Below are 191,494 nucleotides of genomic sequence, written 5' to 3'. Positions count from 1 at the left end.
GCGATCAAAAGGTAGTTTTAGTGTCAAAGTTAATTTACTCATAGTAGGATTAATGATAACACAACCCTACACAATTGTGTAGGACAGTACGGGATCAATCCCGTGGCTCATGTTTCATCCAGGGGTTGAAACCCCCAGGCTCTCATCTTCAACCCAAACTTTTGTAGTAAGGCCTAGTAAATATTAAGATAAGGTAGGTATTTGAAATTTTCCCGGCGATGCGCTTAGGTTACACCTTGAAATTACCAAACTTTGCTACTCATTGCTGTGCTTTTTCCTAGGTCATGCTGCGCAAACATGTAGGCGACAGCCAAAAATATGATTTTGCTTTCTGTCGTTTGGAATTAAACACAATTTATGATAACTCTTCGCTTCATATTCTGGGTTTTATCCAGATACTAATAAGTTAAGCACACCTTTAGGCGATCGCATTGCCGATATACCGATCTATTAGGTAAATAATTACCATTTTGATCTTTTTTAGATTGATTATCTTTTGCCATATTTGACACTTTTAAATATTCTCAAATATGACACATGTTTTATTCGATAATTCCCACCAATTTGGCAATAAGCAAAATTAGATACCTGATTTTATCTAAGTTTTACAGGAACAATCATCAAGTAGAAAAAACTACTCTTTTGAAAAATTTTTCTCATTCTTTATATTATATCATATCCGCTTAATAGATAGTACGATCAAACTCCGCGTGTGCTGACGCGAACAAAAAATATTCTCCGGCCTTATCTTTTTTTAGCTTCTTTCTCTTTTCTACTCCCTAGTCTCTTATTTATAATGGGACAAAATATTACTTATTACTTTTTCCTGATTGAAATTTTATTCAAGCACTTTTTAAGATAGTGAGGTATAATCTTCATCCCTATTCCCTATTCTCCCAAAACTGCTGTAAATGAAATTTCAAATCACAATTTCTCCCTTTAAAATTGCTAAATACTTAACTTTTGGCGTGATATTTTTAACTATATGCAGCATCGCCATTCAGATAGGTAAATACATTTTTGATTACCGTGAACCCTGGACAAGATTATTTAATCTCGACCGGGAAATGAATATTCCAACTTGGTATTCAGCTTTAATGTTAATATCTTGTGGATTAATTATTCGCGGAATTTTTGCCATAAAAAAATCGCTGTCTGACCGTTTCTGGCGACAGTGGAAAATTCTCTCAATCATCTTCTTTCTATTAGCATTTGACGAAATAGCTAGCATCCATGAAATTTTGATTATTGATGACTTAGCAGATACTTTAAATCTTCCCAGTTTCTGGCATTCAGTGTGGGTAATTCCTGGAACAGTTTTAGTAATAATTTTTATCTGGAAATATTGGAAATTTATATTATATTTACCAAAGCAATTGCGCCGATATTTCTTAATTGCTATTAGTTTATATGTGGGTGGTGCATTGGGTATGGAAATGGTCGGAAGTTACTATGATGGAATTGATGGTCAGCAGAATTTAGTTTACGCAATGTTAGCCACCGTAGAAGAAGTAATGGAAATGATGGGATGTGTGGTTTTTATCTATGGTTTATTAACTTATTTAGGTGAGTTAAGTGCAGAGTTACAAGTTAATTTTCACATTAACAATAAGGGTTAATTTTAGATCGCAGGAGTAGGTATTACTCTAGGGAAAAAATTGATAATACCAATTTGGAAAAAGAATGTTACGAATTAATTTGGGCAGTTAAAAGGCTTTAAAGGAGATGCCTCTTGGACGAAAAAGATAAATTACAACCTAATAAATAGTATTAAAGCTATTAATTCTGACTCGGTAACTTCCCCTCCTGGGAGGAGTTAGGGGTGGGTTTAATTCTAAGAAATAACCTAGTTATTTGTAGCAAATATTTATCAAATTGGTATAATATCATGTCCTTTGGTATCGTTGGTGTAAAAACTTAGGTAATATCTACTTTTTCTTGATTTTAAATCTTCTTCCTTCTTCCTGACCGAATAATTATTAATTGTTAATTATTAGTTGTTAAATTGAGCTTTATCTTTATCCCTTATGGGTTTAATACCCCACTGTCTAGTTGGTATAATATCATGTCCTTTGGTATCGTTGGTGTAAAAACTTAGGTAATATCTACTTTTTCTTGATTTTAAATCTTCTTCCTTCTTCCTGACCGAATAATTATTAATTGTTAATTATTAGTTGTTGAATTGAGCTTTATCTTTATCCCTTATGGGTTTAATACCCCACTGTCTAGACGCTGCAAATACGCTTGGTGAGGTGAGAATCTCCATCGACCGCATTTTTCTGACTACTGAATTCTGACTTTTTCTTCAAAATACTGATGTACCTGACTTAATATAAATAGAATAGCTAAGGCAACCACTTAGGATGAATACCAGTTAGAGGCAACTCTTCTGGTTTAAGTTGCCACTGGGAATCATCTTCTGGCATTTTTGAGTCTAAAGGTAACATCCATAAACGACTAATTTTTCTAGTGTTTTTTGTATTTTCTTGTTCTTGTTCTTCTTGATTTGATATTGTCACCATTTGGTCAAATAATAATGCTAAACCATCTGGTGATAAATCCATATTAACTTCCTGTTGGTTTGGCAAAATAACCAAAGGTCTTAACAAATTTCTCTTAAGATAAAATGCTGCGATATAAGGTTGTTCTTGATATTCTTCTTCCTTCTCTACTACTTGAGTTAATAAACAATAAAGAATTCTTTTATTCGGGTCAAATTCTGCACTGAGAATATTACCATAAGGACGAGTTCGTAATACCTCTCGCTCTTGACCTTGATTAGTCACAATATAAAGCGATCGCGTCCCATCTTGATTATATTTTACCATGGTTGCCATGGAACCATCAGGAGCAAAATTTAATACTGTTCCAAATTTTGGTAAGAATATTAAATCCTCTGAATCTGTTTCTGGATTTATTGGTAAAATGGAGGTTCCTTCTCCTTGTAAAATTACTAAACTTTTGCTATCTGGGGTAATTAAAAAGTCTCCACCTTTTTGAATTATTCCATCTTTATTTGTTAAATGTTGTGCTTCTTTTCCTAATTCTAATACCCACGGACCGGAATCGAAAACATCTTTTCTATTTACTCGTTGAATAACAATTTTTTGACCATCAGCAGATAAATCAAATTTCAAGTTTTGGTATTCTAAATTATCAAGAACTTTTTCGATTTTACCTGCAACTTCTGATGATTTTAATTTGGCATCTCCAGGAGTAAAATTAATCCCAGTTGTCACAGTATATATTTGTTGTTCTATCAGAGTCGGAACTTCATTTTGCTTTTCAACTGCCGAAAATAAAATCTTTTCACCTTGGGGAAAAAATTTAAAATCCATTACTTCTAAATTTTTCGGACTTAGTATTATAGGCCGTTGCTTTTTAGTTAAATTAATTAAGATTAATCTGCCTTTTTCCTCTCCTTGAAAACCTATATAAGCAAATGCGCGATCGCGACTTCTAAATAGACCTTGAAAAGGCTGCATTACCTCCCCTTGATCCAAGCCATAAAACTTTTCTTTTGCCCCTGATAATTTCACTTTATACTGATTACCATAGGGAGCAGGTTCTAAAATTGTATAAGCCATTCTCCGACCTGCCCAACTCACTTTTCCTGGTAAAGGTGGTTCTATTGTTAAATTTTTTTCAACACTTGCATGGTTCATGGGTCGATTAAAATTTAGTATAAAAGCTGTATCTTCAGCTCCTATTTTTTTGTCTTGCCAGCTAAAGTCTTTAACTTTTGGAGTTGTACTTCCACCACCCACAAATAACAGACAAATTAACACAGTTAAGCCGAGAATCAAAGTAATAGCAACTCTGTCCAAAGGTTGTCGTAATTCCTCTAAAAGAATGTCTTGATTTTCGCGAAATAGATGATTAATTTTTTTTCTTAAATTTACCATTTATTTTTCCTTTATATCCCACAGTTAAAGAAGGAAGTCAGAAGTTATAAATCAGAAGTTATTTTTGTTACAGGGATTTTGAGCAACCCTAAAAAAATATTTCGCCTTAAAAGGTGGGGCTGCGCGACCCAATTATTTTGATAAAAGTTTCGGACGAGTTGAAAATTGTGCTTAATCATAATAGTGTTTACTACCGTTTGAAGACTTATTCTTAATATTTATAGAGGATTATTTGTGAGATGCTATGATTAAGCGGAGATAATATTATCTTTTTCTTTTGAGTTTAATATCCCACCGTCTACATAGTGTTTAAAATTTCTTGTGGTTTGAGTCCCCATCCACTTCTTCCTTCTTCCTTCTTCAATAATCATAAGGATTTTTCGGCTTAGGAATTGGTTCAATTTTAGATGGAGAAATTGTTAGTTTACGTTGACTATTCAGCTCATCAGTAATCATTTTACCTTCAACTTTCAACCAACCATCTTGAGGATATTTACTCCGACTTCTGCCTTCTGGTAATTTAACTGGTAATCCTACTGGATAAGCATCAGCAGCACAACAAGTCAAAATAAATCTAGATATCCAAAAATATTGCTCAGATAATCCAGGAGGATAAATTACAAACCCAGTTACTTCAACTTTTTGCTCATTATAAGCATCTGGTTCTGGATAAACATTTAAAATTCTAATCCATTCAATCAGTGATCGCTCTTCTGGTTTAGTAGCACTACGAAATTCTTGAGGTTGAGTTCTAGTAACTGGCAAAGATTCTGTTAAACCTCTTTGTAATGCTGTTTGACTAGCAAAAACTTGAGGAGTAATCATCAATGCTAGTAGAGCTGATATTAATAATAAACCACTACTCCAACCAGGAGGAAAAAGATTAATATGCTGATTTTCAATACTGGTTAATATTTGTTTTGATTGTCTCTTCAATCTTTGACTTTTGCGAATACTCCATAACTCTAAAATTTTCAATCCACCTAATAAGAGTAAAGCAATTCCAGCTCCCACTGTTAAACCAAAATAACGAGGATGAATTAATATGTATAACTTGCTTGTCATCCAATAATGCAATAACATAAAACCCCAAACAAAAATTGCTATAGCATCTATCCAAGAACTATATTTTTTGAGTAGGGAAAAAAGTGACTTGTAAACTTTCATCTGATTAAAATTGCCCCACTTATGTGAATAATATAGCAAGGAACGAGTTGGTGTTTTATTGTTGATGTTTTACTTATGCTAATGATCAAGCTTAGACAGAGAATTTTCCTACTCCTAATCCTACTCCTACTGTTGCCTGTTCCCTGTTCCCTTGATTAAAATTGCCCCACTTATGTAAATAATATAGCAAGGAACGAGTTGGTGTTTTATTGTTGATGTTTTACTTATGCTAATGATCAAGCTTAGACAGAGAATTTTCCTACTCCTACTCCTACTCCTACTGTTGCCTGTTGCCTGTTCCCTGTTCCCTGCTATAAGTTAATTTAACTCAAATATAAATTCACAATCAAAGCCATAATAAATGTTAATTGTGCTGCCAATACCATTAAATAAATTACAACCCGCGACCGAAATACTGATAATAATAAACCAACAGCTTTGATATCAATCATCGGTCCAAAAACCAAAAAAGCTAATAGGGAACCACTGGTAAAAGTTGCAGCAAATGACAAAGCAAAAAAAGCATCCACAGTCGAACAAATAGAAACCACTGCGGCCAAAGTCAGCATAGCAATAATTGAACTAATAGGACTCTGACCAAGACTCAGAATAAATTCACGGGGTGCAGCAACCTGAATCATTGCAGCGATCGCGCTACCAATAACTAACACTCCACCTAAGTCTTGTAACTCTTGCACCATACTATTTAACAAAGATAAAAGTCGCTGTCTATCAGGTGCAACGAACAGAGATTTCCAGCTTATATCTTTGTTAGAAGTAGTTTGACTACTCACACCTAGTGGACTTTGATTAATAGTACTAGCTTCTACTTGCCAAAGTGGGATAGACTCAAGGGGCATAGACGTGGTAGATTGACCTAGAAAAAATGTTCCTGACTGTAAAAGAGGAGAAGTTTCAACTTTTTGAGAAACTGACTGTTGAGGTCTAGGCAATAGACGAGCAGTTTTAGGTTGCAATAATGGTCGCATATCCTTTTGTACGCTGAATACCCAACCAATAATTGTTGCTATTGCCAGAGAAAATACCACTCGTAATACCACTATTTCTGGCTGGTCTCTAAAAGCAGTCCAAGTGGCCCAGATTACTATGGGATTTACTGTTGGAGCTGCCAATAAAAAACCAATTGCTACTGAAACTGGCACACCTTGTAGTAATAAACGTCGAGCAACCGGAACATTACCACATTCACATACCGGGAACAAAAAACCAACTAAACTACCGACAAATGCTCCTAAAAGAGGGTTTTTAGGCAGATATGTAATTAATTTACGTTCATCAATAAACCACTGTAATATTCCGGATAAAATCACCCCCAACAGTAAAAATGGTATTGCTTCTACCAATAAACTAAGAAAGAGGGTGAAAGCATTATTCAACTGATTTGTCAGCGTTGATGCCATCTTTATATTTACTTTAGATTTACTCTTTAAACTTTTTTTCCTAAGTATTTTCTTTGGTTCAATAATCGCCTAGGGATCGATATTAATTTTTTAAATAACTATACATAATATTTACAATGTGAGTATATACTAAAGTAATCTAGAATAATTAGCCTCTCTAGGTATATACAATTTCTTTCGACAAATAAATAATATTTAAATTTTATGGTTAACTTATCTAGCTTTAAGTTCTTGATCTTACCACCTCTGGAAAACTCCCTGCCAAAAACTTTTCAGGAGTTAACTGTACAAAATTTATGTTGATAGTAATCAATCAGGAGAAGTAGCTGCTTTGAGATTGGAAGCTGAACCAAGATTGCCAGGAATAATCTTAACTGAAAAGGGACATATCTCAGGAATGATTTCCCGACAGCGATTTTTGGAGTATCTGAGTTGCCCTTTTGGACGAGAACTATTTTTGAAAAGGTCTTTAAAGACTTTGTATGAATTCGCTTATACAGATTTTTTGCTTATGCCTGGAAATACTACAGTTGTAGAAGCTAGTAGTACCGCTTTACAAAGACCAACTAACCAAGCTTATGAACTAATTGTGGTTGAAATCGAACCCTATGTCTACAGAATTTTAGATGTCCATCATCTGCTGATAGCTCAATGTCATATTCATCAATTGGCCAGTAATTTACTCCATGAACTTTATCAAGAATTGGAGAAAGCTCACCAAGAATGAGAGCTTCAAGCTTCTTTAGATGCCTTGACTCAAGTTGCTAATCGTAGAACATTTGACGAATATCTAGCTTAACAGTGGTTACAAATGTCTAAAGGACAGAACTCTATCTCCGTCATCATGGCAGATATTGATTGTTTTAAAGGTTACAATGACACTTATGGTCATCAAGCTGGAGATAAATGTGTCAAACAAGTAGCTTTGGCAATCAATCAAGCTGTTCAAATGTCACTTCAAACAAATAAGGAAAATTTAGTAGCTCGTTATGGAGGAGAAGAATTTGCTATAGTTTTATCCAAGATAAATGCTATTGATGCTGTTTCTGTAGCTGAACAAATTCGTTCTCATGTCAAGTCATTAAATATTATTCATCAAGCTTCTGTTACCTCAAAAGTTGTAACTTTAAGTTTAGGACTCGCCACAACTGTACCTCAATTGGGTGGATCACGAGAAGCATTAGCATTAATTTATGAAGCAGATCGAGCACTTTATCAAGCTAAAATTAAAGGCCGCGATCGCGTTCTCCTTAGTTCAGGTTAGCTGTTGATAAATTATATCACAAAATATTTTGTTTCAAATTTTTATTTTATTAGTTGGCAGCATCTACTTTTATATCAGGTCTCATTAATTAGACGTAAATATTAATGATCTTCATCAATTATCTTGAGAATCTATCAAAAATCCCCCTACTCTGTACTATGTACCCTCTACTACCTAATTCCCTAATAAATGTTATTTGTGGGTATTTAAAGAGACATGATATTAGCACTACAAGAATTGGGCGCGGACATTTTTCAATCCTAAAACCCTTTTACAGTTTGCTATTCCCAGATTCCGATGTTCCCTATTCCCTATAATCTAAATATTGCTTGAATAGTTAAGCTAATTTTCTGGTTCTGATTTCTGGAATCAACTAATTTTATTTTTGAGTACGACGACTTTTAGGAGGAACGACTTTTGGGGAAGTTGATTTACGAGGAGTAGACTTACGTCGCTGTTTCTGAGGTTTGACCTTGGGAAGTAAGCTAGATAGACCTTTAGTTTTGAAACGTTTATAAGCTGAACTACTCCAGTCACTAACAGAATGACTCATTGCACCAAGTTCTAGACCCACTAATAAAGCAATTACTTCTTGATAATTTAGAGAAAGCGATCGCCACAAGCTTTCCACAAACTCTAAAATACTCCATTCCAGTGCCAGTAATTCATCTATAATTAAACCAAATACAACCACCACTCCCAGCCATGTCAAAAGATATAGCAATCGTATTGCAGTACCAATTATCGGTCCGTGAGATAAAAAGGAACGATGATTCAGACTTTTTTGGTAGGGTCGCCAAAGCCACTTAAACCAACCCCATCGTTGAAATTGCCGAGAATTAATGTCCAGATCAGGGCCAAACATTAGCCCACTGAACAAAAAACCCCCAGAAACAAATAATGTTAAATGGGTACTATTAATTAACCCAAAGCTTAAACTTGTTACTATGGGTAAACTCCACAAGGTTATTCGGTCATGGGTGTGGCCACTGGGCATAGCAGATTTAATCTAGGCCAAAAAATGCAGAATATATTTATCAAACTTAGCAGATATAAAGATACTTTTTTTTACTTGCATATTTAGTAAGATGTGTTATACTTATAAAAGTTGGGCGGTTAGCTCAGCGGTAGAGCGCCTGCCTTACAAGCAGGATGTCACTGGTTCAAATCCAGTACCGCCCATAAAATAAATCTAGGTATTAGTTAAGTTTATGGTAATCATTTTTGATTCCTAAATTTAATTATAATTTATACCTTTTTGATTTTCTCCTTTTCTGCCGGTCTCTGTGAAATGAAATGTTGGCTATATTAGTTTTGACTTTAGTGGACTAGACAACTTCTAAGAGCAGCATATCTACTTTGAAGTGAAAGTCCCAGTCTTAATGAAAATGGATATATTTGTATAGGTACTTATTACTTTTGATTTCCACAAAGGCGATCGCCATACCAAATTTTATTTTACCGGACAATCAAGGTTTAAAGCTTCTGCCTAGCTACGCCACGGACTGTCACTCTACAAGCAGCAAACAAGAAAAATTTTTCCTTTTAGTAAACCCTCTTCTTTTCAATGCAATGAAAGGTAAAGGTAATAGTTAATTATTAATTGTTGAAATTCTATCCTATTCTTCTGGTATATTCTCTTGAACTCCCTGTATTATTCTAGATAATTCACTTTTCTCGTTAACTACAATTCTAGTGGGAGAACCACTAATAATTCTTTCATAGCTACGGAAGGAATCTTTGATCTCAGGACCATTTGATGTTATTGTATATTCTCTAATTCCTTTATCATGCCATGAACCACGCATTTTGAAGACATTAATAGCGCGGGACATTTCACCACGAATTTCCACATACTGTAGCATGATGATAGTATCAGTAATAGTAGAAATATGAGTATTTGTAATAGAATGAGACCCCATAAATTGATCCGTTGTATTAGTAAAAAAGCCTGTTATTTCTTCTTGCTTGGCAAAACCAGTTACCCCAATCACAAATTGTCTAAAAGCATTATTACTTACTCCTCTTGCTAAAGCAGATAGAGAATCAATAGCTATTCTAGAAGGTTTAAAGTTGGCAATTTCTGATTTAATAATCTGTAAGTGGTCTTCTAAACCTGCTGATTCTGGGTAGCTACACAAGATTCTTAATAATCCCTTTTTTTCTAATTCTTCAAAATCTATACCCCAAGAATAGGCATTACGAAATAATTGAGCACGAGATTCTTCATAAGCAAAAAGCATCGCAGGTTCATTATTTGTACAACCATTTTCTAAGAATTTACTTACTAAAAGAGTTTTTCCTGTACCTGTAGCTCCAGTTGCTAATATGATTGAATCTTTAAAGAAACCACCTCCACACATTTTATCTAGAACTTCATCTCCAGAGGAAACTCTAACATTTGAAGAACGTTGAGTCAGTCGCATTGCTCCTAGTGGGAATATATTTACACCATCATTAGTAATCGTAAATGGATATTCCCCCTTCATGTGGGTTGTCCCCCTAAGTTTTAAGATTTCCATGGTTCGCCTTCTACGCTCGCCTTCTAGAGCATTACGAACTATAACAACATTATCCGAGACAAATTCTTCTACTCCAAATCTGGCTACTGGACCATATTCTTCTACTCTTTCAGTAGTCATAATTGTAGTTGCACCAACTTGTTTGAGTCGGGCAACTAAACGAAATATTTCTCTTCTGACTACAGAAGCAGCATCATATTGTTGAAATACAGCAGTTACTGAATCAATAGAAACTCTTCTTGCTTTGTATTTACGAATGGCATATTGAATTCTTTCTATTAAGGCAGATAAATCAAAATTTCCTACTATATCTTGCCCCTCTGGATCGGGAGAAGCGTCTAATATAAATAATTTCCCATCATTAACTAATTTCTGTAAATTCCAACCAAAACTGTAGGCGTTTTTAATAATATCGTGGGGAGATTCTTCAAAGGTTACAAATACTCCTGGTTCATCAAAATAGATAATTCCATTATAAAGAAACTGAATAGCAAGCAATGTCTTACCAGTTCCAGATGTACCACTTACTAATGTGGTTCTGCCAACTGGCATCCCCCCATGACTGATGTCGTCGAACCCCTCAATCATAGTCCGAATCTTCTCAACTCCTACTGTTGCTATTCCATCTCTTTTAATAGGTTCACTATTTTCATTCATATTTTTATCTTTGGAATATTAAAAAAATTTTAGCTATCCACAAATATATAAGTATATCTACATATATCAGGATTGTCGCATCATTATGTACGGCGTTTTTAATTTTGGTAGGATTATAGAGAAATATGCTCTCTGGCTTTTGTCTTCAGGCAAAAGTTTATCAAAAAAAATAATATGGGTCTAGAACCCCGCTTTTTAAGGCGAAATATTTTTGGAGAGTTGCTCAAATCCCCCAAATCCCCTCCTGGGAGGCAGTAGGGGTGGGTTGACTTCTGACTTCTGACTTCTGAGTTCTGACTTCGTTAAATGCCATACCTAAATGAAAATCGCGACTATATCCTGAGTATTTATATCACAAAACACTAAAATTTATGTCAATTGTATCAATAAGTTCATTTTCAGAAATTAAATTCGTCTTCATTGAGTTCCTCATAAAGTAGGTCTAATCCAATTAATACCTTTTCTCTATCTGAAAGATCACCAATGATTTTTCTCACAGGTGGGGGCAATATTTTTGACAAAGTTGGTGTGGCCAATATTTTATCCTCTTCTGCTAATTGAGGATTTTTTAGTACATCTATGACTTTAAGGGCATAAACTCCTTGAAATTCTTGCTCAAGGATTTCTTTGAGTGTCTTTAGCGCTCGCACAGAATTAGGAGTATTTCCAGCAACGTACAATTTTAAAACGTAGGTTTTCTTCAGGGGACTCATAGTTATTCTGTAGTGATTTTTGGCTGTTTGAGGAGTTTTTTCTTGATGAACAGAGTTTTTAACTATGTTTAAATTTTACAAAATTTACAAAAAAAATTATATTTTTTATCCTCCTAAGGTAGAGGTTAGCAGGGAGTAAGGGATAGTTACTTTCGTCTACCCCTGTTCACTATTGGGTTTAATATTCCACGGCTCATCTTTAGATTAATCAATCTGGGTGGAGTTTAATCCCCACCTCAATTGCCCCAACTCCCATAGGTTCCAAATTCGACGGTTCCTCTACCCAATTCCATTGTTCAATTTGAAGGTTCATTTATTCATTGAAATATATTTGATAATGTAAAAGCTTTAAACTTTATTAAAGCTACATTATTTATTTGTAAAATAAAATTTTCAATCAAGAATACTTTACCTAGTATGTCTATTAAAAGTTCTTAAGCTTACCTATATATTTATACACTTTACACTTACTTTTCATGGATATTTAGAGTATCATTGCAGTGCTACAATATTGAGCTAGTTAATTATTATTTTATAATTTCAAGTTTTTAAGATTCTCTAGGAATAGAACGTCGGTACATTTCACATAGGTGTGCTATTGTATCTATAAGAGTTAATCGGTAATCTAGTAATATTTCCTCACTACGTCCTTCTAACTGTAATTGTTTGGAAAATTCATCCATTAAGTCCATGTGAATTTCTACAATTTGTGTTACAGGAATATCTGAGAAAAAACATAAATTGACAAACTCATCTATTTGATTGTTGACGGAATTATCTTTAGAAAAATATTTGAGAACAATGTGACGATACTCTAAATTAAGTTGATCTAAAAACTTACGGCGCTCCTCTGGAGGCATATTTCTAATGAAATTTGTGGGATTCCTTTTGTAATACACACCTAGGTATCCTAATCTTTCTCTTAATTTTTCAGATAGTCTACGTTGTTGTTGATTGAGTGAATTTTTGGTATTCTCATCGGCAATTTGACTAGATTTTTGAGATTTATCTGTTGAAGAATTACTGAGAGAAAGTTTCAGAAATTTTTGAATTGACTGCCCAATATAAAAATCAATTTTGCTTAGTTGTTCAATTAATAATGAAACTTCTGCTTCGTGGTAAATAAAACTTGAATCGTTATGTTGTTCCTGAGATTTAGTAAAATTAGTATTAGCTAAACTATGATTTTTATGACCGCGTTCAGATTTAAGTTGTTTGATAATTACAGCAGGTAGTAAAATTGATTTATCTTGTAACTTCTCAATCAAAGAAGTTAGTTCAGAATATTCTTGGAAGATCAGACAATCTATGTTATTATTTTCCTCAACAAGCTGGAAAAATTCTCTGGAAGAATTAGTCAGTGCCACAAGATAGCGATCGCTACTCAGTAATTTTGTTACTGAATGAGCAAATCGATCGTCATATAGGTATACACAGACAGATATTTGAGTAGGCAAAGTTTTAGGTACAGTAGCTAAATCTTGGTTAGCACTAGAATATGTAATCTGAGAAATCTCCATTACAAGATTATTATTATATTAAACATCTAAACACAAATTTTAACAAATATTAACATAGACTGCCTCTATATTTTCTTTGTCAGGAAGATAGCATAAGGAATAAGGAATATAGATTGATTATGAATAATATTTCTCAAATTATATTTAATTTCCACTCCCCAAGAATATCTTTAACATAGCACCAGCTTAACGGAATGGTATCCGTGTAAAAAGCATTTATTTCTGTCGTTCTAACCAATCAGTATCAAGATTTTAACTAACCATAAATTATAGAGAAGTTTCCACTTCAAGTGTTAATGTAGCTATTTTTAATAATCTTGTAGATAAATATGAGGATAATTGGGTTTGGTAATAATGGCCTAAATTATAGTTAGGTTAGTCAAAATACGCTCATCGCTAATGAACTTACTCTCAGCATATTATATGCTCTAACTGTCATGTCAATGGCCTACAGTACTTTAAAAAATTTTATATCTTCTATACCAATCTGCTTACACACAGAAAATTTGCAGGTAGTATGGTCAATTCTCTGTAAAGAAAAATACAATGAGTTAGTAGTAGTAAATCATCAGCACCAACCACTAGGACTAATTTACTTACATAATTTAATTCCCGATATAGATTTAAAGTCTGAAACTCAACCTTCTCAAAATCATGCTCTAATTTTGAATTGGCAACAACCTCTATCTGAAGTCGGTTTTTTAACACTCAATAGTCTGAGAATTTTGTCAGCAGATTTACCTATTACTCAGTTATGGCCATATCTCCAGGCACAATCAGAAGGGCAAATTAATCAAGAATCTGATACTTTAGACCTTGCATCTCCTAGTACACCTATTGCAGTGGTAGACAAGGAAGGTAAATTTTTAGGGTTGCTAAATACCTTGCGTCTACTAGAATTTATTGCCATAAATCAAGATCGAGAGGCAGAATTAAGTAGAAAAAGTTGTATCTCTGCTCCAGAAAATGTTCTAAAAACATCTGGGAAGTTTTTACCTACACCTACTCCCAAGGAAAATTTGCAACCCCAGGCAACAGCAGAGACTTCTTCCTACCTCTATTCACTAATAGAACTTTTAGAAAAACTGCCTCTACCTCTAATGTTACAGAGCAATGACGGCGAAATTATTAAGCAAAATCTGGCATGGCGTTCTCAGATAACAAAAGAATCTGATTTGATGGAAATTGCGGATGCCGTAGTAAGTTTATCTACCAAAAATATCAAACAACAGCCCACAAGAGTAGAAATACCAGATTCTCTAACAGTAGTGAAAGATATGATTACATTATCATGTCCAGCTACAACTAATTGGAGATTTTCTCCTACAACCCTTTTACAAGAACGAGCAAAATTACCAGAGTTAAATTCTGCTTCTAGCTTTTGTTATTACACTCAACCAAATACCTACCTTTGTACCTGTCCGCAAGAAAATGGCCAGGAACGAGTATGGAAGTTTACTAGTCAACCACTATTTGACTTGACATTAATTTTAGCTCAGGATGTCACGGAGCAACGCTTGATAGCGAAGGAGTTGGAAGCTAAAAATGCTGATTTGATTCAGCTTAATCGACTTAAGGACGAATTTTTGGCTTGTATTAGCCATGAGCTGAAAACGCCATTAACTGCTGTATTGGGTTTATCTAGTTTGTTGAAGGATCAAGCTCTGGGCACTCTTAATGAACGTCAAGCTCGTTATGCTCAACTAATTCATCAAAGTGGTCGTCATTTAATGGCTGTAGTTAATGATATTCTAGATTTGACTCGCATGGAAACAGGTCAGATGGAGTTAAACTCTGAACCTGTGAATATTAAGAAAGTTTGCGATCGTGCTTTTCAAGATGCTTTACAACTTCAGAATAAAAGTCTTCAAGACTCATCTTCTTTCTCACTAACTGATTCTTTAAAAACAAAATATACGTTGGAAATAGAATCTGACCTAAATAGTTTTATTGCAGATGAATTGCGTTTGCGTCAGATGTTGGTAAATTTATTATCCAATGCTTTGAAGTTTACTCCAGCAGATGGCAAGATGGGATTAAAAGTAGCTAAATGGGAAAAGTGGATAACTTTTACAGTTTGGGACCGTGGCATTGGCATACCAGCAGACAAGCAACATTTGATTTTTCAGAAGTTTCAACAATTAGAAAATCCTCTGACTCGTCAGTTTGAAGGAACTGGTTTAGGTTTAGTATTAACTCAACGTTTAGCTCGTTTACATGGTGGGGATGTTACGTTTATTTCTCAGGAAGATAAAGGAAGTGAGTTTACGTTAATTTTACCACCTAGTCCGCCTCCAAAAGATATAGGAACTGAAGGATGGGAAACAAATGATTATCTTAAAGAACAAGGATTAATTCCTACTCGAAAAAGTGAAGTTGGTACAAAAAAATATAGTAAATTACCTGTTAACAATTACCAAGTACCTGTTATTAATTATTCATCTCGTTTAGTTTTGATTGTTGAAGCAGCGCCAAGATTTATTGAAGATTTAACGAGTAAATTAACAGGTTTAGGTTATCGGGTTGTTATTGCACGTTCTGGTACAGAAGCGGTGGAAAAGGCTCGAAAATTACAACCAAAATTTATATTTCTTAATCCATTACTGCCTCTTTTATCGGGTTGGGATGTATTAACTCTGCTGAAAACGGATGTTGATACTTGTCAGATTCCTGTAGTAATAACTGCAACTAGAGGGGATAAAGAACGAGCGATAAATAATGGTGCAAATAAGTTTTTAAGTTTACCTGTGGAACAATTAGAATTAGAAGAAGTACTGGCAGAATTTCCTGATTCAAAAGCACAAAATCATTATCAAAAGTTAGTAATTATGCACTTAGTTCCAGGTAAATATGAGTTTCAGCAGTCTACAGAAGAAAATCATATTTATGAAGATAAGTTCCTTTCTCTGCCTGGAGAATACACAGTAATAGAAGCAGATGATTTAGCTCAAGCAAATTTACTTGCTAAGATTTGGCAGCCTAATGTCATTCTTATCGAAAAAGTTAGTAATTCAGTAAGTCCAGTTAAATTTATTAATAAACTCAGTCAATATTCTACTTTAACAGCTATTCCTTTAGTAACTCTAGATTCTGAAACTACTCAAGTGGCTAATCAAGTGAAAGAATTGTCTGTTTTTCCTTGTTTAGCTTTTGAAAAAAATGACAATAATTTAACAGAAACAAAACTTGATTATGAATATTTAATCTCTGCGTTGTGTCAAGTAATTTCTATTGCTGCGGGTATGAGCTGGCTGCCAACTATATTAGTTATGGATGTGGCAAATATTAAAGATTTTACAGTACCTTTAACAGATGTTTTGCCTGAGGAAGCTGTTGTTAATTTCTCAAATTTTACTCCTGAACAAAAGGGGAGAGACTTAGAAGATAATACTTTTAGTTATCCTATTTTTCCTGCTTTTATTTCTGATTTAGAAGTGGCTAATCAAAGTTGGAAATATTGTGAACAAACAAAATTACCAATTGATAGTACACAGGTATTAGTTCAGTATATTCAAACTTCTGGGTTTAAAGGTTTAATTGCTAAATCTTGGGTTGAAGTTTTGTCACAATTGAAAAATCAGAGTGTGGATTTACTATTAATTTGTTTGCGGGGAAATTTACCGCCTGGTTTGGATAAAGCATTATCTAATTTAGACCAAATAGTTAGAAAACCTCCTATATTAGTGTTGGAATATTCTGATTATAAATTACCCAAAAATATGACAGTAGAAAATCTAAATTTAGTCTTGAGCAAGGTAGCTACAAAAATTTTGCCTTCTGATTTGTCAATAGTAGATTTATTGGAGGAAATTAAGGGTCATTTGATATTTTAGGGAGTAGGGAGTAGGGAGTGGGGAGTAGGGAGTAAAGAATTAGAAGTAATCCTTGACTGAGTTTGAGCATTTATAAATGTCTTAACTAACTTATATCAGGTTACATTAATTAACTACGATACAAAAAGATGGCGTAGATAATTGAGTCATCTTTAGATGACTTAAACTATTAGCCAAGGATTGAAATTCTTGGCTTGGCGAGCCATCGGGTCAGGTATAAAGTTTAAAGTTGTGTGGCAATGTCTACCGCCAAGAAATAAATTTCTTGGCTCATAGCAGAAGTCATCTTTAGATGACTATTTTCCCATGCGGATAGAGGAAGAGTCGTTTCATTTGCTGAAGCTCCCGAAGGGGGGGATGAGATGATGAAAATTTTTCTCTTTCTCATAGGTCTAGAGCAAAAGTCGTTTCATTTGCTGAAGCTCCCGAAGGCGGATGATAGAATTTTTCTGTTCTCTATACAGATAGAGGAAGAGTCGTTTCATTTGCTGAAGCTCTCAGAGGCGGATGATGAAAATTTTCTCTTCTACATACAGATAGAGCAAACGTCCTGCTACAATTTCCCATCAAATAACAGCAAAAATAGTCTGAAGTTATTGTCAGTTAAGATTTTAGTGCAAATAAATATTCTTTTGTGATGAGAAGAGTGCATATCGAAATAAACTATATAAAAATTTGCTTGCTAGGTTGCCTTGCAGTAGCTGGATTCGATTTAGTATCTATAAATTGCACAGAATCAAAAGTATTAATCCACAGATGAGCGCCACAACTTGCTGGTTTGTAAGGTCGATAGACGATTTGGCAAGGACCTGAAATATATAACTCATAACCATAATAGTTATGACCGCTGTGCTTGAGTGACACTACAGGTTCCAATTCTGTTGGAGGCTTAGTTTTATTACTTTGAATTTTGTTTTGATTGACATGAATCATTTTTGGTGTAGTAGTTTCTTTCTTGCGCCACATACCTTTCGGACCCCGCCGAGCCGGAATTATTACAGGCATTCCACTTTCTGATACTGGTATTTCCCAGAATCTACCTTTTTTCTCAGCTCCTTTAACTCTTCCTTGAGCAAGTAAAACTAATAAACGTTGACGAGATATACCTAATAAAAAAGATGCTTCTCTAGTACCCATGATTTTTTTCCTTAACTGTTGGACAATAGTAGACAGGAGACAGGAGACAGAAGGGAAGATGATAGCAGTCAGAAGTCAGGAGTAAGGAGAGAGGGAGAAGCTTTAAGAAAAGAACAATACAGATATAAAATCCAGTTATTATAGTAATCGCCTTCATTACTTCTTCTTAATACAGGTTTTCTATTAAACAACTAAATTTAACGCCGACGCCTCATTTATCTTTAAAATCCTTTTTTCTCCTGACTCCTGACTCCTGACTCCTGACTCCTAGCGCGATACGATAACTAATTGACCGGATTATTAAATACACCCTTTTACGAAGTTCATATTGATTGAAAAAATCAAACCATACCTCCTAACTATACTTTAGGAAAAAACAGGTTAAAAATAACGATTATCAATCGTCATTACGACGCTTCCAGTCACTATTAATCACAAATAAAATAAATACCAGTTTTTTAAGAAAGAAAATGTGAGGAATTTAAAGGGCGATAAAAATATTTTTCAGGATATGTCCTTAATTCACGACAAAAAAGATATGTGTACGACCTAAAAAATTGTATTGAAGCCATTCATTCTGAGTACTGTCTCCTGACTCCTGACCGAAAAATTTTTGTTTAAGGGTATAAAAAAATAGAATATTCCATATTAGAAGCCATTATACGAGCTAGGGGTAATGATAACTGATAACTGATAACTGATAACTGAAATGACTCCTTCTTCCTCCTTTCATTCTGACTCCTGACTCCTGTCTCCTGACTCCTTCTTCGCTCCTGACTCCTTCATAAAGAGATTTTTAGGAACTTTGCCTAATTGATAAGCTCCACGACTGTCTAAATATTGATATTCTCCTGGTTGTAATCCTGCATGAATAAACTTTTTTGGATAACCAATCATCACAACATTACCAGAAGAATCTTTTTGCACAATTTCCTCTAGATATTCTCTGGCATTTGTAGCGCGTCGGAAAAATTCTACTGGTTGCCTAGTGTAAAAAACTAAACTAGGTTTTTCAAAGGCAATCATAATTATTTCTTCTCCTGGTTGTCTAACTTCAACAATTGTTTGAGCTAATTGACGTAAGGGTAATTGACGTTCTTGATCTACTAAAAACATCATTGGATTAATAGTAAAAATTAAACAAGCTACTAATCCAATAAAATTAGCACTCCAAATCCAAGAATTTTGTTTTTTTCTCCAAAGAAATCCAATGACTATTGCTGTAGCAAGAAAAATTAATCCACCACGAATTAATAAACCTGATTTTCTAATTATCTCTGGGAAATATGGCATAGCTGGGTCTCTATCTAACCAGTTAAAACTGTAGATAATTCCTAGAGCTAAAATTAGTAAAAAAATGATATTTGCGACAACTGAGAAAGATAAAAATCGACTTTTTGATTGAGAAGTATTTCTCTCTAATTTGGGAACAGGTTCAACAGAATTATCAAAATAATTGGGTCTAAAACCCCGCCTTTTAAAGGGAAATGTTTTTGGAGAATTGCTCAAATCCTCATTACAAAAATCACTTCTGACGTCCCCTCCTGGGAGGGGTGAGGGGTGGGTTGACTTCTCACTTCTGACTTCGTTAACCGTGGGGTTGATAGATGATTGAGTAGAATTATTTTCAGATTTATTAGTCTGACTAGATAGAGAATCTCCATTAATAATAATATCGCTCCAAAATAATCCTACTAATATTGCTGCTGCGGGCATTAATGGTAAGACATAGCTAGGTAATTTAGTAGCGGAGATGGAGAAGAAAATAAATATACAAATAAACCAGAAAAAAGCAAATAAACCTAACTGTTGAGTTCTAGGTTGACTACGCCAATAACCGAGTTGCCAAAACTTAGTTTTAGCGATCGCTACTGGTAGATAAATAGACCAAGGTGCAAAACCAATTAGTACGACTAAAAAGTAAAAGTACCAGGGTGCTTGATGATGATTAACAACACTGGTAAAACGTTCAAAATTGTGATGACCAAAAAAACTATCAAGATATTCTTTCCCGTTAACTAAAGTAACGAGAAAATACCAAGGGAATGTAATAATTGAAAAAATTAAAATGCCACGCCGAATATTTATTTCTTGCCAGATTTGAAAAAAATTACCTACATATAATAGAAAGGAACCAATAATCAGTGCGGGTAAAACAATTCCAATCGGACCTTTGGCGAGAACTGCTAAAGATATTAGTATATAAAAAGTCAAATACCACTTGTTAAAGATGGGAAGTTTTGTAGTTTTTGATGATTGATTTTTATCTGGCGCAGATGAAACATTTTGTCTCAGTATTTTGCTGTTCTTTTGCTGAGGAATATGAGTATTTTCTGTTTGTGAAGCATATCCCATAAAAAAGGCAAATAGTGCCGAACACATACAGCCAGTTAATAACATATCAGAAACTCCAATGCGTCCCCAAGCAATAGTTTCTGGATTTAAAGCTATCATCGCAGCACCAATCCATGCTATTAATAATCTCACCATTAAAAACTTATTTTTAGGATTGATCTGAGAATTTAGTTGATAATAACCATATCTATAAAGGATGTAAAAACCAAAACACATTAAGGCAGTTGCAGATATTGCTGAAGGGAGACGGACAGACCATTCATTAATACCAAAAAGATGATAAGCGATCGCCATTAACCAATAAATTAAAGGTGGTTTATCAAAGCGAGTTTCTCCATTAAAATAAGGTGTAATCCAATCTCCAGTTTCTACCATTTGACGAGCAGCTTCAGCAAAGAGTGGCTCTGTTTCATCAATTAAACCAATATTTCCCAAATTACAAAAAAAGGCTAACCAAGAAAGTAAACAAAGCCATAAAATAGACAGTCCTAATGTTAAAAGATGATTTTTTGGTTGAGTTTTAAACCAATTGATAATTTCTAATTCTTGTATTAATTTCATTCAGATTTAGTTATCCTTTGTTCGTCTTAAAAGTTTCCACCCTAATTTAGCTATAAATTAGACAAAATTGAAAAAAGAATGTTACAAATAAACTGGCTAGTAAATAATTAACAATAACTAACAATTAATAATTTAACTAAGAGCTGATTTATCAACTAAGAGCTGATTTATCAAATAAATATTAAGAAGCTGAATTCCTTACTAAACTTTGGTTTAGCGAGTTATTGTCCACTAAGTCCTAAATTACTAAAAGCTCTGTAATATAAGACTTTCAGCTAAGTTTACAAATCAGCTCTAACACCTAAAACCTACCACCTACCACCTACTACCTAATACCTAGGAAGTTATTTGTAGCAAACATTTATCAATTTGGTATTAGACCTCTTGCAAAAGTTTTACTTACATTAATTCCAGATATGAAATCAACAATTCCCTATTCCCTATTCCCTCTATTGAAAGAGGGACCATTAACAATATTTTTCAAGGCTTTAAAATTAACAGCCATTCTAATGTTTCTCTATTCCAAGTAGGAAATTTTGTTTCTCCTGCAACATAAGGTCTCCAGTATAAACGAGAGCCATCTTGGGCAAAGATAACTAGGATATCTCCTGGTTTCAAGGTTAATTTTTCTTCTGGCAAAGAAAGTATTAATCCTCTATTACTACCTTCCCCTGGGGCAAAATCCCAGTGAGCAGATTTTTGGTAAGATTGGTCTGAGGATTTAGCTAGTAGTGCTAGACGAACTGGACGATCTGTACAGTTGCTAACTCGAAAAGCTCCTTTATCAGTTTTGACCCACGAATGATTGATGATTGAGAAGTAGTTATGAGGAGACTAAATTCTTGAATCTGTTTTGTTGGAGATATTGGTAGGGGTTTCTGAGTAGGAATGTTTAATAACAGAGATTCAGAAAATGTCTCAGAATCATTTGTTTCCCAAAATATTTTTAACTGAAATCTGCCAATAACTAATCCTAACAAAAAAAATATTAAAGTAATAATAGTTTGTCTATAAGCTTGGAGTTTCATTTGAATTTAATTCTTTCTTTTAATTCTTTAACTAGGCATCCTGATTTTGTTCAATTAACCTGATAAATTACAGCTTGCTCTTCTGCTATGTTAGACTACCTAGAGTATTTTTAACTTTCAAATTGACTTAAAAAGTCCAAAAAAATATATATATTTAACTTCAATATCTATGCAAAGTACCCGTATCAATAGATTATTTAATGTTATTAGTGAAAGGTTTAGGCAATGGTTGAGTAATCCTTGGCGTCGAATTTCTCTACTAGTTATTAGTTTGTTATTTGGTAATTTTGCTGGGACTGCGGTTTCTACGATCGCTGGGCAAGAAGGTTACCTAGATGTTATTTATGCTTTAATATGTTTGCTGATTACTGAATTATTAAACTGGTTTACTTATGGTATTAAGGGTAAAATAGCACGTTCTTTGGGAATAGATATTTTGAATGGTTTTAAAATTGGTTTTACTTATGGTCTATTTTTAGAAGCTTTCAAATTAGGTTCTTAGATTTTCTCTACGTTAAGGTGGTAGGTGTGAGATACTAAACTTTAATTTTGTCCGACTACTTAGCAGTTAATTAGCTTTCAACTATCAGCTTGGGGTCGTAGGTTTGAAGTTTTAGGTTTGAAGTTTTAGGTTTTAGGTATTAAACTTTAATTTTGTCCGACTACTTAGCAGTTAATTAGCTTTCAACTATCAGCTTGGGGTCGTAGGTTTGAAGTTTTAGGTTTTAGGTATTAAACTTTAATTTTGTCCGACTACTTAGCAGTTAATTAGCTTTCAACTATCAGCTTGGGGTCGTAGGTTTTAGGTTTTAGGTATTAAACTTTAATTTTGTCCGACTACTTAGCAGTTAACTATCTTTCAGCTATAAACTTGGGGTCGTAGGTTTTAGTTAGGTAGGTTTGAGATATAAACTTTAATTTTGCCCGACTATTTAGCACTTAACTAGCTTTCAGCTTGGGGTGGTAGGTTTGAAGTTTTAGTTGTGAGATACTAAACTTTAATTTTGTCCGACTACTTAGTAGTTAACTAGCTTTCAATTATCATCTTGGGTTGAAATTACTTTTGAAATGACATTTCTATAGGTTTCAGTATAAATATAAGTTAAATGCTCACTGCTTACTTGCTGACTACTGCTTAAAGTAATGATTAATATATTTGTGTTTCATGTTCTCTTTAAACAAATATCTACATTTCCTAAATTATATAGAATCCGGTTATACAGTATATTTTTATAATTCTATCCACACTTTCTCGCCTTCAATCTCTCGACCTCCCCTTCTCCCCACACTCCCCACCCTCCCCACACTTCCCACCCCCAAACATAAGATAAGTATTCAACCGGATTTTATATTATAGAGTTATATTAATATTTTCACTATCCTCCTAAGGTGAGGTGGTTAACTTTTTTAACCTAAAACCTACAACCTTATTCAATAGTTAATTTAATTTTTATGGAGTTTTCCAATTTATCTCTAGTACAAATTTTACAGACTTTAAAGCTAGGAAAGTTTCTAGAAAAAAAAGAATTAGAAATATTAGAAACCCAGGAATTAATAGACCGAAAACGAGCCGAAGTTTTTAACATTACTTCAGAAAATGTCAGAGAAGTAATTAGAGAGCGATCGCTTATATTTCAATCTGTGATTACTGACTATCATAAATTACCCTTGAAGGATAACAATACTTTAGAACATTTATGGAAATTTTGGTTGCCTTTAGGGATAAAATTAGCAGATAAATATCAAAATTTAGGTCATCCATTACTTCAAGGTATTTTAGGCGGACAAGGAACAGGTAAAACTACTCTGGCTAAAATTTTAATCTTGATTTTAGATAAACTTGGCTACAATACAATATCTATTTCTATTGATGATATTTATAAAACTTACGCTGAACGTCAACTATTACAAAAACAAGATTCCCGATTAATTTGGCGCGGTCCTCCAGGAACCCATGATGTTAGTTTAGGAATAGAAACTTTAGATAAATTACGTCAATCTAACAATCAAAGTTCCGATAACTTAATTCCAATTCCCAGGTTTAATAAATCTCTTTTTAATGGTGCTGGAGATAGAATTGAACCTGAGATGGTAAGTAAAGTTGATATTGTTTTATTTGAAGGTTGGTTTGTTGGAGTTAGACCAATTTCTGAGTCTGAGAAAGTTTTTAATGTTGCACCACCACCTATCATTACAGAAACAGACCGGGAATTTGCTCGTGATATGAATCGAAAATTAATAGACTATCTACCTCTTTGGCAAAAGTTAGATAAATTAATTGTTTTATACCCTACTGATTATCGCTTTTCTAAACAATGGCGACAACAAGCAGAACAACAAATGATTGCTTCTGGAAAGTCGGGAATGAGCAACGATCAAATTGAAAAGTTTGTGGAGTATTTTTGGAAAGCATTACATCCAGAATTATTTATTAACCCACTGATAAAAAATACTGAATTAGTAGATTTAATCATAGAAATTAATTCTGATCATTCCCTTGGCAAAATTTATCATCCAAATTATTTAAGTTGAGCAACAAGACTTTATTTGGCGAACATTTTGATTTCTATTAGGTGAAATTTTTAGACACCATAACCAATGTTCGTCCATAATAGATTGTTACTATCGCGTCCAGATAATTAGCAATATAGTAGAAGGAAGAAGGCTTTAGTTATCTAGGAGAGAAGGAAAAATCTTGCGTTGTCTGAGTTTTAAGCTTTTGATATTTCATCAGGTTTTCTTCAACTGCTATGAAAAAAAACTTGTAGTCCTGCATAGTAATGTTTAAGAACAAAATTTAATTTAGTATTTATAGCGCTGTGCGCAGGCAACAGCTCATCTGGCAACAGCTCATCCGGGGGAATAAAAAACCTATAATATAAGACTTTTAGCTATTGGACACCTCTTGTAATTTGTAAATATGCCAGCGCACATTGCTATACCTAAATATTTATTCTCCAAGATATTCAACAGTATTTTCAGAGGAAGTCGTGAAAAAATTATGGTTCCCCCTAATTTTTACCATTACTATGCACCAATAGCAAAAAACTTTCCCTTCTTCTTCTCTGCTCCTGACTTCTAATACCAATTCCCAAAAATAATGTTATACTTCTTCAAAACTTCAGTTATTCAGATAATAAGTAAGTTCAGTAATATTTTTAAAGATTATAGAAATTAAGTTAACATATCTTATTCCTAATTTCCCTGCTCCCTGCTTCCTACTCTTTACTCTTAAGAAGATGTAGGAAAAATGCGTGAGATTTGGTATAACTCCTCCCTCTGCTCCCTTGTTATTTATTACTATTTATTTAAAGTTTTGGTAAAGAGAACGTGAAAAAAAAATATAATCCAATAGGATGGTAAGCAGTGAGAAAAATTCATTTTCTTTCATTTTCTCTTGTCAATACTGACCATCCTCAAACTACTTAGAACTGTATATTAGTTTGATCACAAAAATAAGTTATCAAACCTCCACTTTTAAAGGGATAAAAAAGAAAATTCTGCATTTTCTTGCCTTCCTATTTCAGGCGATACTGATAACTGAAGTCTGCAGATCCTCTGGAGAAGGCTAACTGATAACTTAATTGACTCCAAAATATTTATTTATTCCTTCTTTACCTTCTTCTTGAACTTCAGGAACTACTTTAGAACCTACTTCAGGAAGTACTTCAGGAACTATTTTTTCAGGAGCACAAGCAATAAAATTAGTGAGTAAACATACACTTGGACCTATGCTTGTACCACGCAAATTAACCCCTTCTAAATTAGCTCCACTAAGATTAGCAAGAGTTATATTTGTTTCAATTAGTTTTGCCTTAGCAAGGTTAGCATTAGAAAAATTTACATCTTTCAAATTTGCTTGACGCATATCAGCATTAAAAAGGTCGGACTCACTCATATTGGCATTTTCTAAATTAGCTCTCAACCAATATGACTGACGCAAATTTGCATTAGAAAAATTAGCCCCACTAACAACAGATTCAATCAAATTAGCTTCAAATAGATTAGCATTTTCTAAAGTTGCTTCTGTCAGATAAGCTCTAGATAAATTAGCATTAACTAGGTAAGTATCTGTTAAATCTGCACCTCGAAGATCTGCATCATTCATTTTTACTCTAGAGAGATTGGCATTAGAAAGATTAGCACCAATAAGATTAGTAACAGCAAGATTTGCCCCAGATAAATTTGCACCTTCAAGATTTGCACCTTCAAGGTCAGCTCCAATCAAATTAGCATTATATAAGTTTGCTTTACTAAGGTCACACCCCGAACATTCATTAGTTTCTAATAATCTTCTAATAGCTGCTGGATTAGCTGCTTTTGCTGAATTTATCCAGCCAAGTTGGGATAAAATCATTATGATTGCTAATATTGTCAGTTTCATATTCAGTATTTGAGGATATAGAGAATAAGTGAACAGAAAATATATCTGAGTAGTAAATATACAAATAATTTTGTCTATCTACTTTATATAGATAATTGCTTAATTTATCATACATCCAAATTTTTTAGACAGACAAATTTAAAACAATAGACATCTCCAAAAATTAATAAAGTGCCTTGATCATTTAACTTTAGGTTACTTGCAATGTCAAATAAATATATAGCAATATGATTTTATTCGTGTCCAAAATATTGCTGTTTTTTGGGAATAGGAAATAGGCACTTCAGTTATCAGTTATCAGTAGCTCCTTTCATTAATGGATAATGGATAATTACCCCTGGTTAAAACCATTCTTGATTGAATATAAGGAAGCATTATTTTTTTTTTCCTTAAAAGGGGAGGCTTTAAACCAGAATTATTTAATTATTAATAATTAATAATTAATTATTCGGTAATACCATTTTCAAAAAAGAATGTTACGAATTTTTGAATTTTTATATCATGTCCGGATAATCAGTGATAACAAAAACCTTATTCCTTTGAACCTTTCTTTCCCTTCTGCCTTCTGCCCTCTGCCTTCTGCCTTCGTTTAACTATTTAGTTATCATAGTATAACTTCCATCCCAATCATATGGTGGTGGATTTGTTATATGCTTAACCGATCGTTGAATATGTGTACCAACAGCTTCATCATCAGGTCTCATTTTTTTAGCTCTCTTAAAGTAACTAACAGCCAAAGCAAAATTCCTTTCCATATAAGCTTTTCTAGCTCTAGAATAAAGTTCTAAAAACTGTTCTGTTTCCTGGTCAATATTATCTGAAATTGCACCAATCAATTCATATATACTTACAGATTTTTGCTTACCTTTAACTTTAACCTTATCCAATTCTCTGACCCTAATATGATCACGACAAAGTTCATAAGTAAACTCACTTAAAATAATATCGCAGCCATAATGTTTAGTAATTGATTCTAAACGGGAACTCAAATTTACACCATCACCGATTACTGTATAATCCATTCGTTTTTTAGAACCAATATTACCAGATACTACCTCCCCTGAACTAATACCAATACCAATTTTAAATTGTGGTCTATCGGGACGAGACTCATTAAATTTTCGGAGACGATGACGCATATCTAAAGCAGTTTTAACAGCCATTAAAGCATGATTTTCTAAAGGTAATGGTGCACCAAAAACAGCCATTAAAGCATCCCCCATAAACTTATCTAAAGTTCCTTCATGGTCAAATACTGCCTCTACCATTGTTTCAAAATATTGATTTAAAAGCTTAACTACTTCAGAAGCTTCTAGGTTTTCTGTAAGAGTTGTATAACCTCGAATATCAGAAAATAAAATAGTTACTTCCTTACGCTCTCCTTCAAGTAAAGCATCTTCAGCTAAAGCCATTACTTGTTCTGCAACCTCTGGAGTCATGTAGCGATACATGGTATTTTTCATGCGTTTTTCTTGACTAATATCTTCAAGAACTACCAATCCACCACGCACACCACCTTCAGGATTAGTTAGGGGATTAACTGTTAGATTCAAACTACGTTCAATGACTCGATCTAATTCAGATATATCTATTAATCTGCTCAAATCCATGTGGTTATTTTGAACTAAATTTGCCTGTAAATTTGTCGTTGTTTGTTCTCCCCAAGGAATAAAAATATTAGGATTTTTTAGTTCAGGAACTGCTAAAATATAAGCTATTTCTTCTTCACCTTCAAATTTTATAAAAGAACCTACTCGTAAATTTTGCTCCGGAACATATTGTCTAGTACCATGCTGTAAACTATCCTCTAAACGAAACTGTAAATTTTCAATTGGTATAACTTCCCATACAGATCTACCAATTAGTTTTTCCTCCCAAAGTTGTCTATTTGTTTTACCTTTTATTTCTTTATCAATAGGGCAACCTAACATTTCTAAAGCTGCTCCATTGATAGTCACAATTCTGCCTTGCATATTTGTAGAAATTACAACATCAGACAAACTTTGTAGAATATCTTTCTGATATTGCTTTTCTACCAAAACATTTTCAAAAAGTTGAGAATTCTGAAGGGCAATACCTGCTTGAGCATTAAAAGCTAACAAAAATTTTTCATCTGAAGAATTAAAACTACCTTGATTTTTATTAATTAACTGAGTTACTCCAATCAATTCGCCCTTAGCATTATACACAGGCATACAGAGAATATTTCTTGTTTGATAACCTGTTTTTTGATCTGTACTAGGGTCAAAACGAGGATCTATATAAGCATCAGGAATATTAAGAGTTTCTCCAGTAGAAGCAACATAACCAGCTATACCTCGATTGGCAGGAATTCTAATTTCCACCATTTTTTTTTCATCTGCTGTCGCTACCTTAGTCCAAAGTTCATTTGTTTCTTTACTAAGTAGAAACAATGTGCTACGGTCCGCTTGCATTAAATTACAAGCTTGATCCATTACAGCTCTTAAAGTTGTTTCCAAGTCTAGACTTTGACCTAAAGTTGTGGTTGCTTTCAGTAATGCTGAAACCCCTCGCTGATTCCTAGCTGTTACATAAAATGATTGACAACTTTCTATAATAATTCCCATTGAATCACCGAAAGAACGGAATAGTTGCTCATCCTCTTTGTCAAAAGGGACATCATTCGCTTTATTAAGTAGTCGTACTACTGCTACTGGTTTGTTAGAGCTGGTGATGCTGAAAACTGGTATACAGAGGATGGTGCGAGTATCATAGCCTGGAGGTTGGTCTACTTCTTCACTGAAGAGTGGATGAGTTTTGGCATCAGCAATATTGAGGGCTTCTCCTGTTGTGGCCACATGGCCTAAAATACCAACATTGATTGGTAAGTGATACTCTTGGGACTTACCCGTACTTTCGAGAACAGTCTTGTACCAAAGTTGTTTTTTCTCTTGGTTAACTAAGAAAATAGTTGTTTGATCTGCTTTCAGGATTTGACCAATTTTGATAGTAAAGGCATCTAATAGTTGTTCTAGTAAAGTTTCAACACCTTGATTGTTAATTAAGTCAATAGCTCGTAGATATTGATGAAATTCAGCAGTAATAAAGTCTAGCAGACAAACAAACTCTCCTACTGGCAAATCCTTCACGCGAGTTGCCAGTAGACCCATACGATCAACTTGAGTCAATGTTGCCAGAATACTACCAGCAGCGTTAGAGAATGTCATTTGAACTGCTTGATCTTAAATTTAAATTACTCCAACTTAAGTCTATATTTTCTCTGGGTTTAATTTTTTCCAAGTAGATAAAGTTTTTTACTTACAAAAAAAGTGTTATTATACTAAATTAGACTATATTTAAGTATATTTATTCCAATAAATACAAAAATCTAGAAAAGTTAGGACAATTATATGGTTAGCTAAATCCTATCATAAATTTTGAAAGAGGACTCCGGTTTTAATCACGAGATTTAACAGTGACATGGGGCGTAACTACTGTGCGGGAAATCTACGCAGACAACCTAGAGATAAATTTCGGCGTTGGTAAATAAGCGAGATGAAACTTTAAGGGTCATCCTTCTGTGATAGCTTCAAATACCTAACCAAAGTAGGCAAGGGGTGTTACCCTTACCAGAAAATCATCTTACCAATTACCAACGCCTAAATTTCAACCAGAAAAATAATTTTCAACCAGAAAAATAATTGGGCAATACGCGCCCGCATTTTTGGTGTTATAAATAATTATATCAATAGCCTTGGGCACAAAGCCAGAGAAAAGCGCACCGCCTACCCGGAGGAAACCTCAGCGTCAAGACGGAGCAAAAATCCTTGTGGAGACGGTCTGGCAACTCAGTTTATTTGATTTGTTGCCTAGTTAAGAATATATGTTTCCGTAGCGTTGCGCTAGTGAAACAAGAATCTCCCATTATAATCGAGGGATTTAACGGGAGAGTGTCAAGACTAGTTTTAGTCTACTTAATTATCACAAATGAATTTAATATCCCGCAGTCCATATCTAAATCATAGATTTTAGATATGGGTAATCTGGACAATAAATTATGTAAAGTTGTTTTGTCAACCCTAATAGCCAGAAAGTTGACTCTCTTTAGCATATCTAGCAATCATCAAATTTTTGGTATTTAATGTACTTCCTTTAGAGGTTTCACAAGAAAAATTTTCTGTTACCTGCTATAAATTCCAGTTTTTCCCTACCATCAAAAATTTCCATCCATAGCACCTTTTGATTTAGATGAAGTTAGCGATCGCAAATAGTCTTAGTTATGCTGCTGATGGTATAGAATGGGCAGAGATAACTTTTTGATAATAGTTTCTTAACTGCTGAGTTGCTGCTGACCATCCCCAAGATTCTGCTTCAGCTCTGGCATTTTGACGTAGAGTTTCTCGTTCCTGTGAATGAGCTAAGAGGCTTTGAGTAGCTTTAATCGCTCCTTTTTCATCAACAGGATCGAATAGATAGCCATTTATTCCATTTGTAACAATATCAGGAATACCTCCAGAATTAGCTGCTACTACAGGAGTGCCGGCGGCCATAGCCTCTAAAAGTACCAATCCTAAAGTTTCAGTGCGAGAGGGAAAGATGAAAGCATCAGCAGATGCATAGGCAGAGGCCAGCTCTTGACCCCGGAGATAGCCCACAAAGTGTGTGGGAGTGTCTGCAAAATGTTGTTCTAGGGATTCTCGGTTAGGTCCATCTCCTACAAGAGCTAGACAAGCATTGGGGATGGCCTCCAGGATTGGTTTAATACGGTCAATCTCTTTTTCTGCACCTAAACGGCCAACGTATAGTAGTATTGCACTATCTGGATTTCCTTGACTGAGGCGATGGCGCATTTCTTGACTAGCATGGTGGGGCTGAAATAATTCTGTATCAACTCCGCGCTGCCAAAGGTTTACTCGCTCAATGCCGTGGTTGCTTAATTCTTCTACCATTGCTGTAGAGGTACAAAGATTTAAATCTGCTTGATTATGGCCAGATCTTAGTAATTCCCATAGTAAACCTTCGAGCATTCCTAAACCATAATGATGTAAGTATTGAGGAAGGTGAGTATGATAGGACGCTACAAGTGGAATATTCAACTTTTTAGCATAGTAGAGGCCACCTAAGCCTAATACTGCTGGGTTAGCTACATGAATTATATCTGGCTGAAACAGCTCTAGCTGTTTGCCAATGGTAGGAGTGGGTATTGCTAATTTTAATTCTGGATAGAGGGGTAAGGGAAAACCCTCAATGCCACAAATTTTTGCTCCTTGATATTCTTTTAGTCCTCCCTCGGGGGAAAATATTAGCACTTGGTCGCCAGCACGTTGCAGATGTTCAACAGTGTGGCATAGACGGGTAACTATACCATCTATTTTTGGTAAAAAGGTTTCGGTAAAAAGAGCTATCCTCATAAGTATAAAAAATATAAATTTATTAGCTGGAAAAATATTAGCAATAATATTGATTGATTAATTTTTTGATTTAGTAATAAGTTTAGGTAGAGGGTAGTAAATTTTGTGTGCTATGTATGAAGTTGTAAATAAGTTCAAAAGTTAGTTATGTAAGTTACTTGAGACTTTTTTTGCCTGAAGCAATGCAACGTATTTTTTCTAGCTGTTTCTACTTATTTATCTAGTTTATTTACAATATCGATAATCCCAGTTTGTATATTATCTCAGAATTATCTACTGGATAAACATTTTCTTTCGGTGTGATTAAGTCAGTCCATTTACTTGATTCTTTATTACTGTGCTGCTGTCGTACAAATTCTGTAATATCTTCTATTTTGACAATCCAATTTCGGCTATAATTGCGTAAAATTTCACCCCGCAGTCCTAATTGAATTGCTCGTCGTTCCACTTTTTGACCCATGGGATTATGATCTGGGTCCCATTGCAATCTTACAGGCGATCGCTTTAAAGTTTTTTTCCATTCTTCTTGAGTTTTATAAATAGTTGGAATAAAATTTGAATGTACAGCATTTGATGAAATTCAAATGCTGTACGTTTAATAGTTACAGCAAGAATAACTTCTTGCCCTGTTTTTGTTCCCCATCCGGAACGATACATCATCCACAAAAAGTTAGGTTTAATCCAACTCATTCTACTCAGGCTAAATTCACCACCAAAATAACCTTTTGAAGCTGCAAAACTAGCTATTTCTGGTCTATATGCTTGATAGACAACTATAGAGTTTTCATCAAATTGCGCTAATATATGTTTACCTTTTTCTGGCCAATTACTAACTTGAATTAAGTAGTTTTCTGTGGCTAGCTGCATATTAACTCAGTAGTAGTCTTAAGTAATTTTATATTTTAATTTATTTGAGCGAATAATTAAGGTTTAAAGCCTCTCCTTTTAAGGATAAACAATGAATTAATTTTCCTTTCAAGGAGAGGTGATTATTAATTATTAATCATTAATTGTTGAACATCTTTCAATGATTATGAAGAAAAAAAACTAAGTTTTTAGGTAAACCTGATAGACATGAGTTTTTTTGACTTTATATGAGTAAAAATTATTTGAAATTATTCTATTTTTATATCTATATAATTAGCAAAATCTTTGAATTCACACAAATTAAATTTATCAAGATTAATAAGAGGTAATAAGTAAATCTATTGCCTCTTATTTGAATATTTAGATAAAACTCAGGTTAAAGTATAATCAAATTTATTATATATAACCCCAACCACAAGTAAAATTACTACACTTACTGAATATAAATCTATTAAATAAGCGATCGGCACTAAGCACTCAGTCGGATGATTTTTTTAACGTGAGCTAAGGTAATTTCAACCTCTCCCAAACCATCCTGGTTTTGACATCCTCTCCCGTTAAATCAAAGAATATAATGGGAGATTCCCAAACCTCACAATTTAGGTTTACTGCTTGAGTGGCACTTATCTAGGTTGAACACAACCCCTGACAGTACCCCTACACAGTCAATTTATTCTTACGATCTGCCCGACAGCAGTGACAGCTCAGTATGAGCATATCCACATTATTATCACATAATTCTATCTGAGTGTGATGTTAAGTTAGACCCTTGCTAGTCTTGGTCAGTATCTATTTTTATTTTTGTCATGATTCATCTCCCGGTAAATCGGAGATTATACCGGGAGTTCTCAAAGCTCCATTTTAGATAGAGTTATTATTCAGCTTTAGATGCTAATGTACTTTTTACAGCGTCTGATTGTTTATTGTTTTCCTCAGTTTTGGATATTAATGTACTTTCTACAGTATCTAATTGTTGAGTTTTTTCTCGATGCCAAGATACTTTAGGTAAAATATGGTTTTTATCCACTCTTTCTTTATACTTAATAGCAAAATTGAGTAAAGAATCTAACAAAGAATCAGAAAGATAATGAGGTTTTAAACCAAGCTCCAGTAGATTCGTATTTTTAGCATTGAAATAATGCTGCTCTAATTCTACTCTAGGATTATCCAAATGATTAATCTGCACATCTAAATCCATAGTCTTACCCGCTTCTTTTACCATTTCTGCTAGTTTTTGAACACTAAACATTTCAGTAAATTGGTTAAAAACTCGGAATTTACCTGATTCTGCGGGGTTAGCGATCGCTATTTCCATACAACGGACAGTATCTCTAATATCTAAGAATGCCCTAGTTTGTCCACCTGTACCATAAACAGTTAGTGGGTGGCCAATTGCTGCTTGAATACAAAATCTATTCAGAGCTGTACCAAAAACTCCATCATAGTCTAGACGGTTAATCAGAATTTCATCATTGATTATTTCATCATCTAGAAGGCCAGTTAAAGCAACACCATATACGACACCTTGATTGAGGTCTGTAGCACGGAGGCCCCATATTTTGCAGGCAAAGTGAATGTTGTGGCTATCGTGAACCTTACTTAAATGATAGAAAGACCCTGGTTGTTTCGGATAAGGTAGAGTATCCTTACGTCCATTATGTTCAATAGTAATGTAACCTTCTTCAATATCTATATTAGGAGTACCATATTCTCCCATAGTTCCCAGTTTTACCAAGTGGGAGTCTGGAAAATCCTCTTTCATCGCATAGAGAATATTGAGAGTACCAACAACATTATTAACTTGGGTCATAACAGCGTGTTCCCGGTCAATCATAGAAAATGGGGCTGCCCGTTGTTCGCCAAAGTGGACTATAGATTCTGGTTCAAACTGACGTAGTGTTTTACTAAGGAAGTCGTAGTTGGTAATGTCTCCTATATATAGGTCAATTGTTTTACCTGTAAGGTCTTTCCAACGTTGGATACGTTTTTGGATCGGGGCAATAGGTGTGAGGGTTTCTACTTGAATTTCCATATCCCAGTGTCGCCGAACCATACTGTCTAGGATACCCACTTCATAACCTTGATTGGAAAGATAAAGAGCGGTTGCCCAACCGCAGTAGCCATCGCCACCAATTACTAGGACTTTCATAAACTTACTTTGAATCTTACTTACCGATATTGGCTTAATGTATCAGGTATTGGAACTTTATGGCGTTTCTTGTTTAAATCAAATGCAACTGGGTGAACTGTCCCGGCGCTGACGCAAGCGTACAGCGCGAGCTTCCTACCCAGAGACCAGCGTAGTAGTAGATTTCTTACGTCCTCTATTACTACGACTTACAGTCTGGCGATCGGCTTTGTCCCGCGTCCCACAGGTCAAAATTCGTAGTCCCTCGTCTCTGAGGTTAATTGCAGCATTTATATCCCTGTCATGGGTTGTTTGGCAATTTTCACAAGTCCACTGTCTGACATCAAGAGGTAAACTTCCTACTTGGTTTAAGCAAATATGGCAAGTTTTAGAACTGGGGAAAAATCTATCAACCTCTTACTTTCTATGTAATCTATTACCTTTTGTCTTATATCTAAACTATAAGTCATTACTTTAAACTACTCTCAATTCTATTTGAAAATTTTACTCTGTTTTTGTCTCATCCTTAAGTTAAACGACTATATTCAGGATACAAACCAATGCTACAGTTTGATAACTGGAGTGAAGGCTGTGATAGAAGTACATAATACAATATCTAAAACTATCCAGTCACAAACCTAACTTTCTAACCAATAAATGATTGTTAGTGTATATTATACCTAGTCACTAATAACGTTCTTTTTTCAGGGAGGCAAATTTCTATGAAATCTACAGGAAAAAAAATCATCACTACAGATTTTGATGATCAACAAATCTATAGAGAAGAACAAAAGATTTATCATCACTTTTTGGAATTGGTTTTAACTGAATCAATCGATCAAATAATTGAGAGATTTCGGATACTATTTATTCTATGTTCCCCATACCGAATTCCAGAAATATCTACAGCACTCTCGAAAATCATACAACTCCCAGAATGCCAAGAAAAATTTAATTATCTGCTGAATCGTTGTTGTTATATCTTGATTAATCATCAACAACTACCTCAAGATAAAAAAAATGTTTTAAAACAACTGATGAATTTATTTGAGCAAGCAATTGATAAATCTGACTCTTCCTATGACAGACCTCGCCTAACAAAAAAAATGTTAGAACTTGTCAAAGGTTTTACTCAAAGCCAACAGTATTTGAGTTTAAAACGGATGGTAGAAGTAATAAATATATCATCTGCAAATCATACCCACGATCCTCTAAATCAACCTTTAAAAAATCTTAATTCCCACTATCCTTATTTATATAAATATTTATTAATTACTCCAAATAGCAGTAAAGAACATCAACAAGCTATCAGAAAAATGCAAGTAGAAAAACAGCAAAAATATGAAATTGATTTATCCCATTATGTTAGTCACCAAGCTAGACTACAAGTTAGTCAAGTTAAAAAGTCTACATCTGCTAAAAATCCTACCTTATTGTCTAATGATGAACTATTATTATCTATCAAACAATTTGTGGGAAAAGTAGAAGGGAATGAAACATATCGAAATTATGCTAAACGGTTTTTAGCTTATACCACAGTTCCCCAATCATATCACCTTTTTAAACACAGTTTTTATGAATATCTAAGTTCATCATTTGATGTTGAATCTCATCATATTCAAGTTCACTTTAAGAATAAACTCTACCACTATTTAAGAAGCATTATGTCTGAACGTAATGATGAGTTATTAAATGAATCTTTAATGATGAAGACTTGCCATAAATTATTAAGCTTTTTTATTGTCCATAGTTCAAAGAAGTCACAGCATTTCTTTTTTATTAATCTGATTGGTAATTTAGGACCTGTAATCACAACAGGACTACTACTAAAAATCTTATTAGTTTGTCAACAACTTAAACCTAACTTAGAAAAACGATTTGCACTCTTATTTAAGCATTACCAATTTTCAACACAAAAAAAAGTTCAATGGTTAGTCAAAGTATTGGAAAATATGCAAATAGCCCTCAGTACAAATTTTGGTAGAATAGACCTTTCTTTCTTTAATTAGCAAGATTTTAGCAAATAAATACAAATTGTTTACCTATATTTTGGGTAATTAATTTCCATTTCTTTTTTTTTGCCATACTCCCTAGAACTAAGCGATCACAGAAGTGAAATTTGCTCCTTGATTATAAATTGTAGCGACCAGCAATAAGAAAGCCGTGGACTAGGAATAAGGAACTTTTTCAGCCAGAATTAATTCCAACTAGATTAACATTTGAGCCAGGATTAAATGCAACTGAGCACTGAACATAATATTAGATATTTATTGCCTAATTTTTACGATACTGCCAAGTTTTATAAGTTTCTGTGTCACTAAGAATATTCACATAAAATAAATCTATTCCCTCCTGCTCCAATAAAGCCAATATTGCTAAATTTAATTCGTCATAAGCTCTCGAATAATTATCTAAATCATTAGTAAATCCAATTACTCTAATCACACGAGCATTTCTTTCCAAACCATTAAATCTGACTATACAAGAATCATATAAAAGGTCAATATTTTGGGAAATTGCTCGAATTTTTTCATTAAGAGCGACTATTTTTTTAGATGAAATTCCGTCAATCTTAATATATAAATTAATAGCTGCTTTCTTCCGTTCGTTGGGCTGTTGAGATAAATTTTTAATGCTACCATCAATCATTTTAGAGTTAGGAATTTTTTGAATAGCTCCTTCAAAACCAATATAAATTGTTGTACTTCTAATACCTATATTTTTTACCTCTGCCCAACTACCACTTGGTAATAAAAGCCAGTCATTTACTCGATATAAACTATCACTATAAATGACAATTGTTGCTAACCAATCACCAACAATATCCTTAAATAATAAACCTAATGTCAGACCAGCACCGCCGATTAAACCAACAATTGCAGTGGCAGAAGCTCCCAATAATATTTCTCCTGCTTTTAGACCAAAAATTACGATAGCAGTTAACCTAAATAGCTTCGGAATATAGGGGCTAATAATATCATCTAATTCGGTATCTGTTTGAGCTGATAAATTTTGTAGCAGCTCTCCTAAAATAGGAGATGTACGGTAAACAATTAGTGCTACATTACCTACTATTGCTAAATTAATAATTCCTGTAATTGTTTGATTTAGTTGAGGAGTAATATAATCTGTCAGTATTGATTGTATTATCCACAATCCCATTAAATAGACAAACCATCCTATGGGTTTTTTAATAACTACAATTAATTGATCGTCAAGGGTTGTTTTTGTATTACGAGTTAAAGCCTCAATTCGCTTAATTACAATTGTGGTTAATAATTGTTTTAAGGCTAATGTGGCTATTAAAACCAGGACTATAAAAAATATTATTCCTACTGGTATATTCAGAATTGTGAGATTTTTGATGATTTGCCAAATTGCTTCCATAATTATCCGATATTAGTCAAGCGGAGTTCAATAATACCATATTGGGTTTAACAGTTATAATTTAAAAAGGAAGAAGAAAGAGGGAAGGCTTTATATCAAGTCTCATTGAAGTAGCAGTCAGCACTCAGCTAGCCTCCTACGGAGGAACTTTCCTAGGTCATGCTGCGCAAACGTTAACAGCATATTGCTAACCCAAGGCTACCGCCTTTTCCTGCGGAATGCTACGCAAACATGTTGCGTAGCAAAACAGCTTTTCACGTTGTATAATGGGGGATTCTTTCCCCTCATAAACCCACATTCCGCACCACAAAATGTAGCAACCGAAGAAGGAGTCAGGAGACAACCCACCCCTCGCCCCTCCCCCTCCCAGGAGGGGAAAACAGGAGACAGAATTTTAGAAGAAAATTATAGCTGCCGTGATTGAGTCATCATCAGAGCAAGTATTTATGCGTAAATTTTTTACTAGGAAGATCGATGAACGAAAAAAGTATTGAGATGATTTGCATAGTATAAATATCTACCAAGCTACAGATTCATATACTACTTTTAATGATACGCTCTTGAAGTTCCGAATGTGGGATAAAAGGCGCACCACTAATTTTTTCAAGCTCTTGTGGGGGACCGTTACCCTCGAATTTCAAGCACTCCAGCTAAATGCTGGCAAGGGTCGCATTCCGGATCGAAAAGCTGATACCTAGTTAATTAATCATAATAGTCAGTTCCCTTTAGTCATCTTTAGATGACTTTTGCTATCCAGCTTAGTTAAATTTTTCTGTTTGCTGTTGTAGGTAAACTAATTATAAATTCAGTTCCTTCTCCTAGTATAGAATCAACGTCAATCTCTCCACCATGTTTTTCGACTATGATTTGACGGGCGATCGCCAATCCTAATCCTGTTCCTTTCCCTATTGCTTTAGTCGTAAATAGATGGTCGAAAATCTTGGCTTTCACTTCTTGTGACATTCCTTTGCCATTATCAGTGATCGCAATTTTCACCTGTTCATCTACCAGTTGCGTCTTAATGGTAATTAGATTAGAATGAGCTTGATTTTCTGTATCTCTTCCCCGATCGGATTCATCTAAAGCATCAATGGCATTGGCTAAAATATTCATAAACACCTGATTTAATTGTCCAGAAAAACAAACAATTTCCGGAATATTGCCGTAGTCGGTGACAACTTCAATGGCGGAACGATTTTCGTTAGCGTTGAGGCGATGGCGTAAAATCAGGATAGTGCTATCAATCCCTTCATGTAAGTCAAAAGGTCTTTTTGTATCGCTATCAGCGCGGGAGAAGGTGCGAAGACTTCTGCTAATTGATTGAATGCGATCACCAGCGTCTTTCATAGATTTAACTAACTTTGGTAAATCTTCTCGCATATAGTTTAAGTCGCTTGCTTCCAGTGCTTCTTCAATTTCTGCACCGGGTTGAGGAAATTTCTCGCGATAGAGATCGATGATACCTAATAGATCGTTGATGTAATCTTGTGCAACACTGACATTACCAACAATGGAACCAATTGGATTATTAATTTCATGGGCAACCCCAGCCACTAATTGCCCCAGCGCCGAGAGTTTCTCCTGTTGTACCAATTGCACTTGAGCTTGTTGCAGCGCCTGAGTCCGTTCACTCACCTGCTGTTCTAAAGTATCCGTCAGTCGCTTTAATCGCCAGTGGACTTTGACGCGAGCTAACACTTCCGCTTCTTCAAAGGGTTTGGTGATGTAATCGACTGCACCTAATGACAAACCTTTGACTTTGTCTTCGGTATCAGCGATAGCTGTCATAAAAATGACTGGAATCCCTTTAGTTGCTTGATTTGCCTGAAGACGACTGCAGGTTTCAAAACCATCTATTTTCGGCATATCAATGTCCAGCAGAATCATGTCTGGGTGATGGCGTTGTACTTGGGCTAGAGCATCTTCACCATCAACTGCCATGCGGACTTTATAGCCCGCAGCTTTTAAGGATTTTGACAACACAGATAAGTTAGTGGGTTTGTCATCCACAATCAAAATAAATGGTTGGGTTGGATCTGGCATGGGTTTCTGCTCCTTATTAAACGAGGTAGTTTTGAATAAATGCTCGCATTTGTTTGATTTCGCAAGCTTCTGCAAGGCGGATCAATTCTTGGGTAAAGGCAGCAGTATTGTTATCCTGAAGTTGTTCAGCGATTTCTATGATGCCATCAAGTTCTCCATCTTGGGCTAATTCCCAGATTTGCTGCAAGATTTCTGTTTCAGGTGGCTGGATTTCATCGGCAACAACCTCAATCTTCTGTTTTTCAGTGTTATTTGCGTCATAAATCCAATCTAATTGTAGATGTTTTTGCAGCAGTTCTAGTAAAGTTTTAGCTTGCACTGGTTTTGGTAAGAAATCATTTCCCCCAGCATCTAGACTTTTGTGGCGATCAATATCAAAAATACTGGCGGAAGAGACGAGAACAATTTTGTTTTGCAGTTGGGGATGGGATACTCCTTCGGAGTCAGTTCCTGAACGCAACTTATGTAAAAACTCAAACCCATTCATTATAGGCATAGATAAGTCAGTAATAACTAAATCCGGCGATGTTTTTAGTACCTGTTCGATACCCTCTTTTCCATTGTTAGCTTCGATCATTTCAAAGCCGATGGGTTCTAGAATATTAATTAATACGGAACGATTTTCCCAACGGTCATCAACAACCAATATTTTGCGTTTCTCACCTTTGTAACCCTGAATTACGCCTTGTTGCATGACTCTCAAAGTGTCTGCCCAATCTTCTGCTTCAGGCAGTTCAACTTCCCAACAGAAGGTGCTGCCTTCACCTAAAATACTTTGAACCTGGATTTCACTTTGCATCAACGCAGCAAGTTGACGGGTAATAGTTAGTCCGAGTCCCGTGCCTTCTGCTTGCTTTTTATGATCGCCAACTTGCTCAAAGGGAAAAAATATTTTTTCGATTTGTTCTGGAGTCATCCCCACCCCAGTATCTTCTACCTGAAAGCGAATTTTTGCCCCAATGGATTCAACCTTAAAAGTCACGCTACCGCGTTCGGTAAATTTAATGGCATTGCCCAGAAGGTTGATCAAAACCTGACGCAAACGTTTTTCATCCGCGCAAATACCCGTAGGCAATTGAGAGCTAACCTGGAAATTAAAGGTAATCCCTTTTTGTTCGGCACGAATGCGGATGATTTCAACAACACTTTGCAGGAAGGAAGGCAGATGGATGGCTGTGGGATGCAGTTCTAATTTTCGGGCTTCGATTTTGGCGAGGTCCAATATATCGTTGATTAGGTTCATCAAGTGAGAACCGGATTGGTAAATAATATCAATGCCGTTTTGCCCTTTTTGGGTGAGAGGTTCGCTGCGTTTTAAGATTTGGGCATAGCCAAGAATACCATTAAGTGGAGTGCGTAACTCGTGACTCATGTTAGCGAGGAATTCGCTTTTGGCTTGGTTGGCCCTGTCAGCAGTTTCTTTTGCTTGCTGAAGTTCCAAACTGGCTTGCTGAATTTCCTGAAATTTATCTTGCAGAACACTTGCCATAAATTGAAAGTTACTAGACAGGGTTTCAATTTCAGTAATTGAACTGGCTGGAATTTGTAGCGATTGATGTTCTGTGAGTTTATCGGGTAAATTGCTGGTGAGATTGGCAAGTTGCAGTAAGGGTTTAACTAGACTACTACTAATGGGTTTTGCTAAAAGAGGTGCTAGGATAGCGATCGCCATCAGAATAGCCAAGCTTTTGGTGTAAAATCCCTCAAGTTTTACCAAATGGTAAGCAGTCGGTGTTTCGATCGCCACTATCCATGGAAGCTCGCCGTCAATAGCACTCTTGTGCACGTAAAATGACTTTCTCCAAAGCACGGCTTTAGCAGTGTTGGGAATATTCGGTACCCAAAGGTAGCTATTTTGATCGATCCAATAAATTTCACCATTCCGGTCTCGATCAAAGGGTTGCCCTACTTTCAGATCTTCGCGAGTGGTAGTAATGACCCGGTCTCGTATATCTAGTAAACTCACTAGCCGAGTTGATGTAGACTGACTGGATAGCCATCTTTTTTTCAGGTTATTTACATCAATTTCTGCAACAAATTGACCCACTAGGTTGTCATCTTGCCAAATGGGTATACTCTGAAAGATCGTTGGCGAATCGGATATCATTATCATCTCAGAGAGCATTGGCTGTTTTGCTGTTAACAAACCCTGAAGTGGTAAACTGTTTAGTTGAGTAACATTTTGATTAGCGTTTTCGACAGTGGTTGAATTGAGAATCTGCCCATATGTGTTTGTAATATAAAGATTGCGGAAATCGGGAACGGTTTGTTGAGCAATTTGAATTGTTTCCTGGTTCTGGGAACGGTTTGAGCGATTCCACAGCGGAACGCTATCTTGAATATTGGATGCGAGTGCTTCCAACTTCTCCAGGTTTTGTTGATGCCAGTTCTGTATATCGGTACTGACATTTTGTCTGGTTTCTTCTAGGCGAACTAAAACGTTGTTCTCTTGAACAGAGGTAGCATCCTGACAGTTCCACATGGTCAGTACCATTGCTGGGAGTAAGACAAAAGCTACTAGCAAATTAAGGAGGGTCTGCTCAAAGGCATGAGTTTTATTCTTGATGCTAAACCATTGAGCAATGGGTGTGTGAGTTAGAATCATACTGGCAATTAAGGCATTGCAAATTTGGTTGAGTGGATTTTTGAAGGAAATGAATAAAACACTTTCAGGGGGAATTTTAGCGACAACGATATAGAGGAACCACAGAAGTGGAAATCCGATAATTCCCCAATAAAAAACATCAAGGAGTAATAAGTTGCTGCTGCGCCGTCGCAGTCCCCAACCGACAAAAATCGCTTCCAGGGTGTAGAGAATAAAGGCAGAGGGGTGGTGCCACAACAAAATTGTATAGGAACTGGAAATCGCGGCAGCGATCGTGCCCCAACCGAACCCGTACAGTCTGACGACCAGCATGGTAAAAATACTACCAAACAGCCAGTCGATATGAAGAATTATGGGAATTTTGAAGTAATTACCCATATACCCTGCCAACAGCAAGCAGAGCAAAACAATTGTCGTTCTCCACCGATGTTTGTTTCTATGTGAGTTCCAAGATTCTGCAATATTTCCTGCCATTGTTTCCTCAATTAGTGTTAAAATTTAGTATTAAAATAAAGTTTGATAGAATTGTGCTAGTAATATCAAATCCGGTAGCATCCATGTTATTCAGTATTTTAAAGATCAGAGTCTATATTAGACATCTCCAGAAAATAGGGAACAGGAAACAGCGAACAGGGAGGAATAATTGATAATTTCTTGATAATAATTGATTTGATTTTTGATTTTTGGAGATGTCTATTGTAGGGGCGTTAGCGGCAGCTTGGCGTTAGCAAATGGCCATTCGCCCTTACCCATTGTATGAAGATCGAAGAAATTATATTACTCCGATTTCTCGGGAACCGTAGCCCACGGATTTGATATCAGATTTCGACTCAGTTTCAGTTATTATTTCATGTTTTTAGGTTGTATTATTTAAAATAATGACATTTTAATGAGGTTATGGAAATTGTTGACTCAAGAGGAAGAACAATTGTCAATTCTGTTCCTTCTCGAGGAGTTGAAGTCACATAAAGATTTCCTCCATGTTTATGTTCGATAATTTGACGGGCGATCGCTAATCCTAAACCCGTCCCTTTTCCCACATCTTTAGTTGTAAATAAGTGGTCAAAAATCTTGGCTTTAACTTCTTGATTCATCCCCTGACCATTATCAGCAAGAGAAATTTTAACTCCTTGATTTTCCATTGAAGTTGTAATTTTAATTCGGTTAGGATTAACCTCAATTTCTGCAAAACTTAAACCTGTATTTGATTCATCTAACGCATCAATAGCATTGGCAATAATATTCATAAATACCTGATTTAACTGACCGGGAAAACAATAAATTTTTGGTAAATCTCCATAATTTGTAATTACTTCAATCCCAGGGCGATGTTGATTTGCTTTGAGGCGATGTTTGAGAATTAACAGAGTACTATCAATACCTTCATGGATATTAAAAGATACTTGGTAATCTTTATCTGCACGAGAAAAAGTACTCAGAGAAGTGCTAATATTTTTTAATCTGTCCCACGCTATAGTCATCGAATCAATTATTTTAGGTAAGTCTTCTAAACTATAATCCAAATCAATTTCTTCTGCATAGTCAATAATTTCATTACTCTTGTTGGTCAAACTTTCTTGATATAGTTGTAAATGTTCAATAATATTTGCAATAGTAGGTTTAGCTTGTTCGATACTAGCAGAAATCAAACCTAAAGGATTATTCATTTCATGGCCTATTCCTGAAACCAAATTACCCAGTGCCGACGTTTTTTTACTCTGGATCATCTGTAATTGAGCTTGTTTTAATTCTTCTAGCGCTGTTTCTAATTCTTGAGATTTTTTAATTACTGCTGCTTCAGCTTTTTGACGTTCTCGTATGTGAGGCAATAGGGGGAATAAAAATCTGTTTGCGCAGCATCTCCGTTGGAATAATATAAGACTTTTAGCTATTGGACAATTCCTACAATTTGTAAATATGCCAGCGCACATTGCTATATTTTTATTTTTGGAGATGTCTACTTATAATTTAATTACTGCAATACAAAAATACTTATAAATTATGACTGAAATATTAGTAATAGGTTACGGTAATACTCTCCGCAGTGATGATGGTGCTGGTCAACGGGTGGCAGAGTTAGTAGCAGAGTGGGAATTTCAGAACATCCGATCGCTCCCAGTTCATCAACTTACTCCAGAATTGGCAGAACCTATATCTCAAGCAGAATTAGTTATTTTTGTTGATGTTTATCCGGCAACTTCTGAACAAGGTTTACAGGTTTATCAACTTTGCGCTCCCCACACTTCCCCATCTCCCCACCCTCCCCACACCCAGTTAGAAAGGGGGAGAGTGGAGCAGAGTCAGCGTTTGAATATAGGGCATACGGGGGAGCCACGATCGCTACTTGCTCTTAGTCAATTTGTTTATAAAAATGTGCCTCCGAGTTGGTGGATATTAATACCCGCAGTCAACTTTGAATTTGGGGAAAATTTTTCTTCACAAACAACCCAAGGAATTACAGATGCTTTAACACAAATTCAACAAATTGTTGTTAAATAAAGTTTAAAATTTTTATTGAAAAAAGTTTTAATTTAGCAGTTATTTTTTCAAGTTTTTGTTATGTGCAAAAGTCAAGTTTTGTAAAAAAATTTTAAGTCATCGTCCGATTAGGAAGAAATAGATCGGATAATAAAAGTAAGAGGTTATTTGAGAAATATCCTATCAAACTGATAGACCTGAAAAATCGGCGTTGCTGAAATGTAATGGTAAGTAGCTGAAGGTAAAATTGAAAAACTTATGTTTTACGTTGATACTTAATCTAAAAATCATTACCATTCAGCAACGCCGAAAAATCTAACCTTCCTTTATCTATTCCATAGAAGGGAATGAGGATTTTTAAGCCTCTATTTTATAAATTGAGAGGATTGACTTAATCAAGGAATAAGGGATAAAACTATACAGAAATTTTTGATAAACAGGACTTACCCACTGTGGTGCGTTACGCTACCGCTAACACACCCTACCAAGAGCTGAGAGGATTAACTTAATTAAGGAATAAGGGATAAAACTATACAGAAATTTTCGATCGAATCTCTTAAAAAAAGAATTGTTGTGATATAAAACACAAAGGTTTGGCTTGTTCAATAATGGACAATTGATAATTGATAATTGATAATTACCTCTCCCTAAAACAGATAGGATTGAATCAAAGGAAAATATGTTCTTGTTTATACTTTAAAGGAGAGGCTTTAAACCTTAATTATTCGGTAAAAAAATGTAGATTTATAGAAGTAAATAAAGAGGTAGAATTTTAGCATTTGGCCATTAAATTAACAACTAAACAAATCCACGATATTTGTAAATAAACAGAGAATTTCCACAGGAGAATATTTATGAGTGACAAAACCTTTGCAACACTGGACGGTAATGAAGCAGTTGCCCGTGTTGCCCACAAACTCAATGAAGTCATTGCCATCTATCCCATCACTCCCTCCTCACCAATGGGTGAATGGGCCGATGCTTGGTCTTCTCAAGGCACGCCAAATATTTGGGGTACAGTTCCCAGTGTGGTTGAGATGCAGAGTGAGGGTGGGGCTGCCGGAGCAGTACATGGTTCGTTGCAAACAGGTTCCCTAACTACCACGTTCACAGCATCTCAGGGATTATTATTAATGATTCCTAATCTTTATAAAATTGCTGGGGAACTGACTTGTTGTGTTATTCATGTGGCAGCTCGTTCTCTGGCAGCTCAAGGTCTTTCTATATTTGGCGACCACAGTGATGTGATGGCTGCCCGTGCTACTGGTTTTGGGATGTTGTGTTCTGCTTCGGTACAAGAAGCTCATGACTTGGCACTTGTTTCTCAAGTTGCTACTCTGGAGGTAAGACTGCCATTTATTCATTTTTTTGATGGTTTCCGCACTTCCCACGAAGTACAGAAAATTGAACTGCTGCCAGAAACGGTTTTGCGGGAAATGATCGATGATGAATTTGTTTTTGCTCACCGCGCTCGTGGTTTGACTCCTGACCGACCAGTTTTACGGGGTACTGCTCAAAACCCGGATGTTTATTTCCAAGCTAGGGAAAGTGTTAACCCTTTTTACACTGCAACTCCGGATATTGTTCAGAAAGCAATGGATAAATTTGCTGAACTGACTGGGCGACAATATCAATGTTTTGAATATCACGGCGCACCTGATGCAGACAGGGTTGTTATTCTGATGGGGTCTGGTTGTGAAACGGTTCACGAAACTGTAGACTACTTAACTGCAAATGGTGAAAAAGTTGGGGTATTGAAAGTGAGACTATATAGACCATTCGATGCTAGAAGGTTAGTTGCAGCATTACCTGAGACTGTGAAAAAAATTGCCGTGTTAGACCGGACAAAAGAACCCGGTGCAAGTGGCGAACCTCTTTATCAAGATATAGTTACTGCTCTGAATGAAGAATGGTCAGGGGCAATGCCAAAAGTGGTCGGGGGTCGTTATGGTTTATCTTCTAAAGAGTTTAACCCGGCAATGGTGAAGAGCGTTTTTGACAACCTTAGCGCTGACAAACCAAAAAATCATTTTACCGTTGGTATTAACGACGACCTTTCTCACACATCCTTACCTTTCGATGTAGGTTTCTCTATCGAACCAGATAATGTGGTGCGGGCAATGTTTTACGGTTTGGGTTCCGATGGTACTGTCGGTGCGAATAAAAACTCCATTAAAATTATTGGGGGAGAAACCGATAACTACGCCCAAGGTTATTTTGTTTACGACTCGAAAAAATCTGGTGCTGTAACTGTTTCCCACCTCCGCTTCGGTGCAAACCCCATCCGTTCCACTTATCTGATCGACCAAGCAAATTTTGTCGGTTGTCACCAATGGAGTTTTCTAGAAAAATTAGATGTTCTGACCTCCGCAGCTAATGGTTCTATTTTTCTGATGAATAGTCCCTACGCTCCCGATGAAGTTTGGCAACAGTTGCCTGTAGAAATTCAAGAACAAATTATCCGCAAGAATTTAAAAGTCTACGTCATCAATGCCAATAAAGTTGCTAGTGACAGTGGGATGAGGGGACGCATTAATACAGTAATGCAAACCTGTTTCTTTGCCTTAGCTAATGTTTTGCCCAGAGAAGAGGCGATCGCTCAAATTAAAAAATATATCCAAAAGACTTATGGCAAAAAAGGTCAGGAAATTGTCAATATGAATTTACAAGCTGTTGACAATACTTTGGATAATCTCTACGAAGTTAAAATTCCCACGGAAGTTAGCAGTAGTCTCCACCGTTTACCACCCATTCCCGATACAGCGCCAGAATTTGTCCGGGATGTCTTGGGCAAAATGATTTCTCGGGAAGGCGACCAACTACCAGTCAGCGCTTTACCATGTGATGGAACTTACCCCACCGGAACAACTAAATGGGAAAAACGTAACGTTACTCAAGAAATTCCAGCTTGGGACCCTGATGTTTGCGTACAATGCGGTAAGTGTATTATGGTTTGTCCTCATTCGGTCATCCGTGGTAAAGCTTATGAGGAGACTTTGTTAGATAATGCTCCAGCAACTTTTAAATCTATAAGTGTCAAGGATAAAGATTTTACCGGACAGAAATTTACCATTCAAGTTGCGCCCGAAGACTGTACTGGTTGTGGTGTGTGTGTAGATATTTGCCCGGCGAAAAATAAATCTATGCCATCCCGCAAAGCAATAAATATGGAAGCGCAGTTACCATTGCGGGAACAGGAAAGGGAAAATTGGGATTTCTTCTTGGGTCTACCTAACCCCGACCGTCGCTCCCTCCATCTCGACCGCATCCGTCAACAACAATGGCAAGAACCTTTATTTGAATTTTCCGGTGCTTGTGCAGGTTGTGGCGAAACTCCCTATATTAAATTAGTCAGTCAATTATTTGGCGATCGCTCTGTTGTGGCAAATGCGACTGGATGTTCTTCTATTTACGGCGGTAACTTACCTACAACTCCTTGGGCAAAAAATGCAGACGGTCGCGGGCCCGCTTGGTCAAATAGTTTGTTTGAAGATAACGCCGAATTTGGTTTAGGTTTCCGTCTGTCTCTCGACAAACATAGTCAGTTTGCTGCGGAGCTTTTACAAAAAGTGGCGGGAAGTGTGGGAGATAATTTAGTTGATGCCATTCTGAACGTCTCCCAAAAATCTGAAGCGGATATTTGGGAACAACGGGAGCGAGTCGCCCAAGTCAAGGAAAAATTGCAAGGGGTAGACTCGCCAGAAGCAAAGCAAATGCTGACTTTAGCAGATTATCTGGTGAAAAAATCTGTTTGGATAGTTGGTGGTGATGGTTGGGCGTATGATATTGGTTTTGGTGGTTTAGACCACGTTATCGCCAGCGGTCGAAATGTGAATATTTTGGTTATGGATACGGAGGTTTATTCTAATACTGGCGGTCAGTCTTCTAAAGCGACTCCCCGCGCAGCAGTTGCTAAGTTTGCAGCAGGAGGAAAACCATCAGGCAAGAAAGATTTAGGTTTAATAGCAATGACTTACGGCAATGTTTATGTTGCCAGTGTAGCAATGGGAGCGCGAGACGAACATACCCTGAAAGCATTTTTGGAAGCAGAAGCTTATGACGGACCATCTTTAATTATTGCTTATAGTCATTGTATTGCTCATGGAATTAATATGACTACTGCCATGAGTCATCAAAAAGCACTTGTGGAAAGCGGTCGGTGGTTGTTGTATCGGTATAACCCAGACTTAGTACAACAAGGTAAAAATCCTTTGCAGTTGGATATGCGATCGCCCAAGAAACCAGTAGGTGAGTCGATGTATCAGGAGAACAGGTTCAAAATGCTCACCAAGAGTAAACCTGCTGATGCCAAAGAGTTACTAGCACAAGCGCAGGAAGATGTCAATACTCGTTATGCGATGTATGAATATTTGGCAGCTCGAAAATTAGAAATTTCCAATGGTAACGGTAACGGTAATTCTGATGCTATGAAAACACCAGAAAAAACTACTAATAGCTAGTAGTTTCCGAGGGATAAAACTGTAGGTTGGGTTAAGCGCTTGCGCTTAACCCAACAACAAGATATAGTTTGAGGAATTACGCATTTTTGAGTTCTAATATAGAATCCGGTTGAATAGTTATTGTATAGTTGGGAGTAGGGGAGTGGGGGAGATTAAAGGCTTGAAGTAATTATAGAATTATCAACATATACTAATTAAATAATTGTGGTTTAAAGCCTCCCCTTTTAAGGGGAAAAATTGCTAGGATATTTCCTTATATTCAATTCCGTAACGGTTAAAATCCGAGGTAATTATCCATTATCCATTATCCATTATCAATTAATGAATCCTACCTCCTCGCTCATTCCCCGTTCCTCCTGTCTTCCCCTCCCCTCCTGGGAGGGGTTAGGGGTGGGTTGTCTCCTGTCTCCTGTCTCCTACCCTTACCCATAAGACTTTTGAGCGCAAACCCTATATATTTATAACCCAAACTACTAGCACGTCTAGTCTAGAACTATGGATGAAAAAAATCTAACCCCCCAACCCCCTTTGTGGTATAGTGGCAGGGATCATAGATAGAATTCGACTGGTATTTTTTAAATATGAAAGTATTTGACTATGATAAAATCAGGGCTACTATGCTTAAAGGGCCTCGTGTAACCTCTCTCCTGAAACATTTTGAGAATATTGCTGCGGGTATCTCTCAAGCACCTACACAAAGCGTATATGCAACCTCTGACTTTTTAAGTAAAAGCAATGAAGATCGGGAATATCACAGTGTATTTCAACGCAATATAGGAACATTCTATCAACATTTCTGTGCCAGTATTCCCTTTATTATAGAAGAGCAATGCCGAATCGGTGTAGCTCTACAAAGGTTGGCAAAACACCGACTAAAAGATGAGAAAAAGCCTTTTACTTATTATGAGGTAAGTTCAGCAGATGGCACAAATGCAAGAACACTGGCTGAATATTCGCAAGGTATGATTAGCACTTTAACTGACTCTCCAAATCCAGCCAATGGAGAAAATTTCCATAAGCTTTGCCAACACAGCTATTCCGATATTTATATCGGACCTTTTGTAGACATCACACCTGAGTATATTTCAGCAAGAAATGATCGTCCTGATCTCAAATATGGTTTTGATGTCATCTATGAAAATACAACATTTCAAATGTATCATCCTAATCGTAAAGCTCAAATTGCATATGTGAAGCGAGTACTTAAAAGTGATGGATTAATGATCTTTTGTGAAAAGCTGATTAATCCTGTCCGTGATGAGTATGAAAGGAGAGAACATCTAAAGGATAACCTGTTTAAGGCCCATTACTTTACTAAAGCTGACATTGATCAAAAAGTTTCGCAGATACTCGAAGAGATGGAGCAATGTCAAGTGACCTTAGATGAGTTAGTAGATTCTATAAGTTATCACTTTAAATATGCGTATATGATTTGGAATAGCACTAATTTTTATGAACTTGTTGCATCTAACGATCAATCTAATTTGCAAAAATTTATTTCTTTCCTTGGGGAGCATTATGTTCCGGCTCCTTTTTTGTGTGAAGAAGTTTTAGTAAAACCACTTCTTTAATTTGTGAATCTATAACTTTAATGTGTTAAATAGGTGATTAATGATTACAAAATTATTGCTATCTGGTATCTTTATAGGTTTCTTTATTGCCTTGCCTTTTGGTGGTAACGCAGTCCTTTGTACAAAAAATACTTTATCCTATGGTAGCAAGTATGGCCTTGCTACAGGACTAGGAGCGGCTACTGCTCATACTACCTATAGTTTTATAGGATTTTCAGGACTCGTTGCGGTTAAATCCTTATTATCAAATTACCTTGGAATATTAGAAATCATGGGTGGTTTTTTTCTCTGCTACTTTGGAGTTTCTAGTATCCGCAAAGATATATTTGATATCAATGCAGATAATATGCAAAAGTCAGGATTAATCAAAACTTATCTAGGATCGACACTTTTTGCCCTAACAAATCCTAAAAGTATAATCGTAGCGAGTATCCTAATAACTGAGTCAGAAATTTTTAACATGATTGACTATAATGAAGTTTTTTTATTGACTGTAATCCTATCCAGTATTTTCATTGGTTCAGCCCTTTGGTGGTTAATCTTAGTGACTTTCCTCAGTTTTCTGAAAAAAGTCTTAAACCAAATATATCTGGTTGTTTTGAACCGTATTGCTGCAGCCTTAGTAATCTTTTTTGGTCTATTTTTTTCGGTGTTGGGATTCGCAAAGTTCTGGCTTTTTCCTCACAGCACCTTACAATTTATGGGCTAGAATTTGTAATCAGCTCGATACCAAATAGGTGTTTGTTGGATTTATCCTACGGATGAGCTGCGCTAACGGGTTTCCTCAACCCAACCTACGCCTTCTACGCCTTTTTCACTTTTGACTTTTGACTTTTGAATTTTGAATTAAACATTATGGATATTACGACAAATTATTTAGGATTACAATTACGTTCCCCATTAGTTGTAGGAGCTGCTGCACCTTTAACCGAAGACTTAGATAATCTCAAACGGATGGAAGATGCTGGTGCTGCTGCAGTAGTTTTACATTCTTTATTTGAAGAACAACTTCGTGAAGAACGTTTGGAATTACAACATCATTTAGAATACGGCACAGAAAGTTTTCCAGAAGCTCTAACTTATTTTCCCGAACCAGAAGTCTTTCATGTCGGTGCTTCGGAATATTTAAAGCATATTAGTCAGGCCAAAAAAATGGTAAATATGCCAATTATTGCCAGTTTAAATGGTTCAACTATTGGTGGTTGGACTCATTATGCTAAAGAATTAGAGACTGCTGGTGCAGATGCTTTGGAGTTAAATATCTACAATATTCCTACTAATATGGATATGACCGGGGAACAAGTAGAACAGAATTATATTAGTATTCTGCAAGCTGTTAAATCTGAGGTAAATATTCCGGTTTCTATTAAACTTAGCCCCTTCTTTAGTAACATGGCAAATATGTCGAAAAAGTTGGTAGAAGCAGGGGTAAATGGATTAGTTTTATTTAACCGTTTCTATCAGCCAGATATTAATATTGAAGAGCTAGAAGTGGTGACAAATGTATTATTAAGTACGCCACAAGCAATGCGTTTACCTATGCGTTGGATAGCTATTTTGTACGGTAGATTAGAAGTTGATTTTGCAGCAACTAGCGGCGTACAAAAAGGGCAAGATGTGATTAAAATGGTGATGGCAGGTGCGAATGTAACTCAGCTAGTGGGTACTTTATTACGTCATGGAATTAATCATATTCAAGTTATCGAAAATGAGATAATTCATTGGATGGAAGAACATGAATATGAATCAATAGCGCAGATGCGTGGTAGTATGAGTCAAATTAATTGTCCTGATGAGAGTAAATTTGAAAGGGCACAATATATGAAAGCAATTCAAAGTTATAAACCTGCTCAAAGTTTGGTTTAATTAGCTGTAGTAGGGTTTCAATAATGGATAATGGATAATGGATAATTGATAATTAGGGAGAGGTAATTAGGGTTTGCTGAAAAAGTCTAATGGTGATGATAGGCAACAGGGAACAGGCAACAGCGGTGCGACCCCGCGACGACGTTAGCGCAGCTCCTCCTCCGGAGGCTAGTTGCACCTGGTAGCGCACTCCTGTGAGGCAACAGTTTAGACTATCTACTACGGCCAAATTTTCTGATAGTCAGGGGAAAAGTACTAGCATTTTGAGGCGACAACAGCCAAAAACCTTGCACTTTTTCAAAATAAAAAACCCTAGAAACCTTTTCCGAAAAATTGTGGTTTAAAGCCTCCCCTTTTAAGGGGATAATAAAAAAAATTTTTCATTATTAGTCAATCCTCTTCTTTTCAAGGAGAGGTAATTATTCATTATTAATTGTTGAAAGACATTGATTACAATTTTATTCAGCAAACCCTAATTATCAATTATCAATTATTGAAAATACCGATGCTGCTGGACATGATATGACTTAAGATATAGCTACAACTGTTCTGGATCAACACCAAGGGAACGCAACATTTGTTCAAGTCGTTCAGCTCTTTGTCGTTCCTGAAGTGCTTCCTCTTCTGGAGTCATAAACCTGTTCCCTTCAGAGTGATACCAATACAACCACTCTTGTTCGGAACGGTAATGATTACCAACTTCAGTTCCTATCCCCAGACCAATTTCTGGCATCCACACAGGATTTCCTTTTAAACGTTGGTATGCTCCATCTACCAAGTGATACACTTCAAATTGTTCGTGTTTGTCTCGCTTGGAATAATCTGGGTTATAGATAACATAATACAATACTCCCAACCGAGCGTAATCAATCATTTTTTCATCGTATTCACCCCCATAAGTTTGAGAAACAATCTCCAATACGAATATCGGAACAACATAATTTTCCTCCCAAAGAACATAGGAGGATCGCAATTTATTATTTTTGAGTCGTGGAACTCCCAGACTGAGCAAAGCATCAGGAACTATAGCCACTCTAGGACTTGACCCGGTGGTGTGGAAAATTCCCATATTTACGCCAAAAAACCAATCATAGCGATCGCCCCATAACTGATTTAAAATTAACATTAGCAGGTTAGGAATTAGAATTTGTATTTCGCGATCAACGGGTTTGTCGTCTGAATCAGGTAATTCGTAACTTGATGGTAGGTTGAGTAATTGGTTCTTGTTTACCATAATAATTTGATTGTGACATTTTAATTATTTAATTTTAGCAAATAAATGATATAGTAGGAAATGGCTAAACTTAAAAATAAATTGATAGTCTATGTTTACTTACGAGCAGGTACTAAATCAAGTATATAATCTTTCCTATACAGATCGACTGAGATTACTAGAAGCATTGCAAAAAATGCTGAATGAGGGGGGGAGAGTGGTGGAAAATGACGCAAGTGACGATCCTTTGCAAGTGCAAGAATGGCAGGTAGAGCATATTAAGGAAGGTTTACGTCAGGCAGATGCTGGCGAGTTTGCCAGTGATGAAGAAATTGCTGCCGCTCTAGCAAGGTGGCGACAATGAAGATAATATGGACTCGCCTTGCTTTGGAGGATATCAACAATGCTTACGAATACATTGCAGCTAATAATCCTGATGTTGCCCTAGATACCATAGAGCGGATTGAAAATTCAATAAATAGGTTGCTTCAGTATCCTGAGATGGGTAGATTAGGTCAGGTAGCGGGTACGAGAGAATTGGTTGTTACAGGTACGCCGTTTATTGTACCGTATCGAGTTAGGGGCGATCGCTTGGAGATTTTAGCAGTTATTCATGGTGCTAGAAAGTGGCCAGAACGTTTGTAAATTTTGGTGGGAATAGCGATCGCTTTTCTGTGCAGAGGAGTCTTTTTTGGAGAATAAGATTTTACCATCAATATTGGGAAAAGCACTCCAGTAGGGGTTTGGTCTCTAAACCCTAACTCTTTGACAATGGAAATCTACGAATTTTTACTCTGGTTGACAAAAACGACCAGTTACTCGCTCGTATTCATCTTCAAGCAACCACATTTGTGCTTCTTCGTAGGTGTCACCTGTAAAGATTGTTCTGTAGTTTTCCACTGGATTTTGTATGGAAAATTTGCCCGACTGCTCTTTAATTAGCATTAAAATATAGGGTGGAGAAAGATAAGGATCGACCCAAATTTCTGCAAACTCCCATTCTGTGGATAATTGATATTTTTGGCTTAGTTCATCTGGTTGTGCGCGTTCTTGTGCGAGGTATGACATGGTATTTACCTGTGGTCTTTTTGATTTTTATTTCCCCATAATATAAAATCCGGATAATTACTATAGCCTGCGTCATTGCGACTGGAACGGAGTGGAAGGAAGCAATCTCAAGGGGTTAGGAGATTGCTTCCTATCGTCGCAATGACAACTTTTAAACCGGATTTTATATAATAAAGAGGAATTAGAGTTCCATCTGATTTTAGTAGATAACCTATTGGTTCGGCAAAAAATAATCCATAGCGTTCGTATTTGTCTGCTATATCCTCTGCTCCCGTGCGTTCTCCTCTTTTGAAGATTTCAGATGCGACTCTTTCCATTGTTTCGCGATCGCTGAATAGATAGACTATTCCTTCTGTTTCTAATTCTCTTTGGGATTTTTCCGTACCAGGGAGATGCTTATCAATTAAACTGGTTCTAGTTTCCAGATAGATTTTGCGGTCGATACCACTCATATTATTTTTTTGTTAACGGATAATCTAAATGTATCAAAAAGCGATCGCTCTTCTGTACAGAGGACTCCTTTTTGGAGAGTAGGATTTTGCCATCCATATTGGCAATAGCAGTCCATTAGGGTACGTTAATAGACATCTCCAGAAAAGAGGCGACAGGGAACAGGGAAAAGTAATTGATGATTTCTGGATAAGAATTGATTCTATTTTTTATTTGTCAGATGTCTAATAAGTAATGTTAAGTTTATCAAAAAAAAATGTTAAGCTACAATCGATCGCCTCTAAAGATCTATTATCTTTAACTGTATCTTGAAATTAGCAAGATTAATGTGTCTAATGCTGAAATTAGTATAAGGTAGTTAAGAAAAATGTATATAACTTATGGAAACTGCAGTTGCTGTAGCCCAATTTTCAATCACTTTCTGATCGAACTTCTCCGTCGTAAATTTTTCGAGGGGACTAAAGCTTTCTCTGAGGCGATCCTCAGAAGTAATTTGCAATCATCTAAAATCCAGGTAGATAACACTTCAGGTGAAGGAGTAAACAATCCAACTTCAACACTCCCTGATACTGCCAATCCAGACATTTCAACGATGTCTGACTCTGGGGAACTGAAAATCTATATAGCCCAGAAGATTATTACGATGGAAGCAGCTCAACCGGAAATAAATCCAGCCACAACTCCCGAAGGCGGAGTCATAAGTGAAGAACGAATGCCAGCAGTCGCAGTACAAGGGGACACTATCTTAGCGGTGGGTATTCTGTCCCAGGTAAAGAATACACTGAGGGAACTCGGTAAGACATTTGATGAGGATAAAATTGTTGATCGTACCTTTAGAGACAAAGTCATCATGCCTGGATTTGTGGAGCATCACCTTCATCCATTATTGGGCGCTATGACTATGGCGGTAGAAGTTATCTCTATCGAAGATTGGACATTGCCTGGGAAAAAGTCTGAAGCCGCACATAATGAGCAGGATTATAAAGATCGTTTGGTACAAGCTCATAAACTTATGGATCAAAATGATCCAGAGCAGAAAGAGACACTTTTCACTTGGGGGCTAACTACTGAAGTCAAATAATTGGACAAAATTGTACATAAATAGACATTCTTTGTCATATAATAGAATCAATGTCATAGATTTATTGGAGGTATAGTACCCATTGTGCAATCAATAAAGACTAAATTAAAACTTAACAACAAACAAAAAACAATACTTGCTAAACACGCAGGTGTAGCTAGGCACGCTTACAACTGGGGATTAGGAACTTGTATTAGTGAGTATCAAGAAACCAAAAAACGCCCTAGTGCAATTACTTTGCATAAACGTTTAGTAGCTGAAGTTAAGCCAATCAATCCTTGGTACTATCAAGTATCAAAATGTGCCCCTCAACAAGCATTAAGAGATTTAGAAAGGGCATTCAAAAACTTTTTAACTATTCCCGGACGTGGATTCCCGAAGTTTAAGAAAAAAGGGAAAAAAGACAGTTTCTATTTAGAAGGTAGTATCAAAATTATTCAAGGAAACTATATAAAGTTACCCAGAATAGGAATAGTAAAAACTTACGAAATCTTACCATCTGTAATAGTTAAAAATGTGAGAATATCTAAACATGCAAATAATTGGTACATCAGCTTTAAATATGATAATGAACCAACCCATACTGCCAAAAGCGGATGCGACCCCGCGACGACGACAGTCGCACTTGGTAGCGCACCAAGCAAACGAGATGTTATCGGTGTAGATGTGGGAATAAACACTTTAGCAACTTGTAGCGATGGCACACCCTTTGCCAACCGTAAAGCCTATCAGCAAGCCAAAAAACGACTAACTCGTTATCAGCGCCGTGTCAACAAAAAAGAGCCAGGCTCAAAAAACAGAGGCAAAGCCATCAAAAAGCTAGCAAGACTACACAAAAAAGTAGCAGATATCAGAGCAGATGCACTTCATCAACTGACAACATGGGCGAGCTTTGAACCACAGCACCATAGTCATAGAAGATTTGAATGTAAGTGGAATGCTCAAAAACCATAAACTGGCAAGTGCCATAGCAGACTGTGGCTTTTATGAATTTAAGCGTCAACTTACATACAAGTGTGAGTGGTACGGCAGTGAATTAGTCATAGCTCCTAGATTTTATCCAAGTTCTCAAATATGTTCAAACTGTGGGCATCAACAGAAAATGCCGTTGAATGTGAGAACTTATCAATGTAGTGAATGTGGTTTCACTGCTGACAGAGATTTTAATGCTGCTGTCAACCTAGAAAACTATGTGAATAAGTAGGTGAAGTTCTCACCGATTTGAAGCCTGTGGAGAAGATAAGTTGCAGACTGCGGTCAGTGGTCTTCTGTGAGACAGGAAGCTAGCTCCAAAGCTCATGCAATCATTCATGGGTAAGTTTGGGTAAGTTTAGTAGAACGGTATCACCAGTATTTCCACAGTGAAAATCAACCGCTTTATCGCCATCAACTGGATGCGTTGTGCAAAGAAAAGATCCCCTATGAAGAAAATATCGACCCAAAAGACTATCGCCCCATTGTTATTTGGCATCGCTCCTGTCACGAGTTCATTTTTAATACTGCGGCATTAGATAAATACGGGATAGACAAGACACTTCTTCAGGATTTAGACGAGTTAACCAAAAGTCAAGCAGACGTGGAGAATGGACATTTCTTTGAAAAAGGACTCGAAGTGATTTTGGGCAAGATTGCCGGAGACTTTTTGAGTGAGGACCGAATCAATAACGGAGTCGATATGCTGAGGAAGTATTTGATATCCAAAGGTGTTACGACTATCTGTGAACCTGGAACTCAAATGAATAAGGATATTCAAGATGTCTGGAACACAGTATTGAACGATCCCAATGCAGCTTTTCGGACTTACTTTATCCCCGATGGTCGAGTCCTTTACGACACCCACAAGAAAAACAATAATCTAGGGATGCTGATCCAAAATACCAAAAGCTGGTTGAATCAAGGGGAAGGGAAAGTTGATTGGTTGCCACAACAGATTAAGCTATTTGCTGATGGGGCTATTTTTTCGCAACTGATGCAATTACAAGACCCCTACCTAGATGGACACCAAGGGGAGTGGATTGCTGAACCAGAAGACTATAAGGCTGCTTTTAAGCTCTATTGGGAAGCAGGTTATCAAATCAACACTCATGTTAATGGGGATGAGGGTTTGCGCGTAGTGGTAGAAACATTAGCAGAAAATATGAAAAGGTTTCCCCGTAAAGACCATCGCTTTACTGTTGTTCACTTTGCCGTCTCGACTGAAGAGCAGGTAAAGGCACTCGGAGAACTAGGAGCCATTGTTACTGCTAATCCCTACTATGTAAATGCCCTGGCGGATAAGTATTCCGAATCTGGACTGGGCCCATCACGAGCTGACAATATGGTTCGTTTAGGGTCTGTCGCATCCAAAGGTATGATTCTGTCTCTCCATTCTGATATGCCTATGGCTCCCGCCGATCCCCTATTCCTGGCTTGGTGTGCTGCAGAACGCCTTAATGTCACAGAGGATCGAGTAGCTGCTCCCAACCAATGTATCAGTATAGAACGATCGCTCAGTGCAGTAACTATTGAATCTGCTTACTGCCTAGGTTTAGAAAATGAGATTGGTAGCATCAAGCCTCAAAAGAAAGCTAACTTTGCGATTCTGGAGCATGACCCAATGGACGTAAAACGATTTGATGATGAACCAACAGATACAAGACCAATACTCAAAGATATTGGTATTTGGGGGTGTGTATTTGAGGGTAAAAAATTCCCTGTGGAGCCAGAAGAAGAGAGCGCTTCAGAAATACTTCCAGTGGAAATTAATCTTGAGGAGACAAAAGTCAACCTAGTAGGTTTGGCAAGCACTAGGGGCTAATAATAACTTTGTGTTGTTGGCGTTAGTGTTGCGTTCGCGTCAGCCTACAGTAGGGAAGTTCCATGGAACGTCCCTTTTTTCTGCGTTATAAGGTGCTACACTAGAATAAAAACCAAGTTTCAGATTAATAAGGAGAAAAAAATTATGCCATCCCCATTTCCAGGTATAGACTCATATTTAGAACATCCCGATTTATGGCCGGGATTACATCTATATTTAACTGTGAAAATGGCTGACTTATTATCTCCCCAACTAAGTCCTAAATATTTTGTTTCCCTACAAGTAAGAATGTATGAATAAAAAGATATAGAATCTTTATTTGCAGATATTCCTGATGTTTCAGTGGTGTCAAAAAAAGCCAAATTAACACATCAAATTCTACAGAATCTCAAGTTGCAGTAATAGAACCTTCCACAAAACCTACAACAGTAACTCTACCAATTCCAATAACTATTCGCCAAGGATATTTGGAAATTCAAGAAGTAGCAACTAAGGAAGTTGTAACTACCATAGAAATATTATCTCCTTCTAATAAAAGAGGTGGCAAAGGTAGGAAAATGTATCTAAAAAAACGATAAAAAATTTTAGATAGTCTGACTAATTTTATCGAAATAGATTTACTGCGTCGCGGTCAACGAATGCCTATTTTAGATCATAAAAATAAAAGTCATTATCAGATTTTAGTGAGTCGCGGAAAACAACGAACAAAAGCTGATTTATATGCCTTTAATATCCCAAATAAAATTCCTGAGTCTCCATTACCATTACGCCCAGAAGATACAGAACCAATTATAGATTTACAAGCTTTGTTAAATAATATTTATGATGTTGGCAGTTACGATTTAAAAATAGATTACACTCAAAAACCAGTACCATAATTATCAGAAAATGATGCAGCTTGGGCAGATACTTGGTTCCAACAACAAGGATTAAGATAATAATACAAAGGATAAAAGAAATGTCATTCCTGTTCCCTGTTATAGACTAATTTTTTGGCAAATTAATTAGTCTTCCGACTACAATTATTAATGCACAAACTAATACTATCGGCACCACGGGCAAAAATCCTAAAGTAAAACTTTGAGGAATCATACCTATCTGAAAACCAATAACCGCTATTTCCCCAAAAATAATCGAAATTATACAGCTCATAGGTGACATATTTTTTCCATATAAAGCAGCAATAACTGTGGGAAATAATACTGCTAAACCTGTAAAAGATTGAGTGGCGATCGCTGCAATTGTAGCCGGGGGGTTTGCTGCAAGAGTTAAACCAATTATTGCTAAAATAACAATTAATATTTTACCGACAAAAGTTTGTTCTGCAAGAGTAGCTTGGGGGCGAATATAAACAATATAAATATCTCTAGTAATCATGGAGCTTAATGCTAAAAGTTGAGAATCAAGGGTTGACATAAATGCTGCTAAAGCACCTACCATTACTAATGAAGCAATGCCAGTAGATGTATATTCTCCTAACATCATGGGAAAAATTTTATCTGCTTCTTTTCCTACTAGGTCGGGAAAGTTAATATGACCCCACATTCCGATTAAAACAGGACAAATAAATATTAAGGCGGTAATTAAGGGATATAAACTAGCAGAAATTTTTAGGGAATTAGCAGTTTTAGGAGTATAAAATCGCATAAACATTTGCGGAAACATCGGTACACTTAAACCCCAAAGCAACATATAACTAAACCATTTATGGGGAGTGAAAAAATTATTCATTCCAGAGCGAGAGAAAATTTCTGGTTTGAGTTCATAGACAGTGCGATTAGCTTCAGAAAAACCTCCGAGACTTTGAGCGATCGCTACTACTGCTACTATCATCAAAACCAACATTAAAATTCCTTGCAAAACATCGGTTAAAGCTACACTTCTCATTCCTCCTAAAAATACATATAGTACAATAATAAAGGTTAAAAAAGCTGCTCCCCAAAAATAAGGAATTTGTCCGTTAGTTAAATTTTCAATAATATAACCTCCACCGATTGGTTGTAGGGTTAAGTAAGGTATGGTAAAAATTATCATTACGGCTAAAAATAATAATTTTAGTGCTTGACTCGGGAGGCGATTTTCAATTAATTCTGACGGGGTAATGAAACCTTTTTCTTTTCCTAAAAGCCAAACTTTATAACCAATAAAATAAAATGTAATTCCTACGAGGGCTGTACCAAATCCCATCATGGGATAATAGCTGATACCAATACGATAACCAGCACCAGAAAATCCTAAGAAGGTAAAAGCACTAAAATTTGTGGCAATGAGAGTGAAAAATAAAACTATGGAGTTAATTTTTCTATCTGCGAGAAAGTAATCTTCTGGGGTATTTTCTTGGCTGCGATAACTGATAATTCCGATGGCTAGAGTTGAGAGTAAATAGATACTGATGATTAAGTAGGGAATTAGGTTTTCTCTCACGATTTATTCTCCTTTTTAGATTCAGTTTTCCAGAATGTTTGGGAGAAAACAAAAATAGCACAAGCGAGAATAATTTGTAAAGCAATAAAATAGAAAACCCAGGGTGGTAGATGGAGAATTGAAAAATAAATTGTTTGTTTCCATGACCAAAAATCTAGGGAGAGGAGGAAAATTACGGTAAAGCAGAAATACCAGAAATAGGCAGAGTTGAAAATGTTTAAGTTTTTCATATAGTAATCTTAATTTGAGTTGTTGGATATTGTATACTTTTAGGGAATACCGAAGCAATCAATATTAGTTGGGGAGCGAAAAAGAGTGGATTGATAATATAGCGTTTCTCAGCGTTAAAAAAGAATGTTACGAACAATAAGTGCGATTAAAACACAAATTCAGGAAATGTCCCTTTGACAAAAAAGAAAATTTCCTACCTCAAAACTGGTATTGAAACTATTCATTCTGACTCCTAATATCATGTCCGGTTGAACAGTTATAAATAAATAATGACGGAGCAGTCAGGAGTCAGTCCTCAGGAGTCAGGAAGGAAGAAAGAAGAAGGAAGAAGAAGAACAGGAGAAGGAGAAAGTTTTTTTATCACTAATTATCCGGACATGATATAACTCATAAAAAATAGCCTAGCTATTTGTAGCAAACATTTATTAAATTGGTATTATACCAGTTTTAAAAAAGAATACAGAAAATTTCAGGATCGTTAGGTACAGTTTAAGACTAATCTAGGGTTTGCTGAATAATATCATGTCCGCTGGTATCGTTTGTGTAAAATCAAGGGTGAATATCTACAGGAAATTTGGGGTTGCACATTATGGAATGATATTGCCAAAAATTAGTTTAGATTGTGACTAAAAAAAACCATTAATTAATCATTCTAGCAATTCTCAAATCCAAAATTTAATTCAATAAAAATCTCAAATCATTCGTCACTGTGCAATGCCGGAAATTTAGGTTTTTTCAAGCTTTTAAGCCTTCTTCCTTCTTCCTTCTTCCTTACTTCACTATACAATACCGATGTTACCGGACATGATATAAAGTCTTTTTGCTGAAGCAGGGAATAGGGAATAGGGAATAGTTAAGTACCTGGACAGAATTAATTGTGCATTTTTGACTGCTATGTCATAGAGCTATCAAAGGATAAACAATAAATTTATATACAAATAATTTTGTCTACTTACTTAAGAGTCAGGAGAAATGGGAGTTATAGAGAAGGTGATCGCTCATGATAGCAAGAGTGATTGTTCTGCTCCCCTCACCCCAAAATCCTAACTTTTTGAGCATGAAGAGCTAAAAACCTGGTACTTTTTCAAGACAAAAAAAGGCTAAAAGCTTTATCTGTAAATGCTTTTAGATTTAATCAGCAAGCCCTAATCTATAATTTTTATTCATTTGTTTGTTGTTCCCTGTTCCCTGCTATATTACAGCACTTTTGAGGATAGTAAGGTACAGCTATAAGACTATTTATTCCTATATTCCCTGTTGCCAGATGAGCTGTTGCCTGTTGCCTAGAGCAATAAAACTTTGTACCTCATCAACTAGAAAACTGCTGTAATTTTTAACCATTACAATAACGATTCCCAACCTAAGTTTTGAATTTGTTTTAGTGTCTCTCTAACGTCAATTTCTTCTACAATTTTTCGGTTATATATACAGATAATAACTTCTCTCACAGTTTGATTTTCATCAGATAAACTTTGGATTATTTGTGACAAGATAATTTGCCAAGCAACCTGAAGTGGGAAACCTCCCACTCCTGTACCTAGTAGAGGAAAAGCAATATTTTGCAAACTGAAGCTTTTGGTTTTTTTCATGGAAGTATGTACTACTCTTTTAATAATCTCTGGGGACGGCATTATTTGTTTTTCGTCAAAATCAATTACTACTCCATGAAATATTTTTTGAGCTTGTAATCTACCAGAATTTGTAACTGCAACTTCCCCAAAAGATAAAGGTGTTAATTTTTGCGCTTCTCTATAAATATCTTCTCCCCCAACTTCTATAATTCTGTTTGAAACTCCACCTCCCATAGTCAGGTAGTTGTCATCTGAACTAACAATAATATCTACTTCTAAGTTAGTAATATCACCTTGATAAATTTTTACTACTTTGTCATGTACTAAAAATTCACCTAAAAATCCTTCTTGATCAGATTGATAAATTTTTACTAATTTGTCAGACTGACAGATATCTAATTTCATTGCTATAGCAGAAAGAATATCCCACCAAATAGTTTCCTCGCTGAAAAGCTTAGATTTTCCTAGATCAAAACTAAACCATAACCAATTCAATATTCCTCCAGGGATATGACCATTGGGGGCATTTATATCGAAATTCAATTCCTCATAAGTTAAAAGTTTATCTCCTATTTTCCAGCCTAATTTTTCACGGAAATTATTATAATTTTCCAGGTCATTAATTTGATAACTATTATCTTGAGTTGCACCACAATTTTGCCAAACTTCTTTCTGAATACTCAAGCCAAATTTACCATTACTATATCTCACCCACAGATTATCTATTGTCAGTAAATCATGGCAGGGAAAATTGATAATATCTTCCCCTCTTAACCAACCTTTTGATTCTCGACCAGCTATTTTCAGCATAATAGCAGTAGTTTCTAAATCTGCTTCTCGCCATTTTCCTGCGGATAATAAATCCCGTAACCGAATATAGTTAATTTCATAATTAGAATGAAGACTAACACTAACAGGAATATCTGCGGGTGAGCTATCTATTCCTAGAGAAACAACATTACTTACATCGACATTTTCAACCACACCATTTTGATTTTCAGATACCTCCAACTTTTCCAATTCTTCAGGATGAGTAACAAAATAATCCTGTAACCACTCATAACCCCGCACCAAAAGTTCATCCAAACCTTCAACTCGCCATAGACAAACCATACTATTTTCTCCACCAGCAACCAAATATTTACCATCATTGCTAAAAGTAATACTCGTTAATTCCATTTCTGGAGTATCCCACTGTGCTAATTTGCGCCCAGAAAAATCCCACAATATAACAGTATAGTCACTTCCCACCGTTGCCACTCGTTGCCAATCCAAACTAAAACACACATCCACCAATTTTCCCTGATGCACCCTCCACTCAGTCAAAAGTTGCCCAGATACATTCCAAACTTTCACCCTCTCCCTACCCGCAGAAGCAACTTGCTCCCCATCAGCGCTAAAACTAACACTTCTGACCTTATCCCGATGAGCATTCCAATTTGCTAAAAGTTGCCCAGACAGATTCCAGATGCAGACCTTTCCATCCCACCCACCTGTAACAATACGATCGCCTTCTGAGCTAAAACTAACACTGGCAATTATTCTCCAATTACTGCGCTTTAGTATCGCTAATTGTTTTCCTTGCAAGTTGCGTAATATAGCTGTGCCATTTGCTCCCACTGCTACTAGGGATGTGCCATTGGGACTAAATTTTACTTCTAATATCAGGTCTTGATGGGGGTGACATTGACTGATAAGTTGCCCTTCTTCACTCCAAATTGAAATATTATTACACCCTGCTGTAGCTAGATATTTGCCATCAGGACTGAAACTGATGCTAGTGAGTCTACCTCGACTTTTCCACTGATGTAATATTTGACCAGACAAATTCCAAATTTTGACGCTGCCATCTTCTCCTCCGGTAGCTATTTTTCCCGTGAGGTTGCAACTAACAGACCAAACTGTGCCTTGTTGAGTTTTCCATTGAGTCTGCTGTTTTGGAAATATATTCCAGGTGCGAATTGTGCCGTCAGCACCCACCGTGGCAATTTGTTTTCCGTCTGAGGTAAAACTGATAGCTGTAACTGAGTTACGGTCAGCATGAAACTGAGTTAATAAATTTCCAGATAATTCCCAAATTTTGGTTATTCCATCTGCTCCTGCTGTAGCAATATAGCGGTCGCTGGGACTAAAACAAATATTGTTAATCTCTGTTTGTTCGGTTTCCCAATCAAAAAACCGCCGTTTGGGAAAATCCCAGAGTCGCAAAATTCCTTTTTTACCAATACAAAGTAGGTATTCTCCGCTCCAACTCATTTTTACATCTGTCAGACCAAATTCTTCAATGTAATTTGCTTTCAATTCTGTAGGTTGTCGTTTTAATCCCTTCCACAGTCTGACTGTATTTTCTCTGACTGAAACTGCAATACATTCACCATCGCGGGTAAAACTTACAGTAGTTTTCCAACTTGAATGAATATTTCGTTGCTTGAGGGATGATGTTCCGGATCGCGAATGCGTTTGCCGTGAAATATTCCATAGTTGTACTCCATTTTCTGCTACTGTTGCGAAATATTTTCCATCTGGACTAAATCTAATTTCATTAACTGCACCTTGATTACCATTAAACTGATTTATCTGTTGACCTTGTAAATTCCAAACTCGAATTATGCCTTCTTCTCCTGCTGTTGCCAAGTGTTTACCATTGGGGCTGAATTTCACACACAAAACTTCATTTTCGTCACCTTTTAGTTGTATTGAGTGGGGATTTAATAATTGCTGCAATAAAATTGTGCCATTGATTTCTGCAACAGCTAAATATTCTCCATCTGGGCTAAAGTTGATATCTTTAACTCCAATTTGATGACTAATAAATTGATTTTTTTGACTAATCTGAGCGAGAGTTTTTTGTAAAGTATATATTGGGGCGATAGTCGGATATTCTTTTAAAGACAAATTATGCCAAACTAATTTTTTTAACTTCTGTCCTGCCTGTATTGCTAGAATTAATGCCTCTATTTGATTAAATTCAAACTCTGATAAAGCATCATTCGTAATTTTATCAATCTCTTTAATTTCAGTTTCTGAATATACCGCCTCTACTTTTTCTTCTAAAAATAAACCTGCTTCGCGTAATTTATTTTCCACCCAATTCAGATTAAAAACCTCTGCATAAATTTTGTTATAAACCCTTAACTTTCCTTTCTGTTTTACTACCACCCCAGTCAGTCGTAATTCTCTATGAAACTGTTGATGATTCGCCTTAATATTTCCCTGCTGTAATATCTGTCGATATAATAATAGTAACTTACCCTGACTATGACTGCCGTAAAGTAAGCGATCGCGTATAGTCTTTAAATGTTCAGGTTCATCCTTTGCTTCCCAATTTTCAATAATTTGTGACCGAACAATTTCTACCACTAACTCTACCTCATTTTCTCTAGAAATATTAAACTTAACCTCTCTACAGTAAGATAAAATTACTTGACAAACTTTTTGAGTTAAAAATGGTTGCCCACCAGTCCAATTTAATACTTCTTTCAAGACTGCCATGCCATCATTAAAAACACCAGAAAATCCCCCAGCTAAAGGTTTCGCCTCATCAAAATTAAACCCCTCTAACTCAATAGCTTTACCAATATTAAAAGGCGTACTAATATGCCGATTTTTAATCAAATCAGATGGCGTTCCCACTCCCAATAAAGCAAAAGATAAACGTTGATATTCAGAATTATCAGCCCGTTGATTATAACAAAAACGAATCAAAGCAAAAAAGTCATCAACATTAAAATTTAAACTGAGGATACTATCAATTTCATCAATAAAAATTACAATATTTTTCCGAATTTCTCTCAGCAATACTTGCTCAATAAAATGACTTAAACGTTGTAAAGCAGAAAGAAAAGAGCGATCGCTCCACCAACTCAAAATATCAAACCGATCCAATAAGTCTACACTACTGGCCAAACTATAGACTATTCCCGCATACCACTGTTCCGAAGTAATATCCTGACTACCGATGGCCGTTAAATCTATAGCGGCACAAACAACCCCAGATGCGTGTAAACGTCGCATAGTTTGGACTCGCAGACTAGACTTACCCATTTGGCGGGAGTTTAAGACATAACAAAACTCTCCCATCATTAGGCCATCAAAAAGTTGCTCGTCTGCCTGTCGTTGGACATAAGTGGGAGCATCCACAGGTAGACTACCGCCGACTTGATAAGAGTATATTGAATTTGGGTCTAAGTTCATAGGGTCAGAAGCTAGTTCGAGAAATTATCTCCAAAATACATTATCTATTTTGGCAGATCTCAAACAGCGATCGCAAAGCACAACATTATCGCCCCTAAAAACCTCAAAATTATCCCTTTTTAATTTTAGTAAGTCTTTTACTTTGTCGGAACGCTGAATTGCTTTGGGTTTTGTTGTCTTCCTAAGCTAGGATATAGAGTATCCACTGATATCAAATCCGGTAGCATTGGTATAATTCAACATTTAGTAATAAAAGTCAATATTATAGAAGCAAACGGCCGTTTGCCCTTACTGACGCTAGAAATTATCATTTTCTTTGTGGGTTTAATACCCCACCGTCAACGGGGGTGTTCAAAATTACTTGGGGGAGCGAATCCCCATGTAATTTTCCTCCTGTCTCCTGTCTCCTGTCTCCTGTCTCCTGTCTCCTTCTTCAAATTACTCCGAAGTCAGGGGATTTGATATGACACACCATAGTTGGCAGAAGCTTCTTCAATTAGTGCGCGACGCTCCCGCGAACGCTCTGGCAAGAGTTCCATTCCAGCCTAGAGCGTAGTTTAATGAGTGCTTCGGGAGGGTATTTGCTTGCGACTCACGTCTTTCCTTTGACCTGCGCAATGTAGTGGTAAAGCCTGGGGTTGTTTTTGATTATGTGATTCATCCATTTGAAAAGCGCTGTAAAATTTACTTTATAAATCAGCTCTTAATAAATATCTAAATCCTCAAATTTAACTTGATGAAATTATCTGCTAAATTTAGCCACGGGTTGTTCCTCCTTTATAGGGAACAGGAGGGTCTTCATCAGAAGAACTCACAAAGTGATGAAAAACTTCTTCACCTAATTCATCAGAATATCGTTCTACCAGATTATTGTTAATTTCTATAGTAGGCAATCCCATTGTTACTACTACAATTAATGTCAATATAGATAGTATTAAATCATTTTTATTGTACATAACAATCACCTCTCAATCACAAAAATGAAACTTTAAATTCAGGTGTAGTAGAAGCAAAAAATTATCAAGAGGTATATTTATAATTCATTGCAAATAGATGTCTATGACAAAAATAATCAGAATAATTTTTTATTTAATTATTAATGTCGTTGTATAAATTATTCTTCAGTTAAGAAATACGGTTTTACGCAATATATAGTATTTTTTCCTTTACGGAATGAGAAATATTCAAGCTGTATGTAATTCTTATATAGAAGTTGTCGAATTGGTGAGAGATAAAATTCTAGGGAGTAGGCAACAGTTAAAAAAAAACTGTACCTAAGGCTTCTTCAGAAACGCTATATAGTAATTATAAAATTGGTGAGATACAAAACTCTAGAAAGTAATAAGTAGAAAAAATACTGTATATCATTAATATGATAAAAGCTATAGCAATTAGCATATCCTGTATCAGTACATCACTTTTTTTGGAGTTTTTAATATTATGGTGGGCTTTTTTTTATAGTCTCTAGATAGTTGGCAAAACTTAAAAAAAAATATTCCCCCTTTTGATACAGAAGGAATATTGCATGATGACTGAGTAGACAAAAAATTTGTTTGTACAGCAAAGAACTAGTTGTTTACGACATTAGGGTATAGAGTGATGATCAATTAAATAGGGGGAAATGTTTTTCCTATTGTTCCCTCACAGAAGTCCGCTACCAGATGCGTCTGTCGCCAACACTGGGTCGCACCGCTATTCCCTGCTTTACTTCAGTAAAATAACTATTTATGCTACTAATCTTCTAATCCAACCATTAACTGTAAACCGACTATGTTCAAATGCTTTTGATGGACAAACTACAGGCATTACCTCATGTCTGCAACGACTATTAAAAAAGATAATGGAATTATTAGCAGGCGTAATAGTTTGAAAATTCTCATGAGTTATTACTCCACCAGCTTTTAATTCAGTATCATAAATTCTTAGCTCACCTCCAGAAAAAGCTTTGGGTTCTTGATAAAAATAATACACATAAGTAATTTCTCTACTTGCTGTTTTTTCGCTACCCGCATCATTATGAATTTTGTAATAACATCCATCATTATGTGCTGTTAGTTGCGCTTCAATTTCTGATATCTCGAAAGGACGAAAATTTAGTTGAGCTAATACTTCTGGCAAGGTTTGTAATATTTTGCTTTGAATAAGTGTTGATAATTCGGGAAAGTATTGTGAAAATAGTACATAAGACTGCCGATATCGATCTGCTTTAGTGGTAGTGGTTGATTCAATATATTGGTCGCGTTTTTGAATGGCAATTTCTATAGCTTTTTGATTTTCTTCGGGAGATAAAAAGTTTTGAAGTTCTACATGAACAGCAGGTAAAAATGTAGATTTTACTTGTGCTATTTTAGGTGTATAAGCAGAAATATTTCTTGTTAAATTATCTGTATTTAATTGGTTTATTTGTTGTTGAGCATCAGATATTAATGTACTTGGCGATCGAGGGTTGGTTTGAGACAAAATACCTGTCATTTCTAGAATTTTCAGGGCTACTGTTGCTCGTTCTTGTGCCGGAAGTTGTTGATTTTTGAGAATTTCTTCTAAAGTATCAATTGACTGAAACAGTAATTTATTTACTCTTTCTACTGGCACAATATTGTTGTTAATATTATTATTCCTTGCTGATGATTCTGTGTACATAATTCAACTCAATTATTTACTAAAGGTTTGATGACGTTTTCTGTTAATAGTTTATCTCATTGGTTTAGATAAAATCTCAATGAACATTCCTAAACTTATCTGAATATCACATATAATTCTAATTGAAATCTAATCTTTAATGTTGATGTCCAAAAAACTTGTACTGATGGATCATGATGGTGCTGTAGATGATTTTCTCTCCACTGTTTTACTAATGACCATGGAAAATGTTCAATCTTTAGGAGTAATTGTCACCCCTGCTGATTGTTATATTGAACCTGCAATTAATGCTACTCGAAAAATTTTCGATTTAATGGGATGTTCTGATGTTCCAGTGGCAGAAAGCACAGTACGTGGTGTTAATCCTTTTCCAGTTTTATTTAGAAGAGATTCTTTTGCTGTAGACCATTTTCCGAACGTGGTGTTAATCCTTTTCCAGTTTTATTTAGAAGAGATTCTTTTGCTGTAGACCATTTTCCGATTTTAAATGAGAAGGAAACTATTGATACTATTTTAGTTTCAGAACCTGGTCAAAATTTTATGGTACGAGTTTTAAAATCAGCACCAGCACCTGTAACATTAATGGTAACTGGTCCTTTAACAACTGTTGCTGTAGCTTTAGATATTGCTCCAGAAATTGAGTCAAAAATTCAAGAAATTGTGTGGATGGGTGGTGCTTTAAATGTACCGGGAAAAGTTTTTTATTTGCGCTCTTATCCCGACAAGATATCATGCCTCAAATCACCAACGCCGAATAAAGATAAATTAATTTATGAATTAATTATATTTTCTATAGTATTAAATTAATTCGATCGGTTCTTTATTTGAAAACAAAAAATTGCTCACTTCTCTACTACCGAGCGCAAATGGTCAAATTTTAACTTTAGCTGGTGAATTAATTTAACTTGTTTGATAACTCCATCAAAAAACCGCTAGTCCTGCTCCGGTAATGGTAGATGAGGATAAACAACGGTGCTTCATGGGAGTAATATCATGTCCGTTGGTATCGTTTGTGTAAAAGTTAGCGTGGATATCTACAGGAAATTTAAGTTTTTTTCTTGCTCAATTGCCTTCCGGAGCTGTTGCCTTCCTGTTTGTTGCCTGTTGCCTACCTTTGCTATACAATACCGATGCTACCGGACATGATATAAGATACAAGCAAGGGAGCAAGATGCTCCCACTGCTTTTGTCCTTGAAAAAATAATTACAATAGACCACCATTACAATGCACCACCACCAAAAAACCTTTTATCATCCAACTGAAAAATCCTATAAATATAAATACTGACAATTGACTGGTAAAATCCGATAGACAGCTTCAACTTCAGAGTAGAAACTGTTACAAATTTATGTTCTTTATTGTAGAGAAAATCATAATTATGGTAGAACACAAACGTATTGGCATCCTTACCAGTGGAGGAGATTGTGCAGGCTTAAATCCAGCAATTCGGGCCGTCGTATATCGCGCAATTGGAACTTATAATTGGGAAGTTTTTGGCATTCAGCAAGCTACCCTGGGATTGATGGAACGTCCACCAAAAGCAATCAAACTTGAAATTGAAAAAATCGACCCCTTACTCACAGCAGGTGGTACAATTTTAGGAACTACTAATAAGGGTAACCCATTTGCATTTCCGATGCCAGATGAAACTGTTCGCGATCGCTCTGAAGAAATTATTGAAGGGTATCGTTTATTAGAGCTTGATGCTTTAATTGGTATTGGGGGTGATGGCAGTCTAGCTATTCTCCGTCAACTTGCTCAACAAGGAAATTTGAATCTAGTGGGTATTCCCAAAACCATTGATAATGATGTCAGCTGTACTGAACTTTCTATCGGTTTTAATACTGCTGTCAAAATTGCCACAGAAGCACTAGATCGCTTACATTTTACTGCTGCTAGTCATAGTCGAGTTATGATTCTGGAAGTAATGGGGCGAGATGCGGGACATATTGCTCTCAATGCTGGTATTGCAGGTGGTGCAGATGTAATATTGATTCCCGAAATTCCTTACCAAATAGAGCGAATATGTGACTACATCCGTAAACGCCAAGATTTAGGCAAAAATTACTCTTTGGTAATTGTCGCAGAAGCAGTGCGTACTGAAACAGGAGAAGCAGTCACAACTAATGATTCTTTGGGTCAATCTAGATTTGGTGGTATTGGGCAATATCTAGCTAATAAAATCTCTGCTTGTAGTAGTGCGGAAATTCGCGTCACCGTCTTAGGTCATATTCAACGTGGCGGCATTCCTTCCCCGACTGACCGCTTAATTGCTTCAGCTTTTGGGGTAGCAGCAGTTGACCTCATTGCTGAAGAAAAATACGACTACATGGTAACTTGGCAAAATCGACAGGCGATCCCTGTGCCAATTACAGATGCGATATCTAAATACAGAGCGGTAGATCCTAATGATACTTTAGTTAAAACTGCTCGGAGTATGGGTATTTGTTTGGGAGATTAATGTTAAAAGTTGGGTGGGAAAGTCTTTTCCTACCCGATGGATATTAATTTCAGGCGTTGGTGAATCAAGCTATGAATTAAGATATTATTAAAGGTAAATCAAGAGAGAGCTTGAAACACTCATGACAATGACTCTAGTTTTACGCCTAATTCCGAGCGCGTACAATAAACCCGTTGTGGCACAGTCTCGTCTTTTATCTCTTATCACTATCCACTAGCTTGTTCATATCGAGCAGAAGAGTATCTTCATTTCCACTCATCACCAAAGGAAGCTTACCATCCCATGATTCTAGGAACAGTTTTTGAATGACTAATTCAGAACCCTGTGCTTTCAAGCTTTCCGCTTCTAGACGATTGGCCTCAGCTTTTCCCTTAGCACGATTAATCATTGCTTGTGCTTCTTGCTCGGCCTCTTGAGCAATATATTTGGCTTTTTGAGCTTTCTGTTCCGCGATTTGTTTTTCCTCAACTGACTTAGAAAACTCTGGAGAAAAATCCACATCAACTAAGGCAGTGGCAACTACCCTAATACCAAATTTCTGGAGACGCTCAATTATGGAAGCATTAAAAGTCTCCATCAACTCTTCTCGTTTAGTCACAGATTCCTCAGCTTTCAATTTAGCTGAAGCAATTTTAAAGGCTTCCTGCGCTTGAGGTTCAACGTACTTCTCTTTAACATTATCAAGGGTTCCTACATCACGCAGGATATTTACTAGCTCACTGGGTTGTACTTGATAATTTACCACAACCTCGGCGGTGATATCTTGTAAATCCTTAGAGGCTGCAGTCAAGCCATTAATCTGGTGTTTTTGCACCCGAATGTCGTACTTGTTAACCTTAGAGACAAAAGGAAGTATGATATGAAGTCCTTCACGCATAGGCTCTCCCTCACGGACAGAACCGAGTACCTGCAAAACTCCGGCTTCACCAGGTTGAAGAATTAAGAACGTACTGCGGAGCATCACTATACCAAATAATCCCAGTAAAGCAGCGATACCAATTTTTATCGGATTTTCAATGTTGAGCATAGACTTAGAAGTATTTAATGTTCTAGGAGGAGGAAATTTTTGTCTTGGTGGTTTATTCATAAAGTAAAATATTTTCAGTGATTACATTTTGAAGACATTTCATTCGACTGTTTTTGGACTTTTCAATCTCCATTAAATTATTCTCCATTATTAGTAATACAAATTCCGCACGTCGATTTATCGTATAAAGAATGGTGATTTGCAAAGTATTTTAACCTCATCCATTTTTCAACCTGGAGTTTGGGACTAAACTCTAGTATTATAGTTTCAATTGATAAGTTCTATATAACTCTATTTCCAGTTTTAAGGAGGATATGCAGTTATACTAGGCGTAAAACTAGAGTAATTGTTATGAGTGTGCCAAGCTCTCTGCAATCACAAACTAGATAACGAATTTACACCATTTCAGCTTTCACTATTTATTAAAAATAGTTGATCAAAGGTATAGCATAATTTTCTAGGCAAGGAATTAGAAGTCTTACCATAAAAGGATTATAAAATTAGTTGACAGGCTCATTAGCATATTCTCCCAGGATTTTAGTAATAATTTGATGATAATTATTTATGGTATCCATGAACAAATAACCTCCTGTTTAGCATCAAAAGTTATTAAACTCAGTCGTTGATTTTTAAATAATATTTGACCGATAGGTAAAACCTCAAATTCAGATATAATAATAGTATCAAATAATTGTCAAGTATTAATATATAATTATGCCAGCTCAAGATATATTCCATGATGCTGTCAAAAACGCCTTAATTAAAGAAGGCTGGACTATTACCGACGACCCTCTATACATAGAATTTGGTGGAGTTGATATGTATGTCGATCTGGGTTCTGAAAAACTTGTTGGTGCTGAATCTGACCTACAAAAACTCTTTATTACTCAAGCTAAAAAACAGAAAATAGAGAATGGTTTTCAGAAGTGTCTGTAGTGCCATTACAACAATCATTAAATGACTTAAACCAGGTTTACCAAAACTTTTTTAATTCAACTAAGGGTAAAAGAAAAGGTAAAGCAATTAAACTTCCCAGATTCAAAAAACGCAGGTCAAAACAAACTGCCTGGTTTACCTTAAGAGGATTTCAACTACATGAAGACAAAGTATACTTAGCCAAAATAGGTTGTTTCAAAGTAGTGTGGTCAAGACCCTTACCAGGAGAACCATCATCAGTAACAGTAATCAAAGATTCAGCCCATAGATACTTTCTGAGTTTTGTAGTAGAAATTCAACCACAAAAACTACCAGAATCCAGCAAATCAGTAGGCATAGATTTAGGCATTTCTACATTATTCAGCAATGGTAAAAAAGTAGATGCACCAAAACCATTAAAAAAACGAATTAAAAAGTATAGAAAATTAAGTAAATCATTATCAAAAAAAAGTAATGGTTCTAAACAATATGAAAAAGCCAGACTCAGGGTAGCTAAATTTTCCTTCGGAATGCTGCGCAAACATAGTAAATTAAAAGATACTAGAACAGATTTCCTGCATAAATTATCCACAGAAATAATTCGTGAAAACCAAACAATTATTCTGGAAGATTTAAACGTTTCAGGTATGATGAAAAATCGGAAATTGTCCAGAGCTATTAGTGATTTAGGCTGGAGACAATTTCGTACATTATTAGTAGGACATACCTCTATTCCCTGTTCTCTCACAGGAGTGCGCATTCTCTCTGTTACTTGGCATTCTCATGGGGAGGAAACTATTCCCTACGGGACGCTTGCGCGTTTTCCTACCGAGTACTGCGCAAACATCTTGCGGAGCAAAACGCCGGGTTCCGAGCACTTGTGTCTGTCGCCGACGTGGGGTCGCACCGCTGTTCCATTATAGAACCCATTTGGGTTCTATTTAAAAATATAGGGGGAGTGTGGGTAGATGGTGAATCTGGAGACAAATTTACACCTTTTCCCCTTATTCTATTTCTCGAACTCCTGAGTTCTGACTCCTGACTCCTGTGCCAAAAACCCGTACCGCTTGCAAAGATATCAAATGGCTTCTATATGAAATTGGGGCGTTGGTGATTTGAGGTATGATATCATGTCCGGATGAGAGGGCGTTCAAAAAACTTTCTCCTTATACTCCTGTTTCTTCTTCTTTCTTCCCTCCTGACTCAGTTCTCATGAGTACCCCTCCTGGGAGGGGGAGGGGCGAGGGGTGGGTTGACTCCTAAGTAATTAAGATTAATATCATACACGCTATTCAGCAACGCCGAAAATTGGTATTAAGCCATCACCATTCCCCCATCCACATTAAATACTTGACCTGTAATATAATTAGCAGCACTATCAGCAGCTAAAAATTTAATCATACCCGCTACTTCTTCTGGTGTACCATAACGACCGAGAGGAATAAATTTGATAATTTCCTCAGAATTTTTCAAGTCCTTAGTCATATCAGTCGTTATAAACCCAGGGGCAACAGCATTTGCTGTAATGCCACGATTAGCAAGTTCTTTTGCTACACTTTTAGTAAAGCCAATAACCCCTGCTTTAGCTGCACTATAATTAGCTTGACCAGGATTACCCATTTGCCCAGTTACAGAAGCAATATTAATAATACGACCACTCTTTTGTTTGAGCATAATTTTGCTAACGGCGCGGGTACAGAGAAAAACCCCCGTCAAATTTAAGTCTATTACTGACTGCCAGTCATTGGGTTTCATCCGCAAAAGCAAAGTATCGCGAGTAATACCAGCATTATTTACTAAAATATCAATGCGACTCCATTTTTCCATCACTTCTTTGACGAGGGTATCAACCTCTTCAGCTTTAGAAACATCTGCTTGAAGTGCCATGCCATTGCCTCCCGCAGCAACTATTTCTGCCACTACTTCCACAGCCGCTCCACTAGAGTTAGCATAGTTAACAACTACATTTGCCCCTTCCATTGCTAATGCTAAAGCTGCTGCTCGACCAATTCCTCTAGATGCACCTGTGATTATTGCTACTTGTCCTTTCAAACGCTGTAATGTTTCGGGTAATGCCTCCATAATCAAATCCTTTCCTATATGGTTTAAACTAATTTATCTTAGGGGATTATGGCTTGTTGAGTTAAGCTAATATAGTGTTACGCGCGAGGCAACAGCTCATCTGGCAACAGGCAATAGGGGAATACAAAAGGGTTTCAGCTTTTATTCATTTTAAATACCTTAATGCATAGCGCTATAATTTATAGGTTAAGTATATATTTTCTCAAGATGGCAATTAAAAAGCAGTTTAATAGTTTTGATGAATTACTTGCTAGTTCAAAAATACCTGTTCTAGTGGATTTTTATGCAACTTGGTGTGGCCCTTGTCAAATGATGGCCCCTATTCTCGAACAGGTCAATCAAAAAATGAAAGATCGACTGCGGATAGTTAAAATTGATACAGATAAATATCCTCAGTTGGCATCAAAGTATGGCATTCAAGCTTTGCCAACTTTGGTTTTGTTTAAAAATGGTCAGCCAGTAGAACAGATAGAAGGGGTTATACAAGCACAACAGTTAGTTGAACGCTTAGAGAATATTGTCTAAGTTTAATTAAATATTCTTGAAGAAATAGACATAATTATGATTTGGCTGAATATCATATTTATGCTCACATTAAAAGCAAAAATATGCTAATATACCAGCTAAGTTGATAATAGTAAAAAGATATTATTTTTAAGTGGAAATTGCTTGTTATCAAATATACAAATGTTCATTACTCGCTCTTTAAACTACTAACTTGAGATTATCAGTTCTAAATGTAATAAATAGTGGCGAGCTGATTGAACTTATCAGAAAATAATCAATATGGCTATTTACTCCTGGAAGCAATTTAAACTCTCTGTTGTGAGTGCTAATGAGTGGTTCCGAGAAACTCCTGAAAGAGCTTTGGATATGGCTTATGATGCTGCCCTCAATATTAAGGCGATTGAAGATCAACATTTTGAAGGTCAACAGATTTCTTTAACATCAGCTAGTTATGGTGATAGTGTTAAGTCTTATTTTAATTCTGCATTGAAGCGATATTTAAAAGTTATTGAAACTAGATTAGCTGAGTTTAATGCAAGTATTTCAGTTGTAGGTATTTTTGAGAAAAATCAGTTTGGCGATAGCGAGGATAAACTCAATAAATATTATCGGCAAGAATTTCAGGATCGACCATCAATTATTTTGGGAAAATTAGAGTTTATTGATGAAGTAGCTAGTCGATATCGTAAACAAACAAAATCTCCAATTCAAAAATCTAATTCAATTGTAGAAGTGCCTGATACTTCATCTTCTTTAGCTATAATATCTAGTCAAGAGAATAATATTAATAATTCTACTAATAATATATCATCTAATTCTGCTATAAATACTACAGAAACACTAAAAAGAGATCAACCTGAAACTAGCTTTTTACCCCGTTCATTATTAAATACTTTCAAAAGAATCAAGAAAGAGTTAGACCCAGAAGCTGAAGAAGATGTAATTAAGAAATTTAGAAAATCTAAAGTTAAGACTATTACTTCGGTTAGATTTATTTTACTATTGATTTTAGTGCCTCTACTAATTCACCAGTTATCAAAAATAACTTTTGTGGGTTACTTAGTCGATAATTTTATGCCAAGCTCTAGTCAACAAGAAGAGATTTTTATTAACCGCGACTTGGAAGAAGAAGCTTTGATGGAGTTGCGCAAATATGAGGAAGAACTTCATTTTAAAATTTATTTAGGCCATAGTCCTGAATTATTCCCAGAATTATATGAAGCTGGAAAAGAAGTTTCAGAAATACCCAAGCTTCAAAGAGAAGAATTGATTGAGCATAAAGTAGAAGAAAAAGCTCAAGAAATAGCTTCGGAATATAAAAATAGAAGTAATAATGCTATTAAAAATATTTTTTGTGACCTGATATCTTTGATTTCTTTTGTTGGCATTATTTCTGCTAATAGAAGAGATGTTGAGATTTTAAAGTCTTTTATGGATGATGTGATATATGGTCTTAGTGATAGTGCTAAGGCATTTATCCTGATTTTGTTAACAGATATGTTTGTGGGGTTTCACTCCCCTCATGGTTGGGAAGTGATTTTGGAAAATGTTGCTAGACATTTTGGAGTAGCAGAAAGTAGAGATTTTAATTTCTTGTTTATTGCAACTTTTCCGGTGATTTTAGATGCTGTTTTTAAGTATTGGATATTCCGTTACTTGAACCGTAGTTCGCCTTCTGCAGTGGCAACTTACAAGAATATGAATGAGTAATATCAATTATCAAAAAATTCCTGAATTGTTAATATTAATATAGTCTTAATCTTAGCTAAGTTTATATAGATTAAGCACTTCCTGAGGAGCATTTTTAATCCAATCAACCATTTGTTTAACTCCCTCTTCAATATTTACTTGATGTTCATATTGTATTATTTCCTTGGCTCGCTCATAAATACCCCAGCTTTTAGTCAGTTCACCAGGCCTTAATGGGAGTATTTTGGTTTGAGGTATAATTCCAGTTACATTTTCAATAATACTTAGCAACTCAGCAAAATTTGTTCCCTTGCCACTACCAATATTATAAAAGAATGCTCCTTGTTTTTCAGATTGCGCAGCTAATACATAAGCCCTTGCAATGTCACTTACACTAACATAATCTCTGACTTGATTTGAAGGTTCACCAAAAATAGAAATTTCTTGATTTTTTAACACATAAAGTGTATATAGAAGAACCTCATCAAGTGTTACCGGACTTTCCCAGGGACCATAAATGTTGAACATCCTCAAACAATGTGCTGTATATCCATAGGTTCTTGCACCTGCCAATACCTCTATTTCGCCTTGAAACTTAGTTTTTGCATAGGGAGATGCTGGTTCTGGGTATATATTTTCTGTTATTGGCAGTTTGTCTTCTGTTACTGCACCATAAACTGCTGCTGAGGAAGCATAAAGTATTTTAGGAACACTAGCTGCTACACAAGCATTAACAATATTTTTTGTACCTAGCGCATTGAGACTAAAATCATCATTCATGTACTTGACACTCCAGGGAGTATCAATATTTGCTGCTAGATGAATCACTAAATCAGCCCCTCTAAAAGCTCTTGGCCAATCTCCTCCCAAGTCCCGAATATCATTTTCGATTAGTTCAACTAATTCTAATTCTTTTTTGTTTCTGAGTCCGGTACGCATATTGTCAATCACAACAATATTATCGGCTATGGGCTGAAACTGAACAATTATTTCTCTACCAACGAAACCAGCTCCCCCCACAATAACTACTTTTGAAAATCTTTTATTGAATTCTACCACTATAATACTCCTCAGATCGGTTATTTCCTGAACGAAAAACAGTATAACATTAAAATATAATATTCTCTATTGAGTCAATTTTTACTTGATTTATATCTTTATTAATAAGAATTTAATGTCTTATAGTTCATAAAAATATGGTCAAATATGACATATCCTTCGGATCGCAGGTGTTATTCTGACGCTCGTGAACTACAACACCACGCCAGTTGCTTCAAGTCGGGAAACCCGACCAACGCACTGGCTTCTCTATCCCATAGTCAAAGACAAAAGGGAGCTGCTTTTTTCATAATGTTCAAAGAACCATTCACATCAGCATTGATTAATCCAATGCTTGCGGTACAATTGCATTCCTCTTTGTCTTGATGCAGTCGCTCATGGGGGAAACCCCCAAGACCGCGCTGCATCGCTTTATTCTTTTTCCTGAGAAAGTGACTTGATTATTCTGACCTTTCTTGTAAACAGGAATCAAATCATTATCTATAAAACTTGATGCGGAGGTATAAGATTCTTCTGTAATAATTACATTTATGCCTACCATCTTGGCTTGATAAGATAACATTTCAATTAACAAGTTAATAGGGAACACAGACAAAATATGAAATGTTTCTTTTCCCTAAACTTATCTTCTGCTTCCACTCTTCATTGTGCCCAATTATCAAAGTTCCTATTTTCTGATTAATTAGAGTATCAATAATTAAACGAGACGCAATACGCAAGATAGTCATTGATTTTAAATTCTCTTTTTAGCATAAGTTTTTTCAGTCTTTTGCTCGATCTATTTTCCTGGAGTTGAGATTGTAGGAAGCTTTTCACTTTGTTATAGTATTGATTGATAGATTTTAACGGTCTGCCATTTATCACTCTTTGGTTTTATTCCGGCGCTTATTAAAAGTTAATGTAGCTAGATTGTTTAATCCTATATCAATACTGGCACAACGATTTTTCTCTAGCTCGTATTGTTTTTCACATTTCTCATAAATCACCTCAATTATATAATGGTTGAGTCTCGGGACAAGACGAACTTGTTTAATTTGTGAAGTAGGTACTAATGTTTTTAGATAAATCCCTGTATAAGTAGGATTAATAATTCCTTGTTTTAATTGTTTTTTACTGATAGCTTGTGTCCTATAAACTACAAGATTTCTTCCTGTTATTTGATTTTTATATCTCGGAATACGAGGACGAGCATTAAACTTTGATGCCTTGGTGTTTATCAACTTCATTCGCTGCTAAAAAACTCTTCGGTGTTTCTATCTAGTATCATCAATATTTGTTGAGACACTTTAGCTGGAATTGCTTGATAATCTGATTGAGTAGAGAGTGTTTTTTGCAGGTCATAATAGGAATTATTTGTCTTTTCAAATATCAAAGACTGACGAACTAAATAATTAGAATAGTTATAGAGATTTTTAGACAAGAAACACAGTCGGTCAATTTCAGGATAAAACCGATGATTTTTTGTATGGGATATGTCTCTCAACTAATCTCATAAATCAAGGGGTTAAAATTATATTAGGATTCGAGGATTTCGGAATTTTTATTATTATTTAGTCTGAAACTCAAGTGCCAATTTCATTATACTATTAAACCTTTGGCCTTGGAGTTATTAAATTTTGTCAAATATTTAGTAGCTCTTTTGTATAAATCAACGAAGATATTTGATATCACTTGACTATATATGACTATATTTATGTATAACTTTTATGATACCAATTCACTTTAAGGATGTCACAAATAGTTTCGCTCCTTATAAATGTCAAATTATTGTAGGATAAAAGTTTTTAGTCTATCAAATCTAACTTTCTGACTTCTGAGTTCTGACTTCGGTGAAACGGTATTACATCTTAATCTGGTGGTGGTACATAGTAATGGTAAAGAGAGTGTGGGGGGATGGGGAGATGGGGAGATGGGGAGTGTGGGAGAAATTAAAAAATATATATCTTCACCATTACCATGCAGGACTACCCTTAATCTTTCTTGGGTAACGAGGTTGACAAGGAGTTCCTAAACAAACCTGACCTGGTGGCATATCTTTAAAAACACTACTCCTAGCACCAATAACAGCATTAGCACCAATATTAACGCCTGGAGCAATAAAACAATCTGTAGCAATCCAGGCACCATTACCAATATTAATACTTGCTGTTTGTAAAGCAAATGTGGGGTCTTCCATATTATGGCTACCAGTACAGAGGTAACTTTTCTGAGAAATAACGCAATGTTGACCTATTTTTATATGGTCAAGACTGTACAAAACTACGTCGTCTCCAATCCAACTATAATCGCCGATCGCTATTTTCCAAGGGTAGGTAAATCTGGCAGTGGGGCGAATTAAAACTCCTTGACCAATTTTGGCGCCAAAGAGACTTAATATTAATCTTCTCAAACCATATAGAGGTTGGGGAGTTAGTGGGAAAGTTATTGCTTGTACGAACCACCACAACAGTACAAACCAACCTGGTTTACCTCGGTCATACCAAGATTGGTTGTATTTACGAAGATCGACCCAAGATTCTGTTTGTTGGTTATTTATCATTGAGAGTTAATTTTTTTTAGGCTTGACTCTAATTTTATCATTTTATACCATTTAGATATATAAACTAGGTAAATAGTGATTTTTATAGACTTAGAGTGAAATTTACATAAATTCCCTATAATACCTTGATTAGCATATTAGCATATAATAGTTAATTTTCAAAGGTTTATTCAATTTATTTTGACTGTGGAATAGATTAATAAATTGAGTCATAAAAAGAGCAAATCTCCAGAATAATTTTATCTATTTCTGTGATTATTTTTCTGGTTTGTCTGATGCAAAAAATAACTTTTGCCGACTCATCGGTTATGGTGTAGATAAATAGTTACGAGGGAAAATTGAGAGAATTTTGATAAATTTTTCTACCACAACTATATATAGATAAATGAATTTTTTATCTTCGGTTTGACTATGTGACTATTCGAGGGAAAGCTCAGAATAATTTCATCTATTTCTGTGATGACTTTTCTGGTTAATCTAGTGGCAATAATAATTTGTGCCCACTCATCGGTTGTGGAGGAGAGAAATAGTTATTTGGGAAAAGTTGAGAAAATTTTGGCAAATTTTCCGACCTCATATCTAGTTAGATGGGATGACAACTATATATAGATAAATGAACTTTTTATCCTCAATTTGACTGTCTGACTATCTGAGGGGAAAGGTCGGAATAATTTCATATATTTCTGTCATTATTTTTCTAGTTTATCTCAGAGCAAGAACAGTTTTTTGATAGCGATTAATCTCTCCATCGGATAATTCCCGGTTAGCTTTTTTTCTGTCTTTAAGCCATTTATCTAAAACTTGGTAGCTACCGATTTTAAATTTCCATACTTTTTGACTAACTCCTGTAAAATAATAATTTTTGTTAATCCATATTTTTTCATTTGTCGGGTCATACTTAATTTCTTTGACTAGATTTTTACCATCCCCTTGATAATCAATAGTGGTTTTTTCTTCTGGATGTAAATCTGGTAAATTTTTGAGTAAATGTAGATTAGCTAATGCTTCTCCTTGAGTTGTTAATTGTTCAAATAATTGATTATTGCTTGTGAGGGGAAGGCGAGGAAAGTCTATTTGTAAAAATTCAGCGTATCTTTGTCTATAAGTAGGGGAATGAAATATGGCATAAGCGTAATAAAAGATATTTTCTGGTGTAGGGATGTATCCTAATTTTTCTTGGATGACAGTTAAAAATTTTGAGGATAAGTTGGCTGTTTTTTCCACAAATAAATTTGTTTGTCCGCTTTCTGTATCGGGGTAAATGTAGAGAGGAAAATAATAACTTCTTTCTCTTGAATGAATTGAAATACAGTTTCCATCTCCTATATCTTCAGTCACTAAACAATGTCTAAATCCTAGCTCTTTTTGTTGACGACATGAAATTAACGCTAGATTGTCTGATTGTAAATTTACCATCACTTCATTCCTCGGATATTCAACAATATTTTGATAATAAAAACAGAATCTTGTATCAAAAGGACGATATAAACAAGTAGTTAAATAACTTTTATAGTTTGAATTATTACACAATAACTTTCTATTTACTTCAATTTTCCAATCACGAGTATTTTTAAGATTATATCTATTAGATAGTTGTTCATCAGTTATGGTTAAATATCGAAAATCCTGGATTCGTTTGAGAAGCACATCTCTATCAAAATCTATGACAAAATTATCTCTGTGAGTGTTAATTCCTGTAGAGTTAACAGGGAAAATATCTATGACACTCCATCCTTGATTATATTCTTCACTCAAATCAAAATTTTTAGGCAAAAAAAAGAAATTAGGCTGAGAAGGTTTTAACTTTATCCAGTCAACATCCTGAAAATTTACATCCTCTAAAAACTGATATTTATCCTCCCTTTTTCCCCATAAATCAAAATAAAAAACACCAGCAGGTAACTTCACACCATCTCTCTTTTTATAAACCACTGAAAAAGCATCAGGTTCACTTTTTTGCCTCACTGCAATTAAAATTGCCACATCTTGCTGAATATCAAAAACATTTTCATCAACCTCTCCATCCGGGGTCGTTTCTTTTAACAAAGAATTACCATGTAAATCCATAATATAAAGACTATCAAAATATTTCATCAACTCCTCTCTCATTCCGCGATGAATTAAACCATTAATATAAGAATGATTAGTAATCAAACCTATTACCCCATGCCCAGTTTTTTCTATTTGGTCGTGAGCAAAACGAATAAACTTAATATAGTCATCATCAAGAGGTTGAATATTCTTTTCTCCCTCCAATCTCACCCTACCTTTATATCTTTCTAAAAGTTCACCAATATAAGTTAACTCTGTTATCTCTTTTCCCGCTTTACCTGTTTTATAAATCTTCTCCCAAGTCAAACCATTATATTTAACATCTGCCAAATATTTAGCATCTTCCTCTAGTACTCTTTTCCGCTTACTAACATTCTGCGAACTTACAGAATAAGGAGGATTTCCTAACACAACAAAAATCGGTTTTTCCTCCTTAACCCTTGCTGCTTGATTAGCTTCTTCAGAAATATATTCTCCCAATAACAAACTAGACTTTTTTATTCCCTCATCCAAAGCATTAGTCAAGAAAATATTTAATCTTTCCTTCTCCTCAAAACGATAACCCAAAGTCTCCAATAATAATCCCAACTTTAAATGAGCAATAGCGTAGGGAGTCATCAATAATTCAAAACCATATAACCGCTTTAAAACTTGTGAATCTCTTAACAGCTCATTCCAACGATTTGCGCCATATTTTTCAAAGTTAAAATAGATTTGTTTAATTACCCGATATAAAAACGTACCAGTACCCGTAGCAGGGTCTAAAATAGTTACTTTTCGACTACCTAAACCATATTCTAAATCAAAATATTTATCCAAAATATGATTAACTGCTTTGACAATAAAAGACACCACAGGTTCAGGAGTATAATAAACTCCTCGACTTTTTCTCAAAGATACTTCATAAGCAGCTAAAAAAGTTTCATAAAAATGAACAACCGGGTCTTCCTTTCTAGTTTCCCGACCAAAATTTTCCAGAATATTCCCAATATCAACTTTAGCCAAAAGTTCTATCAAAATTTCAATCGCCCAGTTGATTTTACTCACAATATCTGTGGCAATAACCGTACTAAACAAACCCTGTAAAAAAGGAATCTTATCACTAATATAAATACTTGCAGTTTGACGATTAAAATTAGAATTACCCGGATTTTGAGCATGACCAACTCTGGCAGTAAATAATCCATAAGTAATAGTTTGAGCATACATATCTGCAAAACTATTATTATCCAAATCTGGCAATAACAATTCTTGGAAAACTTGCTTAAGCGCGGTTAACTCTCCCGTTTCATTTTCAATTTTTAATGCTTCTTCCAGACTATAACGAATGACTTTAGTTTTATTCGCCATTTGTTGAGCTAAATCATTGTAGTTATTAATAACTTTCTCTTGATAATTTAAAAATGATTTGATTAACTCAGCAGTTTTTTCTAAATTATCATTAGCAGTAATCTTGTTATTTTTGAGACTCCCTAAACTTGTATTTAGCTTGAGCTTGCCGTCTTTATACCATCGAAACTCTAAGTAATTAGTTAAAATTAAGTTTTTCCCAATGTCAGATTCTACATAACGTTTTAACTGGTCAGTTGATTGGATTTTTTCTAAATTTTCACTAATTTTTTTAGCTTCTATATAGCCAAGTAAATTATTATTTTTCCTAACTGTAAAATCTGGGATGCCAGCTTGATTTCCAGTTTCTTCAATATTGGCATTAATTCCCAAAATTTCACCCTCAATCAGATTTTTTAAAGCAGGATAATGAGTACGTTCACTACCTTTTTCCAGATTTTTATCTAATTCTTGTAAATAGTGCTTAAATTCCATCAATCTGTATTTTTGGCAAATATTTCAAGGATATTATAATAGAATAAAAATTCTCAGAGACCATTTATCAACAAAATATTAAACATAGAATACTGCCACAGCAAAAGTAGGAGCTTGGAGACCAAACCCTTACAGAATGCTAGCTATATTTTAGTCAATATTTTAATCTTATTTGATAGTTGAAAATCACTTTATACCAAATCTCAAAAGTCTTGCTACATCTTTTTGAGAGTAGGAAATAGGGAGTAAGGAAATTAGGAATAATACCATTTCTCAAAAACTTTTCTACATTTTGTTGAGCAGGGGACCTACCCCTCGCCCCTCCCCCTCCCAGGAGGGGAAATAGGGGAGTGGGGGAGTAGGGGAGAAGTAAAAAGTAAGAATAATTAACATTAACTGGGCTATTTTTAGCAACAGGGTGATTATAACTGTTTTGATTAATTAATAAGCGTTACTTTTAGGAATTGGTATAAGATATCTTCGCTTAATGCCTAGAATCCTTAAAAAGCCTTTCAGTCCGTAAATGCTGTTTGCGGAGCATTCCGGTACGGAAAATGCTGATAGCTAGTTAATACTATAAAAATCAAAATAAGGAAGTAGAAAATAGGCTGACTTTCCTCTTTCTACCTCCTTTAAATGTTCGGTGAATTTCAGATTAATTAGCTACATTTTTGGCATTACCAATTCTAGCTATCAACTCAAGTATGAGGATAAATTTAGAGTTATCGATTTATCAGAATCATCAGCAGTAAAACCAAGTTTTTCCGATCGCTTCTTTCATACTTTTACTGATAACTGATAACTGATAACTGATAACTGAAATTACCCTTTTCACCCCTGTAAATATTTTTAGATATTTTTCCTACCGAATAATTAAGGTTTAAAGTCTCTCCTTTAAAGGAGAAACAAGAAAAAATTTTCCTTTGAGTCAATCCTCTCCTTGAAAAGAAGAGATAATTGTTCATAATTAATAATTAATATAGCGTTTCTCAAATTAGTGAGATACAGTTGTTTTTCTTTTTTTCTATCCCCTGTTTCTGGAATTACTATTCCCTACTGCCTACTGCCTACTTCCTACTCCCTAAAACAAACGAATGCGCCTACCTCACCAATATGAGAATTGCTATAATTAATTTTAATTATTTAACTTAGTTTGACTACTAACTACTACTTGCTGAATCTACCTGAGCAACTGGCTGAGGTTTAGGAGTTTTTTCTATTTTCTGAGCAGCATTTAACTGACCACCACAATCTTTAAGTTCGTAAAGTTTAACACCTATTTGATACTCATATTGACTCAGTAACCTACCGTAAATATATCCTGCTTTACCATCTAAAAACCCTAATTGAATAAAGTAAAATAAAATAAACCTCAATATCGGTTTAAACGGTAATCTTACCCATATCTTCTTCAGAAAACGTTTACGCTGTACCGCATCCCCAAATAAACTTGCACCAATAGTTCCATCATCATCCTGACCAGTCAGTATATTATAATGTACTCGCGCTTCCCAGTTAGAATAACGATTGTGTCTTTCCAACCAGTGGAATAAATCACGAAAATCTTCGTGAAGCATATCATTTTTCAGATAGCCTACCTTTCCATTCAAAACAACGTGTTCATGCACTTCATTATCCCCCGTATTGGCCACTCCCTCAGTTCCTAAATTCTCGTAGCGACCTTCTTTATGCTTAAATAAACGCAGATTCCAATCAGGATATTTACCCCCATAACGAATCCATTTACCTAGAAAAAATACTCGTCTATTAAGGTAATAACCATTGTAATTTGAGTCTTGAATAGCTACAGCAATTTCATCCCATTGCTCAGGAGTAATACGTTCGTCACAATCAACAATAAGTACCCACTCATTCCGAAATGGCAGATTTTCTAAAGACCAATTTTTCTTTTTTGGCCATTGACCATTAAAATGAAATTGTACTAAATTTGCTCCATAACTTTCTACAATTTCCCCAGAGCGATCGCTGCTTTGAGAATCTACTACAAATATCTCATCTGCTCTTGCAACACTATCTAGACAAGCGGGTAAATTTTTTTCTTCATTCTTAGCCGGGATGAGAACTGAAACTGGTATCTTAGATGATGTCATAGTTCAGAATTTTATAGATGGGTATTACCTTATTTTATTATCGCTATAGTTCAAAGGCACTAATAGTTTTGTATTGAGTTGCCTTGGGTTAGCATTTAGATAGTTAGGATTTGATGTTGAGTGGCCTTGAGTTAACCTTTAGGTAAGTACGATTTGAGACTGAGTGGACTTGGGTTAGCATTTCGGCAGGACGATCGACTTTTTTTACCTACCACCTAAAATCTACCACATAATACCTACTTCATAAATCTCATGCCCTGAGATTTTGAGTAGCTTTGGGTTAGCTTTTAGGCAGGGCGATCGACTTTTTTTACCTACCACCTAAAATCTACTTCGTAGATATCATGCCCTGAATAGCTGCACCTAGATAGCCTATTTGAGCATAAGCATAGACAAAATTATCAAAACGTTTGGCCGGGTCTGCTATATTTTTTAGAGACTTGTACACACCCCTAATCATTCTATCGCTCCCCTTTCTTATTTGTCTAAGACCCGCCTGACCAGCTAGTTGTTCGCGATAACATTCGCTAATGCCTTGCCACCAACCTCTCTCAATAAACCAGGAAGGTCTAACCCTTTCAGGAGCTACATTATGAGCAACTAGAGCTTCAGGTAAATAAGCCACTTGCCAACCTTGCTTTATTGCTAATTCTGTGGTGTGTAATTCTTCATTAGACAACAGCTTTTTGCCTACTCGACCTAAGTTAGTATCAAAACCACCAATTTGTTCGAGAAATGTACGACGAATACAATAATTTAAACCTCTAGGAGTTAAACCAGGCTGATTAATATACACTACAGAATCACCAAGGTCATAGTAACCGAGGTTTCCTGATAATTCTGGAGAAAGCCATTTTGGGGGGGTAATTCCTTCTGGCCAAATCAAGGTAACTTTACCACCAGCGATCGCTAGTTTTTCATTACTTTGAAAAGCTTCTTGCAATACCCTTAACCATTGGGAACTAGCAACAGCATCATCATCAAGATAAGCTAAAATTTCTGCACTGGCTGCTTTTGCCCCTGTATTTCTGGCCACAGATAATCCTGTGACTGGCTCATATACATATTTCAGATTGGGACTAGGATATCTTGCTTCTACTACTTCGCGGGTGCGGTCAGTGGAAGCATTGTCTACTACTACTACTTCAAAGCTACCAGGAAAATCCTGTCCAAGTAGGCTATCTATGGCAGCTCCTAAGTAATTGTCCCGATTATGAGTGCAGATAATAGCAGATATTTTGGCCATAGTTAATTCTTACTATTTTGGAGTTTTCACGGATTTTGGCCGAATTTACTATTTACTAATTTATTCTAATTTATTATCCTTTATTTTCAGTTTACACTGGATTATACCAATTCTCAAAAGTAATGATATACTTAGGTAAGATTTCAGTTATTAAGTAATTAACTTAGGCAAAACAACTTTTTTGCTGGCGTTGCACAGTGACGAATGATTATGAGAATTGAGGAATTTGCCGATGTTTCAAATAATAGATCAGGAGCCGAATTGATCTATACAGCAGATAAATGGACTTGGAGTAGCACAAAGTTTTACGATGTAACCTAGCGTGCGTAGTGTCAATGACGGCAGTTTTCTCCTTCTACTCTCGTCATCGCTGCGGGTGCTTACTAGATGATCGCAATCCTCTATTCAACAGGGATCAACCTTGTATCCATCTGTAATATAGAGAAAAACTTGCCCAACCGTGAATCATCTGCCATAATATTGTCAAGGTAACGGCGGAGCGAGCCTCTTACAGAGGAGCTTCCCTAACGCCCCCCGACAAACTTAATAATTCCTGGCATTTGGCTATTCACGACTGTCCAGACCCAAATTGGGTTTTTTTTGAGCCGATCAAAGTTTGCAGTTGATCTAGGGTGAGCAGTTTCAGGTATTTCATAGTTATGGTCAGGAATCTGTGCTTGGTGCAAGCCGTACCCAGTTAAGCACTGTGTTATGGGAAATACCAGTCACTCTCTCAATGGCTCCCAATCTCATGCCATTAAAGGACATTTTTACACAAAGCTCTTTAACATCAGAACGATAACCCGCAGGAGAGGGACTTTCTCGAAATTGACGGCCACAGTCACGGCACAGATAACTCTGTTTTCCCTGACGATCACCATTTTTCACTACTTTATGGCTTTGACAATCAGGACAATCCATTTTTCCATAAAATTCGAGAATATCATTCTCTATTGTGCAACACCTTTTTGCTAATTAGTATCCCAATTAATGTTAATTATTCTTATGTTTACTTATCTGTAGGGGCGTTAGCGGCAGCTAACGCCCCTACTCCCCTACTCCCCGATTCAAGAAAATGTAGAAAAGTTTTTGAGAAATAGTATTATTTGTTTGTATTCCCATGAATTCTCCTCAAGCTACTTCTAAGAAACTAATTTTGGTCACAGGCCCTGCTCGCTCTGGTAAAAGTGAGTGGGCTGAAAATTTGGCGATTAGTTCTCACAAACAAGTAATTTATATAGCTACCTCTCAAGTTGATGGTCAAGACCTAGAGTGGCAAACTCGAATTGAACAACATCAAAACCGTCGCCCTCCTGATTGGACTACCTTAGAAATACCTGTGAAACTATCAGAAACTTTGACTACTTATGCACATCAAGACTGTTGTATTTTGGTAGATTCTTTAGGTACTTGGTTGGCTAATATTTTGTCACAAGATGAACCAGCTTGGAATGAAACTTTAGCAGCTTTGATTGAAGCTTTATTAAAAGCTAGTAGCGATGTAATTTTAGTGGGTGAAGAAACAGGTTGGGGAGTAGTTCCTTCGTTTCCTATCGGACGACTATTTCGTGATCGCCTTGGTCATCTGATTCGTCGAGTTGGAGTAATTTCTCAGTCTGTTTATCTAGTTACAGGAGGTCATGTTTTGAATCTTAGTGCTTTAGGCAAACCTTTGAACATTTAATTCTTAATTTATTCTAAAGGAATAAAGTATTAGCTTCACTCCCCCAATTTTAACGATGGAAAAGTTAGAATGAAGGTAGATGAACGAGGCTATTTATTAGCTTTGAAGTTCTATGAAACGGAAAATATCGGAGCTAAAAATTATGGCATCTCACGATCAAGTCAAACAATATATTGCCTATTGGTTTCAGTTAGGTAAGAAGGTATTAATGAGAAATGGCCAAGCAGCTATAAAACCTCAAATCGTACTTTTAGGCGATCGCTACAGTCAAGATTTTGAATCATGCTGGCAACAAATTTTATCCTCTGGATCGGGAGATTGTTTTTTAGAGGGGACACATCAAACAATTGCAGAATTATTATCTCCAGAGTGGGACATTAGTGATTGTGCCCGTTGTTCGATGCCTATCCCATCTCGTGTCAAAGGAATTCCCCCAGATTGTTGTCCATGTTTCGATTTACCTCACTGGCCTGATAATCAAAAGCCATTGCCGCGATCGCCCATCAATAATAAATCATATTTATTAGGTATTTGTGAACGGTTATTGAATAAAGAGGAAAAGATTACTGCTGATACTCGCTATTCTAAATAAAAGAAGTTATGAGTTATTGAAACTTATTATCTTTAGAAGGAGAATTCAAAATTATGTTTGCGCAGCATTCCGCAGTCAAGAATAAGGTAAAAAGCTAACCTTATTCATTATTCATTAATTGATAATGGATAGTTACCTCTGGTTAAAACCGAGAGGATTGAAAGGCTTGCATAAATCTTATTTCTTTTTCTCCTAAAAAGGAGAATTTTTAAACCTAAATTCGATTAATTATTAATTATCAATTATCAGTTATCCATTGGTAAGTAAACATTTCCTATAATAAAAAATCAAATCAATTATTGCACTCTTATATCATGTCTCTTTAAATAACCACTTCGGAAAAATTTAGAGAGTAGGGAGTAGGGAGTAGGGAACAAAAAGAAGTTTGTTTGTTCCCCATGAAAAAGCGGTGCGACCCCGCGACGACGAAAGTCGCACCTGGTAGCGCACCAAGAGACGGAAAAAATATTCTCTCTCTAGAGTTGAACATTTTTACCCTTGCCTAATTAATGAGACTTGATATTATTTATCAATTATTTCATTCTACTATTCCCTATTCCGTGAATTGGTGAAAAATAATCTCGCCTTCTGAAAGTTTTCTGGCGGACTAAATTTTAAGTTGAGAAAATCTAAAAATTCAAAATCAAAATACACTTAATTTTGAGAATCTACTGTTGGTTCAGAATCATTATTTGTTTCACCCTGCTCATTAATTAATAATGCTACAGGAAAATGATTCAGTACATTTCTAATCCATAAAGTATCCTCTTTCTCTTCTTTAAGTTTTTGTTGAGTAATTACATTTTTCCACACCAAAGAAGAACCAGAAGGTAAACATATTCGAGTCTCACGCCATACTTGTTCTCCTAAAGGATTTTCTCCTTCTTGAATCAACTTAGTTAATAATCTGGGAGCTATAATAATCGCTGTACTATCTCCCCATTTTCTCGAGAAAGCAACTATATGATCTTTCAAACTACCCATAACAATTAACTTTTGGTAATCTCCTCTTTGAAATAAATCCAAATACTCTCGGCGTGCCTGTAAAGCTTGGTAAATTAAAAACATTTTAATCTTACCAGTCTCTGGAGTTTGCAAAAGTTCTTCAATCAATCCTAAAATATCGGACTCTATTTTTGTCTTAATTTCCTTCAGAAACTCTGCTCTTTTTTCAAAATCAACGGGACGACGGTTATCAGGGTCAACAAGACTCAAATCCCATAATTCTGTACCTTGATAAATATCAGGAACTCCAGGAGAAGTAAGCTTCAGAAAAACCTGCGATAAAGAGTTAAAAACTCCGAAATATTGAACCTTGCGTTGTAGAGGTCGGAAAGCTGGTAAAAATTCATTATTTTCTGAGTTTTTAAGTAGATGTTCTACAAATTTAATCAATGAACTTTCGTAGTCATCATCCGGTCTTAACCAACCTGTATTAACTTTTGCTTCTCGAATTGCTTTAATAATATACTCTTTAATCCTTTCGACAAAAGTTGAATATTCACTTTCATCAACAGGAAAAGCACCTAACAAAGTCTGATATAAAAAATATTCATCATTAGGTGCAGGAACATCTAAACCTGCTACACAATCTTTTTGAGGAGCATTAATTTCCTGCCATTTCTGTAGATAACTTTCCCATTCTTCAGGAATTTCTGATAGTACATTAATTCGCGTTCTGACATCTTCCCCACGTTTTGTATCGTGAGTAGAAGTTCCACTCATAGTATGAGGCCAATACGCAATACGATGTTGATTAAATCCATGAAAATCTTCAACTGAAACTCCAAATTTACTAGGAGTTGAACCAACTTCATTGAGAGAAATAAGTCGATTATAAACGTATAAAACAGTATCTTCTACGCCCTTTGCCATTAAAGGTCCGGTAAATTGTTGTAACCGCATCACAAAATGTAGCCATTTATCTTTATCTTCCTGATTTAAATGCTCATCAAATTCTAATAACAAAAACTTCTCAATAAAACTCAATTCATTCAAAAGTTCATTGATAAAGAAAGGAATTTTCTCTTTCGTTTTAGCAATTACTCTCTGAATACATTCTCGATCTGCTTTACTAACTCCTTCTCTACTGACATAAGTCCGATACACCGGAAACACCGACATAACTTCTACTAAAGCAGCTTTCAAACCAAAAATAGTAAAATCACTGGCATACCGATATTTACTAGAAATATCTTTAAGTAAGTGAGCTAAATTATCAATATCTCCGGCTAAATGTTTGTTAATAATCAGCCTTTGATTTTCATCAGCTAGCTGCCCATAGTTAGAAGTACCTTGAATAAACCGAGAATAAATTTGGTCGAATTCTTCCTCATTAAAATGGTCACAAAAAATACCATTAACATAGTTTAAAAAATCATAACCTGTAGTTCCTTGAACCGGCCAATTAACAGGTAAATCTTCGCTAGGTTCAAGAATTTTTTCGACAACTATATAAGGAGCATTTGCTTTTTCTCTCAGTCTGTTTAAATACTGAGCAGGATCGTACAGTCCATCAATATGATCGATTCTCAGACCTGTAAATTTTTCCTCTTTTAACATTTCTAAAATTAGAGCATGGGTAGTATTAAATACTTGTTCATCTTCTACTCTGACTGAAATTAAATCATTTACTGTAAAAAATCGTCGGTAGTTTAATTCTTCATTACCCACTTTCCAGAAAGATAGACGAAAATATTGCTCGGATAATAATTTATCTAATAAGTCAAAACTTTCTGGCTTTCCCGGAACCCCGTTAAAAGTCTCTATATTTTCTTCAACGAATTCTTGAACATGTAGATTTTCATTCCATAATTCCCACAACATCCCTTTGATGAAGCTAATTTGGTCATACCTTTCTCTCCCCTCAGCTCCAGAAGGAATATATTTTAAGCTATAGAGAACTCCTTGTAATTTAACAAAATCTTGGTTTTTTCTGCCTAATTTATTTCTTAATTTGCCGATATTGTAGGTTAAAACTTGAGTATAAGAATCAATTCTAATCGGAAATTGATGATCATAATAGTTAACAGTTAATCCATTTTGACTGTAATTAAGTTTTAACTCTCCACTTTCCAAACAATCTCCATAAAATTTACCTAAAAAAGGTGCTAAAACTCTACCTTTGATACCTTCATAAGGATGATTCCAGTCAATATCAAAATAGTCACGATATTGAGATTCAGGACCATTTTCTAAGACATCAACCAGAATATGATTTTGGCTGCTAAATGCCATGTGATTAGGCACAATATCTTGTAGCCATCCCATTTGATTACTTTTAATTTCTGTGACTAGTTCAGCAAATTTTTCTTTGCCGCCTAATTCAGGATTAAGTATATTAGAATTGACTACATCATATCCATGGTTACTACCTGTTTTTGCTTTAAATATAGGAGAAGCATAAATATCAGAAATTCCTAGTTCAGCTAAATATGGAACTATAACTTTCGCTGCATCAAAGCCGAAATTAGGAGTAAATTGAATTCTATAAGTTGTAATGGGAATTCGCATAGTTAAATAGAGATAATTAAGTGGTGATTAATTGACTGTTAAAAGTTCAGAATTTTACGTTTAACAGATAAATATTTGTTTTTCAAACATTTAGGAAAAGGATAAATCTGAAAAATTCCTAGTTTGGCTAAATATGAAACTACGACTTTATCTACTTCCAAATTCAAAACTATAAGTAGATTAAATTATATAATGTCGTTATGAGAATTCGCATAGTTAAATAAATATAACTATAGCAGTTTTAATTCATGTTGACTACAAAACTTCAGCTCCCGCTGCATTTCAGCTAAAATCTCTGTATTCTATGAAACATGAAAACTGCTATAAGTGTTGATTAATTAGTTCTTAAAAGGTAAGCATTTCCTAGGTCATGCTCCGCAAACAGCTATTAGCATTTCCTAGGTTATGATCCGCAAACAACAATCAACTTTTGAACATATTCAAGCAAGAATTGAGGTTAGGTTATAGCCAATTTCATTAATTAATTTTAATTCTCCTTGGTGGATAATTCCCCTCTAGTATGATCATGAGTTAATAACAAATAGCTGATGGCTGACTGCTGAATGCTTACGTTAAAAGTTCAAAATTTCACGTTTAACAGATAAATTTTTTTGAGATATTAAACTTTATATTTATTCTTCATGTAGCCCAAATATAATTAAAATTTGATAGTAGTTAAGCTTCAATGAAGAGAAACGCCTAATTTCCGAAAGAACCCCGAGTAATACCTGACAATAGCATGATTCTTCTTGAGTGATTCTGCCAAGGCAAAAGATGTTTGTTTATTGCCAAAATAATAATAAATATAATCAATTGCTAGCTCCATAAGTTCTTTCATTAAATCCTTGTTAATATTACCTACAAAAATACAATCATCAAGTACCTCCGTAATTTTATTGATTGCATATATCTTCTCAGGAATACTAAAATTATCTTCTGCGAGTTTACCAAGAATAAATGATGGTATTTATTGAACTATTTTAAAATATATAACACCATCAATCACATGGTCGAAAAGTTCAATATTAGGGCATAATTATACCAGTAGAATAAATTAACCAAGGAAGTCTCGATCTAGAAAAATCTTGATTAACAACAATAGTTTGATTGACACAAACATCAGGAAAAAAAATCTTTGACAATGTGTTGCCATACTTTGATTTTTTTTGCTATATCAATGTGAATAATCTCAATGGATTTATGTAGCCATGACAATGTAGTAATATCTCAATCACAAACATTAACATAGTTAATCAAAGTCTTACAGTTTTTTTGAAATATGTGTAAGTAGGAGTCTTGTTTTTGAGCTTCTCTAGTATTTTGGAAATAAATTTGTCCTCCTCTAGCTGCAATTTTTTGTTTTGGAGTTGTAAAAGCATCATAGGCATAAATTCTAGATTTTTTCTCTAATACTTGTTGATTTTTTGATAATTCCAAGGCAAAGGGATATACTGTTCCTGCTACTCCTGAACTAAGATCGACTATTTCTCCAGCACCAGAGTAAAGGCAACGAGCGAAATACTTAAGAACTTTTATTTCCCTTATGGAAGTCATGGAAGGAGGTAATTTTTGAAAAATTGGAAAAGACTCAGAAAAAACGTTTTTTGGGAAATTTATCATGAATTTTTAAGTATTGTATTAAATCAAGACTCAACAATATATACTAAAATTGAGAAATGAATTTCACTGACACTCGACTAATGTCAATAAAATATATTTTGAGTCGTTACCATCAATTATAGGTGATGTTGGCCATCATAACTTTTACACCTAAAAATAGATATCTACGATAATCAAAAATCAAATCAATTATCCCGCAAAAATCATCAATTCTTTCCCCCTACTCCCTCTTTTCAGGAGAGGTCTAATGTATATTCTCTGGGGAATGCTCCGATCAAGTCTCATAAAGAGCAAAGCTTAAAGGATTAATCGTCACGGTTTGTCCAGATAATAATTTTTCAGGTAAAGCAGCACCTTCTCCCATCCATTCTCGGTCTGAGGAATTAATCAGCTTTTGCCAATTTCCTGTGGGTAGTTGAGGTTCAAATGTCACAGAATGCTTTTCAAAATTCATCAGACTCAATACACTACTTTTTTCTCCCCACCTGTGAAGCAATAAGACATTTTTATCAGCAAAACTTTTTACTTCTATTTGAGAGATGTCAAGCCTAGCTAATACTGGAATTTTTTTCCGTAGCTCAATTAAGCGTTTATAAAAAGAACGTAAAACTCCATATTTACCTTCCCTAGATTTTTCCCAATTTAATTTAGAGTCCATAAATACTTTTTCACCTTGAGGATCGGGCACTTCTCCAGACCAATTGAAAGACTTAAATTCTTCTGCTCTACCTTTTCTCACTGCTTCTACTAAATTAGGATCTCCATGACTAACAAAATACATAAAAGGATTTTCTTCTCCATACTCTTCTCCCATAAATAACATTGGTACAAATGGAGAAATTAAAACTGCTCCTGCTGCTAATTTTAATCCTTCAAAATTTACTAAAGCTGATAACCTTTCTCCAATTAATCGATTACCTATTTGGTCGTGATTTTGAATACAAACTACAAATTTTTCTCCAGCAAAACCCATGGTTGAATTACCATGATTTCTCTGACGGTGAGGTGAATATTCTCCTGTATAAACATATCCTTGTTTGTAAGACTTTTTCAGAGAATCTATACTCTTAAAATCAGAATAATATCCAGAACTTTCTCCTGTTAAAAGACTATGTAAAGAGTGGTGAAAATCATCACACCATTGAGCATCGTGACCAAAACCTCCATTTTCTTTTGAACGTAAAACTCGCACATCATTTAAGTCACTTTCCGCAATTAAATAACGTTTCCAACTACCATTTTTACTAAACTCTTCTACCCGGTTAGCTAACTGTTGTAAAAAAGGTTCAGCACTCATGTCATAAATGGCGTGAACAGCATCTAAACGTAAACCATCAATATGATATTTATCTAACCAATACAAAGTATTTTCAATAAAAAAATTACGGACTTCATTACTATATGCGTCGTCAAAATTAACAGCATTACCCCAAGGAGTATGATATTTATCCGTAAAATAAGGACCATAATCCCAGAGATAATTTCCTTCAGGCCCAAAATGATTATAAACAACGTCCAAAATCACAGAAATGCCCATTTGATGACAAGCATTAACCAGTTGCTTTAGACCATCAGGCACACCATAGGAATCTTGGACACCATATAGATAAACTCCATCATAGCCCCAGTTGCGATCGCCTGGAAATTGGGCAACTGGCATTATTTCGATAACGTTTATTCCTAAATCTTTTAATTCTGGCAACCTGGGAATAATTGCTGCAAAAGTTCCTTCCGGAGTAAAAGTACCGACATGAAGTTCATAGATAATCATTTCTGCCAAGGGGATACCTTGCCAAGAAGTATCATTCCAGGTAAATTTTTGATGGTCTACTATTTTTGAGGGACCATGTACTCCTTGGGGTTGCCAGTTAGAGGCGGGGTCTGGTCGGTCAGTTTCTCCATCTAATTGATAGAAATAGAGAGTTTCCTGGTCAATGTCTTTTGCTTCTCCTTGCCAATATCCCCATTCATCTTTTTGCAGACCTATTAATTTTTCTTGGGGATGTACAATATGTACAGCTAACTTTTCTCGTAGAGGTGCCCACACAGTAAATAGGCATTTATTTGTTTCTGCTGAATAATGGCTACCAATTATCATAGATTTATAGATTCTGAGGACGTTGAATTTTTTATAATTAATGTTGTCTAATTTTAGACTACATTTTTGTCTGTTAATTTATTAACCTCTTAAAATCAAATTACTTTTTTAAAAAAAATTTCTAATTTTTCCTTTTCATGTAAATTATTCAAAACTACAACGTTATAGTTATGACTGTCTCATTAGTGAGTACCACCGAAGCAGCTTTTCTATTAAATATCTCGACAGGTAGATTGCGTTTTCTACTAAATACTGGCCGCGTTATAGGTGCTAAAAAAGTCAAAAGACTTTGGCAGATTCCCCTAAATCAAAGGGGGATGCCAGAAATTACGCCTGGTCGTCGTGGTCCAGAACCAACTTGGAATAAAAATCGGCGCACAGGTAATACTTTTATTCATGTTTTACGAAAGACTATAGACTATAATCGAGACCATGGAACTTCTCATACAGCAGTCGCGGTAAAAGTAGGAGGTAAAAAAGATTATTGCCACGCTGTGAAAATTCATGGACTTTGCCAAATAGTGTATCAACCTCATAAACCTAATACAAGTCAAGCTGGAGGTGCCCGTCTATGGATTGAAGTAGAACCGGGAAATATAGTAGAGCGAGTATATTTCAGTGATGGAGATTATGGTCCGCCTCCGGAAGTGCTTCAGCAGCGGGCAAAACAAAAAAATCGGAAAGCTAAACACTGTTTATCTGCAACGTTATAGTTTTTGACTACTATTATATATAGTGTTTTTGGGTGAATTTTGAGAAAGATATGTGGCGATCGCTCATAATCTATAGAACCCATTTGATATCTTTAAGGTTGATTTTCTTTTCTACAGCGTTCGTGTTCGTGTTTCATGTGCGTAGCGAAGCGGAAGGTCGCCCTATCGCTGAAAAACAATGCTATTTTTAGTTGAATAAAAAATCATGTGTATGGGCGAGTGAACCCTTATAATTTTTATCGTATCACAATTTTTGTGAGGATGCAACCGAAAATCTTTTGACGCGCCGATTTTTTCAGGAGCTTCATAGAATGAAAAAGTTTGTAATTCTGTATTGTCTAAGTTTTTAGAGATACCTTGAGGAGTTCTACAGTATTTTTGGCTCAGTTTTGAGAAAAATGTGTGGCGATCGCTCATTCTTAACTAGAAATCCTCTTGAGGAAAGATAAGAGGATTAAAGCGGTTTTCATTTTGGTAGAAACAGTAGGGGCGAATAGCTATTCGCTTCTGTAGAATAGTGTCTAACAATTAATACTCATCTTCTGCCCATTCTGTAATAGGGAGAATGGAAATAGCAGCACCTGGTTCGCTATTAGAAACTGTTTTGAGATTTTCTGCAATCCAATGGAATAATTCACGGAATTTCAAACCATTGAGCAATTTGGGTGGTGTGTTTAAAGGAGCAATTTCTTCCAAGCTAATCATATCTGCTCCTTGAACAGCAACTACAAAAAAGTTGAGTTTATTCATTTCTACAGCTTGTCTGATAAGCTGTGCGGATTTTTGCCAATCGTCAGTTGGAGAGCTACCTATAATCAAAAATACCCAGGGTTTTTTAGAATTCTGATAATTTTCGATTTCATCTAATGCTAAGTCAATTCCCTTGCCTATGGTAGTTGTACCTTCGGCTTTCAGGGGAGATGGGAGAAATTTATCTATACTGACAAATTCTTGGACTGTTCGTCCGTTACTATTACAGGTTATGATGGCTAACTCTACATTCTGGGATGGGTTAGTGTTAGGTTCAAATTCTTGTTTAAAAGAAGTAATTCCATCATTTAAGGAATCTATACGCTGACCATACATTGAACTAGATGTATCTAATAGTAAGACGACTGGAATCTTAGGTTCAGTGGAATGTGTTGATAAACTCTTCTGTTCTTGGTTTGGGGAAAGAGAATTTTTTGTTGCTGCTGTGGAAAATAAGGGTGTGGATGTTCCTTGGTTAAGTTGAATGCGGTCTGCAAGTCCAGTTAAATGTTCTATTTGTAATAAATTAAATAAGTTTGAGGTAGAGTCTCCTGAGCCACTATTACCACCACTCGTCATAATCTGAGGATAAGTAATTTGCATTTGAGCTATTGCATCTGCCCATTTTGCTTGTAATTCTATTTGAGCATAAACTTCAGGGCCAAGAGCAGCAATTCTGGCACGAAAAGCATTAATCTCTATTTCAGTAAGTTTTTCCTGCCGAGCTATTTCAACATCAATGTGCATTTTATTTACTTTTGCTTTTGCCTTCTCTTTCTCACGATCAGCTTGGGCTTCCCTTTGAGCAGTATATACTTTGGTATCAGCTTGAATTTTTTGTCCTACAGCTTTTGTTTCTTCCTGTTCTTTAGTCAATTGTTTGTTTTTTTCTTCAGTTTGTATTTTTTCTTGAATCGTCTTACTCTCTTCTTGAGCTTTGACTTGTTCTTGTTTTAAATCTTCTAATACTTGTCTGTGTTTATCTAATTCCTCTGGTAAATTAAATGCAATAATATAAGTACCCCATCTTTCTATACCATATTTTTCAAGAACTGCCTCAATATAAGCTTGAGCTTCTTCTTGACACTGAATTATTGTTTGTTGAAACTGAATTGCTGTTTTAGCAGTAGCAGCGTGTTTAAAGTGACCTTCAACAACCTTGGTTAATACACGATTCACAAAATTTCTAATAGCTGGATATTTCTTAATAGTTCTTCCCAAATTATCATTCATGTATATTCTTTCTACTTCTGCTGCTGATGTTCCAATTTGACAAATCACCATCGGTGCATTTTCAGCAGCAATACGAATTATCTGGGTAAACTGAACTTGGAATTCACGACCATCGGATGAAGTTAGTTTCAACGTATTGAGCTTATAGTCATAATCCAAAGGATGTTTTTCTTCATCTGATGACCAATTCAGTACGATTAGAGTAGTTGGCACTAAATGTACTGTTTTAGTTCTGGTGTTAATAGGATAGTCACCAGCCATAAGTGGCTCTTTTTGAACCCCTTTGTATCCTTCTGGAACTAATTCATATATATATTCACTCTCATCAGAAGATATACCCTGGTTATAATTGTGTCTGTCATATTTTTTCCCAACAAAAGATACAACAACTCCCACTTCTTCTTGCTCAATTCTAGTTAGTGGTACTTGCTCAACCTTGACAAACCAAGGATTTAGATTCCATTCTCCTTCTTTCAAGACTTCTTCTTGCAAACCCTTGTATCCTCCTAAATCTAGGAATTTCTGCCCATCTTGATAATTATCATGCCCCTCAATTTCTGGTCCTGCAATTTCATCTTTAGGAAGAGTTTTCCCAGCCATTGTAGTTACAATGCCAATTTTACCTTTGTCGATTTTGTAAACTTTTAAATTCTCTGGATTTTCATTATTTTTATGGGCATTAGCAGTAGTAATAACGGTAAATAAATCTGTATTAATTTTATATTTTCCTGTAGTCAAAATAGCAAGCTGCTTACCTCTTTGTCCTCCACTATTTAGAAATGCTTCTGCATCTTGAAAACTGTCACATTCTACAACTTTGCCTAATATTTGTTTTGGCGAAGCTCCATAATTGGCTATTACCAGTCCTATTTCTCCTGGACGAATAGAAATAATGGGGACTATTCTGATATTGAATATTTCGGTGTTAATCTTGTATGTTCCGACTTCTAGATGAGCGAGCTGTTGACCTGCTTGACCTCGACCCTTAATAAAGGCTCGTGTGTGCTGAAAATTATTACAATCAACTTTCCGACCAAAGCTTTTACCCTTTTCCAAGGGAGAACCATATTTAGCTTCGACCAAACCAATTTCATCTTTACTAATTGTGATAACTTCTTTTTTCTCAATTTTATACATCCAAGAAAAATATCCCCAATTAGGAAAAGCATTAATTTTTTCATTCTTAATTTGTGCCAATCTATCTCGAATCTTTTTTAATAAGGTATAACCTTGATTTGCCTCAATTTTTTCATCCTTGATTTGTTCATTTTTCCCATTTTTTTGATTCTTAATTTGTTCCAGCCTATCTCGAATTTCTTTTACCAAAGTAAGACCTTGATTTTTCTCATGTAACTTACTAAAAATTTTATGTAACTCATATCTATTTAGACCATTACATTGAGTTAAAAAATCAGATATAATTCCGGAAAAAGATTGATTGAGATTTAATTTTCCAATCTTAAACCCTCCCCTTTTTAGAATAGTTATAAATTCTCTTTATTCGTTATAAGCTCCTAAAATTTCATTGGTAATTTCTTTCTCAATATCCTCATATTTGCCTCTTCGTTTTCTAATCTCATCTAGAACCTCTTGAAATAAACTAGCCATAAATATTTTCTCGTTGTTAATCACAAATCCACTCTCTTCAACTTTTTCCTTTTTTTCATTCTTAATTTTTTCCAGTCTATATCGAATTTCTTTTAATAAGGTAAGACCTTTATTTTGCTCGTATAACTTACTAAAAATTTTATATAATTTGTCTACATTTATAGCATTACATTTACTTAAAAAATCCTCTACAATTGCTCTTAGAGGTTGATTTAGATTCAAGTTACCAATATAGAACCCCCCTTGTTCTAGAGCATATATAAATAATTCAGCTCTTTGATAAACTTCTACAAGATTGTTAATAATTTTCCTCTCAATATCTTTAATATCTTGATATTTACCACTTCGTTTTCTAATCTCGTCTAGAACCTCTTGAAATAAACTAGCCATAAATATCTTTTCATTGTTCGTCACAAATTTATTCTCTTCAAGTTTTTCCTTATATATTTCAATCAAAAAAGGAATATTTTGTTCTAAATCTTGACTAGACAGCAATTTCCTGTTTTGAGCTAAAATAGAAGAACAAGCTTTCACTGCCAAGATAAACTCCTCTTTTAATTCTTTGATTTCACTTCTAGCTTTCAATATTTCCTCAAGAGTCTCACGGGTCAGGTTTTGCCCTTCGAGAATCATTGCATATAATTCATCTTTCTGCTTTTGTGTTTGTTTATCTTGATTGAGACTAAGGAAAAATTCAATCGGACTTCCCAAAGGACCAAGTGCCTTAGAAGCTGCTTTAGCTAAAGCTTGTAAATAGTTTCTTGCCATTGTTGAAACATCAGATATGTATTTATTTATTTTATTGCTTACAAATAGAAAGGTCTAATCTTGATACTTTATTCCTGAAAGACCTATAGATATACAATACCCATTCTTAAAATTCTTGCTTTTCCCATTCTTTGTTGATTTGTTAGTGGCAATACTTAGAGAGTGTTTGTCAACTAAAGATTAAGACTTTTCAAGTGTTTAATGTTCGGTGGGTTACGGCGGAAAATTAAATTTTGGCTACGATTCGTAAGTGCTTATGCAAAATTAGAAGTTGCGATCGCCTTCTTCTATGACCAAAATTAAAAAACCGTTTCCCGCAAGAAGGCAAAAGTATAAGTAAAAAGAATCTAATCAACTATTATTATTTTTTATACTTATCAAAAAATCTCTGATTTCGGCTAATTGTTACAAAATATTTCACCTACTTGCGTTATTTCAGCGATTTGGTATCATATAGATACATAGTTTATTGTGCTAGTCTTGTGTTTAAAAATCATAAATTTTCCCTAGAAAAAGCTACAACTTTATATTTTTCGTCAATATAGGGTGCAAAAATTTATACCCTTTCTACGGATGAATGAATCTCAAAAAAACTAATTTTGAACAGGTGTCGGTGCTTAAGCAATTATAACCATTGACAAATGTGTTCTGATAGTATCCAAAAATTGAAGGGTAGGAGCAGGCAGAAATTCCTGACTTGCCTGTAGCACTATAATTCAAGCTGACCAATACGAAAAATTTAATTTGAAGGGATTCACCTTATAGCGCTTTTCATTAACATAGAATACAGAGATTTTGGATTAAAGGCACTTATGCTGAGGGCAGAAGGCAAAAATTTTGTAGTCTACCTTTGTGAAAACTGCTATAAATCCTAATTATTAAAATATACAATTAATGCACAACTACTTAGTTATTGTCGCCTAACCTACCCTACGCCTGGATTTAATATTCTTGTTATAAACATTCTCTTATATATCATTTGATAGATTGCCAATTCCAGATAACCTATATTTAAGAATCAATTTGAACAGTAAGTTAAACGAATAATTGTTTAATTTATTGGGTGCATCTAACTTTTGAACAAAGCAAAAAATTTCTAGTTTTTAAGGAAAAAGTAATAGGGAACAGGGAATAGAAAAAAAGTATTTTTACAAATACTTAAGATGCACCCTATTCATTAAAAATCTGAGAGCTGACTGCTAATACCTAAATGCTTATAAACGTCTTAAAACAATAATTGAACGTTCCATCACAGGAATAGGAACTTCACCTTGATATTGCTTACCATTTTCCACAAAACGAGACTTACTCGTATCAACAATAACTACCCAATTTCTATCTTGAAACTTAGGAGGAATTGTAAACTCTATCAATTCATAATGAGCATTAAAAAATATCATAAAACAATCATCAATAATCCTTTCCCCACGGTCCCCACTAGCAGGAATTTCTTCTCCATTTAAAAACACACCAACAGCTTTAGCAAAATCAATATTCCATTGTTCTTCAGTCATTTCTCCACCATCTGGATTATACCAACCTATATCACTCACATCGGAACCATGAATTGCCTGACCTTGAAACCATTTACGTCTATGAAAGACTGGATGTTGACAACGGAAATAAATTAACTGTCGAGTAAAGTCTAACAAATCTACATTTTCTACTTGTAAATTCCAATCCAACCAAGAAATTTCATTATCCTGACAATAAGCATTATTATTACCTTTTTGGGTTCTGCTAAATTCATCTCCACCTAATAACATTGGTACACCCTGAGATAACATTAATGTCACTAAAAAATTACGCTTTTGACGGTTTCTTATACTTACTATATCCGAGTCGTCAGTTTCTCCTTCCTCTCCACAACACCAAGAACGATTATATTCTTCTCCATCATTATTATCTTCCCCATTTGCCTCGTTATGTTTTTCGTCATAACTAACTAAATCATTCAAAGTAAAACCATCATGGGCGGTTATAAAATTAATACTCGCATGAGGCAACCTACCATTAGCAGCATATAAGTCTGAACTACCTGTAAAACGATAAGCAAATTCTGCTAATGTTTCCTCTTCCCCTCGCCAAAAATCTCTAACTGCATCTCTATATTTACCATTCCATTCTGACCACAATAGAGGAAAATTACCAACTTGATAACCACCTTCTCCTACATCCCAAGGTTCAGCTATTAATTTCACATTAGAAATAACCGGGTCTTGGTGAACAATATCAAAAAAAGCTGCCAAACTATCTACTTCATATAATTCTCGCGCCAAAGCTGAAGCTAAATCAAATCTAAAACCATCAACGTGCATTTCCGTCACCCAGTAGCGGAGACTATCCATAATTAATTTCAATACTTGGGGGTGACGAACGTTGAGAGAATTACCACAACCAGTAAAATCCATATAGTAGCGGGGGTCATCTTCTACTAAGCGATAATAAGCAGCATTATCAATACCTCTAAAGGATAAAGTTGGACCTAGATGATTACCTTCTCCAGTATGGTTGTAAACTACATCCAATATCACCTCAATACCAGCATTGTGCAATGCCTTAACCATTTGTTTAAATTCTCGAACTTGCTCCCCTGCTTTACCACTAGAACTATAACCACTGTAGGGAGCAAAATAATTAATCGAGTCATAACCCCAATAATTAGATAATTCCTTATCAACTAAATGTCCTGGGTATCGGATAAAGTGATGTACTGGCATTAACTCTACCGCAGTAATACCTAGAGACTGAAGATAGGCGATCGCCGTTGGATGTGCTAACCCCGCATAAGTACCCCTCAGATTTTCGGGAATGTCAGGATGTAATTTAGTGAACCCTCTGAGATGAATTTCATAAATTATAGTTTCGTGGTTGGGAATGTTTAATAGTTTGTCGTTTCCCCAATCAAAACTTTCATCAATTACCACAGATTTTGGCATGAGGTGAGCATCATCATCCAAGGTGCAAGCTAAATCTTTTTCTGGGTCATCCCAAGAATAGGCAAATATTTCTTGACCATAGAGTATATCCCCATCAATTGCTTTGGCATAAGGGTCAATTAATAATTTATTGGGATTAAAACGATGACCTTGGGACGGTTCGTAGGGGCCATGTACTCGAAATGCATATCTTTGACCTGGACCTATGCCTGGTACATAGCTATGCCAGACAAAGTTACTAACTTCTGTCAGAGCTAGTCGTGTTTCTTTATTTTGCTTGTCAAATAGACAAAGTTCAACACTAGTAGCATTTTCAGAGAATATAGCGAAGTTAGTGCCTTTACCATCCCAGGAAGCTCCCAGAGGATATGGTTTTCCAGGCCAAAGTGGTACATACATAGATAAATTAAGAACTTTTCAGAATTAAAGGACTATTTTTGTAGTTATAAATTACAAATAGTTTAGCAAAGTATTTATTTTTCTTGCTTGTTTTGTGGAACTTATTTCATCAGGACTTATGACAAACGGTGGGTAGGTAAACAACCAAAATATTTCTAACTTTTTATCTTTCTATTATTCTAATTTTTCAACGATTGTATCTGTGGTGATGAATTAGAAAGTCTAGTGGTTTATAGCTGTCAGAAAATTATGGAAGAGTAGGAAATTTTTCAGGGGTTAACCTGTTTTCATTGATGACCGAAAACTAGGAATACTTAATTATTACTAATCATCCGGACATGGTCTTAGATCTGTGTAATTAATTTTGTGTACCTGCTTATTTTGAGGATTATTTTAATTAGTAATCTGTATTTGGAGAAAAGGAAGTTTAAAATGAATAATTTAGTAAAGAATACAGTTCAAACTTTAGGTATAGGTGCTGCCTTAGTTGGGTTAAATGCTAGCGTTGTTGATGCTGTAGCAGGTCAAGGAATTTTTGGAGAAAATGTCGAAAAGAGAGAGCAGGTTGTTTTAATTAATGGTGCTGGTCGTAGCACTACTGAATGCCGAGTATGTTAATGGTGTGCAAGTGGCGCAATTTAGGGGCAATAATGCTCTATTGAGTGATATACAGGAAGCTGCAAGACGTTTGAATGGGACTAAAGTTATTCCAAGGGGAACTTCTATTATCGATCTAGATATTTATCCTCCACCAACCCTAGTCATTGAAGTTGCTAATACCTCCCTATTAGATGATAAAGGTGAAAAACGTTTGTTGTATGAAGCAATGAATGTCTCTGAATATTGGATAGTTGACGTACAGAATCTAGAAATTATTGCTTTTGCAGTTGCCAATGGAGGAAGTAGAAAAATTAATCAGTCTCAAGTTTTGCCTGGTTTAGCTACTTCTTTGTTAGAAGAAGCACTTCAGCGCAGTTGCCAAACAAACCAAGGTCAAGTTTATCCTTGGTTATTAAAGGAATTTCAACAGAAGTAGAAATAAACTCGTTAATCCATCCGTACATCCGTGGCAGAATCCTTGTATACCCTTTTCTCTATTTACCTCATCATTCTCTCAAGCTTCAAAAAAAATAAATAGAGATTTATCTTACATCTCCCCCATCTCCCCAAGAATAGCAAAAATTATTTTGTGAAGCTCAGAAAGATATACATAACAACCTCTGGCAAGGGAAAATCTTACTCCCACTTCTTCTTTTCCTAGTGGCGATCGCTACTTCTACTCTCATCCCACAATCATTCTCTGAAGCTCTAAAAAAAATCGGCGATGGATTTTGCCTTGCACTCCCTAAATAACCATGATACTATTTTATTATTGGGGTTTGCTCACCTATACGCATGACTTTTTATTCAACCCGGTAAAAGTATTTTTTCAGACTAATAATCTCTCCAGACTAATAATCTCTTTTGTCATAGAAATAGCTACCCAAACCTAGACCGCCGAAAATCATTTTGTGAAGCTCAGAAAAAATCAGATGAATTTTTCCATGTTCGTATACTCTAAGTATCAATCATATCTAAAATTTATGAAGCGATCGCTATCTATAAACCCACAACAAAAACATTCATTATCTAAAGCTGATCAAAAAATCGGTAATGGGAAGGATTGTTGCCTTGGCTCAAAAATTTTGATAAAATTTTATTTTTAGGGGTTGTTTGCCTATGTGTATGACTTTTTATTCAACTAAACAACTAAGTGAAATAAAGACTAATATCTACCAAAATCACAACCTAATTATCACAAAAAAGTAGATAGGTCAACTCCCATAAAAAAGAGAAGAGAAAAATTAGTTATTCATAGTAGAGGAAGATAGGAGCGATCGCCAAGCAAAACAACCAAATAATCAGTATTTGCAGCTTTAAAATCTAGTCAAGTAATAACTAACCGCTGGAATTTATCACTGTTCATAGCTTACTACAGAATTGAACAAAAGTGCTAAAAATATTGAAACTTCGTTAGCCAATAGAGAAAACTGCAACATTTTTTTGTCAGAGATCGATGACAAACTTTAAAATTTTCAAACAAAAAACTAAAACCTATAACTAAAACTTAAAAACCCACCAAATATAATTTACTAGGTGGGCAAAAATAATTAAAAATAGAAAAAATTTATCACATCATCTTGTCTAACCTATTAATACGCTTCAACAATCGTATAAAAGCAAACCCCATCACAACAACCACTAAAATCAAAGCAAATGCTAGACCAGGCTGATTATTAACATAGAGAATAGTCGCCGACAAAGTAAAACCACTGATAAGCAGGGCATAATTAGTACCCATTTGCACATTACTAACCCGCCGAACCAACCTATCTGTTTCCGTAGCTCGAACCCGAACCCTAATATCCCCCTGCTCCAACTTATCAATCGCATCCTCAATACGACGAGGCAAACCCAAAGCAGTAGAACTAACCTGAGCCGCTTGACGACCTAGTTCATTAAAAATAGTATTTTGAGAATTTCCATCAGACATCAACTCCATGGCAAACGGTTGTGCCACCTCCATAAAATTAAACTCTGGGTCCAAACCCTTACCAACCCCCTCCAAAGTAGAGAAAGCTCGCATCACAAAAGTAAAAGTTGCCGGAAAACGGAAAGGTTGGTCATAAGCAACCTCATATAAATCATCACTAATAGCTGTAATTGACTGAGCCTCAAACGGCTTATCCATAAAATTATCCAACATATATTGGATCGACCGCCTCACAGGACCCATATCTCCAGTAGGAGTTAACGCTCCTAAATCTATTAGAGAGATAATCACTCTTTCAGCATCTTTTGAAGCAATGCCATAAAGAGTTCCCATGAGTTTTTCCCGGATATTGGACTTAATTTGCCCCATCATGCCAAAATCGTAGAAAATTAATCCTCCCTCAGGACTAACAGCAATATTGCCCGGATGAGGATCGGCATGGAAAAACCCGTCATTCAAAAGTTGTCTTAAGTAAGCTTCAGCCCCCATTCTAGCCAAAGCCTTGCGGTCTTGACCTGACGCTTCGAGAGCTTCATAATTACTAATCTTGATACCTGGAACATACTCTAAGGTCAGTACCCGTGGTGCTGAATACCGCCAATAAACTCTTGGTACTTTTACCCAATTACAATTTCGGAAGTTACGGCGAAAGGTATCAGCATTGCGACCTTCGTTGAGATAATCTATTTCTAGCCACAGAATTCGGCAACATTCTTCATAGATACCCAACCAATCTCGACCGCGACCCCATTCTGGATGTCTTTGAAAATAACGAGCTACCCCTTTAAGAATAGTTAGATCGATTTGGAATAGTTTTTTCAGCCCTGGTCTTTGTATTTTGACTACTACATCTTCACCAGAATGAAGTTGCGCTCTATGAACTTGACCTAAACTCGCCGCAGCTAGGGGGACTGGTTCAAAGCTATGGTATAGTTCGTCTGTCTTTTTTCCCAGGTCTTCTAAGATTATTGTTTCTACCTGTTCGTAGTTGAAAGCAGGGACTTTATCTTGGAGTTTTGAAAGTTCTTCGACGTACTCAACAGGAAATAAGTCTGCACGGGTAGAGAATAGTTGTCCCAACTTGATGAAGGTTGGGCCTAATTCTAGCATTGTCTCTCGTACCCAAATTGCTTGTTTGCGACGTCTGAGATTTTTCTTTTCTTCTGTTACTCCCCCTCGGTAGCTCCAATTTTTTTTGTCTACCCATAGCCAGGTTAGCCAGGTGAGAAAAAAAGCCCAAATATCAATGTAACGACGCTGGCGAGAATAATTTTCTCTATTCCAGCGATAAGCTTTATCACTATAGGATTTTGTGGAGGCTTTGGTCATTGAGCCTCCAGTTGTATAGTTAGCTTGTCCTTTGCGGTTAATGATGTTGTCATCAAGGAGAACAGACACAGTAGCAGTATATAATAATTTGTGATATGATTTAAAGATTTGCTGATAGCAATGGACAAAATTAGCGGTTGGGTTGTCTTTAGACAGAACCACTACGATATTTTTGTAGTTCCGATCTAACTTGAGCGACTTCAGCTCTTAAGTCGTCGATTATAGCTTGTAGGTCTTTGGGTTGATCGTTTAAGTTGCTGGAGTTACTGATATTATTTTCTGTTTGAGCTTCCCGGTCTGCTCTTTCTAATGCTTGTTCAATGAAACTTCGCAAATTCTCTCTTTGCTCTGCATCAAATTTTCCTAGTGTACTAAGAGAGTTGGTAACAACATTTTCTAGTTGTTCGTAAACTCCTTCTGCAATAGCTCTACCAACGAAAAAGGCATGAAGTGGTGATTTACTCATAATTCAAAGTTGTCTATCTTGTAAAATTTACTAATTAATTTTGATTGATATTTTCTGTAAAAGCAAGGCTTATCTTTATTTTTACTTACTTAACAAGGTTTCTCTTGATTTTTCAATTATGCTACTGGTTGTTAAGCAAATTTTCATGCTTGATGTTTGATTTATTTACTATATTTTTACTATAAAATATCTTAATCACCACCCTGTTAAAATACTTCTAATTATTTACTTGATTTGTTAATCTTTTCCAGTTTTTGAAACCTAATTATCTCAGTTGTTTATTAAAACTATGCTGATTGTAAAGTATTGTATCACATCATCTTATAAATATCCGAATCTTGCTACCTGCAAGATGTCTACCTTTGTTTTATTTTTCCAATCTGGACTTGCAGATGTGTTATATCATGTCCGGTTAAATACTTAGAAATAACTACGGAGGAGTCAGGTAGGGGATCCAACTGTCGGATTAGCGACGTACAGGAGTCAGGAGGGAAGAAGAAGGAAGAGAAGAAGAAAGTTTTTTATTACTATTACTAATTAAACGGACATGATATTACAGCAGTTTTGGAGTTGATCAGGTACAAAATTTTAGGACTTTAGGGAGTAGGGAGTAGCGGTGCGACCCCGCGTCGGCGACAGTCGCAAGGGAATGCTGACCAAGAGAGGGAATGCGCATCAAGAGAGGGAGTAGGGAGTAGGGAAAAAAAGATTAGCCTTAAAAGCGTACCTTACTATCCTAAAAAGTGCTGTAGGAGTACAATTATCGTACAGGCCATATCCAATAGTTAATGAAAATCTTCCCAGTATTAAAGTGTTATAGAATACAAGTATATTTATCTACTCTAAATACTAATTCTATTTCTATCTATCTAATACCACAATAGTAAAATTATGGAAAAGGGAGGGATGAATAAGAAATAAAGAAAGAAAAAAAATAAGAAATAATGATAGAGATAGATGGCAACTAGGATTTGATCGACTCTTTACTATGCAGATTTTTTTAATTTGATTTTTATAGTATGATTTTTGATAATTGATATAAATAGCTGTTAGCTGAATTATTATATATTTTTTTAGAGTAGCGATCGCTCACGATAGCAAGTATTCAGATGTGGTATACAGTATGTAATTTTTAGCATTAACTAAAATGTGAAAAATACTGCTACAAACATTGCTTCAAAAATTGAATTTATAATTTATCTGTAAAAAATCAAATTAATAGTAGTCATCAGGATACTGATTTTGTTGTTGATATTTTTGATAGTTATACTCAAGAGGTTTAGATTGATGGTCAGAAGGATAGTCTAATTTTTCTGGCGAATAAATTTCTTCATTGACAGAATAATTGTGGCTAGGTATTTGAATTTTTAAATCAGAAGAATAATATGGTTGATATGACTGGTAATTCTCCCCAGAAGAGTTAGACCCACTATTAGGAAAAACTTCATCTGTGTCAACATAAGGTTTAGGCAATTTGTTCAATTTTGGTGGAGTTGTAGAGTAAGTTTTTACCGAAGGAGAATCAAAAAGAGGGCTAGATGGATCGTGCTCTCTGAAAGCATATTCAGACTCATTCTTCAGAGTTTCTAGTAAATTACCTCCCGTTAAAGATACTGTTTTTTTGTTAGCTTTTGCATAACTATAACGAAGGGTAATATCAAAACCTATCCACCCAAAAGTTGCTGCTGTAAATAGAAACACTAAAAAAATTGTTAATTGCAAAGAAAGTTGATTAATCCAATTAAAATTATTTTCCAAAGAACAATTTTTTAAAATATTAATTGGTGCTTTATTTTCGTGATAATTCTTGATTTTTGATTGATTGCTAAAATCATTTGTCACTTTATTATTCATATTTGACTTAAAGTTAGTATCCATCAAGCCATAATTACTATTAACTTCACAACAGCTTTCTTTTACCTGGTATTTTTGTTTACTTACCTGTGAAATATCCGACTTATCCAATAGTAGTGCAAACCAATTATCCAAAGTTTGAGGTCGTTTTTGAGGGTCTATTTCCAATCCTTTGATAATCGCATTCTCAATATTTGGAGAAAGATTCGTTTCCAGTAATCTTAGTTCAGTTGTAGACACTATAAGTGTTTGAGGAATAGCTTCATCACTGAGCCTTAAAGCTGCAGGAGTAGGAGCTTTACCAGTAAGTAAATAGTATAATGTAGCAGTCAAAGCATAAATATCTGCTGCGGGAGTTAACTTTTGTTCTAGATCGCACTGTTCAGGTGCTGCATATCCCACAGAAAATAAATTAGCATAAGTTTGCCTAATTCCAGCAGTTAAGTCACAGGTAATACCAAAATCAGTGAGTATTACTGTATTAGTTCCCTGTTGCCTAATAATATTTTTAGGCTGTATATCCCGATGTAAAAAACCATTTTTGTGAACTACTGATAAAGCTGAAGCAATTTGATGTACATAATCAATAGCTTCGTTGGGATGAAGTTTATGGCCAGACTGTATTAAATCAGCCAAATTTTGACCAGGAATATAGTCCATTACCATGAAGAAGAACTGCTCTTCCTCAAAAAAGTCCCACACTCTAACGATGTTAGGATGTCTAGAGTTTGTCAGAAGATGAACCTCATCTATAAATTGATGTTTAAATTTAGCAAAATCTTGATGATGGCGTAGACTTTCATTAAGGGTTTTCAGGACAACAATTTGATTGTGTTGATGATGAATAGCTCGGTAGGTTATACCAAAGCCTCCTTGGCCTAAGATACTATCAATAGTATATTTTCCTTTTTGAAGGATAACTCCTGGTTTAAGATTCATAAACACTAATTTTCACAAAAGCGTTACTTGTCAGAATACAACAATATTTTTGTAGTTGATTCTGTTCGATTGATTATAGATGAAGTTTCTAAAATTGGAAAATCTTGATATGGCATCAGGGTGAAAGAAAGTCGTTAAGCACTAGCCTGAAAGAGCGGAATCAACTAATCTAAATCAGTAGGTATTGAGGATAGTAAAACAAAAAAATAAATCAATAAAATCAAAATAAATATGAGTGAAAAAAATTCTGAGTCCGCACTTGGTCTACCTGCAAAAAATTTTGTCCTAGGTTTACCAATACATTGTATTGATGACTACTCTGGTTATTTACTTTCTCGATTAGAGAAGGGACTGGGAACTCATGTAGTGACACTAAATGCTGAAATGGTTATGCAGGGAGAGAAAAATCACGTCTTGGCTGAGATAATCCGTGGAGCTGAATTGGTAGTTCCTGATGGGGCAGGTGTTGTTCTATACTTAAGGCTTAAGGGTAAATTTGTACAGCGTTGTCCTGGTATTGAATTAGCAGAGAGTATTTTATGGCAAGTACCAAGACAGAATCCAGACAACTTGGTATTTTTCTATGGAGGAAAACCAGGGGTAGCTATGAAAGCGGCAGACATTTGGCAACAAAAAGTGTCAGAGTTAGCGTTTGCTTGTCAGCATGGTTATTTATCTCTGGCAGAAGAAACAGAATTGCTAAGTACTTTAGAGCAGTTACAGCCAAAACTAATATTTGTAGGTTTGGGAGTACCTCGCCAGGAGTTGTGGATTGCAGAACATAAACATATTTGTCCTCATGCAGTCTGGATTGGTATTGGCGGTAGTTTGGATATATGGGCTGGGGTGAAGGAAAGAGCGCCTGATTGGTTTTGTAACAATTCTTTGGAGTGGTTGTATAGACTTTATCAAGAACCTTGGCGCTGGCGACGAATGTTGGCTTTACCACATTTTGCTTTGAAGACTTTAATGGAGGTGAAATTTTAGTAAGAATTAAACCAATTGTAATATTTATAGTTAATAATTTAACCTAATTTGTAGTGAAAAGTCAACTATTAATTTTGACTTCTAGGAATAATTTTGATCGGGAGCAAGAAAGTTTGATTTAAATTTTGTGGAATTTATAACTTTTATGAAGTACATATTTCTCAATTTTAGAAAGTGAGGAATAGGGAATAGCTAAATAGAGATGAGAGTATTTAGTATTAAAATTAGTTGTTATTTTTGCCTATTCTGAAGCTTTAAATATTTTTATTGGTCAAGTTTTTAAGAATTAATACCCAATTCATAAGAAGTTGCATAGAATAATATTTTAATCAGAATTGAGTGTAGATCGAGATAGACAAGTTAATAAATTTCATAATTCTGTGCAGCCTCACATAAAATTGGTATCAAACCTAACACCTAACACCTAACACCTAATTCTATGCAGTCTCATATAAAATTGGTAAAGTTATCTGCAAAGCACTATAAAAAATTGAGATAGGGAAAGGTAGGCAAAAAAATCAAATAAACTGTACAACTTATGTCATATAGTTTTGACGAATTAGTATCAATAACGCTATTTCCGAGAGCTAAATAAAAAAAAATTTATACAACAGCCACATCAAAAAAATCTAGCGATCTATCTGAGAAAGAAAAACTTAGTAAAGTACAACATTTTATTCATAAATAAGGAATCAAAAAATTATGAATTTTGAATATGAATATCAACGATGCTTAGAAAAATTGAAATGGGCAACTGGGAAATTACAGGTAGAAGTTCAATCAGAAAAACTTGCTGAAATTGCCGAGTTAGTTGTGCAACCAATGATGAGTCCTTGGCGTTATTTTCATACTCCAAATCATATATTTGAAGTGGGAGGTTCACAGGATGCAATAGAAGTATTAGCTGCTTTATTCCATGATGTAGTCTATCTACAAATAGATCATAGTGTTAATTTTAATCTCAGCTATTACATTACTCCTTATATTAAAGAGGTACAAGGAAAATTAAAAATTCGAGAAAAAAATGAATTGCCGAAAGATAAAATTTTTGAAATAATAGCATCTATTTTTGGCTTTGTTGATGGTCAGGTTTTGTTACCTTTCGGGGGGCAAAATGAGTTTATGAGTGCTGTTGTTGCTGCTAAAGCAATGGAAACATTTCTAACACCTAAACATCTGTTGAAAATTACTGCTTGTATTGAAGCAAGTATTCCATTTCAACCTATTTCAGAATCTGGCTTAACTGCTACTGAACGTCTCTATCAACGACTTAGAGAAACTAACAGTAAATGGAATATTAATTTAACTGATAGCGAACTCTATCAAACAATTAAAAAATCAGTTAGACTATCTAATCGAGATGTTATTGGCTTTGGTTCACCTAGTTCAATTTTTCTAGATAATACCTGGAATTTATTACCAGAAACTAACCACAATCTCATCAATGGTAATTCATACACTATTTCTGAGTACCGAATTGCTTTAGAAAAAACTGAAGGTTTTATTAAATCTTTAAATCCCGATTTAATTTTTTGCAGATTTGATGGAGAACCCAATGAAAAAACTTACATAAGTTGGGTTAATCAGGCAAAGAAAAATCTTGAAATTGCTAAAATTTATCTAGGAAGTAAAATTTTTACTCTAGGTTTTATTGAAGCATTATCTATGCGATTGGGCTTGAATATACCTCTTTCTACAATGATTGGAGAATTGCCAACTCAAGGATTTAATCCGGCTCATTTGGAGAGTTTTTTACCAGATATTCATAATCCTTATCAGCCTAAAAATAGTCTGGAACGTGAAGTATTAACTTTGTTGGCAGACGGGCGATGTCAAAATGCCGCTTATGATATGAGAAACTCACCATTGAGTACATTTATAGTTATATATATAGGATTTGAAGAAGTAAAAAAACAAAGGGAAAGAACTAAAGAATTATTTCAAAAAAGTATTTCTCCTGAAGATTTTATTGATGGCTGTAACCAAGATTTAGTAAAAATAATTATTGATGGAATTTTAGAATTATTTGAGATTCGTAAACAGGCAATTAGTGGAGTCAAAAAAGGCAATTGTACTCACTGGAATAAACAGAAACAATGCCAATAATATTATGTATCTTTGAATTCCCACAATAAAAATTTTAGGGAACAGGGAACAGGGCACAGGAATAAATTTATCAGAGATCAAATTTTTACCCTTGGCTAATTAATGAGGCTTGATATAATAGACCTCTTCAAAAAGAGAAAATAAAATCAATTATTATCCATAAATTATCAATTTTATCTAAAAATTGTGCTTTAAAGCCTCCCCTTTTAAGGGGATAATAAATAAAATTTTTCATGATTAGTCAATGCTCTTCTTTTCAAGAATTAATTATTAATAATTAATTCTTGGGTAGTCCTGTATATGTAGTGATAAAATTATGGTAAAACGATCGCTTGATGATAATGATGAATCAAATACGCGCGTAGCTCCCAAATGATTTTCTAATTTTTTACAGAAAGATAAAGTGTTCCTGACTCAACGAGAAATTCTTTGACATCAAGTATTATTTAATCTTTCTATATGAGCAGTTAAACCCGTTTCCTTTCCTACTGATTTATGCCTACAATCAGGAAAAATCAGATCATAAACTGACCAAAAATCTGTATAACAAACTGCACATTACCGATAGATACCAGGCAATGAATTCCACAATCTACTTGCACCTTTTTCTCCTCTTTCTCCTAAAAAAAACCCACAATTTCTTTAGTTCCTATATCAATTGCTAGCCATCACCACTGTTTGTTGTTTTTATTCCCAACAAATCACCACATTTCATCACACTCAATGGTCAGTCTCCCGGTTTTTTTTTAGTACATTGAACAGACTGTGAAACTTCAGCATACTTACGATTGACATAATTTTGCATCCATTTTTCAGATACACCTGTTATCGGAATAATGCCAGCCAAACTGATTTTTTCTAGTAATAATTTATCAATCAATTCAATGGGAGTGATTGTTGATGTATACTTTGGAGTTATTGGGGACAAATTGCCTTTTACAGGTTTGACATTGATCTTTCTGTTTTTTATGATTAATTGTCCCGTTTTTAATAATATGGCTACTACCACAGCTTGGACAAATTAAATGATTATTTTGCATGGGATTAGATGTGAATGAAAAATTGTTGAACTGTATATTAGGATGATTTTTGGTATGATATTTAGGGTGGATTTATTCATAATTTAGTGGTTGGTTATATTCAGCGTTAGCGGAGCTTTGCGTTAGCAATCGCCTACCAAATAAAATTTTGATTTTCAACTAGGCCGAAGTTCAATATTTCAGAGATTAATGTCAGAAATTGATGGCTGATATTAACATATCACTACATATACAGGACTACCAATTCTTGAACATTTCCACCTACTACCTAGCACCTCAGAAATTTACGGTCGTTAATTAAGCGGAAATGACTATAATATACAACATAAATTATGGTTAATTAAGTTGAGTAATTATAGCAGCTCCAGAAGGCAGTAGTAGAAAAAACATTTACCTTTATAAGGTCGATCATCAATCTATGTTCTCACAGTAAGTTCCTCCAGTCAATTCTCACAATTGAGAAAGAGAACTTAATTTATAGTATTGAGCGATTGGGGATTTTCTATCCCAGAATTAATAAAAATCTTTGTAGTTAGCAGCATAACTATTTATAATTAGTTGAAAAGATGGCAAATCCTGGTTTTTTTAGGGTTATATAATCAAATAGGAAGAGGTCGGAAACCGAAATTAAGTTAGGCACAAAAATACCAAGTAAAACAGTGAGTCAAATCAAGGCAAAAAAATTCAGAAAAGTGGCGATAAAAATTTATCAACAATGAGGAATAGATGTGAGCAAAGAAGCGATCGAAATAATTATCCTGCCAATTGAATATGTTCTGAAAAAGAGTGATAAATAGGAGTGAGCAAAACCCCTGATAGTTGAGAATTAGAAGTAAATACGCCTAACTATTAGAACTGAAATACCAAGATGAAAAAGGAGAAATTGACTTGAGATATTGAGATAAAAGTGGATCTCTGTGATGCCATATATTCCTGATACTTGACAGGAAAAAGGAATAATATGAAATATAAAAAAGAATGCTACGAATAATTTAGTTGGTTAAAAAACTTTACCCAGAAATGTCGATTTTACTAAAAACAGAGTTGGACTCTAATAACTCTAATAAATGATATATACGCTATTCATACTGACTCCTGACTCCTGACTTATGAATCCTTGAAACAGCCGTGGGTATTTGTAGCAAAAATTTGAGTATTTCATATAACAATAACTGCTAAAAGTTGTCAAAGTAAAATAATTAATGTTTTAGAGTTAATGAATAGTAAAAATGAATTATATTATGAAATTAATCGAGGCACGTTCGACAGTCAAATAATCATAGAGTTTGGAGATAAATTTATAGTCATTTCAAATAATAATGAAACACTTTTTTGGCTGAAACCCTTCTGCTGCAATAAACCCTTGTCTCAATCTAAACTGAAATGACTATAGTTACAATTTGTCTAAACCTACAGTAATCATTATGGATAAAACCTCAATTTAAAAAGAGTAATAATTTCATGAAAAAGCAAGAGAAATGGGAGTAATTTCAGTTATAAGTTAACAGTTATAAGTTAACAGTACCTCTTGCAATAAGGAGGCTTAAAATCTGGAATATTCTCTTTATCTTGGTCGATTTGATATGTCGCAGGTTTCCTCGCCATCCCGCCCTACGGGAAGATCCACTAAGGACTGTTTTTTCCTTAAAAAGGGAGGCTATTGACCATAATTTTTCGGTCAAGAAATTTCCAGCTTTTTGGGTTACCTACTGACTCGCCTCAGCCAAACTTAACTGAGATTATCTGGAAATTTATTAAATATCAATGGATTGAATTTGATGTGCCTCAGAGCAGGCAAAATTTACTTAATTATCTCAAAAAACTGCTTGATGATTTTGGTACAAAGTATGTAATTAATTTTGTTTAGACACTTAGTATAGTCAACTATTTAGCGTGCTATATTGTAGAACTAAAAAAGACATTAAACTAGGGTAATATAGTATTTTTAAGGAACTGTAAAAAAAACTGTAAAAATATGAGTGAAATAGGAGACAAACTGCTCAAACAAGGGATTTATCAATATCAAAATCATAAATTTGAAGCAGCTTTGGAATCTTGGCAACAGGCATTAGCTATCTACCAAGAAATTTCCGACCGCCGTAAACAAGCTGCAGCTCTAGGAAATATAGGTGTTGCTTATGACGCACTATTAGATTATCACTCAGCCATAGAATATTATCAACAACACTTAAATATTGCCAGAGAAATTCAAGACCGAGAAGGAGAAGAAAAAGCCTTAGGTAATTTAGGAAACGCTTATTATGCTCTAGAGAATTATTCACAAGCAGTTAAATATCAGCAAAAACGCTTGACGATCGCTCTTAAAATGCAAGACGAATTTGGTTGCGAACAAGCCTACTCGAATTTAGGGATAGCTTATCATGGTTTGAGAGAATTGGCCCATGCTAAAGAATGTTATCAACAGCAGTTAGCTTTTGCGAAGAAAATAGATAATTATATTAGTCAAGGGGATGCTTTATTTAATCTCCGGTTAGTATATCAATCAATGGAGAATGGTGGAAAGGCGGAAGAATGTAGACAACAACAGATAGCGATCGCCAAAGAATTATTATCAAAGCAACTGGGCAATAATTTTACAGAAATTGCTCAAACTGTAGCTCTAAATTTTACGGCAGATTTTGCAGGTAGCGATCTAAGTAGGATAGACCTCCAATATGCTAATTTTGTTGGGGCAAATTTACAAAAGACCAATCTCAGTGGCGCTAACTTAACCCTTGCGGACTTAAGTGGAGCTAATCTTAATGGTGCCAATTTAAGTCAAGCTAATCTCTGTAATGCTAATTTACGAGATGCTAAACTTGTAGAAGCTTATCTCAAAGATGCAGATTTGCGGACAAAATTACCTCGTGCCAATTTAAGCAATGCTAACCTCAGTGGTGCTGACTTGAGTAGTGCTTATCTGCCCAGTGCTAAATTGGTCAATGTAAATCTAAGTAACGCTTCTTTACAAAATGCTGACCTCAGTGGAGTTAATTTAAGTGGGGCCAATTTACGCGGAGCTAATTTAAAACGGACAGATTTAAAAGATGCAATTTTAGAGAAGACAATATTTGCTCAAAATATAGGTATTTCTGAACATCAAAGGCAGGAGTGGGTGAAACGAGGGGCATTGTTTGAGAAATCAGAATAGATAAAATAAGCGTTGCTGATTTTAGGTATAAGTAAGATGGTTCAAAGCTAAGTAATTGAGCAGAAGTATTGATGGAGATGGGGTGATGGAATAGTTACTAAATATCGCATTTTTTATGGATGAGAAATGATATTAGTCAATGTCCTTCTTTGAAGGAGAGGTAATTGTTAATTATTAATTATTATTATTTATCGGCAGTCCTTCAACCGTAATTGTATTGATTAGAGTTGTCGCTAAATAAAGGGAAAAAATCACTCTAACCTAGACAGAGCAATAATTCCAAGCATTCTTGCCTTCTAATAGCTACAATCCTTACAGAACAAGGTTTTTAGGTATTTTTTAAGTTATAAAGCGACAAGTCTATTGAACTGGGAACAAATTACCTGTAGCGGTTTTCATTTCGGTATACCACAAGTAGGGGCGTTAACGTAGTTGTGCGCTAGCAAATGGCCATTCGCTGACGTAGAGTTTCCGCTTTATATGTTGCGGAGCAAAACGCCCCTATAGGGTTTTAGTTATGACGATGTGGTTTATCAATCAGCAAAAGCGCTGTAATGCTGTAATAATGTCAGCTATGATCGCCTCAGCTCCAATTAAAAGAAAGAGGATGTACTTCGGTTTCTTTCCTGCTCACAGTTTTTTCCACTCCAAGTCCCCCCTACTCCCCTACTCCTGACTCCTGAGTTATGACTCCTGACTCCTGAGTTATGACTCCTGACTCTAAACTGATTTTCCGGTAGTGAAAACTGCTATAACAATTAAAAATATAGCTGAGAAAATTGTTGATTCTATGACTGCAATTGAAGGATTATGGCCTCATAATATTAGCCCCAATCGACTCGCTGTGCTAGAAAGAAAATTGGTGCTTTGGTTGCGATCGCAAAAATTTGACTCTAACTTAACTTCTGAGTCATTGCAATACAAATCTTCAGAGGAATTACAAACTTTGATATTGTCTGCAACGACTGCAGGTTGTGATTTTTCAGAGTTTAGAATAATAATAAAGAAAGTGGTTGAAGCTAATACAGAAAATTTACTGGAGTTAGCAAGTATCGCTGGTATAAATCCTGCTTTAGATTTTGCAGGAGCTAAGTTATTAGGAGTTAATTTATGTGGTGTTGATTTGAGTGGTGCAAATTTGTATGGAGCTTATCTACGGGGTGCAGATTTAAGTGATGCAGATTTGAGTGAAGCTAATCTTGGTAAAGTGAATTTAGGTGGAGCAGATTTGAGTGGAGCATTGTTAAGTAATGCCGATCTAACTGAGGCAAATTTGCGCCGTGTTAGTCTAGCTTTAGCTAATTTGAGTGGTGCAAATTTGAGTGGGGCAAATTTGAGTGAAGCTAATTTGAGTAATGCCAATTTAAGTGATGCAGATTTGAGTAATACTAATTTAACTGATGCCGATCTAAGTCAAGCTGGATTAGCATTAACAAATTTAAAAGGAGCTAATTTTGAGAATACAAAAGTAGAGAATGCTAGGTTATGGCATGATTCTGGTTTATCTGATGAAATGAAGCAAAATTTAATTAGTCGTGGAGCGTTTTTTGAGGATAATTAGAATCAGAGAAAAAATCATTGGCGTTGCTGAAGCGCGTGTATGATATTAATCTTAATTATTTAGGAGTCAGGAGTCAGGAAGGAAGAAAGAAGAAGAAACAGGAGTAGAAGAAGAAAGTTTTTTGTTTGCTGGCGCACAACTTTCCTATCAAAATGCTACCGGAAATGTTAATGGGAAGTGTTGCATCAGCATAATCACGGAGCGCGGAACGGAGTTCTATAGCGCTCTTATTAGTTAGGAAAAGATATCATACCTCAAATCACCAACGCCAAATCATTTAATTAATAATTATTAATCTGATTGATTTTGTATTCTTTCTGAGATTCTTCTGTTTATCCTAGCTGATGATTTTTTAGTAATTTTTGAGAGTTCAGATGAAATGGTAAAAACTAACCATGAGAAAGTTTACTAGATTATAATTCTATTAGTCAAAGTGTAATTATTCAGAATTATACTTGACTAAATTAACTCTAGCGATGGCTTTTAAATAACATCCTATTAATATAGTGTGAAAGAGTAACTCTATATGGCAAATCAAAAATCACTTGATCAACTACAGAAACTAATTAATGATAGTGCTCAAACTAGCAATCAAAAATTGACTAACAATTTTACTGGTATAAGTCTTGAGTGTGCTGACCTGAGTCTTTGCGATCTAAATGATATTAATTTCACTGAAGTTATTCTCAGGGACGCTTATCTAATTTGTGCCAACCTCAAAAGAACTAATTTTAGTAATAGCGATCTAAGTCATGCTAATCTGAGTGGGGCAATAATGTGGTTTGCCAACCTTAATAATGTTAATTTAAAGAGTGCAGACCTTAGAGGGATAAGTTTGAGAGATGCTAACTTAGGGAATGCTAACCTAGAGAATGCTAATCTTTGGCGTAGTGAGATTACAGATGCACAATTAATTAAAGCCAATTTTACTAATGCTAATTTAATTCGTACTAATCTCAGAAATACTAATCTCACAGATGCTAATTTTAGTTATGCTCAACTTGATGAAGCAAACATCAGTGAAGCTAATCTCACAGATGCTAATTTTAGTTATGCTAATTTGAAAGATGTTAACCTTAAAGATTCTAATTTAAAAGGTGCTAATTTATCTAAAATTAACCTTCTCAGAGGTCAATTGAATCGAGCTAATCTAGAAGGTGCTAATCTAGAAGGTGCTAATCTAGAAGGTGCTAATTTAAGTGATACTAATCTTAATTATGCAAAGTTAATAAATGCCAACTTAAATCATGTTAATTTCAGGGGAGTAAAAATTAATTATGCAACGGAATTAGATGATAAGTGGTATCTTGTTTGGGATATTGTGAATCATGGCGCTTATGGTAGAACTTTAAATAGTGTTGACCTTGAATATGCAAACCTGAAAGGCGCTAATATGGGAAATGCTAATTTAGCAGATGCTAACCTCAGATATGCTAACTTCAGATATGCTAACCTCAGCAATACTAATCTCTCCAATAGTAAATTAACTAATGCTAATCTGACAGATGTTAATTTGATCAAAGCCAATTTGTCTAATTCTAATCTGCAAGGTGCTAACTTAAGCAACACTTTATTATTTAATGCTATCTTAAAAGGTGCTTCATTAAATGAAGCTAAATTGCTAAAAGCACAACTGTGTGATGCAGAATTATCAAATGCAAAATTGAAAATGGCAAATCTGATGGATGCTAACTTGAAAAATACTAAATTATTGAAAGCTGATTTAAGAGAAATTAACCTAGAAGGTGCAGAATTAGAAGGTGCTATATTTGGTGAAAATTTAGGAATTAATGAAGAAATGAAGCAAGAGTTAGTTAAACGTGGAGCTATTTTTCAGGATAAATATTAAAGTATAATTAGGGTTTGCTGAAAAAGTCTTTTTGTTGAGGTAGGAGTCAGGAGACAGGAGACAGGAGACAGGAGAAATGGGAATGAGCGAGGAGGTAGGAGTAAGAATTTTCCCAAGATTGTTCTGCCCAACTATGCGCCTAAAATACTAACTTTTTGAGCGTTTTAGACTGAAAAGCTTGCACTTTTTTTTACCCCAAACAGGCTAAAGTCTTTATATGTCAATGCTTAAGGTTGAGCGCATTTTTTAGTAAAAAAAAGTCCAAGCTTAATGGTCGTAATGGTTCAAAAAAGAGCGCATTTTAGGCTCATAGTTGCGCAGAATAATCCCTTGATTATTCTTCCTCTTACCTCCTTTATAATTCCCATTTCTCCTGTCTCCTGTCTCCTGTCTCCTGTCTCCTACCCTTACCCATAAGACTTTTTCAGCAAACCCTAATTATCCGGACATGATATTACAGATTATCAGATGAACCCGCCCCTACCCCATGTTCGGACTACATCCTCTGTAATTCCTCCTGAGACAAAATCCGGTTTACATAGATGGAAAGTACAAGCATTGAAATTTGTTGATTATTAAAAAAACTTACAACTTCATCAAAACTTCTGACTTCTACTTCAGCTCCTCCAACACCTCTTCTGTGAACGGATTTTTCCCTTTTTTCAAAGCATCAACCCAGCCTTGTCGTTGTGCTTTTTCCTCATCTTTTTTCGTCCATTTAATATATGCTTCCAAGTCTTTAATAGCTCCCGAAAAATCCCCAGTTAATGCCCGTGCTAAACCACGACGGTCTATAAAAGCTCCATTTTCCGGCGCGAGTTTAACAGCTTTTTCACAGGCAAAAATTACATCTTTTACTCGATTATATAAGCTACCATACCAACAAATATCATTCCAATTACTAGCCGAAACTTCTAACTCTGAATCTATTTTTTTTGCTTCATTGAAAAGATTAATTGCCTCGTCTATTTCTCCCTGCTTTGCTAATGTTTTTCCCACTTCTAATTTACTAAGAGCAGCTAATTTTTTAGCCACCGCTTCTGGATTTTTATCTATTTCTTCTGTATCTAAATTCAAATCAATATCAGACTGCAACTTTTGAGCTTCCTTAAACACGGAAATAGCCTCTTTAATTTTTCCATCTTTGGCTAAATATTTTCCCTCTTCTACTTTACCCGGAGCAGCTAATTTTTTAGCCACCGCTTCTGGATGTTTATCTATTTCTTCTGTATCTAAATTCAAATCAATATCAGACTGCAACTTTTGAGCTTCCTTAAACTTATTTATTGCTTCCTCAATTTTCCGGTCTTTGATCAATTGCACTGCCTCTTCCACCTTCCCTTCTGCTTGAAACTGACGCACTACTAATACTGGGTTTTGGTCTTTAACTTCCGTTTTTGGCAACAAATCAATATTGTCATCCAGTTTGATAAACGCCCTCAATAACTTCTCCGCTTCTTTTACTTTATTCTCCTGTGCTAACTCCTTTGCTATTGCTGCATTAAAGGGAAAATTAGAGCCAAGTTTAACAGCCTTTTGGAAAGCAGAAATAGCTGAGTCAACTTTTCCCTCTGCTGCTAACTTTTCACCCTGAAAAAACAAAGCCATTGCCGAAGGTTCTACTCCACAGAGACGACGCTCTTGTTCCGTGACATTGGGATTGTTTTTCAGGTAGTCACTCATCCACTGGCAAGCATGAGCTGTCAAGTCATCTTGGTTAAAGCGCCACAGTTTCACCGTGTTATCCCTACTTGCAGAAGCTATTAAATCTCCCTTGGGGCTAAATGCTACCGCTTTGACATAATTTTCATGTCCGGCGAGAGTGCGCACCAAAGTGCCATCTGGTTTCCACAGTTTTACCGTGTTATCCCTACTTGCAGAAGCTATTAAATCTCCCTTGGGGCTAAATGCTACCGCTTTGACAGAACTTTCATGTCCGGCGAGAGTGCGCACCAAAGTGCCATCTGGTTTCCACAGTTTTACCGTGTTATCCCTACTTGCAGAAGCTATTAAATCTCCCTTGGGGCTAAATGCTACCGCTTCGACAGAATTTTCATGTCCGGTGAGAGTGCGCACCAAAGTGCCATCTGGTTTCCACAGTTTTACCGTGTTATCCCTACTTGTAGAAGCTATTAAACCTCCCTTGGGGCTAAATGCTACACCCCAGACAGAATTTTCATGGCCGGTGAGAGTGCGCACCAAAGTGCCATCTGGTTTCCACAGTTTCACTGTATTGTCACTACTTGCAGAAGCAATCAAATCTCCCTTGGGGCTAAATGCTACACCCCAGACAGAATTTTCATGTCCGGTGAGAGTGCGCACCAAAGTGCCATCTGGTTTCCACAGTTTCACTGTCTTGTCACTACTTGCAGAAGCAATCAAATCTCCCTTGGGGCTAAATGCTACACCCCAGACAGAATTTTCATGTCCGGTGAGAGTGCGCACCAAAGTGCCATCTGGTTTCCACAGTTTCACTGTCTTGTCACTACTTGCAGAAGCAATCAAATCTCCCTTGGGGCTAAATGCTACACCCCAGACAGAATTTTCATGTCCGGTGAGAGTGCGCACCAAAGTGCCATCTGGTTTCCACAGTTTCACTGTCTTGTCATCACTAGCAGAAGCAATTAAATCTCCCTTGGGGCTAAATGCTACCGCTTCGACAGAATTTTCATGTCCGGTGAGAGTGCGCACCAAAGTGCCATCTGGTTTCCACAGTTTTACCGTTCTATCCCTACTTGTAGAAGCTATTAAATCTCCCTTGGGGCTAAATGCTACCGCTTCGACAGAATTTTCATGTCCGGTGAGAGTGCGCACCAAAGTGCCATCTGGTTTCCACAGTTTTACCGTGTTATCCCTACTTGTAGAAGCTATTAAATCTCCCTTGGGGCTAAATGCTACCGCTGCGACAGAATTTTCATGGCCGGTGAGAGTGCGCACCAAGCTGCCATCTGGTTTCCACAGTTTTACCGTTTTATCCCTACTTGTAGAAGCTATTAAATCTCCCTTGGGGCTAAATGCTACACCTCTGACATAATTTTCATGTCCGGTGAGATTGCGCACCAAAGTGCCATCTGGTTTCCACAGTTTCACTGTCTTGTCATCACTAGCAGAAGCAATTAAATCTCCCTTGGGGCTAAATGCTACACCTCTGACAGAATTTTTATGTCCGGTGAGAGTGCGCACCAAAGTGCCATCTGGTTTCCACAGTTTTACCGTTCTATCCCTACTTGTAGAAGCTATTAAATCTCCCTTGGGGCTAAATGCTACCGCTGCGACATAATTTTCATGTCCGGTGAGAGTGCGCACCAAAGTGCCATCTGGTTTCCACAGTTTTACCGTGTTATCCCTACTTGTAGAAGCTATTAAATCTCCCTTGGGGCTAAATGCTACCGCTGCGACAGAATTTTCATGGCCGGTGAGAGTGCGCACCAAAGTGCCATCTGGTTTCCACAGTTTTACCGTTCTATCCCTACTTGTAGAAGCTATTAAATCTCCCTTGGGGCTAAATGCTACCGCTTCGACAGAATTTTCATGTCCTTCTAAGCTATTGATTTCTTTATATCCTTCCCAGTTAACAGTTTGTTGCAGAATATCGGTGGTTTGTATGTTTGCTGTTGTTGCATTTGCTTGTTGCTCTAGTTTCAGCGCTGCTAACTGGAGGTCTAAAGTTCTCTGTCCTGAAACTATGCGAGTTTTTAACTCTCTCATCTCAGCTTTGCGTTCGCTGCGGACAGCTTGCCGTCGTTGCATTTCTGACCACACAGCAAGTAGAGAAATTATCACAGAAAATGTAACCAACCCTGCAAATATCCGTTGACGTTGCCGTTGTTTTCTTTTTTGTTCCTGCTCTTGCAGTTGCTGACTTAACTGAATAAATTCTAGTTCGTCTGGGGAAAGTTCCTCCTGACGTTGTGTCAGTTGTTCCTGTGCTTGAGCGAGTGCCACTCCCCGCAATAAAGCTCCTTGGTCTCGGTTATTCTCTTGCCAATAACTCATTGTCGCCCGCAGACGTTCCTGCCATGTTCTAAACTCCCTGCTAGCATTTATCCAATCCCGCAAAGTTCCCCACTCTCGAATTAAGGCTTCATGCACTACCTCCACCGTATTTTCCTGTTCATTCCTCCCCGTTACCACCAACCGCGCTTGATACCCCGCCAAATAACTGACTAAATTCCAATTATCTTCTCCCACTTCCCCACGGGTAGCAACACGCCTCGTATCTTCTGTACCTTCCCCCGGACGTACTAATTGTACAAATATTCGCTCTGCCTGTTTTTTCTCTGTCTCTTTTAATTGTTGAAAAATTTGTTCTGCATGATTAGCGATCGCTTTTTTTACCCCTCCTATTTCCTCATAAGCATGATGAGTTAATACTCGGTTTTCCTGTTTTGACCACAACCGAGTCAAAGCAAATTCTAATAATGGTAAATTTCCGGGTTCTTCTCCCACATCATCCAAAATTATTTCTGTTAATTTTGCCTCTAATTGTACCTCTGATTTTTGAGAAGGTAATTCAATTGCTTGTTGTAATTCTTCCCGTTTCATCGAACTAAGTAACTGTGGCGTATATTCCTGCAAAGCATCTCGAAACGGACGATAAGAAAGCACATATCCATAAAAATCCGCCCGTAATGTTAAAACCAGTTTAACATTTTCTTCTCTAATAGCTGTTAACAATGCTTCAGCAAAACGTTCCTGTTTTTCTTTCTCCCGACAAAGGGTATATAATTCTTCAAATTGGTCAACAATTAACAATAATTGTTGACCTGGATTACGTTCTAAAATGCGATTAACTACCTGTGAAAAAGTGATTTTACCTTCCTGCATATCACTTGCTAATCCCGTCGCCTCCCGCAATTTTTGCGTTTCACCCGCTTCCGGTTCCAATTGTCCAACCAACACAAAAGCCAAAGATAAAAACGGTTCTTTTCCCGGAAGAAATGATTCAATCAACCATTTTTTTTCTGTTCTCAATTGAGGAACTAATCCCGCATATACCAAAGAAGATTTACCACTACCACTAGGTCCAACTACAGCAATTAAAGGTTGTTTATGAGTTACTTCAACTAACTTATTCACAAACTTTTCTTGCCCAAAAAAGAAGTCGGCATCTTCCTCTTTAAATGCCGATAAACCTTGATAAGGATTAGGGGGAATTATATGATCATCAGTAATTAAATTCTCATCATTTATAGAAGTATCAGTTAAATCTTTTTTCTTTAAAATTGGAGTTTGATGTTCTAGGTAACTCATCATTTGTGAGCAACCTAATTCATAAGCTTCCTCCACCTCATAATCAGCAGCAAGAGCATCATAAAAAGCCACAGCAAAAGCCACCGCAGCATTATCTCCTACAGCCTTATTCATGCCAATAACATAATTAACATATTGACTAATTGCCTCCGCTTGTACTTCCGAATAACAGGCATTTAAAAGTACACATTCGACATTTTTTTTCGCAAACAATTTAAACATACTAGCCAGAGCATTTGTCTGAACCAGCACCATTTTTCCCATTTCATCTTCCAAAACAATACCATCTTGTCCCGTACCATGTCCGCAAAAGTGGATTATATGAGGTCGATAATCTAAAATAGCTCGATAAAAGTCACGGGCACGGACAGCCAATTTTTGTTGTAATTGAAATTGGTCTCGTTTATTAGCTCGGCGTAACCCTTCGTCTATTTCTCGTATTTCTTGGTCTAATCTTAGGGGGGCAGTATTTTTAGGATTAGCTGCTAGGATAAGGATGGTTTTGGCATTTGGGTTATTGGTCATTTTAGTTGTCAGTTATACAAAATTCAAAAAAAGTTTGTGCGTCTATGTATTAATTTCTCTTAGTATTGATATTGATTTTTAGATATTTTAGATGGTTGACTTCATCATATAGAATCCATTTGGTATCTCAAAAACTTAGGTAACTGTATGCATTTCCTGCGGAATGCTGCACAAACAGCTATTAGCTGCCAGCTTAATGCTTATGTAATTATTGGACTAAATTTTCAATTGAATTAATATCGCTAGGCAATTCTTGAGTTAAAACTTCAGCACCATTTGGAGTTACTAAAACATCATCCTCAATTCTAATACCTCGAACATCATCAAATTTTTCTAGCTTTTCCCAATTCACAATATCTTGATATTTTTGACGCATTTCTTTGTCATTTAAAATGCCTGGTACTTGATAAAAACCAGGTTCAATTGTGACTAACATTCCGGGAATTAATGGACGATTTAATCGTAGAGAACCTAAACCAAAACGACTACTACGCTCCCTACCTATTTCATATCCAGCTAAATCTCCTAAATCTTCCATATCGTGAACATCTAAACCTAATAAATGACCGATTCCATGAGGAAAAAATAAGGCATGAGCATCCATTTCTACTAAGTCTTCTGCTTCACCTTTTAAAATTCCTAAATTTACTAATCCTTCCGCAATAACTTGAGCTGCTAATAGATGAATATCTAAATATTCAATACCAGGTTTTATTTGAGCAATACAAGTATCATGAGCAGCTAAAACTACATCATAAATATCTCGTTGGGTGGGAGAAAATTTACCAGAAACAGGCCAAGTTCGAGTCACATCACTCGCCCAACCTAAATTTGTTTCTGCTCCCACATCTGCTAATAATAAATCTCCTGTTTGTAGGGGGTGATGATATTCTCCATTGTGCAAAACTTCTCCATGTACAGTCACAATACTGGTATAAGCACAAGTCATATTATGAGAGATAATAATACTCTCCATTGCGGCTCGGATATTAGACTCGAATTTAGCATTTTTGGTGCTTGCCATTCCAGCTTTATGAGCTTCTACAGTTACTGCTACTGCTTGTTTTATTTCTGTTAAAGCTGTGGCATCATGGCTAAGTCTTAAAGAGATAATCGCTTTTGTTAACTCTAAGTCAATTTCTTTAGGGTTATTAGGTGCAGAAATATCTCTATTCAGAGTTTTAAATTGTGTGGTTTGAGTAGGAGAATTTTGTACAGAAATAGTCGCCGCATTAGTGGCGCGAGATTTCAATTCTTGTATAGGAAAAGCAGCATCAGCACCAATAATTTCAGCTAGGCGATCGCGTGTGGGCATTTCTCCATGCCAAAGTTGACTACTCGGTGGTGCATTATCCATAAATAGTTCTAATTTTTCTCCGTCTAAATGTATAGCAGCATCTTCAATAGGTAGTCCGGCAAAATAGAGAAAATGACTGCTAGGACGAAAGGGAAAAGTATTAGCTGGAAAGTTGCGGGGACTACGACTTCCTGACCAAAGTATGACGGGAAAATTGATTAATTTTGCTAATTTTTGTCGTCGGTTACGAAGTGTTGTTGCTAGAGAAGTATGTAAGTTAGGAATATGCATGGGAGTTATTTATATAAAGTAAGAAAGAAGTAAGAAGGAAAAAGGAAGAAGGATATAAATTAAAATTTTCTAGTTTCCTTTTTGCCCTATGATTTTTGATAATTGGTATCACAAATGATAAAGAATTTGAAAAAATATCTAATTTACTATTGTACCAGCTTAAAAAGTAAGAAGGAAGAATAAATTATCAGAAAGAAGGAAGAAGGAAGAAGGAAGAAGGATATAAATCAAAATTTTCTAGTTTCCTTTTTGCCCTATGATTTTTGATAATTGGTATCACAAATAAAAGATAATTTGAAATAATACCTATTTTACTATTGTACCAGCTTAAAAAGGAAGAAGGAAGAAGGAAGAAGGATATAAATCAAAATTTTCTAGTTTCCTTTTTGCCCTAGAATTTTTGATAATTGGTATCACAAATGAAAGATAATTTGAAATAATACCTATTTTACTATTGTACCAGCTTAAAAAGGAAGAAGGAAGAATAAATTAAGAGAAAGTCAACAATGATATAAATAGGACTTACACATGAACGCTATTGGTAGTGGACTGTTTCACCTTAAATGTTGCTTGAGGAAAATGCTGGAATCTATCTATAGCAAGAATTTAGTCCGAAAAGCTAATGCACTATTTTAGCTGAAACAGTCCAGTAGGGTGTGTTAGCGCTAGCGTAACGCACCAATAACCCTTATGTAGTGTATTTGCGTAAGTCCTGATAAATAAATAGTTTCTAGGATGAGAGAGAAATCAATTCTCGGCAAAATTTTCTAGTTTCCTTTTTGCAGTATGATTTTTGATATTGGTATTACAAATGAGGCATTGGTGATTTTGGCTATGATTGTGCTTTAATGGCTATTGCCTAACTATTAACTGAAAAGCATTTTATGTTTTGCCAAATTTAAATTTCATAGCTTGATTAACCAACGCCACAAATGAAAGATAATTTGAAAAAATACCTATTTTACTATTATCCCTGGTTAAAAAGGAAGAAGGAAGAATAAATTAAGAGAAAGTCAACAATGATGTAAATAAATAGTTTCTAGGATGAGAGAGAAATTAATTCTCGGCAAAGTTTTCTAGTTTCCTTTTTGCCCTATGATTTTTGATGATTGGTATCACAAATGATAGAGAATTTGAAAAAATACCTATCTTACTATTATCCCTGGTTAAAAAGCAAGAATAAAGAAGGAAGGATAAATTAAGAGATTAGAGATAAGTCAACTCTCGGCAAAATTTTCTAGTTTCCTTTTTGCAGTATGATTTTTGATGATTGGTATCGCAAATGATAGATAATTTGAATTTTTTTCAAATTGACTATTATAGCAGGTTAAAAAGCAAGAATAAATTAAGAGAAAGTCAAGAATGATGTAAATAAATAGTTTCTAGGATTAGAGATAAATCAATTCTCGGCAAAATTTTCTAATTTCCTTTTTGCAGTATGATTTTTGATGATTGGTATCACAAATGATAGAGAATTTGAAAAAAATTATAACTTACTATTATAGCAGGTTAAAAATTAACTGTACTACTGGACTGACACAGGGGGATGGGGCGGGTTCATCTAAATTTAATATTGAGCAAGCATTATATCCTTGGGGTGGGGGCGGGTTCATAAGATAATTTGTAACACCATTAATTTAACGCGGAACCCGCCCCTACTATTACAACTTTTTAGGCGTATCACGCCACTACTTATTACTAGGAAAGGAAAGGTCAATTCTCTAATATTTCCCCTAGTCAATACAGCAAAAAGCAAAATCAACTAGAAATAAAAAATGTCAATTATAAAAATTTTAATGATTACGTCAATCTTCTTATTAACAACAGTAGTTAGTATATTTAATGATAGTAGATATGAAGCTAAAAATAATAAGAGTCTGGTCTCTCAAAATAATTATTTCCAATTAGCTGAAGCTAACTCAGCAGAAAATTTACAGAATATTATTGGGGAAGATGCACAAGTAGAAAAAGTAGTAGAAGGTTTCAAATTTATCGAGGGACCTGTCTGGCATCCTAACGGTTTTTTACTGTTTAGCGATATTCCAGAAAATACAATTTATCAATGGCAACCTAATCAAGAAGTTAAAGTATTTCGTCGCCCTTCCGGGAATGCTAATGGTAATACACTAGATTTACAAGGAAGATTAATTACTGGTGAACATAGTAATCGTCGGGTATCGAGAACTGAAAAAGATGGCAAAATAATTACACTTGCTGATGAATATAACGGTAAACGTCTCAATAGTCCGAATGATTTAGTTGTTAAATCAGATGGCAGTATTTATTTTACCGACCCTCCTTATGGAATTAAATCAGAACAGGAAGAATTAGGTTTTTATGGTGTTTATAAAATTGCACCAGATGGTAAATTAACTTTATTAGTTGATGATTTTATTCGCCCTAATGGTATTGCTTTATCACCTGATGAAACTAAACTTTATGTTAATGATTCTGAAAAAGGTCATATTCGTGTTTTTGATATTAAGTCTGATGGAACTCTAGAAAATGGCATGATTTTTGATGAATTAAAAGACTCAAATAAACGAGGTGTACCTGATGGAATGAAAGTAGATTTGCAAGGAAATGTTTATAGCACTGGACCGGGAGGAGTTTGGGTTTTTTCTCCATCAGGAAAGTTATTAGGAATTATTGCCGTACCAGAAAAAGTTGCTAATTTAGCATGGGGAAATAATGACTATAAAACTCTTTATTTAACAGCTAGTAAAAGTCTCTATCGAATTACTCTTAAAGTTGCCGGAGTTAGACCGTTTAACTAAAGTCACAGGTCAGAATTCAAAAGTCAAAAATTAGAAGTGATATTAATGGAACTTAAAACCTTTACTCTTTCACTAAAGTCAAAAATTAGAAGTGATATTAATGGAACTTAAAACCTCTAGTTTACAGTAATTTCAGCTTATTATTTGACTTCATCAGTTACCAACTACTTGTGACATTTTTTAAGTGAATTGGTATTAGAACTGGTTGAAGAAGAAAGAAGGCGTTTAGTTATCTAGGCAATTAGTTATAGCAGTCGCCACTATAGTTAGGATATCGGGTAATTATGATGATTTATGATGCGAGCAAGATCCTAATTGTCAAAGACCAACCTGGCAGTTGCTATATCTAGTAGAGAAGTAAAAATCTTGTGTTGCCTAATACAAATTCATAAGCATTAATGCTATACTTATACCATTTATAAACAGTAATGGTATGTTTGATTACCAATGGATAATTGATAATTAATCCCCAGAGGTTTAAAGCCTCTCCTTTTAAGGATAAAAAAGAAATCAAATTTCCTTATATTCAATTCCGTAACGGTTTTAATCATAGTTAATTATCCATTTTCATTATCCATTATCAATTAATGAATATCTCCCATTAGACAAGTTAAATATTCACAGCCAGATTAATGTTAAATATACATCTGGTGATCATCAAAAATAAAATCAATTGTACAGAAATTCTCAATTATTTCCCCCCTACTCCCTACTCCCTATTTTTCAGAGATGTTAAATAATTATCTATCTAAAGCATCATATCAAGCAGTCTTTCTTGGTTATAACTTTTTACCAATAATTACTTGGAAAATATTGTCAAATCCCGCTGCTGAAATTGTGGCATTTTTCAACAACTATCGTATTCATAAACAGATTACATATTTGACTGTCAATAACTACGATTTAAAATTAGACATTTACCAGTCCCTCACCACCAAACCCCACCCAGTAGTTATTTTTATTCACGGTGGTGGTTGGGTAGACCGCCCAAAAGAAGTGGAATTATTTTTTTTATTGCCATATCTGAAAATGGGTTTTTCCATTGTGAATGTGGGGTATCGTTTGGCAGCACAGTCATTAGCACCCGCAGCAGTAACAGACTGTCAGTCTGCTTTAGGTTGGACGATAAAAAATTCCCAGAAGTACAATTTCGATCCGGAAAAAATCATTGTCAGTGGTTTTTCTGCCGGAGGTCATTTAGCCATGACAACTGCTATGTTACCTACTTCTACTGATGAAGAATTGAAGGTAGCTGCGGTAGTTAATTGGTATGGCATTACAGATGTTAAAGATTTACTTGAGAGGCCTAATGTTCGAGATTATGCTCTAGAGTGGATGGGCAACCAGAGCGATCGCTTGGAAATTGCCGAGGGTATTTCCCCTATTAATTATGTACATTCTGAACTCCCACCAATTTTTACTGTTCACGGCGATGCCGACTTAAGTGTGCCATATAATCATGCTGTGAAATTTCACGAAGCACTTAATCAAGCAAATGTACCGAATCAATTATTAACTATTTCAGGGGGTGGACATGGAGGATTTAGTTATAGTCAAAATCTTAAAGTTTATAAACATATTGAAGCTTTTTTCATAAAAAATGGTTTATTAAGTTATTAGGAATTAGGTAGTCGTGAATAATTATGGTAGAGGGTTTTTAGCAACTCTCAGCTCCCAATTAATATTTCTTTACCATTAATTCCGAGTACTACCGAATTAACTGCCAAAATGTCTAGAAAAACCAGAAAAAACTGAGGCAGTGTTGTTAACCTTAATCAATTAAGACAAATGTTATATCTGAGTGAATTTTTAGTAGTTAATTCAGCAGTTGGTATGATATTACCAATTTTTTTGGCACAGGAAGCAATAACTCCACCACCGGAAGTAGCAGAAGTAGACCCAGCTACCACTGGAGGTGGTCTGATTGGATATTTAATTCTGGCGTTTTTCTGTTATAAGATTTATCAAAAGTTAAATGTTGAGAATGCTTGGTTTGCTTGGATTCCGATTTTAGGTACATACATTAATTTCAAAGCTGCTGATGAGGAAAAACCTGTATTATGGACAATTTTGGCTTGTATTCCATGTATTAATATTATTGCTTCGATTAAGCTAATTATGGCTTGGGTAACAATATTTAAGAAGTTGAATAAATCTCCCTGGTTACTGTTGATATGTATCATTCCTTTTGCAGCTTTCTTTGTCTTTGGATATGTAGCATTTACCTAAAGTTTTTTCAACAAAGGAAGTAGTAATATTGATTAACTACAGGAGTAATTTGAATAATGCTCAAACTTAAATACAGGAAAGTAATTTTTTTGATTCTTATTGCTATTCTGGCAGGGGGTTCGATGGCTGCTTATTCTCAATCAGAGACTAATTTTTTGCTCAAAACTATAGAATTAGTTATCTTTCAACAAGCAGCAACAATTGTAATTTATCTCAGTTGTTTTGGTTGGGATATATTGCGTAGTCGTTAATGAAGTCAGAACTCAGAACTCAGAAGTTAACCCACCCCTAACCCCTCCCAGGAGGGGAAGTAGAGGATTTGAGCAACTCTCCAAAAATATTTCGCCTTAAAAGGTGGGGTTGCGCGACCCAATTATTTTGATAAATAAGTTGAAATGCAAAAGTTTTCTGAATTCTTATCAGATAAAGAACGATGTCAGCGATATGTTTATCTGGCGATCGCTCTTCTTACTATTATTGGCAGCTACTTTTTGAATTTTGGGCTGAAGATACCATTTATAGGATGCCCACTCTTACGTTATGTAGGTATTCCTTGCCCTGGATGGGGGTTAACCCGCTCCCTGATGGCATTTGCACGAGGAGATTTGAGTCAAGCGATCGCTTATCATTTATTTGGGCCTGTATTTTTTGCTGTGTTTGTAATTGCAATTTTACATATTGTTTTGGAATTAATAAATAATCGAAAAATCCAAACATTTTATGTATCTTTAATTCAAAATCATCATTTTCATATTTTTTGTTTTCTAGTTTTATTTGGTTATCATGGAACACGACTACAAGAGTTGTGGAAAACTGGAGAAATTTATAATTTTTTGATTCATTCCACCCTGGGAAATTGGTTATTTGGGGTTATTAGTTAAGTGTGGGGAGTGTAGGGAGATGGTAAATCTGGAGGGAAATTTCCATCTTTTTCCCCTATTCTATTTCTCTAGTGCAGAATGGCAGAAATAACTAACCAGTTAAAAAATCCTAAAAGCTTTACCAAGCAATACTTTTGACCTTTAACTTCCGCGTGGGAACGGGTAAGATGCTCATTCCACAAAACTATTAAAATCATCCCGCATTTATGCAACGCCTAATATGAAATATAAAAAAGAATGCTACGAATAATTTAGCTGGTTAAAAAACTTTACTGAAAAATCGTGGTCTAAAGCCTCCCATTTTTTTATTGCCATATTTGAAAATGGGTTTTTCTGTTGTGAATGTGGAGTATCGACGGAAGTAATTTGCTATTTGATATAATTTCTCTAGTCAAACAAAATAATTAATTAGCAATGAATCTACAAGAACAAAATTGGACTAACCTATTCGGAAATCATACCCCAGAAGGAATAGCTTGGTATGGTATTTGGACTAGATATTCTCCAGAGTTAGAAGTTATAAAATCTTTTCAAGGAATCAGAAAATTCTCAGCTAATCAGGATAAAACAGTAATTACTCACCACAATAATTACACTTATGCTGATGGTAGTACCGAAGAAAAACAATGGCAAATTGAGAAAAAAATTGCTAATCAACCAGATGGAATGATTCATCCGGCATTTGAATCAATGAGGACACTATCTTTCAGTAAAGAAGCCAAAACTTGGATGTGTCTACAATTAAAAATAGGGAATCGTTTTGGTTGTGAATTATTTTTCCAGCATCAAAATTTTCGGACTAGCGTTGTTTCTATTTATGGAGAAAATGGTGAGTTAGCAGGGTTTACACAAATTCGCGAACATCTTAATAGTTATCCTGAACAAAAACCAGGAGCAGAATTAAAAAATATATCGGGAAATTGGGTGGGGCAAAAACAGTCTATGACTCCCGATTTACAAATTTCTCAAGAAGCAGAAATGACAAAACTTGAGTTAGATCCAACTGCAGGTAAAAATCAAACATTTTTTCTGCCTGATGGTATAGTTATAAATGTTCCTGAAAAGGTAAAAATAGGAGAAGAATTTGAACTGGTAGTAGGTAAGATGGTAATTGAAAATAAGTATAAACGAATGACTATTAAATACGATAAAGATGGCAAATTTATTCAGTTAATTTCTGAAGTATTTGACCAGAAAAATTAAACTAAAAAAATAGTGGTAGGTCATTTCAGTTATTAGTTATCATTTTCTTTGTGGGTTTAATACCCCACCGTCTACACGGTGTTCAAAATTACTTGGGGGAGCGTAGACGCGGAGCGGCTTGTCGAAGACTATCCCCATGTAATTTTCCTCCTGTCTCCTGTCTCCTGTCTCCTGTCTCCTGTCTCCTGTCTCCTGTCTCCTTCTTCAATAGTTATCAGTTATTAGTTATCAGTACCTCTGCAATCAGGAGGCTTGACATCAGAAATATTCTCTTTTTTTCTCAAAATAATTGGGTCGCGCAACCCCGCCTTTTAAAGCGAAATATTTTTGGAGCGAGGCTTAAATCCCCGTTAAAAAAATAACTTCTGACTTCGTTAACCCCTTAAAAGGGGAGGGTTTAGACTACAATTTTTCGGTAATATCAAATCCAGTGTTATTGTATAAAATTGTATAGAAAGCAGGTTTGTGTTAATGGTAATAAATGTATTCCATAACAAATCTCTTTCTAACAAGGAACAGAGTTAGACATGGCGATCGCTCAAACCTTGATTCAGGTTCACGGAGGCAAAATTGAAGTAACCAGTAAAGTTGGTGTAGGGAATTGTTTTTGGGTAAAAATTCCGGTAGTGGTAAAGAAGTAATACGATTTTCAAAAAATATTGCTACCTTGAATAACCAAGGTCTTATACTAATTTGAAAAAAGAATGTTACGAATAATAAGTGCGATAGAACTCCGTTCCGCTGACGCGGTCGTGCATACTTTACAAGAAATGTCCCTTTGATAAAGCGGTGCGACCCCGCGACTACGACAGTCGCACCTGGTAGCGCACCAAGAGAGGGAATGCTAACCAAGAGAGGGAACGCGCATCAAGAGAAAAAGAGAATTTACTAGCTCAAAACTGGTATTGAAGCCATTCCCGTGTGACTCAGTCCGACTGACTTCCCCTCTTGGGAGGGGGAGGGGCGAGGGGTGGGTTGACTCCTAAGAAATACCCAAGCTATTTGTAGCAAACATTTATAGAATTGATATTAGGCATTATACCATGTTCGGACGGGTCAGTTATAAATAAAATTCAAGAACTGACAGTACCGAAGAAATACTGAAATTATCTTTACTTTTCTTCTTTCCTCCTTTCTTCCCTCCTGACTTCTGACTGTTTCTTTTATACTAAATTTTAATGTAGATTATTAAGCTCCGCCATTATAAGTTCCTTGTATTTTCCCATCCAACCAAAGTTGCTGCAATTTATGCAATATATCTTCCGAAAGATTAGATAATCTAGCTACAGAAGCATTCCTACGAATATGCTCGGTACTTGAGGAACCCGGAATCACAGAAGTAACAGTTTGATTGTTCAGGATATATTTTAACCCTATCTCTGACATAGATAAATTAATATCTTTGACAATTGGTTTAATCAAATCAACCATTTCTACCTGTCTTGCTACCCAATCATCAGGAGTCCATAATCCACGCCAATCCCCTTGTGGAAACTTTTGAGAGTGTGTCCAGCCACTAACTAATGCACCAGAACTAAATGGACAGCGTGCTATAATCCCGACCTGATGTTTTTGAGCCATCGGAAACAATGTATATTCAGGTTCTTGCTCCAAAATATTATAAACCACCTGAACAACATCAATCCGCCCTGCTTCAATATGACTATTAGCTTCACCAGCACGGCGATCGCCAACCGATATACCAATGGCTCTAATTTTACCCAGTTCTTTTAGCTTTAGCATCGCTTCATACCATTCCGTACAATGACCCCAGGCCAGATTCCAAGTATGCAAAAATAAAATATCAATGCACTCCCGCCGTAAATTTTTGAGGGTAGTGTCGCAACATTTTACGATCCAATCAGAGGAAAAATAATCCTGAATCTTACTTTGAGGTTTTGGAGACCAGTCATCGCATTGAGGCGGAATTTTACTAGAAATTACTACCGAAGAATTTCCCTGTAAAGCTTTACCGATTACCTGTTCACAATAACCATTTCCGTAGTCTAAAGCCGTATCTAAGTAATTAATATCTGCATCTATTGCTGCCTCAATTGCCTGAATATATTCTGCTTCCGTTTTTTTTCCCCACACATCCCCTGAAAGTTGCCAAGTACCTAGACCAACTTCACTAATTTCAATATTGGTCTTTCCTAACTGACGCTTTTTCATTACTAATTCTCCTGATTGAGCATTACTTGATACATTCAGGACTTACGCATAAGGTAGGAAAAACTGGGATTTCAGATTGATTCCCTATCGTTGGCAATGACGGAAATACTTTGTGCTGCGTAAGTCCTAACATTTTTAAATTGATATCATGTGCTTGTAAATAACCGTTATTGCGTTGATCAATCGTTGGCGAAGCATGACAAACCGAAAGCAATTCCCAAGTCTAGTGATTGCATTGTTTCAATTCTTTCCACTCCCAATGATCTCAAATCTGCTTAATTCGGTATAAAAATCTGAGCGCCATAGGGCAAATCTTTCTAAATTTTTCTTCCCTCCTGACTCGGTCCTTCCCCTCCTGGGAGGGGTTAGGGGTGGGTTGACTCCTGACTCCTTATCTAAATTACACAAATGCTACCAGATTTGATCTGACATATTACAAACTATTTGCCGGATATCATCTGATGCTCTTGCCTCCTTCTAACTGAGCTAGCTTTTCAGTTAATGGATTAATGATGAGCTTGTAGATGTGATATATACTCGAAATATCCTTTAGAGGGAAACGCTTGACGTGCCAAAAACCATTTAGTTCAGACCCGAAATCATTAGGAGAAAAACGACCTACAATCCATCCGTCTGATTCTTCTTCCGCTGTTGTTTCAATACGTATCCATTTCCAAATCATTTCCGCAACATCATAAATCCGAGTTTCAGGATGAGTAGGTTTTGGCTCAATAATAGCAATCCAACATTCGGGTTCCTCCGCATCAACTACATTAGGATCGTCACATCCTACCCAAACCCAAACAAAGGCTATATACTGCACTTGCTTTGCTGGATAATCATCGATAGGAGTATCGTCTACTAAATAATCTGCATTAACATAAAAGCGACCCAACCAAAATGGTAGTCCTGAATCGTAAGGTTCTTTGCGATTTAATAAAGTATAGTTATCTAAGAACATATACTCGTCATCACAAACTGAGAACAGCTTATTTAGGGATATAGGTAAGAATTTTTTGGCGTTATGCTCAGATGCGAATCGGTTATCTAGAACCTTAAACAAGCTTCCAACCTGCTGGTGATAAGCCAGCATTACCTTGTAGCTTTGAGTAACTTGCTCCATAATATCCTTACTTATCATCATGCTTTTCTCCTTATAAGATACAACATATTTATATTATACATCTCCAGAAAAGAGGTAACAGGGAACAGGGAGCAGGGAACAGGGAGAATTAACGAAGTCAGAAGTCAGAAGTTAGAAGTTATTTTTGTAACGGGGATTTGAGCAACTATCCAAAAATATTTCGCCTCTTAAGGCGGCGTTGCGCGACCCAATTATTTTGATAATTGACAATTTATGGATAAGAATTGATTTTATTTTTAATTTTAGGAGATGTCTATTAAGTTCAGATCATTAGCTATAGTACCATTAGTTGGGTTCAGCAGTGCAGGGAGACAAATTTCATTACAGACTTAAGTTCTGTTGCAGTTTTTTACTTAAAGTCTCAGAGCTGATTCATAAAGTAAATCTTAAATTAGCTAGTCGCTTGACCATGAGTTGGATTAATGAGCCATAAATCATTGCTTCACTTACATCTGAATAGACTTCATAATCCTTACATAGCGCGCCTAAATCTATTTAGCCACCCATGCATTGCGTTCAACAATCCATCGTTTAGGCGTAAATAGAAGGTGGGCGTTATTTAGTGCAGCGAGTCAGAAAAACTCTGAAGCTCTTGTGATTCCGTTCCGTTATTGTCTGAAATAAATTTCAGACAATAAAAAAGCAAGATAGCTAAAAGCTATACAAGTCAATACTTTTAAGCTTTAATTACCCCTGGTTGCACGAACCTTTGATCTACGCCGAGAAATAATATAACCGCTCAATAATCCGGGGTAAATCGGTAAATAGCAAGCCTCAAATGGCGTAAAATCTTTCCTAAACTGCATAACTGCCAAGACATCAGAAATACAAGTTTCTAGAAAATAATCGGAGTTCTAACTAAAATGGCTGAATTTTTTGAAGACGTTGAAATTCAAGATGGAGATCTTATCTTAAAAGGGTCAAATATAGCGAAGCTGCTATGAGGGGCAATCTAGGAATGAAAGCCTTACTCTGTAAGCATCTCAGGAACTGCTCTTTTCACGATTACATCCAATGAAATATTACACAATATTAGACATTCTAGTGAATCCTGTGAATCGCTAAAAAGCATATATGGTGGTTGTTTTACTAGCTTTTGCGTGTCAAGTGTACCATCACTCTCCCAACCGCTGAAAGCTGCAATAATATCTAAATTGCCCTCTATGACAACTTCGCTATATTTACCCCGTTCTAGAATTGTATCGGTTGTGAATAACAAGAGTAACCGCATTTTTACAGAAGTGTTTCTACATTTAATCTACGGCAAACAGCCGTTCGCACCTACATCTAATCTACCAATGGAGATAATTATGAGTAATCAAAAACATCGTTTAATCAATCAAGCAATCTTAGGTATTGCTACTACTTTCGGTCTGTTTTCGGCCTCCGTCGCTAATGCTGCATCTCTCAATGTTCTGTGGTATGGTCAGACCGATGCTTACAATGCCAAAATCTCGGAGTTAGCTGCTCTAGCACCAACATTTGACCCAGAAGGAGATGGCAGTTTAGATTGGAATCTCACTTTCTGGAATCCCCAAGACTCCACACCCAACTTTTCTAATTATGATGTTTTAGCGATCGGAACTGCTTGGAGTGAATCAATATTAAATTTTGACCCCACTGGGATTTTGAATAACAAAAGCGCAATATCTACAGCCAGGGGAAACCGTACTTTCCTGAGCGGTCAGGACGCTGACAATCACTATAGTGGCACTCCTGGTCCTCGTCCTAACGGTCCTCTCGGTTTCTTAGTCAATGCCGTTAACTGGGCAGGTAGTGGAGAAGGCATGGGTATTGTTGTTTTGCCAGATGGTGGGGACTCTCGAGACCCTAGAAGTCGAAAGTGGTGGCTAAACGATCGCTCTTTTTTGAAAGATGAATTGGAAGGTTATGTTTCATATTTCTGGGAAGAAAATGTGGTTATTCCCACAGAGACCTCGGACTTTCCAGTAAATGAAGGTTTAACAACCGCAGGTTTGAGTAACTGGCGTCAATCTGCCCACGCTGCCTTTGACAAAAATATTCCTGGTTACTTATCTATTAATGATGCTGGTTCTCGTCCTGGTTATGCGGTTACTATTGTCACTGACTCCGAAGCTGATGGTGACACTTTGGGGCAGGAAACAGAAAAAGTTCCCGAACCAGGTTCAATTTTTGGTCTATTTCTATTGGGTAGTTTGGGCGTTCGTTCTGTACTATTGCGTATATCGCAATAATACAAGACATCGGTATTTCTCAAGTTGAGTCCGAGTCCGTGGCAACGTTATATAGCAGGGAACAGGGAACAGGGAACAGGGAACAGTGGTAAAAGCTTTTCTCTGTCTCAGGTTCATCATCAATCTCTGTCCTAACCAACTCTTTCCTTGTTATATGGGAGCAATACATGGTTTTGCCACCCTATTAGCAACAGTTCTGATCTCTTATGCAGGACATCTAGCATTTCCCCTATTACGAGGAGTTCGGAAAATTCTCCCTCAAATGCGTACCCTTACCTTTTGGTCAACCTGCTTGTCATTTTTCGCCATTACTTCCGGAAATTGGGTATATATGCGCTATCGTTATCCTGCCAACGGTGCAAGAGCTTGGTTGCTGGAAAATACGCTTTTAGTGCATTACCTATTTATGGAAGATCACGAATTCAGTGTTCTGTTTACCCTATCCTTTAGGTGCTGCCTGTACCTGGGTTTTGTGGAAATATGGCGACTCAATTTTAGAGCAAAAAAATCGTCCTGTTCTTACCGGAACTTTTTAGCATTGATGGCAATGATGTTCTTTGATATTGGCGGGTTGGTAAGTGGTTTGAATGTTGCCAGCATGCACTCTCTGTAGTCATTTATCAGTTATCAGTTACAATACTTACGGAAACCAACCAAGAAACCAGGTTTATTGCCTTGATTATTGTTAAAACTACAAAATTCGTTCATAAACCGGGTTTCTGCGTAATTCCTGAATCTTTTTACTGTTATACCAAGTGTGAAAAAAGAATGTTACGAATAGTAAGAAGAATAAAAAGACACGTGCAGGATATGTCCTTTGACAAAGCAGTCGCTAACGCCATCCCACCATCGACCAAGAGAGCGGTGCGACCCCGCGACGACGCCAGTCGCACCTGGTAGCGCACCAAGAGAAAAGAATGATTTGCGATCTGAAAAATGGTATTAAAGCTATTCCCGTGTGACTCTGTCTTCCTGAGTTCCTCTCCTGGTTCCCCTCCTGGGAGGGGCGGGGGTGGGTTGGGCGCGCGGGTAGGTTGACTCCTAAGAAATATCAAGGAAAAATCTGGCGTTGCCTAAGTTTTCAGCATGGGGAGTAAGTGTAATCCGAAAGGAGGATGCGTTAGTGCGTGATTAATAGACTTGTCGCTTTATAACTTAAAAAAAACCAAAAACCTTGTTCTATAAGGATTATAGCTATTGGGAAGCAAAAAGCCTTGCAATGATTGCTCTGTCTAGGTTGGAGCGATTTTTTCCTCTATTAAGCGACAAGTCTAATGTAGCGTAGGGTCAGAGCATATCCTGTACTGCTCTATAAAACTGACACAAAGCGTCACATCAAGTGACAACTTGATGTTTACTTCCTGCTTCTTGTGAGGCCGTCGGCGGTTACTCATCCACAGGCATTCACGGTCGAGCTGACCGCATTTCTTAAATTTATACTTGCGTTTAAATCTCTATCTATTGACAACCCACAGTCAGGGCAATCATAAGTCCTTAGATTTAATGGCATATCATGGATTTCATATCTGTGTGAACACATTCTGTCTAATAGTAGGCGAATGTAACGTATTATATCGTTATTCTTTGATTAAGTCAATGCTCTCCACTCTACCCGCACTCTCCACACTCCCCACACTCCCCCTATATTTTTAAATAAATCCCAAATGGGTTCTATGTTCCCTGTTCCCTGTTCGCTGTTCCCTATTTTCTGGAGATATCCATTAATTGTGAATAACGATGATTGTCAATTTTGTCAAATGTACCATTGTAAACAAAGTTTCTGAGCATATCTGCGTTAAAGAAATCATGAGGAAAACCAAGTTCAATTTGACTTACTTTCTCAAGTTGCTGAATTTGATCTGCTGATAATTCCACATCCACACATTGAATATTATCTTCAATATGAGAAACTTTTCTAGCTCCAATTATAGGAATTACGCTCTTATTTAATAACCAACTTAAAGCAACTTGTGATGAACTTTTTCCTATTTCTTCTGCAACCTTATCTACTTCTTTTGCAATACTCAAATTACGATCGCTCTGATTCACAAAATCTTTCATCATTTCATTGTCTAGTTTGCGCTCTTCTTCTACTGTATTAGCTTTGGTATATTTGCCAGTCAACCAACCACTAGCTAGAGGCGACCACGCAGTTACTCCAATATCCAAAGTCTTCGCCATCGGCAAAATTTCCCTTTCTGGAGTGCGTTGAATCAGACTATACTCAATTTGTAAACCGATAAATTGTGTCCAACCCCGTAATTCAGCCAAGGTATTGCATTGAGAAACAACCCAAGCAGGAGCATCGGAAATACCAATATATAATACTTTTCCTGCTCTAACCAAATCGTCAAATGCCCGCATTACTTCTTCCGGTGGAGTCATAAAATCCCAAGCGTGCAACCATAAAACATCGATATAGTCAGTATTAAGACGTTTGAGACTAGCTTCTACCGACTGCACCATATTTTTGCGTTGGTTTCCGCCACCATTTGGATTATTATCGCCAAAACCATTGGTATATTTAGTGGCTAAAACAACAGCATTTCTTTCCGAGGCAATAAACTCACCGAGAAATTTCTCACTTGTACCGTTGGTGTAAATGTTGGCAGTATCAATAAAATTACCGCCTGCTTCACGGAAGACTTGATAAATTCTTTGGCTTTCTTCTTTAGAAGAACCGTACGAAAAAAACTGTAGAAAATCGTAACAGCTTTTATCTTGATATTGGATTAACCAATATTGGCTGTACGGCACAGCTCACTATTCCCATCCTACGGAATGCTACGCAAACGGCAGTAAATGCCCCTGGGAATTTCTTTCTAATTATCTGAAGACTACCATTAACGTCGGCATTAATTACTTTACCTGTTGCACTCAAAAATAAACCACGTTTGACTCGCTTGCCTACATAGTTTTCATGGCATATTGGTTTTTCTAGATCGATAGCAGATGTTTTACTGGTGTAACTTTCTTCGGTTTCAATAACTTTAATACCAACCAGTTGACATTTATAAGTTATCTGTTGAATTAACTTAGAGTGCGGTATTTGGGTAAAGTTTTGATTGTTTTTTTTGCCGATATTTGCACTTTGTTTCCAGTTATCATTTTTTCCTATGACTACAGTAGCAATATTATTTGTGGTTAAATACTCAAGCACTAATTTACTGGTGTTATGCAGATAATTCTCGACAAAACGGTTCCGATGATAACTCAATGCTTCAATCTTACGGCTAGTTTTTTTCTGGCCTTTGATCACACTTTGGTACTTGGCTTTTCGCTTGTTATATAATTGATTGACACTTTTTAGTGGCTTCCCATTAATCAGCAGTGGTTTGACACCAGGCTTATTTGTAGATAGAGCTACTAATCTGTCAATTCCCAAATCTATTCCTGCTACATATGCTGACTGTATCTGTGGAACAGAAGTTTTTTCATATACAACTTCAATTACATAGCAGCCAGTAGCAGGAACTATTCGCACTTCAACTACCTCCTCAACCACTACTGGTATTTTGATTTGACTCATAGATAAGTGACAAATACCGTCTTTGAGAGGGGCTTTATAAACTGATTCTTTTGAATATATAACTACATTTCGGCCTTTGCTTTTGTCCTTATACTTTGGTATTTTGGGTTGAGCGTCAAACTTTTTTGGATGTTTTGACCATTCTTTGATAGCTTGAAAATAGCCACGCCAAGTTGCAACCAAGCATTTTATGATTTGTTTTGATACTTTAGTTGGTAATGCTCTCTCCGGCATCGCTATTTTTGGTGGCGTGATATAGCTTAGTTAAATCTAGACTTTTTGAGAAAAATGAAAAAATGCTGACGACAATAATAGTTAGCCAGATTGTACAAGTTTTTTGATTTAAAGGCTAACTCATCACACACCCGCCAAAAGTTATGTGTTCGGTTAATAATATGTCTGTCAACAAGTCGCATTCACCCGCTATAATTCATCTTAAGTTATTACCTGTTTAATATTACAACACTTTTCTACTTCTAGCAACTACTTTATACAATTTTCATTCAACAGTTAATCACCCCAACCCCAGTCTTCGCCAAAGGTCATTGTGCCCAAGCATAGTTCGGATACTCTGAGTCCACTTTTTCCTAATAGTTTGTACTGCATCTTGTCATCTACTCCTAAATAATTAAGTGAGTGAAATTAGTGAATGAAACAATATCTATGATAGTTTATAGTTATATCATGTCCGGTTGAACAGTGATAAATAAATAACTACGGAGTCCTCAGGAGTCAGTCCTCAGGAGTCAGGAGGGAAGAAAGAAGAAGGAAGAAGAAGAACTGGAGTTGAAGGAGAGAGTTTTCTGATCACTAATTATCCGGACATGATATTAGTTATTTGGTGGTGATGCATAGTAATGATAAAGGAAGCACCGGGAGTGTTGGAGAAATTAAAAAATATATATCCTCACCATTACCATGCAGGACTACCAGCTATTTTTGCTAATCACCTGCCTAGAGGGGGTAATTATAGCGGTTTTCATTAACATAGAATACAGCTGTCAGGTCTGTAACTTATTAAACTTAAAACATACTTATATTTTGTCTGTAGTCTACCTTTGTGAAAACTGCTATAATATTGCTTGATTATTCTGCTTCATCATCATCATAAACCAAAGGTCTAGTTAAACACAATGGACGTAATTTTTACTTGAAAGTAGATATTTCCTAAGTTTTTACACAAACGATACCATATGATATCAATTTGTCTATACTAGCTTATAGCCCTGTGCGCAGGCAACAGGCAACAGGCAACAGCTCATCTGGGGGAATAAATTGCCGTTTGCGCAGCATTCCGAAGGAATAATATAAGATTTTTAGCTATTTGGCCACTCCTGCAATTTGTAAATATACCAGCGCTCATTGCTATATATCATGTTCCCCCTCCGGGGGAGCTACGAATTGCGGATAATCAGTTATCAAAAAACTTCTGGCCTTGAAGCTTTCTTTCCCTTCTGCCTACTGCCTTCTGCCTTCTGCCTTCCTTCCTCCAAAGTGTAAGTCTTCAACCGTTAGCGTAGCTCCCCCGGAGGGGGAACATGATATTACCCTCTGAGCAAGAAATCATCTTTACTAATAGATGCAATATTAGTTAGATTAGCAAATTCACCCCCACTGCCAAATTCTGCTTCTGTACCGTTAGCATTGTAGAACAATTTGCCGTTGTTGCTGTTATAAACAATGAATGCTTCTGAAGTTTCTGCCTCTGCATCACTGGTAACTATATCAAATTCAGCATTGACACTAAAACCTGTTCCTGAGTCACTGGTAATTTCAGTAAATGTACTTTTGTCTAGGAGAATAATATCTTGTCCCGGAACAAAGTCAGTAATGTCATCTATTCCAATATCGTCTGAGTCAAATTCATCATTTGTATTGAAAATAAAGCGGTCAATACTTGCTCCTCCAGTCAGAGTATCGTCGCCTGTACCACCATTAAAGCGATCGCGTCCTTGACCACCAAGGAGAGAATCGTCACCATTACCACCAAAGAGGCGATCGCTACCGAGACGACCTTGTAGGGTATCGTTGCCCTCTTTTCCATAGAGGAAGTCATTACCTCGACTACCAATAATTTGGTCATCACCACCACGACCATTTATGGTGTCATTACCTGCTAGACCTGTAATAGTATCGTTTTCATTTGTACCATTGAGAATATCACTTTCAGGAGTACCAGTAATTTGTGGTGAGTTTTGCAATTCTACTGCACCAATATCAACCCCCTCGCCTACAAAACGTGGTTCACCTCGTTGATCGGTGGTAAGTGAGTTGGGATTACTACCTGCATCAATGGCAGGACTATTGGGTAAAGGTAAGGTTAAGGTTTGGCCACCGTTGTCAACTAGGTTTCCAAGTAGAGGGTCAGTGACACCTGTTTGGTCATTGTCACCGTTGAAGATATTGATAGCATTACCTATACCAATAAGATTATTGCCACCACTGATAATAGTATTATTAGTTCCTATAGAATCAAAATCAGTGCTGAAATTACCAGAGACAATGGTAGAAGTTACAATAGTAGTGGGGTTAAATCCTAATTCATCAAGAGCTTTAGTGAGAATGCCACTTCCTTGATTTTGTTGACCCCCATTAGCAGTAATTGTACTATTACTGATGCTAGTCGTGCCAGCATTGTAGATACCACCACCATAGTTAGATATGCCTTCGGTAAAAGTGCTGTTGATAACATTAGTTGTACCTGTGTTATAGATACCACCACCACTATTAGCTGAATTGGTACTAAAAGTGCTATTACTGACATTTGTTGTGCCTGAGTTTCTGATGCCACCACCTGCTAAAAATGTAACATTGCCACTAAGGGTGCTGTTGTTGATAGTAGCTGTACCTAAGTTATTGATTCCACCACCGTTATAAGCAGAATTTTCACTAATATTACTGTTGGTAAGACTAGCTGTACCTAAGTTGTCGATACCACCTCCATCATTTAGATATGCTGAGTTGCCACTAATATTGCTATTGCTAATATTTGCTGTACCTGAGTTTCGGAACCCACCACCACTATTTGCTGAGTTGCCACTAATAGTGCTATTAGTTATATTTGCTGTACCTAAGTTGTCGATACCACCACCATTACCATCCACAGAATTATCACTAATCGTACTATTAGTGATAGTAACTGTGGATGCTAGGTTAAAGATGCCACCACCATTAGTTCCCGAATTACCAGTGATCGTACTGTTACTAATATTGAGCGTAGCAAAAGAGTTATCAATACCACCACCATTAGGTCCTGAATTATCACTAATCGTACTGTTGCTGATCTTGAGCGTACCAAAAAAATTGTTGATACCACCACCAAGTATATCTGCTGAATTACTACTAATCGTGCTATTGCTAATATTAACTGTACCGGAGTCGTTATTGAGAGCACCTCCTCCTGGAGAATCATTGGCAAAACCACCAGTAATTTCTACATTTTCCAACTGTAGGGCAGCATCTGACAAAACATGAAACACCCGATCGCCTAATCCTTCTATACCCCCCGCATCAATAACAGCTTTTTCATCTCCCTGTGAAATAACTGTTATTTCTCCACCACCAGCAACAATATCTAAATCTCCTGTGGCAGCAGCATCTTCGTCACTTCCTGAGATAGTCAAATCATAAGTTGCTCCTGCCGTCAGTTGAATTGTGTCATCTTCCGGGGTACTATTAGCTTCAATAATTGCTTCCCGCAGAGAAGTAACTCCATCACTATCATCTACTACATCATCAGTAGTATTCACCACAATATCTGCCAAGACCCCTGCATAACTCGCCCTAACTTCTGGGGTAAATGCCAATGCTGACTTGAGTTGACCAAATATTAGTTCTAAATTCCAGTTACCACCTCTGTTAACATTTCCAGTCAGTGTTTCGGAGGCAGCAATATTTGCTCCTGTGAGTTGATGCAGTCGTCTGACAAATTCTTTACCTTCTTTACCACTTGCCACCTGACAACCATAAATCAATATTTCTCCATCACCAGACAAACACTTACCCCACTTTTGAATACTCTCAGCATATTGATGAATATTGTCTAAATTCAGGAGACTATTTCCCAAGTACAAAGTACCTTTTGCGCCATGAGAAATAATATGAACAGTATCCACATCACAACATTCACCCAGACCTTTAGATATTTGGTCTATACCATTTTGATTGGGTTGTAGGATAACTGTTTTTGTCTGATGGTCAACCTGTGAGATGAGGCGATTGTAATTTTCTACCTTGGAGTCGATCAATAATAGTTTGGTTTGATTCATAATTTTATAGGGTTTTTCAAGTACCAGAAAAAAATTATAAATATTCTAACACGAACACTGATGCGAGCGCAACAAATTCTTGCTTTGTGAAAATTTTATATAGCGCTGTGCGCAGGGAACAGGCAACACTTAACTGGGAACAGGGGGAATAAATTGCCGATCATATAAGACTTCTAGCTCTTTTGCCCCTACTACAATTTGTAAATATACCAGCGCTCATTGCTATATTTTTAGAATCACACATAGTGATTAATTTTATCAGTAGTCTTGCATAGTAATGGTATACAGGAAAAAGGAATGTCTGGCACGGGAGCAAGATGCTCCCACTGTTCTCCTAACAAACATTGCCAGAGAATGGACGACCATTACAATGCACTACAACGATTTTATCCTCTCAGGAAGAAATCATCTTTACTAATAGATGGGGTATTCGTGAGATTAGCAAATTCACCACCACTGCCAAACTCTGCTTCTGTACCATTAACATTGTAGAACAATTTGCCGTTGTTGCTGTTATAAACAATGACTGCTGGAGAAATTTCTGCATCAGCATCACTGGTAACTATGGCAAATTCAGCATTGACACTAAAACCTGTTCCTGAGTCACTGGTAATACCTGTAAATGTACTTTTATCCAGCAGGATTATATCTTGTTGTGGCACAAAATCAGTGATGGTATCTACTCCCACATCTTCTGGGGTAAATTCATCATTTGTATTGAAAATAAAACGGTCAATACTTGCTCCACCAGTCAGGGTGTCGTTACCTGTACCACCATTAAAGCGATCGCGACCTTGGCCACCAACCAGAGAATCGTCACCATTACCACCAAAGAGGCGATCGTTGTCTTGACGACCTTGTAGGGTATCGTTGCCGTCTTTGCCAAAGAGGAAGTCATTACCTCGACTACCAATAATTTGGTCATCACCACCACGACCATTAATAGTATCATTACCTGCTAGACCTGTAATGGTGTTGTTTTCATTTGTACCATTGAGAATTTCACTTTCAGGAGTACCAGTAATTTGTGGGGTTTGAACTTCTACTGCACCAATATCAACTGCCCCACCTACAAATCTTGGTTCACCTCGTTGGTCTGTATCAAGGTTGTTGGGATTGCTACCTGCATCAATGGCGGGACTATTAGGGAGTGGTAAATGGGTCAAGGTGAGGTCGCCGTTGTCAGCTAGGTCTGCAAGTAGAGGATCGGTGATACCTGTTTGGTCGTTATCACCGTTGAAGTTATTGATGGTGTTACCTGTGCCAATGAGATTATTGTCACCACTGATAAGGGTGTTGTTATTTTCTACGGAGTCAACGTCACTGTTGATATTACCAGAGACAATGCTGGAGGTTACAGTGGTATTGGCGTAAAAGGTGAAGAAGGTGTAGTTAGTGTCATCATAAAGTTCTGCTGCTTTTTGGAGAATACCACTTCCTAAGTTGGAAGGAGCTTCGTTACGAGTAATGGTACTATTGCTAATACTAGCTACACCAAGGTTGCCGATACCGCCTCCACCACCGTATGATGCTGAATTACCACTAATAGTGCTGTTGTTAATAATAGCTGTAGCACCTAAGTTGTAGATACCTCCACCATAAAATAATGTTGAATTACCACTAATAGTGCTGTCGGTGATATTAATCGTACCATCAGAGTTTCTGATACCACCACCACGAGGATTTGAGTTATTACTGATAGTGCTGTTGCTGAGATTAGCTGTACCTGAGTTGTTGATTCCTGTTGAATTGCCGCTAATAGTGCTGTTGCTGATATTAGCTGTACCTGAGTTGTTGATTCCACCATTTGAATTACCACTAATAGTGCTGTTGCTGATATTAGCTGTACCTGAGTTGTTGATTCCACCATTTGAATTACCACTAATAGTGCTGTTGCTGATATTAGCTGTACCTGACGAGTAGATACCTCCACCTTCATTGCCACTAATAGTGCTGTTGCTGATATTAGCTGTACCTGACGAGTAGATACCTCCACCGTCAAAGTCTGCTGAATTACCACTAATGTTACTGTTACTTATACTGACGATGCCATAGCGGTTTAAAATGCCTCCACCAGAAGTATTACTAAAATTCCCACTAATAGCGCTGTCGCTAATAGTAGCTGTACCCGTGTTTTGAATGCCTCCACCATAAAATGCTGAGTTATCACTAATAGTACTGTTGCTGATATTAGCTGTACCTGTATTGTGGATACCTCCACCACCATAAATCAAGAAATTTTCTAAATTTCCACTAATACTGCTGTTGCTGATATTAATTGTACCTGAGTTATAAATACCACCACCTGAATTACCAGTTACAAACCCACCAGTGATTTCTACATTTTCCAACTCTAGAGCAGCATTTTCCAAAACATGGAACACCCGATTGCGTATTCCAGTTTCACCCCCAGCATCAATAACAGCTTTTTCCTCTCCCTGTGAAATAACTTTTATTTCTCCACCACCAGCAACAATATCTAAATCTCCTGTGGCAGCAGCATCTTCGTCACTTCCTGAGATAGTCAGATTATATCTTTCTCCCGCAGTCAGTTGAATTGTGTCATCTTCCGGAGTACTATTAGCTTCAATAATTGCTTCCCGCAGAGAAGTCACACCATCACTATCATCCACTACATCATTAGTAGTATCCACCACAATATTTGCCAACAACCCTGCATAACTTACCCTCACTTCTGGAGTCAATGCCAATGCTGACTTGAGTTGACCGAATATTACCTCTAAATTCCAGTTTCCACCTTTGTTAACATTTCCAGTCAGTGTTTCGGAGGCAGCAATATTTGCTCCTGTGAGTTGATGTAGTTGTCGAACAAATTCTCTACCTTCCTTACCACTTGCTACCTGACAACCATAAATCAATATTTCTCCACCACCAGACAAACACTTACCCCACTGTTGAATACTCTCAACATATTGATGAATATTGTCATTTTTCAGGAGACTATTTCCCAGATACAAAGTTCCCTTTGCGCCATGAGAAATAATATGAATTGTCTCTACCTGATGGTATTTACCTAAGTTTTCAGCTATTTTGTCTATACCATTTCCATTGGGTTCTAGGATAACTACTTTTGTCTTTAGATCGACCTCTGGAATTAAATGATGGTAATTTTCTACCTTAGAGTCAATGAATAAAAGTTTGGTATGATTCATAATTTCAAAGGGTTCTTAAGTACCAGAAAAAATAAAACTGATCCTAACACTTATGCGAACGCAACCAGTTTTTTGTTTATTAAAATTTTATATTTTTAGAGCTACAAATAATGATTAATTTTATTAACCTAATCTTAATTATAAGCACATTTACTCAACAGCAAAAAATTAATTTTTCTAACGTGCCATATTTGTTGTAAAAGTGAGAACAGAGTTCAGAATTCAGAAGTCAGAAGTCAGAAGAGATTAATCAATTTAATTCTAAATTCTACATTAGTGCCATATTTGGTATAAAAGTTAGAACATAATTCTAAATTCTAAATTCTAAATTCTAAATTCTAAATTCTAAATTCAATTTCTATAAACCATGAACATACAGACAGTTGCAACACAACCTTTTAGTGACCAAAAACCAGGCACTTCAGGACTCCGCAAAAAAGTGCCAACTTTTAAACAACCCCACTATCTAGAAAACTTTATTCAGTCTATCTTTGATAGTCTAGAAAACATTCAAGGTCAAACATTTGTGCTTGGTGGTGATGGTCGCTATTACAACCGTCAGGCGATCCAAATAATTTTGAAAATGGCTGCCGCTAATGGAGTGGGTCGAATGTTAGTGGGTCAGGGTGGAATTCTTTCTACTCCTGCTGCTTCCTGTATTATTCGTAAAAATCAAGCCTTTGGTGGTATAATCCTTTCTGCTAGTCATAACCCGGGTGGACCTGAAGAGGACTTTGGTGTTAAGTACAATATTAGTAATGGTGGTCCTGCACCGGAAAAAGTGACAAGTGCCATCTATGAACGCAGTAAAGTTATAGATAGCTACAAAATAATGGAAGCTGCGGATATTAATTTAGACCAATTGAGCAGTCATCAGTTAGGGGAAATGACTGTAGAAGTTATTGACTCTGTGGCAGACTATGCTGAGTTAATGGAATCATTGTTTGATTTTGGCAAAATATCAGAACTACTCAAGTCTGGTAAGTTTCGGATGTGTATGGACTCATTACACGCTGTGACTGGAGGTTATGCTAAAGATATTTTTGAGCAACGGTTAGGCGCTCCCGCAGGTACAGTGCAAAATGGTATACCTCTGGAAGATTTTGGTGGAGGACATCCAGACCCGAATTTGGTATATGCTCACGACTTGGTAGAGGTCATGTTCGGAGATAATGCTCCTGACTTTGGTGCTGCTTCTGATGGGGATGGCGATCGCAATATGATTTTAGGCAAAAATTTCTTTGTGACTCCTAGCGATAGTTTGGCAGTATTGGCAGCTAATGCTAAGTTGGTACCAGGTTATAGTTCTGGTTTGGCAGGTATTGCCCGTTCGATGCCAACTTCAGCAGCACCAGATCGAGTTGCAGAGAAAATGGGTATTAACTGTTATGAAACTCCCACTGGTTGGAAGTTTTTTGGTAATTTGTTAGATGCGGACAAAGCTACTCTTTGTGGTGAGGAGAGTTTTGGTACAGGGTCTAATCATGTGCGGGAAAAAGACGGACTTTGGGCAGTTTTGTTCTGGTTGAATATTTTAGCAGCACGGCAAGAGTCTGTAGAAGATATTGTGAAGGAACACTGGAAAATTTACGGTCGCAATTATTATTCTCGCCATGACTATGAAGGGGTAGAAACAGATAAAGCTAATACTTTGATGGGAAATTTGCGTTCCCTATTATCTTCTCTTCCAGGAAAGAAATATGGTCAATATGAGGTGAAATATGCTGATGATTTTAGCTATACTGACCCGGTAGATGGTAGTGTAAGTGCAAAGCAGGGTATTCGTATTGGTTTCACTGATGGTTCTCGCATTGTGTTCCGACTTTCAGGTACAGGTACTCAAGGTGCAACTCTGCGGTTATATGTGGAAAGTTATGAACCAGATGCTAGCAAACATGACGAAGATACTCAAGCAGCACTATCTCCTTTGATTGGTATAGCAGACGAAATTGCTCAAATTAAAAATTTGACAGGCAGGGAAAAACCTACTGTAATTACGTGAACTGTCCCGACGCTGACGCGAGCGTACAGCGCGGGCTTCCTACCCAGAGACCAGCGTAGTAGTAGATTTCTTACGTCCTCTATTACTACGACTTACAGTCTGGCGATCGGCTTTGTCCCGCGTCCCACAGGTCAAAATTTGTAGTCCCTCGTCCCTGAGGTTGATTGCAGCATTAATATCCCTGTCATGGGTTGTTTGGCAATTTTCACAAGTCCACTGTCTGACATCAAGAGGTAAACTTCCTACTTGGTTTAAGCAAATATGGCAAGTTTTAGAACTGGGGAAAAATCTATCAACCTCTTNTGGTAAATTAGGCTTTTCTGTGCAGAAGAAAATTTATCAGAGTTTGGGTGGAACAAAAGAGTATAATCGAGAGGTATGGGAAAAGTTTGGAGAGCAAGTAGGATGGAAAAAAGGAGACAAATGGTTGAGCTACAATGAGTTAAATTGGACACGAGACACATCATCGCATTACACGGGATACCTCCCCTTTTGCACCCCCTTTGTTGGGGCTCACCCCTTTGGGGGAGGGGGGGGGATTGCTGGGGGTCTCTTCTGTCGCGCAGAAGACTTAGGGAATCTCTTGACACCCCTGTGGGGGTTGGTCTCTTCTCTCGCGCAGAGACTTGTAGAGTGTAACATATAAGCGTTTCAGCTGCCTCAGTCAGTGATCAGTTATCAGTTATCAGTAAGAGATTTAAAGTTTATTGTTACGAACAAAATTAACTAAATAACCCCAGTAGTCATATCAAAAATTTATTGTTTCTACTCCTCAAATAATGAAACTACCCCAACCTGTAATTATTCCTGATGAAAAACTGACTAAATATTTATTAGTATATCGAGAACAAGATGACAAATCAAAATTTCTTTTACAAGCTGGTTTTAATATCAACAATTCTGAACAACTCAAAAATAGTATTCTGCAATTAGTTTTTACCACAGAAGCAATAGTAGATAGAAGCAATGAATACGGTACATTTTACAGAGTTGAAGGTACAATGACTGGAGTTAATAATAAAAATCTAGCAGTTATTACCATCTGGTTACAACGAAAAGCAGAGAATCAAACTCAATTTATTACTTTGATACCACTTAAAAGATAAAACTACCAATGCTTGAACTATACCAACGTATTTCTTTAACTCAAGACTTCCCAGAATATAACCTGAAAAAAGGTGATATTGCCATGTTAATTGATACAGCAACTCACCCAGAAGGAGGAGAAAATGGCTATGTATTGGAAGTATTTAATGCCATAGGAGAATCTATAAATGTGATTATTGTTCCTATGTCTGCTGTTGAACCTTTAAAACAAGATGAAATTTTGTCCGTTCGTTCTTTAGCCAGTAGGTTGGGTTAAGCGGCAGCACAACCCAACAAAAGTCTACATCTATACATAAAATATTTGTTGGGTTTCGGGTTCCTCAACCCAACCTACAAATCTTCCTAATTCCCAGGATGAGTCATATTTTTAGGAATTACAATCTCGTCAAATTCCTCCGCAGAAACATAACCCAATTCCAAACAAGCTTCCTTTAAAGTCAACTCTTTCTCATGAGCAACTTTAGCAACTTTCGCCGCCTTGTCATACCCAATTTTCGGACTCAAAGCTGTCACTAACATCAAAGACTGTTCCAAATAAAACTCTATTTTTTTCTGATTTGCCTGCAAATCAACTAATAGAAAATCAGTAAAATTATTACAACTATCAGCAATCAAATTAATCGACTGAATTAAATTAAAAATCATCATCGGTTTATAAGTATTTAACTCAAAACTCCCCTGAGCGCCAGCAAAAGCGATCGCTGCATCATACCCAAACACCTGAGTTGCTACCATCGTCATTGCCTCACACTGAGTAGGATTGACTTTTCCTGGCATAATTGAAGATCCTGGTTCATTTGCAGGTAAAATCAACTCTCCAAACCCACATCTGGGCCCGCTTCCCAACCACCGAATATCATTAGCAATTTTCAGCAGCGAACAAGCTAAAGTTTTCAAAGCACCACTCGCCATAACTATTGGATCGTGAGCAGCTAAAGCAGCAAATTTATTAGGTGCAGACACAAATGGCAACCCAGTTATTTCGCTAATATATTTTGCAGCAAGTTCGGCAAAACCACTAACTGTATTTAATCCCGTTCCCACTGCGGTGCCACCTAGAGCGAGTTCATACAAACTTGGCAAAACATTAGTTATGTGTTGTATATTTGCATCGAGTTGTGCCACATATCCAGAAAATTCCTGCCCTAATGTTAACGGTACAGCATCTTGCAAATGAGTACGCCCTATTTTCACAATGTCGGAAAATACTTCTGATTTTTCCTGGAGTGCATCGCGCATTTTCTTGACTTTCGGCAACAACTTTTCCTGTAATGCTATTGCTGAGGCGATATGCATAGCAGTAGGAAAAGTATCGTTAGATGACTGCGACATATTAACGTGGTCGTTGGGATGTATTGGTATTTTGCTTCCCATTTCTCCCCCAGCAATTTCGATCGCTCGGTTGGAGATGACTTCGTTGACATTCATATTGCACTGGGTACCACTTCCTGTCATCCAGACTCGCAGTGGAAAGTTACCATCTAGTTTCCCAGCAATTATTTCTTCTGCTGCTTGAGAAATTAATTTTGTTTTATCTTCTGGGAGTTTGCCGAGTTCGTGGTTGGTTTGAGCAACTGCCTTTTTGAGAATGGCGAATGCTTTGATGACTTCTGGTGGGATGTAGTCTTGGCCAATAGAGAAGTAGATGAGCGATCGCTGAGTTTGAGCGCCCCAATAACGATTTGCTGGTACTTCTATTTTTCCCATGCTATCGCTTTCAATGCGCATTTTAGACGACATTAATTCTGTCATTAGTATTTTGATGATATGGTGTATCTTTATATTTACTTACATCATTATCTTTTATGGTACTGACTTAGTTAAATTTTTATTTTTTTGTCTTTAATTTATAAGAATTTTATGCTCATAAAATTATCTGATTATACTATTTTTATTCTCTTTAGCATTCAGGTGCCAAAGCTAAAGATTGCGAAAGGTTATTTTTATTTTGATATTTCTGTTTTTTTAACTTTAAATATTTTTCTACTGTGTCTAAGATTTTTTTTGCATTTGCTGGTTTTCTTAAAAAATCTGTTGCTCCTGCTAATAATCCCCTAGCCCGATTTAGATAATTATCCTGTCCAGTATAAATAATAATAGGAGTTTGTTTATAAATTGAAGCTTTCCGCAAAAAATTACAGAGTGCATAACTATCAACTTCCGGCATAAATAAATCTATAAATATTAATTCAGGATTTTTTTTAGCCATTAATCCTACCCCTTGCATTGGGTCAGTAATTTTCTCAATTTTATAACCTTTAGGCATCAAAATTTGCTCTAAAAATTTACCTGTTGTTGGTGTAGAATCTATACAAGCTATCAGAGGTCTATAACGATTTGTTGAACAGTAAGCTAGGTGTAATTGTTCCCATGGAGAAGGTAAATCTGGTATAGCTCGAACTTCTATTACACCTTGTTTTAAAAAATGATATATAGTACGAGTTGTTAAGGTTAAACATTGCCTTTTTTTAGCTGTAATATCCCACAAGGTATTTTCACCATTAAATTTATTAGTAAGAACCTGTATAGATTCTTCACTGAGACGACTTTGTAATTTTATAGATTGTTTAACTACCGGAGCTTGTTCTGGGAAAATATCATTAATACCTATTTTTTGCCAGCGTTCCCAAAGTTTTTGTGCTGCCTCTATAACTTGCTTTAATTCTAATGGAGATAATGCTAAGTTGGAACAAATTTCTGATGTTAATTCCCCATCGGATTGCCAGTTGAGATTTAAAATTGACTGACCTGCTAAAGCAAAGAAAATTTCATAGCTGCTACTACGGATAATTGCTTTACCTTGTTTTATAGTTATTTGTTCTTTAGTAAGACCTTGCTGAAGAAGCTTATATTCCCATAATTCTTCAGTAGATAGTAAATTAGCGTTAAATTTTAGATGCTGACAATGTTGACTAATTGTTCTGTACCAACGTCTAGTTTGATGTAATCCCCCTGTAGCATATAACATTTGTCCTCGACAAAAGTAAATCTGCCATTTTTGTTCGCCATTGTCTAATATTAGTTTACCTGTTGCTTGCTTGTGACTAAGTGCGGCCAAAACTTTCCATACTTTGTTACACCTGATATTAGTTATTAACATAATTATTCTATTTTATATTTGCTATCTAATTTTATCTCTAGTTTAATCATACAATCAAACTTTTTCTATAGGGTTTAACCCTCTACGGAGTATTTTATCCACGATTAATTATTAAAAAATTAATTTTTCTGAAAATTTTACTATAAACATATAGATTAACTAGGTGTAAGCTATCAGTTACTAGCAGTCAGCGGGGATAGTCCATATAAAAAAGACATCTAAAAGCTTGGGTTAAAATCCCCGACTTCTAGCTTGTTGTTTAATTTTATGAGGAGTTGAAATCCCATTCTAAAAAGCTGAATACTAAACGCTCTCTCGCTGTTTGCGGAGCATTCCATCAGGAAATACTTTTTAATAATGTTGATTTAATGATTTTATTAAGATTACTTTTTTAATATATTTTACGAGATATAACAAAAAGATTAGGCGGCTAGTCGTGATGTGGTTTATATAGAAACACTAGATTTGACAAGTGCAAAATTGTGTATCAAAATTATCATTAATGAATAATTAACTTATAATTGATCGCAATTTAGTGTTAGCTTCCTACAGCCATAAAAGTCAAATCATATGTTTGCCCCAAAGTGCTTTTCAAATCATTTGTAGAATGTTTAGGATTGACATACTTTTCCAAAACTTCTACAATTTTTTCTGGATCGTAAGATTTATACAGGTAATCATTAGCACCTACAATTCTAGCTCTAGTCCGGTCGATAATACTATCTTGAGTTGAAAAAAATACAATTGGTATATCTTGAAAGGTAGTAGTTTTTCGTAAAAATTTACATATTGTATAGCCACTAACTTTAGGCATAATTAAATCCAAAAAAATTAAATCAGGTTTACATTCTTCCAAAAGAGCTAATCCTTTAATTGGATTTTGAATATGCAAAATTTCATATCCCAGTGGCTTGAGAATTTTATCCAGTAAGAAACCAGTACTATAACTATCATCAATACAAGCAATTTTGACTTTATCAACACTCTTTTCTATCGCTGGTAAGTGAAATTTTTCTGAAGGTGGAAGCCAATCTTCTACCTTCAGAAAATTAATTAAGCCTAGTTTTTCAAAGCTATATAAACTATGGGTAATTACCTCTAATGACATTTTCATTTCTAATGTAATATCCCAAATTGTTCGTTTACCATTGAGTAACTTATCGAGCTTCAAAACAGACTCTGATTTTTCTTGATTTAATAACTTATTTCTATTTTTAATAATTGGCACAAGTTCGGGATTAATGTGCAATAAACCTTCATCTTGTAAAGATTTTAAAAGTATTTTTGCTGAAGCAAGAACTTCTTTAATTTCTCGCCTTGATAACAGTAAATTTAAAGTTTTTTGAGAAGTGGAATGTTTCTGTGGATGCCATCTTCTTGTTAAACCTGCTTGACTAATAATAGCAAAGAAAACTTCTTCAGTAATAGTACGCAAAATTGCCTTAGCTTCACTTAAAGTTATTTGATTATCACTAATAGCTATTTGCAACAATTTATATTCCCATAGTTGAACATTTGTTAACTGATTAAGTTCAAATTTAAAGTTAGGACAATGTTTCTTGACAGCTCTATACCAACGTCTGGTAGGGTATAACCCACCACTTGCATATAAAAGATGACCAAATAGGAAATAAAGTTGCCATTCTTGATTGCCATAAGCGACGCTCAACTTTCCGGTAACTTGCTTTTTGCTGACTATACTCAGGGTATTTGCTAGCTTAATATAACCAATAGTGGGTGCTGACATAATTATTGAACCTTTCAAATCATCGTAATATTTAATTTTGCAGTATTAAGCACTAGAGCAGCATGATATAGACATGGTTTTTATTGTTTCATATTTCCTTTATTATGTCATCGCTTGTTATACTGAGTTTTTTTAATAATTGTACTGAAATATCAGGGTTTTCTCAGAAACTTTTTGATTTACTTGTTTGTAGCAGGAAACACTTAACAGTGGGGAACAGGTTTTCTTGTATTCAATTCATCATCACTCGATATACTAACCAATTCAATATTTACTAACAATATTTATTATTAACCACATTCTCTACCGATTATACATCCGCCATTCGGATTATTTTTGAATTATTTTTTTCAGCAGATTCATAATATTAGATTGTAGGTATAGCAGTAGACAGATAGGTTAGGACATAGATTGATCAAGATCTTTAGACAGGGAAATATTTTTCCTACTGTTCCCTATTCCCTGTAATATTTTATATTTTCGACATTGATTTAATTGTATCTCATCTCAAACTTGGTTGATTGTATACCAATTTGATAAATATTTGCTACAAATAGCTAGGATATTTCTTAGGAGTCAACCCACCCCTGCCCCTCCCAGGAGGGGAACCAGGAGGGGAAGTCAGGAGGACCGAGTCACACGGGAATAGCTTCAATACCATTTTCAGGTCGGAAATCATTCTTTTCTCTTGATGCGCTACCAGGTGCGACTGGCGTCGTCGCGGGGTCGCACCGCTCTCTTGGTCGATTGGATATGGCGAGGAGACCCGTTCTTACAGACCCGCTCCGCTAACGCCATCCCACCCTACGGGAAGCTACACTAACGACCGCTTTGTCAAAGGGAATATCCTGCACGTGTTTTTTTATTCCTCTTACTATTCGTAACATTCTTTTTTCACGCTTGGTATAACAAACTCCTGCTTAAGATAAATAGACATCTGGTAAAAATCAAAAATCAAATCAATTTTCACACTAGATATATCAATTATTTCTCCCTACTGCCTACTCCCTCTCTTCTGGAGATGTCTAATAATTATTATCTCGACAATAAGATAGTAAAGAATGATCGAAGCAAAGAGTTTTTTATTTACTCCCATTAGATCTGATTTATAAAGTAAATATTAAGAGGGTAAATACTTTACATTGTAAGGGTTTGACACTATCTAAGCCCCAAGGGCATAACTTTTGAAAAACCCATGCTAGAAAGGGATTTCAGATCAGTTTACAAATCAGTTCTAAAACAGTATCCATACTATTTACTGTTCTTGAGGTAATGCAGCTAATAAATTTATTGCATTATGTAGTTTGTCAGCAAAATAAATATGCTTTACAGATTCAAATTCATCACTAATTTACTCAATATAACGTAATTTTAGCTATTCGTATGGTGATTTAAGAATAGTATCATATAGTATTTTAGTAATTATTTATCTTATATACTGAGGAGTCAGGAATCAGGATAAAGGAAGGATGAGAGTGGAAATTCTCTAGGGGTATTTAGGTATTTTATGTCTGTATTGAGTGGAAGTATAGAGTGCGATAACTGTATAACCATATTTCATATAAGTTGTGAACAACTTAACTTTATTCCAGTCTTGTCTTCAGAGTAAGTTACTAATCTATTAGCTATCCATCTTTCCCATTCTTTTCTTAACTTTTTTTACTTCTTTATTCCTGTTTCTAGAATAGATCATTTGAATGCTGACCAGCTTAATGAATTCCATAGTTCATTTTCGACTATTTTTTCTTCTTTATCATAGAAGTAAATCCACAATTTATGTGATTTCTATATCAACAGCTAGCCGCAATAATAGTTTGTAATTTCTATTGCCGACATTAGTATTAGTATTTTATTTTAGCTCTGACAAAATTCTACTACTCTCATAAAATAGTTAGGTTTTCCTACTAAAAAACTACAACTTTTACTTAAAAGTTCATCTAAATCTTCCACAGACCTGAGCCAAACCTTGCCATTACTACCAGCAACAGCAATTTTTTTACTATCCGAACTAAAACTAATACTAATTACATTCTCCATAAATTCAAATTGACTAATCTGCCGTCCTGATAAATTCCAAAATCGCACAATACTATCAATTCCAACAGTAGCTATTAACTCTCCATTAGGACTAAAACTAACTAACTTAGTATCCAGATGTAAACTTTGAAAATTGTTCATTAATTTTCCTGTAGAAATCTGCCACAATTCAACTACTCCATTTGATGTTGCTGTTAGTAAAAGCTGGGGTTGAGAAATGCTAAAATTCATACTAATAGCTTGCACATCTAGAGTTTTGAACTGATTTTCAGATATATTCCATAATCTAATTGTAGACTTTCCATCTAATGTTGCTAGAAAGTTTCCATTAGGACTAAAATTAACAGCTCTAATTAAACCATTATCATTCAAAATTGAATCAGATAATATATTTATGGGTGGCGATGATACATTCCAAATCTTAACAGGAATATCTATACCAGAAGTGGCTAAATACTTACCATCAACACTAAAACTAATACTATTAACTTCAGTTTGAGATATCTCTAATACATATAATTTTTCCCCTAATAAATTCCATATTTTTACAGTACCATCACTACCAGCAGTTGCTAAATATTTACCATTCGGATGAAAAATTAGACTATTAACTGATTTTTGCTCCGTTTGCCATTCTGTAATTTTTTCGCCCTCAAAATTCCAAATAATTACTTTTCCATCTATTCCTGCTGAAGCTAAAATATCTTGATTCGGTCTAAATTTAACACTCGTAACAGCACCTTGATGACCTTGCAAAATAATCTTTCTTTTCTGAAGAAAACTGTCTTCAAATTGTTTTTGTTCGTCAAGTTTATCGAGAATCATTTGTAGTGCTAATATTGGTCGAGTCGCAGGATATTCCGCTAGAGGAATATTGTTATTAACCAAATCTTTTAATCTTTGTCCCGCAGATATCGCCTTGGGTAAAGCTTCAAGCAATGCTTGATTTGTTGTTGATTTTTTGAACATTGCTAATAACAAAGCATCAGTGCCAGTTTGTTCAATTTCTCGACTAGATTGTGCTAATCTAAATCTTTGATAAGCTAATAGAGAAAAACCTATTGATAAAACTAAAGATGTGCCAAGGATAGCAGAACCTATGGAAATCCAACGTTTAGCTTTTTGTTGTGCTTTTGCCACTTCTGCCTGAGCTTTTTTAGTTTCTATTTTTGTTGATTCTAAAGCTTCTATTTGAGCATCTAATACTAATCTTTGGCTAGTAGTTAAAAACTGAAAATCTTGATTTCTCAAACTTTTTCCTGCTGCCCAAACTAAAGCAGATTGTAAGTCTTCCCCTTGCAATAAATATGATTTATCTTCACAGTTTGAATGAAGCCATGCTTTAATTTTTGTAGAATAAGGAGGTAGTTTTTCTAACTCTTCATTAATCATTTCCTCGTGAAAAACTCTAGCATATATCGGATTCGCCACAGTTAATTTATTATCTCTTCTAACTACCAATCCAGATAACCTAAGTTCCATTTGTTCAGGACTATCATCGGCAACTATTCCAGCCAAATCATTCTGTAAAATTTGCTTATATAACCCTAATCTTCTAACTATTATTTGATCTTTTCTGAAAAGGCGATCGCGAATAGTTTTCAAATGTTCTGGTATATCTTTTGCTTCCCAATTATGAATAATTTTAGATTTAATCATCTCCTCTAATTCTATTTTATGATTAACAATGAAAACCCCATTTTCAATAATAATTTTACACACTTTTTGAGTTAAAAATGGTTGTCCATTCGTCCACGATAAAATCTCTTTTAAAACTTCCTCTGGTTGCTGACAAATTTCAACTAATCCATCCACCAAAGATAAGGCTTCATCAAACTTAAAACCAGTTAACTCAATAGCTCTACCAATATTAAAAGGTGTACTATTTAGGTCTTGACATAAATCTTGAGGTGTACTAACTCCTAACAAAGCAAAAGTTAAGCGATTATATTCTTGATTATTGGCACGTTTATTGTAACAGGAACGAATAAATACAAAAAAATCATCTACTGGAAAATCTAGAGCTAGAATACTATCAATTTCATCAATAAAAATCACAATATTGTTCTGGATTTTTGTGAGTAATATCGTTTCAATAAATTCACTTAATCGTTGTACGGGTGCGAGATAATTTCGTTCTCGCCACCAGGTACGAATATTGACATATTCTGAGAGGTTAAAATTATTTTCTAAGATGCGAAGAATACCTGCGTACCACTGTTCAGGAGTAACCCCCCGATTACCTATTTCTGAAATATCTATTGCCACACAAGAAATACCTTCTTGTTGTAATCTTTTAATCGTTCTAACTTGCAAGCTAGATTTTCCCATTTGACGAGAGTTGAGAACATAACAAAACTCACTTATTTTTAGATTTTTATATAGGTCTTCATCTGCTTGTCGCTTGACGTAGTTGGGTGAATTTCTGGGGAGACAACCACCGACTTGATAATAGGATTTTTGTGTTGAGTTATTCATGGCAAGAATGTATTTATTAACTAAGTTAACAGTCATAACTTTTCTTGGTTAGATTGAGGAAAGCTATAAGCAGTTGTGCAAAATTACAGCGTATTCGGTGGTTTATGAAGTTGCATGCAACGTCTGTACAGAGTAGGAGTTAGGAAAGAATATAGTTTTTTCCATCCTGAGTATTTTATTCAATAAGCTTTCATTATTTGGACTCTGAACTACTGTGCCACATTTACATGGAAATCTGCTGTAATTTAATATTTGGAGAAGGCAAAGAAGTTAGAAATGTTTATTAGATTAGATATCTCCGAAAAAAATATAATGATGATATTTTAAACTTGAAAAACTAAGAAGGAGCAAGGAAAAAGGGAAAAGAGAAAGATGATAAAAACACTATTTTATCAATATTAATTAGGACTTACGCAGTAAAACGTATTTTCGTCATTGCGACCGACAGGGTTTGCGTAGCAGTCCAGAACAGATAGCAATCTCAAGTCCTAGTTTTTCGTAACTCATGCGTAAGTCCTGAATATATAGATATAGCGTTTCTCAAATTGCTGAGGTAGAGTTCTTTTTCTTGTTTTCTATTCTCTGTTGCCCGTATCGTTAACGATAGTTGCGTGCAAACTAATCGCCGTTTTGTGCTTCGCAGAGCTTTCTCTAATATCAAATCTGCTGATTTCGGTAAAAAAAAGGGCGTTGCTGAGTGGTAATGATTTTGAGATTAACTTTGGGTGCAAAACATCAGTTTTTCAATTTTACCTTCAGCTAATAGACATCTCCAAGAATCAAAAATCAATATCTATATCCCAAAGAAATTATCAATTCTTTCCCCTCTAGGGAGGGGGAGGGGCGAGGGGTGGGTTCCCTACAGCAAAGCTGCCTACTCCCTAATCCCTATGGGTAGAGTAGATGTCTAATTATCATTACATTTAAGCAACGCCAAAAAAAGTTCCATCTGAGCACCATTGCCAAATTTTTCTCGATATCTCCATTTCCTCACCCTCCCCACACTCTTTATATCATGTCCACACTTTATCGTTTGTGTAAACCCAAGCGTGAATATCTACAGAAAATTTAATTAAGTTTTTTCGGACTTTTAAGTCTTCTGTTCTAGATAACTAAAGCCTTCTTCCTTTATTAAGTAAATTGAAAATTTTAGGTAGAGACAGAATATAACAATAGGCAATTCATAAAATAGAAGCACTGCCAATAACAAATCAGTTTTGGTAAAATACCTGGCTGTTATTATCTTAAATTTGCGTAGTAATTGAAAAATAACTTCAGAATTAGAAGAACAAGACAGAAAATTAATTACTCACTAACCGCTACTTCCAGCAGATAAAATTACTTCATAAAACTAGCGTAATCGATCCATATTCTCAACAGGGATCAGATTTTATATACTCAACTAAATTTGCATATCAAATGCTTAAAATTATATTTTAATCATAATTTGAGTTGAATATTATCAAGATTTTGTAAAGATTTTCATAAAAAAAGTAAAGATTTCGTGAAGTTAAAAAATTATCTGAATTAAGTCTTTTATATATTTACACAGATATTATAAAATGATATAGTATATGTAGATAAGTAACTAAACCGTAAACAATGCAACTGCAAAGTTAATAAAATTAACAGATATTTCTAACATTAAGTGTTAGTCCGTAAATTCAAAATTACGGTTAAACTGCTCAAAAAGGTTTACTACCTTAACTAAGAAATCATCTCAAGTTGTAACGGTCGATTTAAACTTTACAGGGTCATCTATTTCTGGGATAGCAATTGCGTTGAGCAGAACAGAGTTCTATTGCTTCCCAGAGTCGAGCTACTAACACTTATTACTCCCTGATAAAGTAGAAAAAGATGCCTAAAAAAGCCTATCTAAAATCTCACCTGAGTGAAATAGAAATCAAAACACGTTATCTCCAAACTAGAGATAGAGTAGAATCTCGACGCTGGCACCTTTTGTGGTTGGTGTCTCAAAAGTGGACGATTAAAGAAGCAGCTAAAGCTTTGGGTCTTAACTATGATTATGCTAAAGATATAGTAAAAAATTACAATCAACAAGGACCAAATGCCATTTTGAATCGACGGAAAACCAGGAAATTTTATCCTTCTCATGCTTTACTGACACTAGAACAACAAGAACAATTACGCATAGCACTCAAAAATCCACCCACAGACCAAGAAACCTGGACTGGACCGAAAGTGGCAGAATGGATTGCGAAGACTATTGGACGCGATCGCGTTTCTCCCCAACGTGGATGGGAATATATGAAACGATGTAGTTCCAATTCTTAAATTTCCTGAATACACCAACGTTTAATCTTTTTACTCTATTACATAGTAGTGGCGTGTGACAGCTCAATTAATGATGCCGTCACACATTACTATATAGATAGTGCGTTATTTCATGTCCGTTTAATAGCGGTTCTTAGGTGCTAGATCATAGGTGTAAATTCAAGATAGAACACTGGAAACGGAGCATAAATTTTGGATATTCCTTTCTTTTCGCGCATCAATTTTGAGGAAAAATCATCTGAAGGAGTGTTGAATTTTTTGTATTATTTCTCCCCACATCTTCCCTCTTACCTCCTGACTCCTTGCTTTTTGTATTATTTCTCCCCACATCTTCCCTCTTACCTCCTGTCTCCTGTCTCCTGTCTCCTGACTCCTTGCTAAATTTATGAAGATACGATCAGGGGTTCTATATAATGTCTGTTTAATAGCGTTCAGGAAAAACTTTCTTATCCTCTTCCTTCTTCTTCCCTCCTGACTCCTGACTCCTGACTCCTGACTCCTTCATCAGCAACTTTCAATTCATCAATATTCCAAAAAGCTCCACCAATAGCAGAGAATTTTAAATTCTCTATACGATCGCGAACTGCTTGCAACGAAAGAGGATTTACTAAAAAAAATATAGGCAACTGTTCCGCAACAATTTGCTGAAACTGACCATAAATTTCTCGACGTTCATTCTCATCTACCGTCTGATATCCAGCAGTAAATAAACGGTCAATTTCTTGCTCCCAATTAGAAACTTGCCAATTTTGCATTGGTGTTTCCCCAGGTTTAGCACCAAGATTAAATTGATGAAATGAACCTGTACTTAACCAAAATAAAGAGAGTAAATTTGGCTCAAAATCTGCACCAGGAACACCAAAAGCTCCGACATAACATTCCCAATCTCTACGAAGTAATAGCTTTTCTAAAACAGTATTGAAATTGAGTACCTGTAAATTAGCTTGAATCCCAATTTTGCTTAAATCTTCTTTGACTTGAACTGCTGTATCTATTCTGAGTTTTTCTTCAGATTTTACTAAAATTGTAAATTCTACTCGGTTACCATCCTTGTCTAATAATTCATTTGCTTTATTATATTGAAAACCAGCATCTAACAATAAATTTATGGATTTTTCAAGATTATAATTATAAACCTTTAATCCTGCTTCTGGAGATAAATAATAAGGACTTTGTACCCCCAGAGCAGAATGTTGTATTGTTCCTAAACCTCGATAAATATTATTATTTATCTGTTGACGGTCAATAGCATAAGCAACTGCCTGACGAAACGCCAAATTATTAAACCAACCAGACTTAATAGGATTTAAAAAAGGCTTACCTTCCGAATTTTTAGCTTGATTAAGATTAAAACCAACAAACTGATAGCCAACTTGAGGACCACCATTATAAATCTGATATTTTCCTCGTTTTTCTTCTCGTTTCAGTAATTGAAATGCTTCGGCATTTACTCGTAGAGTATCTAGTTCCCCAGAACGAAATCTGAGCAATTGATTATCGGTTGAAGGAATGATTTGGATAATAGTTTCATCGATATAAGGCAGTGAATTACCCATGGCATCGGAACGCCAATAAAAGGGATTTTTTTGTAAAATAATTCTTTGAGAAGGTATGTAACCGGCAAGTTTAAATGCGCCATTACTAATGATTTTTTGTGGTTCTGTGTTCGTATTCCAGGTTGATAAAAATAGAGGTTTACCATCAGGATCAATTGATAAAATAGTATCTTGCAAAACATGAGCTGGTAAAACTTTCAATTGCTCTACATATCGGAGAAATGGGGCGAATGGTTCGGGTAAGATAAATTCAACTCTTTGTTGATCGAGTTTTTTTACAGAAGGAAAAGCACTATTACTACCAATTCTTAAAAAGTCTCTATAAATAGTAGGAATATTTTTATTTAGATAAATATCTTGATAGGTAAAGACAACATCATCAGCAGTGAGAGGTTCCCCATCAGACCATTTTAATCCTGAGCGTAATGTAAAGATAATTCGTCTTTTATCTTCAGACAAAACCCAAGATTCTGCTAATGCTGGTTGTAACTCTCCAGTTAGACCATTTTCTGATAGTAATCCTTCATAAATAAACTTAAAAATCCCATAAGGAGAACGAGATATTGGATAGTTAAAAGTAGGCGGCGCACTAGGAAGAGCTAAAACTAATTTTGAATTATTATTAATTTGTGAATTTAATAAAATTGGGCGACAACCACTTATTAAAATCAATAAACAACATAATAAAAATCCAATTGAAGAATGTAGCACTCGAAAAATCATAAACTTAGGAATAATAAAATTAATTTTGTTTAACTTTCTTAGTTTTTGTTTGTAGTTGGGCTTGAGATCTTACAATACTTATATGAAATACGTTATACCAAATCTCAAAAGTCTTGCTACATCTCCTTTATAGTAGGGAGTAGGGACTAGGGAGTAGGGACTAGGGTGAAAAGAGATAAGATATCTTGGTTTAATGCCGATAATCGTTATAAACATTACTAAACGATTATTATTACTTAATAACTGAAGTTCATCGGAAGTATAGCATTATTTTTGGTAATTGGTATTAATATTTGCTACCAAAAATTGATAGGGAGACGGGAAGATTCGTAAGTAGCACAATTTTTTGTATTTCATATAAGTATTGTTGCTCAAGCAAAACTACGAAGCTATATTATAAATCTTCTACTTTCCTACTCCCTACTTTCAAGAATATGTAGGAAAAATGGGTGATATTTGATATTTTACCATTTAAAAAAAAAGAATGTTATGAATAATATCAAATCCGTTTGATCGGACAAAAAAAATATTCAATCGTCATAACTACGCTCATCTTTGTGATTCTCTCTAATCCTGACTCCTGACTACTAGAGACTTAACCATTCTATAACTGTTTAACCGGATTTGATATAATTTGGATGATTATGGGGATATACCCTTAACGAAAAATATAAGTTCCGACCTAAAAAACAATATCGAAGCCATTTATTCTGACTCCTGACTCCTGAGGACTGACTCCTAATAAATAGTCTACCTATTTGTAGCAAATATTTATCAAACTGATATTACTTCTGAGTAAATGCCCAAACTCCATCCCAGTTTTTCGGCACACCAGTTGCTGTTAACTCCTCAATTCTTTCTAGATAAAGTTGGGATGTTTGGTCTGAAGAATTAACTGCTAATACTTTCTCAAAATAATTCTTAGCACCAACCAAATCTCCCAAACGATAATACTCTACAGCTAATTCAAAATCTGCCTGAGTTTTTAATTTTAATTCTCGCACAGAATCTACTTCTCCATCAAGCACCTCATAAACATTAATTGGTTCATCTCTACCCTTAACAGACGCTCTATCTAGAAATCTAATTTGATATTTTTGAGGATATTTTAAACTCTTAAAAGCTGACTCAGAAATTAATAAAGAAACTCCATAATACTTAGTCAAACCTTCTAAACGTGAAGTCAAATTCACATTATGAGAAAGTGCATCTCCTGACATTCGAGTTTCCTCTCCAATGATGCCAACCATCATATGACCCCAATGAATACCAATGCCGATTTTCATCGGTAACAAACCCATCGCTTTTAGAGTCTGATTATATTTCTGTAATGTCTTAAGTTGAGAAATAGCTGACTGTATAGCATCATCAGCGCCTTCAGGAAATACAGCCATAATACCATCTCCCATAAACTTAATAATTAAACCATTGTAAGCGCGAATTTCTGGACAAACTTGTTGTAAATAACCATTGACAAAACCAAAAGTTTCTTGAGAAGTCATCTTTTCAGATATACTGGTAAAAGAGCGAATATCAGAAAAGAATATAGCCATTTTTTTACTCACCCGATCGCCTAAATTGACATCAAGAATATTTTCTTTTGATAGCAATTTTACATATTCGTGGGGTACAAAACGTCCGTAAGCATTAGTGATTTTTGATAATTGAAGATGGGTTTTAACCCTAGTTAATAATTCATCTTTAGCAAAGGGTTTAGTCAAATAATCATTGGCACCAAATCGGAAACCCATAACTAAATCAGCTACTCTATTTTTAGCAGTTAACATCAAGATGGGCAAACTTTGAGCAGGATATTTTTCCCGAACTTTAGCGCAGACTTCATAACCAGACATATTAGGCATCATTACATCTAGTAAAATCATGTCAATATTCTTGTCTTTATCCAAAGCTGCCAAAGCTTCTTTTCCGTCTAATGCTTGAGTAACATGATAGTTATTAGCTTTGAGATGGTTGTTCAAAACTTGAATATTTATAGGTTCATCATCGACAATCAAAATATGAAAGCTACTATTGTAAATATTAGTATCAAGAGGAGTTATTTCTTCAATTTCTACTTGCTCTTCAATATAATGAATACTTTTTATTGAAGGATTCAAGGTTTCTTCTAAAGTTTCTTGAGAAATTGGTAAGGTAAAACTAAAGCGAGAACCAACATCCACTTCAGACTCAACCCAAATATGACCGCCGTGGAGTTCAACTAATTGTTTTGTGACTGCTAACCCTAAACCTGTGCCACCGTACTTTCTTGCTGTAGAACCTTCAGCTTGCTCAAAAGATTCAAAGATGCGGTCTAATTTATCAGCAGGAATACCAATACCAGTATCAGAGATAGCGATTACCAGTCTTTCCAATTCAAGGTAAGAGCGATCGCTCTTTTGAGATTTTATAGTAAGATCGCTAACTAATGCAGCTGAAATTTCAATTACTCCAGATTCAGTAAATTTGATAGCATTGCCAATTAAATTATAAAAAATTTGTTGCAAACGATTTTCATCAGCATAAACTGGAGGTAAATTTTTGGGAATAGTGTTGATTAATTGCAGGTTTTTCTTTTTTAAAGAAACTTGGCTTAAAGCTACCACTACTTCAACCGCTCCACGCACATCAACTGGTTTAATTTGCAATTCTAATTTTTGATGTCTGAGCTTTGAAAAGTCAAGAATATCGTTGACAAGATTAGATAGACGACGAGCGCTATAAACTATCATACTTAAGTTGGAATTGGCGACCGGATTTAACTCTTCAGTGCTACCTTCCAAGATAAATTCACCAAGACCAATAATCCCATTAAGTGGGGTTCGGAGTTCGTGGGAGGTGTTAGCTAAAAATTCGTCTTTGAGGCGGTCTAGTTGTTTGAGCTGCTCGTTTTGTGTTTCTAAAGTTTGAAAAGAATTTTTAAGTTGACTTGCCATGAGATTAAAAGAGTTGGCAAGTTCGCCTACTTCATCACGACGGTGAATATTGAGTTGATTTTCCCATTTGCCTTCAGCGATTTCTTTAGCCGCAGAATTAAGTTGTAAAATAGGTTGGGAAATCCAGTTCGTAGTGACTATTCCTACTAATATAGCTACAATCAGAGCAGCAAGACTGAACAAAATTGTGTTCTGAGTGTTGGTATTAATTTTTTCCATGAAGTCATTTTCGGGAACGATAACTACTACTAACCAGTCAATCCCTTTACCATCCTTAACTGGCATGATGCTAGCATAATACCACTCTCCATCAATCGGAAAATTGATTTGTTTGCTACCCTCAATTTCATCAAAATTACCGAACTCTTTTTGTAAGTGTTTGGCCGTGGAACTTACTGTAATGTTATCACTATCAATAGCTTGTAAGCGTTTAATTTTTTTCTTTTTACCAAATTCAATAGTGAGGAATGGTTGGGAAATCTGAGAGCTAACAACTAAATCTCCCGATCGCTCCATAATAAAACTTTGTCCATTGGGACTAATATTTAAGTTTTTGAGAAATTCTGTAATCCTAGTCAAGCTGGTCTGATTTGCTAAAACCCCGATTAACTGGCCAGTAGAATTAAAAATAGGTCTGACGGCGGATATATCCAAAGATGTATTAGCACGAGAGAAAGCTGCATAAATAGAACTCCATGTGGGTTGACCAAGTTTTTTTGCCGCTTGATACCAGGGACGACCCCTGGGGTCATACTCTTTGACTTTCACAAACTCTTCCGCATTACCCTGAGAATCTAGTCGATAAATTTCACGAACTGGTTGAGTAGCTATAGTACGAATCCGGAAGACAATTTCAGGATGATCAGGATTAAGTTCAACACCAATAAATTCTCCCTGCTCATTACCGAAAAAAAGGTCGCTTTCCAAATCCCCTTCTTTGATAATTTGCCAAAAATAGGCTCGCATTGCCCCAAAATTGTAGACATCTAAATTGCCACTTTCAATTGCATCATTGGTTACTCTTAGCACCTGATAAGACTTGTTGAGATAACTTAAAACGTGCTGTTCAATACGAGTGCTAATTTCCTTAGTTAACTGGTTTGCAAGAGTATCGACAGTTTGGCGTCCATTGGTAAAAGAAAAATATCCTACTAATCCCACAGCACTAACAATTTGCAGAATAAAAGGGACAATAAGGACAGTTTTGAGAGGAAGTTTGCTAAACATTTTGCCCAGTGTGAGAGATAGAGGTTTGAATACCATAAAAGCTTTAAGTTTATTTATAATATATCTCTGAACTTGAATTTAGTCACATACTATTTCACAGAAGTCAAAGGTTAAAATCATAGAAAATCAGAGATTTATTAAATTCTCAAACCAATTACTTTTGAGTAAATGCCCAAACCCCATCCCAGTTTTTGGGCACACCAATTGCTGTTAACTCCTCAATTCTTTCTAGATAAAGTTGAGCTGTTTGATCTAAAGAATTAACGGCTAATACTTTCTCAAAATAATCTTTGGCAGAAACGAAATCTCCCAAGCGATAAAACTCTACACCCAATGCAAAATCTGCGTGAGTTTTTAATTTTAATTCTCGTACATAATCAATTTCTCCATCTAGAACTTCATAAACATTAATAGCTTGATGTCTACCTTTTACAGATGCACGGTCTAAAAATCTAATTTGATATTTTTCTGTATCTTTCAAACCCTGAAAAGCTGATTCAGAAATTAATAAAGAAACTCCGTAATATTTAGTTAAACTTTCCAAACGAGCTGTCAAATTCACATTATCAGAAAGTGCATCTCCTGACATTCGATTTGGCTCTCCCACAATACCAACCATGATCAAACCTACATGGATGCCAATTCCTACCTGAATTGGGGGTAAACCTTCTGCTTGTAGGGTTTGATTATATTCTTGTAATTTCCGAAGTTTACCAATAGCAGCTTGCACAGCATCATCAGCGCCATCAGGAAATACTGCCATAATGCCATCTCCCATAAACTTAATAATTAAACCATTCCGGTCACGAATTTCTGGGGAAACTTGTTTTAAATAACCATTGACAAAAGCAAAAGTTTCTTGAGCTGTCATGTTTTCAGATAGAGTGCTAAAAGAACGAATATCAGAAAAGAAAATTGCCATTTCTTTACTCACACGGTCTCCTAATTTCACATCAAGAATATTTTCTTTTGATAGTAATTTTACATATTCGTAAGGGACAAAACGTTCATAGGAATTAGTAATTTTTGATAATTGAATATGGGTTTTAATCCGAGCTAATAATTCATCTTTAGCAAAAGGTTTAGTCAGATAATCATTAGCACCAAATTGGAAACCCATGACTAGATCGGCGACTTGATTTTTAGCAGTTAACATTAGGATCGGTAAACTTTGGGCAGGATATTTTTCCCTAATTTTAGCGCAAACTTCATAACCAGATATCTGAGGCATCATCACATCTAGCAAAATCAGATCGATATTCTGATTAGTATCTAAAGCAGCTAAAGCTTCTTTTCCATTTAATGCTTGAGTAACTTGATAGTTATTGGCTTTTAAGTAGTTACTTAAAACTTGAATGTTTATAGCTTCATCATCAACAATTAAAATATGAAAGTTACTATTAGCAATATCAGTCTTAAGAGGAGTAATTTCTTGAGGTTTTTCTACTAGATCTACAAAATAACGAATACTATTGACGGTGGAAATAATGGAGGTTTCTGCTACAGATTCTTGTGAAATTGGTAGGGTAAAGTAAAATCGGGAACCAACACCAACTTCAGACTCCACCCAGATATGACCGCCGTGGAGTTCAACTAATTGTTTCGTGACTGCTAACCCTAAACCTGTACCCCCATATTTTCTAGCTGTGGAACCTTCTGCTTGTTCAAAAGAGTTAAAGATGCGGTCTAGTCGATCCGCAGGAATACCGATACCAGTATCCGAGACGGCGATCGTCAGTTGTTGAGATTGCTCTATATTTTGATTGAAGTATTCTGGGACTGGAATTTGCTGATGGGGGTTTCTAGAATTGTGGCCAATTAATTCTGCCCAAATTTCGACTTTACCAGACTCAGTAAATTTAATAGCATTCCCAATTAAGTTATAGAGAATTTGTTGTAAACGATTTTCATCGGCACGGACGGGGGGTAAGTCTTTAGAAATGTGATTTACTAACTGTAGATATTGATTTTTGCTGACCAAAAATTTATTTAAGTTAACTACTGTCTCTACTACTCCATAAACATTAATAGCTCTAGTTTGTAATTCTAGTGTATGGTGTCTGATTTTAGAGAAGTCAAGAATGTCGTTGACAAGATTAGATAGACGACGAGCACTAGAAACTATCATGCTTAAGTTAGAGCTAGTGAGTGAATTTAGCTGTACTTTATCTCCTTCTAAAAGAAATTCGCCAATACCAATAATGCCATTGAGGGGGGTTCGGAGTTCGTGAGAGGTGTTGGCTAAAAACTCGTCTTTGAGGCGGTCTAGTTGTTTGAGTTGTTCATTTTTTGCCTCTAAGGTGTCAAAGGAATTTTTGAGTTGGTTGGCCATCAGATTAAAAGAGTTGGCGAGTTCACCTACTTCGTCACGACGATGAATATTGAGGGTGTTTTCCCATTGACCTTCAGCAATTTTTTTCGCAGCAGAATTAATTTGTAAAATCGGTTGAGTAACCCAGTGAGTAGTGACTATTCCTACCAATATAGCTATAGTCAAAGCACCAAAACTTAATAAAATAGTGGTCTTGGTGTTGGCGTTGATTTGTGCCATGAAGTCATTTTCAGGAATGACCACAACCACTAACCAATCAATACCTTTACCATCTTTAATTGGCATGACTCTGGTATAGTACCAAGCTCCATCAATTAGAAATTTAAGTTGTTGATCGCTATTAATATTTTTAAAATCACCAAAATGTTGTTGCAGTTGCTCGACAGTGGCACTTAGTGTAGGGTCATTACTTTCAATGGCAGGTAGACGTTCGATCTTCCTCTTTTGGACTTCTCCAGTAATGATAAATGGTTTCTTAATTTTAGAACTAGCTACTAAATCTCCTGATCGCTCCATAATAAAACTCTGTCCGTTAGCGCTGATATATAAGTTACTCAGGAAATTTGTGACCTGCACGAGGGTTGTTTTATTTGAAAGAACTCCCACAAACTGCCCACTTGAGTTGAAAATAGGTCTGACTGCTGATATGTCTAAGGAGGCATTTTCACGGGAAAAGGAGGCAAAAATTGGACTCCAGGTTGGTTCACCTAACTGCTTTGCTGCTTTATACCATGGGCGATCGCGAGGATCGTAAGCTTTTCCTTTTAAATATTCGCTGATGTTACCCTCATTATTAAGTAAGTAAGTTTCCCGAATAGGTTGAGTTGCGATGTTACGAATTTTAAAAAGAATATCTCCATCTTCTAAACGTTCAACCTCGATAAATTCTCCTTCTTCATTGCCAAAGGAGAGATAATCTTCTAAATCTTTTTCTTTTACCACTTGCCAAAAGTAAAGTCTCAGACCAGCAAAATCATCAACATCCAAATTTTCACTTTCTATGGCATAATTGGTTACTCTTAAAACTTGATGAGATTTATTTAGATATCCTAAAACGTGCTGTTCAATACCACTGCTAATTTTTTGGGTTAACTGGTTAGCAAGGTTATCAACGGTTTGTCGCCCATTGATAAAAGAAAAATATCCCACTAATCCCACAGCACCAAAGATTTGTAGAACAAAAGGGACAATGAGGACTGTTTTCAGGGGAAATTTGCTAAACATTTTGCCCAGGTTAAAAGATAGAGGTGTGAACTACCCAATGCTATAGCTATTGCTATAGGATAGGTTTCCATCTTCGCTGGGAATAGCATCTAACAAAACTGATGTTTTGCCAGGTGACTTACATTCCCTCAGATTGGCAGTAGAGCTAGTTCCTAACTCCTGTCTTGAGTGCATTTGACATTTGTCGCGCAACGGCAAATTACGCACTCGCAATATCCGCAAGGCTTCATTTTTGATATTGATTGCAGCATTAATTTCTCTATTATGGGTTGTATGACAATGCTCGCAAGTCCAATTTTTCACATTCAGAGACAAACTACCAACTTGATTTAAACAAATATTACAAGTTTGTGAATAAGGCAAAAAACGATCGACTTCTATATAAATTCTTCCCTCTCTTTCTGCCTTATAACTAAGCATTGTTTCAAACATTCCCCAAGCAGAATCACTAATAGATGCAGCTAAATTATGGTATGCACTACCAGGTGCGTCTTTCACCGACGCCGGGTCACACCGCTTTTTTATAGCCAGATTTTCTACTGCAATTACTTGGTTTTCGTTTACTATCTTGCGGGATAGCTTGTGTAGAAAATCTTCGCGGCATCTAGCTATTTTACCCTGTAATCTAGCTATTTTTATGCGTGCTTTATTTCGTGTATTGCTTCCTTTTTGTTTACGAGCTAATTTGTGCTGCTTCCGTTTGAGATTAAGAGTATATTTAGCAATATTCTTAGGATTTTGATATTTTGAACCATCTGATGTTATACAAAAATGAGTTAATCCTAAATCAATTCCTATTGCTTTTCCTTCTGCTAGTTTTTCAGGATTCACTAGATCATCTTCAACTAAAACAGAAACAAAATATTTACCATCTGGATTCACAGAAACAGTTACAGTCTTGATTTCCCCTGAAAAATCTCTATGGCGACGATAATAAACTAATCCAATTTTAGGTAGTTTGATATAGTTATCCTGAAATTCTACATTTTGAGGATAAGTAATAGATTGTCTACCTTTTTTAGACTTAAATTTTGGTAACTTCGCCTGTCTATCAAAGAAGTTTTTGTAAGCTGTAGATAAGTTTAATGCTACTACTTGGAGACACTGAGAATAAGTATCTGTTTTTAGCCATTCATGCTCTTTTTTAAGTTGAGGAAGCATTTTTTGAATAGCTGCTCTACTGAGACTTTTTCCAGTGTTTTTGTAGGTTTCATGGCATAAATTTAGTGAATAGTTCCAAAACCATCTACAACAACCAAAGCTCTTCGCTAAAGCCAATTGCTGTTCTGATGTTGGATATATTCTATACTTATATGCCTGATACATTTATCACTTATCTATAACAATGATAAAATTTTAGCATATATTTTTATGTACCTACAACTATAGCGCTACGCAAATAAGCTCTTGACATTCCTCTGTTCCCTATTCCCACCAAAGTTTAAAGTTTATTGTCAAACGCCAAAAGACGTAGTGCTATATATTGATTGTGATTAATACCAACACCAAGACTGCACTATGATGCGGGACTTATCACAACATCAAGTTATATCATGTCCGCTTGAATACTTATACTTTGGTGGAAGGAAGGCAGAGGGCAGCGGGAGCTGCTATGCTGTTTGCGTAGCATTCCGTAGGAAAGGGTTTCTTTCAATTGAAACTTAATTCTATACACGCTCCGATGCTACTGGACATGATATTAAAAGTAATATGTTTAATCCAACTTGATACGGTCTCGGGGTCTCCCGTTATAATCTGCGATTTAACGGGAGGGGAATTGCCGAGCTGTAAATTAAAAAAGTATCGATTGATGTTTAAATATAGCAATAAAGAGTAGTATAAAAATTATGATAATTACTCATTGCTACAAAATTAAGCCCACTCCTGAACAGTCAGTCAAAATTGATTATTGGCTAGAGCTGTTACGAAGACATTGGAATTATGCTCTTGGTCAAAGACTAGATTGGTTAAATAGAACTAGATGTCAAGTTGACCGTTGTTCATTAATTTCATGTCCAATTGGTGAAATTTCTAGTAGACCAGATTATTATTTTCAACAATCAGCACTTAAACAGACAAAAAAGCTATTTCCCGACTACAAAGAAATCTCCATACGAAGTTCAACAAATTAACTTACAAAGACTAGATAAAGCTTGGAAACGTTGGCTAATACCTGATAAAACTGGTAAACGTGGAGGAAGGCCAAGATTTAAAAAATCAGGAAAGTTAAGGTCATTGTGTTTTAGTAGAGTTAATCATCCGCTCATCAGCAATAAAATTTGATGGAAAACAAATAATTACTACGAGGTTTGGTGCGATTCGAGTCATAGTTCATAGACCAATTCCAGATGGTTTTACAATTAAAACTGCAACTATAACCAAGAAAGCTGATGGTTATTATGTAAGTTTTAGCTTAGAAGATAAGTCAGTACCTAGTTTAATTTCTACAGAAAATATCAAAACTGCTGTAGGTATTGATGTAGGGTTAAAAGAGTTTTTAACTACTCATACTGGTGAAACTGTTTCTGTACCTAAATTTTAGAGAAAATCTCAATCTAATTTAGCAAGAAAGCAAAGAAAAATAGCTAGAAAAGAAATTGGGTCAAACAACTGGAAAAAAGCACAAAATAAAATAGCTAGACTACATCAACATATTGCTAGGCAAAGAGAATATTTTTATTATAAAACTGCTCATAAATTGGCGAGTAAATATGACCTAATTGCTGTAGAATACCTGAATATTAAAGGTTTAGCTAGAAACACAAAACTATCAAAATCAATTTATGATGTAGGTAAATAATGAATAATGAATAATGAATAATGAATGATATCAAATCCGTTGGCTTCACAGTAGTATAATACTGTCGATCGTCATACAATCGGTAAGGAAAATGGCCATCCCCCCTACAATATAGACTCTTATCTTTAAAGATTAAATAACACCCATGCTACCGGATTTGATATGATTCTTTAATAATTAATTATTAATTATTAATTATTAATTATTTAAGGTGTTCATATAATAAAAGTTAATCCTCACAATACGTCACATGCATTGTAGTAATTGTGGTCAAAAAGTGCCTAAGACTTTATCAGTTAGAACTCATTCTTGTCCTAAATGTAAAGTAGTTTTAGATAGAGATGAAAACGCTGCAATTAATATATTAAATAAAGCGTTAAACGAGGTGGGTATCATCTTGTCTGCTTGTGGAGGCTTAGATATTGGTCAGCCTGTGTTCGCGCAGCGTTGCGCCAGCAAAACAAGAAACTTCTTTGTCTGAGAAGCTCCCGTTATAATCTTTGATTTAACGGGAGAGAACTTCACAATTAAACACTAGCTTTCACAGGTAGAATGGCTTAAGCAATTATACTGAAAAAAAAATTAAAATTTCCACTTTGTATAGACTACTAATTAAAGTCTTGAATGAGGAAATTGTATGAATATTCATCAAAATCAAATTCATGGTCAGTTTTTTTGACTTTCCTCAAAAAAAGTGCTATTTAAAAGATTCCCAAAATTTAACTCTACATTATACGAACTTTTGACTATTTAATTTTGACTTTTGACTCCCCCCCCCCTACATAACCATTAAAAAAATTGATCTTTAGTTTGATCCCAGGAAAGTCTGTGTAAGAATGCTTATTAGTTTTGTCTACTTAATTAAGAATTATAAAGTAACCATAAACAATGGAAGCCCTTTATCAATATGCCTGGCTGATTCCATTATTGCCCCTACTTGGAGCAATGGTAGTCGGCCTGGGACTAATATCCTATAGTCAAGCCACAAGTAATTTGCGACGGGGATCTGCAATATTCATAGTCTCCCTGTTAGGAACTGCAATGGTTCTCTCCTTTGCCATACTCTGGAGTCAAATTAATGGCCATGAAACCTATACTCAAATGTTTGAGTGGGCAGCAGCAGGTGACTTTAAACTCAGTATGGGCTACACCATCGACCATCTGACTGCCCTCATGTTAGTTATTGTAACTACTGTTGCCTTTTTGGTAATGGTCTATACCGATGGTTACATGGCTCACGACCCCGGTTATGTACGCTTTTATGCCTACTTGAGCTTATTTAGCTCCTCAATGTTAGGTCTAGTTGTCTCTCCAAACCTGGTCCAGGTCTATATCTTTTGGGAACTGGTAGGTGTATCTTCCTACTTACTAATAGGTTTCTGGTACGACCGGAAAGCAGCAGCAGATGCCTGTCAAAAAGCTTTTGTGACCAACCGCGTCGGTGACTTTGGTCTGCTATTAGGGATGCTCGGAATTTACTGGGCGACTGGTAGCTTTGAATTTGAAGTCATGGGCGTTCGTCTAGAACAACTGGTAGAAACTGGCGCTCTGAGTGCTGGTTTAGCTACCCTGTTTGGTGTTTTAGTCTTTTTAGGACCTGCGGCCAAGTCGGCTCAATTCCCATTGCACGTCTGGTTACCAGATGCGATGGAAGGCCCTACACCAATTTCTGCTCTAATCCACGCAGCGACAATGGTAGCTGCTGGGGTTTTCCTAGTTGCGCGGATGTATCCAGTATTTGAACATCTGCCAGTAGTAATGAACATTATTGCTTGGACAGGAGCCTTCACAGCTTTTCTAGGGGCAACGATCGCCATTACTCAAAATGACATTAAAAAAGGTCTTGCCTATTCCACTATTTCCCAATTGGGATATATGGTCATGGCAATGGGTGTGGGAGCTTATAGCGCCGGACTATTTCACCTAATGACCCACGCTTATTTCAAAGCCATGTTGTTTTTGTGTTCCGGTTCAGTTATTCATGGTATGGAAGCTGTTGTTGGTCATAACCCAGTTTTGGCGCAAGATATGCGGTTAATGGGTGGACTGCGGAAATATATGCCTGTTACCTCTGCTTGCTTTTTAATTGGTACTCTGGCAATTTGCGGTATCCCTCCTTTTGCTGGTTTTTGGTCAAAGGATGAAATTCTTGGTAGTGCTTTTGGAGCAAACCCCGCTTTATGGTTTATTGGTTGGGCAACTGCTGGAATGACTGCTTTTTATATGTTCCGGATGTATTTCTCTACTTTTGAGGGAGAGTTTCGGGGTAACGATGAGCAGATTAAACAGCAATTAATGGCTGCAAACTCTACAGGTGATAAGGTCGAGATGACCCCAGCGGTGGCTTTCGGACCAGGTGCTATGGACCCGAAAGAACTAGAACACGGCCATGATGACCATGACCACGACCATGACCACGGTCATCATAGTGACTCTCCCCATGAGTCTCCTATTAGCATGACTTTACCGTTGATGGTTTTAGCTATTCCTTCAATGATTATTGGTTTGTTAGGAACGCCTTTTGCTAATTATTTTGAGCAGTTTATCTATGCACCAGGAGAATCTTTGGCACAGGTGCTAGAGGAATTAGCGGAGTTTGACCTGACTGAATTTTTGATTATGGCAGGTAACTCTGTTGGTATTGCTTTAATTGGCATTACCTTTGCTTCGCTGATGTACTTGAGTCGTAAAATTGACCCTAGTGCGATCGCTCAAAAAATCAAGCCTCTTTACAATTTCTCTCTCAACAAGTGGTATCTGGATGACCTGAATGACTTTCTATTTGTTAAAGGTAGTCGTCGTCTAGCACGTCAAGTTTTGGAAGTAGACTACAAAGTAGTTGATGGAGCTGTTAACTTAACAGGTTTTATTACACTTCTGACTGGGGAAGGTTTGAAATATTTAGAAAATGGTCGCGCTCAGTTTTATGCCCTCATTGTATTTGTAGCGGTGTTGGGTTTAGTAGTCTTTTCTGGAGTTTAGAGGGAACAGGGAACAGGGAATAGGGAACAGGGAATAGGGAACAGAAAATTAAGAATTTCGAGTAATATTTTTTCTTCTTCCTTTTTCCTTCTTCCTTCTTCCTTCTTCCTTCTTCAAAAATTTTAAAAGTGAGATTTGATATTTATGGCTAATTTTCCTTGGTTGACTACAATCATCCTATTTCCAATAGTTGCATCGTTACTAATTCCGATTATTCCGGATAAAGATGGCAAAACAGTGCGGTGGTACGCCTTAATTATTGGATTAATTGATTTTGCTATTATCACTGCTGCCTTCTGTACTGGATATGACACGAATAACCCAGACCTCCAATTAGTAGAAAGTTATGCTTGGGTGCCACAATTAGACTTAAATTGGTCAGTGGGAGCAGATGGTTTATCCATGCCACTAATTATTCTGACTGGTTTTATCACAACTCTGGCAATTATGGCAGCGTGGCCTGTAACTTTTAAGCCAAAGCTGTTTTATTTCTTGATGTTGTTAATGTACGGCGGTCAAATAGCTGTATTTGCCGTGCAGGATATGTTGCTATTTTTCCTGGTTTGGGAATTAGAGTTAGTACCAGTTTACCTAATTCTCTCCATCTGGGGAGGTAAAAAACGGTTGTATGCAGCAACTAAGTTTATTCTTTATACCGCAGGTGGTTCGCTATTTATTTTGATAGCAGCGTTAACAATGGCGTTTTATGGCGATACTGTTACTTTTGATATGAGTGCGGTTGCTGCGAAAGATTATGCTCTGAATTTGCAACTATGGTTATATGGAGCGTTTTTGATTGCATACGCTGTAAAGTTGCCAATTTTCCCATTACATACCTGGTTGCCTGATGCTCACGGGGAAGCAACTGCACCCGCTCATATGTTGCTGGCAGGAATTCTGTTGAAAATGGGTGGTTATGCTCTGCTGCGGATGAATGCAGGAATGTTACCTGATGCTCACGCAGTGTTTGCTCCTATATTGGTGATTTTGGGGGTTGTCAATATTGTCTATGCCGCTTTGACTTCCTTTGCTCAACGAAACTTGAAGCGGAAAATTGCCTATTCTTCGATTTCCCACATGGGTTTTGTGTTGATTGGTATAGCTTCGTTTACCGAGATTGGTATTAGTGGAGCTGTGCTACAAATGATTTCCCACGGTTTAATTGGGGCAAGTTTGTTCTTTTTAGTGGGAGCTACTTATGACCGTACCCATACTTTAATATTGGATGAAATGGGTGGTGTCGGTCAGAAGATGAAGAAAGTGTTCGCCATGTGGACGACTTGTTCGATGGCTTCTTTGGCATTACCAGGAATGAGTGGGTTTGTAGCTGAAGTGATGGTGTTTATTGGTTTTGCCACCAGTGATGCTTATAATCAAACTTTCAAGGTGTTGGTAATATTCTTGGCTGCAGTTGGAGTGATTTTGACTCCAATTTATCTGTTGTCAATGTTGCGGGAGATTTTGTATGGTCCTGAGAATAAGGAGTTAGTAGAACACGAAGTTCTCAAGGATGCTGAACCTCGCGAGGTGTTTATTATCGGTTGTTTGTTGGTGCCAATTATTGGTATTGGTTTGTATCCCAAGATTGTGACTCAGATTTATGATGCGACGACAGTACAGTTGACAGCGCGGTTGCGAGATGCTGTACCGACGTTGATAGAATCTGGGGAAGTGGCGTTGAATAGTGAGTCTGAATTGTTGATGCGTGCGCCTGCGATTAAGTAGTGCGAGCTAGTTGAAAAATTTAGAGTCCTGATTAGAAACCCAGTAGTTCGGTTAGCCGTTCTATTGGGTATTTTGTTGTAAGCATTCAGCCATCATATCATCATAGCGCAACTCAGAACTCAGAAGTCAAAACCCATAAGTCATACAAACTCGATTTAGTATGACTCCTTCTTCAAAAAGCGACACTTTATTTATTAGTTAAGTTTGGTCTTATTAAAAAATTTATAGCTTTTAAAGGCTATACCTAAACCACCAATAATCAATAAGCTTAAACCAGAATATGGCTCATTAACAGTCGCAATACTGACTGTATTAATTCCAAAACCGCGTTGTGGTGAAGAAGTCTGAAAAACCAAGCTTTTAATATTAGCTGTATCGTTTTTTATCCCTAAAAAAACGGCAGAGTTATCCCGTGCCCCAGAAGAAATTACTGGTAATGAAAATGTTCCTAGTAAACTATTTTGATCGTCAAACGCAGATATAAAAACTTCATAATCTATGTTGGCGCTGCCACTTGCAGCAATTTGGGTTCCAGCAGCTTTAACATTTTTATCAAAAACAATGGTTAAAGGATTTGGATTTCCTGTAGGAATAATTGTAGGACTAAAGCCTGTAAATAAAATAAAATCACCAGGTGCAAAATTAGTTTGAACTCCTGGGTTGTTTTGAAAAATAAATGGTGGAGTAATATCTTCTCCAGCTGATGGAATTTCAACATTTATTCCCAAACCATTAGAAGATTTTGCTGAAAATGAATTTGAAAGAAAGTCACTAGGATTAGGAGCAAATGGGTTCAATACTTTTCCTAAACTTGACCATTCAATTTCGTCATTACTTTGTAAAGAATTCCTATCTTGAACAAATGTAATAGCACTAACTGGCTCTGATAAAAACGTTGTTAAAGCAATAAATGTAGCTAACTGAGCCTTGATAACTAATTTGCCATTAGAAGGTTTCAAAGTTTTATTTTCCTTTATTCTTAAATTAGAGCAATTATACTCTATACTCCCCAGGTTGTAATAGGAATGTAAAATACGACTTGCTGATGAATGGAATAAAATTACATTATAAAGTAACTCTAACAAAGAATATGAAAACTACACAATTTGTGACCGATAAAGAAATAATATTACCTAGAGGTAAAGTAGGAACTGTGGTAGAAATTTACGAGCAAGGAAAAGCTTTTGAGGTAGAATTTGCTAATAAAAATGGGCAAACTTACGTATTGATATCCCTCGAACTTGAAAAACTAATGTTGCTGCATATAGACTGTTCCAATCTAACATTTTGAGTGGCGTAAATATTTATTATCTGTGATATATGGAAATAGTTTAATTTTCTTGTTCCTCAACAAGACTAATCCAAACTTCCTAAATCTTGCATTTTAGACTCAATTAACTCCTTTACTTTATTAGCTGCGTAATTATTGGCACTATCATCATAGCGATCGACTTTAATCTTTATCTGGCTCACAATCTGGCTCACAGTTCCATTATTCAATTCAACTTCAATGGTAAAGCTACCGTTTGGCCTTTTCTTAGTACCCCAAGGTTGATCGACTCGAAATCCCAGAAAATTAATTTCCTGGTAAACATATGAAGACCACTTGCCTTTAATTTCATATCTTGGAATAGAGCGATCGGATGGCTCGGGAAATTCAATAAATACGCCCTCAAGATGAATATTATACTCAAAAAAGCTACCGTTTTTTCGACTGGCATCGCCCTCTTTGCCTTGTTTTTTTGCATTTTTCAATCTTTTAAGAATTTTATTCAGGTTCTGACGATCATTCGGAGGAAACTGATAGGGGGTATAATATCCCAACTCTTCCCACCACTGTTGATCGTCAAACCTTTCTATTTTTTCTTTGAGGTTTTTTAAGTCGTCTATGCGGTCTTGCCCTACCCAGTCGCTTGCGATGAGGTCATCTATAGAACCCCTAACCGTATCTTTTCTGTCCAAGATTATACTAAGTCGCGATCGCCAACCTGTTAAGCATCAGTCGAATCAAACAAAGATTAATCTTGGCTGTGGCATTTTCCAGAGTTCTTTTCCTGCCGAATGCTGCGCAAACAAAATTTTTAGTCAAGCTTTTACACCTTTCCATCCA

Annotated in this window: 132 protein-coding genes, 1 tRNA gene and 6 pseudogenes; 64 read left to right on the top strand and 75 right to left on the bottom strand. The window is 35.9% G+C overall.

The features are described from left to right. Nucleotides 1-911: 911 nt before the first annotated feature. Nucleotides 912-1,619 carry a hypothetical protein gene (locus F6K18_RS13760; RefSeq protein WP_287521553.1) on the top strand — a complete coding sequence of 236 codons (708 nt, stop codon included), beginning with the start codon at nucleotides 912-914 and terminating at the stop codon, nucleotides 1,617-1,619. Nucleotides 1,620-2,345: 726 nt separating this feature from the next. Here the strand turns inward: F6K18_RS13760 and F6K18_RS13755 are convergent. From F6K18_RS13755 to F6K18_RS13740, 4 genes are all read right to left on the bottom strand, one after another. Continuing rightward, nucleotides 2,346-3,905 (bottom strand): hypothetical protein, encoded by a 1,560-nt coding sequence (locus F6K18_RS13755; protein WP_287521551.1) that lies wholly within the window; start codon nucleotides 3,903-3,905, stop codon nucleotides 2,346-2,348. Between the two features lie 248 nt (nucleotides 3,906-4,153). Further along, nucleotides 4,154-4,276 (bottom strand): hypothetical protein, encoded by a 123-nt coding sequence (locus tag F6K18_RS13750; RefSeq protein WP_287521549.1) that lies wholly within the window; start codon nucleotides 4,274-4,276, stop codon nucleotides 4,154-4,156. Further along, nucleotides 4,266-5,072 (bottom strand): TIGR03943 family putative permease subunit, encoded by an 807-nt coding sequence (locus tag F6K18_RS13745; RefSeq protein ID WP_287521547.1) that lies wholly within the window; start codon nucleotides 5,070-5,072, stop codon nucleotides 4,266-4,268. The genes F6K18_RS13750 and F6K18_RS13745 overlap by 11 nt, the downstream gene beginning before the upstream one ends. Before the next feature lie 323 nt (nucleotides 5,073-5,395). Continuing rightward, nucleotides 5,396-6,493: a permease gene (locus tag F6K18_RS13740; protein WP_287521545.1), complete on the bottom strand. Its 1,098-nt coding sequence runs from the start codon at nucleotides 6,491-6,493 to the stop codon at nucleotides 5,396-5,398. Nucleotides 6,494-6,824: 331 nt separating this feature from the next. Between F6K18_RS13740 and F6K18_RS13735 the strand changes: the two genes are divergently transcribed. Both F6K18_RS13735 and F6K18_RS13730 read left to right on the top strand, forming a co-directional pair. After that, nucleotides 6,825-7,220 (top strand): hypothetical protein, encoded by a 396-nt coding sequence (locus F6K18_RS13735; RefSeq protein ID WP_287521544.1) that lies wholly within the window; start codon nucleotides 6,825-6,827, stop codon nucleotides 7,218-7,220. Between the two features lie 84 nt (nucleotides 7,221-7,304). Then, entirely contained in the window at nucleotides 7,305-7,757 is a 453-nt protein-coding gene (locus F6K18_RS13730; protein WP_287521542.1) for a diguanylate cyclase, read from the top strand. Between the two features lie 379 nt (nucleotides 7,758-8,136). Here F6K18_RS13730 and F6K18_RS13725 read toward each other — a convergent pair whose 3' ends face one another. Next, nucleotides 8,137-8,754 carry a metal-binding protein gene (locus F6K18_RS13725; protein ID WP_287521540.1) on the bottom strand — a complete coding sequence of 206 codons (618 nt, stop codon included), beginning with the start codon at nucleotides 8,752-8,754 and terminating at the stop codon, nucleotides 8,137-8,139. A 113-nt stretch (nucleotides 8,755-8,867) separates the two neighbouring features. Here F6K18_RS13725 and F6K18_RS13720 point away from each other — a divergent pair. After that, nucleotides 8,868-8,939: transfer RNA gene (locus tag F6K18_RS13720), tRNA-Val, on the top strand. A 437-nt stretch (nucleotides 8,940-9,376) separates the two neighbouring features. On the opposite strand, the gene kaiC is transcribed toward F6K18_RS13720, so the two are convergent. The 3 genes from kaiC to F6K18_RS13705 form a co-directional block, all read right to left on the bottom strand. After that, nucleotides 9,377-10,936, bottom strand: coding sequence for a circadian clock protein KaiC (gene kaiC, locus F6K18_RS13715; RefSeq protein ID WP_287521538.1), 1,560 nt, complete (start codon nucleotides 10,934-10,936; stop codon nucleotides 9,377-9,379). 398 nt (nucleotides 10,937-11,334) lie between these two features. Then, nucleotides 11,335-11,649 carry a circadian clock protein KaiB gene (kaiB, locus tag F6K18_RS13710; RefSeq protein WP_124147149.1) on the bottom strand — a complete coding sequence of 105 codons (315 nt, stop codon included), beginning with the start codon at nucleotides 11,647-11,649 and terminating at the stop codon, nucleotides 11,335-11,337. A 548-nt stretch (nucleotides 11,650-12,197) separates the two neighbouring features. Next, entirely contained in the window at nucleotides 12,198-13,169 is a 972-nt protein-coding gene (locus F6K18_RS13705) for a circadian clock protein KaiA (RefSeq protein ID WP_287521536.1), read from the bottom strand. Nucleotides 13,170-13,612: 443 nt separating this feature from the next. On the opposite strand from F6K18_RS13705, the gene F6K18_RS13700 reads away from it, so the two are divergent. Then, complete coding sequence (locus F6K18_RS13700; RefSeq protein ID WP_287521534.1) at nucleotides 13,613-17,002, top strand: hybrid sensor histidine kinase/response regulator; 3,390 nt, start codon at nucleotides 13,613-13,615, stop codon at nucleotides 17,000-17,002. Between the two features lie 663 nt (nucleotides 17,003-17,665). Here the strand turns inward: F6K18_RS13700 and F6K18_RS13695 are convergent. Continuing rightward, nucleotides 17,666-18,139: a hypothetical protein gene (locus F6K18_RS13695; RefSeq protein ID WP_287244219.1), complete on the bottom strand. Its 474-nt coding sequence runs from the start codon at nucleotides 18,137-18,139 to the stop codon at nucleotides 17,666-17,668. A gap of 18 nt (nucleotides 18,140-18,157) precedes the next feature. On the opposite strand from F6K18_RS13695, the gene F6K18_RS13690 reads away from it, so the two are divergent. Next, the gene (locus F6K18_RS13690; protein WP_287308961.1) at nucleotides 18,158-18,283 is read left to right on the top strand and encodes a hypothetical protein; all 126 of its coding nucleotides are present in this window, start codon (nucleotides 18,158-18,160) and stop codon (nucleotides 18,281-18,283) included. Between the two features lie 585 nt (nucleotides 18,284-18,868). Here the strand turns inward: F6K18_RS13690 and F6K18_RS13685 are convergent. From F6K18_RS13685 to F6K18_RS13675, 3 genes are all read right to left on the bottom strand, one after another. Next, nucleotides 18,869-21,055 carry a glycosyltransferase family 39 protein gene (locus tag F6K18_RS13685; protein ID WP_287521532.1) on the bottom strand — a complete coding sequence of 729 codons (2,187 nt, stop codon included), beginning with the start codon at nucleotides 21,053-21,055 and terminating at the stop codon, nucleotides 18,869-18,871. 480 nt (nucleotides 21,056-21,535) lie between these two features. Beyond that, complete coding sequence (locus F6K18_RS13680; RefSeq protein ID WP_161564298.1) at nucleotides 21,536-21,694, bottom strand: hypothetical protein; 159 nt, start codon at nucleotides 21,692-21,694, stop codon at nucleotides 21,536-21,538. Between the two features lie 95 nt (nucleotides 21,695-21,789). Continuing rightward, nucleotides 21,790-22,083, bottom strand: a complete 294-nt coding sequence (locus F6K18_RS13675) for a hypothetical protein (RefSeq protein ID WP_287521530.1) — start codon at nucleotides 22,081-22,083, stop codon at nucleotides 21,790-21,792. A 169-nt stretch (nucleotides 22,084-22,252) separates the two neighbouring features. Between F6K18_RS13675 and F6K18_RS13670 the strand changes: the two genes are divergently transcribed. Together F6K18_RS13670 and F6K18_RS13665 are read left to right on the top strand one after the other, a co-directional pair. Beyond that, nucleotides 22,253-22,585 carry a DUF565 domain-containing protein gene (locus tag F6K18_RS13670; protein WP_124142871.1) on the top strand — a complete coding sequence of 111 codons (333 nt, stop codon included), beginning with the start codon at nucleotides 22,253-22,255 and terminating at the stop codon, nucleotides 22,583-22,585. A gap of 950 nt (nucleotides 22,586-23,535) precedes the next feature. Further along, entirely contained in the window at nucleotides 23,536-24,615 is a 1,080-nt protein-coding gene (locus tag F6K18_RS13665) for a glycerate kinase (protein WP_287521528.1), read from the top strand. 1,048 nt (nucleotides 24,616-25,663) lie between these two features. Here F6K18_RS13665 and F6K18_RS13660 read toward each other — a convergent pair. The 7 genes and pseudogenes from F6K18_RS13660 to F6K18_RS13630 form a co-directional block, all read right to left on the bottom strand. Further along, complete coding sequence (locus F6K18_RS13660) at nucleotides 25,664-26,467, bottom strand: pentapeptide repeat-containing protein (RefSeq protein WP_287521526.1); 804 nt, start codon at nucleotides 26,465-26,467, stop codon at nucleotides 25,664-25,666. Nucleotides 26,468-27,060: 593 nt separating this feature from the next. Beyond that, on the bottom strand, nucleotides 27,061-29,655 hold the full coding sequence (locus F6K18_RS13655) for an adenylate/guanylate cyclase domain-containing protein (protein WP_287521524.1): 2,595 nt from the start codon (nucleotides 29,653-29,655) through the stop codon (nucleotides 27,061-27,063). Nucleotides 29,656-30,705: 1,050 nt separating this feature from the next. Then, nucleotides 30,706-31,839, bottom strand: coding sequence for a glycosyltransferase family 1 protein (locus F6K18_RS13650; RefSeq protein ID WP_287521522.1), 1,134 nt, complete (start codon nucleotides 31,837-31,839; stop codon nucleotides 30,706-30,708). Nucleotides 31,840-32,068: 229 nt separating this feature from the next. After that, nucleotides 32,069-32,380: a DUF4291 family protein gene (locus F6K18_RS13645; RefSeq protein ID WP_287521563.1), complete on the bottom strand. Its 312-nt coding sequence runs from the start codon at nucleotides 32,378-32,380 to the stop codon at nucleotides 32,069-32,071. Then, the gene (locus tag F6K18_RS13640; protein ID WP_287521521.1) at nucleotides 32,344-32,706 is read right to left on the bottom strand and encodes a DUF4291 family protein; all 363 of its coding nucleotides are present in this window, start codon (nucleotides 32,704-32,706) and stop codon (nucleotides 32,344-32,346) included. The genes F6K18_RS13645 and F6K18_RS13640 overlap by 37 nt, the downstream gene beginning before the upstream one ends. An 874-nt stretch (nucleotides 32,707-33,580) precedes the next feature. After that, complete coding sequence (locus F6K18_RS13635) at nucleotides 33,581-34,855, bottom strand: NAD-dependent epimerase/dehydratase family protein (RefSeq protein WP_287521519.1); 1,275 nt, start codon at nucleotides 34,853-34,855, stop codon at nucleotides 33,581-33,583. A gap of 135 nt (nucleotides 34,856-34,990) precedes the next feature. Beyond that, nucleotides 34,991-35,251: pseudogene (locus F6K18_RS13630) on the bottom strand (zinc ribbon domain-containing protein); the annotation flags it as partial. 305 nt (nucleotides 35,252-35,556) lie between these two features. Here F6K18_RS13630 and F6K18_RS13625 point away from each other — a divergent pair. Then, nucleotides 35,557-36,843: a hypothetical protein gene (locus F6K18_RS13625; RefSeq protein WP_287521517.1), complete on the top strand. Its 1,287-nt coding sequence runs from the start codon at nucleotides 35,557-35,559 to the stop codon at nucleotides 36,841-36,843. A 265-nt stretch (nucleotides 36,844-37,108) separates the two neighbouring features. Here F6K18_RS13625 and F6K18_RS13620 read toward each other — a convergent pair whose 3' ends face one another. After that, a complete protein-coding gene (locus F6K18_RS13620; protein WP_287521515.1) occupies nucleotides 37,109-38,221 on the bottom strand; it encodes a mechanosensitive ion channel family protein in 1,113 nt (370 codons plus the stop codon). A 259-nt stretch (nucleotides 38,222-38,480) separates the two neighbouring features. Here F6K18_RS13620 and F6K18_RS13615 point away from each other — a divergent pair, with 259 nt between their 5' ends. Next, nucleotides 38,481-38,645, top strand: coding sequence for a hypothetical protein (locus F6K18_RS13615; protein WP_287521513.1), 165 nt, complete (start codon nucleotides 38,481-38,483; stop codon nucleotides 38,643-38,645). A gap of 338 nt (nucleotides 38,646-38,983) precedes the next feature. On the opposite strand, the gene F6K18_RS13610 is transcribed toward F6K18_RS13615, so the two are convergent. From F6K18_RS13610 to F6K18_RS13600, 3 genes are all read right to left on the bottom strand, one after another. Further along, nucleotides 38,984-40,264 (bottom strand): response regulator, encoded by a 1,281-nt coding sequence (locus F6K18_RS13610; RefSeq protein WP_287521511.1) that lies wholly within the window; start codon nucleotides 40,262-40,264, stop codon nucleotides 38,984-38,986. Between the two features lie 16 nt (nucleotides 40,265-40,280). Continuing rightward, the gene (locus F6K18_RS13605) at nucleotides 40,281-43,343 is read right to left on the bottom strand and encodes an ATP-binding protein (RefSeq protein ID WP_287521510.1); all 3,063 of its coding nucleotides are present in this window, start codon (nucleotides 43,341-43,343) and stop codon (nucleotides 40,281-40,283) included. Between the two features lie 392 nt (nucleotides 43,344-43,735). After that, entirely contained in the window at nucleotides 43,736-44,698 is a 963-nt protein-coding gene (locus tag F6K18_RS13600) for a HAMP domain-containing sensor histidine kinase (RefSeq protein WP_353735073.1), read from the bottom strand. Nucleotides 44,699-44,870: 172 nt separating this feature from the next. Between F6K18_RS13600 and F6K18_RS13595 the strand changes: the two genes are divergently transcribed. From F6K18_RS13595 to F6K18_RS13575, 5 genes are all read left to right on the top strand, one after another. Then, nucleotides 44,871-45,368 carry a hydrogenase maturation protease gene (locus tag F6K18_RS13595; RefSeq protein WP_287521508.1) on the top strand — a complete coding sequence of 166 codons (498 nt, stop codon included), beginning with the start codon at nucleotides 44,871-44,873 and terminating at the stop codon, nucleotides 45,366-45,368. Nucleotides 45,369-46,201: 833 nt separating this feature from the next. Next, nucleotides 46,202-49,807 carry a pyruvate:ferredoxin (flavodoxin) oxidoreductase gene (gene nifJ / locus F6K18_RS13590; protein WP_287521506.1) on the top strand — a complete coding sequence of 1,202 codons (3,606 nt, stop codon included), beginning with the start codon at nucleotides 46,202-46,204 and terminating at the stop codon, nucleotides 49,805-49,807. Between the two features lie 581 nt (nucleotides 49,808-50,388). Beyond that, the gene (locus F6K18_RS13585; protein WP_287521504.1) at nucleotides 50,389-51,378 is read left to right on the top strand and encodes a hypothetical protein; all 990 of its coding nucleotides are present in this window, start codon (nucleotides 50,389-50,391) and stop codon (nucleotides 51,376-51,378) included. A 40-nt stretch (nucleotides 51,379-51,418) separates the two neighbouring features. Further along, nucleotides 51,419-52,087 (top strand): LysE family translocator, encoded by a 669-nt coding sequence (locus F6K18_RS13580; RefSeq protein ID WP_287521503.1) that lies wholly within the window; start codon nucleotides 51,419-51,421, stop codon nucleotides 52,085-52,087. 146 nt (nucleotides 52,088-52,233) lie between these two features. After that, nucleotides 52,234-53,244: a dihydroorotate dehydrogenase-like protein gene (locus F6K18_RS13575; RefSeq protein ID WP_287521501.1), complete on the top strand. Its 1,011-nt coding sequence runs from the start codon at nucleotides 52,234-52,236 to the stop codon at nucleotides 53,242-53,244. A gap of 538 nt (nucleotides 53,245-53,782) precedes the next feature. Here the strand turns inward: F6K18_RS13575 and F6K18_RS13570 are convergent. Beyond that, nucleotides 53,783-54,478 carry a Uma2 family endonuclease gene (locus tag F6K18_RS13570; protein WP_287521499.1) on the bottom strand — a complete coding sequence of 232 codons (696 nt, stop codon included), beginning with the start codon at nucleotides 54,476-54,478 and terminating at the stop codon, nucleotides 53,783-53,785. A 91-nt stretch (nucleotides 54,479-54,569) separates the two neighbouring features. Here F6K18_RS13570 and F6K18_RS13565 point away from each other — a divergent pair, with 91 nt between their 5' ends. Continuing rightward, the gene (locus F6K18_RS13565; RefSeq protein WP_287521497.1) at nucleotides 54,570-54,821 is read left to right on the top strand and encodes a hypothetical protein; all 252 of its coding nucleotides are present in this window, start codon (nucleotides 54,570-54,572) and stop codon (nucleotides 54,819-54,821) included. Then, nucleotides 54,818-55,102 (top strand): type II toxin-antitoxin system RelE/ParE family toxin, encoded by a 285-nt coding sequence (locus F6K18_RS13560; RefSeq protein WP_287521495.1) that lies wholly within the window; start codon nucleotides 54,818-54,820, stop codon nucleotides 55,100-55,102. Before F6K18_RS13565 ends, F6K18_RS13560 begins: the two co-directional genes overlap by 4 nt. Nucleotides 55,103-55,246: 144 nt before the next feature. Here F6K18_RS13560 and F6K18_RS13555 read toward each other — a convergent pair whose 3' ends face one another. From F6K18_RS13555 to F6K18_RS13550, 3 genes are read right to left on the bottom strand one after another with little or no spacing between them, the layout of a single operon-like run. Further along, on the bottom strand, nucleotides 55,247-55,525 hold the full coding sequence (locus F6K18_RS13555; RefSeq protein WP_287521493.1) for a hypothetical protein: 279 nt from the start codon (nucleotides 55,523-55,525) through the stop codon (nucleotides 55,247-55,249). Then, entirely contained in the window at nucleotides 55,488-55,601 is a 114-nt protein-coding gene (locus F6K18_RS37305) for a hypothetical protein (RefSeq protein ID WP_375341322.1), read from the bottom strand. Before F6K18_RS37305 ends, F6K18_RS13555 begins: the two co-directional genes overlap by 38 nt. 31 nt (nucleotides 55,602-55,632) lie before the next feature. Next, the gene (locus F6K18_RS13550) at nucleotides 55,633-55,977 is read right to left on the bottom strand and encodes a DUF6972 family protein (RefSeq protein ID WP_287521491.1); all 345 of its coding nucleotides are present in this window, start codon (nucleotides 55,975-55,977) and stop codon (nucleotides 55,633-55,635) included. Between the two features lie 365 nt (nucleotides 55,978-56,342). Between F6K18_RS13550 and F6K18_RS13545 the strand changes: the two genes are divergently transcribed. The 6 genes and pseudogenes from F6K18_RS13545 to F6K18_RS13525 all read left to right on the top strand — a co-directional run bounded on the left by F6K18_RS13545 (nucleotide 56,343) and on the right by F6K18_RS13525 (nucleotide 60,731). Continuing rightward, a complete protein-coding gene (locus F6K18_RS13545; RefSeq protein ID WP_287521489.1) occupies nucleotides 56,343-57,056 on the top strand; it encodes a hypothetical protein in 714 nt (237 codons plus the stop codon). Nucleotides 57,057-57,140: 84 nt separating this feature from the next. Beyond that, nucleotides 57,141-58,010, top strand: coding sequence for a transposase (locus tag F6K18_RS13540; RefSeq protein ID WP_353735072.1), 870 nt, complete (start codon nucleotides 57,141-57,143; stop codon nucleotides 58,008-58,010). After that, entirely contained in the window at nucleotides 57,994-58,260 is a 267-nt protein-coding gene (locus tag F6K18_RS36605) for an RNA-guided endonuclease TnpB family protein (protein ID WP_353735071.1), read from the top strand. The genes F6K18_RS13540 and F6K18_RS36605 overlap by 17 nt, the downstream gene beginning before the upstream one ends. A 195-nt stretch (nucleotides 58,261-58,455) precedes the next feature. Further along, on the top strand, nucleotides 58,456-59,853 hold the full coding sequence (locus F6K18_RS13535) for an amidohydrolase (RefSeq protein ID WP_287521487.1): 1,398 nt from the start codon (nucleotides 58,456-58,458) through the stop codon (nucleotides 59,851-59,853). A gap of 144 nt (nucleotides 59,854-59,997) precedes the next feature. After that, on the top strand, nucleotides 59,998-60,153 hold the full coding sequence (locus tag F6K18_RS13530; RefSeq protein ID WP_287521486.1) for a DUF4058 family protein: 156 nt from the start codon (nucleotides 59,998-60,000) through the stop codon (nucleotides 60,151-60,153). Nucleotides 60,154-60,215: 62 nt separating this feature from the next. Next, a pseudogene (locus F6K18_RS13525) lies at nucleotides 60,216-60,731 on the top strand (DUF4058 family protein). A gap of 106 nt (nucleotides 60,732-60,837) precedes the next feature. Here the strand turns inward: F6K18_RS13525 and F6K18_RS13520 are convergent. From F6K18_RS13520 to F6K18_RS13505, 4 genes are all read right to left on the bottom strand, one after another. Further along, nucleotides 60,838-62,277 (bottom strand): sodium:solute symporter family protein, encoded by a 1,440-nt coding sequence (locus F6K18_RS13520; protein ID WP_287521484.1) that lies wholly within the window; start codon nucleotides 62,275-62,277, stop codon nucleotides 60,838-60,840. A gap of 1,571 nt (nucleotides 62,278-63,848) precedes the next feature. Further along, nucleotides 63,849-68,273 carry a GUN4 domain-containing protein gene (locus F6K18_RS13515; protein WP_287521482.1) on the bottom strand — a complete coding sequence of 1,475 codons (4,425 nt, stop codon included), beginning with the start codon at nucleotides 68,271-68,273 and terminating at the stop codon, nucleotides 63,849-63,851. A 755-nt stretch (nucleotides 68,274-69,028) separates the two neighbouring features. Continuing rightward, a complete protein-coding gene (locus F6K18_RS13510; protein WP_287521480.1) occupies nucleotides 69,029-69,229 on the bottom strand; it encodes a hypothetical protein in 201 nt (66 codons plus the stop codon). A gap of 769 nt (nucleotides 69,230-69,998) precedes the next feature. Further along, nucleotides 69,999-70,913, bottom strand: coding sequence for a 2OG-Fe(II) oxygenase (locus tag F6K18_RS13505; RefSeq protein ID WP_287326099.1), 915 nt, complete (start codon nucleotides 70,911-70,913; stop codon nucleotides 69,999-70,001). Between the two features lie 139 nt (nucleotides 70,914-71,052). Here F6K18_RS13505 and F6K18_RS13500 point away from each other — a divergent pair, with 139 nt between their 5' ends. From F6K18_RS13500 to F6K18_RS13490, 3 genes are all read left to right on the top strand, one after another. Beyond that, on the top strand, nucleotides 71,053-71,382 hold the full coding sequence (locus F6K18_RS13500) for a nucleoside hydrolase (protein ID WP_287521478.1): 330 nt from the start codon (nucleotides 71,053-71,055) through the stop codon (nucleotides 71,380-71,382). A 71-nt stretch (nucleotides 71,383-71,453) separates the two neighbouring features. After that, nucleotides 71,454-71,720 carry a nucleoside hydrolase gene (locus F6K18_RS13495; RefSeq protein ID WP_287521476.1) on the top strand — a complete coding sequence of 89 codons (267 nt, stop codon included), beginning with the start codon at nucleotides 71,454-71,456 and terminating at the stop codon, nucleotides 71,718-71,720. 572 nt (nucleotides 71,721-72,292) lie between these two features. After that, complete coding sequence (locus F6K18_RS13490; RefSeq protein WP_287521475.1) at nucleotides 72,293-73,375, top strand: ATP-dependent 6-phosphofructokinase; 1,083 nt, start codon at nucleotides 72,293-72,295, stop codon at nucleotides 73,373-73,375. A gap of 193 nt (nucleotides 73,376-73,568) precedes the next feature. On the opposite strand, the gene F6K18_RS13485 is transcribed toward F6K18_RS13490, so the two are convergent. Beyond that, entirely contained in the window at nucleotides 73,569-74,462 is an 894-nt protein-coding gene (locus tag F6K18_RS13485; RefSeq protein WP_287521473.1) for a prohibitin family protein, read from the bottom strand. 654 nt (nucleotides 74,463-75,116) lie between these two features. Between F6K18_RS13485 and F6K18_RS13480 the strand changes: the two genes are divergently transcribed. Further along, entirely contained in the window at nucleotides 75,117-75,338 is a 222-nt protein-coding gene (locus F6K18_RS13480) for an element excision factor XisH family protein (protein ID WP_287521471.1), read from the top strand. Further along, nucleotides 75,338-76,240, top strand: a complete 903-nt coding sequence (locus F6K18_RS13475; protein WP_287521469.1) for a transposase — start codon at nucleotides 75,338-75,340, stop codon at nucleotides 76,238-76,240. The genes F6K18_RS13480 and F6K18_RS13475 overlap by 1 nt, the downstream gene beginning before the upstream one ends. Nucleotides 76,241-76,321: 81 nt before the next feature. Here the strand turns inward: F6K18_RS13475 and F6K18_RS13470 are convergent, their stop codons facing one another. Together F6K18_RS13470 and fabG are read right to left on the bottom strand one after the other, a co-directional pair. Further along, a complete protein-coding gene (locus tag F6K18_RS13470) occupies nucleotides 76,322-76,471 on the bottom strand; it encodes a hypothetical protein (protein WP_287289503.1) in 150 nt (49 codons plus the stop codon). A 160-nt stretch (nucleotides 76,472-76,631) separates the two neighbouring features. Then, nucleotides 76,632-77,399, bottom strand: a complete 768-nt coding sequence (gene fabG, locus F6K18_RS13465) for a 3-oxoacyl-[acyl-carrier-protein] reductase (protein ID WP_124144109.1) — start codon at nucleotides 77,397-77,399, stop codon at nucleotides 76,632-76,634. A gap of 207 nt (nucleotides 77,400-77,606) precedes the next feature. Between fabG and trxA the strand changes: the two genes are divergently transcribed. Together trxA and F6K18_RS13455 are read left to right on the top strand one after the other, a co-directional pair. Then, nucleotides 77,607-77,924 (top strand): thioredoxin, encoded by a 318-nt coding sequence (trxA, locus tag F6K18_RS13460; RefSeq protein WP_287521467.1) that lies wholly within the window; start codon nucleotides 77,607-77,609, stop codon nucleotides 77,922-77,924. A gap of 261 nt (nucleotides 77,925-78,185) precedes the next feature. Beyond that, complete coding sequence (locus F6K18_RS13455) at nucleotides 78,186-79,616, top strand: proton extrusion protein PcxA (RefSeq protein WP_287521465.1); 1,431 nt, start codon at nucleotides 78,186-78,188, stop codon at nucleotides 79,614-79,616. A 51-nt stretch (nucleotides 79,617-79,667) separates the two neighbouring features. Here the strand turns inward: F6K18_RS13455 and F6K18_RS13450 are convergent, their stop codons facing one another. The 6 genes from F6K18_RS13450 to F6K18_RS13425 all read right to left on the bottom strand — a co-directional run bounded on the left by F6K18_RS13450 (nucleotide 79,668) and on the right by F6K18_RS13425 (nucleotide 87,069). Further along, nucleotides 79,668-80,654: an NAD(P)-dependent oxidoreductase gene (locus F6K18_RS13450; protein WP_161564410.1), complete on the bottom strand. Its 987-nt coding sequence runs from the start codon at nucleotides 80,652-80,654 to the stop codon at nucleotides 79,668-79,670. A 322-nt stretch (nucleotides 80,655-80,976) separates the two neighbouring features. Next, nucleotides 80,977-81,216, bottom strand: coding sequence for a hypothetical protein (locus tag F6K18_RS13445; RefSeq protein ID WP_287521463.1), 240 nt, complete (start codon nucleotides 81,214-81,216; stop codon nucleotides 80,977-80,979). Nucleotides 81,217-81,514: 298 nt separating this feature from the next. Further along, nucleotides 81,515-81,880 (bottom strand): hypothetical protein, encoded by a 366-nt coding sequence (locus tag F6K18_RS13440; protein ID WP_287521461.1) that lies wholly within the window; start codon nucleotides 81,878-81,880, stop codon nucleotides 81,515-81,517. Continuing rightward, entirely contained in the window at nucleotides 81,877-82,137 is a 261-nt protein-coding gene (locus F6K18_RS13435) for a hypothetical protein (RefSeq protein WP_287521459.1), read from the bottom strand. Before F6K18_RS13435 ends, F6K18_RS13440 begins: the two co-directional genes overlap by 4 nt. A gap of 468 nt (nucleotides 82,138-82,605) precedes the next feature. Beyond that, nucleotides 82,606-83,193 (bottom strand): hormogonium polysaccharide biosynthesis acetyltransferase HpsU, encoded by a 588-nt coding sequence (gene hpsU / locus F6K18_RS13430; protein ID WP_287521457.1) that lies wholly within the window; start codon nucleotides 83,191-83,193, stop codon nucleotides 82,606-82,608. A 702-nt stretch (nucleotides 83,194-83,895) separates the two neighbouring features. Then, entirely contained in the window at nucleotides 83,896-87,069 is a 3,174-nt protein-coding gene (locus F6K18_RS13425; RefSeq protein ID WP_287521561.1) for a type ISP restriction/modification enzyme, read from the bottom strand. Between the two features lie 643 nt (nucleotides 87,070-87,712). Here F6K18_RS13425 and F6K18_RS13420 point away from each other — a divergent pair. Then, the gene (locus F6K18_RS13420) at nucleotides 87,713-87,868 is read left to right on the top strand and encodes a hypothetical protein (protein ID WP_287521455.1); all 156 of its coding nucleotides are present in this window, start codon (nucleotides 87,713-87,715) and stop codon (nucleotides 87,866-87,868) included. Nucleotides 87,869-88,229: 361 nt separating this feature from the next. Here the strand turns inward: F6K18_RS13420 and F6K18_RS13415 are convergent, their stop codons facing one another. The 3 genes and pseudogenes from F6K18_RS13415 to F6K18_RS13405 all read right to left on the bottom strand — a co-directional run bounded on the left by F6K18_RS13415 (nucleotide 88,230) and on the right by F6K18_RS13405 (nucleotide 91,347). Continuing rightward, entirely contained in the window at nucleotides 88,230-89,180 is a 951-nt protein-coding gene (locus tag F6K18_RS13415; RefSeq protein ID WP_287521453.1) for a glycosyltransferase family 2 protein, read from the bottom strand. Nucleotides 89,181-89,508: 328 nt separating this feature from the next. Next, a complete protein-coding gene (locus F6K18_RS13410; RefSeq protein WP_287521452.1) occupies nucleotides 89,509-90,426 on the bottom strand; it encodes a glycosyltransferase family 2 protein in 918 nt (305 codons plus the stop codon). 208 nt (nucleotides 90,427-90,634) lie between these two features. Then, nucleotides 90,635-91,347: pseudogene (locus F6K18_RS13405) on the bottom strand (IS1 family transposase). A 199-nt stretch (nucleotides 91,348-91,546) separates the two neighbouring features. Here F6K18_RS13405 and cobU point away from each other — a divergent pair. Next, nucleotides 91,547-92,110, top strand: coding sequence for a bifunctional adenosylcobinamide kinase/adenosylcobinamide-phosphate guanylyltransferase (gene cobU, locus F6K18_RS13400; protein WP_287521451.1), 564 nt, complete (start codon nucleotides 91,547-91,549; stop codon nucleotides 92,108-92,110). Nucleotides 92,111-92,252: 142 nt separating this feature from the next. Further along, nucleotides 92,253-92,702: a hypothetical protein gene (locus F6K18_RS13395; RefSeq protein ID WP_287521449.1), complete on the top strand. Its 450-nt coding sequence runs from the start codon at nucleotides 92,253-92,255 to the stop codon at nucleotides 92,700-92,702. 654 nt (nucleotides 92,703-93,356) lie between these two features. On the opposite strand, the gene treY is transcribed toward F6K18_RS13395, so the two are convergent. The 4 genes from treY to treZ form a co-directional block, all read right to left on the bottom strand. Beyond that, nucleotides 93,357-96,215 (bottom strand): malto-oligosyltrehalose synthase, encoded by a 2,859-nt coding sequence (gene treY / locus F6K18_RS13390; protein WP_287521447.1) that lies wholly within the window; start codon nucleotides 96,213-96,215, stop codon nucleotides 93,357-93,359. A gap of 682 nt (nucleotides 96,216-96,897) precedes the next feature. Next, complete coding sequence (locus F6K18_RS13385; RefSeq protein WP_287521445.1) at nucleotides 96,898-97,053, bottom strand: hypothetical protein; 156 nt, start codon at nucleotides 97,051-97,053, stop codon at nucleotides 96,898-96,900. A gap of 389 nt (nucleotides 97,054-97,442) precedes the next feature. Further along, entirely contained in the window at nucleotides 97,443-97,769 is a 327-nt protein-coding gene (locus F6K18_RS13380; protein WP_287521443.1) for a hypothetical protein, read from the bottom strand. A 340-nt stretch (nucleotides 97,770-98,109) separates the two neighbouring features. Next, complete coding sequence (gene treZ / locus F6K18_RS13375; protein WP_287521442.1) at nucleotides 98,110-99,933, bottom strand: malto-oligosyltrehalose trehalohydrolase; 1,824 nt, start codon at nucleotides 99,931-99,933, stop codon at nucleotides 98,110-98,112. Between the two features lie 170 nt (nucleotides 99,934-100,103). On the opposite strand from treZ, the gene F6K18_RS13370 reads away from it, so the two are divergent. Next, the gene (locus F6K18_RS13370; protein ID WP_287521441.1) at nucleotides 100,104-100,646 is read left to right on the top strand and encodes a DNA-binding protein; all 543 of its coding nucleotides are present in this window, start codon (nucleotides 100,104-100,106) and stop codon (nucleotides 100,644-100,646) included. A 528-nt stretch (nucleotides 100,647-101,174) separates the two neighbouring features. Here F6K18_RS13370 and F6K18_RS13365 read toward each other — a convergent pair. From F6K18_RS13365 to glgX, 3 genes are all read right to left on the bottom strand, one after another. Continuing rightward, complete coding sequence (locus F6K18_RS13365; RefSeq protein WP_287521440.1) at nucleotides 101,175-103,955, bottom strand: VWA domain-containing protein; 2,781 nt, start codon at nucleotides 103,953-103,955, stop codon at nucleotides 101,175-101,177. A 171-nt stretch (nucleotides 103,956-104,126) separates the two neighbouring features. Continuing rightward, entirely contained in the window at nucleotides 104,127-105,005 is an 879-nt protein-coding gene (locus F6K18_RS13360; RefSeq protein ID WP_287521439.1) for a hypothetical protein, read from the bottom strand. A gap of 1,214 nt (nucleotides 105,006-106,219) precedes the next feature. Then, nucleotides 106,220-108,343, bottom strand: a complete 2,124-nt coding sequence (gene glgX / locus F6K18_RS13355; RefSeq protein ID WP_287521438.1) for a glycogen debranching protein GlgX — start codon at nucleotides 108,341-108,343, stop codon at nucleotides 106,220-106,222. A 432-nt stretch (nucleotides 108,344-108,775) separates the two neighbouring features. Between glgX and F6K18_RS13350 the strand changes: the two genes are divergently transcribed. Further along, entirely contained in the window at nucleotides 108,776-108,961 is a 186-nt protein-coding gene (locus tag F6K18_RS13350; RefSeq protein ID WP_287521437.1) for a hypothetical protein, read from the top strand. Then, nucleotides 108,921-109,379 (top strand): Uma2 family endonuclease, encoded by a 459-nt coding sequence (locus tag F6K18_RS13345; RefSeq protein ID WP_287521436.1) that lies wholly within the window; start codon nucleotides 108,921-108,923, stop codon nucleotides 109,377-109,379. Before F6K18_RS13350 ends, F6K18_RS13345 begins: the two co-directional genes overlap by 41 nt. Before the next feature lie 1,134 nt (nucleotides 109,380-110,513). Here the strand turns inward: F6K18_RS13345 and F6K18_RS13340 are convergent. From F6K18_RS13340 to F6K18_RS13330, 3 genes are all read right to left on the bottom strand, one after another. Beyond that, nucleotides 110,514-112,274: an ABC1 kinase family protein gene (locus F6K18_RS13340; RefSeq protein ID WP_375341321.1), complete on the bottom strand. Its 1,761-nt coding sequence runs from the start codon at nucleotides 112,272-112,274 to the stop codon at nucleotides 110,514-110,516. A 79-nt stretch (nucleotides 112,275-112,353) separates the two neighbouring features. After that, complete coding sequence (locus F6K18_RS13335) at nucleotides 112,354-112,671, bottom strand: DUF6825 family protein (protein ID WP_287521435.1); 318 nt, start codon at nucleotides 112,669-112,671, stop codon at nucleotides 112,354-112,356. A 1,215-nt stretch (nucleotides 112,672-113,886) separates the two neighbouring features. Continuing rightward, entirely contained in the window at nucleotides 113,887-115,464 is a 1,578-nt protein-coding gene (locus F6K18_RS13330; RefSeq protein ID WP_287521434.1) for a serine/threonine-protein kinase, read from the bottom strand. A gap of 231 nt (nucleotides 115,465-115,695) precedes the next feature. Between F6K18_RS13330 and F6K18_RS13325 the strand changes: the two genes are divergently transcribed. Both F6K18_RS13325 and F6K18_RS13320 read left to right on the top strand, forming a co-directional pair. Beyond that, nucleotides 115,696-116,451 (top strand): WecB/TagA/CpsF family glycosyltransferase, encoded by a 756-nt coding sequence (locus F6K18_RS13325; protein WP_287521432.1) that lies wholly within the window; start codon nucleotides 115,696-115,698, stop codon nucleotides 116,449-116,451. A 702-nt stretch (nucleotides 116,452-117,153) separates the two neighbouring features. After that, nucleotides 117,154-118,557, top strand: a complete 1,404-nt coding sequence (locus F6K18_RS13320; protein WP_287521430.1) for a hypothetical protein — start codon at nucleotides 117,154-117,156, stop codon at nucleotides 118,555-118,557. A 314-nt stretch (nucleotides 118,558-118,871) separates the two neighbouring features. Here F6K18_RS13320 and F6K18_RS13315 read toward each other — a convergent pair. Next, nucleotides 118,872-119,597: pseudogene (locus F6K18_RS13315) on the bottom strand (IS1 family transposase). A 1,660-nt stretch (nucleotides 119,598-121,257) separates the two neighbouring features. Between F6K18_RS13315 and F6K18_RS13310 the strand changes: the two are divergent. The 4 genes from F6K18_RS13310 to F6K18_RS13295 all read left to right on the top strand — a co-directional run bounded on the left by F6K18_RS13310 (nucleotide 121,258) and on the right by F6K18_RS13295 (nucleotide 126,158). Then, nucleotides 121,258-121,464: a hypothetical protein gene (locus F6K18_RS13310; protein ID WP_287521428.1), complete on the top strand. Its 207-nt coding sequence runs from the start codon at nucleotides 121,258-121,260 to the stop codon at nucleotides 121,462-121,464. Between the two features lie 108 nt (nucleotides 121,465-121,572). Then, entirely contained in the window at nucleotides 121,573-122,748 is a 1,176-nt protein-coding gene (locus tag F6K18_RS13305) for a pentapeptide repeat-containing protein (protein ID WP_287521427.1), read from the top strand. A gap of 739 nt (nucleotides 122,749-123,487) precedes the next feature. Then, complete coding sequence (locus F6K18_RS13300) at nucleotides 123,488-124,309, top strand: pentapeptide repeat-containing protein (protein ID WP_287521425.1); 822 nt, start codon at nucleotides 123,488-123,490, stop codon at nucleotides 124,307-124,309. Nucleotides 124,310-124,835: 526 nt separating this feature from the next. Then, entirely contained in the window at nucleotides 124,836-126,158 is a 1,323-nt protein-coding gene (locus F6K18_RS13295; protein ID WP_287521423.1) for a pentapeptide repeat-containing protein, read from the top strand. Between the two features lie 612 nt (nucleotides 126,159-126,770). On the opposite strand, the gene F6K18_RS13290 is transcribed toward F6K18_RS13295, so the two are convergent. After that, a complete protein-coding gene (locus tag F6K18_RS13290; protein WP_287521422.1) occupies nucleotides 126,771-131,936 on the bottom strand; it encodes a CHAT domain-containing protein in 5,166 nt (1,721 codons plus the stop codon). Between the two features lie 208 nt (nucleotides 131,937-132,144). Next, nucleotides 132,145-133,524, bottom strand: a complete 1,380-nt coding sequence (locus tag F6K18_RS13285) for an aminopeptidase P family protein (RefSeq protein ID WP_287521420.1) — start codon at nucleotides 133,522-133,524, stop codon at nucleotides 132,145-132,147. A gap of 1,775 nt (nucleotides 133,525-135,299) precedes the next feature. Here F6K18_RS13285 and F6K18_RS13280 point away from each other — a divergent pair. The 7 genes and pseudogenes from F6K18_RS13280 to F6K18_RS36600 form a co-directional block, all read left to right on the top strand. Beyond that, on the top strand, nucleotides 135,300-136,301 hold the full coding sequence (locus tag F6K18_RS13280) for an SMP-30/gluconolactonase/LRE family protein (protein ID WP_287521418.1): 1,002 nt from the start codon (nucleotides 135,300-135,302) through the stop codon (nucleotides 136,299-136,301). 729 nt (nucleotides 136,302-137,030) lie between these two features. Continuing rightward, nucleotides 137,031-137,921 (top strand): alpha/beta hydrolase, encoded by an 891-nt coding sequence (locus F6K18_RS13275; RefSeq protein WP_287521416.1) that lies wholly within the window; start codon nucleotides 137,031-137,033, stop codon nucleotides 137,919-137,921. A gap of 168 nt (nucleotides 137,922-138,089) precedes the next feature. Further along, nucleotides 138,090-138,530 carry a DUF5684 domain-containing protein gene (locus tag F6K18_RS13270; protein ID WP_287521414.1) on the top strand — a complete coding sequence of 147 codons (441 nt, stop codon included), beginning with the start codon at nucleotides 138,090-138,092 and terminating at the stop codon, nucleotides 138,528-138,530. A 56-nt stretch (nucleotides 138,531-138,586) separates the two neighbouring features. After that, complete coding sequence (locus tag F6K18_RS13265) at nucleotides 138,587-138,781, top strand: hypothetical protein (protein WP_287242139.1); 195 nt, start codon at nucleotides 138,587-138,589, stop codon at nucleotides 138,779-138,781. Nucleotides 138,782-138,925: 144 nt separating this feature from the next. Beyond that, on the top strand, nucleotides 138,926-139,411 hold the full coding sequence (locus F6K18_RS13260; RefSeq protein WP_287521412.1) for a DUF2752 domain-containing protein: 486 nt from the start codon (nucleotides 138,926-138,928) through the stop codon (nucleotides 139,409-139,411). Nucleotides 139,412-139,825: 414 nt separating this feature from the next. After that, the gene (locus F6K18_RS13255) at nucleotides 139,826-140,614 is read left to right on the top strand and encodes a DUF3598 family protein (RefSeq protein ID WP_287521410.1); all 789 of its coding nucleotides are present in this window, start codon (nucleotides 139,826-139,828) and stop codon (nucleotides 140,612-140,614) included. 524 nt (nucleotides 140,615-141,138) lie between these two features. After that, a pseudogene (locus F6K18_RS36600) lies at nucleotides 141,139-141,255 on the top strand (hypothetical protein); the annotation flags it as partial. Between the two features lie 247 nt (nucleotides 141,256-141,502). Here the strand turns inward: F6K18_RS36600 and F6K18_RS13250 are convergent. The 3 genes from F6K18_RS13250 to F6K18_RS13240 form a co-directional block, all read right to left on the bottom strand. Continuing rightward, entirely contained in the window at nucleotides 141,503-141,625 is a 123-nt protein-coding gene (locus F6K18_RS13250; RefSeq protein WP_287521408.1) for a hypothetical protein, read from the bottom strand. Nucleotides 141,626-141,802: 177 nt separating this feature from the next. After that, nucleotides 141,803-142,786 (bottom strand): aldo/keto reductase, encoded by a 984-nt coding sequence (locus F6K18_RS13245; RefSeq protein WP_287521406.1) that lies wholly within the window; start codon nucleotides 142,784-142,786, stop codon nucleotides 141,803-141,805. Nucleotides 142,787-143,240: 454 nt separating this feature from the next. After that, nucleotides 143,241-143,930: a hypothetical protein gene (locus tag F6K18_RS13240; protein WP_287521404.1), complete on the bottom strand. Its 690-nt coding sequence runs from the start codon at nucleotides 143,928-143,930 to the stop codon at nucleotides 143,241-143,243. Nucleotides 143,931-145,093: 1,163 nt separating this feature from the next. Between F6K18_RS13240 and F6K18_RS13235 the strand changes: the two genes are divergently transcribed. From F6K18_RS13235 to F6K18_RS13225, 3 genes are all read left to right on the top strand, one after another. Beyond that, nucleotides 145,094-146,146 carry a PEP-CTERM sorting domain-containing protein gene (locus F6K18_RS13235; protein ID WP_124154204.1) on the top strand — a complete coding sequence of 351 codons (1,053 nt, stop codon included), beginning with the start codon at nucleotides 145,094-145,096 and terminating at the stop codon, nucleotides 146,144-146,146. Between the two features lie 154 nt (nucleotides 146,147-146,300). Next, the gene (locus F6K18_RS13230; RefSeq protein WP_205127591.1) at nucleotides 146,301-146,759 is read left to right on the top strand and encodes a hypothetical protein; all 459 of its coding nucleotides are present in this window, start codon (nucleotides 146,301-146,303) and stop codon (nucleotides 146,757-146,759) included. A 204-nt stretch (nucleotides 146,760-146,963) separates the two neighbouring features. Further along, the gene (locus F6K18_RS13225; RefSeq protein ID WP_287287237.1) at nucleotides 146,964-147,092 is read left to right on the top strand and encodes a hypothetical protein; all 129 of its coding nucleotides are present in this window, start codon (nucleotides 146,964-146,966) and stop codon (nucleotides 147,090-147,092) included. Between the two features lie 444 nt (nucleotides 147,093-147,536). On the opposite strand, the gene F6K18_RS13220 is transcribed toward F6K18_RS13225, so the two are convergent. The 5 genes from F6K18_RS13220 to F6K18_RS13200 all read right to left on the bottom strand — a co-directional run bounded on the left by F6K18_RS13220 (nucleotide 147,537) and on the right by F6K18_RS13200 (nucleotide 157,116). Further along, nucleotides 147,537-147,686, bottom strand: a complete 150-nt coding sequence (locus tag F6K18_RS13220) for a zinc ribbon domain-containing protein (protein WP_375341320.1) — start codon at nucleotides 147,684-147,686, stop codon at nucleotides 147,537-147,539. Nucleotides 147,687-147,847: 161 nt separating this feature from the next. Beyond that, nucleotides 147,848-148,903, bottom strand: coding sequence for an aldo/keto reductase (locus F6K18_RS13215; protein WP_287521401.1), 1,056 nt, complete (start codon nucleotides 148,901-148,903; stop codon nucleotides 147,848-147,850). Continuing rightward, complete coding sequence (locus tag F6K18_RS13210) at nucleotides 148,863-149,858, bottom strand: transposase (RefSeq protein WP_287521400.1); 996 nt, start codon at nucleotides 149,856-149,858, stop codon at nucleotides 148,863-148,865. Before F6K18_RS13210 ends, F6K18_RS13215 begins: the two co-directional genes overlap by 41 nt. A gap of 1,361 nt (nucleotides 149,859-151,219) precedes the next feature. Then, nucleotides 151,220-153,943: a DUF4347 domain-containing protein gene (locus tag F6K18_RS13205; RefSeq protein ID WP_287521398.1), complete on the bottom strand. Its 2,724-nt coding sequence runs from the start codon at nucleotides 153,941-153,943 to the stop codon at nucleotides 151,220-151,222. Nucleotides 153,944-154,329: 386 nt separating this feature from the next. Beyond that, nucleotides 154,330-157,116 carry a DUF4347 domain-containing protein gene (locus tag F6K18_RS13200; RefSeq protein ID WP_287521396.1) on the bottom strand — a complete coding sequence of 929 codons (2,787 nt, stop codon included), beginning with the start codon at nucleotides 157,114-157,116 and terminating at the stop codon, nucleotides 154,330-154,332. Nucleotides 157,117-157,483: 367 nt separating this feature from the next. Between F6K18_RS13200 and F6K18_RS13195 the strand changes: the two genes are divergently transcribed. Then, nucleotides 157,484-159,118 (top strand): alpha-D-glucose phosphate-specific phosphoglucomutase, encoded by a 1,635-nt coding sequence (locus F6K18_RS13195; RefSeq protein WP_287521394.1) that lies wholly within the window; start codon nucleotides 157,484-157,486, stop codon nucleotides 159,116-159,118. Between the two features lie 39 nt (nucleotides 159,119-159,157). Here the strand turns inward: F6K18_RS13195 and F6K18_RS13190 are convergent. Next, nucleotides 159,158-159,418: pseudogene (locus F6K18_RS13190) on the bottom strand (zinc ribbon domain-containing protein); the annotation flags it as partial. 22 nt (nucleotides 159,419-159,440) lie between these two features. Here F6K18_RS13190 and F6K18_RS13185 point away from each other — a divergent pair. The 3 genes from F6K18_RS13185 (at nucleotide 159,441) to F6K18_RS13175 (ending at nucleotide 160,481) form a co-directional block, all read left to right on the top strand. Further along, nucleotides 159,441-159,764, top strand: coding sequence for a GUN4 domain-containing protein (locus F6K18_RS13185; protein ID WP_287521557.1), 324 nt, complete (start codon nucleotides 159,441-159,443; stop codon nucleotides 159,762-159,764). Between the two features lie 133 nt (nucleotides 159,765-159,897). After that, nucleotides 159,898-160,224, top strand: a complete 327-nt coding sequence (locus tag F6K18_RS13180; protein ID WP_287521392.1) for a DUF6883 domain-containing protein — start codon at nucleotides 159,898-159,900, stop codon at nucleotides 160,222-160,224. 8 nt (nucleotides 160,225-160,232) lie between these two features. Beyond that, nucleotides 160,233-160,481 (top strand): DUF4926 domain-containing protein, encoded by a 249-nt coding sequence (locus tag F6K18_RS13175; protein ID WP_287521390.1) that lies wholly within the window; start codon nucleotides 160,233-160,235, stop codon nucleotides 160,479-160,481. Nucleotides 160,482-160,567: 86 nt separating this feature from the next. Here F6K18_RS13175 and fumC read toward each other — a convergent pair whose 3' ends face one another. The 3 genes from fumC to F6K18_RS13160 form a co-directional block, all read right to left on the bottom strand. Beyond that, nucleotides 160,568-161,977: a class II fumarate hydratase gene (gene fumC / locus F6K18_RS13170; RefSeq protein WP_287521388.1), complete on the bottom strand. Its 1,410-nt coding sequence runs from the start codon at nucleotides 161,975-161,977 to the stop codon at nucleotides 160,568-160,570. Nucleotides 161,978-162,125: 148 nt separating this feature from the next. Next, on the bottom strand, nucleotides 162,126-163,325 hold the full coding sequence (locus tag F6K18_RS13165) for a response regulator (RefSeq protein ID WP_287521386.1): 1,200 nt from the start codon (nucleotides 163,323-163,325) through the stop codon (nucleotides 162,126-162,128). A gap of 538 nt (nucleotides 163,326-163,863) precedes the next feature. Further along, nucleotides 163,864-165,072 carry a PleD family two-component system response regulator gene (locus F6K18_RS13160; protein WP_287521384.1) on the bottom strand — a complete coding sequence of 403 codons (1,209 nt, stop codon included), beginning with the start codon at nucleotides 165,070-165,072 and terminating at the stop codon, nucleotides 163,864-163,866. A 517-nt stretch (nucleotides 165,073-165,589) separates the two neighbouring features. On the opposite strand from F6K18_RS13160, the gene F6K18_RS13155 reads away from it, so the two are divergent. Continuing rightward, nucleotides 165,590-165,721 carry a hypothetical protein gene (locus F6K18_RS13155; RefSeq protein ID WP_287521383.1) on the top strand — a complete coding sequence of 44 codons (132 nt, stop codon included), beginning with the start codon at nucleotides 165,590-165,592 and terminating at the stop codon, nucleotides 165,719-165,721. Nucleotides 165,722-166,926: 1,205 nt separating this feature from the next. Here F6K18_RS13155 and F6K18_RS13150 read toward each other — a convergent pair. After that, nucleotides 166,927-169,623 carry an AAA-like domain-containing protein gene (locus F6K18_RS13150; RefSeq protein WP_287521381.1) on the bottom strand — a complete coding sequence of 899 codons (2,697 nt, stop codon included), beginning with the start codon at nucleotides 169,621-169,623 and terminating at the stop codon, nucleotides 166,927-166,929. 1,821 nt (nucleotides 169,624-171,444) lie between these two features. Here F6K18_RS13150 and F6K18_RS13145 point away from each other — a divergent pair. Beyond that, nucleotides 171,445-171,882: a helix-turn-helix domain-containing protein gene (locus F6K18_RS13145; RefSeq protein ID WP_124144036.1), complete on the top strand. Its 438-nt coding sequence runs from the start codon at nucleotides 171,445-171,447 to the stop codon at nucleotides 171,880-171,882. Nucleotides 171,883-172,328: 446 nt separating this feature from the next. Here F6K18_RS13145 and F6K18_RS13140 read toward each other — a convergent pair whose 3' ends face one another. From F6K18_RS13140 to F6K18_RS13125, 4 genes are all read right to left on the bottom strand, one after another. After that, entirely contained in the window at nucleotides 172,329-174,110 is a 1,782-nt protein-coding gene (locus F6K18_RS13140; RefSeq protein WP_287521378.1) for an ABC transporter substrate-binding protein, read from the bottom strand. Nucleotides 174,111-174,946: 836 nt separating this feature from the next. After that, on the bottom strand, nucleotides 174,947-178,357 hold the full coding sequence (locus F6K18_RS13135) for an ATP-binding protein (RefSeq protein WP_287521376.1): 3,411 nt from the start codon (nucleotides 178,355-178,357) through the stop codon (nucleotides 174,947-174,949). Nucleotides 178,358-178,475: 118 nt separating this feature from the next. Beyond that, complete coding sequence (locus F6K18_RS13130; RefSeq protein ID WP_287521374.1) at nucleotides 178,476-181,877, bottom strand: response regulator; 3,402 nt, start codon at nucleotides 181,875-181,877, stop codon at nucleotides 178,476-178,478. A 30-nt stretch (nucleotides 181,878-181,907) separates the two neighbouring features. Continuing rightward, on the bottom strand, nucleotides 181,908-183,203 hold the full coding sequence (locus tag F6K18_RS13125) for an RNA-guided endonuclease TnpB family protein (protein WP_287521372.1): 1,296 nt from the start codon (nucleotides 183,201-183,203) through the stop codon (nucleotides 181,908-181,910). 521 nt (nucleotides 183,204-183,724) lie between these two features. Here F6K18_RS13125 and F6K18_RS13120 point away from each other — a divergent pair. From F6K18_RS13120 to F6K18_RS13100, 5 genes are all read left to right on the top strand, one after another. Next, nucleotides 183,725-184,009, top strand: coding sequence for a helix-turn-helix domain-containing protein (locus F6K18_RS13120; RefSeq protein WP_287521370.1), 285 nt, complete (start codon nucleotides 183,725-183,727; stop codon nucleotides 184,007-184,009). A gap of 449 nt (nucleotides 184,010-184,458) precedes the next feature. Beyond that, nucleotides 184,459-184,677, top strand: a complete 219-nt coding sequence (locus tag F6K18_RS13115) for a transposase (protein WP_353735074.1) — start codon at nucleotides 184,459-184,461, stop codon at nucleotides 184,675-184,677. A 250-nt stretch (nucleotides 184,678-184,927) separates the two neighbouring features. Then, nucleotides 184,928-185,158: a zinc ribbon domain-containing protein gene (locus tag F6K18_RS13110; protein WP_353735070.1), complete on the top strand. Its 231-nt coding sequence runs from the start codon at nucleotides 184,928-184,930 to the stop codon at nucleotides 185,156-185,158. A gap of 407 nt (nucleotides 185,159-185,565) precedes the next feature. Then, nucleotides 185,566-187,659 carry an NAD(P)H-quinone oxidoreductase subunit 5 gene (locus F6K18_RS13105; RefSeq protein WP_287521369.1) on the top strand — a complete coding sequence of 698 codons (2,094 nt, stop codon included), beginning with the start codon at nucleotides 185,566-185,568 and terminating at the stop codon, nucleotides 187,657-187,659. Nucleotides 187,660-187,803: 144 nt separating this feature from the next. Further along, the gene (locus F6K18_RS13100; protein WP_287521368.1) at nucleotides 187,804-189,384 is read left to right on the top strand and encodes an NAD(P)H-quinone oxidoreductase subunit 4; all 1,581 of its coding nucleotides are present in this window, start codon (nucleotides 187,804-187,806) and stop codon (nucleotides 189,382-189,384) included. A gap of 194 nt (nucleotides 189,385-189,578) precedes the next feature. On the opposite strand, the gene F6K18_RS13095 is transcribed toward F6K18_RS13100, so the two are convergent. Then, the gene (locus F6K18_RS13095) at nucleotides 189,579-190,343 is read right to left on the bottom strand and encodes a hypothetical protein (protein ID WP_287521367.1); all 765 of its coding nucleotides are present in this window, start codon (nucleotides 190,341-190,343) and stop codon (nucleotides 189,579-189,581) included. 86 nt (nucleotides 190,344-190,429) lie between these two features. On the opposite strand from F6K18_RS13095, the gene F6K18_RS13090 reads away from it, so the two are divergent. Beyond that, nucleotides 190,430-190,675, top strand: coding sequence for a DUF4926 domain-containing protein (locus tag F6K18_RS13090; RefSeq protein WP_287521366.1), 246 nt, complete (start codon nucleotides 190,430-190,432; stop codon nucleotides 190,673-190,675). Nucleotides 190,676-190,740: 65 nt separating this feature from the next. On the opposite strand, the gene F6K18_RS13085 is transcribed toward F6K18_RS13090, so the two are convergent. Then, nucleotides 190,741-191,346 (bottom strand): hypothetical protein, encoded by a 606-nt coding sequence (locus F6K18_RS13085; protein ID WP_287521364.1) that lies wholly within the window; start codon nucleotides 191,344-191,346, stop codon nucleotides 190,741-190,743. Between the last annotated feature and the right edge of the window lie 148 nt (nucleotides 191,347-191,494).

Source organism: Okeania sp. SIO2C2 (assembly GCF_010692625.1).
GTDB lineage: Bacteria > Cyanobacteriota > Cyanobacteriia > Cyanobacteriales > Microcoleaceae > Okeania > Okeania hirsuta.
This window is presented reverse-complemented; position numbering and strand designations above follow the sequence as displayed.

What these genes read in the sequence shown, in the direction of transcription:
- F6K18_RS13760 (WP_287521553.1), top strand. Translation starts at nt 912, where the DNA reads ATGAAATTTCAAATCACAATTTCTCCCTTTAAAATTGCTAAATACTTA.
- F6K18_RS13755 (WP_287521551.1), bottom strand. Translation starts at nt 3,905, where the DNA reads ATGGTAAATTTAAGAAAAAAAATTAATCATCTATTTCGCGAAAATCAA.
- F6K18_RS13750 (WP_287521549.1), bottom strand. Translation starts at nt 4,276, where the DNA reads ATGATTATTGAAGAAGGAAGAAGGAAGAAGTGGATGGGGACTCAAACC.
- F6K18_RS13745 (WP_287521547.1), bottom strand. Translation starts at nt 5,072, where the DNA reads ATGAAAGTTTACAAGTCACTTTTTTCCCTACTCAAAAAATATAGTTCT.
- F6K18_RS13740 (WP_287521545.1), bottom strand. Translation starts at nt 6,493, where the DNA reads ATGGCATCAACGCTGACAAATCAGTTGAATAATGCTTTCACCCTCTTT.
- F6K18_RS13730 (WP_287521542.1), top strand. Translation starts at nt 7,305, where the DNA reads ATGTCTAAAGGACAGAACTCTATCTCCGTCATCATGGCAGATATTGAT.
- F6K18_RS13725 (WP_287521540.1), bottom strand. Translation starts at nt 8,754, where the DNA reads ATGCCCAGTGGCCACACCCATGACCGAATAACCTTGTGGAGTTTACCC.
- kaiC (WP_287521538.1), bottom strand. Translation starts at nt 10,936, where the DNA reads ATGAATGAAAATAGTGAACCTATTAAAAGAGATGGAATAGCAACAGTA.
- kaiB (WP_124147149.1), bottom strand. Translation starts at nt 11,649, where the DNA reads ATGAGTCCCCTGAAGAAAACCTACGTTTTAAAATTGTACGTTGCTGGA.
- F6K18_RS13705 (WP_287521536.1), bottom strand. Translation starts at nt 13,169, where the DNA reads ATGGAGATTTCTCAGATTACATATTCTAGTGCTAACCAAGATTTAGCT.
- F6K18_RS13700 (WP_287521534.1), top strand. Translation starts at nt 13,613, where the DNA reads ATGGCCTACAGTACTTTAAAAAATTTTATATCTTCTATACCAATCTGC.
- F6K18_RS13695 (WP_287244219.1), bottom strand. Translation starts at nt 18,139, where the DNA reads ATGGGTACTAGAGAAGCATCTTTTTTATTAGGTATATCTCGTCAACGT.
- F6K18_RS13685 (WP_287521532.1), bottom strand. Translation starts at nt 21,055, where the DNA reads ATGAAATTAATACAAGAATTAGAAATTATCAATTGGTTTAAAACTCAA.
- F6K18_RS13675 (WP_287521530.1), bottom strand. Translation starts at nt 22,083, where the DNA reads ATGAAACTCCAAGCTTATAGACAAACTATTATTACTTTAATATTTTTT.
- F6K18_RS13670 (WP_124142871.1), top strand. Translation starts at nt 22,253, where the DNA reads ATGCAAAGTACCCGTATCAATAGATTATTTAATGTTATTAGTGAAAGG.
- F6K18_RS13665 (WP_287521528.1), top strand. Translation starts at nt 23,536, where the DNA reads ATGGAGTTTTCCAATTTATCTCTAGTACAAATTTTACAGACTTTAAAG.
- F6K18_RS13660 (WP_287521526.1), bottom strand. Translation starts at nt 26,467, where the DNA reads ATGAAACTGACAATATTAGCAATCATAATGATTTTATCCCAACTTGGC.
- F6K18_RS13655 (WP_287521524.1), bottom strand. Translation starts at nt 29,655, where the DNA reads ATGACATTCTCTAACGCTGCTGGTAGTATTCTGGCAACATTGACTCAA.
- F6K18_RS13650 (WP_287521522.1), bottom strand. Translation starts at nt 31,839, where the DNA reads ATGAGGATAGCTCTTTTTACCGAAACCTTTTTACCAAAAATAGATGGT.
- F6K18_RS13640 (WP_287521521.1), bottom strand. Translation starts at nt 32,706, where the DNA reads ATGCAGCTAGCCACAGAAAACTACTTAATTCAAGTTAGTAATTGGCCA.
- F6K18_RS13635 (WP_287521519.1), bottom strand. Translation starts at nt 34,855, where the DNA reads ATGAAAGTCCTAGTAATTGGTGGCGATGGCTACTGCGGTTGGGCAACC.
- F6K18_RS13625 (WP_287521517.1), top strand. Translation starts at nt 35,557, where the DNA reads ATGAAATCTACAGGAAAAAAAATCATCACTACAGATTTTGATGATCAA.
- F6K18_RS13620 (WP_287521515.1), bottom strand. Translation starts at nt 38,221, where the DNA reads ATGGAAGCAATTTGGCAAATCATCAAAAATCTCACAATTCTGAATATA.
- F6K18_RS13610 (WP_287521511.1), bottom strand. Translation starts at nt 40,264, where the DNA reads ATGCCAGATCCAACCCAACCATTTATTTTGATTGTGGATGACAAACCC.
- F6K18_RS13605 (WP_287521510.1), bottom strand. Translation starts at nt 43,343, where the DNA reads ATGGCAGGAAATATTGCAGAATCTTGGAACTCACATAGAAACAAACAT.
- F6K18_RS13595 (WP_287521508.1), top strand. Translation starts at nt 44,871, where the DNA reads ATGACTGAAATATTAGTAATAGGTTACGGTAATACTCTCCGCAGTGAT.
- nifJ (WP_287521506.1), top strand. Translation starts at nt 46,202, where the DNA reads ATGAGTGACAAAACCTTTGCAACACTGGACGGTAATGAAGCAGTTGCC.
- F6K18_RS13585 (WP_287521504.1), top strand. Translation starts at nt 50,389, where the DNA reads ATGAAAGTATTTGACTATGATAAAATCAGGGCTACTATGCTTAAAGGG.
- F6K18_RS13580 (WP_287521503.1), top strand. Translation starts at nt 51,419, where the DNA reads ATGATTACAAAATTATTGCTATCTGGTATCTTTATAGGTTTCTTTATT.
- F6K18_RS13575 (WP_287521501.1), top strand. Translation starts at nt 52,234, where the DNA reads ATGGATATTACGACAAATTATTTAGGATTACAATTACGTTCCCCATTA.
- F6K18_RS13570 (WP_287521499.1), bottom strand. Translation starts at nt 54,478, where the DNA reads ATGGTAAACAAGAACCAATTACTCAACCTACCATCAAGTTACGAATTA.
- F6K18_RS13565 (WP_287521497.1), top strand. Translation starts at nt 54,570, where the DNA reads ATGTTTACTTACGAGCAGGTACTAAATCAAGTATATAATCTTTCCTAT.
- F6K18_RS13560 (WP_287521495.1), top strand. Translation starts at nt 54,818, where the DNA reads ATGAAGATAATATGGACTCGCCTTGCTTTGGAGGATATCAACAATGCT.
- F6K18_RS13555 (WP_287521493.1), bottom strand. Translation starts at nt 55,525, where the DNA reads ATGTCATACCTCGCACAAGAACGCGCACAACCAGATGAACTAAGCCAA.
- F6K18_RS37305 (WP_375341322.1), bottom strand. Translation starts at nt 55,601, where the DNA reads ATGACGCAGGCTATAGTAATTATCCGGATTTTATATTATGGGGAAATA.
- F6K18_RS13550 (WP_287521491.1), bottom strand. Translation starts at nt 55,977, where the DNA reads ATGAGTGGTATCGACCGCAAAATCTATCTGGAAACTAGAACCAGTTTA.
- F6K18_RS13545 (WP_287521489.1), top strand. Translation starts at nt 56,343, where the DNA reads ATGTATATAACTTATGGAAACTGCAGTTGCTGTAGCCCAATTTTCAAT.
- F6K18_RS36605 (WP_353735071.1), top strand. Translation starts at nt 57,994, where the DNA reads ATGCTCAAAAACCATAAACTGGCAAGTGCCATAGCAGACTGTGGCTTT.
- F6K18_RS13530 (WP_287521486.1), top strand. Translation starts at nt 59,998, where the DNA reads ATGCCATCCCCATTTCCAGGTATAGACTCATATTTAGAACATCCCGAT.
- F6K18_RS13515 (WP_287521482.1), bottom strand. Translation starts at nt 68,273, where the DNA reads ATGAACTTAGACCCAAATTCAATATACTCTTATCAAGTCGGCGGTAGT.
- F6K18_RS13510 (WP_287521480.1), bottom strand. Translation starts at nt 69,229, where the DNA reads ATGTACAATAAAAATGATTTAATACTATCTATATTGACATTAATTGTA.
- F6K18_RS13505 (WP_287326099.1), bottom strand. Translation starts at nt 70,913, where the DNA reads ATGTACACAGAATCATCAGCAAGGAATAATAATATTAACAACAATATT.
- F6K18_RS13500 (WP_287521478.1), top strand. Translation starts at nt 71,053, where the DNA reads ATGTTGATGTCCAAAAAACTTGTACTGATGGATCATGATGGTGCTGTA.
- F6K18_RS13495 (WP_287521476.1), top strand. Translation starts at nt 71,454, where the DNA reads ATGGTACGAGTTTTAAAATCAGCACCAGCACCTGTAACATTAATGGTA.
- F6K18_RS13490 (WP_287521475.1), top strand. Translation starts at nt 72,293, where the DNA reads ATGGTAGAACACAAACGTATTGGCATCCTTACCAGTGGAGGAGATTGT.
- F6K18_RS13485 (WP_287521473.1), bottom strand. Translation starts at nt 74,462, where the DNA reads ATGAATAAACCACCAAGACAAAAATTTCCTCCTCCTAGAACATTAAAT.
- F6K18_RS13480 (WP_287521471.1), top strand. Translation starts at nt 75,117, where the DNA reads ATGCCAGCTCAAGATATATTCCATGATGCTGTCAAAAACGCCTTAATT.
- fabG (WP_124144109.1), bottom strand. Translation starts at nt 77,399, where the DNA reads ATGGAGGCATTACCCGAAACATTACAGCGTTTGAAAGGACAAGTAGCA.
- trxA (WP_287521467.1), top strand. Translation starts at nt 77,607, where the DNA reads ATGGCAATTAAAAAGCAGTTTAATAGTTTTGATGAATTACTTGCTAGT.
- F6K18_RS13455 (WP_287521465.1), top strand. Translation starts at nt 78,186, where the DNA reads ATGGCTATTTACTCCTGGAAGCAATTTAAACTCTCTGTTGTGAGTGCT.
- F6K18_RS13445 (WP_287521463.1), bottom strand. Translation starts at nt 81,216, where the DNA reads ATGTTATCTTATCAAGCCAAGATGGTAGGCATAAATGTAATTATTACA.
- F6K18_RS13440 (WP_287521461.1), bottom strand. Translation starts at nt 81,880, where the DNA reads ATGAAGTTGATAAACACCAAGGCATCAAAGTTTAATGCTCGTCCTCGT.
- hpsU (WP_287521457.1), bottom strand. Translation starts at nt 83,193, where the DNA reads ATGATAAATAACCAACAAACAGAATCTTGGGTCGATCTTCGTAAATAC.
- F6K18_RS13425 (WP_287521561.1), bottom strand. Translation starts at nt 87,069, where the DNA reads ATGGAATTTAAGCACTATTTACAAGAATTAGATAAAAATCTGGAAAAA.
- F6K18_RS13415 (WP_287521453.1), bottom strand. Translation starts at nt 89,180, where the DNA reads ATGACATCATCTAAGATACCAGTTTCAGTTCTCATCCCGGCTAAGAAT.
- F6K18_RS13410 (WP_287521452.1), bottom strand. Translation starts at nt 90,426, where the DNA reads ATGGCCAAAATATCTGCTATTATCTGCACTCATAATCGGGACAATTAC.
- cobU (WP_287521451.1), top strand. Translation starts at nt 91,547, where the DNA reads ATGAATTCTCCTCAAGCTACTTCTAAGAAACTAATTTTGGTCACAGGC.
- F6K18_RS13395 (WP_287521449.1), top strand. Translation starts at nt 92,253, where the DNA reads ATGGCATCTCACGATCAAGTCAAACAATATATTGCCTATTGGTTTCAG.
- treY (WP_287521447.1), bottom strand. Translation starts at nt 96,215, where the DNA reads ATGCGAATTCCCATTACAACTTATAGAATTCAATTTACTCCTAATTTC.
- F6K18_RS13385 (WP_287521445.1), bottom strand. Translation starts at nt 97,053, where the DNA reads ATGAAAGAACTTATGGAGCTAGCAATTGATTATATTTATTATTATTTT.
- F6K18_RS13380 (WP_287521443.1), bottom strand. Translation starts at nt 97,769, where the DNA reads ATGACTTCCATAAGGGAAATAAAAGTTCTTAAGTATTTCGCTCGTTGC.
- treZ (WP_287521442.1), bottom strand. Translation starts at nt 99,933, where the DNA reads ATGATAATTGGTAGCCATTATTCAGCAGAAACAAATAAATGCCTATTT.
- F6K18_RS13370 (WP_287521441.1), top strand. Translation starts at nt 100,104, where the DNA reads ATGACTGTCTCATTAGTGAGTACCACCGAAGCAGCTTTTCTATTAAAT.
- F6K18_RS13360 (WP_287521439.1), bottom strand. Translation starts at nt 105,005, where the DNA reads ATGGCAAGAAACTATTTACAAGCTTTAGCTAAAGCAGCTTCTAAGGCA.
- glgX (WP_287521438.1), bottom strand. Translation starts at nt 108,343, where the DNA reads ATGTATGTACCACTTTGGCCTGGAAAACCATATCCTCTGGGAGCTTCC.
- F6K18_RS13350 (WP_287521437.1), top strand. Translation starts at nt 108,776, where the DNA reads ATGAATAATTTAGTAAAGAATACAGTTCAAACTTTAGGTATAGGTGCT.
- F6K18_RS13345 (WP_287521436.1), top strand. Translation starts at nt 108,921, where the DNA reads ATGGTGCTGGTCGTAGCACTACTGAATGCCGAGTATGTTAATGGTGTG.
- F6K18_RS13335 (WP_287521435.1), bottom strand. Translation starts at nt 112,671, where the DNA reads ATGAGTAAATCACCACTTCATGCCTTTTTCGTTGGTAGAGCTATTGCA.
- F6K18_RS13330 (WP_287521434.1), bottom strand. Translation starts at nt 115,464, where the DNA reads ATGAATCTTAAACCAGGAGTTATCCTTCAAAAAGGAAAATATACTATT.
- F6K18_RS13325 (WP_287521432.1), top strand. Translation starts at nt 115,696, where the DNA reads ATGAGTGAAAAAAATTCTGAGTCCGCACTTGGTCTACCTGCAAAAAAT.
- F6K18_RS13320 (WP_287521430.1), top strand. Translation starts at nt 117,154, where the DNA reads ATGAATTTTGAATATGAATATCAACGATGCTTAGAAAAATTGAAATGG.
- F6K18_RS13305 (WP_287521427.1), top strand. Translation starts at nt 121,573, where the DNA reads ATGAGTGAAATAGGAGACAAACTGCTCAAACAAGGGATTTATCAATAT.
- F6K18_RS13295 (WP_287521423.1), top strand. Translation starts at nt 124,836, where the DNA reads ATGGCAAATCAAAAATCACTTGATCAACTACAGAAACTAATTAATGAT.
- F6K18_RS13290 (WP_287521422.1), bottom strand. Translation starts at nt 131,936, where the DNA reads ATGACCAATAACCCAAATGCCAAAACCATCCTTATCCTAGCAGCTAAT.
- F6K18_RS13285 (WP_287521420.1), bottom strand. Translation starts at nt 133,524, where the DNA reads ATGCATATTCCTAACTTACATACTTCTCTAGCAACAACACTTCGTAAC.
- F6K18_RS13280 (WP_287521418.1), top strand. Translation starts at nt 135,300, where the DNA reads ATGTCAATTATAAAAATTTTAATGATTACGTCAATCTTCTTATTAACA.
- F6K18_RS13275 (WP_287521416.1), top strand. Translation starts at nt 137,031, where the DNA reads ATGTTAAATAATTATCTATCTAAAGCATCATATCAAGCAGTCTTTCTT.
- F6K18_RS13270 (WP_287521414.1), top strand. Translation starts at nt 138,090, where the DNA reads ATGTTATATCTGAGTGAATTTTTAGTAGTTAATTCAGCAGTTGGTATG.
- F6K18_RS13265 (WP_287242139.1), top strand. Translation starts at nt 138,587, where the DNA reads ATGCTCAAACTTAAATACAGGAAAGTAATTTTTTTGATTCTTATTGCT.
- F6K18_RS13260 (WP_287521412.1), top strand. Translation starts at nt 138,926, where the DNA reads ATGCAAAAGTTTTCTGAATTCTTATCAGATAAAGAACGATGTCAGCGA.
- F6K18_RS13255 (WP_287521410.1), top strand. Translation starts at nt 139,826, where the DNA reads ATGAATCTACAAGAACAAAATTGGACTAACCTATTCGGAAATCATACC.
- F6K18_RS13245 (WP_287521406.1), bottom strand. Translation starts at nt 142,786, where the DNA reads ATGAAAAAGCGTCAGTTAGGAAAGACCAATATTGAAATTAGTGAAGTT.
- F6K18_RS13240 (WP_287521404.1), bottom strand. Translation starts at nt 143,930, where the DNA reads ATGATGATAAGTAAGGATATTATGGAGCAAGTTACTCAAAGCTACAAG.
- F6K18_RS13235 (WP_124154204.1), top strand. Translation starts at nt 145,094, where the DNA reads ATGACAACTTCGCTATATTTACCCCGTTCTAGAATTGTATCGGTTGTG.
- F6K18_RS13230 (WP_205127591.1), top strand. Translation starts at nt 146,301, where the DNA reads ATGGGAGCAATACATGGTTTTGCCACCCTATTAGCAACAGTTCTGATC.
- F6K18_RS13220 (WP_375341320.1), bottom strand. Translation starts at nt 147,686, where the DNA reads ATGTGTTCACACAGATATGAAATCCATGATATGCCATTAAATCTAAGG.
- F6K18_RS13205 (WP_287521398.1), bottom strand. Translation starts at nt 153,943, where the DNA reads ATGAATCAAACCAAACTATTATTGATCGACTCCAAGGTAGAAAATTAC.
- F6K18_RS13200 (WP_287521396.1), bottom strand. Translation starts at nt 157,116, where the DNA reads ATGAATCATACCAAACTTTTATTCATTGACTCTAAGGTAGAAAATTAC.
- F6K18_RS13195 (WP_287521394.1), top strand. Translation starts at nt 157,484, where the DNA reads ATGAACATACAGACAGTTGCAACACAACCTTTTAGTGACCAAAAACCA.
- F6K18_RS13180 (WP_287521392.1), top strand. Translation starts at nt 159,898, where the DNA reads ATGAAACTACCCCAACCTGTAATTATTCCTGATGAAAAACTGACTAAA.
- F6K18_RS13175 (WP_287521390.1), top strand. Translation starts at nt 160,233, where the DNA reads ATGCTTGAACTATACCAACGTATTTCTTTAACTCAAGACTTCCCAGAA.
- fumC (WP_287521388.1), bottom strand. Translation starts at nt 161,977, where the DNA reads ATGACAGAATTAATGTCGTCTAAAATGCGCATTGAAAGCGATAGCATG.
- F6K18_RS13165 (WP_287521386.1), bottom strand. Translation starts at nt 163,325, where the DNA reads ATGTTAATAACTAATATCAGGTGTAACAAAGTATGGAAAGTTTTGGCC.
- F6K18_RS13160 (WP_287521384.1), bottom strand. Translation starts at nt 165,072, where the DNA reads ATGTCAGCACCCACTATTGGTTATATTAAGCTAGCAAATACCCTGAGT.
- F6K18_RS13150 (WP_287521381.1), bottom strand. Translation starts at nt 169,623, where the DNA reads ATGACTGTTAACTTAGTTAATAAATACATTCTTGCCATGAATAACTCA.
- F6K18_RS13145 (WP_124144036.1), top strand. Translation starts at nt 171,445, where the DNA reads ATGCCTAAAAAAGCCTATCTAAAATCTCACCTGAGTGAAATAGAAATC.
- F6K18_RS13135 (WP_287521376.1), bottom strand. Translation starts at nt 178,357, where the DNA reads ATGGTATTCAAACCTCTATCTCTCACACTGGGCAAAATGTTTAGCAAA.
- F6K18_RS13130 (WP_287521374.1), bottom strand. Translation starts at nt 181,877, where the DNA reads ATGTTTAGCAAATTTCCCCTGAAAACAGTCCTCATTGTCCCTTTTGTT.
- F6K18_RS13125 (WP_287521372.1), bottom strand. Translation starts at nt 183,203, where the DNA reads ATGTATCAGGCATATAAGTATAGAATATATCCAACATCAGAACAGCAA.
- F6K18_RS13120 (WP_287521370.1), top strand. Translation starts at nt 183,725, where the DNA reads ATGATAATTACTCATTGCTACAAAATTAAGCCCACTCCTGAACAGTCA.
- F6K18_RS13110 (WP_353735070.1), top strand. Translation starts at nt 184,928, where the DNA reads ATGCATTGTAGTAATTGTGGTCAAAAAGTGCCTAAGACTTTATCAGTT.
- F6K18_RS13105 (WP_287521369.1), top strand. Translation starts at nt 185,566, where the DNA reads ATGGAAGCCCTTTATCAATATGCCTGGCTGATTCCATTATTGCCCCTA.
- F6K18_RS13100 (WP_287521368.1), top strand. Translation starts at nt 187,804, where the DNA reads ATGGCTAATTTTCCTTGGTTGACTACAATCATCCTATTTCCAATAGTT.
- F6K18_RS13090 (WP_287521366.1), top strand. Translation starts at nt 190,430, where the DNA reads ATGAATGGAATAAAATTACATTATAAAGTAACTCTAACAAAGAATATG.